This window comes from Dactylosporangium salmoneum (assembly GCF_039532525.1).
Taxonomy (GTDB): Bacteria; Actinomycetota; Actinomycetes; order Mycobacteriales; family Micromonosporaceae; genus Dactylosporangium; species Dactylosporangium salmoneum.
Genome location: NZ_BAAARV010000024.1, coordinates 1 through 230686, shown reverse-complemented (window position 1 = coordinate 230686; position 230686 = coordinate 1). Strand labels below are relative to the sequence as shown.

Annotated in this window: 189 protein-coding genes (1 of these 189 cut by a window edge); 71 read left to right on the top strand and 118 right to left on the bottom strand. The window is 72.1% G+C overall.

The annotated features are described in order from the left end of the window. Positions 1 to 41, bottom strand: the 5' end (the start) of a protein-coding gene (locus tag ABD352_RS15770; RefSeq protein WP_344613102.1) for an alcohol dehydrogenase catalytic domain-containing protein. It extends 955 nt beyond the left edge of the window; 41 of the gene's 996 nt are visible here — the first part of the coding sequence; its start codon is at positions 39 to 41; its stop codon lies off the left edge, out of view. Positions 42 to 284: 243 nt separating this feature from the next. Between ABD352_RS15770 and ABD352_RS15765 the strand changes: the two genes are divergently transcribed. From ABD352_RS15765 to ABD352_RS15755, 3 genes are all read left to right on the top strand, one after another. After that, the gene (locus ABD352_RS15765; RefSeq protein WP_344613111.1) at positions 285 to 1304 is read left to right on the top strand and encodes a LacI family DNA-binding transcriptional regulator; all 1020 of its coding nucleotides are present in this window, start codon (positions 285 to 287) and stop codon (positions 1302 to 1304) included. 111 nt (positions 1305 to 1415) lie between these two features. After that, positions 1416 to 1538, top strand: a complete 123-nt coding sequence (locus tag ABD352_RS15760; protein WP_344613101.1) for a hypothetical protein — start codon at positions 1416 to 1418, stop codon at positions 1536 to 1538. Between the two features lie 137 nt (positions 1539 to 1675). Next, entirely contained in the window at positions 1676 to 1834 is a 159-nt protein-coding gene (locus ABD352_RS15755; protein WP_344613100.1) for a hypothetical protein, read from the top strand. Positions 1835 to 1868: 34 nt separating this feature from the next. On the opposite strand, the gene ABD352_RS15750 is transcribed toward ABD352_RS15755, so the two are convergent. Beyond that, positions 1869 to 2846 carry a LacI family DNA-binding transcriptional regulator gene (locus ABD352_RS15750; protein WP_344613099.1) on the bottom strand — a complete coding sequence of 326 codons (978 nt, stop codon included), beginning with the start codon at positions 2844 to 2846 and terminating at the stop codon, positions 1869 to 1871. 155 nt (positions 2847 to 3001) lie between these two features. Further along, positions 3002 to 4135 carry a Gfo/Idh/MocA family protein gene (locus ABD352_RS15745; RefSeq protein WP_344613098.1) on the bottom strand — a complete coding sequence of 378 codons (1134 nt, stop codon included), beginning with the start codon at positions 4133 to 4135 and terminating at the stop codon, positions 3002 to 3004. 157 nt (positions 4136 to 4292) lie between these two features. On the opposite strand from ABD352_RS15745, the gene ABD352_RS15740 reads away from it, so the two are divergent. The 10 genes from ABD352_RS15740 (at position 4293) to ABD352_RS15695 (ending at position 23139) form a co-directional block, all read left to right on the top strand. Beyond that, positions 4293 to 7166: a glycoside hydrolase family 2 TIM barrel-domain containing protein gene (locus tag ABD352_RS15740; protein ID WP_344613097.1), complete on the top strand. Its 2874-nt coding sequence runs from the start codon at positions 4293 to 4295 to the stop codon at positions 7164 to 7166. A gap of 320 nt (positions 7167 to 7486) precedes the next feature. After that, complete coding sequence (locus ABD352_RS15735; protein ID WP_344613096.1) at positions 7487 to 8506, top strand: LacI family DNA-binding transcriptional regulator; 1020 nt, start codon at positions 7487 to 7489, stop codon at positions 8504 to 8506. Between the two features lie 422 nt (positions 8507 to 8928). Beyond that, entirely contained in the window at positions 8929 to 10602 is a 1674-nt protein-coding gene (locus ABD352_RS15730; RefSeq protein ID WP_344613095.1) for an alpha-galactosidase, read from the top strand. 78 nt (positions 10603 to 10680) lie between these two features. After that, the gene (locus ABD352_RS15725; RefSeq protein WP_344613094.1) at positions 10681 to 13563 is read left to right on the top strand and encodes a DOMON domain-containing protein; all 2883 of its coding nucleotides are present in this window, start codon (positions 10681 to 10683) and stop codon (positions 13561 to 13563) included. Between the two features lie 107 nt (positions 13564 to 13670). Next, the gene (locus ABD352_RS15720; protein ID WP_344613093.1) at positions 13671 to 14936 is read left to right on the top strand and encodes an enolase C-terminal domain-like protein; all 1266 of its coding nucleotides are present in this window, start codon (positions 13671 to 13673) and stop codon (positions 14934 to 14936) included. A 38-nt stretch (positions 14937 to 14974) separates the two neighbouring features. Further along, positions 14975 to 16363 carry an ABC transporter substrate-binding protein gene (locus ABD352_RS15715; protein ID WP_344613092.1) on the top strand — a complete coding sequence of 463 codons (1389 nt, stop codon included), beginning with the start codon at positions 14975 to 14977 and terminating at the stop codon, positions 16361 to 16363. Positions 16364 to 16477: 114 nt separating this feature from the next. Next, complete coding sequence (locus ABD352_RS15710; protein ID WP_344613091.1) at positions 16478 to 17296, top strand: carbohydrate ABC transporter permease; 819 nt, start codon at positions 16478 to 16480, stop codon at positions 17294 to 17296. Beyond that, a complete protein-coding gene (locus ABD352_RS15705) occupies positions 17293 to 18237 on the top strand; it encodes a carbohydrate ABC transporter permease (protein ID WP_344613090.1) in 945 nt (314 codons plus the stop codon). The genes ABD352_RS15710 and ABD352_RS15705 overlap by 4 nt, the downstream gene beginning before the upstream one ends. Further along, entirely contained in the window at positions 18234 to 22313 is a 4080-nt protein-coding gene (locus tag ABD352_RS15700) for a fibronectin type III domain-containing protein (RefSeq protein ID WP_344613089.1), read from the top strand. Before ABD352_RS15705 ends, ABD352_RS15700 begins: the two co-directional genes overlap by 4 nt. 19 nt (positions 22314 to 22332) lie before the next feature. Beyond that, a complete protein-coding gene (locus tag ABD352_RS15695; protein ID WP_344613088.1) occupies positions 22333 to 23139 on the top strand; it encodes an NAD-dependent epimerase/dehydratase family protein in 807 nt (268 codons plus the stop codon). Positions 23140 to 23155: 16 nt separating this feature from the next. Here the strand turns inward: ABD352_RS15695 and ABD352_RS15690 are convergent, their stop codons facing one another. From ABD352_RS15690 to ABD352_RS15640, 11 genes are all read right to left on the bottom strand, one after another. Next, the gene (locus tag ABD352_RS15690; protein ID WP_344613087.1) at positions 23156 to 23827 is read right to left on the bottom strand and encodes an alpha/beta hydrolase; all 672 of its coding nucleotides are present in this window, start codon (positions 23825 to 23827) and stop codon (positions 23156 to 23158) included. A gap of 17 nt (positions 23828 to 23844) precedes the next feature. Continuing rightward, complete coding sequence (locus ABD352_RS15685; RefSeq protein WP_344613086.1) at positions 23845 to 24012, bottom strand: hypothetical protein; 168 nt, start codon at positions 24010 to 24012, stop codon at positions 23845 to 23847. A gap of 118 nt (positions 24013 to 24130) precedes the next feature. Beyond that, a complete protein-coding gene (locus ABD352_RS15680) occupies positions 24131 to 24979 on the bottom strand; it encodes an SMP-30/gluconolactonase/LRE family protein (protein WP_344613085.1) in 849 nt (282 codons plus the stop codon). Between the two features lie 8 nt (positions 24980 to 24987). Continuing rightward, complete coding sequence (locus ABD352_RS15675) at positions 24988 to 25767, bottom strand: SDR family NAD(P)-dependent oxidoreductase (protein WP_344613084.1); 780 nt, start codon at positions 25765 to 25767, stop codon at positions 24988 to 24990. 346 nt (positions 25768 to 26113) lie between these two features. After that, a complete protein-coding gene (locus ABD352_RS15670) occupies positions 26114 to 26476 on the bottom strand; it encodes a DeoR family transcriptional regulator (RefSeq protein ID WP_344613083.1) in 363 nt (120 codons plus the stop codon). After that, on the bottom strand, positions 26473 to 27396 hold the full coding sequence (locus ABD352_RS15665) for a DUF6807 domain-containing protein (protein WP_344613082.1): 924 nt from the start codon (positions 27394 to 27396) through the stop codon (positions 26473 to 26475). The genes ABD352_RS15670 and ABD352_RS15665 overlap by 4 nt, the downstream gene beginning before the upstream one ends. After that, positions 27393 to 29489, bottom strand: coding sequence for a beta-galactosidase (locus ABD352_RS15660; RefSeq protein WP_344613081.1), 2097 nt, complete (start codon positions 29487 to 29489; stop codon positions 27393 to 27395). The genes ABD352_RS15665 and ABD352_RS15660 overlap by 4 nt, the downstream gene beginning before the upstream one ends. Next, positions 29486 to 30535, bottom strand: a complete 1050-nt coding sequence (locus ABD352_RS15655; protein WP_344613080.1) for a mannonate dehydratase — start codon at positions 30533 to 30535, stop codon at positions 29486 to 29488. The genes ABD352_RS15660 and ABD352_RS15655 overlap by 4 nt, the downstream gene beginning before the upstream one ends. Before the next feature lie 31 nt (positions 30536 to 30566). Continuing rightward, the gene (locus tag ABD352_RS15650; RefSeq protein WP_425553552.1) at positions 30567 to 30671 is read right to left on the bottom strand and encodes an SDR family oxidoreductase; all 105 of its coding nucleotides are present in this window, start codon (positions 30669 to 30671) and stop codon (positions 30567 to 30569) included. Between the two features lie 39 nt (positions 30672 to 30710). Beyond that, positions 30711 to 30809: an SDR family NAD(P)-dependent oxidoreductase gene (locus ABD352_RS15645; RefSeq protein WP_425553551.1), complete on the bottom strand. Its 99-nt coding sequence runs from the start codon at positions 30807 to 30809 to the stop codon at positions 30711 to 30713. Positions 30810 to 30891: 82 nt separating this feature from the next. Next, positions 30892 to 31629, bottom strand: coding sequence for a GntR family transcriptional regulator (locus ABD352_RS15640; RefSeq protein ID WP_344613079.1), 738 nt, complete (start codon positions 31627 to 31629; stop codon positions 30892 to 30894). Between the two features lie 334 nt (positions 31630 to 31963). On the opposite strand from ABD352_RS15640, the gene ABD352_RS15635 reads away from it, so the two are divergent. The 4 genes from ABD352_RS15635 to ABD352_RS15620 all read left to right on the top strand — a co-directional run bounded on the left by ABD352_RS15635 (position 31964) and on the right by ABD352_RS15620 (position 38805). Further along, positions 31964 to 33259, top strand: a complete 1296-nt coding sequence (locus tag ABD352_RS15635; RefSeq protein WP_344613078.1) for an ABC transporter substrate-binding protein — start codon at positions 31964 to 31966, stop codon at positions 33257 to 33259. Positions 33260 to 33339: 80 nt separating this feature from the next. Next, entirely contained in the window at positions 33340 to 34239 is a 900-nt protein-coding gene (locus ABD352_RS15630; protein WP_344613077.1) for a carbohydrate ABC transporter permease, read from the top strand. Then, the gene (locus ABD352_RS15625; protein WP_344613076.1) at positions 34236 to 35156 is read left to right on the top strand and encodes a carbohydrate ABC transporter permease; all 921 of its coding nucleotides are present in this window, start codon (positions 34236 to 34238) and stop codon (positions 35154 to 35156) included. The genes ABD352_RS15630 and ABD352_RS15625 overlap by 4 nt, the downstream gene beginning before the upstream one ends. A 43-nt stretch (positions 35157 to 35199) precedes the next feature. Beyond that, positions 35200 to 38805: a PxKF domain-containing protein gene (locus tag ABD352_RS15620; RefSeq protein WP_344613075.1), complete on the top strand. Its 3606-nt coding sequence runs from the start codon at positions 35200 to 35202 to the stop codon at positions 38803 to 38805. Between the two features lie 81 nt (positions 38806 to 38886). Here ABD352_RS15620 and ABD352_RS15615 read toward each other — a convergent pair whose 3' ends face one another. From ABD352_RS15615 to ABD352_RS15560, 12 genes are all read right to left on the bottom strand, one after another. Further along, positions 38887 to 40395 (bottom strand): diguanylate cyclase domain-containing protein, encoded by a 1509-nt coding sequence (locus tag ABD352_RS15615; RefSeq protein ID WP_344613074.1) that lies wholly within the window; start codon positions 40393 to 40395, stop codon positions 38887 to 38889. A 1-nt stretch (position 40396) separates the two neighbouring features. Continuing rightward, entirely contained in the window at positions 40397 to 41584 is a 1188-nt protein-coding gene (locus ABD352_RS15610; protein WP_344613110.1) for an FIST signal transduction protein, read from the bottom strand. Positions 41585 to 41793: 209 nt separating this feature from the next. Next, complete coding sequence (locus ABD352_RS15605; protein ID WP_344613073.1) at positions 41794 to 42432, bottom strand: 3-oxoacid CoA-transferase subunit B; 639 nt, start codon at positions 42430 to 42432, stop codon at positions 41794 to 41796. Next, positions 42432 to 43127 carry a 3-oxoacid CoA-transferase subunit A gene (locus ABD352_RS15600; RefSeq protein ID WP_425553550.1) on the bottom strand — a complete coding sequence of 232 codons (696 nt, stop codon included), beginning with the start codon at positions 43125 to 43127 and terminating at the stop codon, positions 42432 to 42434. The genes ABD352_RS15605 and ABD352_RS15600 overlap by 1 nt, the downstream gene beginning before the upstream one ends. Then, on the bottom strand, positions 43124 to 43381 hold the full coding sequence (locus ABD352_RS15595; RefSeq protein WP_344613072.1) for a hypothetical protein: 258 nt from the start codon (positions 43379 to 43381) through the stop codon (positions 43124 to 43126). Before ABD352_RS15595 ends, ABD352_RS15600 begins: the two co-directional genes overlap by 4 nt. 6 nt (positions 43382 to 43387) lie before the next feature. Further along, on the bottom strand, positions 43388 to 45118 hold the full coding sequence (locus ABD352_RS15590; RefSeq protein WP_344613071.1) for a CocE/NonD family hydrolase: 1731 nt from the start codon (positions 45116 to 45118) through the stop codon (positions 43388 to 43390). Positions 45119 to 45142: 24 nt separating this feature from the next. Next, positions 45143 to 46093, bottom strand: a complete 951-nt coding sequence (locus ABD352_RS15585; protein WP_344613070.1) for an MBL fold metallo-hydrolase — start codon at positions 46091 to 46093, stop codon at positions 45143 to 45145. After that, positions 46090 to 46998: an alpha/beta hydrolase gene (locus tag ABD352_RS15580; protein ID WP_344613069.1), complete on the bottom strand. Its 909-nt coding sequence runs from the start codon at positions 46996 to 46998 to the stop codon at positions 46090 to 46092. The genes ABD352_RS15585 and ABD352_RS15580 overlap by 4 nt, the downstream gene beginning before the upstream one ends. Positions 46999 to 47002: 4 nt before the next feature. Beyond that, a complete protein-coding gene (locus ABD352_RS15575) occupies positions 47003 to 48121 on the bottom strand; it encodes an FAD-dependent monooxygenase (protein WP_344613068.1) in 1119 nt (372 codons plus the stop codon). A 14-nt stretch (positions 48122 to 48135) separates the two neighbouring features. Continuing rightward, the gene (locus tag ABD352_RS15570) at positions 48136 to 49089 is read right to left on the bottom strand and encodes a phosphotriesterase family protein (protein ID WP_344613067.1); all 954 of its coding nucleotides are present in this window, start codon (positions 49087 to 49089) and stop codon (positions 48136 to 48138) included. 30 nt (positions 49090 to 49119) lie between these two features. Beyond that, positions 49120 to 50115, bottom strand: coding sequence for a phosphotriesterase family protein (locus tag ABD352_RS15565; protein WP_344613066.1), 996 nt, complete (start codon positions 50113 to 50115; stop codon positions 49120 to 49122). Positions 50116 to 50269: 154 nt separating this feature from the next. Then, on the bottom strand, positions 50270 to 51880 hold the full coding sequence (locus ABD352_RS15560; protein WP_344613065.1) for an MFS transporter: 1611 nt from the start codon (positions 51878 to 51880) through the stop codon (positions 50270 to 50272). A gap of 180 nt (positions 51881 to 52060) precedes the next feature. Between ABD352_RS15560 and ABD352_RS15555 the strand changes: the two genes are divergently transcribed. Then, on the top strand, positions 52061 to 52687 hold the full coding sequence (locus ABD352_RS15555; RefSeq protein WP_344613064.1) for a TetR/AcrR family transcriptional regulator: 627 nt from the start codon (positions 52061 to 52063) through the stop codon (positions 52685 to 52687). 46 nt (positions 52688 to 52733) lie between these two features. Here ABD352_RS15555 and pcaDC read toward each other — a convergent pair whose 3' ends face one another. Genes pcaDC through pcaH form a run of 4 tightly spaced genes read right to left on the bottom strand, consistent with a single transcriptional unit; the run spans position 52734 to position 56456 of the window. Continuing rightward, positions 52734 to 53897: a bifunctional 3-oxoadipate enol-lactonase/4-carboxymuconolactone decarboxylase PcaDC gene (pcaDC, locus tag ABD352_RS15550; RefSeq protein ID WP_344613063.1), complete on the bottom strand. Its 1164-nt coding sequence runs from the start codon at positions 53895 to 53897 to the stop codon at positions 52734 to 52736. Next, entirely contained in the window at positions 53894 to 55126 is a 1233-nt protein-coding gene (locus ABD352_RS15545) for a lyase family protein (RefSeq protein ID WP_344613062.1), read from the bottom strand. Before ABD352_RS15545 ends, pcaDC begins: the two co-directional genes overlap by 4 nt. Continuing rightward, positions 55126 to 55683, bottom strand: a complete 558-nt coding sequence (gene pcaG, locus ABD352_RS15540) for a protocatechuate 3,4-dioxygenase subunit alpha (RefSeq protein ID WP_344613061.1) — start codon at positions 55681 to 55683, stop codon at positions 55126 to 55128. The genes ABD352_RS15545 and pcaG overlap by 1 nt, the downstream gene beginning before the upstream one ends. Continuing rightward, on the bottom strand, positions 55680 to 56456 hold the full coding sequence (gene pcaH, locus ABD352_RS15535) for a protocatechuate 3,4-dioxygenase subunit beta (protein ID WP_344613060.1): 777 nt from the start codon (positions 56454 to 56456) through the stop codon (positions 55680 to 55682). Before pcaH ends, pcaG begins: the two co-directional genes overlap by 4 nt. 68 nt (positions 56457 to 56524) lie before the next feature. Here pcaH and ABD352_RS15530 point away from each other — a divergent pair, with 68 nt between their 5' ends. Next, positions 56525 to 57304, top strand: a complete 780-nt coding sequence (locus ABD352_RS15530) for an IclR family transcriptional regulator (RefSeq protein WP_344613059.1) — start codon at positions 56525 to 56527, stop codon at positions 57302 to 57304. Positions 57305 to 57397: 93 nt separating this feature from the next. Here the strand turns inward: ABD352_RS15530 and ABD352_RS15525 are convergent, their stop codons facing one another. The 5 genes from ABD352_RS15525 to ABD352_RS15505 all read right to left on the bottom strand — a co-directional run bounded on the left by ABD352_RS15525 (position 57398) and on the right by ABD352_RS15505 (position 61708). Continuing rightward, on the bottom strand, positions 57398 to 58282 hold the full coding sequence (locus ABD352_RS15525) for a LysR family transcriptional regulator (protein WP_344613058.1): 885 nt from the start codon (positions 58280 to 58282) through the stop codon (positions 57398 to 57400). A 48-nt stretch (positions 58283 to 58330) separates the two neighbouring features. Continuing rightward, positions 58331 to 59467 (bottom strand): NAD(P)/FAD-dependent oxidoreductase, encoded by a 1137-nt coding sequence (locus ABD352_RS15520; protein ID WP_344613057.1) that lies wholly within the window; start codon positions 59465 to 59467, stop codon positions 58331 to 58333. Next, on the bottom strand, positions 59464 to 59652 hold the full coding sequence (locus ABD352_RS15515; protein WP_344613056.1) for a ferredoxin: 189 nt from the start codon (positions 59650 to 59652) through the stop codon (positions 59464 to 59466). Before ABD352_RS15515 ends, ABD352_RS15520 begins: the two co-directional genes overlap by 4 nt. Further along, entirely contained in the window at positions 59649 to 60830 is a 1182-nt protein-coding gene (locus tag ABD352_RS15510; RefSeq protein WP_344613055.1) for a cytochrome P450, read from the bottom strand. Before ABD352_RS15510 ends, ABD352_RS15515 begins: the two co-directional genes overlap by 4 nt. Positions 60831 to 60937: 107 nt before the next feature. Then, the gene (locus tag ABD352_RS15505) at positions 60938 to 61708 is read right to left on the bottom strand and encodes an IclR family transcriptional regulator (RefSeq protein WP_344613054.1); all 771 of its coding nucleotides are present in this window, start codon (positions 61706 to 61708) and stop codon (positions 60938 to 60940) included. 65 nt (positions 61709 to 61773) lie between these two features. Here ABD352_RS15505 and ABD352_RS15500 point away from each other — a divergent pair, with 65 nt between their 5' ends. The 4 genes from ABD352_RS15500 to ABD352_RS15485 are packed head-to-tail and all read left to right on the top strand — an operon-like array spanning position 61774 to position 65678. Further along, on the top strand, positions 61774 to 62931 hold the full coding sequence (locus ABD352_RS15500) for a cupin domain-containing protein (RefSeq protein WP_344613053.1): 1158 nt from the start codon (positions 61774 to 61776) through the stop codon (positions 62929 to 62931). Further along, entirely contained in the window at positions 62928 to 63758 is an 831-nt protein-coding gene (locus tag ABD352_RS15495; protein ID WP_344613052.1) for a fumarylacetoacetate hydrolase family protein, read from the top strand. Before ABD352_RS15500 ends, ABD352_RS15495 begins: the two co-directional genes overlap by 4 nt. Then, complete coding sequence (locus tag ABD352_RS15490; protein ID WP_344613051.1) at positions 63758 to 64381, top strand: maleylpyruvate isomerase N-terminal domain-containing protein; 624 nt, start codon at positions 63758 to 63760, stop codon at positions 64379 to 64381. The genes ABD352_RS15495 and ABD352_RS15490 overlap by 1 nt, the downstream gene beginning before the upstream one ends. Before the next feature lie 13 nt (positions 64382 to 64394). Next, positions 64395 to 65678, top strand: a complete 1284-nt coding sequence (locus ABD352_RS15485) for an FAD-dependent oxidoreductase (protein WP_344613050.1) — start codon at positions 64395 to 64397, stop codon at positions 65676 to 65678. Here ABD352_RS15485 and ABD352_RS15480 read toward each other — a convergent pair. From ABD352_RS15480 to ABD352_RS15420, 13 genes are all read right to left on the bottom strand, one after another. Continuing rightward, positions 65675 to 65905, bottom strand: a complete 231-nt coding sequence (locus ABD352_RS15480) for a hypothetical protein (RefSeq protein ID WP_344613049.1) — start codon at positions 65903 to 65905, stop codon at positions 65675 to 65677. The genes ABD352_RS15485 and ABD352_RS15480 overlap by 4 nt on opposite strands. After that, the gene (locus tag ABD352_RS15475; protein WP_344613048.1) at positions 65902 to 66309 is read right to left on the bottom strand and encodes a hypothetical protein; all 408 of its coding nucleotides are present in this window, start codon (positions 66307 to 66309) and stop codon (positions 65902 to 65904) included. The genes ABD352_RS15480 and ABD352_RS15475 overlap by 4 nt, the downstream gene beginning before the upstream one ends. Before the next feature lie 65 nt (positions 66310 to 66374). Next, positions 66375 to 68207, bottom strand: coding sequence for a hypothetical protein (locus ABD352_RS15470; RefSeq protein WP_344613047.1), 1833 nt, complete (start codon positions 68205 to 68207; stop codon positions 66375 to 66377). After that, positions 68204 to 69553 carry a lipopolysaccharide biosynthesis protein gene (locus ABD352_RS15465; RefSeq protein WP_344613046.1) on the bottom strand — a complete coding sequence of 450 codons (1350 nt, stop codon included), beginning with the start codon at positions 69551 to 69553 and terminating at the stop codon, positions 68204 to 68206. The genes ABD352_RS15470 and ABD352_RS15465 overlap by 4 nt, the downstream gene beginning before the upstream one ends. Further along, complete coding sequence (locus ABD352_RS15460; RefSeq protein ID WP_344613045.1) at positions 69550 to 70413, bottom strand: polysaccharide deacetylase family protein; 864 nt, start codon at positions 70411 to 70413, stop codon at positions 69550 to 69552. The genes ABD352_RS15465 and ABD352_RS15460 overlap by 4 nt, the downstream gene beginning before the upstream one ends. Continuing rightward, positions 70410 to 72770, bottom strand: coding sequence for a glycosyltransferase (locus tag ABD352_RS15455; protein WP_344613044.1), 2361 nt, complete (start codon positions 72768 to 72770; stop codon positions 70410 to 70412). The genes ABD352_RS15460 and ABD352_RS15455 overlap by 4 nt, the downstream gene beginning before the upstream one ends. After that, positions 72736 to 73779, bottom strand: a complete 1044-nt coding sequence (locus tag ABD352_RS15450) for a phosphotransferase family protein (RefSeq protein ID WP_344613043.1) — start codon at positions 73777 to 73779, stop codon at positions 72736 to 72738. Before ABD352_RS15450 ends, ABD352_RS15455 begins: the two co-directional genes overlap by 35 nt. After that, the gene (locus tag ABD352_RS15445) at positions 73776 to 75077 is read right to left on the bottom strand and encodes a nucleotidyltransferase family protein (protein WP_344613042.1); all 1302 of its coding nucleotides are present in this window, start codon (positions 75075 to 75077) and stop codon (positions 73776 to 73778) included. Before ABD352_RS15445 ends, ABD352_RS15450 begins: the two co-directional genes overlap by 4 nt. Next, the gene (locus ABD352_RS15440) at positions 75074 to 76594 is read right to left on the bottom strand and encodes a GH39 family glycosyl hydrolase (RefSeq protein ID WP_344613041.1); all 1521 of its coding nucleotides are present in this window, start codon (positions 76592 to 76594) and stop codon (positions 75074 to 75076) included. Before ABD352_RS15440 ends, ABD352_RS15445 begins: the two co-directional genes overlap by 4 nt. 5 nt (positions 76595 to 76599) lie before the next feature. Then, on the bottom strand, positions 76600 to 77643 hold the full coding sequence (locus tag ABD352_RS15435; RefSeq protein WP_344613040.1) for a GNAT family N-acetyltransferase: 1044 nt from the start codon (positions 77641 to 77643) through the stop codon (positions 76600 to 76602). A gap of 115 nt (positions 77644 to 77758) precedes the next feature. Then, positions 77759 to 78679 carry a glycosyltransferase family 2 protein gene (locus ABD352_RS15430; RefSeq protein WP_344613039.1) on the bottom strand — a complete coding sequence of 307 codons (921 nt, stop codon included), beginning with the start codon at positions 78677 to 78679 and terminating at the stop codon, positions 77759 to 77761. A gap of 595 nt (positions 78680 to 79274) precedes the next feature. Next, on the bottom strand, positions 79275 to 81512 hold the full coding sequence (locus ABD352_RS15425) for a hypothetical protein (protein WP_344613038.1): 2238 nt from the start codon (positions 81510 to 81512) through the stop codon (positions 79275 to 79277). Between the two features lie 407 nt (positions 81513 to 81919). Further along, positions 81920 to 82498, bottom strand: coding sequence for a hypothetical protein (locus tag ABD352_RS15420; protein WP_344613037.1), 579 nt, complete (start codon positions 82496 to 82498; stop codon positions 81920 to 81922). 330 nt (positions 82499 to 82828) lie between these two features. On the opposite strand from ABD352_RS15420, the gene ABD352_RS15415 reads away from it, so the two are divergent. The 4 genes from ABD352_RS15415 to ABD352_RS15400 all read left to right on the top strand — a co-directional run bounded on the left by ABD352_RS15415 (position 82829) and on the right by ABD352_RS15400 (position 88560). Next, positions 82829 to 85648 carry an AfsR/SARP family transcriptional regulator gene (locus ABD352_RS15415; protein WP_344613036.1) on the top strand — a complete coding sequence of 940 codons (2820 nt, stop codon included), beginning with the start codon at positions 82829 to 82831 and terminating at the stop codon, positions 85646 to 85648. A gap of 113 nt (positions 85649 to 85761) precedes the next feature. After that, the gene (locus ABD352_RS15410; protein ID WP_344613035.1) at positions 85762 to 86610 is read left to right on the top strand and encodes a hypothetical protein; all 849 of its coding nucleotides are present in this window, start codon (positions 85762 to 85764) and stop codon (positions 86608 to 86610) included. Positions 86611 to 86927: 317 nt separating this feature from the next. Then, on the top strand, positions 86928 to 87773 hold the full coding sequence (locus ABD352_RS15405) for an NAD(P)-dependent oxidoreductase (protein ID WP_344613034.1): 846 nt from the start codon (positions 86928 to 86930) through the stop codon (positions 87771 to 87773). Between the two features lie 265 nt (positions 87774 to 88038). Then, entirely contained in the window at positions 88039 to 88560 is a 522-nt protein-coding gene (locus ABD352_RS15400; RefSeq protein ID WP_344613033.1) for a hypothetical protein, read from the top strand. On the opposite strand, the gene ABD352_RS15395 is transcribed toward ABD352_RS15400, so the two are convergent. The 4 genes from ABD352_RS15395 to ABD352_RS15380 form a co-directional block, all read right to left on the bottom strand. Beyond that, a complete protein-coding gene (locus tag ABD352_RS15395; protein WP_344613032.1) occupies positions 88480 to 90285 on the bottom strand; it encodes a sensor histidine kinase in 1806 nt (601 codons plus the stop codon). The two genes, ABD352_RS15400 and ABD352_RS15395, sit on opposite strands and share 81 nt — an antisense overlap. A 240-nt stretch (positions 90286 to 90525) precedes the next feature. After that, positions 90526 to 91062, bottom strand: coding sequence for a histidine kinase (locus tag ABD352_RS15390; protein WP_344613108.1), 537 nt, complete (start codon positions 91060 to 91062; stop codon positions 90526 to 90528). Positions 91063 to 91098: 36 nt separating this feature from the next. After that, positions 91099 to 92400 carry an amidohydrolase family protein gene (locus ABD352_RS15385; protein WP_344613031.1) on the bottom strand — a complete coding sequence of 434 codons (1302 nt, stop codon included), beginning with the start codon at positions 92398 to 92400 and terminating at the stop codon, positions 91099 to 91101. After that, positions 92397 to 93602, bottom strand: coding sequence for a trans-sulfuration enzyme family protein (locus ABD352_RS15380; protein WP_344613030.1), 1206 nt, complete (start codon positions 93600 to 93602; stop codon positions 92397 to 92399). Before ABD352_RS15380 ends, ABD352_RS15385 begins: the two co-directional genes overlap by 4 nt. A 153-nt stretch (positions 93603 to 93755) precedes the next feature. Between ABD352_RS15380 and ABD352_RS15375 the strand changes: the two genes are divergently transcribed. Further along, complete coding sequence (locus ABD352_RS15375) at positions 93756 to 94199, top strand: Lrp/AsnC family transcriptional regulator (RefSeq protein ID WP_344613029.1); 444 nt, start codon at positions 93756 to 93758, stop codon at positions 94197 to 94199. On the opposite strand, the gene ABD352_RS15370 is transcribed toward ABD352_RS15375, so the two are convergent. Continuing rightward, entirely contained in the window at positions 94160 to 94645 is a 486-nt protein-coding gene (locus ABD352_RS15370) for a hypothetical protein (RefSeq protein WP_344613028.1), read from the bottom strand. The genes ABD352_RS15375 and ABD352_RS15370 overlap by 40 nt on opposite strands. Here ABD352_RS15370 and ABD352_RS15365 point away from each other — a divergent pair. Then, positions 94644 to 94871, top strand: a complete 228-nt coding sequence (locus ABD352_RS15365) for a hypothetical protein (protein WP_344613027.1) — start codon at positions 94644 to 94646, stop codon at positions 94869 to 94871. The two genes, ABD352_RS15370 and ABD352_RS15365, sit on opposite strands and share 2 nt — an antisense overlap. 131 nt (positions 94872 to 95002) lie before the next feature. Here the strand turns inward: ABD352_RS15365 and ABD352_RS15360 are convergent, their stop codons facing one another. The 3 genes from ABD352_RS15360 to ABD352_RS15350 all read right to left on the bottom strand — a co-directional run bounded on the left by ABD352_RS15360 (position 95003) and on the right by ABD352_RS15350 (position 101490). Next, complete coding sequence (locus tag ABD352_RS15360; protein WP_344613026.1) at positions 95003 to 95872, bottom strand: AraC family transcriptional regulator; 870 nt, start codon at positions 95870 to 95872, stop codon at positions 95003 to 95005. Between the two features lie 270 nt (positions 95873 to 96142). Beyond that, on the bottom strand, positions 96143 to 97627 hold the full coding sequence (locus ABD352_RS15355) for a GTPase domain-containing protein (RefSeq protein ID WP_486303852.1): 1485 nt from the start codon (positions 97625 to 97627) through the stop codon (positions 96143 to 96145). Between the two features lie 110 nt (positions 97628 to 97737). Beyond that, on the bottom strand, positions 97738 to 101490 hold the full coding sequence (locus tag ABD352_RS15350; RefSeq protein WP_344613024.1) for a GTPase: 3753 nt from the start codon (positions 101488 to 101490) through the stop codon (positions 97738 to 97740). 281 nt (positions 101491 to 101771) lie between these two features. On the opposite strand from ABD352_RS15350, the gene ABD352_RS15345 reads away from it, so the two are divergent. After that, positions 101772 to 103394, top strand: coding sequence for a purple acid phosphatase family protein (locus ABD352_RS15345; protein ID WP_344613023.1), 1623 nt, complete (start codon positions 101772 to 101774; stop codon positions 103392 to 103394). 51 nt (positions 103395 to 103445) lie between these two features. Here ABD352_RS15345 and ABD352_RS15340 read toward each other — a convergent pair whose 3' ends face one another. Continuing rightward, positions 103446 to 105845 carry an Hsp70 family protein gene (locus ABD352_RS15340; protein ID WP_344613107.1) on the bottom strand — a complete coding sequence of 800 codons (2400 nt, stop codon included), beginning with the start codon at positions 105843 to 105845 and terminating at the stop codon, positions 103446 to 103448. Between the two features lie 453 nt (positions 105846 to 106298). Between ABD352_RS15340 and ABD352_RS15335 the strand changes: the two genes are divergently transcribed. Further along, entirely contained in the window at positions 106299 to 110612 is a 4314-nt protein-coding gene (locus tag ABD352_RS15335) for a discoidin domain-containing protein (RefSeq protein WP_344613022.1), read from the top strand. A 237-nt stretch (positions 110613 to 110849) separates the two neighbouring features. Here ABD352_RS15335 and ABD352_RS15330 read toward each other — a convergent pair whose 3' ends face one another. The 5 genes from ABD352_RS15330 to ABD352_RS15310 all read right to left on the bottom strand — a co-directional run bounded on the left by ABD352_RS15330 (position 110850) and on the right by ABD352_RS15310 (position 115434). Continuing rightward, positions 110850 to 111302 carry a hypothetical protein gene (locus tag ABD352_RS15330; protein ID WP_344613021.1) on the bottom strand — a complete coding sequence of 151 codons (453 nt, stop codon included), beginning with the start codon at positions 111300 to 111302 and terminating at the stop codon, positions 110850 to 110852. A 268-nt stretch (positions 111303 to 111570) separates the two neighbouring features. Further along, entirely contained in the window at positions 111571 to 112452 is an 882-nt protein-coding gene (locus tag ABD352_RS15325) for an ROK family protein (protein ID WP_344613020.1), read from the bottom strand. Beyond that, complete coding sequence (locus tag ABD352_RS15320) at positions 112449 to 113642, bottom strand: sugar ABC transporter permease (protein ID WP_344613019.1); 1194 nt, start codon at positions 113640 to 113642, stop codon at positions 112449 to 112451. The genes ABD352_RS15325 and ABD352_RS15320 overlap by 4 nt, the downstream gene beginning before the upstream one ends. Continuing rightward, positions 113639 to 114358, bottom strand: a complete 720-nt coding sequence (locus ABD352_RS15315) for an ATP-binding cassette domain-containing protein (protein WP_344613018.1) — start codon at positions 114356 to 114358, stop codon at positions 113639 to 113641. The genes ABD352_RS15320 and ABD352_RS15315 overlap by 4 nt, the downstream gene beginning before the upstream one ends. Beyond that, a complete protein-coding gene (locus tag ABD352_RS15310; protein WP_344613017.1) occupies positions 114358 to 115434 on the bottom strand; it encodes a sugar ABC transporter substrate-binding protein in 1077 nt (358 codons plus the stop codon). Before ABD352_RS15310 ends, ABD352_RS15315 begins: the two co-directional genes overlap by 1 nt. Positions 115435 to 115555: 121 nt before the next feature. Between ABD352_RS15310 and ABD352_RS15305 the strand changes: the two genes are divergently transcribed. Beyond that, positions 115556 to 116755 (top strand): ROK family transcriptional regulator, encoded by a 1200-nt coding sequence (locus tag ABD352_RS15305; protein ID WP_344613016.1) that lies wholly within the window; start codon positions 115556 to 115558, stop codon positions 116753 to 116755. 249 nt (positions 116756 to 117004) lie between these two features. Here ABD352_RS15305 and ABD352_RS15300 read toward each other — a convergent pair whose 3' ends face one another. After that, positions 117005 to 117241 carry a hypothetical protein gene (locus ABD352_RS15300; RefSeq protein WP_344613015.1) on the bottom strand — a complete coding sequence of 79 codons (237 nt, stop codon included), beginning with the start codon at positions 117239 to 117241 and terminating at the stop codon, positions 117005 to 117007. Between the two features lie 472 nt (positions 117242 to 117713). Here ABD352_RS15300 and ABD352_RS15295 point away from each other — a divergent pair, with 472 nt between their 5' ends. After that, positions 117714 to 118589 (top strand): PHP domain-containing protein, encoded by an 876-nt coding sequence (locus tag ABD352_RS15295; RefSeq protein ID WP_344613014.1) that lies wholly within the window; start codon positions 117714 to 117716, stop codon positions 118587 to 118589. A 17-nt stretch (positions 118590 to 118606) separates the two neighbouring features. Here ABD352_RS15295 and ABD352_RS15290 read toward each other — a convergent pair whose 3' ends face one another. From ABD352_RS15290 to ABD352_RS15270, 5 genes are all read right to left on the bottom strand, one after another. Then, a complete protein-coding gene (locus ABD352_RS15290; RefSeq protein WP_344613013.1) occupies positions 118607 to 118768 on the bottom strand; it encodes an NUDIX domain-containing protein in 162 nt (53 codons plus the stop codon). Positions 118769 to 118875: 107 nt separating this feature from the next. After that, positions 118876 to 119313 (bottom strand): RDD family protein, encoded by a 438-nt coding sequence (locus ABD352_RS15285; RefSeq protein ID WP_344613012.1) that lies wholly within the window; start codon positions 119311 to 119313, stop codon positions 118876 to 118878. A gap of 179 nt (positions 119314 to 119492) precedes the next feature. Then, positions 119493 to 120575 carry a YVTN family beta-propeller repeat protein gene (locus ABD352_RS15280; protein ID WP_344613011.1) on the bottom strand — a complete coding sequence of 361 codons (1083 nt, stop codon included), beginning with the start codon at positions 120573 to 120575 and terminating at the stop codon, positions 119493 to 119495. A 469-nt stretch (positions 120576 to 121044) separates the two neighbouring features. Beyond that, the gene (locus tag ABD352_RS15275) at positions 121045 to 121836 is read right to left on the bottom strand and encodes an ABC transporter permease (RefSeq protein WP_344613010.1); all 792 of its coding nucleotides are present in this window, start codon (positions 121834 to 121836) and stop codon (positions 121045 to 121047) included. Continuing rightward, positions 121833 to 122564: an ABC transporter ATP-binding protein gene (locus tag ABD352_RS15270; protein WP_344613009.1), complete on the bottom strand. Its 732-nt coding sequence runs from the start codon at positions 122562 to 122564 to the stop codon at positions 121833 to 121835. Before ABD352_RS15270 ends, ABD352_RS15275 begins: the two co-directional genes overlap by 4 nt. Before the next feature lie 124 nt (positions 122565 to 122688). On the opposite strand from ABD352_RS15270, the gene ABD352_RS15265 reads away from it, so the two are divergent. Both ABD352_RS15265 and ABD352_RS15260 read left to right on the top strand, forming a co-directional pair. Next, positions 122689 to 123822: a sensor histidine kinase gene (locus ABD352_RS15265; RefSeq protein WP_344613008.1), complete on the top strand. Its 1134-nt coding sequence runs from the start codon at positions 122689 to 122691 to the stop codon at positions 123820 to 123822. Further along, positions 123819 to 124484 carry a response regulator gene (locus ABD352_RS15260; protein WP_344613007.1) on the top strand — a complete coding sequence of 222 codons (666 nt, stop codon included), beginning with the start codon at positions 123819 to 123821 and terminating at the stop codon, positions 124482 to 124484. The genes ABD352_RS15265 and ABD352_RS15260 overlap by 4 nt, the downstream gene beginning before the upstream one ends. A 20-nt stretch (positions 124485 to 124504) precedes the next feature. Here the strand turns inward: ABD352_RS15260 and ABD352_RS15255 are convergent, their stop codons facing one another. Continuing rightward, positions 124505 to 124666, bottom strand: coding sequence for a hypothetical protein (locus tag ABD352_RS15255; RefSeq protein ID WP_344613006.1), 162 nt, complete (start codon positions 124664 to 124666; stop codon positions 124505 to 124507). A gap of 64 nt (positions 124667 to 124730) precedes the next feature. Next, entirely contained in the window at positions 124731 to 128141 is a 3411-nt protein-coding gene (lysX, locus tag ABD352_RS15250) for a bifunctional lysylphosphatidylglycerol synthetase/lysine--tRNA ligase LysX (protein WP_344613106.1), read from the bottom strand. A gap of 276 nt (positions 128142 to 128417) precedes the next feature. Here lysX and ABD352_RS15245 point away from each other — a divergent pair, with 276 nt between their 5' ends. After that, a complete protein-coding gene (locus ABD352_RS15245; protein ID WP_344613005.1) occupies positions 128418 to 130250 on the top strand; it encodes a sensor histidine kinase in 1833 nt (610 codons plus the stop codon). Positions 130251 to 130278: 28 nt separating this feature from the next. Here the strand turns inward: ABD352_RS15245 and ABD352_RS15240 are convergent, their stop codons facing one another. The 3 genes from ABD352_RS15240 to ABD352_RS15230 all read right to left on the bottom strand — a co-directional run bounded on the left by ABD352_RS15240 (position 130279) and on the right by ABD352_RS15230 (position 137008). Beyond that, positions 130279 to 132306: a phosphocholine-specific phospholipase C gene (locus tag ABD352_RS15240; RefSeq protein ID WP_344613004.1), complete on the bottom strand. Its 2028-nt coding sequence runs from the start codon at positions 132304 to 132306 to the stop codon at positions 130279 to 130281. A gap of 53 nt (positions 132307 to 132359) precedes the next feature. Beyond that, a complete protein-coding gene (locus tag ABD352_RS15235) occupies positions 132360 to 134168 on the bottom strand; it encodes an endonuclease/exonuclease/phosphatase family protein (RefSeq protein ID WP_344613003.1) in 1809 nt (602 codons plus the stop codon). A 227-nt stretch (positions 134169 to 134395) separates the two neighbouring features. Beyond that, positions 134396 to 137008, bottom strand: coding sequence for a ricin-type beta-trefoil lectin domain protein (locus tag ABD352_RS15230; RefSeq protein ID WP_344613002.1), 2613 nt, complete (start codon positions 137006 to 137008; stop codon positions 134396 to 134398). A gap of 232 nt (positions 137009 to 137240) precedes the next feature. Between ABD352_RS15230 and ABD352_RS15225 the strand changes: the two genes are divergently transcribed. The 5 genes from ABD352_RS15225 to ABD352_RS15205 are packed head-to-tail and all read left to right on the top strand — an operon-like array spanning position 137241 to position 142828. Then, entirely contained in the window at positions 137241 to 138530 is a 1290-nt protein-coding gene (locus ABD352_RS15225; protein ID WP_344613001.1) for an ABC transporter substrate-binding protein, read from the top strand. Next, entirely contained in the window at positions 138527 to 139456 is a 930-nt protein-coding gene (locus tag ABD352_RS15220) for a carbohydrate ABC transporter permease (protein ID WP_344613000.1), read from the top strand. Before ABD352_RS15225 ends, ABD352_RS15220 begins: the two co-directional genes overlap by 4 nt. Next, positions 139453 to 140268, top strand: coding sequence for a carbohydrate ABC transporter permease (locus ABD352_RS15215; RefSeq protein WP_344612999.1), 816 nt, complete (start codon positions 139453 to 139455; stop codon positions 140266 to 140268). The genes ABD352_RS15220 and ABD352_RS15215 overlap by 4 nt, the downstream gene beginning before the upstream one ends. Beyond that, entirely contained in the window at positions 140265 to 141761 is a 1497-nt protein-coding gene (locus tag ABD352_RS15210) for a glycoside hydrolase family 13 protein (protein ID WP_344612998.1), read from the top strand. The genes ABD352_RS15215 and ABD352_RS15210 overlap by 4 nt, the downstream gene beginning before the upstream one ends. Positions 141762 to 141799: 38 nt before the next feature. Beyond that, entirely contained in the window at positions 141800 to 142828 is a 1029-nt protein-coding gene (locus ABD352_RS15205) for a LacI family DNA-binding transcriptional regulator (RefSeq protein WP_344612997.1), read from the top strand. A gap of 12 nt (positions 142829 to 142840) precedes the next feature. Here the strand turns inward: ABD352_RS15205 and arfA are convergent, their stop codons facing one another. From arfA to ABD352_RS15185, 4 genes are read right to left on the bottom strand one after another with little or no spacing between them, the layout of a single operon-like run. Then, positions 142841 to 144370 (bottom strand): arabinosylfuranosidase ArfA, encoded by a 1530-nt coding sequence (gene arfA / locus ABD352_RS15200; protein ID WP_344612996.1) that lies wholly within the window; start codon positions 144368 to 144370, stop codon positions 142841 to 142843. Positions 144371 to 144381: 11 nt separating this feature from the next. Next, positions 144382 to 145260 carry a carbohydrate ABC transporter permease gene (locus ABD352_RS15195; protein WP_344612995.1) on the bottom strand — a complete coding sequence of 293 codons (879 nt, stop codon included), beginning with the start codon at positions 145258 to 145260 and terminating at the stop codon, positions 144382 to 144384. Further along, positions 145250 to 146173, bottom strand: a complete 924-nt coding sequence (locus tag ABD352_RS15190; protein ID WP_344612994.1) for a carbohydrate ABC transporter permease — start codon at positions 146171 to 146173, stop codon at positions 145250 to 145252. The genes ABD352_RS15195 and ABD352_RS15190 overlap by 11 nt, the downstream gene beginning before the upstream one ends. 56 nt (positions 146174 to 146229) lie before the next feature. After that, a complete protein-coding gene (locus tag ABD352_RS15185; RefSeq protein WP_344612993.1) occupies positions 146230 to 147480 on the bottom strand; it encodes an ABC transporter substrate-binding protein in 1251 nt (416 codons plus the stop codon). Positions 147481 to 147616: 136 nt separating this feature from the next. Here ABD352_RS15185 and ABD352_RS15180 point away from each other — a divergent pair, with 136 nt between their 5' ends. Continuing rightward, entirely contained in the window at positions 147617 to 148618 is a 1002-nt protein-coding gene (locus tag ABD352_RS15180; RefSeq protein WP_344612992.1) for a LacI family DNA-binding transcriptional regulator, read from the top strand. 230 nt (positions 148619 to 148848) lie between these two features. On the opposite strand, the gene ABD352_RS15175 is transcribed toward ABD352_RS15180, so the two are convergent. After that, entirely contained in the window at positions 148849 to 149934 is a 1086-nt protein-coding gene (locus ABD352_RS15175) for a hypothetical protein (protein WP_344612991.1), read from the bottom strand. A gap of 209 nt (positions 149935 to 150143) precedes the next feature. Then, a complete protein-coding gene (locus ABD352_RS15170; protein WP_425553548.1) occupies positions 150144 to 153131 on the bottom strand; it encodes an NACHT domain-containing protein in 2988 nt (995 codons plus the stop codon). 108 nt (positions 153132 to 153239) lie between these two features. Here ABD352_RS15170 and ABD352_RS57640 point away from each other — a divergent pair, with 108 nt between their 5' ends. Both ABD352_RS57640 and ABD352_RS15160 read left to right on the top strand, forming a co-directional pair. After that, the gene (locus ABD352_RS57640; protein ID WP_425553553.1) at positions 153240 to 153881 is read left to right on the top strand and encodes an SIMPL domain-containing protein; all 642 of its coding nucleotides are present in this window, start codon (positions 153240 to 153242) and stop codon (positions 153879 to 153881) included. A gap of 149 nt (positions 153882 to 154030) precedes the next feature. Continuing rightward, complete coding sequence (locus ABD352_RS15160) at positions 154031 to 154171, top strand: hypothetical protein (RefSeq protein ID WP_344612989.1); 141 nt, start codon at positions 154031 to 154033, stop codon at positions 154169 to 154171. 54 nt (positions 154172 to 154225) lie between these two features. On the opposite strand, the gene ABD352_RS15155 is transcribed toward ABD352_RS15160, so the two are convergent. The 3 genes from ABD352_RS15155 to ABD352_RS15145 are packed head-to-tail and all read right to left on the bottom strand — an operon-like array spanning position 154226 to position 156229. After that, on the bottom strand, positions 154226 to 154795 hold the full coding sequence (locus ABD352_RS15155) for a DUF1349 domain-containing protein (RefSeq protein ID WP_344612988.1): 570 nt from the start codon (positions 154793 to 154795) through the stop codon (positions 154226 to 154228). A gap of 10 nt (positions 154796 to 154805) precedes the next feature. After that, positions 154806 to 155081 carry a hypothetical protein gene (locus ABD352_RS15150; RefSeq protein ID WP_344612987.1) on the bottom strand — a complete coding sequence of 92 codons (276 nt, stop codon included), beginning with the start codon at positions 155079 to 155081 and terminating at the stop codon, positions 154806 to 154808. Positions 155082 to 155086: 5 nt separating this feature from the next. After that, positions 155087 to 156229: a hypothetical protein gene (locus ABD352_RS15145; protein WP_344612986.1), complete on the bottom strand. Its 1143-nt coding sequence runs from the start codon at positions 156227 to 156229 to the stop codon at positions 155087 to 155089. A 72-nt stretch (positions 156230 to 156301) separates the two neighbouring features. Between ABD352_RS15145 and ABD352_RS15140 the strand changes: the two genes are divergently transcribed. Then, the gene (locus tag ABD352_RS15140) at positions 156302 to 156784 is read left to right on the top strand and encodes a PH domain-containing protein (protein ID WP_344612985.1); all 483 of its coding nucleotides are present in this window, start codon (positions 156302 to 156304) and stop codon (positions 156782 to 156784) included. A gap of 51 nt (positions 156785 to 156835) precedes the next feature. On the opposite strand, the gene ABD352_RS15135 is transcribed toward ABD352_RS15140, so the two are convergent. Beyond that, entirely contained in the window at positions 156836 to 157057 is a 222-nt protein-coding gene (locus ABD352_RS15135; RefSeq protein WP_344612984.1) for a hypothetical protein, read from the bottom strand. A gap of 71 nt (positions 157058 to 157128) precedes the next feature. Continuing rightward, positions 157129 to 158106: a YihY/virulence factor BrkB family protein gene (locus tag ABD352_RS15130; RefSeq protein ID WP_344612983.1), complete on the bottom strand. Its 978-nt coding sequence runs from the start codon at positions 158104 to 158106 to the stop codon at positions 157129 to 157131. A gap of 121 nt (positions 158107 to 158227) precedes the next feature. Here ABD352_RS15130 and ABD352_RS15125 point away from each other — a divergent pair, with 121 nt between their 5' ends. The 3 genes from ABD352_RS15125 to ABD352_RS15115 are packed head-to-tail and all read left to right on the top strand — an operon-like array spanning position 158228 to position 159415. Next, positions 158228 to 158377 carry a hypothetical protein gene (locus ABD352_RS15125; RefSeq protein WP_344612982.1) on the top strand — a complete coding sequence of 50 codons (150 nt, stop codon included), beginning with the start codon at positions 158228 to 158230 and terminating at the stop codon, positions 158375 to 158377. Then, positions 158374 to 158997, top strand: a complete 624-nt coding sequence (locus ABD352_RS15120; protein WP_344612981.1) for a PRC-barrel domain-containing protein — start codon at positions 158374 to 158376, stop codon at positions 158995 to 158997. The genes ABD352_RS15125 and ABD352_RS15120 overlap by 4 nt, the downstream gene beginning before the upstream one ends. After that, positions 158984 to 159415, top strand: a complete 432-nt coding sequence (locus ABD352_RS15115; protein ID WP_344612980.1) for a PRC-barrel domain-containing protein — start codon at positions 158984 to 158986, stop codon at positions 159413 to 159415. Before ABD352_RS15120 ends, ABD352_RS15115 begins: the two co-directional genes overlap by 14 nt. A gap of 6 nt (positions 159416 to 159421) precedes the next feature. Here the strand turns inward: ABD352_RS15115 and ABD352_RS15110 are convergent, their stop codons facing one another. Continuing rightward, on the bottom strand, positions 159422 to 159880 hold the full coding sequence (locus ABD352_RS15110; protein WP_344612979.1) for an SPW repeat protein: 459 nt from the start codon (positions 159878 to 159880) through the stop codon (positions 159422 to 159424). Between the two features lie 270 nt (positions 159881 to 160150). Here ABD352_RS15110 and ABD352_RS15105 point away from each other — a divergent pair, with 270 nt between their 5' ends. Further along, on the top strand, positions 160151 to 160975 hold the full coding sequence (locus ABD352_RS15105; protein WP_344612978.1) for a universal stress protein: 825 nt from the start codon (positions 160151 to 160153) through the stop codon (positions 160973 to 160975). A 7-nt stretch (positions 160976 to 160982) separates the two neighbouring features. Here the strand turns inward: ABD352_RS15105 and ABD352_RS15100 are convergent, their stop codons facing one another. Further along, a complete protein-coding gene (locus ABD352_RS15100; RefSeq protein ID WP_344612977.1) occupies positions 160983 to 161561 on the bottom strand; it encodes a vitamin K epoxide reductase family protein in 579 nt (192 codons plus the stop codon). Between the two features lie 200 nt (positions 161562 to 161761). Here ABD352_RS15100 and ABD352_RS15095 point away from each other — a divergent pair, with 200 nt between their 5' ends. The 3 genes from ABD352_RS15095 (at position 161762) to ABD352_RS15085 (ending at position 168761) form a co-directional block, all read left to right on the top strand. Further along, on the top strand, positions 161762 to 162637 hold the full coding sequence (locus tag ABD352_RS15095; RefSeq protein ID WP_344612976.1) for a helix-turn-helix transcriptional regulator: 876 nt from the start codon (positions 161762 to 161764) through the stop codon (positions 162635 to 162637). 35 nt (positions 162638 to 162672) lie between these two features. After that, complete coding sequence (locus tag ABD352_RS15090; protein WP_344612975.1) at positions 162673 to 163695, top strand: aldo/keto reductase; 1023 nt, start codon at positions 162673 to 162675, stop codon at positions 163693 to 163695. 179 nt (positions 163696 to 163874) lie between these two features. Then, positions 163875 to 168761 (top strand): trypsin-like peptidase domain-containing protein, encoded by a 4887-nt coding sequence (locus tag ABD352_RS15085; protein ID WP_344612974.1) that lies wholly within the window; start codon positions 163875 to 163877, stop codon positions 168759 to 168761. A gap of 19 nt (positions 168762 to 168780) precedes the next feature. Here ABD352_RS15085 and ABD352_RS15080 read toward each other — a convergent pair whose 3' ends face one another. From ABD352_RS15080 to ABD352_RS15070, 3 genes are read right to left on the bottom strand one after another with little or no spacing between them, the layout of a single operon-like run. Continuing rightward, a complete protein-coding gene (locus ABD352_RS15080; protein WP_344612973.1) occupies positions 168781 to 169578 on the bottom strand; it encodes a ricin-type beta-trefoil lectin domain protein in 798 nt (265 codons plus the stop codon). Continuing rightward, positions 169562 to 171952, bottom strand: coding sequence for a right-handed parallel beta-helix repeat-containing protein (locus tag ABD352_RS15075; protein ID WP_344612972.1), 2391 nt, complete (start codon positions 171950 to 171952; stop codon positions 169562 to 169564). Before ABD352_RS15075 ends, ABD352_RS15080 begins: the two co-directional genes overlap by 17 nt. After that, entirely contained in the window at positions 171949 to 179727 is a 7779-nt protein-coding gene (locus tag ABD352_RS15070; RefSeq protein WP_344612971.1) for a hypothetical protein, read from the bottom strand. The genes ABD352_RS15075 and ABD352_RS15070 overlap by 4 nt, the downstream gene beginning before the upstream one ends. Positions 179728 to 179933: 206 nt before the next feature. Here ABD352_RS15070 and ABD352_RS15065 point away from each other — a divergent pair, with 206 nt between their 5' ends. Further along, positions 179934 to 180815: a hypothetical protein gene (locus ABD352_RS15065; RefSeq protein WP_344612970.1), complete on the top strand. Its 882-nt coding sequence runs from the start codon at positions 179934 to 179936 to the stop codon at positions 180813 to 180815. A gap of 23 nt (positions 180816 to 180838) precedes the next feature. Beyond that, entirely contained in the window at positions 180839 to 181144 is a 306-nt protein-coding gene (locus ABD352_RS15060; RefSeq protein WP_344612969.1) for a WXG100 family type VII secretion target, read from the top strand. 55 nt (positions 181145 to 181199) lie between these two features. Here ABD352_RS15060 and ABD352_RS15055 read toward each other — a convergent pair whose 3' ends face one another. The 4 genes from ABD352_RS15055 to ABD352_RS15040 form a co-directional block, all read right to left on the bottom strand. Beyond that, complete coding sequence (locus ABD352_RS15055) at positions 181200 to 185681, bottom strand: FtsK/SpoIIIE domain-containing protein (protein WP_344612968.1); 4482 nt, start codon at positions 185679 to 185681, stop codon at positions 181200 to 181202. Further along, complete coding sequence (locus tag ABD352_RS15050) at positions 185678 to 186754, bottom strand: hypothetical protein (protein WP_344612967.1); 1077 nt, start codon at positions 186752 to 186754, stop codon at positions 185678 to 185680. Before ABD352_RS15050 ends, ABD352_RS15055 begins: the two co-directional genes overlap by 4 nt. Continuing rightward, complete coding sequence (locus ABD352_RS15045) at positions 186751 to 187242, bottom strand: sigma-70 family RNA polymerase sigma factor (protein WP_344612966.1); 492 nt, start codon at positions 187240 to 187242, stop codon at positions 186751 to 186753. Before ABD352_RS15045 ends, ABD352_RS15050 begins: the two co-directional genes overlap by 4 nt. A gap of 114 nt (positions 187243 to 187356) precedes the next feature. Then, positions 187357 to 187932: a helix-turn-helix domain-containing protein gene (locus ABD352_RS15040; RefSeq protein ID WP_344612965.1), complete on the bottom strand. Its 576-nt coding sequence runs from the start codon at positions 187930 to 187932 to the stop codon at positions 187357 to 187359. Positions 187933 to 188011: 79 nt separating this feature from the next. Between ABD352_RS15040 and ABD352_RS15035 the strand changes: the two genes are divergently transcribed. Next, positions 188012 to 188509, top strand: a complete 498-nt coding sequence (locus ABD352_RS15035; protein ID WP_344612964.1) for a DinB family protein — start codon at positions 188012 to 188014, stop codon at positions 188507 to 188509. A 176-nt stretch (positions 188510 to 188685) separates the two neighbouring features. After that, on the top strand, positions 188686 to 189648 hold the full coding sequence (locus ABD352_RS15030; RefSeq protein WP_344612963.1) for a magnesium transporter CorA family protein: 963 nt from the start codon (positions 188686 to 188688) through the stop codon (positions 189646 to 189648). A gap of 154 nt (positions 189649 to 189802) precedes the next feature. Here ABD352_RS15030 and ABD352_RS15025 read toward each other — a convergent pair whose 3' ends face one another. Continuing rightward, the gene (locus ABD352_RS15025; protein WP_344612962.1) at positions 189803 to 190534 is read right to left on the bottom strand and encodes an IclR family transcriptional regulator; all 732 of its coding nucleotides are present in this window, start codon (positions 190532 to 190534) and stop codon (positions 189803 to 189805) included. A gap of 200 nt (positions 190535 to 190734) precedes the next feature. Between ABD352_RS15025 and ABD352_RS15020 the strand changes: the two genes are divergently transcribed. After that, complete coding sequence (locus ABD352_RS15020) at positions 190735 to 191055, top strand: hypothetical protein (RefSeq protein WP_344612961.1); 321 nt, start codon at positions 190735 to 190737, stop codon at positions 191053 to 191055. Between the two features lie 212 nt (positions 191056 to 191267). Here the strand turns inward: ABD352_RS15020 and ABD352_RS15015 are convergent, their stop codons facing one another. After that, positions 191268 to 191864: a helix-turn-helix domain-containing protein gene (locus ABD352_RS15015; RefSeq protein ID WP_344612960.1), complete on the bottom strand. Its 597-nt coding sequence runs from the start codon at positions 191862 to 191864 to the stop codon at positions 191268 to 191270. Between the two features lie 206 nt (positions 191865 to 192070). On the opposite strand from ABD352_RS15015, the gene ABD352_RS15010 reads away from it, so the two are divergent. Then, the gene (locus tag ABD352_RS15010; RefSeq protein WP_344612959.1) at positions 192071 to 193669 is read left to right on the top strand and encodes an MFS transporter; all 1599 of its coding nucleotides are present in this window, start codon (positions 192071 to 192073) and stop codon (positions 193667 to 193669) included. A 27-nt stretch (positions 193670 to 193696) separates the two neighbouring features. Here the strand turns inward: ABD352_RS15010 and ABD352_RS15005 are convergent, their stop codons facing one another. Together ABD352_RS15005 and ABD352_RS15000 are read right to left on the bottom strand one after the other, a co-directional pair. Beyond that, positions 193697 to 195139, bottom strand: a complete 1443-nt coding sequence (locus tag ABD352_RS15005; protein ID WP_344612958.1) for an alpha/beta hydrolase — start codon at positions 195137 to 195139, stop codon at positions 193697 to 193699. 162 nt (positions 195140 to 195301) lie between these two features. Next, positions 195302 to 195865, bottom strand: coding sequence for a hypothetical protein (locus ABD352_RS15000; RefSeq protein WP_344612957.1), 564 nt, complete (start codon positions 195863 to 195865; stop codon positions 195302 to 195304). A gap of 108 nt (positions 195866 to 195973) precedes the next feature. On the opposite strand from ABD352_RS15000, the gene ABD352_RS14995 reads away from it, so the two are divergent. Beyond that, positions 195974 to 197089: a sensor histidine kinase gene (locus ABD352_RS14995; RefSeq protein ID WP_344612956.1), complete on the top strand. Its 1116-nt coding sequence runs from the start codon at positions 195974 to 195976 to the stop codon at positions 197087 to 197089. Next, positions 197086 to 197727: a response regulator gene (locus ABD352_RS14990; RefSeq protein ID WP_344612955.1), complete on the top strand. Its 642-nt coding sequence runs from the start codon at positions 197086 to 197088 to the stop codon at positions 197725 to 197727. The genes ABD352_RS14995 and ABD352_RS14990 overlap by 4 nt, the downstream gene beginning before the upstream one ends. 19 nt (positions 197728 to 197746) lie before the next feature. Here the strand turns inward: ABD352_RS14990 and ABD352_RS14985 are convergent, their stop codons facing one another. Together ABD352_RS14985 and ABD352_RS14980 are read right to left on the bottom strand one after the other, a co-directional pair. After that, on the bottom strand, positions 197747 to 198196 hold the full coding sequence (locus ABD352_RS14985; protein ID WP_344612954.1) for a MarR family winged helix-turn-helix transcriptional regulator: 450 nt from the start codon (positions 198194 to 198196) through the stop codon (positions 197747 to 197749). Positions 198197 to 198248: 52 nt separating this feature from the next. Further along, a complete protein-coding gene (locus tag ABD352_RS14980) occupies positions 198249 to 199841 on the bottom strand; it encodes a methyl-accepting chemotaxis protein (RefSeq protein ID WP_344612953.1) in 1593 nt (530 codons plus the stop codon). A 139-nt stretch (positions 199842 to 199980) separates the two neighbouring features. Between ABD352_RS14980 and ABD352_RS14975 the strand changes: the two genes are divergently transcribed. Then, positions 199981 to 201606 (top strand): diguanylate cyclase domain-containing protein, encoded by a 1626-nt coding sequence (locus ABD352_RS14975; protein ID WP_344612952.1) that lies wholly within the window; start codon positions 199981 to 199983, stop codon positions 201604 to 201606. A 2-nt stretch (positions 201607 to 201608) separates the two neighbouring features. Here ABD352_RS14975 and ABD352_RS14970 read toward each other — a convergent pair whose 3' ends face one another. The 5 genes from ABD352_RS14970 to ABD352_RS14950 are packed head-to-tail and all read right to left on the bottom strand — an operon-like array spanning position 201609 to position 206935. Next, entirely contained in the window at positions 201609 to 202505 is an 897-nt protein-coding gene (locus tag ABD352_RS14970) for an NAD-dependent epimerase/dehydratase family protein (RefSeq protein ID WP_344612951.1), read from the bottom strand. Next, the gene (locus tag ABD352_RS14965) at positions 202490 to 204016 is read right to left on the bottom strand and encodes a class I adenylate-forming enzyme family protein (RefSeq protein WP_344612950.1); all 1527 of its coding nucleotides are present in this window, start codon (positions 204014 to 204016) and stop codon (positions 202490 to 202492) included. The genes ABD352_RS14970 and ABD352_RS14965 overlap by 16 nt, the downstream gene beginning before the upstream one ends. Next, on the bottom strand, positions 204013 to 205173 hold the full coding sequence (locus ABD352_RS14960) for a cytochrome P450 (RefSeq protein WP_344612949.1): 1161 nt from the start codon (positions 205171 to 205173) through the stop codon (positions 204013 to 204015). The genes ABD352_RS14965 and ABD352_RS14960 overlap by 4 nt, the downstream gene beginning before the upstream one ends. Further along, positions 205170 to 205907, bottom strand: coding sequence for a glycosyltransferase (locus ABD352_RS14955; RefSeq protein ID WP_344612948.1), 738 nt, complete (start codon positions 205905 to 205907; stop codon positions 205170 to 205172). Before ABD352_RS14955 ends, ABD352_RS14960 begins: the two co-directional genes overlap by 4 nt. After that, entirely contained in the window at positions 205904 to 206935 is a 1032-nt protein-coding gene (locus ABD352_RS14950; RefSeq protein ID WP_344612947.1) for a 3-oxoacyl-ACP synthase III family protein, read from the bottom strand. The genes ABD352_RS14955 and ABD352_RS14950 overlap by 4 nt, the downstream gene beginning before the upstream one ends. A gap of 23 nt (positions 206936 to 206958) precedes the next feature. Between ABD352_RS14950 and ABD352_RS14945 the strand changes: the two genes are divergently transcribed. Beyond that, the gene (locus tag ABD352_RS14945) at positions 206959 to 208149 is read left to right on the top strand and encodes a cytochrome P450 (protein WP_344612946.1); all 1191 of its coding nucleotides are present in this window, start codon (positions 206959 to 206961) and stop codon (positions 208147 to 208149) included. 6 nt (positions 208150 to 208155) lie between these two features. Here ABD352_RS14945 and ABD352_RS14940 read toward each other — a convergent pair whose 3' ends face one another. Further along, positions 208156 to 209529 carry an alpha,alpha-trehalose-phosphate synthase (UDP-forming) gene (locus tag ABD352_RS14940; RefSeq protein WP_344612945.1) on the bottom strand — a complete coding sequence of 458 codons (1374 nt, stop codon included), beginning with the start codon at positions 209527 to 209529 and terminating at the stop codon, positions 208156 to 208158. A gap of 77 nt (positions 209530 to 209606) precedes the next feature. Between ABD352_RS14940 and ABD352_RS14935 the strand changes: the two genes are divergently transcribed. Next, entirely contained in the window at positions 209607 to 210671 is a 1065-nt protein-coding gene (locus tag ABD352_RS14935; RefSeq protein WP_344612944.1) for an enoyl-CoA hydratase/isomerase family protein, read from the top strand. Here the strand turns inward: ABD352_RS14935 and ABD352_RS14930 are convergent. The 6 genes from ABD352_RS14930 to ABD352_RS14905 are packed head-to-tail and all read right to left on the bottom strand — an operon-like array spanning position 210668 to position 218764. Continuing rightward, the gene (locus ABD352_RS14930; protein ID WP_344612943.1) at positions 210668 to 212464 is read right to left on the bottom strand and encodes a glycosyltransferase family 4 protein; all 1797 of its coding nucleotides are present in this window, start codon (positions 212462 to 212464) and stop codon (positions 210668 to 210670) included. The two genes, ABD352_RS14935 and ABD352_RS14930, sit on opposite strands and share 4 nt — an antisense overlap. Positions 212465 to 212501: 37 nt before the next feature. Then, on the bottom strand, positions 212502 to 213092 hold the full coding sequence (locus ABD352_RS14925) for an RBBP9/YdeN family alpha/beta hydrolase (RefSeq protein WP_344612942.1): 591 nt from the start codon (positions 213090 to 213092) through the stop codon (positions 212502 to 212504). Between the two features lie 4 nt (positions 213093 to 213096). Next, a complete protein-coding gene (locus ABD352_RS14920; protein WP_344612941.1) occupies positions 213097 to 213477 on the bottom strand; it encodes a hypothetical protein in 381 nt (126 codons plus the stop codon). After that, a complete protein-coding gene (locus ABD352_RS14915; protein WP_344612940.1) occupies positions 213474 to 216287 on the bottom strand; it encodes a hypothetical protein in 2814 nt (937 codons plus the stop codon). The genes ABD352_RS14920 and ABD352_RS14915 overlap by 4 nt, the downstream gene beginning before the upstream one ends. 55 nt (positions 216288 to 216342) lie before the next feature. Then, on the bottom strand, positions 216343 to 217905 hold the full coding sequence (locus tag ABD352_RS14910) for a hypothetical protein (protein WP_344612939.1): 1563 nt from the start codon (positions 217903 to 217905) through the stop codon (positions 216343 to 216345). A 13-nt stretch (positions 217906 to 217918) separates the two neighbouring features. Beyond that, positions 217919 to 218764 (bottom strand): L-histidine N(alpha)-methyltransferase, encoded by an 846-nt coding sequence (locus ABD352_RS14905; RefSeq protein WP_344612938.1) that lies wholly within the window; start codon positions 218762 to 218764, stop codon positions 217919 to 217921. A gap of 512 nt (positions 218765 to 219276) precedes the next feature. Between ABD352_RS14905 and ABD352_RS14900 the strand changes: the two genes are divergently transcribed. Both ABD352_RS14900 and ABD352_RS14895 read left to right on the top strand, forming a co-directional pair. Beyond that, complete coding sequence (locus ABD352_RS14900; RefSeq protein ID WP_344612937.1) at positions 219277 to 219837, top strand: hypothetical protein; 561 nt, start codon at positions 219277 to 219279, stop codon at positions 219835 to 219837. 35 nt (positions 219838 to 219872) lie between these two features. Further along, positions 219873 to 220442 (top strand): hypothetical protein, encoded by a 570-nt coding sequence (locus tag ABD352_RS14895; protein ID WP_344612936.1) that lies wholly within the window; start codon positions 219873 to 219875, stop codon positions 220440 to 220442. A 47-nt stretch (positions 220443 to 220489) separates the two neighbouring features. Here ABD352_RS14895 and ABD352_RS14890 read toward each other — a convergent pair whose 3' ends face one another. Together ABD352_RS14890 and ABD352_RS14885 are read right to left on the bottom strand one after the other, a co-directional pair. Beyond that, positions 220490 to 221272: a tRNA(His) guanylyltransferase Thg1 family protein gene (locus tag ABD352_RS14890; protein ID WP_344612935.1), complete on the bottom strand. Its 783-nt coding sequence runs from the start codon at positions 221270 to 221272 to the stop codon at positions 220490 to 220492. 52 nt (positions 221273 to 221324) lie between these two features. Beyond that, positions 221325 to 221636, bottom strand: a complete 312-nt coding sequence (locus ABD352_RS14885; RefSeq protein WP_344612934.1) for a PadR family transcriptional regulator — start codon at positions 221634 to 221636, stop codon at positions 221325 to 221327. 52 nt (positions 221637 to 221688) lie between these two features. Between ABD352_RS14885 and ABD352_RS14880 the strand changes: the two genes are divergently transcribed. After that, positions 221689 to 222612, top strand: a complete 924-nt coding sequence (locus tag ABD352_RS14880; protein ID WP_344612933.1) for a hypothetical protein — start codon at positions 221689 to 221691, stop codon at positions 222610 to 222612. A 100-nt stretch (positions 222613 to 222712) separates the two neighbouring features. On the opposite strand, the gene ABD352_RS14875 is transcribed toward ABD352_RS14880, so the two are convergent. Then, positions 222713 to 223543, bottom strand: a complete 831-nt coding sequence (locus tag ABD352_RS14875) for a universal stress protein (protein ID WP_344612932.1) — start codon at positions 223541 to 223543, stop codon at positions 222713 to 222715. A gap of 381 nt (positions 223544 to 223924) precedes the next feature. Between ABD352_RS14875 and ABD352_RS14870 the strand changes: the two genes are divergently transcribed. Further along, positions 223925 to 224134 (top strand): three-helix bundle dimerization domain-containing protein, encoded by a 210-nt coding sequence (locus tag ABD352_RS14870; RefSeq protein WP_344612931.1) that lies wholly within the window; start codon positions 223925 to 223927, stop codon positions 224132 to 224134. A gap of 45 nt (positions 224135 to 224179) precedes the next feature. Here the strand turns inward: ABD352_RS14870 and ABD352_RS14865 are convergent, their stop codons facing one another. Continuing rightward, complete coding sequence (locus ABD352_RS14865; RefSeq protein WP_344612930.1) at positions 224180 to 224929, bottom strand: hypothetical protein; 750 nt, start codon at positions 224927 to 224929, stop codon at positions 224180 to 224182. 245 nt (positions 224930 to 225174) lie between these two features. Here ABD352_RS14865 and ABD352_RS14860 point away from each other — a divergent pair, with 245 nt between their 5' ends. Continuing rightward, the gene (locus ABD352_RS14860) at positions 225175 to 225819 is read left to right on the top strand and encodes a hypothetical protein (RefSeq protein WP_344612929.1); all 645 of its coding nucleotides are present in this window, start codon (positions 225175 to 225177) and stop codon (positions 225817 to 225819) included. Positions 225820 to 225975: 156 nt separating this feature from the next. Next, positions 225976 to 226245, top strand: coding sequence for a CBS domain-containing protein (locus ABD352_RS14855; RefSeq protein ID WP_344612928.1), 270 nt, complete (start codon positions 225976 to 225978; stop codon positions 226243 to 226245). Positions 226246 to 226256: 11 nt separating this feature from the next. Here the strand turns inward: ABD352_RS14855 and ABD352_RS14850 are convergent, their stop codons facing one another. Then, positions 226257 to 226766, bottom strand: a complete 510-nt coding sequence (locus ABD352_RS14850) for a DUF2231 domain-containing protein (RefSeq protein WP_344612927.1) — start codon at positions 226764 to 226766, stop codon at positions 226257 to 226259. A gap of 101 nt (positions 226767 to 226867) precedes the next feature. Next, positions 226868 to 227275 (bottom strand): pyridoxamine 5'-phosphate oxidase family protein, encoded by a 408-nt coding sequence (locus ABD352_RS14845; RefSeq protein WP_344612926.1) that lies wholly within the window; start codon positions 227273 to 227275, stop codon positions 226868 to 226870. 218 nt (positions 227276 to 227493) lie between these two features. Between ABD352_RS14845 and ABD352_RS14840 the strand changes: the two genes are divergently transcribed. Together ABD352_RS14840 and ABD352_RS14835 are read left to right on the top strand one after the other, a co-directional pair. Then, positions 227494 to 228528 (top strand): Acg family FMN-binding oxidoreductase, encoded by a 1035-nt coding sequence (locus ABD352_RS14840; protein ID WP_344612925.1) that lies wholly within the window; start codon positions 227494 to 227496, stop codon positions 228526 to 228528. Between the two features lie 9 nt (positions 228529 to 228537). Continuing rightward, positions 228538 to 229770: an acetyl-CoA hydrolase/transferase family protein gene (locus tag ABD352_RS14835; RefSeq protein ID WP_344612924.1), complete on the top strand. Its 1233-nt coding sequence runs from the start codon at positions 228538 to 228540 to the stop codon at positions 229768 to 229770. A 21-nt stretch (positions 229771 to 229791) separates the two neighbouring features. Here ABD352_RS14835 and ABD352_RS14830 read toward each other — a convergent pair whose 3' ends face one another. After that, complete coding sequence (locus ABD352_RS14830; protein ID WP_344612923.1) at positions 229792 to 230478, bottom strand: CBS domain-containing protein; 687 nt, start codon at positions 230476 to 230478, stop codon at positions 229792 to 229794. Positions 230479 to 230686: the final 208 nt, after the last annotated feature.

The following is a 230686-nucleotide window of genomic DNA, read 5'->3' as shown; positions in this document are numbered from 1 at the left end:
CCCGCGCCGGTGAACACCGGCGCCATCGCGGTGCGGGGCATCAAAGCCCTCCTCGTCATTCGCGTTGTAGCACGTCAAACGCGGTTCGCGGCCGCATCCCGGCCGGTTTACCACGTGGCAAAGACTGTTTTACCACGTGGCAGAGAACCTGTACAGTGACACCCGGCAGGCCCCGAAGGTGCGGCCGCCGCACACACACAGCTTCGGCACCGGGGACAGCGCGCTCAGGACACTTCGCGGCGGCCCGGGTGCCGCTCGCAGAGGAAAGGCGGTCCGCGTTGGCCGTGACGCAGGAGGACGTCGCCCGCCGCGCCGGGGTGGCCCGCAAGACGGTCTCCAACGTGATCAGCGACTACCCGCACGTCAGCGAGGGCATCCGCCGTCGCGTGCTGGCCGCCATCGAGGAGCTCGGCTACCAGCCCAACCGGGCCGCGCAGAACCTGCGCTCCGGGCGCTCGGGCATGATCGGGCTGGCCGTGCCGGAGCTCGACGTGTCGTACTTCGCCGAGCTGACCCGCCTCGTCGTGCAGGCCACCGAGCGGCGCGGCCTCACCGTGCTGATCATCCAGACCTTCGGCGAGCTGCAGCGCGAGCACGAGTCGCTCAACGGCTTCGGCCACCAGCGCCTCATCGACGGGCTCATCTGCAGCCCGATCGCCAGCCGCGCCGAGGACATCCACAACCGCGGCGGCGGCTTCCCCGTCGTCCTCCTCGGCGAGCAGGTCTCCGTCGGCCCGCAGCAGCACGGCATCGACCACGTCGGCATCGACAACGTCGCCGCGGCCCGCGACGCGACCGCGCACCTGCTCGCGCTGCCCCGCCGCCGGGTCGCGTTCCTCGGCGCGAGCCGGCGCGGCGACACCAACATGGCCGACCTGCGGTTGATGGGCTACCGCACTGCCCTCGCGGAGGCCGGGTTGCCGGTGCGGCCCGAGCTGGTGTTCAGCGTCGACGGGTACCACCGCAGGGATGGGGCCGAGGCGGTACGGCGAATGCTGACGCTACCGCCGGAGGAGCGCCCCGACGGGATCTTCTGCGCGAACGACCTCCTGGCCCAGGGCGTCATCCGCACCCTGCACGACACCGGGTACCGCATCCCGCACGACGTCGCCGTGGTCGGCTTCGACGACATCGACGAGGCCGCGTACAGCATCCCGTCGCTGAGCACGATCTCGCCCGACAAGGCGCAGATCGCCGAGACCGCGGTGGCGCTGCTGCTCGACCGGGTCGGCGGCAGCACGGAGGCCGACCACGACACCGTGACCGGCTACTCCCTCGTCGTCCGGGAAAGCACCCGGGTCTGACCGGCGTCCAGGGCGCCCGGCGAACACCGGGCGCCCCGGACGAGTACACCTAGCTGATCTGGATGCTTCGATAGTTGGCCCGGACGTCCTCGGGCCGGCGCGCTCCACGAGGTGAGATTGACGCGGATCGCCGGGTTGACCGCGAGGGCGGCCTGCACCATCGGCACGATCGTCGCGTCGTCGTGGCTCACGCTGAAGCTGGCCAGGGAGGTGTCGCCGGGCACGTCGTCGTAGGTGTAATAGGGTGTGGCCTCATTGGGGCGTGCTCCTCTGCCGTGCGTAGGGCCGATTTGCCACGTGGCAGAGATTTGCCACGTGGTAAGCCACGTGGCAAGGTGCCGATCGATCGGCCGCCGGCTACGCCTCAGACCGTGGCCCCCCGTCCGGCCGACGAAGCAATGGCCACGCCTCCGTCGTGCTGGGTCTTCTCCGCGACCCAGCCGTTCCAGGGCATCCGGGTCAACAACGCCACGATCACCGACCCGACGTACGCCGGCATCATGGTCCAGACCGACTACAGCGTTCGATGATCCCCAGACCGCGGCCTCCGTCGGAAGCCGAACCTCAGGGGACGTATCGGGTACTCTCCCGGAGCCGGACGGTGCACGGGATGCGCCTGACCCGCGGCGTGAGGGCTCCGTCAGGGGCGAGCACCAGCCCCATCGCCTCCATCCCCAGGGTCTCCAGCGGGATGTGTACGGTCGTCACCGCCGGCGAGATGTCGCGGAGCGGGAGGATGTCGTCGAACCCGGCGATCGAGATTTCCTCCGGCACCGACAGGCCGAGCTGCCGGAGGGCGGCCATGGCGCCCACCGCCATCACGTCGTTCGCCGCGAACAAGCAGCTCGCCTCGATGCCGGAGGTGCGCCAGCGCATCGCGGCGGCGAACCCGCCCTCGCGCGTGAACTCGGCGTGCATCACGTGCCCGGGGTCCAGCCGCAGTCCCCGGTCGGCCAGCCCCTGACGAAACCCGGAGACCCGATCGCGGGAGGTCCGCAGCGTCGCCGGGCCGGCGAGGACCACGAACGACCGGTGCCCGAGATCGAACAGGTCGCGGGCGAGGTCGCGGGCGCCCGCGCTGTTCTCCACCAGCACCGTGTCGACCCCCGGCAGCTCCTGGCTGATCATCGCCACCCGGCCACCACCGCCGGTGAACGAGGCGATCTCCCGCCGCAACCGCGCCTCCGACGCCTGGTCGGTGCTGCGGCTGCCGGCGAGGATGACCGCTCGGCAGCGCAGCTGCCGCAGCGACGCCAGGTACTTCGCCTCCCGCTCCGGCCGACGCCGGGTGTCGGCGAGCGTGACGATCATGTCCTGCTCATCGGCCACCCCAGTGACCCCGGCGGCGATCGAGGAGAAGTACGGGTCGTTGATGTCGTGGACGATCAGGCCGACGACGTTGGCGTGGCTACGCCCTGCCGCCTGCGACGCGACGTTGGGCAGGTAGGAGAGTCCTCGCAGCAGCTCCGGTGCGGGACGGCCCGGTCCGCCGGTGAAGTCACGCGAGGTCGTCGCGACCGGCGCGCCGACCATCCTCGCCATCTCGGCCAACGTCGCGGGGCTCACCGGTTCCACATGGCCTCCCGTACCGTCCGGTTGCTAACACTGCGCCATCGGCCCGCCGCGCGCAATACCGCGGGGTCAGCTGCGCGTCGGCCGCCCACCGGCAGCGGCTGGCGGAAGACAGGCGTATCGCGCTACAGCCAGCCGGGCCGCGGCCGAAGCTCGGAGAACCGCTGCGACTGGGCGACGGCGCGCTCGATGTCCCACTCGACCCCGGCGATGCTGTTCCGCGGCCCGAGTTCGTCGTCGTGGCGGCGGCAGGCCCCGGGCGGTACGGGCCGGACCGGCTGGCCGGCCAGCCACTCGACGACGCCGACGAACGGCCGGGTGTCCTCGATCGGGCAGGCCAGTCCGGCGCCCGAGTCACGTATCGCCCGGAGCAGGTCCTCGAGCAGGTCCACGCGGGTGTGCCGCTCGGTGACCGCGGGCCGGTCGGCCGGCGCGATCTCCAGCACGTCGGTCTCGTACCACCACCGCGCGCTCCCCCGGTCACTTCTCACCTGCACGTACGGCGGAACCGGGCGCTCGGCGCAGAGGGTGACCGCGATCGTGATCAGGGGCCGGCCCGGGGCGGCCAGGCGCAGGCAGCCGGTGTCCTCGACCTCGATCTGCCGGGTCCGGTACAGCTCGGCCTCGGCCCGCGGCCGATCGGCCGCGCCGACGCCGGCCAGCCTCAGGCAGTTCATCACGGCGTGCGCGAACGGGTTGGACAGGGCGCCGTCGTTGACCGCGGCGCCGTCGAGCCGCCGGCGCCCGGCCCAGGGGGCCCGCGCGTAGTAGGCGTCGGCCCGGGTCCAGCAGCCGGTCGCGCCGATGTGGGTGACCTCTCCGAGCTCGCCGCCGCCCATCAGCTCCCGCAGCCGGGTCAGCGCCCCCGAGCCGAGGCTCTGGAAGCCCACCTGGCAGAGCCGGCCGGCCGCCGTCGCGGCGGCGGTCATGGCGTCCAGATCGGCGAGCTGGACCGCCGGCGGCTTCTCCACCAGCACGTGTGCGCCGGCGGCGAGCGCGGCGCAGACCATCTCCCGATGCCGGTGCGGCGGCGTGGCGACCACGACGATGTCGGGACCCACCTCGAGCAAGGTCTCGTAGTCCTCGAAGAAGGTGCCGCCCAACCCGGCGACCCGCTGGAGCTGGTCGGGCCCGGGCGGGCGCAGATCGGTGCACCCGGCGAAGCGCACCCGCCCCGCGCCGGCGAGACGCTCGATGTTGTCGAAGTGCACCGCCCCGTAACCGCCGGTGCCCACCAGCGCGACCCGCGGCGGGCTCACCGCGGCGCCCGCCGGCGGAGTCCCGGCCTCGATCCGGGCAGACGAGCCATCACGTCCTCGATCCTCCAGTCGCCGCGATTCGGCGGGGCAAGCGCTTTCCCACTACGGTGATCACCGTAGTACGCCTCGTCCGCCCAGTCGACAAGGACCTTCGAGCATGACTACTCTGATGGCCGGCACCCCCGCCTACCTCACCGACTTCGGCCGTTGCGTGGGCGCCCTGCCCCCGCGCGCCGCGGTCCGCACCGACGCGCCGACCCTCGAGCTGACCGGAACCTGGCGCTTCCTGCTCTCGCCCGACCCCACGCGAGCACCGGACGGCTTCTGGGCACCGGACTTCGACGACGCGCACTGGGCGCAACTGCCGGTGCCGTCGAGCTGGCCGATGCACGGCCACGGCGCTCCCGCGTACACCAACATTCGCTACCCGTTCCCCGTCGACCCGCCGTACTTGCCGGCGGAGAACCCGATCGGGGACCACCGCGTCACATTCGGGGTGCCGGCGCAGTGGGCGGGCCAACGGGCAGTGTTGCGCTTCGACGGGGTCGACTCGTGCGGCCGGGTCTGGCTCAACGGCGTCGAGCTTGGCGTTACCCAGGGCAGCCGGCTGCCGGTGGAGTTCGACGCGACCGCGGCGCTGCGCCCCGGCGAGCACAACGTGCTCGCGGTGCGCGTGCACCAGTGGTCGGCCGGCAGCTACCTGGAGGACCAGGACATGTGGTGGCTGCCGGGGATCTTCCGGCCGGTCACCCTCCAGCTGCGCCCCGCCGGCGGCATCGCCGACGTGTTCGTTCACGCCGGCTTCGACCACCGCACCGGCACCGGGACCCTGCGGGTACAGGCCCCGCCCGGCGCCCGGCTCACCGCGCCCGAGCTCGGCCTGCGCGACGCGCCCGCGGACAGCCCACACGCGATCCCGGGCGTGCGACCGTGGAGCGCGGAGAGCCCCGCCCTCTACGACCTCGCGGTGAGCACGGCGACGGAGACCGCCCGGCTGCGGGTCGGCTTCCGCACCGTGGCCATCGTCGACGGCCTCCTCACCGTCAACGGCCGGCGCATCCAGCTGCGCGGCGTGAACCGGCACGAGTTCCACCCGGACTTGGGCCGGGTCGTGCCGGCCGAGGTGGTGCGCGCCGAACTGGAGCTGATGAAACGCCACCACGTCAACGCGATCCGTACCAGCCACTACCCGCCGCACCCGCAGGTCCTCGAGCTCGCGGACGAGCTGGGGTTCTGGCTGATCGACGAGTGCGACCTGGAGACCCACGGCTTCTCGGAGGTCGGCTGGCGCGGTAACCCGGCGGACGACCCGCGCTGGCGCGACGCTTGCCTGGACCGGATGCGGCGGATGGTGGAGCGCGACAAGAACCACCCGTGCGTCATTCTGTGGTCGCTGGGCAACGAGGCCGGCACGGGGGCCAACCTTGCCGCCATGGCCGACTGGGCGCGCTCGCGCGACCCGGGCCGCCCGATCCACTACGAGGGCGACGGCGACTGCCGCTACGTGGACGTGTACAGCCGGATGTACGCCTCGCCGGAGGAGGTCGAGGCGATCGGGCGCGGCGAGAACCCCGACCAGGCCCGCCGGGCGCTGCCGTTCATCCTGTGCGAGTACGCGCACGCGATGGGCAACGGGCCGGGCCGGCTGGCCGAGTATGAGCGGCTGTTCGACACCTACCCGCGCTGCCAGGGCGGCTTCGTCTGGGAGTGGATCGACCACGGCATCCGGCGGCGCACGGCCGACGGGCGCGAATACTTCGCCTACGGTGGCGACTTCGGCGAGTCGCTGCACGACGGCAACTTCGTCATCGACGGCCTGGTCTTCCCCGACCGCACGCCGTCGCCGGCGCTGGCGGAGCTGGCCGCGGTCTACGCCCCGGTACGGCTGGAGTTCACCGGCGACGGCCGGCTGCGTGTGAGCAACCGGTACGCGCTGCGCGACCTGGCCGGGGTGCGCTTCGACTGGCAGTGCGCGGCCGAGGGCGAGCCGGTCGCGCACGGGGTCCTGGCGGTGCCGGAGCTCGCGGCCGGGGCGGCCACGACCGTGCCGTTGCCGCCGCTGCCCGAGCCGCCGGCGGAGACCTGGTTCACCGTCACCGCGACCACGGTGGCGGACGGGCCGGGGCTGCCGGCCGGCAGCGTCCTGGGACTGGCCCAGACCCAGGTGCGGCCGGCACCGCCGGCGCCCCGGCCCGCCGGCGCGCGGGTGCGCCGCGAGGCGGACGGGCTGCTGCGCCTGGGTCCGGCGGTGTTCGAGCCGCGGTACGGCCGGCTGGTCCGGCTCGGCGAACTGGAGGTGGCCGGCCCACGGCTGGACGTGTGGCGGGCGCCGATCGACAACGACCGGCTCGGCCCCGACCCGCTGGAGCGGCGCTGGCGGGCGCTCGGGCTGGACCGGATGACCCACCGGTTGCGGGAGCTGGCCATCGACGGGGACGAGCTCGTCAGTGTGACCCGGGTCGCCCCGGCCGGCGGCGACCTGGCCCTGCTGGTCACCTGCCGCTGGTCCGCCGACGCCGACTCGCTGGGGCTGACCGCAACGGTCGTCCCGCTGGGCGAGTGGAGCGTGCCGCTGCCGCGGGCGGGGATGCGCCTTTCGGTGCCCGGCCGGCTGGGCGAGGTCGAGTGGTTCGGCGGCGGTCCGGGCGAGGCGTACGCCGACTCGCGCGCGGCCGTTCGCATCGACCGGTTCGCCGCGAGCGTCGACGAGCTGCAGACGCCCTACGTGTACCCGCAGGAGAACGGCAACCGGACCGCGGTGCGCTGGGCCCGGCTGCGCGCGCCGGACGGCTCGGGCCTGCGCATCACCGGTCATCCGACGGTGGAGTTCAGCGCGCGCCGGTGGAGCAGCGAGCAGCTGGACCGGGCCCGGCACACCACCGACCTCGTGGCGGGCGAGCGGGTCGTCGTCAACCTGGACGTCGCCCAGCAGGGCCTGGGCAGCGCGGCCTGCGGCCCCGGCCCGGCGCCGGGCGACGTGCTGGCGGCCCGGCCCTTCACGCTGTCCTTCTCCCTGCGGATGGAGCCGTAGCGTTGCTTCTGGTTGAATTTCGTTGGATTATGGTGTCCAGAGTCGTCTCAATGCCGCGGAGGTGGCCCCGGGCTTCGTATGTCTGCTGTCGAGGGCTGATCGGCAACACACCCGTCACCAGGGAATCTCGGCCTGCGTCACGGGTGGCCGCCGGCTGCGGGCTGCCGTCGGTTCCGGTTGGAGCTCGTTGACATTTGGTCGAGCCCGCCAAGACCGGTCGCCGCGGATTTCGTCTGCGCCGGCCGGCCGGATTGGTGGTGCGGGATAACGTCGGTACCGTGAGATCCTCGTCCGCGCAGGCCTCAGGAGCCACGAGTCCGATGAGCACACCGCCCATGACCGGTACGGGCCCCTACCGCCCCACCATGGCCGACGTCGCCCGGCTGGCCGGGGTCAGCCTCAAGACCGTGTCGCGGGTGGTCAACCACGTGCCGACGGTCGACCCCGCGCTGGCCGAGCGGGTGCTGGCCGCGGTCTCGGAGTTGGGGTTCCGGCGCAACGACATGGCGCGCAGCCTCCGCTCGCGCAGCACGTCGGGCACCATCGGGCTGGTCATCGACGAGGATCTGGCCAACCCCTTCTACTCCAGCCTGGCGGCCGGGGCCGCGCAAGGCGCGCTCGATCACGACGCCATGCTCATCACGGCCACCTCGGCGGAGGACAGCGACCGGGAACGCGGCCTGGTGCTGGAGATGTGCGAGCGGCGGGTCGCCGGGCTGCTCGTGGTGCCGGCCGGGGGCGACCAGAGCCATTTGCGCGCCGAGATGGAGGTGGGCACGCCGGTGGTCTTCCTCGACCGCCCGCCCACCAGCATGCGGGCCGACACCGTGCTCATCGACAATGAACAGGGCGCCCGCAGCGCCATCGAGTATCTGGTGGCCCGGGGCCACGAACGCATCGGGGTGCTGGCGGACCGGCTCACGATCTACACGATGCGCGAGCGGCTGGCGGCCGCCGAAGCGGCGATGGAGCGCGCGGGGGTGCCGTACCGGGCGGACCTGATCGTGGACGGGCTGCACTCGGTCCCGGACACGCAAGCGGCGGTGGAGCGGATGCTGGAGTCGCCGGAGCCGCCTACCGCCCTGTTCGCGCTCACCAACCGGCTCACCCTCGGCGCGCTCAGCGTGCTGGGCCGGCGGCGAAGCGACGTGGCCATCGTGGGCTTCGACGACTTCGAGGCCGCCGCGCTGGTGCCGCATCCGCTGACGGTCGTCTCCACCGACGCCCGCGAGATGGGCCGCGTCGCCGCGGAGCTGCTGTTCGAGCGGATCGCCGGGGATCGCTCCCGGCCCCGGACGATCGTCATCCCGACCACGCTGGTGGAGCGCAGCACGGGCTGACCGGCGCCCGGCCGCGTCGCGTCCCTCGGCAACCACGCGAGACAACGTTCGCCCGCGTCGGTCACTCCCCGCTTCGGCCGGGCCGGTCGGAGCACCCGGGTCCATGGGCTCCCGGCCGCGCCGCACCGGCCGGCGCACGGTACCCACGGACACACCGTCACCACGGGAAATCCACGCCTCCCGGCACCATTGTCGCCTTCCGCGGCCGGTCCGCCGCGCCGTGCGCAGCCGCCTCGAAGTCGCGTCGGCATCGGAGTCTGTTAGCGCCGACGGCTAGACAACGTTGTCTCACGCGAGTTACGGTTCCCCCGCGCTAAGCCCCCGCTAGGGCCGGAAGGGCACCTTTGATGGACCTTATGGACAACTCGCGCCTCTGGGCCGATGGAAATGTTCTTTGTACGCACAACATTGCGGTAACAGCGTTGACCGACGGCGCGCAGCTGCAGGCGGCTCCGCAGGCCGAGGCCACCGTGGTGCGGATCATCGGCACCGAATCCGGGACAACGTTGGTACGACTCGACGTCCCGCTCGGCGACGGGGTCGGTTACTGGCACCCCGCGGCCGGCTGGGAGCGCCCGCTGCCGGCGGACTGGGAGGGCGACTGGCGGCGGGTCGGGCTCATCAACTCGGCCGTCGCGGGCTGCCTGTACGACGGCGCGGGCCGTTCACTGCTCGCCTTCGCCAGCGACCGCGGCGACGCGACGACGCTGATCCGGTTCGGCGTCTCGGAGGACACGGCCCGTTTCGGCGTGTGGCTCGCGATGCCGATGCGGGCCGGCGAGGAGTGCCGGCTGCGCATCGAAGGGCCGGGGCGCCCCGTTGACGACGCCCTGCGCGACCTGGCCCGGTGGATGCCGGGCACCGGCGACGCCCTGCGCACACCCGACGCCGGCCGCACCCCGGCGTACTCGACCTGGTATTCGATGCACCGCGACGTCAGCGCCGCCGCCGTGGAGGCCGAAGCCGCGATCGCGGCCGAACTGGGATGCGGGCTGCTCCTGCTCGACGACGGCTGGCAGGCGCACGCCGACAGCCGCAAGTACTCCGGCTGCGGCGACTGGACGCCCGATCCGGCGAAGTTCCCGGACTTCGCGGCGCACGTGAGCCGGGTGCAGCAGATGGGGCTTTCCTACGTCGCCTGGATCGCTCCGCTGCTGCTCGGCGAGCGCAGCCCCGCCCACGGCGCGCTCGACGGCCTCGCCCCGCACCGGGTGCCCCGCCTGGCGTGCCAGGTGCTGGATCCCCGGCAGGACAAGGTGCGGGCCTTCGTCGTGCAGCGCTGCGCCGAGCTCGTGGAGCGCTACGGGCTCGACGGCCTGAAGCTCGACTTCCTCGAGACGGCCATGGTCTACGCGGCGAGCGGCGGTGACGGTGCCGCCGACGTGAGCCAGGCGATGCGCGCGCTGCTCGACGAGCTGCGCACCCGCCTGCGCGCGCTGCGCGGCGAGGAACCGCTCATCGAGCTGCGCCAGCCCTACGCCGGGCCGGCCATGCGCCGCTTCGGCAACCTGCTGCGGGCCAGCGACTGCCCGGGGGACGCGACCGCCAACCGGGTGCGCACGCTGGACATCGCCCGGCTCGCCCCCGGCGCGACGGTGCACTGCGACATGCTCATGTGGGACCCGTGCGCCGGTGTCGAGGCCGCCGCCCGGCAGCTGCAGTCGGCCCTCTACGCGGTACCGCAGGTCTCGATGCGGCTCGTGGAGCTGTCCGCCGAGCACCGCGCGATGACGGCCTGGTGGCTGGGACTCTGGCGGCAGTACCGCGACGTGCTGATCGACGGCGAGCGCCACGCCGGCCGGCCGGACGAGCGCGACGCCACCGTCACCGCCTGGAACGGCGACCGGGCCGTCATCACGGTCTTCGGCGAGCACCGGGTGGTGCCGCTCGAGCCGAGACGGTTCACCGACGTCGCCCTGATCAACTCGACCACCGCCGAGCACCTCGTGCTCGACCTCACCGACAGCGCCCGGGTCCGCCTGACGGTCACCGACGCCTGCGGCAGGCCGGCCGGCACCCATGTTCGGGAGCTCCGTTCTGGCCTGCACCGCCTGCCGGTACCGCCGGCCGGGCTGTGCCGGCTCTCCCCTGCCTGACCAACCCCGCCTGACCAATCCGCCGCATGGCAACTCCGCACCGACGGTCCTCGCGACACACCCCTCGGAGGTTTGTTCATGTCCGACACCCCAGACCCCAGCACGACCGGCCCGGGCACCGAGGCCCGGGGCATCACCCGGCGCCGCGCCCTCGCATACGGTGCCGCCGGCACGGTCGGCGCCGCGCTGACCGGCGTCCTGAGCACGGACCAGGCCGCGCAGGCGGCCACCGCGCCGTCGATCGACCTCCGCTTCGACGACCCGACCGCGCTGTTCCCCATCGACGGCTCCGGCCGGGCCACCCCCGGCCTGCTCGTCACGGTCACCGCCCCGGACGCGCTCAGCGGCGCGGTGGCCTGGGCGGTCAACGCCCGCAGCACGCAGACCGTCCGCACCGGAACCGTAAGCTTCACCGCCCCGGCGGGCACGGCGCAGACCACCACCATCGCGCTCGGCGCGCTGGACCCCGACTACTACCGGGTATCGGTCACCGTCACCGACGCGACCGGCGCCCAGTTGCTCGCGAAGACGCTGGGGCTGGGCGTGCTGCGCCCGACCGTGTCCGGGGTGCGCCCCGGTTCGGCGTTCGGCCTGGGCATCCGCTCGGAAGGCAACCCGGCCGTCACCAAGCGGATCGCGCAGCTGATGGGGGTCAAGTGGACCCGGGGCCTCGCCTCGGTGCAGCCGGACACGGTCAGCCCGGCGCCGAACACGTTCTGGGGGCCGGCCGACGTCGACAAGGCCCGGGCCGAGGTGGCGGAGTGGCTGAGCTACGGCATCTCCCCAATGGGCGGCATCAACTACAACATGTCCTGGAACGTGCAGCCCGCCGCGAACGGCCAGCCGCTGCCGACGTACCGCAACCGGCCCAAGGACATGGTGGCGCACGCGGACATGGTGTACCACGCCATCGCCCCGCTGCAGGACCTGGTGAAGGACTGGGAGCTGTGGAACGAGCCGTGGGTGCACGGCCGGTACTGGTCCACCGGGGACTCGCAGGACTACCGCGACATGAGCAAGCTGATCTGGAACCGGGTCAAGCCCGACTTCCCCGACGTCAACCTGATCGGCGGCGGCTCGGTCAGCTACAACCGCGACGCGGTGTACGCCAAGGGCTCCACCGACACCGGATACATCGACGGCTCGGTGAACCACGCCTACGGATACCCCGACGCCACCCAGTACGCGATGGCCAAGACGCAGGTCAAGATGGACAGGCGCTGGTCCCGGTCCGGCGGGCGGGGCGGGCAGTGGCAGACCGAGTGCGGCACCTCGGTGGTCAACTCGTTCCCGAGCCTGCCGGTCGAGCAGGCCATCTACGGCGTGGCCCGCACTCTGGCCCCGACCTACCTGCTGCACATGCTCGCCGGGGCGGAGGAGGACTCGCCGATCCGGATCTTCTGGTTCTCGCTGTGCTACGACAAGCCCTACTCGGGCCAGGAATTCAACATCTATGACAGCAGCACGAAGACGCCGCTTCCGGCGGTGGTCGCGTACACCACGATGACCAGCATCCTGGAGGACGCGACCCTGCAGACCGAGCTGTACCCCGACGCCAAGTCCACCTGGGGCTTCCTGTTCCGCACCGAGGACGGCAAGGGCCGGGCGGCGATCTACGCCGACCAGATCTACAAGGGCAGCGACGAGTCGTCCGCCGCCGGGCACCACGGCACCCTGAAACTGCGCGACGCCCACGGCGTGCGGGTCTACGACTACCTCGGCCGGCAACTGGCCGACGGGTCGGCGAACCTGGTGAAGCTGCCACTGAACCCGTGGGAGGTGCTCTACTTCGACACCGACCGCAGCGCCGGGGAACTGCGCGAGGTACTGACCACCAGGGCCTCCTTCGAGTACGACACGCCGCTGCTGGTCACGCCGCTGGCGCTGGTCAAGCCGCTGGACGCGGGTAGCGAGCTGCAGGTGCGGGTGGAGAACGTGTCCCCCGGTGTGGTCGAGGCGATCCTGCGGGTCGCCGCACCGCCGGGATGGACGCTGGAGCGCACCAACGTCCCGCTGCACGAGCTGGCGCCGGGCGAGCAGCGCGTGGTCAGCTTCCCGATCACCGGCTACCAGCTGAGCCCGGGCAACGAGTACCGCGTCGACTGGACGATCAAGCTGCCCGGACGCAACGACGTCACGCCGAGCGGGTCGCAGACCGTGCGGGTCGCCTACCTGCCCTTCCGGTCGATGACCGTGGGCGGCGGCGCGGACCAGTGGAGCGACGTCATCCCGGTGACGCTGACCAGCGTGAGCGCGACCGGCGACACCAAGAAGTACGCGATGCGCGGCGCCTGGGACGACGACTTCCTGTACTTCCGCGCCGAGATCCAGGACGCCGTTGCGTCGTTCAACGTGGCATTCGCCGCCAACCCGTACCTGTTCCCGTTCCAGGCCGACAGCATCCAGCTCGGCTTCGACACCGGCAACAAGCCGGACGACCTGCTGGCCGGCGACCGGCACTACGAGAAGTGCCTGGTCTCGCTCTCCCACCTCTACGTGGCCACGCTGGCCAGCGCCACCCCCGACCACGCCAGCGCGAACGCCTTCGCCCAGCTGCACCGTCAGTGCGCGCCCGGCACCAACTACCAGACCTACTACCCCACCAACGCCGCCCTGCCGACCCCGCTGGGCCCGATGGACGCCACGGCAACCGGCGGGCGCGAGGGCCGAATCCTTATCACCCGCGACGCCGTCGCCAAGGTAACCGTCTACGAGGTGGCCATCGCCTGGAGCCAGCTGCCCGAGCTCAAGGCGACCCTGCCGGGCGCGTCCGGCGGCAACGCGACGATGGCCTTCGCGTTCGCCGTCGCCGACGCGGGAACCGGCGGGCACGGCATGACCTACTCCACCGCGCAGTTCGAGGCGCCCCAGTCGTCCTGCTACAACTTCGCCGCGTTCTGGGGCACCGGCGCACAGTTCAGCGGCGGCCGCGTCGACACGCGCTGGGGCCTCGGCCGCTGAAGCGGCGCCACCCGATCCCCCCGGCCGCGGGGTGAGCGACCCGCGGCCGGGCCCCCAATCGTCAACCTTGGCCCGACCAGAGCCCGAGCAGAGAAGGAAACACAGCCGTGACCAGCGTCGACGGTAGCCCCTCCGCGCCCCCGTGGGCGGACTCGCCGGCCATCCGCATCACCGGAGTACGGGCGATGCTGACCGCCCCGGCCGGCACCACGCTCGTGGTGGTCCGCGTGGACACCAGCGAACCTGGCCTGTACGGCCTGGGCTGCGCGACGTTCACCCAGCGCGCCGCGGCGGTGGCCATCGCGGTCAACGAGTACCTGGCGCCCCAGCTCATCGGCCGTGACCCGGCCGACATCACCGACATTGCCGGCACGCTGCACGTGAGCGGCTACTGGCGGTCCGGCCCCGTGCTCAACAACGCACTGTCCGGAGTGGACATGGCGCTGTGGGACATCAAGGGCAAGCAGGCCGGGCTGCCGGTGTGGCAGCTGCTCGGCGGGCGCTGCCGCACCGCCGTGCCGCTGTACGGCCATGCCTCCGGCCGGGATGCGCACGAGGTCGCCGATGACGTCAGGCAGATGATGGCCGAGGGCTACCGGTATGTGCGATGCCAGGTGGCCGTGCCGGGAGCCGGCACGTACGGGGCGCCCAGTGCCGCGGCGCCGGCCGGTGCCCGCCCACCGCTGACCGCGAACGCGTGGGATCCGTCCGCGTACCGGCGCGCCGTCGTCTCGCTCCTGACGCATCTGCGCACCGAGCTGGGCGAGGAGATCGAGCTTATCCACGACGTGCACGAGCGGGTCCACCCGACCGACGCCGTCGGGCTGGCCAAGGACCTCGAGCCGTACCACCTGTTCTACCTCGAGGACCCGGTGGCCCCGGAGGACATCGACTGGCTGCGCCGGCTGCGCGGCCAGTGCGCCACGCCGATCGCCATCGGCGAGCTGTTCACCAACCCTGCCGAGTACCGTCCGCTGCTCGCCGACGGGCTGTGCGACTTCATCCGCGTGCACGTCTCGGCGATCGGCGGCATCACGCCCGCCTGGCGGCTGGCCAACGCGTGCGAGCTGTACGGCATCCGCACCGCCTGGCACGGTCCGGGCGACGTCTCCCCGATCGGGCACGCGGCGAACCTCGCCCTCGACCTCGCGAGCCCCAACTTCGGCATCCAGGAGCAGCATCTGTTCGCACCCCAACTGCGCGAGGTCTTCCCGGGCTGCCCCGAGATCCGCGACGGCCACCTGTGGCCGAGCGACCAGCCCGGCCTCGGCATCGACTTCGACGAGAACCTGGCGATGCGGTTCCCACCCCAGCGCCTCGGCCACGCCTGGACACCGCCCCGCCGGGCCGACGGTGCCCTGCAACGTCCGTGACCCGTACCGACACCCCGAAACCCAGAAGGAGCAACACCGTGGATACCCCAACCAGCGCGCGGCCCGATGCGGTACGCCGGCGCACCGCATCGGTGCCGCTGATCGCCGCCGTCGCGGCCGGCGCCTGCCTCGTCACCGGCCTGACCGCCTGCTCCAGCAGCTCGGACTCCGGTTCCGGTGAGAAGGTCACCCTGACCATCGGCCAGTGGACCAACCCGGGGGCGATCGAGTTCACCAAGCAGCTCAACGCCGCGTTCGAGAAGGCGCACCCCAATGTCACGGTCAAGCTGCAGCAGGCGCCGACCGCCAACGGGGCGTGGCAGCAGCTGACCAGCAGCATGCTGCAGTCCAAGTCGGTGGACGTGCTGGCCCAGTTCGCACCCACCCAGCAGGCCTTCGCGCCGTCCTACACCAACCTGAAGCCGGGCGGAGCCGCGGCACTGGTCTCCTCGGGCCAGCTGGTCGACCTCAAGGACCAGCCGTTCATGAAGAGCTACGACCTCACCAATCAGCAGGCCGCCGTCGGCTACAACGGCGGGATCTACGGCGTGATGGCCGCGGAGTACGTTTCCGCCGGATCCGTCTGGTACAAGAAGGACCTGCTCGCCAAGTACAACATGGAGGTACCGAAGACGTACCAGGAGTTCCTCGACGACTGCGCGGCCCTGAAGGCCAAGGGGATCACCCCGATCTTCGCCGCGGGGAAGGAAGGCCTGCACGCCGGCGTCTGGCACGGCATCATGAACCAGACGCTGATGGCGGGTCACCCCGCCGCAGACTCGGTGAAGGTGTCCACCGACCGGGCCACCGCGTTCTGGCAGAAGACGCAGTCCTGGGCCGACCCGGTCTACAAGAGCATCTCCGAGCGGTACCAGCAGGCGATGCCGTACCTCGAGCCGGGTGCGGCGGGCGTCTCGCAGCAGACCGCTCCGGGCGCGTGGGCCAGCCAGCCGGACAACTTCCCGTTCCTGTTGGACGGCTCGTGGGACGGCGCGACGATCCAGCAGGCCAACCCGAAGCTGAACCTGGGCTTCTTCATGCTGCCCGGCACCAACGACCCGGCCGCCAACCGGGTGGCCATCAAGCCGGACCTGACCTGGGTGGTACCGAACAGCGCTCCGCACAAGGACCTGGCGCTGCAGTGGCTGGAGTTCTTCTCCCAGCCGGACAACTACAAGAAGTGGCTGGAGGCGACCGGCTCGATGTCCACCCAGCCGGCGCTGCAGGACACCGGGCTGCCCTGGATGGACTGGCTCAACGCGCACATGACCGACTCGTTCGTGGCGCTGACCGCCCCGTGGGTGCCGGCCGGTGCGTCGACCGACGCGAGCGGTCCCGACCTGTACAAGATGGCGCCGATCGGCAACGACAGCGTGGACACCATCCTCGCCCGCTCCGCCAGCGCCTACCAGAAGGCCCTCGGTTAGTCCTTACGTCACGGTAGAAGGGAGGGCGGCGTGTCACGCTGTTTGTTCGGCACCCCACGGACCCGACGGTTCATTCCATGGGCGAGCATTGCGATACCGGGACTCGGGTGGCTGGTGTTTGGGCTGTACCCGTCGCTGGCGACCATCGGGTACTCGTTCACGCAATACTCCGGCCTGCCGGGTACGCCGCTCAACTTCTGCGGCCTGTGCAACTACTCCAACGCGTTCACCGCGCTCTCGTCGGAGGTGTGGGGCGCGGTACGCGTCACGCTCATCTACGTGGTCGGCGTGGCGATCGTGCAGAACGCGATCGGCATCGGGCTGGCCCTGCTGCTCAACCGGCGGGGCCGGTCCTACGCCATGTACCGGGCGCTCATCTTCATGCCGCAGATCTTCTCGGTCGCGGTCGTAGGGGCGATCTTCTCGCTGATCTTCGACCCGTTCTCCGGCCCGACCGAGAAGATCCTGCAGGGCGTCTTCGGGGTCACCAGCACCTTCCTCGGCTCCAACCAGCTGGCGCTGCCCCTCGTGATGCTGGTCAACGTCTGGATGTTCTCCGGGTACTCGATGCTCATCTACATCGCCGGGCTGCGCAACATCCCGTCAGAGGTGTACGAGGCGGCGTCGATGGACGGCGCGGGGCGCTGGCGCATGTTCCGCAGCATGACCTTCCCGCTGCTCGCGCCCGCCTTCACGGTGAACATGTTCCTGGCCGTGGTGGGCGCGCTCGGCGAGTACGCGCTGATCCTGGTCCTCACCGGGGGCAACTTCGGCACCCAGACGCTGGGCATCTACATGTTCAACTCGGCGTTCCTCAGCGGCAACGGCCAGCTCGGGTTCGGCTCGATGCTGGCAATGCTGCAGTTCTTCCTCACCCTGGTCGTCGGTGGCGGCATCCTGTGGGCCCTGCGGCGGCGGGAGGTGGCGCTGTGACGACCTCGGCGGTGCTCCCTGACCGCACCCGGACCCAGGCCACGACGCCGCCTCGGCGTCGGCGCGGCATCGGGGCGCTGCTTCGCGGCGCGCGCACGAACGTGGTGTGCTTCCTCATCTCGGTACTGCTGTTCGCGTTGCCGCTGTTCTACCTGCTGCTGCAGGCGTTCAGGTCCTACCCCGACTTCCTGCAGCACCCGACCGGCCTGCCGCAGGAATGGACGCTGCAGAACTTCGCCGCCGCTTGGGAGCAGGGCGACTTCGGCCGCCAGATGATCAACAGTCTGGTCTACTCGGTGATCCCGACGGCGATCACCCTCGTGCTCGGGGTCTTCCTCGCCTTCCCCATCTCCCGCGGGTACTTCAAGCACTCCAACGCGCTCTACACGTTCTTCATCTTCTCCGGCTTCCTGCCCGGCGGCCTGATCCCGCTGTTCATCGAGGCCCGGACGCTGCACCTGTACAACAGCATGCCCGGCTATCTCGTGATGACCAGCCTGTCCGGCGCCGGGTTCTTCTTCTTCGTCGGGTACATCAAGGGAATCCCCCGCGAGATCGACGAGGCGGCCGTGCTGGACGGCTGCGGGTACATCCGGTTCATCCTCACCTTCATCATCCCGCAGATGAAGCCGGCGCTGGCCACCTTCGGCATCTTCGGATTCGTCGCCTCCTGGAACAGCCTGATCCTGCCGCTGGTCATGCTCTCCGACGACGCGCTGTGGCCGGTCACCCGCGGCCTCTACTCGTTCTTCGGCGAGCACACCCAGAACTGGCCGGTCGTGGCCGCGGCCACCTTCATCGTGGCGGCGCCGATCCTGGCGCTGTTCATCCTGCTGCAGCGCTACCTCGTCGAGGGGGTCGCCGGCGGGGCGGGCCTGGGCACCCAGGGCGTCGCGCCACGGCAGGCGTCGCTCGGCGAACCGTCCGGCGGGACGGAGTGAGCCGCCCGGCCCGGCTCGGCCGGCACACCCGGTGGGAGCCGGGCCGGGCGAGCGTCACCTTCCGGCTGCACGACCCGATCGACCATCCCGAGTTCGCGTGGCCGCGGACGCTGCTGCACTGGCCGGTGCGCTGGCCCGAGCCGGCGCTGCCGGCCCGGCGGCTGCGTCTGGTCGACGCCGTGGGCACGCCGGTGCCGTTCCAGCTGTCCGAGATGCGCACCGACGACGAGGGACGGCTGCACAGCGCGGTGGTCGGCTTCTTCGCCGCCCTGGCGCCCGGCCAGTCCCACGAGTTCACGCTGTGTGCCGACGAGTCGATCCCACTGGCAAGCGTCGCCCACCCGGTGACGGCCGTACAGGACGACGACGGCATCGTGGTGGACGCCGGAGCGATCCGGGTGCGCCTGCCCCGATCCCACCGGCCCGGCGCCGGGCAGGAGGCCCCGCCGACGCCGGGCCCGATCCTCGCGCTGGACCGCGGGCACGGCTGGGTGGGCCGATCCGCGCTGGCCGGGGTGCGAGCCCAGGTGGAGCGGATCGACGTGCGCGAGGTCCAGGCCGGGCCGCTCGTCGTCGCGTACGAGATCGGGTACCTGTTCGCCGGCGGCGGCCGGTACACCGCGACCGTGCGCTGCGTGCAGGGATACGACTTCGTCGAGCTGACCGAGCGGATGCGCGACATCGACGGACCCGTCCCCGAATGGGAGCTGCGCTGGGACGGCTTCTCCCCCACGCACCGGTTCTCCTCGACCTGGCCGTACTCCCAGGACGCCACCGACCACCTCGACCCCGGCTCGCCGGAGACCTACCGGTGGCCGGGCATCGACGAGCCGCTGCTGGTCGCCGACAGCGGCGAGGACCCGGCCTTCTCCGGACCGGGCCGGCCCGAGGATCCGCGGGAGGAAATGGCCTTCACCGTCGGACCGTACGCGCCCGCGTACGCCTGGGACATCCGTCCACATGCGACCTTCTGGGACGTGCGCACAGGCGACACCACCGGGGTGTTCGTCCGCGACCCGGGCCGGTGGGACGACCACCGCTACGCCTCCTGGGCCTCGGCCCGGGACCTGCAGATCCGCTTCCGCTACCGAGACGGGGTGCTGCACTGGCGGTGGCCGCTGCGCACCGGCACCCGGCGCACCGGGATCGCCTTCTACGACCACGAACGCGACCGGGACGTACTGCGGTCACAGCAGGAGAACGCGCACGCGCTTTCGGCGCGGTACGACATCGATCCCGAGGCGGCCCGGCGAGCCGCCTGCTACCAGTCCACCCACGTTCGGCAGCTGTACCACTGGCACAGCACCCTGGACCTCGACCGGGTCAAGGACTGGGAGCTCACCTACGGCGGGCGGCGCCCGGCCCCGCTGTGCGCCACCGGCGAGATCCGCACCGGGCGGGAGCTGTTCACCGCACTCTTCGCCGGCGCCGACGGCCCGCGACTGATCGCGCACGGCGTCAACGAGGTCGCCGGCTACCTCAACATCGGCCAGCGGCCGCTCTATGACCGGCTGCTGGACGCCTACGACCGACTGCGCGGCGCGCTGACCCCGCGGCAGGCCGCCCGGGTCGACGCGCTGCTGCTGCTGACCGGGTACGTCAGCGCCGGCGAGGAGATCGGGCCGATGCGGCGGATGTTCGGCGGCCATCCCAACTTCATGTCCGACGGGAAGGCGGCGCTGGCCTGCCTGGCCTGGTTCTACCCCGAGCATCCCGCGGCCGGCGACTGGCTCGACCAGTTCGAGACGTTCCTGCGGCTGGCCGGGGTGTACAACACCCGGCCGGCACTGCCCGACCGACAGGCCAGGCCCGGCCGATGGACGGAGAGCCTCGCCACGTACGTGTGGGCGTTCCTGCGCCCGGCCACCCTCGGCAACGCACTGGGCATCCGCGCCGACGGCCACAACCGGCTGTGCACACCGCAGTTCGCGGCCCTGGGTGCATGGCTGGTCGACGCGCTGACCGCCCCGGTGACGACCGCCGCCGCGCCGGACACGGACGTGTCGGCCACCGCACCCGGCGCGCTGCGCATGCACCCGCCGCAGGGCGCGCACGCGAGCTGGCCGCGCCGGCCACCCATCGAGATGCGGCTGCTCGGCGAGCAGCTGCGCCGCTACCGCCCGCTCGTCGCCGAGCACCTGCTGTGGGGCTGCGACGCCGCGGGACACCGGCTGGACCAGCCGCGCGGCGCCGCCGACCCGTGGCGGACGCTGCATCCCGCACCCGGGGACCGGGGCACCAACCCTCGCCTGGGCAGTAGCAAGTACACCGGGTACGGGATCACGCTGCGCGCCGGCGTCGGCGAGCCCACCGAGGTGTCGGTACACCTGCAGCAGACCGACCGCGGCCCCAACTACCGGTGGGGCATCGCGAACGACAACGGCAGCGGGCACCTGTACTACTACGCCGCTGGACGCGCCTACAGCGGGCACGGCCGGGAGGACGCCGGGGACCGGCGCGCGCCGGACGCCACCTTCGTCAGCTCCTGCGGCATCTGGCGCGGCGGGGCGTTGCGGTCGCTCGGCCCCAACACGCTGGACCGACCGCACTACGACCTGGACACCGCGCAGTACGCCGAGATCACCCCCGCCCGGGACAGCCCGGTGTACGGCCACTATCTCGGCCGCAGCGTCATCCTCGTCGGCCGCGACTACCTCGTCGTCTACGACGCGGTGGCGGCCACCCAGCGGATGGTCTGGACGTGGGTCACGCTGACCCGGCCCACCGGCGGCGACGCCAACAGCAGCGACCACCTCACCGACCGGATGCCCTTCATCCACGTGGTGCGCGGCGTGCGCACCGACGGCGCGGGCGGCGGCGAGTTCTGCACCCCGGTCTCCCAGGGGGTACGCCTGGAGAGCCCGCCCGACGCCACCACCGGCAGCACGCTGGCGATCGTCAGCCACCGCGACGACCTGACGATCGACCCGCAGCACCGCACGACCTGGGGTGCCCGGATCACCACCGCGGACGGCGTGGACTACGTGTTCCGCCACGAGCGGGCCGCCCATCACGAACCGGAGGCCCTCGACGTCACGCTCGACGCCGCGGGGCTGCGCTTCCGGGGCACGGCCGGGGTGATCCGCGTCCGGCGCGACGGCGAGCGGCAGCTGGTGCTCTTCCACGGCACCGCGATCGGCACCGACGATGTGCTGCTCACCACCGACGACCCGGACCTGGGCATCAGCCTGTGCTACCGGGCCGGCGCGCACGAGTGCCACGGCAGCTACCGCGCCCCGGGCGACACCACGCTGACCCTGCGCGTGCCGGCCGGCCGGCGCGGCGCGGCCTTCCACGTCGACGGCGCGCCCGTACGGCCACTGCGCGAGGCCCCCGAGGAGGTGACCGTGGCGCTGCCGGCGGGGCGGCACCGGTGGGAGCTGACCACGCACGCGCCCCGCCCCGCACCCGCCGGGGTGCGCCGCACCGTGAGCGCCGGCGCCGCCGCCGAGGTGCACTTCACGCCGGTGCCGGCGGCCGAGGAGTACCTCGTGCAGCTCAGCGAGGACGGCGGCGACACGTGGCGCACCGCCGCGACCGCCCGGACCAGCCCCTGCCGGCTCACCGGCCTGGCCGACGGCACCAAGCTGCACGTGCGGGTCGTCGCCGCGAACTCCCGGCACCAGGCCCCGCCCGGCGCCGACTACCCGTTGTACGTCACCGACGCCCCGCCCGCCCCGCCGCACGGGCTGGCTCCGCGGCCCGTCCCGGGTGGGGTCGAGCTGAGCTGGGGCGAGGTGCTCGGCGCGAGCGGGTATCGGGTGCTGCGCCGCCGCCGCGGCGAGGCCGGGTACCGCGAGATCTTCGCCGGTCTCGCGTTCTCCTACATCGACCGTGCGGCGGCCCCCGGCGACGAGTACGCGGTGGCCGCGGAGAATGGCAACGGCCTCGGCCCGCCGAGTGCACCGGTACCGGCCGATCCTGGTAGTTGGCGGCACTGGCACCCGCCGGTCCCGCTGACCTTCCGCCGGACACACACCTACCACGAGCCGCCCTACCTGCCCGACGGGGCGGCTCCGCAGGAGTATGACGCGCAGCGACTGCCGTCCGACCTGCCAGCCATCACCGGTCCATAACCGCAGGGGGTTCACTTCCATGTCCGAGCGAATCCTGCTCACCGGCGCCGCCGGGCGTATCGGCACGGTACTGCGGCCCGGGCTCGCCCGCCCGGGCCGGGTGCTGCGCCTGCTCGACGTCGCACCGCAGCCGCCGGCGGCCCCGGGCGAACGCGTGGAGATCGACACAGCGTCCTTCACCGACCCGGACGCGATCCGCGCTGCCTGCGAGGGCGTCGACGCGGTGGTCCATCTCGGTGGGTGCGCCGGCGAGGCGCCGTGGGAGACGATCCGTGCCGTGAACATCGACGGCACGCAACGGGTGCTGGCGGCGGCGGTCGAGGCCGGGGTAGGGCGGGTGGTCCTCGCCGGAAGCATCCACGCCGCCGGGTTCCGCACCCGCGACGAGGCGGTGCACGGCCCGCTGCCGGCGGACAGCTCGGCCCGTCCGGACACCTTCTACGGCGTGAGCAAGGCCGCGGTCGAGGCGCTGGGCAGCCTCTACCACTCGCGGTTCGGCATCGACGTGACGTGCCTGCGCATCGGCGCGTTCCGGCCGCTGCCGACGGTCCCCGAGGACCTGGCCCGGTGGCTCTCGCCCGGGGACGCGGTGCGGCTGGTCGAGGCCTGCCTGCGGGTCGAGCCGGCCGGATTCCGCATCCTGTGGGGCATCTCGGCCAACACGCGCCGGTGGTGCTCGCTGTCCGAGGCGGAGGCGATCGGGTACCACCCGCAAGACGACGCCGAACGGTACGCCGCCCAGGCCCTGGCCGGCGGCGACGCCGACCCCGCAGCGCCCCGCAACCACCTGGTCGGCGGCGGGTTCTGCACCATGCCGCTCGGCTGACCGCGGCGGGGCCCGGCTACCCGGCGCCCACGCCCTGCGCGGCCGGCCCCGCGGCACCCACCCCGGCGAGCCACCGCGCGCACAGCCGCGTCCACTGCCCGGCCGACTCGTCGTCCTCGGCCAGCCCGAGCCCGTGCCGGCCGTGCGGGAACACGTGCAGCTCGTGCGGCACGTCGTGCGCCGCCAGCGCGTGGGCCAGCCGATAGCTGTGCTCGACCGGGACGACCGCGTCGTCCGAACTGTGCCAGACGAAGAACGGCGGCGCCTGGGGAGTCACCAGCTCCTCCAGCGACGCCTCCCGGCGCCGCGCCGCCGTCGCGTCCGCGCCGAGCAGGTTCTCCCGCGAGCCGGCGTGGTGCTCGGGGAGCATCGAGACGACCGGGTAGCACAGCACCGCGAGGTCCGGCTGCTCGTCCGGCCGCGAATCCGGCGCCAGTGCCGCGTGCCCGGCGAGGTGACCGCCGGCGGAGAAGCCGATCACGCCGATCCGCCGCACGCCGCGCCGCCGCAGCCCGGCGATCTCCGCCCGCACCGCCAGCAACGGTCCGGGGTGACGCGTCGCCACCGGGTACCGCAGCACGCCGGCCTCCAGGCCCAGCGAGCCGAGCCACTCGGCCACCGGTTCGGCCTCGTGCGCAGCGTGGTTCTCGTACCCACCGCCGGGCAGGACGATCATGTGAAGCGGCATTGGCCCCAGCCTTCGCGTCAGTCGGATGCGGTGATCCGGTCGAGCAGTTCCAGCAGATGGTGGTACGTGTGGCCGGTGGCCCGGGTCATCCCGATCCCGCAGGTTCGGCTGGCCGAAGCGTGGGCGGCGCATCCGTCGCGGGCGGCGGTGTCGACGACGGTGCCGCTGGGCAGCACGAGCGTCACCGACTCCAGGGGGCCCGGGTGGCGCCGGGTGCGGCCCGTTCCAGCGCGCTGAGCAACTCGCCCTCGACTGGAGCGAGCCGGCGCGGGCCGGCAGGGTTCCCGGTGGTCATCGCCGCGCTCACCCGGCGAACGCCGCGGCCGGGGTTCCCACCACGCCCAACCCGCCGACCGCGAACACCGACCCCGCGGGGTCGTCGTCGGGCAGGTCCAGCCCCTCGCGGGCCGATGTGATGTACAGAACGTCGAGGGCGGTGCCGCCGAACGTGCAGGAGGAGGGCTGATGCGCGGGCATGGGCAGCTCGCCGAGCACATCTGCGTCGGGTGAGATGCGCACCACCCGGTCGCCGCCCCACATCGCCACCCAGAGACAGCCGGTGGCGTCGACGGTGAGCCCGTCCGGCATACCCGTGCCATCGGGGAATCGGGCGAACGTGCGCCGACGGCCGATGGTGGCGCGCTCCAGGTCGGCGTCGAAGGCCGAGATCTCGCCCGCCATGGTGTCGGCGAGGTAGAAGGTGCGACCGTCCGGACTCCAGCCGAGACCGTTGGGCAGCGTCAGTCCCTCCAGGACCACTCGCGTCGTCCAGTCGGGCATGAGCACGTGCAGGGCGCCCCGGCCCGGCTGGAAATCCATCGTGGTACTGCCGGCCCAGAGCCGCCCGCGCCGGTCGCACTTCGCGTCGTTCATGCGCTCCCCCACGGGCAGGATCGCGCACCGGACGGTCATGCCGGCCTCGACGCTGGCGAAGCCCTCGGCCACCGCGGCGACGAAGCCCCCGCCGCGGCGGGGCACGGCCGCGCCGACGTGCGTCGGAAGATCCAGCGTGCTGGTCTGTCCGGTCGTCGGGTCGCTGGTGTGGATGTGCCCGGCCGGGATGTCGACCCAGTGCAGGCGGGCGTCGCGCGCATCCCAGACCGGTCCCTCGCCGACCCGGGCCCGGCCGGGGACCGCAACCTCGGGCGCCATCGCCTGCATCATTCGGGGAGCACCACGGCGGCGTTGGCGAGCAGTCCGCCGTCGACGGGCAGCGCGACGCCGGTGATGAAGCTGGCGCGGTCGCCGGCGAGGAAGGCGATCGCCTCGGCGACCTCCTCCGGCCGCGCCACCCGTCCCAGTGGGTGGCTGCGCCCCCAGGATTCGACGAGGGCCTGGGTGCCCTCGTCGGTGCCGTCGGAGAACATCCGCGCGGACGCGCGCAGCATCGGCGTGTCGACCGATGCCGGGCAGACCGTGTTGGCCCTGATCCCGTTCTTCGCCTCGTCGACGGCGATCGACCGGGCGAACGCGTTGAGCGCCCCCTTGCTGGTGGTGTATGCGGCGACCGCGCTCTGGGTGATGAAGGCCTGCACGGAGGAGACGAGCACGATCGAGCCCGACCCGCGGGCGCGCAGGTGCGGCAGCGCGTGCTTGACCGCGTGGAACGCGCCGGTCACGTTGACGGCGAGCACCTCGTTCCACTCGTCGGCCGTGGTGTCGGACGCCGTGCCGTAGCGCTGGATCCCGGCCGCGGCGACCACGATGTCCAGTCCGCCGTGGGTGGCGGCGACGCGAGCGATGAGGTGGGCCGTGGCCGCCTCATCCGTCACGGAGAGTTCGGCGTACTCGACGCCGGGAAGCTTCGCCTCGGCCCCGGCCGCCGGTGGCAGGCCGGCGGCGACGACGGTCGCGCCGCGCGCCGAGAGCACCTGGGCGGCCGCGCGGCCGATGCCGCTCAGTCCGCCGGTGACGATGGCGACCTTGCCGTCGAACTCCACAATGGACTCCTTGATGCCGTCAGCGGGGCCCCGCAGCGCGCGGCGCGGAGGTCAGCCGCGCTGGGGAAGGATCGCCGCAGCTGTCGTGCCACAAGGGGCCTTGATCAGCTGCGCGGATCGAGTCTAGGCAACGTTGTCTTCGGCCGCCAGTAGTGTCTGGCGCTGACGGCGACGTCCACGCGTGGACGTCCATGTGCACTTGGCCGCCCCTATGCCACGCCGCACCACCATAGGAGGCGTCAACCGGCTCAACCGCCGTCGGCAGCCAGGTATCCAAGCCCTCTATGGCCAAAGGAGCTGTGCCGCACAGGTCCAGGTCGAATTGACCGCGCCACGGCCGATGGCGTCATGCGCCAGGCCCGTTGGCAACGCCCGGCCAGCGCTCGCGGGATCGAACGCGTTCACAGAGACTGAGCGCCCAACGCATCGTGCGTTCGACCGCGTGGAGGTCACCGCTGTCGAGCGTTCGAAGGAGTTGGTCGAGCGCTGAACGCAGTTCGGCGTTGTCGGGCGATCGTTTCCTGGCTCCGCCGCGAATCCGCGACAAGGCGCCCGCGGCGGCGAGCGCTTCGAGGTCCCGGTGCACGGTGGAGTTGGAGGTGCCAGTGGCCGCCTGCACTTCCTCGATCGTGACGAACTCCTGTTCGGCGAGCAGATCGAGGATGGCCCGGCGCCGTACCGCAGGAAGGGGTCCGTCCTGGTTGGTCATCTGGGCCACTCCTGCCGGGTCAGCGCGGCCCGGCCGTGGTCCGCGAGCGCGGCGGTGCCCTCGTCGCCGTGATCCCCGGCGGTGATGACGAGGGCGTACCGGAAGCGGATCGCCGCACCATGGGCCAGCTCGAACTCCGCACTGAAGAACGGCGCCGGGTTGAGGCAGGCGAACACTTCGCTGCGGGTGAACCATTGCGGCGGGTGCCGTGGGTTGCCGGTGTCGTCGACGATGACGATCGTCGACGAGCGGCCGGTTTCATCGTGCTTGCCGCGAAAGGCGAACCACTCGGCGCGGGTCCCGCGAAGGTCGTCGGCGCCAACCGCGTCCGGTGATTGGACGGTGCCGCCCGTGAACGAACGGGGGCCGCGCCAGAGGAGGCCACCGTAGCCGGCGTTCTCGCGGCCGTTGGTGGTGGGCGAGCCGAGTGTGAGGGTGCCGCCGGAGACGTTGGTCATGGCTGTGTCGAAGACCAGCGTCCAGGTCTGGTCGTCGACCAGGGCGGCGGTCAGCGTTCGGTGTTCGTCGATCACCATGTCGCCCTGCTGGGAGATCCAGTCGAGCTCGTGGGCCAGGGATGCGGTGTCGCCGTCGGTGGACAGGTTGGTCATCCACCGGTGCACGGCGCTGCCGTTGTTGTCCAGCTGGACGTAGGAGCCGCCGTGGACGTACGTGGGGCCGCCCCAGAAGTTGTGCTCTCCGACGTGCGGCAGCGACCAGGCGATACCCTTGTGCCAGACGTGGTCGTGCGGCCGGAACACGGAGACCACATCACCGGCCAGCGTCCGGATCGGATGCACGTAGGGCTTGGGTGACTCCAGCCGCGGGGTGTCCGGGCGGTACACGTAGGTGAACAGCGCGACGTCGCCGGTGCAGACGGTCACCGACCGGCCGAGGGCGTGGTCGACCTGCAGGCTCATCGGACTCGCACCGCTTCCATGGGCTCCTGTTGCGTCCCACGAGATGCTCTCTGATGATGTGCTCGTCCCGCCTTGACGATCCGCACCCGGCCTGCCGGCACGATGATCTCTCCGCTGTGGATGGAGCCGTCCAGCAGGTCGGTGCCGGATCCCGCTACCTTCGTCGCGGTGACGCCATGGTTGATCAGGAAGGTGTAGTCGTGCCCGGCCGATCGGCGCACGACGACCTCGAGCCCACCCGCAGCGGGCGCCGACGTCACGGCCGAGCGCTCGGCCAGCGTCGCCACCAGCCGGGCGCGGGCGTCGTCGTCCAGCTCAACGCCCACGTACCATGCCTCACCCGCACCGCGGACGGCGCGGGTGACCGCCGGTGCGTCCGCGAAGTCGCCGCCGACGTACCGTGCCTCGGCCACCGCGTCCGTGAGGTCGATCTCCTCGTGCCAGGTCGAGACCGTAGTGGCTCCGGTGACCCCGTCGATGTCCACGCAGTCCGCCTCCGGCAGCGGCGCGAACTCCTCCACGCGCACGCCGAGCAGTTCCCGGAACGCCCCGGGATAGCCGCCGAGCCGCACCCGGTCGAGCGGGTCGACGATGCCCGAGAAGTAGGTGACCAGCACGGTCGCGCCCGCGTGCGCGGCTTCCGCGATGGCGGCCGCGTCGCGGTCCGAGACCAGGTAGAGCATGGGTATGACGATCAGCCGGTAGCCGGACAGGTCGGCCGACGGTGGCACGATGTCGACGGTGATGCCCGCGTCGCGCAGACTCCGGTACCACCGCAGGGCGTTCTCCATGTAGGACAGACCGTTGTGCGGGTGCCCTTCCCGGTCGGCGGCCCACCACGACTCCTCCGAGAACACCAACGCGCAGTCCGCGACCACCTGGGTGCCGAGCACCTCGGCACAGGACGCGAGCTCCGCGCCGAGCGCCGCGACCTCCCGGAACTTGCGGCTGTCGGACCCGGCGTGCGGCAGCATCGCGGAGTGGAACCGTTCGGCCCCGGCCTGGGCGGCGCGCCACTGGAAGAAGCAGATGCCGTCGGCTCCCCGCGCGACGTGCGAGAACACGTCGCGCCGCAGTTGCCCGGGGCGCTTCGCGGGATTGACCGGGCGCCAGCTCGTGGCTCCGGCGGCCGTCTCCATGAGCAGCCACGGCTTGCCCGCCGACAGGCCGCGGGCCCGGTCGGCCGAGAACGCCAGCTCGGACTGGGCGTCGGGCGTCGGCCTCAGGTAGTGGTCGCTCGCGACGAGATCCAGGTCGGCGATCCACGAGCTGTAGTCCATGTTCTTGCCCGCGTCGAACAGCACCAGGTTCGTGGTGACCGGCACGTCCGGGGTGACCCGCCGCAGCACGGCAATCTCCGCTCGCAGCTGCTCGCGCAGCTGGTCCGAACTGAACCGGTCGAAGTCCAGCACCTGGGTCGGGTTCGAGTCGGTGAAGGTCAGCCGCGGCGGCTGGACCTCCTCCCACGCCGAGTAGGCCTGGCTCCAGGCGGCCGTACTCCAGGCGGCGTTGAGCTCATCGAGCGAGTCCGCGTACCGGTGCCTGAGCCACGCCCGGAACGCCACGGCGGTGGCGTCGTCGTAGGACCGGGAGTTGTGGCCGCCGAGTTCGTTGGAGACGTGCCACAGGGCAAGGGCCGGGTGCTCGCCGTAGCGCTCGGCCATCTTCTCCACCAGCGCGAGCGAGTGTTCGCGGTAGACCGGCGACGACGGCGACCAGGCCTGGCGGCCCCCCTGCGCCATCACCCGGCCGTGCCGATCGACCGGCAGCACCTCCGGGAACCGCGTGGTGAGCCATGGTGGCGGCGACGCGGTGGCGGTGGCGAGATCGACCGCGATGCCGCCGGCGTGCAGCAGATCGAGCACCCGATCCAGCCAGCCGAAGTTCCAGCGGCCGGGCGCCGGCTGCAGCACCGACCAGGAGAAGACGCCGACCGTGACGAGGTTGACACCGGCCTCGCGCATCAGTCGCACATCCTGCGGCCACACGCTCTCGTCCCATTGCTCCGGGTTGTAGTCGCCACCGAACGCCACAGGTTGGCCGCCGAACCGGGCCACGACGTTGGCGGGCCACCGAATCCACTGCGTCGTCACGAACGTGTGCCGTCTCGCTCGTCGAGCCGCAGCCCGTTCAGGACGCCCTGCAGGTAACCGATCGCGTGCGCCCGGCCCCGGCTGCAGTACGCCTCGGACGAGATGTCGCCCCAGGTGTCCACGTCGCCGATCATCGCCGGGACGTGGTCGTCGATGAGGAACCCGTCGAATCCGGCATCGTGCAGCCGCCGTATCACGCGGGCCGGGTTGAAGTTGCCCTCACCGATGAAACACTCGGTGAATCGGGGCACGGTGCCGCGCACATCGCGGAAATGCACATAGAGGATGGCCGGTCCCAGTAGGTCGATGACCTCGTTGATGCTCTGCTCACCGTTCATCTCGGACACGGTCCCGAGGCACAGGTTCAGCCCCCACGACGGGCTGCCGCCGGCCTGCTCGAGCGCCTTGCCGATGGCGGCCGGCGACGTGAAGATCCGGGCTATGCCGCCCAGCGGCTCGTCGACGGGAGGGTCGTCGGGGTGCAGGGCCAGCCGGACCCCGACCTCCTCGGCCACCGGCAGCACCGCGTCGAGGAAGTACTGGTGATTGGCCCACATCTGCTCGGCCGTGATCGGCTCGCCGACGGGCCGGTCCGGCGTGAGCCGGTACCCGGCGAGGGCGTTGCCGGCAGGTGCGTCGGCCAGGTCGAACGCGGTGACCTTGGCGCCGCCGCGTCCCCGTGCGGCCATGTCGGTGCGCCAGACGTACGTGCCGAGGAAGTTGTAGCCCAGCAGGTCGATGCCGACGGCGGCGAGGTTGCGGATGGTCTTGTGGTAGTTCTCGATCTGCTCGTCCCGGCCGGGCAGCCCGCGCTGGATCTTCCAGAAGTGGGCGAGCGGAACGTTTTCCAGGCCGTCGATCGCCAGCCCGTCGGCGTCGCATCGTGTCCGCAGTGCCCGCAACTCCGGCAGGCTCCAGTGACCGTCGACGCCGGGCAGCAGATCTGGGGTGTGCAGCTGGACGCTGCTCAGCCCGAGCTGGTGGGCGAACGTCGCAATATTTGAATCATACTTGTCGATGTGACCAAGGCTGATGCGGATGGTCATCCTGCCCGAATCCGTTCGTTGGTAGCGGTTGTCAGCCGGCGAGGAGCCCGCCGTCGAGGACTAGTTCGGTGCCGGTGACGAACGCGGCATCGTCGGAGGCGAGGTAGAGGGCGGCCGCCGCGACTTCCTCCGGCATGCCGCCCTGCGGCACGCCCGCGGGGTCGAGGTCCCCCGCCTACACTGTCGCGCCTTCGTCGAGGAAGCGGCGAGCCGTCTCGCGGCCGATCCCGGAGCCCGCACCGGTCACCAGGACCGTCTTTCCATCGGATCTCATCAGGTTGCTGGTATTCCTTTCAAGCCGCACGCCGGCGCCGGGCCGCGGCGCGTCGGCCGGGGCCCAGCGGCCGTCGCCGGGGTCAGTCGGTGAAGTAGTCCGGGTGCTTGTCCCGCAGCGACGGGGCGAGCTCCATGGCGCGCCGAGCGTGCCGGCTGATCAGCGCCCGACCGGCCGCAACGTCGGCCTTCTCCAGGACGTCCACAATGGAACGGTGCTCATCGATCAGCACCCGCACGCCGGCCTTGTCCGGCAGGGTGAGCCGCCGCAGCCGGTCCAGCTGTAGCTTCGTGCGCTGCACGACCTGCCAGGCACCGGGATAGCCGCTGAGCGCGAAGATCCCGGCGTGCAGCGCCTCATCGGCGGCGAAGAACGCGTTGTAGTCCTCGGCGCGGTAGTTGTGCTCCTGCCGCTCCAGCAGTTCGCGCAGCCCGCTGACGTCCGGCGCGGGGCCCGCGCAGGCGGCCTCGAACGCCGAGACCTCCAGGCTCTCGCGGACGAATCGCGCCTCTTCCACCTCGCGCAGGCTGATCAGTCCGACTCGGGTGCCGACCTGCGGTACGACGCGCACGAGCCCCGCGTCGGCCAGCCGGGCGATCGCCTCGCGCACCGGCGTGCGACTGACGTGCAGCCGCTCGGCGAGCTCGGTCTCCGACAGCGACGCGCCCGGGGCGAGCCGGAGCTCTCGGATCGCGGAAACCAACTCGTCGTAAACGCGATCGGAGGTCCGGGCCGACGCACGCTCACGGATGACCGGTGACAGCGCAGGGCCGGTCGGGGCGGGTGTCGGCTCGGGGACGAGCGCTGGGCGGGGACTCATGAAATTGATCGTTGCATGCCAGTGTACTTGTATGCAAGTATCCGGACGTTAACACGATCGACGTAGATGGGAAACGACACGCCGCCCGCCGGCCCGCACAACCGTTCGGCGTCGGCTCCGATCCTCGAAACCACCTGACACGCAGGACGTTCACCGCAACGCCCCCGGACCCTCAGTAGATCCCACGCCTCGCGGGAAGCCGCCCCTCAGGGGGCACGCGCATCCGGCGCGATCAGCCGTGCACGCGTGCGGGCCGTCCCTTTCGGACACCCTGGGCGGCCCCGCGTGACCGTCGGCACTGTCCACACAGGACCACATAGGAAACGAGAGACACATGGTGAAGCGAACGGCGAGACTCATCGCGGCCGCGGTCGCCGCCGCGGCCGGCATTGCTCTGGCTGGATGCGGCAGCGGCGACGCCGGGACGCAGACCAGCGGCCCGGTGGACGTCACCTTCTGGGGCTGGGCCGCGGGTTACGACAAGACCGTCGCGCTGTGGAACGAGTCCCACCCCGACATCCACGTGAAGTACGAGGCCCTGCCCAGCGGCGGGCAGACCGGCTACGACAAGATGCTCACGGCCGCGAAGGCGGGCACGGCCCCCTGCCTGGCCCAAGTCGGCTACGAGACGTTCTCGACCTTCCTCGCCGCCGGCGTGCTGCAGGACATCAGCCAGTACGTCAAGCCGCAGCGGGCCGAGTTCCCCGACTGGGTGTGGAACAACGTCGGCGTCAACGGCGCCGCATACGGCGTGCCCGTCGACACCGCGCCGATGGCCATGTTCTACCGGGCCGACCTGTTCAAGAACGCGAACATCGCGATCCCGAAGACCTGGGAGGAGTTCGCCACCGCCGCTGCCGCGGTGAAGGCCGCAAGCCCGCAGGCACGCATCATGAACCTGCCCACCGACCCCTACCTGTACTCCGGTTTCGCCTGGCAGCATGGCGCCGCCTGGTTCGGGGTCAAGGGCGACTCGTGGACCGTCTCCATCGACAGTGCGGCCAACGCCGAGGTCGGCCAGTACTGGCAGGGGCTCTTCACCCAGGGCCTCGTCACCTCCTACCCGGCCTTCGATGCGGCGCTCTACTCCGCGTGGAGCAAGGGCGAGGTCTGGTCCGAGGTCGGTCCGGTCTGGTCGGCCTCGCTCATCCGCGACAACGCCGGCGACTCCGCGGGCAAGTGGGCCGTCGCGCCCATGCCCCGCTGGGGCACCACCGACGCCGTCGGCAACTCGGGCGGATCGTCCACGGCCGTCATGAAGGACTGCAAGTATCCGAAGCAGGCCACCGAGTTCGCCCTGTGGATGTCGACCAACGACCAGTCCGTGTCCAACCTGATCGCCTCCGCGGCCATCCTTCCGGCCTCGAAGTCCGGCCTGGCCAACGCCGCACTTGACAAGCCGGAGAGCTACTACGGCGGCCAGGCCATCTACCAGCTGTTCCGGGACGAGGCCCCCAAGGTGAACCCCAACTGGCAGTGGGGCCCGGTCATGAGCGCCACGGCGGCGTCGCTCGGCGACGGTCTCGGCAAGGTGCCCACCAAGGGCGGCACCTACCAGGACGCCCTGAGCGGGGCACAGAAGTCCACGCTCTCCGCGCTGCAGGCGCAAGGATTCTCCGTCAGTAAGTAGCGCCTCGCGGGGGGCGCCGCCCCGGCGTCCCCCGCGACCCGCACCTCCGGTCCTTCACAGATAGGCTGACCTTGTCCCACATGACGATTCGACGGCGCGGCCGCGCGCGCGAGCTGCGGCGAGCCGCGCCGTTCGTCCTGCCGTTCCTGGTGCTCTTCGTCGTGGTGTACCTGATACCCGCCGGGTATTCCATCGCGCAGAGCTTCTTCGCGGTGAAACGCTCGGGCCTCGGCCTCGGCGGCGCCGAGACCGTCTTCGCGGGCCTCGACAACTACGCGCGGGTGTTCGGCGACGGGGAGTTCCTCGGCTCCCTGGGGCGGGTGGCCTTCATCGGCGTCATCCAGGTGCCCGTGATGCTCGGCATCGCGCTCTTCCTGGCCCTGCTCATCGACTCCTCGGTGGCCACGGGGCGGAAGTTCTTCCGGGTCGCCTACTTCCTGCCGTACGGGCTGCCCGGCGTGATCGCGGCCCTGGTGTGGTCGTTCCTGTACGCCCCCACGCTGAGCCCGGTCACCCGGCTGTTCGCCTCGATGGGCATCGACGTCAGCTTCGTCACCGACGGCGCCCTGCCGTTCTCGATCGCGAACATCCTGACCTGGGCCTGGACCGGATACAACACGATCCTGATCTTCTCCGCCCTGCAGGCCATCCCCGAGGAGACGATGGAGGCCGCCGCCCTCGACGGCTGCTCCGGCTGGAAGGCCGCGCTGCTGATCAAGGTCCCGCTGATCCGGCCGGCCCTGCTGTTGACGCTGGTTTTCTCCATCATCGGCACGGCCCAGCTCTACAACGAGCCGGTGACCATGAAGGCCGTGGCGCCGAACCTGCCGTCCACCTACACCCCGATCATGGCCGCGCTGCGGTCCCTGTCGGCCAACGACTTCAACTACGCGGCCGCGCAGTCCGTGGTGCTCGGCGCCGTGATCTGCGTGCTGTCCGTGCTCGTCTTCCGCGCATCGGCCCGGAGCGTCGACTCATGACCACCACCCTGCAGACCCCAGCACCCACCGAGCCCGTCGCCACGGCAACGCGGCGGCGACGGCCCCGGACGAGTCCACTCACGACGGTCAACCCCGCCACGCGCCTGCTGGTGCTGCTGATCATGTCCCTCTTCGCCGTCTACTTCCTGGTCCCCGTCTGGTGGCTGGTCGTCTCGGCCACCAAGGGCCAGGGCGAGCTCTTCTCCGGCAACGGCTTCTGGTTCGGCGGCCACTTCGCGCTGGTGGACAACGTCCAGACGCTGTTTCGTGCCCAGGGCGGCATCTACTCGCGCTGGCTGCTCAACTCCCTGCTGTACGCCGTCGGCGGCGGCATCGTCTCCACGCTCCTGGCGTCCATGTGCGGGTACGCGCTGGCCAAGTTCTCGTTCCCGGGGCGCGAGGCGGTCTTCGGCACCGTGCTCGCAGCGGTGCTGCTGCCCGCGCCCGTCCTCGCCATCCCGCTCTATCTCGTATTCAGCTACACCGGAACCGTCAACACCTTCTGGTCCGTCTTCATCCCCAGCATCGTCAGTCCCTTCGGCGTGTACCTCAGCCGGATCTACGCCGCGTCGTCGGTACCCGACCAGATCATCGAGGCCGGCCGCCTCGACGGCGCCGGCGAGTTCCGCATCTTCACGATCGGCGTGCGGCTGATGGCACCGGCGATGGTCACGATCTTCCTGTTCCAGTTCGTCGCGATCTGGACGAACTTCCTGCTGCCCTCGCTCATGCTGGCCGACACCTCACTCCAACCGGTGACGGTGGGGCTCGTCAGCTGGCGCGAACTGCAGGGCTATCCGATCAGCTACACCACCGTCGTCACCGGCGCGCTCGTCTCGGTGATTCCGGTTGTTGCCATGTTCCTGTCGCTGCAGTCGTTCTGGAGCAAAGGACTGGCCACGGGGGCGGTCAAGTAGCACTCCCCCGCACACGCGCACACCCCAACGAAGAGGATGAGCCATGAACATCCTGAGAGGGATGGTTTCGTCCCTGTGTGCCGCCGCGCTCGTACTCGCGGCACCGACCTGCGTCGCGTTCGCATCACCCGCAACAGACCCCCTGCCCACCAACCTCCTCGCGGCCGACATGGACACCGAGTTCAACGGCCCGACCAGCCCGCTGTCGATCGCCAGCGCGACAAGCGGAGCCGCGCAGCAGATCGTCAGCGTCGACGGCAACAGCGCCCTCGAGCTGCGGGACTCAGCCCTGGGGGCGGCCAACCCCAGCTACTTCTACCGCCGCTTCTCCACCGGCGCCCTCATCGACGCCGTCAACGCCGTGTACAAGCAGCCGGTCGGCAGCCCCGGCAGGCAGTTCAGCCTGTCGTTCGACCTCAAGCGCAGTGCGGCAAGCGACCAGCCCGTCGCGAAGGACATCTTCGCGCAGATCGCGTTCGGTAACTACGACAACAAACTCGTGCCCCGGTTCCCGGTACCGCCGCAGCTCACCCTCACCACCACCGCGGCGTACAAGAACACCTCCGGTGCCCTGTCCCGGGTTACCGACACCGACATCCCGCAGTACAAGTTCACCGTCGTGCCCAACGGGGGGCAGCGTCTCGCCACCACGGTGGAGCTCGGCTGGCAGGTCCGGGTCAACACCACTGGCACCGACGAGGCGATCGTGATCGACAACCCCTCGGTCGTCGAGCTGCCCGATCCGGTCATCGACGATCAGCCGCCGACCGCACCGACCGGGTTGGTCAAGGGGCAGGTGTCCGAAACCAGCGCCTCCTTGACTTGGACGCCATCCACCGACAATTTCGGCGTGACGGGATACGACGTCTACCGTGACGGCTATCTGGTTACGTCCACCACAGGTGGCACCACACTGGCGGTCGTCGGCAACCTCGTGCCGTCCACGACCTATCAGTTCACGGTACGGGCCAAGGACGCCAGCGGGAATGTCAGCGCGCCCAGCGCCCCGCTGTCCATGACCACCAGCCCGCACGTACCCACCGCACCCGCACCGTACCCCGGCGACCAGCAGAGCCGGTCGCAGTGGCTGTGGGACAAGACGAAGGCGATGCTCGAGGAGGAAGGAGCGATCAACACCGCGTCGTACGTGGCGCAGCTCGGGGACCACGAGAACGTGGCCACAAACCTCGGCAAGCTCGACAGGCTGTACCAGCTCTACGACGCCGAGCAGTACAAGACCCTGTCGAAGATGTACGGGTACCTCATGGTCGGCGACCAGTACAGCCCGACGATGCTCACCCACGTCCGGAGCTACTTCGCCCAGTACGCCTACGGGCCGCTCGCGCAGACCGAGAACCTGCGGATGAGCAACTACGTCACCGGGTACCTCGTCGGCCAGTACTTCCCCGACGTGTCTGACCTCAAGGGCAACTCCGGCGCACAGCTGAAGTCCGTCAACAAGGCCGCCATCCTTGCGATGATCGACGCCGGGGTGCACCGCGGCTGGGCAGAGTACGAGAGCAGCGAGTACACCTTCATGACGTACTTCGGGCTCAACGCGATCTACCAGTGGGCCGACGACCCCGAACTGGTACAGAAGGCCAAGATGGCCATGGACGTCATGTGGTTCGAGTGGGCCAACGACTGGATCGACGGCTACCGGGTCTCCACGGAGAGCCGTGCCAAGGGCGACTCGACCCTCGCCGACGATCCGACCTGGCGCGGCGCCAACCACTCGATCCTCGCCTGGACGTACTTCGGCGCCGACCGGGCACAGCAAGGCGTCGGTGAGTCGGACAACCTGGCGCCGTCGGCCTACCGTCCGGACCTGGAGTACGTCGGCCTGGTGGCCTGGCCGGGGACGAAGTACACGCCGCCACCGCTCGCCGTGCAGCTCGGCCAGAAGACCGACAAGTCCTACACCTCGTACAAGGCGAACCTGCAGAACTCGAGCGGTCGCGCGATGGACATCTATCGGACGACCTACGTCCGCCCCACCTGGGGGCTGGGCACCGAGGTCCAGTACCGCAGGGTCGACAACTGGCTCGAAGACATGCCGATGGTGCTGCGCTGGCACTCCGGCGCCGCGCAATCGGTGTTCCGTGTGTCGGTCGACGTGGGCAACGCCCCGATCGGGACCTACGACGATCCGGCCCAGCACCGGGTGATGCAGGACGGTCCCGCGGCGGTCGGTGTCTTCAAATCGGCGGGGGACCCGACCGAGAACTACCTCAACGCGATGTTCCCCGACACCGGCTCGATCGTCGAGCGGCGCGACGTCGGCGGATGGTCGATCGTCAACACCGGAACGTCCTACTTCGCCTTCAGGATGGCGCAGCCCGGGACCTGGTACCACCAGACGCCGAGCGACCCGGCGAACAAGGTGAAGACGACGGCGCAGAACCACCCGACCGCGAGCCTCAGCTACAGCTACGACATCCTGCGCAGCCAGGCCGACCGCAACGGCTGGGTGCTGGATACCGCGGACAAGTCCGAATACGCCGACCTCAACGCGTTCGCGGCCGCCGTGACGACCAAGGCGAGCCTGGACACCAGCCACGTCGGCGACGAGAGTCCGCGACTGGTGTACCACAGCATCCACGGCGACACGCTCGACATCACCTACGACAGCCCGGCCCAGGCCCCGGGCGCCACGCACCTGATCAACGGCGCCCCGATCAACTACGACTCGTTCAAGCTGTTCGACACCCCGTGGCTGCAGCAGGACAAGCTGGGCGCCACCTTCACCGCGTCGGTGGGCGACGAGGGCGTCGTCTACGACTTCAACCAATGGACGGTGACCCCGGTCGTGCACGACGTGGTGCCCCCGACGACCACCCTGACGTGGTCGCCCGGGCAGCCGAACGGCAATGAGGGCTGGTACACGACGACCCCGTCCTTCACGCTCGACGCCAAGGACGACGTCGCCACGGCCGGCACGCAGTACCGGATCGACGGCGGCGACTGGATGGCCTACCCGGGCTCGCCGGTCACGGTCGACCTCCGGGGGACCCACCAGGTCGAGTACCGCTCGACCGATACCGCCGGCAACGTCGAGGCGGCGAAGTCGGCCACGGTGAAGGTCGACACGGTCGCGCCGGCGGTGACGTTCTCCGCCACGATCGGCGACGTGTACTTCGGCGCGGTCCCGGCCGCCCCGGTATGCGCCGCGATCGACCTCACCTCCGGCCCGGCCGGCTGCGCCGTCACCGGCTACAGCACCGCCGTCGGCGCGCACACCCTGACCGCGACGGCGACCGACTCGGCAGGCAACGTGGCCGCGATCGAGCGCACGTACACCGTGCTGCCATGGACGGTGAAGGGCTTCTACCGCCCGGTCGAGATGGGCGGCGTGGTCAACACGGTCAAGGGCGGCAGCACGGTACCGATGAAGTTCCAGGTGTACTCCGGCACCACCGAGCTGACCGACCCGGCCGTGGTCACCATGAGCGTCAGCCAGGTCTCGTGCACGGCCGGCGCACTGACGGCCGAGATCGACACGCTCGCCACCGGTGACACGGCGCTGCAGTACGCCGACGGGCAGTACCAGTACAACTGGAAGACCCCAGCCACCCCCGGCGCCTGCTACGCGGTGACCGCCACGACCCAGGACGGGTCGAGCACCACCGCCCTGTTGAAGCTGCGGTGACACAGCACTGACACCCGCGGAGGGGCTGCTTCCCCCAGCCCCTCCGCGGCCGTGCTGCCTGTGGTCGTTCAGGTAGCCGGGTCAGGCGACCTCGGCGAAGCCGAGCCGCATGTGTTCGGAGAAGAGCTCGTACCGCGCGCGGCCGTTGCGTTTGGCCTCATACATCGCGATGTCGGCGCGCCGCATGAGGTCTGCCGGGTCGGACTCGCCTGGTTCGCCGAGCGCGACGCCGATGCTGGCGTCCACCGACACCCGGTGACCGGCGACGACCATCGGCTCGGCGGCCGTGCGCACGATCCGGTCCGCGACCCGCACCGCGTCGTCGATGCCGGTCACCCCGCACAGCAGGACCGCGAACTCGTCGCCGCCGAACCTCGCCGCGACGTCGCCGGTACGCAGCTGGGCCTTGATCCGCTCGGCGGTGATGACGAGTAGCTCGTCGCCCGCGGCGTGCCCGTGCGTGTCGTTGACCGCCTTGAACCGATCCAGGTCGATGAAGAGCAGGGCCACCGCAACGCCCTCGACCAGCCTGGCGGTCGTCCGCTCCAGGAACAGGCCCCGGCTGGCCAGCCCGGTCAGCGTGTCGTGGACGGCCTGGTGCATCTTGTTGAAGGTGTGCGCGTCGGTCAGGGCGAGGCTCACGTTCTGTGCGAAGGCGCGCAGGGTCTGCTCGTCGCCGTCGGTGTAGGCGCGGTCCGGCCGGTACGACGCGACGAGCAGGCTGCCGGTCAGCTGGCCGCTCTCGTGGACCGGGGCCGCCATCGAGGCGCACAGCCGGCCGCCGGTCAGCGCCCGCAGGACCGGCGAGGCGTGTTCGTACCCGGACAGCACCACGACGTCGTTGCGCCGCATCGCCTCGCCGGCCGCGCCGGCCTCGGAGCGCAGCAGGGCGGGCAGTCGCTTCGCCGGCAGCCCGACCGACGAGCGCAGCCGCGCATGGTCGGGCGCCTCGGCGTCGCAGACCCACAGACCCACGATCTCGTCGCCGAGCAGCTCGTGCGCGGCGGCGGTGATCGTGTCCAGGATCTCCTCCAGCGGGTCGCGGCGGGAGATCGCGCGCTGGATGACCGACAGGTGCAGCAGCAGCCGCTGCTGTTCGCGCAGCGACTCGGCCAGGCGCGCGTTCTCCTCGGCCTGCCGCTCGCTGCGCTGTCGCATCTCGTGCTCGGCGCGCAGGGTGCGCAGCATCGTGAGCGTCAGGTCCAGGGTGCGGGCCATGCCGCGGATCAGGTTGCGCTCGTCGGCGGGGAACGGCTCGTCGCCCCACCGGGCGATGAGCAGCTGGCCGGGGTGGGTGCCGGCCCACTCCGCCGCGGCCGCGGTACACCTGCCCAGGCCCGGCACGTCGATCCAGTCCCGGTCGTGGCGGCCCACGGCCAGCAGCTCGCCGGTGGGCACGGCGCCGGTCGGGAAGCCGACCGCCGCGGCCACCCGGTCGCCGAGCACGACCGCGGCCACCTCGGCCTCCAGTGCCTGGGCGGCGAGCTCGACGGCGCCCTGCACCGCGGACTGCTCGTCCGGCAGCGACGTCACCACGGCCAGCAGCTCGACGAGCTGCTGAATGTGTAGTGAGCCAGCGATCCCCGCCATCTCAGGCCAGCGCGAGGACCGCGAGCGTCTGGTTGTGGAAGCCGTCGATCCCGCGCACCCGGGCGATCTCCCCGTAGGTGTAGAAGCCGGCATACGGCACGCCGTCGGCCAGCTTGGCGATGCGCTCGCCCTCCCGCTCGATGCCGTCTGCGCCGAGGATGGTCCGCAGCGCCGCGCAGCTCAGCGTGAGCATGCCGATCGGCGCGTCGCCGCCGAGGCCCTCGACGGCGGCGTGGCAGGCGGCGTCGGTGGCCGCCAGGATCGACTGCTCGTCGCCGGTCATCGCCCAGGTCAGCCCGCCGGGGGCGACGGCGCCGCCACCACCGATGGACCGGCCCTCGATGTCGACCCGGTTGAGGTTGCGGGCCTCGACGCCGCTGCGCCGCTGCACGCCCAGCGGCCGGGGCAGCGCGAAACGCTGGAAGGCGGCGGCGTCCGTGTACGCCTCTGGCGGCGCGTCGAACCGGCTGAGGTACACGTCCATCGCCGGCCGGTCGTCCAGGGTCTGGATGCGGCCGTTGCCGCTGCTGGTCACGATCATCGGCTCGCCGACCTTGCGCCAGCCGTGGCGGGCGGCGACGGACAGCGGCGCCTCGGACCCGATCGCGATCCCGACGACGGCGTCGGTGTGGACGCGGTCGTCGCAGTACAGGTAGCTACCGCTCATCCGCCACCCGTCCGCGGCGGCGCCGCCGAACAGTGGGACGGCCGCGCCGACGACGCCGTAGGCGCCGAGCAGGATCGCCTCCTGCTCACGGACGATGCCGTCGGTGAGCAGCATGAGGACCCGGTGCGGCCGGTCCCCCAGTCCCTCGACGCACCGCGCCGCCTCGGCACCGGCCTCGCGCTGGCGGCCGGCGGCGCGCTCGGCGACCGCGGTCGACACCGTGAAACCCGGGCCGCCGATCGCCGCGATCGTCACCGTCCCGTCGCGCGGCCCGCCCGGGCCGATCTCGCCGTTCGTCGTGCAGCCGGCCACCGGTACGCTCCCGGCGACCTCCCGGAGTCCGGCGAGCACCTCGGCCTGGTCGTGGGTGATCGCGGTGAACGCGATGAAGAGCTTCGGCTCGGCGCCGCGGACCGCCGCCCGCGCTGCGGCTCGGGCGGCCGCGCGGGAGTCGGACTCGGCCGACCGGCCGACGCCCATCCAGCGCCGCCCGTCGCCAGGCTCGGCGCCGCCCATGTACACCTCCCGCAACTCAGGGTCGGTATCGCACATCGGCTGCCCGGGGCGCCGTCTGAGGACTCCCGGGTGATGTGGGCCTCACACTACAGCAACCGCCGCAACGGTATCAGGATGGGAATGCCGGTGCATGCGGTCCCGTGCGGCGGCGCTGCGTCGCACGGGACCCTGGAAGGACCGGTCAGCCGGTGAAGCCGGCTGTGATCTGGGAACTGTCAGTGGGCGTCGAGCACGAGCGGGACTTCCAGCCGGGCGCGCAGTTCCTCGACGGAGGTGTCGAAGACCTCGATCACCCGGACGCCGTCGGTGGTGATGTCGAAGACGGCGTGGTCGGTGTACACACGACTGACACAGCCGACGCCCGTGAGGGGGTAGGTGCAGGTGGGCACGAGCTTCGGGCTGCCGTCCTTCGCGAAGAGCGTCATCATCACGTAGACCCGCTTGGCGCCGATCGCCAGGTCCATCGCGCCGCCGACGGCGGGGATCGAGCCGGGCGCGCCGGTGTCCCAGTTGGCGAGGTCACCGCTCGCCGAGACCTGGAAGGCACCCATGACGCACACGTCGAGGTGGCCGCCACGCATCATGGCGAAGGAGTCCGCGTGGTGGAAGTATGCCGCTCCGGGCAGCTCGGTGACGGGCACCTTGCCGGCATTCGTGAGGTCGGGGTCGACCTCGTCGCCGACGGCCGCGGGGCCCATGCCCAGCATGCCGTTCTCGGTGTGCAGGACGATGCCGAGCTCGGCCGGGAGGTGGTCGGCGACCTTGGTCGGCTGACCGATGCCGAGGTTGACGAAACTCCCCGGCTCGACGTCCTGCGCGACCCGGGCGGCGAGCTGGTCGGGATTGAGTGGCATCAGCGGGCTCCGTGCACGGTGTAGTGGCGTGGCTCGACCTGGACCACGCGGTCGACGTAGATGCCCGGGGTGACGACGACCTCCGGGTCGATCCGCCCCGCGGCCACGATCGACGAGACCTGCACGACGGTCGCCGCGGCGGCCGTGGCCATCACCGGGCCGAAGTTCCGGGCGGTCTTGCGGTACACGAGGTTGCCCATCGTGTCGGCGATGTGCGCGGAGATCAGGGCGACGTCACCCTTGATCGGGTACTCGAGGACGTAGTTACGTCCGTCGATCATGCGGGTCTCCTTGCCCTCGGCGAGCGGCGTGCCGACGCCCGTCGGGCAGTAGAACGCCCCGATGCCCGCCCCGGCCGCCCGCATCCGCTCGGCGAGGTTGCCCTGCGGGACGACCTCGAGCTCGATCTCCCCACGGCGGTAGAGGTCGTCGAAGACGTGGGAGTCGACCTGCCGGGGGAAGGAGCACAGCACCTTCCGCACCCGGCCGGCCCTCAGCAGGGCGGCCAGGCCCACGTCGCCGTTGCCGGCGTTGTTGGACACGATGGTGAGGTCGCCGGCGCCGTGCCGGATCAAGGCATCGATCAGGTCGAACGGCATGCCGGCGAGGCCGAAGCCACCCACCAGCACGGTGTCGCCGGGCTTGACGACGCTCACCGCCTCGTCCGGCGATGCGAAGATCTGCGCTTTGCTCACGCCGCTCCTCCAGTGACGTTCTCCAGGACGACGGCGAGTGCCTGGCCCACGCCGATACGGATCGCGGCGACGCCGTACCGCGCGCGCCTTGCGACCAGAACCTTGGCGAGGGTACCGAGGATTCGGGCGCCGGAGGCACCGAGCGGATGGCCGATGGCGATCGCGGTCGCCGCGAGGTCGTCGGGGCGGACATCGGCCAGTGCCGCGTTGAACCGGCCGAAGGGCGTGCGGGCCGCCGCGTAGACGAATGCCATGCTCGGCTACCTCGTCTCCGCGGTGGTGCGGGCCGTGAAGGGCAGCACGAGCCGGGACCGGTGGGCGGCGTCACGATAGATCTTGTGGGTGACGGGGCGACCCACCGGCAGGTGGAATGCGTCCGGCGGCAGCAGCGCGTTGTGTGCGTCGGCCAGCGGTTCGTCGTTGGACAGCTCCGCCACCAGACGGTGGCCGGGCCCCAGCGTCGCCGCGAACGGGTAGAGCCGCAGGACGTACTCCTCGATCTTCCCGGGCTCCACCGGCACGGCGCGGGTGTGCGGGTGGTACGGGTTGCCCTCGGTCGTCCGCTCGTCCAGCTCGCGGTGCGAGGCTTTGAGGAAGCCGGTGGTGATCAGCTGGCGGCCTCCGCCCGGGGCGTGGTCCCACAGCCGGATGATGAAGTTCGTGTCGTCCTGGTCGATCTCGGCGAACAGGTGAGCCGCACCGGCGCCGATGAGCTCGGTGGGCTCCTCGAACGGCTCGGTGCTCCAGCTGACGGTCGCCACCTTGTCGGTCACCGTCAGCGGTGCCTGGTAGAAGCCGTCCGGGGCGGCGTGCTCGGCGCCCATCATCTCGGGCTCCGGGGACAGCTTGTGGCGCGGGCGCAGGTACAGCGGCTTGTACTCGATCTCCTTCGGCGGCCACTGCGCCGCGGTCACCACCGCACGCGAGCCCTCGACGAAGACGCTCACCGCCGGCTCGTCCATGATGCCGTTGTCGATGCCCTTGAGCCAGTACTCGTACCAGCGGAACATCTTGTCGTGCTCCTCGATCCAGGGGCGCGACTGCATCGGCGGGTAGGAGCCGATGTCTAGCTTCTTGGGACCCTTCAGCACGTTGAACAGCTCGATGTGGCCGTCGACGGTCCAGCCGCGGCCCTGGTCGATCTGCAGGTAGACGGGGATGTCGATGCGCTCGGCCAGCGTGATCGGGTTGCGCTGCTCGTACCATTCGCCGTCGAGCGGGTTCATCACGATGTCGAACCAGAACTCGCGGTTCTTCGGGTACTTCAGCACGTGGACGAGGTTCGGCCACGCGGCCACGTCCGGGTCCCGGAGCCGCTCGCCGACGAGCTTCTTGAGCTCTTCCGGGGCGTGGACCTCCTGCATGCGGGACCTGACGTTGGTGTGCGCGATGCCGGAGTCGCCACCGCGCCCCTCGCGGGCGGCCCGCGGCATGAACCACATGACGCCGCCGTGGTAGGTGGTCTCGTAGAAGTCGAAGTGGCCGCCGCTGACGAAGATCGCCTTCAGGTGTGGCGGCCGCTCGGCCGCGGCGAGCACCTGCATCGACCCGAAGTAGGAGATGCCGATCATGCCGACGTTTCCGTCGCACCACGGCTGGCCGGCGACCCACTCGACGAGGTCGTACAGGTCCTGGCCCTGGGGAACACCACCGAAGTTGTAGTTGCCGATCATCACGCCGCCGGAGTCTCCCGTGCCCCGCATGTCACCGATGACGTGGACGTAGTCCTCCTTGACGACGCGCGCGATGTCACCGGCCTCGATACAGCCGTCCCACATCGGGCTGGGGCGGCGCTGCGGCGGCGTGGTGAGCGCGAGGGCCTGCAGCTCCTTGCCGTAGGCGCTCATCGCGATCAGGGCCGGCCGCGGTTTGTCCTGCGCACCATGGTAGGCGTCGACGGCGAGGGTGACCCCGTCGCGCATCGGCACCTGCAGGTCCTTGCGGACGGCGATCGTCTGCTCGCCCGCCTGGATCGTCCGGAAGTCAGCCATGAGTGCGAAGTTCCTTGTCCTGTGTCACGAGTTCTGGTTGACGTGGGTCGTGAAGTGCGTGCGGTAGCCGTGCATCGACGTGAAGAACGGCGACGGCTCGAGCGTGGGGTCGCCGTCGTAGCCGAGCTGCTCGGCGACTGCGGCGAACGGGGAGTACGGCGAGTCCGCGTCCTGCAGGCCGTCCTGAAGACATCGGCAGGCCGCCTCGCTGACCCGGGCCTCGATGTCCAGGCTCCCCTGCAGCGCCTCCCGGGCCTGATCGGCGTCGAGCTCGACGCCGTACGCCGTGCCGTCCGCGCGGCGGTACGGGTGCCCGAGGTACAGGTGCTGCGGACGGATCGCGTCGCGCAGGTACTGCAGGCCGGCGCGGTACGCGACCGGGTCCGCGTAGCCGGGGAAACCGTTGGCGGCCCCGTGGACCTGGACGGCGTCGCCGACGAACGCGGCGCGCTGCCCGTCGATCACATAGGCCACCGATCCGGGCGTGTGGCCCGGGACGGCGTGGACGGAGACGGTGACGCCGCCACCGAGTGAGAGGGTCTCGCCGCCCCTGAGCAGCATGGTCGGCTCCATCTCGCCGGAGATGACCGCATTGGCCGCGGCCGTCACCCTCGCCTCGCCGCCGGGGTCGTTCAGGTACGGCGCCCGGCCGTGGCGGTACTCCTCGACGTGCGCCCGGCGTGAGCGCAGCATCGGGGCGTCGGCCTCGTGGATGACCACCTGCGCGCGCCGGCCGGTGCGCTCCCACAGGGCGTGGGCGCCGCCGACGTGGTCGATGTGGCCGTGGGTCAGCAGGATCCAGCGCACGTCCTCGATCCGGCGGCCGATGGCCTCGAGCGCGGGGGCCATGCCCTCGGTGGGCGAGGTGGCGATCCCGGTGTCGACGATGGCCGGTTCGGGGGCGTCGATGAAGAAGCTGTACAGGCCGAACCGCCCCCACGGCGAGACCAGGGGATGGACGTTCACGTGCGTCATGACCGGCTCCTCAGGAAGGCGGCCGTCTCCTCGAAGACCCGGTGGTATTCGGGGATCCGGGAGAAGTGCTGCACGAATCCGTGACCGGCGCCCGCGTAGCGGCGCACCGTGGCGTCGACTCCGGCATCCTTGAGCCGCCGGCCGTACAGTTCGCCCTCGTCACGCAGCGGGTCGTGCTGCGCGGTCACGATCAGCGCGGGCGGCAGCCCGGTGAGGTCGGCCCGCTTGATCGGCGAGACCAGCGGATCGGCGGGGTCGGCGCCGCTTTCGAGGTAGAAGGCGTTGAACGGCTTCAGCCCCGCCGTCTCCAGGCCGTAGCCGACGGCGTTCTCGCGCAGCGAGGCGTAGCGGTCGACGTCGAAGTCCAGATCGAGCGAGGGGTAGTACAGGACCTGGTGCGTGATGCGATCGAACCCCTCGTCGTGGGCCATTGCGGCGACGGCCGCGGCGAAGGTACCGCCCGAGCTGTCGCCGGCGACGGCGAGCGCGGCGCCGTCCCAGTGCTCGGCGGCCCATCGCACGGCCGCGTAGCAGTCCCGCAGACCGGCCGGGAAGGCGGCCTCGGGCGCCCGGCGGTAGCCGACGGAGACGACCGTGAAGCCGGTCTCCTTCGCCAGCGACCGCGCGACGTGGTCGTGGGTGTCCAGGCTGCCGAGGAAGAAGGCGCCGCCGTGGAAATAGACCAGCACACCGTCCGCGGCGCCGGTCGATGCGTAGGTCCGCACGGGGACCTCGCCGGTCGGGGTCCGCGCCACTGTGTCCTCGACCGAGTGCAGCGGCAACCGCTGCTCGATCGCAGGCACCTGCGCCTCCTCGGCCGCGCGCATGCCGGCCGGGTCGAGCGGGCCGTCGGGTGGGGCCGGCAGGCTCGCCAGGATCCTGGCGATCTCGGGGTGCAGCGCCATGGCGTCAGGCCTGCGGCTGCTGGGACGCGGGCTTCTGCCCGGGAAAGACGTCGTTGACCTCGTCCTCGCTCCACCCCTGACGCGAGATGCGCTGCAGATCGTCGGTCACCGGCTTGCGGGTCTCCTGGTACCGGGCCAGCGCTTCCTTGACGGAGCCGGCCTGGGCGAGGGAGTCGGCGAGCGCGCCGGCGTCCAGGATCGCCGAGTTCGCGCCCTGGCCCTGGTGGTGCAGCATCGAGTGGGCCGCGTCGCCGACGAGGACGACGGAGTCCGAGTGCCACGTGTCGACCGGGTCGATGTCGTAGACGGCGCGAACGTTCACGGCGTCCATGTCGAGGTCGCGGGTGATGTTCACGATCCGCTCGTCGAAGCCCTTCACCGTCGCCAGGAGATCGTCCTTCGTGACCCGAGGGGCCCAGGTGCTGTCCGGGCACAGGGCGGTGATGTCGAACGAGACCTGATTGCGGTGGCGCAGCGGCAGGAAGTACACCTTCGTGCCGTGGCCGATGTACATCCGCAGGTTGTCGTCGACACACATCCCGTGGGCGCTGTCAGCGGAGATCACCACGCGGTAGGCGTGCTCACCGGAGAACACCGGGCCCTTGTCGCTGAAGAGCTGCCGGCGCACCACCGACTTGATGCCGTCGGCGCCGACGACCAGATCGGCCTCTACGGTCGTCGCGTCGGCGAAGGTGAGCACCGAGCGGTCGCCCCGGTCCTCGACGGTCTCCAGCCTGTGACCGAGGTGCACCATGCCCTCGGGGAGCACGCCCACCAGTGCGTCGATGAAGTCCCCGCGGTGGATCAGATGGGTCGTCGCGCCGAAGTTGTCGATCTCCGGCCACGCCTCCTTCATGATCGGGTCGCCCGTGGCGGTCAGGATCTCGAAGTAGTCGCTCGGCGAACTCACCTTGGCGATCGCGTCGAAGATCCCCCACTGGCGGAACCGGTCCATGGTGGAGGGGCGCAGGCCGATGCCGGCGCCGACCTCGCGGATCTGGTTCGCCTGCTCGTAGACGTTGACGTCGGCACCGAGGAGCGACAGAGCCTTGGCCGCCGCCGCGCCGGCATACCCCGCGCCGACGATCGCGACGCGCAGGTGCTTGAGGTCTGAGGTCTGCATGGTTCTGTCCTCGGTCAGTTCTTGATGGTCAGAAAGTCGGCGGGGTTGTCGACGAAGATGGTCCTGATCGTGTCCTCGTCGAGACCGGCGGCCCGGAGGTCCGGGATGAGGTCCTCGAAGATGTAGTTGACGGTGTGGCCCTTCACGCCCGGCCAGCCCAGCGCGCTGCAGTTGGCGTCGGCCGAGGCGAGCACCTTGTCCAGGTGCCCTTGACCGATGAACCGGAGGAAGTGGTCCAGTCGTTCCTTGCGCGGGCGGGCCCAGAACGGCGGGTCCGGGAGTTCGGTCTCGTAGCCGAAGGTGTCGAATCCCAACCGGCCGCCCTGCTCCGCGATCCAGGTGTCGCGGGTCTTGTCGGCGTTGACGCCGTCGTCGACGTGCCCGAACAGGACACGGTCGAGCGCAAGACCCTCCGCGTTGAAGATGGCGATCGCGTTCTCGGCGTCGATGGCGAGGTGGGTGAGGATGGGCACGCCGGTGGCCAGGGCGGCCCGGGCGGCCGCGCGGTAGATGCGCTTGTCCAGCTCGGTCATACGGCCGCCGCGGCTCACGCCGACCTTGATCACGCCGGCGCGGCTGCCGGTGTTGCCGATGCCGAGGGTGATCTCGTGGATGAACTGCCCGGTCAGGTATTCCACGCTCGCCCGGGCGAAGAACGGCAGCGCGGTGTCGCCGCCGACGAAGCCGGTGCTGGCGACGATGTGCACGCCGGTCTTCGCCGACAGCGACTTGTAGTAGTCGACGTCCCGGCCGTTGCAGATGCCGGTTGCGTCGACGAACGTCCCGCCGCCGTACTCGTGGAACTGGCGCAACTTCGGGACGGTCTCCTCGTAGCGCTGCTCGGGACTCTTCCACCACTTCGTGTCCAGCTCGGAGCCCGGCATGCCGTACCCGATGTGCTCGTGGACGGCCACGAGACCCAGTTCTTCGGCGGGGACCGGCCCCAGGACGGTGTTCACTCTCGACACAGCACTCACCTTTGAGAGAAGGAGCAACGCTCAGCGCACCGACAGCAGGTCGCGCGGGTTGTCGGCGAGGATCCGCCGGACGTCCTCGTCGCCGAGGCCCTGTGCCTTGAGCCGGGGGACGAACGTGGTCAGCACGTAGCTGTAGGGCAGGTCGTTGGCCGGGTGGCCCTTGGCGACGCCGGTCGCGCTGCTCGACAGCAGGACCCGGTTGCCGTGGCCGGCCTCGACCAGCTCGGCGACCAGGGCGGCGCGCACGGCGTCGGTGATGTGGTCGTCGTCCTCGGTGCCCACATGGTCGAGGCCGACGTAGGCGCCGCGCGCCGCGACCTCGAGCGGCGCGCCGGCGGCGACGGCGTCCTTGCGGTCGAGCCCGCCGACGACGACGCGGTCGGCCGGCAGCTTCTCGTCCAGGACGATCTGGAGGTCGCGCACGGCGTCGCCGCCGTAGCGGATGGACACCGGGACACCGGTGGTCAAGGCGGCGCGGGCCGCACCGCGGAACAGGCTCTCATCCGTCGCGGTCATGCCCGTGACGGTCGCGGCGGTGGCCACGAGGCCCGCGGCGGCCCGGCGCTCGACACGGGGAACCACCATGCCCCCGGTGACCTCCTGGGCGAACAGTTCGGCGAACTTCTCGGCCGGCCAAGGCGTCGGCGGATTGGTCTGCGGCGTCAGGAAGTAGCCGCCGAGCATCTCCTCGGGGCCCTGGCCCGACGACGCGACGATGTGCACGCCGGTCGCGCGCGACAGTGCCTCATACAGCCGCACGTCGCGCCCGTGGAACATGCCGGTGCTGTCGACGACCGTCCCGCCGCCGTGCCTGCGGAAGTCGCTCAGCTTCTCGGCCAGGGTCTCGAAGATCTCGGCGCGGTCCATGGTGATGTCGAACGCGTACTGCGCTCCGGGGACGACCGACAGCAGGGCCTCGTGCACCGCGACGACCCCCAGCCGCTGCGCGGGCACCGGGCCGAGGACGGTGTTGACGGTGGCGCCGGCGGTGCGCTCGGCGGGTGGGGCGCCTTTCACTGGCATTCCTCTCGATCTCGCCGAGTGACCGCAGTCACGCCGGCGATGCGAACGATGTCACGACGGTTTACATTGTGTCAAGAAATCACTCATCGGGTAAAGAGTAGCTCGCGCCGGCGCCGGGCGGGACCTCGGCGACTCGGCGGCGTGCAGCTCACCCGGCGGGGACGAACTCCTCGTCGATCAGCGGCGCCTCGACCGCCGCGCGCTTCGCACCGAAGAGGCCGAACAGCGTCAGCGCGGCGGCAGCGGCGGCACAGAGGCCGGCAACCAGGAACGCGAGGCTGTAGGCGCTGCCGAGAGACTCGAACGCGAGCACGTGGAGGCTCTGCGGCATCGGCACCGGCGGCATGTCCGGACCGGCGCCCGGCACGACCGGCATCGAGTTGATCGCCATGGAGCCACCCTCGTGCGCGATGCCCCCGGCGATGTCGGTGTACGGCGGCGTGAGCCCGGACCCGCCGATCGCCGCCGCGGCCCCAGCGCTCAGGTCACTGTTGGCCCGGCTGACCGCGAACGCGGCGATGAGCACCGGGCCGAGCGCGAAGCCGAAGTCGCGCAGCAGGTTGGTGGTGGCACTGGCCATGCCGGCGAGCCGCAGCGGCACGGTGTTGATCGCGACGGCCGTGATCGAGCCGACGGTGAGCGCGAAGCCGACACCGAGCAGCAGCATCGGACCGATGAACCGCGTCCAGCTCATGTCGTGAATGTCGAACGTCGAGCACCAGATGCCGCTGACGGCGATGAGGGCGAAGCCGGCGGTGAGCACCCAGCGCGGCGAGAAGTTGCGGATCAGGTGGGAGACGATCGGCACCAGGACGAAGGCCGGCCCCTGGATGAACAGGAACAGCAGGCCGATTCGCAGCGCGCTCTGGTGCTGGATCGCACCGATCCAGATGCTCGTCGAGTAGCAGGTCGCGAGGAACGCGAACATGCCGACCACCGTGGCGATCGCGACGATCGCATAGGAGCGGTTGGCGAAGATGTTGAGGTGCAGCAGCGGGACGTCCGTGCGCAGCTCGATGACGACGAACGCACCGAGGAGCACGAGGCCCGCGACGAAGGCGCCGACGATCTCGGGGCGGGCGAAGCCGGCCTCGGAGCCCTGCGTGGCAGCGAAGAGGATGGCGATCAGACCGAGGGCCAGCGTCATTTGACCCGGTACATCGAGCTTGCGCCCCTGCGGCGCCGAGGAGTCGGCGGCGAACCGGGTGATGACGATCGAGACGACCGCCACCGCGATGACCACGATGAACGACGTCCGCCACGCGCCCGCCGCGGCGAGCCACCCACACAGCAGCGGGGAGATCGCCGCACCGACCGAGAGGAAGCCGGCCCAGACGGCGATGGCCTTGGAGCGGGCCTCCTGCGACGGGCTGACCGCGGCCAGCATGGCGAGCGAGGTCGGGTAGAGGATCGCGGCTCCGATGCCCTCGACGACCTGCCCGACCCACAGGATCTGGACCGTCCCGGCCAGGTAACTGACGAGCGAGCCGGCAACGACCAGCAGAGCACCCACCTGCAGCAGTCGCTTGCGACCGAACAGGTCACCGATCACGCCGGTGGTCAGTTCGAGGACGACCATCGGGATGGCGAAGGCGGCCGTGACCCAGGCCAGTTCGGCACCGGTGGTCTGAAACTCCTGCTGGAAGGTGCCATTGAGCGCGCCGGGCAGCGAGTACGCCACCTGCGCGAGGAATACGGCGAAGCAGCCGGCGACCACCGTGGCGGTGTAGCCCTGCTTACGCGCAGCGGTCTGCGTCATGGGACTTCTTCCTTGTCGACAAGCCGGGCGGTCGGGCGGCCGGGCGGAATCGGCCACCCCGACGTGAGCGCGATCACTCATGAGATGTGCAAGGTGTCATATGACTTGACAGGGCGTCAAGAGTCCGAGCAGCGCGTACTCAGAGTGTTCGGTACGCACAGAACGCAGCCGTCGTGCTCTATGCTGGCGGTCATGGCGACGCTTCGTGAGGCGCAGAAGGAGATGACGCGCAAGCTCCTGCTCGACGCCGGCCTGGACCTCTTCGTGTCCAAGGGCTATGCGGCGACGACGGTCGACGACATCGCGTCGGCGGCGGGAACGACGCGCGTCACCTTCTACGCGTACTTTCCCTCCAAGGTGGATCTCATGAAGGCCCTCATCTCGGAGCGGCTCAACGCCGCGCTCGACCGGATTCCCTCCGCCGAGCACGGGTCGACCGAGCGGGAGTTGGTCGCCGTGGTCGAGGACGGCTCACGCGAGCGGATCCGCGCGTGGCTCGCGTCGACGTCGCAGCGATGGGATGCCATTCGCCCCTACACCACGACCGCCTTCGCGGCCGCAGCCGTCGACCCGGAGATCCGCGTGCTCCTCGACGAGTGGCTGAACGAAGCCATCGGCGACATCAAGGACGGGCTCGACCGCGCCGACCGGTTCTCAGCCGGCACCCGCCACTTCCGCAGCGTCATCGCCATCACCGAGCTCGACTACGTCGCGCGCCACTGGACACCGGGGACCTGGGGCGTCGGACACGACGAAATGCTGGACGTGCTCACCGAGAGCTGGGTCGGCTCGATCGGGCGCCACTGAGCGACAGGCCGCCCCCGGCGCTCCGGCATCCGGCGCCCGTCACCGGTCACGCCGGATCTCGCGTGTCCAGCACTCGCGCGGCGACGCCGAAGGCGGTGTTCGCGGCCGGCACGCCGACGTAGATGGCGGTCTGCAGCAGCACCTCGATGATCTCGTCCCTGCTCAGCCCGTTGCGCAGCGCGGCGCGGAGGTGGAACTCCAGCTCATCGAAGTGGCGGCCGGCCACGAGCGCGGTCAGCACCGCGATGGAGCGGTCGCGTCGCGACAGGCCGGGGCGGTCCCAGATCTCACCCCAGGCATACCGGGTGATGAGGTCCTGGAAGTCGGCCGTGAGCGAGCTGCCGGCAGCGATCGCGCGATCGACGTGGGCGTCGCCGAGGACCGCCCGCCGGTTGGCCATCCCTGCCACGTGACGAGCACCGGCTCCGGCGAGGAAGTCGCGCACCAGGCTCGCGATCGCGCGGGGCGCCTCCACCGGAGGCAGGTGCGCGATGCCGTCGAGCTCGACCAGCCGCGCGCCGGGGGCGCCGCCGGCGATCTCCCGCAAGGATGCGACCGGGGTTGTCCGGTCGGCAGCGCCGGCGATGGCGAGCAGCGGCCGGCGGACCTCGCGGAGCCGGTCTCGCACATCGAAGTCCCTCAGGGCGTCGCAAACCTGCGCGTACCCCTCCGCGTCCACCGCGCTGAGGTCATCGAGCAGCGCGGTGGCGATGTCGGGGGCGCGCTCGGCGAAGCCCGGAGCCCACCACCGCTGGGCAGCGGCCGCGAGCAACGCGGTCGTCCCGGACCCCCGCACGAGTGCGGCGCGGTCACGCCAGAGGCCGGCGTCGCCGATGCGGGCACCGGTCGCGACGAGGGCGGCCCGGTCGACCCGGTCGGCGTGGTCGAGGACGAGCTGCAGCCCGACGGCACCGCCGACCGAGTCGCCGGCGTAGGCGAACCGGCCGTCGGGCGCACTGCGGCGCGACAGGACACGGTCGGCCGCCGCGCGGACGCCGCGCGCCAGCTCGGCGATCGTGAACCGCTCGCCCAGCGGCGCACCGCCGTGGCCGGGCAGCTCCCAGCCGACGACGTGGAAGTCCTCGGCCAGCAGCGTCGCGACTTCGCCCCACAGCCGCTCGACGCGGGTACCCAGCGAGGGACCGACCACCAGCAGCGGCCGGTCCGGCGAGCCCGCCAGGTGGACCGTCCTCAGTGCCGGAACGCTCATCCGTCGTCCTTCCATGCCTGCGCGCAGCGGGACAACGACCGGTCGATGATGCGGTCCGCCGCACCGAGGTAAGCCTGGCCGCCGGGCCGGTCGTCGACGACGGCGTCGAGACTGCGCCGCTCGGCGAGCAGCTCGTCCCGGCGGGCGGATTCGGCCATCCGGTCCTCGTGGACGGTGAGTCCGCCGAGCAGTTCGGTGGCCTGGGAGGCGGCGACGACGCTGCGGCGTCCCAGCAGGCGCAGGGTGTCCCACTCGACGTGCCACGCGCCGTCGGGCCGTTCGTCGACGTACGACGCCGCGGCCACGTGCAGCGTGGAGGCGAGCGCCGGCGCGGCGAGCGCGTGCCGTCGCAGCAGCACCGACAGGACCGGGTTCGCCTTGTGCGGCATCGTCGAGGAGCCGCCGCGGCCGGGCAGCGCGGGCTCGGCAAGCTCGCCGAACTCCGGCCGGCCCAGCAGCGCGACATCGGACGCTATCCGGCCCCACGCGTCACCGGCGGTGACGAGCGCGTCCGCGGCACCTGTCAGCCGGCCCCGCACTGTCTGCCACGGCGTCGTGGCCGGCAGGCCGAGCCGGTCGGCGAGATCGGCGACGAGGGCAAGCGACGCGGCGGCAGGATCGGAACTGCCGACCCGGCGGAACAGCTCGGCGCTGGCAGCGAGGGTTCCGGCCGCGCCGCCGATCTGCACGGCCAAGCGCCTCGTCGCGCCGCGAACCGCCCGCGCGGCCTCGATCACACAATCGAGCCAGGTTGCGGCCTTCAGCCCGAAGGTCAGGGGTACGGCGGGCTGGGTCAAGGTCCGGGCGGCCATCGGGGTGCCACGATGGCGCTCAGCCAGCGCGGCCAGCGTCATCGACTGAGCGCGCAGGTCGGCCAGGACGGCGGCCATCGCCTCGCGCAGGCACAGGACGAGCGCGGTGTCGACGACGTCCTGGCTGGTCAGGCCGCGGTGCAGCCAGATCGCCGCGGGATCGTCGCCGAGCCGCCGGCGCATCAGCTGGACCAGCGGGACCACCGGATTGCCGCTCGCCTCCGCCGCCGTCGCCAGCTCCTCGACCGTCACCGCGCCCACGTCGTCGAGGGACCGCGCAGCGTCCGCCGGCGCGAGGCCGCAGGCTGACAACGCGCGCAGCCACTGATGCTCGACCTCGAGCATCGCGGCGAGGAATCGCTGCTGGTCCAGGAGCGCTCCCGCGCGCTCGTCACCGGGCCAGAACAGGTTCGCCATCAGGACCGCACATGCCGGAGGAAGACCGTCTCGTCGTCCCCCTGCAGTCGCAGGTCGAAGCGGTACCCCCCGGGCTCACCGATGGCGAGCAGCGTCCCGCGCCGGGCAGCCGGCACCGCACCGAGCAAGGGATCGGTGTCCAGTACCGCCTGGTCCTCGGGCAGGTAGGCGCGGGTGAACAGCCGGTCGAGCAGCCCGCGCGCGAAGACGGTCAGCGCGAAGAACGCGGGCCGCCCGGACATATGGGCGCCCGGCCGCAGCGTGGAGAACTCGTAGTGGCCGCGCACATCGGTCGCGGCCCGGCCCCAGCCGGTGAACGTGAACCCGTCCCGGCGCAGCGAGCCCTCCCGCTGCACGACGCCACCCTCCGCGTCGGCCTGCCACACTTCGATGAGTGTGTCCGGGACGGGATCGCCCGCGCCGTCGTACACGAATCCGTGCAGCCGGATGGCATCCGCCCGGCCCGCCGGCACCAGCTCGTGCCCGCGGGCGTACGGCAGGCCGTAGCCGAAGAACGGGCCCACGGTCTGGCCGGGGGTCGCCACGAGGTCGCTCATGCCGGCACCGCGCCGCGCCGCGCGTCGCCATGAAGCGGCCGCTCCATCCAGGTCCGCCGGCTGCCGCTCAGCACGATGTCCCAGCGATAGCCGAGGCTGAACTCCGGCTCCGTCTCGTCGTGGTCGTAGCGGGCCACGAGCGCCGCACGTGCGGCAGGGTCGGTGATCGACTGATAGATCGGGTCGAGGTCGAAGAGCGGGTCGCCCGGGAAGTACATCTGGGTGACGAGCCGCTCGGTGAAGTCGGTCCCGAACAGCGAGAAGTGGATGTGCGCCGGCCGCCAGGCGTTGTCGTGGTTGCGCCACGGGTAGGCGCCGGGCTTGACCGTGCGGAAGCGGTAGGAGCCGTCGGGCCCGGTGATGCACCGCCCGGCACCCGTGAAGTTCGGGTCGAGCGGCGCGCGGTGCTGGTCACGCTGGTGGATGTAGCGGCCCGCCGCGTTCGCCTGCCAGATCTCGACCAGCTGACCGGCGACCGGGCGTCCCTCGCCGTCCACGACCCGGCCGCTGACCGTGATGCGCTCGCCGATGGGCTCGCCTCGGTGCTGGATGGTCAGGTCCGCCTCGAACGGGTCAACGTCACCATGCCCGAAGCAGGGCGCCCAGCGCTCGACTCCGTCGGGGTCGGCGAGCTGGAGGTCCTTGGTCGGGTGCCGGAGGAGGCTGGAGCGGTAGGGCGGATAGTCGAGAGCTGGCCGGCCGGCCGGGCCGGCATCGCGCCGCGCCGCTGCGATCCGCGCGATCTCCGCGCTGATCTCTGCTTGCGTTGTCATGTCGCTCAAGGTAGGTCCGCGGCCTACAATCGCCGAGCGCCGACTTCCGTTGAATGGAAGGACCACCGATGCCACGTACGACGGCCGCCCCCGGGGTCACGGTCGCCTCGCGTCTGCTCGGGATCCTGGGTTCCTTCGACCCCGAGCACCGCGTGCTCACCCTCAGCGAGCTCGCGCGGCGCGCCGGCCTCACCCTGCCGACCGCGCACCGGCTGGTCGGCGAGCTGGTGGCGTGGGGTGCACTTCGCCGTACGCCCGCTGACGGCTACGCGATCGGCCGGCGCCTGTGGGACCTCGGCCTGCTCGCACCCGCGGAGACGGCGCTGCGCGAGGTCGCCTCGCCGTTCCTGCAGGACCTGTACGCCGCAACGCGCGTGACCGTCCACCTCGCCGTCCGCGAGGGCGACCAGGTGCTGTACCTCGACCGCCTGTCCGGCAACGCCTCGCTCCCGATCATCAGCACCATCGGCTCCCGGTTGCCGATCCACACCACTGGCGTGGGGAAGGTGTTGCTCGCGCACGCGCCGGCCACGGTTTGCGCCGAAGTGCTCGGCAGGCCGCTCCCCCGCGCCACGCCGTACACGGTGACCTCGCCGGCACGTCTGCGGCAGCAGCTGGACCGGGTGCTCAGCGACGGGTTCGCGACCACAGGCGAGGAGATGACCCTCGGCGCATACTCGATCGCCGTGCCGGTGGCGGCCGGCGATCGCACCGTCGCGGCGCTCGGCGTGGTGGTGCCCAACCTCAGGGGCAGGGCTCGACTGCTACCCGCGATGCGCGTCGCCGCGCACGGCATCGGCCGCGCGCTGGCGGCGGCCGCGTACGATCCGGAACGCACCTGCGGGTAACCGCGGGCCGGCTTCATGGCCGGCCGGAGACGTCACGTGGTCATGATGGAGTCACGCGAGGCGGCTGCCATGCATGTCGTGCGCATGCTCAGCTCACGGCCGCGCCGCATCGAACAGCAGCTGGCGCAGCCATGAGATGAAGGCGTGGTCGCCCAGATGCGGGTTCCACACCATGTCGATGCCCAGCCCCGGGAGCGGGAACGGAAACTCCTCGATCCGCAGGCCGACGAGCGTCCGCATCTCAGCGGCGACACGGTAGCGCAGGAGGGCGACCCCGCCGGCCCGGCCGACCAGGTACGGGACGAGCAGGAAATCGGAGATCAGCTGGCCGACGCGGTAGGTGACCGCCTTCTCGTCGAGCACCGAGTACGGGAAGACCCGCCGCTCGGTGTCGACGACGACGTGCGGCTGCGTGGTCAGCAGGTCGAGCGCGCCCGTTTCCGGTGGGGTGTCCGCCGAGGCCACCACGACGATGCGGTCGTCGTACAGGCGCTCCCGAGGGTACGGCGACGTGAACCCTTCGGAGATCAGCACGACGTCGACACCGTGCTCCGTGAAGGTGTTCCCGGTCGGCACCGTGATGGTCCGCACGCGGAGGGTCGCGTTCGGGGCTCGTTCGGCCACGAGTCGCGCCAGCCGCGCCCCGAGGACGAAGGCCGTGCTGGTGGTCATCGCGACGGTGATGACCCGGCGGTCCGTCGCCGGATCGAAGCCCGGGAATCTGATCACATCCGCGGCCCGCTGGAGCGTCGCCCGCAACGGCCCGATCAGCTCGAGCGCGCGCGGCGTCAGCGTGACACTGCTCCCTTGCCGGACGAGCAGGTCGTCGCCGAAGAGACGCCGCATGCGGTGCAACGCGTGGCTCATCGCCGGCTGCGTCAGCCCGAGGCGCTCGGCCGCCTTCGTCACCGACCGCTCCTCCAGGAGCGCGAGGAGGGGCACCAGCAGGTTGAGGTTGACCGATGCCAGTCGATCCAAGCCGGAACCCGTGGTGCCCTCTCCGTCAGCCCTCATCGGGACGAAACCCTACACGGCCTCCCGGCTCATCCGGCGCAACCGCGGGATCGGGATCCGGTAGTTCAGCGCCGCGGCCACACCGGCGCCGTCGGCGTGCGACCAGCGCATCAACGCCGGACCGCCGGGCCCTCCCTCGACGTACGTCGGGGCACCGTCCAGTGGAAGATAGCCGACGGCCTTGAGGCTGAGCCCGAACTGCTCGGTCCAGAAGTACGGCTGGAACTGCAGCGGTGCCGCGTCGTCGCCGCGAACGAGTGCGGCCGCAGCCACCTTCGCCTGCTCGATGGCACTGCTCCACAGCGGGATGCGTCGCAGGCCGTACGGCGTCGGGAAGGCTGCCAGATCGCCGGCGGCGGCGATCCCGGGCCGGACCAGTCCCCGGGAGTCGACCTGAACGACGCCCCGGTCGGCCAGGCCCGTGCCCGCGAGCCACTGCGTGTTGGGGACGTCGCCGATGGCGGTCACCACCAGCTCGGCCTCGAGGACAGCGCCATCGGCGAGGACGACACGTGCCTCGCCGCCGCGGCCCTCGAGCCGCGCAGATCCGGTCTGCACGATGGCGAGCCCGCGCTCCAGCGCCGCCTTGACGAAGACGTCGGCCAGGTATCGGCCCAGCTGCAGGATCAGCGGCACGCCCTGGGAGACAAGGGTGACCTGACCACCCGCGGTCAGGCAGGCCGACGCGATCTCCATGCCGAGCGGACCCCCGCCGACCACGACGACCGACGGGCGTCCAGCCAGACGCCTGCGCAGGGCAAGCGCATCGTCGAGGCCGCGCAGCGTGAGCTCCTCGGGCAGGTCGGACAATCGCCGCGCCCGGGACCCGGTGGCGAGGACGACCCGGTCGTAACAGAGCGCGGTGCCGTCGTCGAGTGTGACGAGCCGGCGGCCGGCGTCGAGTCCGGTCGCGCGTACACCCAGCAGCTCGGTTGCCCCGTGGGTGGCAGGCGCGAGCTCGTGGGACGACATGTCGTCGCCGTCGAGCAGCAACGCCTTCGACAGCGCCGGGCGGCTGTACGCCGCGTGCGTCTCGTCGCCGACGATCGTGATCTCGCCGTCGAAGCCGACATCGCGGAGCGTGTCGGCCGCGGTGAGGCCGGCGATGCCGTTTCCGACGACGACGACACGCTGGATCGGCGTGGTCATGCCAGACGCAGGGCCGCGACCGGGCAGACCCGGACCGCGGCGTTGGCCGGCCCGGCGTCGGCGTCGCCGACCTCCTCGCGGTCGATCACCAGCTCGCCGTCGTTGTCGAGGTGCAGCAGGCCGGGCGCGGTCTCCTCGCACAGCCCGTGCCCCTCGCAGCGCGCCCGGTCCAGGACGATCCTCATGCCGGCACCACCTTCAGGACGGGCAGCTCCTCGATGCTGCGGGTGATGTTGCTGGGGACGCGGACCTCGGGGCCGGCGATCAGCCGGTCGACCCGCCGGGCCAGCGCGTCGATGACGGCATGCGCCTCGAGGCGGGCCAGCCCCTGTCCGGCGCAGCCGTGCGGGCCGTAGCCGAACGAGAGGTGGTCGATCGGGTTGCGCTCGACGAGGAACGCGTCCGGGTTGTCGTAGTGGCGGGGGTCCCGGTTGCCGGCGCCGAACAGGATCGCGGCCTTCGCGCCCCGTGGGACCAGGACACCGTCGACCTCCACGTCCCGGGTCACGCGACGTCCCCAGGCATGGACCGGCGCCCAGTAGCGCAGCACCTCGTTGAACGCGGCCGGCACGAGCGACGGGTTCTCCCGGACCAGCGCGAGCTGCTCGGGGTGGGCCGCGAACAGGGCCACGATGTTGCCGATCGAGGCGATCGTGGTGTCGACGCCGGCACCGAGGTACTGGTGGATGATGTGGCCCGCCGTGCCCGGCGGGACGTCGCCGCGCGCCTCGGCCTCGAAGATCCCACGGCCGACCGAGCCCGGCGTCAGGTCCTCCGCGGTGACGGCCGAGCACCATTGGTACAACTCGCCGGCGATCGGGAAGCTCTCCGCGGTGCGCTGGTTCATCGGTCCGATGACCTGCATCGCGGCCTGGCCCCAGCGCAGCATGTTGTCGCGGACATGGCCCGTGAAGCCGATGAGATCCGCGACGACCTCGAGCGGCAGGGCGCGGGCCAGGCCGTCGATGGCCTCGAACGAGCCCTGGTTGACAAGTTCCGCGACCAGGGCGTCGGCCTTGGCGGCGATGCTGTCCTTCAGGCCGCGCAGCGCGCGCGGCGACAGGTTCGCGGTGAGGGTCGCCCGCAGCTGCGTGTGGACCGGTGGGTCCGAGGCGAGAGACGTGCCCGTGAGCGCCTCGTTGACCATCGGGTTGAATCCGATCGCCCCTTCCGAGGAGAAGCTCTCCCAGTCACCCAGGGCGTTGCGGATGACGTCGTACCTCGTGAGCACATAGGCGTCGTTCGCCGGGAGGCGGACGACACCTCCCAGGTCGCGCAGCGCTGCGTACGAGGGGTACGGGTCGACGAGCACCGCGTCGTCGAACAGGTCGAGATCGGAGACGGGACTGGCTGCATTGGTCATTGGATCACCTCGGGTCGGTACCTCGGTGCACCATTGAAGTGGCCCCGCTCACATTCAGCAAACACATGTTGTGCATGGCCCGACATGCACGTGGTGCATGTGACCGCTCAGCCGCCGCCCGCCTCGATGGCCCTGGCTGCCTCCCTGAGGGTGGCGACGAGCGCCGGAAGCTGCCGGCGGTCGTAGCGGACCGACGGCATCGAGATGGAGAGTCCGGCGAGCGCCGCACCGTCGGCGTCGTGGACCGCAACGCCGATCGCGACGACGCCCCGCTCCGACAGCCCGTTGTTGACCGCGAACCCGGACCGGCGCACGCGGGTGAGCCGGCCCCGCAGCGTCGCCACGTCCGGTCGTTCGCCGGGGCGATGGACGTACCGCTCAGCGGCGTAGAGCTCGTCGACCTCGGCCGGCTGGAGCTCCGCGAGCAGCACGAGCCCGGCCGTGGTGCGGTGGGCCGCGAACACCATCCCCTCACGCGAACCCACCCGCAGCGCCTGCCGGCACTCGACGCTCGCGATGAACCGCGTCGTGTCGCCCGTGCGGATGGACAGGTTCGCCGACTCCCCCACGACATCGACGATCCGCTGCAGATGCGGCAGCGCGGCGGCCCGCAGCCGCGACGTGCGCGACTGCGAGTGCGTGGCGAGCTCGAGGACCGGTCCCGGATGGTAGACACGCTGGTCGTCCTGGACCGCGAAGTCGCGGTAGACGAGCGTCTGCAGCAACCGATGGGCCGTGGAGCGCGCCACCCCGAGCCGCTCGGCCACCTGGCTCACCGTGAGCCGGCCCTCCAGCTGCAGCATGACCGCGACCCGGAGCGCATGGTCGGCACTGGTCACGAGGTACGCCGGCGGGATCTTCGGTTCCGCGCTGCCCATCCCCTGTTGTTCCGCTCTCCAGAATCTTGCGTTCCGCCCACCCGACAAGCGTCATCGTAGGCGGCATGAGCACGACTGACACCCCCGTCCGCCTGAAGGCGGTCGCGGCGCCGAACCAGCCGGACGTGACGCCGGCGCTCGAAGCGCTGTACCGCGGCTTCGAGCAGGAGCTGCTGGTGCCGCTGTGGACGGAGATCGGCGACCTGATGCCGGCGCACCCGCGCTCGCGCGCCGTGCCGCACCTGTGGCGCTGGGCGAACCTGCTACGCCTGGCTGAGCGGGCCGGCGACATCGTCCCGGTCGGCCGCGGAGGTGAACGCCGTGCGATCGCCCTGGCGAACCCGGCGCTCGGCGGCCGGCCGTTCGCGACCCCGACGCTGTGGGCGGCGATCCAGTACCTGATGCCCGGCGAGGACGCTCCCGAGCACCGGCACACGCAGCACGCCTTCCGGTTCGTCGTCGAGGGCTCCGGCGTGTGGACCGTGGTCGGCGGCAGCGGCGAGACGGCCGTCGGCGACGCGGTCCCGATGCGCCGCGGCGACTTCCTGCCGCAGGCCGGCTGGAACTGGCACGCGCACCACAACGCGACCTCCGCGCCGATGGCCTGGATCGACGGCCTGGACATCCCGTTGCAGTACCTCACCGAGTCGCAGTTCTTCCAGTTCGGCCGCGAGCGGATCAGCGAGGCTGAGCGGATCACGCCGGAGCGCTCGCGCTCCGAGCGGCTGTGGGGCCACCCGGGCCTGCGTCCGCTCTCGGTGGGCGAGGTCGCCCCCGGATCGCCGCTGCTGGCCTACAAGTGGGAGCACACCGACGCCGCCCTCGACGACCAGCTGCTGCTGGAGCAGGAGGGGTACGGCGGAACCGTCGAACCCGGCCACGCGGCCGTGCGGTTCAGCAATCCCCACGACGGCACGGACGTGCTCCCGACGATCCGCGCGGAGTTCCACCGGATCGCCCGCGGCGCGCAGACCACACCGGTCCGCGAGACCGGGTCGTCGGTCTACCAGGTCTTCGACGGCTCCGGCACGGTGCACGTGGGCGAGCGGACCTGGTCGGTCACCCGGGGCGACCTGTTCGTGGTCCCGTCCTGGACGCCGTTCTCCGCCCGGTCCGAGGCCGGCACCACCGACTCCGATTCCGGCGCCCTCGACCTGTTCCGTTTCTCGGACGCGCCCGTCTTCGAGGCGCTCCACCTCGACCGTCAGGAGACTCTCCGATGAAGCTCGCCACCCTCCGCGTCAACGGCGGTACCCGTGCCGTCCGCCTCGACGGAGACGTCCTCGTCGACCTCGGCCACCCGGATCTCGGCGCCCTGTTCGCGCAGGACGACTGGGCCACGATCGCGGCCGCCGCGACCGGTGAGACCTGGCCGGCCGGCGGCGCCGACCTGGCTCCCGCGGTGCCCCGCCCGTCGAAGGTGATCTGCGTCGGGCACAACTACACCGGCCACATCAAGGAGATGGGTCGCGAACTGCCCGCGTACCCGACCCTGTTCACCAAGTTCGCCGACACCCTCATCGGGCCCGGCGACCCCATCGCGAAGCCCGCCGAGACCGACGCCCTCGACTGGGAGGTCGAACTCGTGGTCGTCGTCGGCCAGCCCGTGCGGCGTGCCACCGAGGCGCAGGCCGAGGCCGCCATCGCCGGCTTCACCGTCATGAACGACATCTCCGTGCGCGACTGGCAGTTCCGGACCATCGAGTGGACCCAGGGCAAGATCTGGGACTCCTCCACCCCTGTCGGCCCGTACGTCGTGACGCCCGACGAGGTCGGCGGCGTCCGCCCGGCGCTCGAGGTGAGGACGACTGTCAACGGCCAGGTCATGCAACAGGACAACACCGGCACGCTGCTCTTCGACCCGGTGCACCTGGTGCGGTACGTCTCCACCGTCGTCCGGCTCAACCCGGGCGACCTGATCGCGACCGGCACGCCCGCGGGCGTCGGCCACGCGCGCGACCCGAAGGTCTACCTCCTCGGCGGCGAGACCGTGGTGACCGAGATCGCCGGCATCGGCGCCTGCACCAACCAGGTCGTCAAGGAGTCCTGATGCCCCGCACGCACCCCGACGCGATGCAGTGGGTCGAGCACGGAACGCAGCTGCTCACCACGCAGGTCGCCGCGCTGGACGAGCAGGCGATGACCGAGCCCAGCGCCCTGCCCGGCTGGACCCGCAAGCACCTCGTGGCACACGTCGCCGCCAACGCCGGCGCGCTGGGCAACCTCGTGCGCTGGGCCAGGACCGGCGAGCGGACCCCGATGTACTCCTCGGCGGGCCAGCGAAACGCCGGCATCGACTCCGGCGCGAAGCTCTCCGCGGCTCAGCTGGCGACCTGGATGCACCGATCCGCGCGCAACCTCGCGGCCGCGATGGACGCCCTCACCGCCGACCAGTGGCGCGCCGAGGTCGTCACCGCGCAAGGCCGCACCGTCCCCGCCACGCAGATCCCGTGGCTGCGCGCCCGCGAGGTCTGCGTGCACGCCGTCGATCTCGGCACGGGACTGACCTTCGCCGGCCTGCCCGACGGGTTCCTCTCCGCGCTCGCGGCGGACATCCAGGCCAAGCGCGGTCTCGCCGGCGTTCCCGACGGACCGCTGCCCGAGGTGGTCGCGTACCTGGCCGGCCGCCCCCACTCCCTCGCCGGGGCCGCGGACCTCGGCCCCTGGCTCTGAGAAGGCGAACACCATGAGCACCCCTGACGTTGTCATCGTCGGTGGCGGAATCGGCGGGCTGAGCACCGCCCTCGCGCTGTCCCGCATCGGCCTGAAGGTACGGGTCCTCGAACAGGCGAAGGAATTCGGCGAGGTCGGCGCCGGCATCCAGCTCGCACCGAACTGCACGCGGATCCTCGACGACTACGGGCTGCTCGAGGAGGCGAAGGCCCGCGGCGTCGTACCCGACAGCATGGTGATGCGCGACGCGATCGACGGCAGCGACCTGACCTCACTCGACCTGCGCGACCTCGAGCGCAAGTACGGCTTCCCGTACCTGGTCATCCACCGCAGCGACCTGCACGGGCTGTTCCTCGAGGCCTGCCGCGACGCCGGCGTGGAACTGCGCACCGAGCAGCGGGTCACGGCGTACGCGCAGGACGCCGGCAGGGCCACCGCGACGACCGAGGCCGGCACCGTCCACGAGGCGGCCGTGGTGCTCGCCGCCGACGGCCTGCACTCCGTCGCCCGGAAGCTGTTCGTCGACGACCAGCCGGTCAGCTCGGCCTACGTCGCCTACCGCGGCACCGTGCCGGTCGTGCAGGCGGGCCGCCCGGTCGACCTCTCCGAGGTCGTCGTGTACGTCGGCCCCCGCTGCCACTTCGTCCACTATGGACTGCGCGGTGGCGGCCTGCTCAACCAGGTCGCCGTCTTCGAGTCCCCCAAGGCACTCGCCGGGCTCGAGGACTGGGGAACACCCGACGAGCTCGACACCGCCTTCGCCGGGACCTGCGACGCCGTTCAGCAGGGACTGCCGCACATGTGGCGCGACAAGTGGTGGCGGATGTACGACCGCGACCCGATCACCACCTGGGTCGACGGCCGGATCGCCCTCCTGGGCGACGCCGCCCACCCGCCGCTGCAATACATGGCACAGGGCGCGATCATGGCGATCGAGGACGGCTGGGTACTCGCCGAGCACATCAAGCGCCTCCGGCGCGGCGACGGCGCCGTCGACTGGGCGGGCGCGCTCGCCGCCTACGAGGCGGTCCGGCCGGAGCACTGCCGGCGCGTGGTACTGACGGCTCGCGCGTGGGGCGAACTGTGGCACCTCGACGGCGTCGAGCGCGAGCAGCGCAACATCCTGCTCCGCGCGCGGGAGGCCGGCGACTACGCCTTCACGGACTGGATCTACGGCCCGGCCGCGCTCTTCCCCGAGGACGAGCCGGCGATGTTCGAGCCGATCCCGCTGCAATCGGCGGACCGGTTGGCGCAACGCCTTCGCCGAGCGAATGCCGAGGACGAGGACCAGGGCTAGCCGCTCAGACCGCGGAACCGTTGCAGTACCACGACGAGGAAGACGACGAGCAGCGGCGCGATCACCATGTTCAGCACGCGGAGGGCCTTGCGGTTCGGTGACCGTACGGCACCCTGCAGGACGACCTTGGCGACGAGCGTCCCGAGCAGCACGGTGAGGAGGAGGGCCTGGACCCACACCCACGGGCCCTCGCCGGTCCACACCGACCTGAGAAGCAGCGGGCTCATGAGGAGCTCACCCGCCCGTGTCGCGCGGTGCGCCAGTTGCGGACCAGTTCGGTCAGCGCCGCGAGCGATGCAATGGCCACGAGGGCGCAGAGCCCGAGCGTCGGTGACCAGCGCCGCAGCTCAACCATCGCCTGGGCGACCAGGACGCCGAGCGCCAGGCTGAGCGCGACCCCGAGGATGAACCGCGTGAGGCGGTCCGGCAGCCGGATCAGCCGCACGCACGCCAGCCCAGGGACGATTGCGAGGTAGGTGAGCACGGCGACGGCCCGTACGGTGGCCGGGCCGCTCAGCAGGACGAGGGCGAGGACCCCGGCGCCGGCGAGCAGCGTCAGCAGCGGCGGCCAGACGGTGGGCGGCCGGGAGCCGTCCTGCCCTCGCGGCGTCGCCGGCCGACGCAGGCGCATTCCGGTCGCCTGGCGGGGGCTGGGAACGCGTTTCCGGTTGGCCATTCTCGGCTCGGTGGTGTTCGTCATCGGCTTGCGCCCGCCGTGGCGGCGAGGACGTAGATCCTCGCTTCGGGGGTGGCGTAGACCGGCCGGAACCGGCCGGAGCCGACGACCTCGCGTTCGACGCTCTCGCCCCAGCCCGCCGGCTTGCCGAGGAACGACTCGGCGAAGACGAACTGCCCCTTCGTGATGAGCAGGTACGCGCCCTGCGGGTTGCTGCGCATGTCGTGTTCGATCTCGGGTACTGCGGTCGGCCCGAGATCGTCGCCGAGCGGCAGATAGTGGTACTGTTCGATGCCCTGCGCCCGCCAGGGCACGTTCGACGTCAGCGAGACGAACGACGCACCCGCCGGCGCATTCGCGTAGAGCCAGGCCACCGCCTGGGCATCGCCGGGGCGGACCTGCTCGAAGGCCTCGTTGCCGTACCGCGCGACGAAGAACGCGCCGACGAGCACGGCGCTGAGCACACCGGTCAGGGCGGCGGTGAGGACGCGCCGCCGCGCCGGCCAGGCAGCCGCCGGCAGCGCGGCGACGAGGATCACCATGAACGGCAGGGCGAGGGTGTAGACCCGCAGGAAGATCTCGCCGCCGTAGCTCTGCAGGGCCAGCAGGAGGAAGGGGGCGACCGCGAGTGAGAGCAGCGCCAAGTCGCCCTGCCTGCGGCGCATCCGCAGCCACGTTCCGGCGGCCGCCAGGCCCCAGACGGCCGCGGCGAGACCGATCCGCGACAGCACCACGACCTGGTGCGCGAGATCGCCCCGGACGCGCTGCACCGCTGCGCTGCTGACGGTACCGCCGACGTCGCCGACGGAACCGAACATGTCGTGCAGGTGCCCCGACCAGTACGGCACCGTGCCGTAGCTGATGTAGGCGGTGACCACGACGGCCAGCAGGATCGGCAGCGTGCGCATCGTGCAGCAGCCGGCCAGCACCAGCGCGCTGGCGGAGATCACGATTGCGATCGGGGTGAGCTGGTGACTGACGGTGCTGGCGGTGAAGACCACGAGCACCACCGCGATCAGGCCCGTCAGCGACACCGGGTCCGCCGGATGCGGGTCCGGGGCAAGCCGCAGCGGGCTCGGCGGGAGCCGGAGCGCGTGCAGGAGCCGGCCGGTGACCCGTCCGGGTGACCTGTGCCGGGTAACCGGACGCCGGCGGAACCACGCCACCAGGACCAGCATCAGCACCAGGTAGAACAGGTAGTTCATCGCCTGCGGCCCGAAGTAGTCCTGCCCAACCCAGTTCGCCGGCACGAACAGCCAGACGGCCAGCCACGCGGTACGCGCACCCGACGACAGCTCCCGGGCCAGCCGGAAGACGGTCGCGCCGTACAGCAGGTTGAGGACGACGGCCGTCCAGGCGAGCAGTGGCATGGCGTCCGGCATCCCCGCCGCGCGGGTCGCCATCGCCGCCAGGGCGAAGAACCCGGGCCAGTTGAATCGGGCGTCGAGCTGCGGCAGCGTGTGTCCGGTACGCGCGATGTAGTCGGCGAAGCCGACATGCAGCCAGCTCGGGATCATTCGCGGCAACGGCTCGACGACCGCCGCCGCACCGTGCAGCAGGACGACGAGGACGACGACGTGCGCGGCGAGCAGCCGGCCCGCAACGGGTCGGGTGCGGAACACGCCGCTGACGAAACTGACGGTGAGCAGCGCCAGCGCGACGTACAGCTCGGGACGCAGCGCTGTGACGAGCCCGAGGGATCCGATGTCAGCGGCATCCGAGCGCCGCAGGGACCACACTCCGAGCCCGAGCGCGATCATGGGCGCGCACCACCCGGCGGCGACCCACAAGCCTTCGCGTACGCGGCGCTGCGGCGCGGTCGCCGTGGCCAGCACGGCTCCCTCGCTGCTCACGGCTTGCCCCTCGCCAGTCGCAGCAGCGCCGGCAGGACCGCTCCCGCGACGATCAGCTGGGCGGCCAGGTAGGCGACGCCGACCCCGGTCACCCCGAGCTCGTCCATGGTGACCAGGGTCAGCGACAGCACCAGCGTGCTCGACACGGCGTTGACCAGGATGATCCGGCCGACCCGCCGCTGCACCCGGGATGCGGCGACGAAGACGATCATCACCAGCTTGGGCAGCACCGCGACGGCGAAGAGCCGCAGGGTGTTCGCGCCGGCTCCGGCGTAGTGCGCACCGAACAGGGCCAGCAGCAGTGGCGCCGACACGCAGAGCAGGACGACCGCCGGCGTGAACAGGAGCAGCGCCCGGCGCAGCATCTGCCGTGTGTACGCCGCGAGACGGGACTCGTCGGCGGCGGCCTCCACGGTGAGCGAGGTGCCGAAGTGGTACGCCACGAGCTCCGCCGAGCTGCCGAGCAGCCACGCCACGTAGAACACGCCGTTGGCCTCCGCGCCCAGCTTGGCGGTCACGATCAGCGGCAGTGCGTTCGTGCCGGCCTGCATGAACAGGTACCCCACGTAGTCCAGCGCGACGAACCGGGCCAGGGCCCGGCGGCCGGGCAGGGCACCCGGGTCGCCCCGCGCGTGCAGCCGGGGCAGCAGCCTGCGGAACACCAGCAGGTTGACCGGGATGAGCGCGGCCACGACCGCGAGATTCCAGGAGACGAAGACTCCGAGGCTCGGTGCCGCACCGGCCAGCAGTACCAACAACGCGATCTTGAGGACGCCGAAGAGGGCGTTCTCGGCCGGGACCCAGACGGCTCCCCGCAGCGCGGTGAGCACGCTGTCCTGCAGCGTGAACACGCCCCAGCCGGCGACGGCCAGCGCAAAGCACAGGGCGAGCAGCGGGGCGCGTCGCAGGAAGCCGAACTGGCCGGCGACGACCGGGGCGATCGTCAGGAAGGCGCCGCTGATGGCGAGGGCCACCAGGCAGCTGGTGCCGTAGGCGTAGCCGACCAGCCGGGTCCCCTGCCGGCCCGCGGCCGGCAGGAAACGGGCGAGCGTCCCGTTCAGGTTGAGCTGGGACAGGTTGCTCAGGAAGGTCATCGTCGAGACCATGGCGGCGCCGATCCCCAGCTGCGCCGCGGAGTACAGCCTCGCCGCGAGCGCCCAGTAGGCGACGCCCAGCACCGAGCTGAGGACCGTGTTGGCCATCAGGGCGTAGACGTTACTGTTCAGCGGATTGCGCAGGTGGCGGCGCAGGCGCGCGGCGACCGGTGTCGCAACGGCGACGGAGTCGAGGGCGGTCGCGCCGTCCGTGATCGCCGGATCGGCGACTCCGGAATGTGGCCCTGTCATGACGCCAGCTCCCGTCCGCGGTCAGGCGGCTCGCTCCGGTCCGGCATGCGCGGTCGGCGGGCGGCGGGCCGCGCCGCGTGCACGACACGGCGGACCTGCCGGTACGCCCGCCAGCCCCGCGTCCGCAGGTGCTCGCCGCGCCAAGCCGGCGGCCAGCCACGCCCGTCGAGCAGCGCTTCGAGTGCCTCGGTTCCGGTGTCGCGCTCGATCAGGATCCGGGCGATGGCGAAGACCTCGTCCTCCTCGTGGCTCAGCGCGTTCTTCACGGCACAGGCGGAGGAGTAGCCGGCTGCCTGTACCGCGCGGCACACCGCCGGGCTGTGGTAGCCGTACGGGTAGGCGAACGACGACACGGGTGCCCGCAGCCCGTCCTCGAGCTCCCGCCTGCTGCGCGCGACCTCCGAATCCAGCTCCCGGCGGCGCAGGCAGTCCAAAGCCTGGTGCGTGCGGCTGTGTGACCCGATCTCCACCCCGTGCGCGCGCAGCTCTGCCAATCCGTCCCAGTCCAGCGCGGGATCGCTGCCGGCCGGCCGGGTCACGCCCAGCCGGGACGTGATGACGTATGCGGTCGCCGTGAGGTCGTACCGGCGCAGCACCGGCAGCGCGGTCTCGGCGAGGTCGGGGAACCCGTCGTCGAAGGTGATCAGCACCGGCCGCGGCGGCAGCGGTGCCACTCCACGCAGCACGGCGGCGTACCGGCTGACCGTCAACGGGGTGCTCCCCCGCCCCCTGATCAGCGCCATCTGCTCGTCGAAGTCGCCGGGGGACACCGACCATCGCAGCGTCCCGTCACGGCGCTCGTCGCTGATGCTGTGGTACCCGAGCACGGGCACGACGGTCCTGGGTCGCGCGGCGCTCATCGACGGCCCCGTCGCGAGCGGGCCGACCACGCGGCGGCGGCGTAGTAGGCCGGGCCCAGCGCCAGCCCGCACAGCTCCAGAGCGGTGAACGAGGCCGGATAGCCGTCCTGCTTCCGCGCGTTCTTCCCGGACCGCGGCAGCAGGGCGTACGCGACGCCACGCGGCAGCCGTCTCAGCAGGTCCACGCGGGCCGAGGCGTCGGTGGCGACGCACTTCGCGAGCACCGCGCTGAGGCCGGTCCCGTACTGGTACACGGTGCGCCGCAACGCCCGCACCTCACGCCGATGCGTGTGCCACACGATCGCGCCCGGTTCGTACACCAGCGAGTGGCCGGCCAGCACCAGGCGCAGCAGCACGTCGATGTCCTCGCCGCTGGGCAGCCGCGGGTCGAAGCCGCCCAACCGGCGCAGCTGCGCGGCACGGAATGCCATGTTCGCCCCGGAGCCGTACGAACCCGGCAGGTATGGGTAGAGCGAGCGGGGCGACGCGGGGACCCGGTGCACGTGCTGCGCCTCGACCGTGGAGATTCCGGTCCGGTCGAACCGCCGGCGCCGGCAGCCCTTGCCGTAACCGCCGTACTGCTCGATCCAGATCTGGGCCGGCGCCTCGAGTTCCCGGGCAAGCACCTGTCCGGTGACCCCGGCGACGTCGGCGTCGGTGAAGCCGTCGACGAGCGCCCGCAGCCACCGCCGGTCCACCATCACGTCGTCGTCCGCGAAGGCCACGATCTCGCCCCGGGCCTCGGCGAGCCCCCGGTTGCGTGCGTGGGTGACGCCGGGTCGCGGTTCGCACGTGCAGCGGATCCGGGGATCGGCAGCGGCCCGCCCCGCGACGATGCGTGCCGTGTCGGACCGCTGCGGGGCATTGTCGACGACGACAATCTCGTACCGGGGGTAGTCCAGCGCGGCGAGCGAGTCGAGTGCCGCCTCGAACAGCGGCGTCCGTCCGCACGTCGGCACGATCACGCTGACGAACGGGCTCGGCTCCTGCGGTGGCCGGCGGGGTGGGCACGGCACGCCACCGCCGACCGTTCCGGCCCCGCCGAACAGGCCCGGGTCCAGCCGGTCGAGCGGCGGCAGGCCGTCCTCCCGAAGGTGCTCGTCGACTTCTTCCCGGAGCCGTTCGCGGATCACCCCGGCCAGCGTCGGCGGGGTCAGGCCGCCGGGCGGCAGCGGGACGTCGAGCAGCCCCAGCGGTTGCCCGTGCAGCCGGACCAGGATCTGCGCTGCCGCGTACCGGGCCCCGTCCGGGCCGGTGTCGGGCACGGCGGGCAACCTCTCGGAGAGTTCGGCCGTGAGCACGCGTACCGGCGCCGGCCCCGGATCGCGCCGTTGCCGGGCGGGCTTGCCGGCGACGTGGGAGGCGCGCATCGCGTGACCGGTGACGTAGCCGGAGGCGGTCACGAGCAGCCCGGCGACGATCGCCCCGGCCCGCAGCAGCCCGGCGCCGTCGCCGTCGCGGATCTGGCGCAGCCCGCGGCGCACCCCGTCCGGCAGCGCCCGGCGGGTGTACGCGCGCTCCGCGGACAGCCCCGCGTCGCTGCCGACCAGGCGGGCGACCACCGCCTTGGACCGCCCTTCCGAGAAGCAACGCCGGCGGAAGTAGCGCCACGTTGCCCGGTCCGTGGTGACCCGGTGCCGGACCCGCGCCGACGGCTCGTACAGCACGACGCCGTCCGGTTGCTGGCGGCGGATACGGATGCACAGTTCCGTCTCCTCGCAGCCGACCGGCGTGCGTCCGATCCGTCCGAGCGCGGGATCGAAGCCGGCGGTCCGTTCGAGAACGGCCCGGCGGAACGACATGTTGCATCCGATGACGTTGCGCACCGCGGAGACCTCCGTCGGCTGCCCGGTGAAGCTGCACCCGACCACCCAGTCGAACTCGGGCGGCAGCCACCGCGGGCGCCGCTCCTCCCACGCCGGCAGGGCCCGCCCACCGACGGCCAGCACCTGCTCGTCGCGGTAGTGCGGCAGCAGCCGGGCCAGCCAGTCAGGCTCCGCCTCCGCGTCGTCGTCGAGGAAGGCGACGATCTCCCCGCGCGCCTCGGCCACGCCGGTGTTGCGGGCCGCCGAGAGGCCGCGCGGGCCGGCGTTCGGCACGACCGTCACGCCGGGGAAGGTGTGGCGGACCCGGTCCAGCAGCGCGGGGTTGTGGTCCACGACCACGACGACCTGCGTCGCCGGGGTCTCCTGCGCGAACACCGACCCGACCGCCCGTACGATCTGCGACCAGCGCCGTTCGGTGTAGACGCAGATGATGACGGTGACGCCCGGCGCCGGCCCGGGGTCGCCCAGCTGTTCCGGGTCGCGGCCGGCGGCCGGCTCAGACGCTGACGAGGACGCGCTCGACGTTGCCACGAAGCCACCGTGGATTGTCATGGTCACCTTCCGAGTCGATGAACAGCAGGGTGTGGCGTAGCCAGTAGAGGAGCAGCGCCGCGCGCTGCGGGATGGCGTCGAGCCAGGCGGCGACGTCGCGGGCCGAGACGTCGAGCGTCTCCTCGATGCCGCGGTGCAGGGCGCGGACGACGATGTCGCCGAGCTCGTCGCCGCCGGTCAGCCGCCGGGCCAGGACGTGCAGGTGCAGCAAGTCGTGCAGCGGGAGCTGGCCCGGCGTGGCGCAGTCCCAGTCGACGACCCCGGTCACCTGCCCGCCCGGCGGCGCGGCCAGCAGGTTGCCCGGCCAGAAGTCGCCGTGGATCCAGGACACCCGCACGGTCCGTCCGACAAGCACGGCGATCAGCTCCTCGTGCAGGCGCCCGACCGCGTCGACGACCCGGGGGCCCCGGGACAGGGTGAGCGCGAACTCCTCGAGCCGGCTCAGCGGTGCGTCCACCCACGCCCGAACGGTGGACCGGTCGAGCACGGTCTGTTCCCCGGTGCGGGCGTGCAGGTCGCTGATCAGCCCGGTGGCGGTGCGCAGGAGCATGTTTCGCCAGGCCCGCCGCACCATCAGCCCCATCGCGGAGACCCCCGGCAGCGCCTCCTCCACGCAGTAGTAGCGCCCCTCGATCGTCCCTTGAGCGAGACAGCGGGGCAGCACCGGACGCAGGTTGGGCAGCCGCGGATCCTGGCGGAGGGTCGCGAGCACCGTCGCCTGACGCCGCAGGCTGTCGGCGCCGGCGGCGGTCCACGGGACCTTGACCACGTACCGGTCGGGCGATCCGGAGCGCCCGACCGTGGCGACCGCGACGGAGGTGCTGGTGAAGCTGACGGTTTCGGTCCGCCAGCCGGTGTTGCGTATCGACGTCGCGCCGGCGACCAGTCGCGGTGCGACGGCGGCGGTCCAGCGCCGCTCCTCCCGGTGCAGCCACCGGGCGAGGTGGTCGCGCAGCACCGGCCGGGCCTTCTGCAGCGTGCCCCTCACCGTGCCGCCCGCCTCGCGTAGTACTGCCAGACGCGCGCGATCGCGTCGGCGAGCACCAGGTCCGGTGGCCGGTCCGCGTCCAGGGCTTCGAGGTGCGGGATCCGCCGGCGCAGGCGGTGGTACTGCTCCCGCTCGGCCTCCAGGTGCGCGGGGTCGTACTCGCCGGAGCGCAGGTACATGACGCGACCCGGCACGTCGAGCAGCAGGACCAGGTTCGGCGCCGGGCAGAGCCGGCTCAGCAGCACGAAGTACGGCCGTTTGAGCCACACCAGCGGCCCGCGCGGCGGCAGCAGCGCGTCGTAGACGTACCGGTCGAAGACCACGGCCCGTCCGAGCACCCGGTGGCGCAGTGCGGTCAGGTAGCGACGCCACACGGTGAAGGGGCGCAGCAGAATGCGCAGCCCGTGCGCGGCCACGCTGACCGGCGACTCGCTCGACGGCCACAGTCCCATGTAGACCCTCCGCACCGGAAAGTAGAACGCCGACTGGATGCCCGCGGCGAGCGTCGACTTTCCCGAACCGTCGGGGCCGAGCAGTGCGACGCTGAGCCCCCGCCTGCTCCAGGCCTGCAACGGCCGCTCCGCGAGCCGCAGCGCGGCCGAGGCGACGAGCCGGCCGGCCACCCCGATCGGGTGGTTTCGCCGCCAGGCGGCAAGCAGGGCGTGGCGCCGCGCCGCGAGGGCGTCCAGCCGTCCCGCCCGCCAGTCCTGCAGCAGGGTACGCGCGGCGGCCGACGGCATCGCGCCTGCCAGCGGGCTGTCGAGCGACGCCGCGTGGCCCAGGTCGGCCAGCCGGCGCACGTGGCGCGCCGTGAAGGCGCCCTTGTCGAGGACGCAGTGCAGCAGCAGCGCCCAGAACTCGTCCTCGGGCGCGAGCACCCACACACCGTCCTGCGCCCGGCGGCGGGCCAGGCACTCGTCGGCGGCCTCCGTACGCACCTGGAAATGCCGGCCGTAGGCGATCTCGGTCACGAGGTCGAGCTCGACCCAGGTGCTGGTGGGCGCGTCGAGACCGAGATAGAAGCGGTGGGTTCCCCGGCCGTGGCTGCGGAGCCGGATCAGCCCGTGCGCCTCGATGACGGCCACGGCCCGGGGAAGGTCGGCCGCCGCGACCAGGACGTCAAGGTCGTCCGCGGCGGTGAGCCCGTCGGGGCCGCCGCGCAGCAGGCACCACCGTACGCCCGCCTCGTCCATCCCGGCCAGCACCGTGCGGGCGAGCCCGAGTTCGGCTCCAGTGGGGTCCGGCCACCGATGCGGATGTCCCTGGACCGTCCGTTCGGTCGTGTCGTCGCTTGTCATCGCGTGGTCTCCGACGCTCGTGTGGTGGCGGCTGTGAGGACGAGGCACGGTTGCGCCGGTGTCACGGCCGGTGCGGGCTGGACGGCCAGGGCGAAGTCCGCCGGCCGGTCGGTGCGCAGGGGGATGTACCGCACGTCGTACGGTTCGAGCCACAGCGAACGCCCCTGCACCGTGACCTCGATCCGGCCGGCTCCGAGGTTGGCGAGCAGCAGCGCCGTCCGGCCGCGGACGAGTCCCAGCTCCGGCGTCGGCCACGTCACGGCGTTGTCCCCGGCCCGGTCCGCGAGCACCTGCTGCAGCCGCGCGACCGCCTCGGCATACGCGAGCGGAAGACCGCCGTCCGACCGGTCGGTCGCGCTCCACAGCGCTGGCGAGTCCGTCTCGCGTTTGTCGTCGTCGCGTTGCGGTTGCCAGATGAGTGCCGCGGCGGCCTTCTGATCGATCATGTGCAGCAGGGCGCCGACGGCCCGGGCGACCAGTTTCGCCTGGCCGTCCGCGGTGGCCTGGCCGACGTGGAACTCGCTCCACCACACCGGCAGCGAGGTGCGCTGCCGCAGCCATTGGGTCAGGACGCCGAACAGCGCGCTGCTCATGCTGGTCGCGGTGATCCGGCCCTCGTCGCGGGTCGCCGATCCGGCGTCGACCGCGATGAAGTCCGCGCCGTGCTTGTGCTGCAGCCAGTAGTCGATCACGTCGAGGCTGCGCTGGTCGATCGTGCCGCAGGCGCCGGACAGGCCGGACGGGTAACCGCCGGCCGCACGGTTCGCCCAGAGGTCGAACACGACGTACGGCCCGCCGACGGCGATGGTGGGGTCGACCGCCTTCAACGCGTCGTACACCGCGTTGTAGAGCTTCGTGTACGCCTCGTAGTCCCATCGGTTGCGGGTTTCGTCCCAGAAGCCCTTCAACTCGTTCCACACCTGGAAGTGCCGCACGTCCGGATACCGGCGGGCGACCGCCGCGGCGAGCGCGGCGAAGTCGGCGTAGTGCTGCGGCTCGGGCGCCACGTGCAACTGGTCCCAGTCGGTCTCCCCGGGCCGGCCACCCTTCATCCAGTCAGGGGCGCAGCAGAGCGTGATCACGGGGGTGCCGCCGGTCGACCTGATGAGCTGCATCCGGCGGTCGAGCGAGGACCAGTCGAACGTTCCCGGGCTCGGCTCGGGGTTCCCCGCCCCCCACCCGTCGATGTGCTGGTTCTGGTAGGTCGCCGTGGCGGTCAGCACGGCCCGCGCCGATGCGGAGGCCGCGGGGTTGCCCCAGTCGTCGATCGAGTTCTGGGTGTGCGTGACGCCCACGGCGAGGGTGCGTGGGTCGGGGCGGTGGATCTTCGGCGCGGACCAGTCGTAGCCGGCGGGGTCGGCGAGGTCCGGCTCGGCGGGCGGGTCCGAGGTGTGCTTCTGGCCGGGACTCCATCCGACGACCAGCAGCGCGGAGACCAACGAGAGCGTGATCAGCGTGACGATGACGCGACGGCGTCCGGCCCGCGGGTTCGGCAACCGCGACGATCTACGGAACACGGGGCCTACCCACGCCCTCTCATGCGCCGCAGCGTCGCACTGGCCACGCCACGCGCACGACGCGCCAGCGAGCCCATCGGCATTCGCTCGAGCCGGTAGCCGGCATAGTGTTGTTCAACGGCGCCGAAGCGGCTCTTGAAGAGTGCCAGCGACGAGCCGGGGGCGGAGTCGCCCAGGTGGTACGACACGCACCCACCCTCGGCCGCGTCCTCGATGGCGGTGCGGTGCAACAGGTAGGTGGCGTACGTGGGGCCGGCGAGCTCCTCGTCCATCGCGCCCCGCCACATACAGGCCACCGCCTGGCCGAGCAGTACGACGATCGCGGCGGCCGGTCGCCCGTCGACGAACGCCGCGTAGATCCGGCAGCGCGGGCCGAGGACCCGGGCGACCGTGCTCAGCTTGTGGGGCGGCTCCAGCCGTGCCGCCCGCCAGCGTGCCAGCGGGAGCGGTACGCCGTCCTGGTGTGCCCACCGGTCGACGGACTTGGCGTACAGCTCCTGCAGGACCGGGACGAGCCGGCCGGTGTCGTCCCGCTCGACCACGACGTTGGCGCGCTCGGCTCGCCGGACCCGGTTGCGGGTGTCACTGCGGAACCGGGTCCGCCAGACCTCGTCGAAGCCACCGGCGAGGGAGAGGGTCTGTGCCATGCGTGGCTCGCGCCGGACCCCGGGCGGGCAGCCCTGCTCCCAGGACTCCGCGGTGGAGGGGTCGGGACGCAACGAGGCGCTGACCATGCGCCTCGCGGCAAGGTCGCCGAGGACCATCTGTACGTCCTCGGGCCGGACGGTGCCGCCCTCGCCGAGCAGACCGCCCGCTCCCCACCCGATCGGCAGCGAGGATTCCATCGCGATCAACGGGCCGACGAGTGCGCGGCGCGCCAACGGGAGCACCAGCCGCCGGCCGTCCGTGGTCCGGTAGAGCCGCGAGGCGTTGGCGTACCCGTCGACCGCGCAGATGCACTCCAGCCACTCCGGCGACTGTGTCGGCAGCGCTCGCGGGGCGGAGGCGAGCACCTCCCGCCACGCGTCGACCGGTGCCGGGCTCGTCACGAGCGGCGCGCTCGTGCCGGCGGCTCGGCGCGACCGGGGCCGTAGGCCGAGACCCGCGCTCACGCCGCCGCCCGCAGCGCGCCCGTCGAGTCCGCGGATGGGCCCGCATGGCCGGTCACGGCCGGGCCTCCTCGGTGTCGAGCAGTTCGGTGGTCAGCGACTGCCAGGTGAGCAGGACCCGGTGGTCGATCGGGTCCACGATCGGCCGCGGTCGCCGCACGATCCGCTCCCGGATCAGCGTGCGGAGCACCCGCTGGCCGTCGCGGAACGTGCGCAGGTTCGAGGTGCCGCACCGCCTCGGCAGTTCCGTGCTCGGCACCTCGGCGATACGAAGACCCGCCTTCAAGGCGTGTACGACGAGTTCGGTTTCGATCTCGAAGCCGTGCGCCGTGAGGGCGAGCGACGGCAGGCACTCGCGACGGAACGAGCAGAACCCGTAGCACAGATCGGTGAAGCGGACGAGGAACATGCTGTTCGTCATCCGGACCAGCATCTGGTTGCCGATCCGCCGCAGCGCCGTCAGATCCAACGAGCCGCCGGCGGCCAGGAACCGGGAGCCCTTCACGAAGTCGTACCCGTTCATCAGCGGCGTGACGTACCGGTGGATCTCGCCGGGATCCATGCTGCCGTCCGCGTCGATCATCACGATCAGGTCGCCGGTCGCCGCGGCGAAGGCGACCCGCGCCGCGTCTCCCTTGCCCCGGCAGTTCTGGGCCAGCACCACGATGTCGGGCCGGGTGGCGCGCGCGACCTCCACCGTGCGGTCGGACGAGTGCCCGTCGACGAGGACGACTTCGTCCACGATGGACGGCATGCGCTTGAGCACCCAGGCGATGTTCTTCTCCTCGTTGAGCGTGGGAATGACCACGCTCACGCTCTGCCGACCGGGAATCCCGCTGATGGGTTCGGCCGCGATGTGTTCGGGCCAGCCCCGCATCCGGGGGAGGCTCAGCAATGACTCGCCGTCCCGTTCCGGCGCGGGCAACGCGCCGACGGCGGGGCCCACGACGTTGTGGATGTCGCTGGATCCGGTCATCGGTTCGTCCCGGCGACGCAGGCCGCCACATTGCTTTCCAGCCTGCCGTTGGTCCTTCGCGTCTCACCCTGATCGAAACGTGCCGTAGTCCTCATCAAACCCCTCCCCCGATGGGCTTCCGAAGCGAATGCATCGATACGCCGCGCCGATGCGGCCGGCTGCGCCCTAATCCGAACGTGACGTTAACAGCGCGTTAACGCCCGTAGTCGCAACATCCACGAACGTAGCCAGCCGATCAGACCCGACCGTCCGATGTGGACTCCAGCACGGCCGTGATGCCCAATGCCGCATGCCTGGCCACGGCGATCACCCCACCGTGCGCCTGGGCGAGAAGGCGGGTGAGAAGGCGGGCGGGCGAGAGTAGGACCCGCACAGCTGGGAAGCGCAGCCCGGAGGCCATGACGTCTGCTGCCGCAGCTTCAGGTGGGTCTCACCTTCAAGGAGCAGGGCGCCAGAAATCTCGGCCCGTAGCCCGTTTCACCCGAAGCGGTGCGGCACCACCCACGCGGCAGCACGCGCTTGCGGGTCCACAGTGGACACCGCCGGGTCAGAGCGCCCAGCGGCCTGGGAGGGCACCCGACCCTGTCCCCCACGATCACCCCAGCGGGATGTCCGCGTGCCAGTACCGCTGCGTCGTGTCGTTGCTGGCCATGACGACCAGGCCGGTTGCGCTGGTAACCGGCTGTTTGCTCGAGGTCACGTTGTTCAGGTGCGGCGACAGCGCATCTCTGATGACCGGCGTGCCGCGGCCCAGCGGGAAGGAGACGCTGCCCATCGGGGAGCTCTTCATGAAGATCGTCCCGTCGGATCCTGAGAACGGGCACCCGGTGTCCGGCGCAGTCATGAACACGTAGATGACCTGGTGCTCGGAGTCGAGCATGACGATCGGCCGGGTGTGGCAGTCGCTGATGCGCCCGATTGGGTAGCTCGCCCAGCCACCGGTCGAGGGGTCCCGCACCAGGAGCATGATCTGTGGCGCCGTCCCCGCGCCGCCGACGTCGTCCAAGCTGGTCTTGACCGCCGCGTAGACGCGTCCGGACTGGTCCGCCTTGAGGTTGATGTGGTCGTCAGCCCAACCGGGACCGCTGAGCACCGCGACGGCCGCCGACCACGTTCCCGCCGCCGCACCGTCGGCGTGGGTGGCGAAGTACATCGCCGAATCGACCTGGTTGCTCCACATCACGCCGATCTTGTGGTCGCCCGTGGCAACGATGGACGAGATGTCGTCGGGATCCAGCGACGTCGCGGCGGTGACCGGGAGCACGAACGGCGTGCCCCACGTCGTGTCGCTGCCCGTGGTGGAGTTCGCATAGACCTTCGAACCTTGGGTCCAGGTCGCCCACAGGACGCCGGTGGAGTCCTTGTCGATGGTCAGCGTTTCGCTGGAGTAGTTGTCGATCTGCACCGGGAATCCGGCGTCCAGGGTGTACGTGCTCGTCGCGGGCGCATAGCTGTAGCGGTAGAGCCGGGCCGGGTTGCCGGACGTGGCGTCGCTGGACGAACTGGCCGTCACGTGGGAGGCGACATAGAGGTGGGTACCGTCCCACAGGGTGTCGGAGCGCGACTTCACCCGGTTGTCGGTCTGCGTGCCGGTGTCGATCCAGGTCTGCGTCGACCGATCCAGCCGGAAGATGTGGTGGGTCTGGCTGGCCGTGGCGAAGAGCACCGCCCACCACACGCCGTCGTTCCACCACAGCTTGCTCTCCGGTTTCTCACCGGTCGCTGCCGCCCCCGGTGTCGCCGGCCCGGCATAGCCGATGCTGCCCGCGGCGCCGGTGGTGAAGGTGGCGTCGGAGCCGTTGGTGGTGCCTGCCGAGCTGGTCGCGACGAGCCTGTAGTGATAGGTCGTGGAGGCAGTCAGGCCGCTGAGATTCGCCGAGACCTGGGCTGCGGTGGTGCCGGACCCGGCCGAACCGTCCGGTGAGGGCGTCTGGGTCCCGTAGGACGTCGTGGTGCCGTACTCGAAGTGATAGGTGGTGCTCAACCCGTTGGGGTTGACGGTTCCGGCGATGGTCGCGGCAGTGCTGGCAACGCTCGTGGCGCTGCCGGTCGTCACCGTCGGCAGCTGCGGCTGCGCCTGACCGCTCGGCTTGATGTTCCCGGCAAAGCTCACCTGCACCGACGTACCGCCGGACTCCGTGCTCGAGTAGGTGATCGGGCTACCGGTGGCGATGACACCGTTGGAGTCATTGGTCTCGAGTGTGGCCTGGGCTGATGTGGCGGCTCTGGTGTCGGAGCGTTCGGTCAGCCCCGCGCCCGGCGTCCAGGTCTCGGAGGCACGGGAGGCAAAGGCCGCGAAGCCCCAACTCCCCGCCACTGTCGGCGTGAAGGCCGGGGCGGTGTGGACGGTGGTATTGGACCCGCCGGCTTCCACTTTGTAGCCGTATCGCTCGAAGGGGTAGACGCCATTCGCCGTGTTGATCGTGGTGTCGGCGCCGGAGTACGCCAGCACGGAGATCACCATGCCGGCCGGCGCGCTCGCAAATCCCCACGTGCCGGACTCCGCTCCCCCCACCGCGGCCTTCACCGCCACCACCAGGTGCGAGCCGGTCGTGACCGCGACGTCGAACAGTTCACCGGGGATCTTGGTCCAGCCGGTCGGCGCCGTGTTGGCGATATCAGACAACCCCGGAGTCTTGTACGACAACGACGCGACCAGCAGGTCACCGGCCACCGCCGCGCTGGGAGTACTGAACGTCTTGGAGACAACGCTGCCGGTGCTGTCGGTGGTGCTGACCGGCGTACCACGCTGGGCAACGTTCGCGGCATCGACTGCCGCAACCGTCGAGGCGGCGGCGTGCGTGACCGCCAAGCTCGCGACGTTGCTGACCACGACCACCACAACGGCCGCGGCGACACATCTCCACCCGAATCTGAGGGGACTCGACGTTCGGCGGGATGCCGTGCGCGTGTTCATGGCGCCTCCGTGCGACGAGGCCTCAGGCGGCTCCGCGACCACATCGCTCGAACGGGGCGTTCCTGCGCATCACAAGGTGACGTGAGAAGCGCGTCCAAACAACTGCGGACGCTTTGACTCTCGACTATGAACCCGCCTGCCCCGTCCCGGTAGAGATGTGTCGCCGACGCGACACGCCCCTTCCCCGGCGGCCACGGCAGCACCGTGACCGCCGGGGCGCGGTATTGAGTCATTTACCTCTATTCACACCAATTACGGCATGCTCGCCACCGCATCCGTCCATCGCATCTCCCGAGATCCGATCACTCACCGGGCATTCGGACTCACTCGTCCAGGACCTGCCATACCTTGGGGATCCAGACCCAGTGCCCGTTGACGTTGACCAGTCCTTCGAAGGCGAGCCCGAGGTCGTCGCCCGGCTCGGTGTACTTCCACCGGTACACGGTGAGGCCGGGCTTCAGGTGCGGGCCGATCTGCTGGTAGCCGGCGGGGAAGTTCGCCTCGACGTCCGGCGACCAGGCCCGGATCTCCTCGGTGGTGGCCTTGAAGACCTTCAGGTCGGTCTGTTCCGGTTTCGCGGCGATCTTGACCGCGCTGCCGTTCCACAGCTTCGCCTTGTAGTACCGCTCGGCCTTGGCCGCGACGTCGCCCTCGAACACGGCTTGGTAGTCCTGGGTCGTCGGCTCCAGGTGCTGCACGAGCGTGGGATCGTTGCCTGTCCCCAACGCCTCCATCAGCGCTTTGGCGCCTTCGTCGGTGCCCGGGTACGTGCTGCCGGCCGCGCTCTGCGCGGTCGCCGGTGTGTCCTGCGCCGCTGCCCCGCAGCCGGCAAGGGTGGCGCCCAGGAGCGCGACCAGCAGCGCCCAATGTGTCAAGCGCTTCGCCCTCGCGGGTACGCGCATGCTCATCCTCCGATCACCAGATCCTGCCCGCGAGGTGCGGGCAGGCGAACCGGCCCGTTCCGGGCCATGCCGATCAAGGATCGGCAGACGGGTTCAGAACAACATCAGCGTTCGTTCAAAGCCGCTCTCGACCGGACCTCGCCGGCCCGGCACACCTCGTCCAGCCGCGGAGCACGGCGCGGTGGACCACGACCTGGGGGCCTCCTGTCGCCGGGCCGAGGCGTCGCACCCGCGTGCTCGCAGCGGCCTCGCGACGGCCGGCGTCCGGGTTGCGACGGCGAGATAGCGTCGGGCGGCGTTAGCCAACCTCACGACGCGGGACGGGTGATCATGCGTTCGCGGCCCATCGAGCCACCGCTCGAACCGGTGCGGGTGTGTCTCCTCGGCGCCGTGTCGGCGCACACACCGCAGGGCCCGCTGCACCTCGGTCCTCGCCAGCAGCGACTGCTGCTGGCGATCCTGGCCTTGGAGGCGAACCGGCAGGTTTCGGTCGATCGGATCGTCGACCTGATGTGGCCGGCGGCGCCTCCGCGTACCGCCCGGCACGCGGTGCGGGTGTGCGCGTCGGGGCTGCGTACCGCGTTCGCGCCCGTGCGCGCCGCCGACGCCGCGATCATCGGCGTCGGCGGCGGCTACGCGCTGCGGATCGACCCGATGGCGGTCGACGCGCAGTGCTTCCGCGCGCTGCTCGGCGAGGCCGACACGGAGACCTCGGACCAGCGGCGCCTGACCTTGCTGGACCAGGCCCTCGCGCTGTGGCCCGGCACCACCCCGCTGGCGGACGCCGCACCACCGGACGTACGCGACCGGCTCAGCGCGGGGCTCACCGAGGCCCGCCTCCGAGCCGTGGAGGACCGCTTCGACATCCGGCTGCGGTTCGGACAGCACGCCCGGCTGCTGGACGAGCTCGCCGATGCGTGCGCGTCGCACCCGGCACGCGAGCGGCTCGCCGGACAGCTCATGCTGGCGATGTACCGGTGCGGGCGCGGCGCCGAGGGCCTCGCCGTCTACCACCGGCTGCGCGACCACCTCGCCGAACAGTTCGGCCTGGACCCCGGGCCGGCGCTGCGCGGGCTCGAGCGGCAGATCCTGCAGCAGGACCCGGCGCTGGAGCGGCACCCGGGTCCTCGTCGCCGGCCCGTGCCGGCGCAGTTGCCGGCGATGGCGGGTCTCGTCGGACGCGAACCCGAGCTGGCCCAGCTCGACGCGCTCGCACGTGCCACGCAACGGGATGCTCCGGGCACCTCGATCGCGGTGATCACCGGCACCGCCGGCGTGGGAAAGACCGCCCTGGCCGTACGGTGGGGACACACCGCCGCTGCGCGTTTCCCGGACGGGCAGCTCCATGTCAACCTGCGCGGCTTCGACCCGTCGGGTGCCGCGCTCGATCCGGCCGCGGTGCTGCGCGCGTTCCTCAACGCGCTCGGTGTTCCGGCGCAGCAGATCCCCTCCGACCCGGATGAACGCGCCGCCGTGTACCGCAGCACCATCGCCGACCGGCGGCTGCTGGTCGTGCTGGACAACGCCCGCCACGCGGAACAGGTGCGGCCGCTGCTGCCCGGCGCGCCGAGCTGCCTGACCGTGGTGACCAGCCGGGACCCGTTGCGGTCGCTGGTCGCGATCGAAGGCGCCACCCCGCTGGTCCTGGACCGGCTGACCGCCGAGCAGTCCCGGGAGCTGCTCACGAGCCGCATCGGCGGCCCGCCGCAGGCCACGGAACCCCTGATCGACGAGATCGTCGATCGCTGTGCCCGGCTTCCGCTGGCACTGGCGGTGGCGGCCGCCCGGATCACCACGCGCCGGCACCTGCCGCTGGCAGAGGCCACGGCCGAACTCCGTGACGCCTCCACCGTGCTCGACGCCCTCGACGGCGGCGATCCCGTGACCGACCTGCGGGCGGTGCTGTCCTGGTCCTACCTGGCCCTCGGCCGGGACGCCGCCCGGCTGTTCCGCCTGCTCGCAACGCATCCGGGCGCCGACGTCCAGGAGCCGGCCGCCGCCAGCCTGGCCGGCCTGCCGGCGGCGCACACCCGCTCGCTACTGGCCGAGCTGGCCTCGGCGCACCTCGTCACCGAGCACGCCGCCGGGAGGTACATGCTGCATGACCTGCTCAAGGCCTACGCTGCCGAGCAGTCACAGACGACCGACAGCGCGGAGGACCGCCGAGCGGCGATGCTTCGGCTGGCCGATCACTACCTGCACACCGCGCACCCCGCCGCGCTCCTGCTCGACCCGCTCCAAGTGCCCATCACGCTGCCCGCACGGCGGGACGATGTCGTGGCCGAGCCACCGGGTCAGGTCGACGCCGCGCTCGCATGGTTCCACACCGAACACGAGGCGCTGTCCGCCACCTCCGCCCGCGCGGCGGCACTCGGTCTTGACGAGCACGCATGGCGGCTCGCGTGGACCCTGACACCGTACCTGCTGCGACAGGGCCACTGGCAGGCACTGCGCGCCGCCGGCCAGGTCGCCGCGGACGCGGCCCGGCGACTCGGTGACCGCGGCGCACTGGCCCGCTCGCTGCACAGCATCGGCATGGGCTACGCAAGGTCCGGGCAGCACGGCGAAGCCGGGCCATTGCTGCGTCAGGCGCTCGACCTGTTCACCTCGAGCGGCGACGTCCCCGGACAGACCATCGTCCTCGAGGATCTGGCCTGGGGAGCCGAGGCTGATGGTGACGCGCAGCGCGGCCTCGCCCTCGCCGAACAGGCCCTCGCGATCGCGGAGACCGCCAGCCACACCACCGGCGTGGCCCGGCTGCACAACGCCGTCGGCTGGTTCCACACCCTTCTCGGGCGCCACGCCGACGCCGTCAACCACTGCGAGCAGGCGCTGGCGATGTTCCAGCAGGTCGACGACCCCGCAGCGGTCGCGGCCACGTGGGACACGCTCGGCCACGCGCACCGCCATCTCGGCGACCACGAGCGGGCCGCCCGCTGCTACCGCGACGCCATCGGCTTCTACCAGACCCTCGGCGACCTCTACAACGAGGCGGCGACGCTTGCCGAACTCGGTCACGTGCTGCACGAATCCGGCCGGCCCGACCACGCGCGGCAGGCATGGCGGGAGGCGTACGAACGCTACGAGCAACTCGGCCATCCCGACGCGCGGCAGATCGCGGACCTGCTCCAGCCCGCCGCCGGACACTGACGGGGACTCCCCCATCCTCGACTACGGCTGCACGGCAGGACGACGCTGCGCTCAACGCCGAGTTCGAGCAGCCACCGCGACGGCGCGGACGTTCCGTTCACCGACGAGAAGACGTGGGGGCGACGATGATTGAACGAGCAACCGTCAAGAATCTGGTCACCGGAGCTCGGGTCCAGCTACGCCTGGAGCAGGATCGCGTGCGCGCACTCGAGCTCGTTACGGCCGCGGACGCGATGCTCGCGGACATCGACGCCGACGCGCAGGCGCGCGCCGACATGTACGCGTCCGTGTCGGCGCTGTGGCTGGATCTCGGTGACGAGCGGCGCAGCGAGCAACGGATCGTCCAGGCGATCGAAGCGGAAGCACAGGTCACGCCGGCTCGGCACGTGATCCTGGGCACGCGCAGGCTGTTCTACGCGAAGCTGCTCCACGCGCAGCGGCGGTTCGCCGATGCGGCACGACACGCGAGCGAGGGGCTCGCGATCTACGCGCAGGGCGTGGAGCCGGACTCCCCCGAGCTCGCGCGCCTGAAGGTCCATTTCGCGCCGATCCTGCAGGACGCGCCCGAGCGGTCGTCCGTTGCCGGCGCGCTGCGCGCGATGGGCGAACGCCTGTGCGCGGTGGCGACCGGCAGCGAGGCCGAGATCCGCGGCGCGCTCGGCATCCCGACGACCCCACCGCCGTTGGGCGCGAGCGAGTGCCTGGTCACGGCCGGCGAGCTCTCGCGCGCGAGCCTCGAGCTGCGATTCACGGCCGGCACGCTGACACGGCGCGAGCTCGACGAGACATTCGGACCGGCACACGTGCTGCCACGCACCGGGCCGTTCGCGTCGCACACGCTCGGCTACGCGCTGCGGGTCCCCGGCACGCCGGCTCGCATCAGCCTGTACGCGCTCTTCGCGACGACGCCCGGGCCCGGGACCAGCGCGAAGAGCATACTGCTGCGGATCGATCCCGCGTGAGTGTCGCGCGCCTCCCGGCGCCACGAGGTGCGCTATCTCACCGCATGCATCGCTACGGCTGACCTTGAAGACGTGCTGGCGCTCCGGCACGATCGCGTCGCCACGGCCGGTTCGGTCGCGTCACCGTCCCCGCCTCGCTGCCGCCGGCCTGGACGGCACGGAAGCCACGCGGGCGCAGGCTGGTGCTGACGACGCGACCGTCCCCCACACCGCCCGACTCGATGGGCCGCTCCTCGCCGGGTGAGGGCAATCCCGTACCGGGACGGTTGGCTGGATTCCGGCAACGCTTCAGCCCGCGAGCGAGAACGGGAGGCACCATGGATGTCGCGGTGCTCGGCATGGGGCGGATGGGCCGCGCCATCGCCCGGCGGCTGCTCGCCGGAGGTCACCGGGTGACGGTGTGGAACCGCTCGCCCGGCAAGGCCGGGGAGATCGTGGCCGACGGTGGCCGGGAGGCGCGGGACGTCGGCGACGCGGTCGGTGGGGCCGACGTCGCGATCACGATGCTGACCGACGACGCGGCGGTCCGGGCGGTGGCGCTCGGGGCGCTGCGCTCCACCATCGGCGGTGACACCGTCTACGTCGACGCATCGACCGTGTCGCCGGAGTGCAGCGCGGAGCTCGCCGACGCGTACCGCGGCCGGTTCGTGGCCATGCCCGTCCTCGGCAGCCCGGACGCGGTGACCGCCGGGCAGGCCGTGCTCCTCGCCGGCGGTGACGCCGACGTCGTACGCCGCCTGGAGCCGGTGCTGACGGCCATTTCCGGCTCGGTCCTGCGGTACGATTCCCCGTCCCTTGCCCTGACAGCGAAGCTGGCGAGCAACCTGATGCTGCTGTCGGAGGTGGTCGCCCTGGCCGAGTCGTTCGCCGTGGGCCGCGCCGGGGGCCTGCGCGACGACGAGCTGCGGGAGCTGCTCGCGACCAGCCCGGTGGTGGCCGGGGTGCGGAACCGGTTCGAGGACATCCTGACCGGCCCGCAGGAGAGCTGGTGGAGCACCGCGCTCGGGGCCAAGGACGCCGGCCTGGCCGTCGACATCGCCCGCCGGGCCCGGGTCAGCCTGCCCGCCGCGGGCGCTGTGCTGCACCGGTACGAGGAGGCGGCCTCGGCCGGCCTGCGCGACGCCGACATCGCCGCCGTCGCCGAGCTCTACCGGGTCGGGTGACGCACAGACCCCGGAGGGCGCAGCGCGGCGCGGGAACGCCGGCCTCGCGACCGATCACGCCGCCGGCCGGGACGGTGCGCCCCGTGCCTCCTGGCGGGAGGTCGGCCGCTGCCTGGGACTGTCAGAGCGGACCGTCGTCCGCCGCGCTGTTCCCCTGTATGCCGACGGAACCCTGCGCGCCACCGCCGTGCGCAACCCGGCGTACTTCCCCGGAACAGTTCCCCTCGCTCTGCGCATCCGCTGCCGCCCCAACAGGATTCGTCAGGTGGCCAACGCCCTCACACGCCGCACCGACACCGTTTGGGTCGACATCCTCGGCGGAGGCGACGAGATCTCCGCCGTCTTCTTCCTCGACGGCCCCGACGCCCGCAACACCCTTCTGCTGCGTGACCTGCCCGCGACGGACGCTGTGCGCTCCTGGACCGCGCACACGCTGCTGCGCGTGTTCCCCGCCGTGTTCCGCTGGACCGCCGGCCTGCTCTCGGCCGAGGAGACCGCCCAGCTCTCCCTTGACCCGCCAGCCGCAGCACCCGCGCCGCGGCATGAGGCGGCGCGCTCATCCTCGTTGCGCAAGCCTCCGAGAGCCGGCCGACAGGTGATCCGCTGGGCGAGATCGACGGCAGGGCGTTGCGTGCGGGGCGGGGCCAGGTCGAGGGAACGATGCGGTCGTCAGCCGTCGTCATGGCGGGCGTCGGACTTAGCTTTGCTATGGTCGGTGTCCCTGCAACGGCCGGGCGACGTCGGGATGGGGCTCGGGAAGCTCGATCGGGATATCGGCCTGCAGTAACGTGCCGCTGTCGGTGGGGCTGGTGATGGTCAGGTGTCCGCCGAGCGCTTCGACCCGGTCCAGCAGGGCGGTCAGGCCAGAGCCGCGATGGGGGTCGGCCCCTCCGACACCATCGTCCTGGATGGACAGGCGCAGCGTGCCGTCCCGCATTGTCGCCTCCACCTGGACGACGGAGGCGTGGGCGTATTCGGCCGTGTTGGTCAGCGCTTCGGACACGACGTGATACGCGGCCACCTCAATGACCGGAGGCATGCGCTGCTCGGCATGGATGTCGAGTTCGACCGGTACCGGTGATTTGCGGGCGAGTGACTTGATCGCGGGTTGCAGCCCGCCATCTGCGAGCAGTGTCGGATGGATGCCCCGCGAGATCTCTCGCATGTTGTCCACGACGCTGTTCAGGCCGTACACGGCGTTCGACAGCTCCGCCTTGGTCCGGTCCAGTTCGGGCGACAGACTGGCTTGCACGAGACCCAGCTGCAGCCCGATGCCGATGAGTTGCTGCAGCGCATTGTCGTGCAGCTCGCGCTCGATCCGCTGACGGGCCTGGTCCGTGGCGGCGACGAGCCGGGCGCGGGATGCGGCGAGTTCGGCTCGGCTGTCGGCGTTGGCGACTGCGGTGGCGGCGAGGTCCACGAAGTTCGCGAAACGCGCCTCGATATCGGGTGGCAGCGGACCGGGCTGATCCGACGCTAGGGTCGCCGCGCCCCACAGCTGCCCTTCGATGGCGATCGGGACCACGACCGCGGAGCGGATGCCTAGCTGGTGTGCGAGCGCGGCGGCGGGACCGGTGGCGCCTTCCAAGCTGTCCATCCGGGCGGGCCGGCCCGTGTCCCGCACCACCGCCAAAAGGTTCTGGCCCTCCGCCGACCATTGCAGCTGCTCCGGGGTGGGACCGGAGAGGGTGGTCGACAGGACGCTGACCATGTTGTCGGGTTCGTAGCGCAGCAGCGACGTGGAGTACTGACCCTGCAGAGTGCCGTCAGCCAAAAGCCCGTGCAGCTCCGTGGTGATTGCGTCGAAGACCTCGGGTGGAGGGCCACCTCTCGCCATGAGCGTCGCCACCCGCCTCAAGGCTGCTTGTTCGGTGGCGAGCCAACCCAGCGACTCCACCATTGCCGCGCGTTCGTACCCGGCCTCCAGCAGCGATGCCAGCGACGGCACGACGCGCTCCCGCAGACGCCGCACCGTCGGCTCGGGCGCCCCGCTAGGCACCCGCAGGGTGCCCAGCGAGGTGGCGCCGGCATGCAACGGAAACGCCCACTGCCGGTCATCGTCGGAAGCGACGGCGTGATCGATCGCGACGTCCGGAAGTTCGAGCGCGTCTGCGATGCGCTGCGCGACCTCGGGCAGTACCTGGGCAGGATCGTCCGCGTGCAGCAGCAGCCTGGCCATGTCGGCGGTGAGGTCGGACTCCTCCGCCCGCACGATGCGCAGCCGAAACACGTTCGCCGCGACGCTCGTGGCCACCGCGACGACGAGGAAGACCCCCACCTCGAACAGTTCCCGCACATCCGAGACGGCGAGCTTGCCGAAGGGCGCGATGTGAAAGATGGCGAACGCCAGGGTGCTCGCCACTGATGTGGCGATGCCCAGCCGCGTCCCCCACACCACTGAGACGACCAGCACGCCGATGATGTAGATCATGCCCGGGGACAACGGCTGCACGATCGATCGCAGCGGGTAGAGCAAAATGGTCTCCACCACGATCATCAAGATCGCGACCATGATTCCGACCCTCCGGGAAGGAGGGATCAGTCGCACCAGTCGCGACCGCGAACCGACGTGCACCAGGCCACTATAGTCCGATTTTCCCGGTTTCGGCCCCGTCTGTCGAGGGCTGCAGCGGCCAGGGGACCGAGCCGCACGAAGTGGTCGAATGTACCGAAAATGTGCGGACGGTATCGATGCTCAAGCGCGGAACGCAGCTCAGCGGGCTCGTTGTGACCGTTCGGCGGCGCGTCGGCATCATTGACTCTGGCGAGAGCTCCACGGACCGGAAGCGGTGCTGCGACACGGGTCGGACAGGCGATCGAACCAGCCCATGGCCTTGCCGCAGGCTGCCGACCGGGTCGGAATGCGGGGCGCAACAAGGTGGACGGCGCACGGCCGTGCTGCCCCAGCAAAGGGGAACGGCCGGACGAGCGGGACCCGCTCGACACGCCGCCACATAGCAGGCGGCGACCTCGACCGATCCGGCAGGCGGCCGTCCTCCTGTACGTCGAGCTCCACCAGGACGGCGCAGCGGCGGGCCAGCGTGCGCAGCGCGGGTCGCAGGCCACCCCCTGTGAGGATCGCCGGGGGCACGCCGCGGGAGAGCTCGCGCACGTCGTCGACCGTGCCGTCCAACCTGGCCACGACGGCGGACAGGTGCTGCCGAAGCTGCGTCAGCTCCGGCGGCACGTCCGCCTCGGCCCGGCGGATGTGCAACGCGAGCGAGACGAATCGCTGCTGCACGCCGTCGTGCAGGTCGCGCCCATGGACCTCTCCTATTAGGAACTCCAAGGCCGGGCGGCGACGGCCGGGCAAGCAGCGGGATGGTCAAACCGATGCCGACCGGGGACGCCACGTGCCGTCGAGCGGAATGCCGGCGGCCGCCGCGATCCGGTTGCGCGACTCCAGCAGGCGGGTCCGCAGCGCCGGCAGATCCACGTCCACCAGGACGCCGTCGCGTTTGACCACGCGGCCGGCGACGAGCACCGTGTCGACCAGGCCGGGATGGCCGGCGGCAACGATCGTGCCGGCCGGATTGTTGGCCGGGAACACGGTCAGGTCGTCGGCGCGCAGCAGGATCAGGTCGGCGTCCTTACCGGGCGTGATGCTGCCCGTTCGGGCGGCAAGCCCGCACGCCCGGGCGCCGTCGACGGTGGCGAACTCCAGCACGTCCCGGGAGCGCAGGCCGCCATCCAGGCCGCGCTGGACCACGTAGGCGGTGCGCATGGTGGCGAACATGTCGCCGCCGGCCGACGGGCAGTCGTCGGTGGACAGCGTCGGGCGCAGGCCGGCGGCCAGCATCCGGCCGGTCTCCGGCCAGCCGATGCCCATTTTCAGCTCGACGTCCGGACTGATCGACACCGAACTGCCTGCGTCAGCGACCATCCGTAGCTGCTCGTCGCTGATCCCGTTGGCGTGCACGAAGGTCGTGGTGTCGAGCAGCAGGCCGTTGTCACGCAGTTCGGCGATCGGGCGGCCGCCGGCCCCGCCGGATTCGATGTGCACGCTGGTCCGCAGCCCGAGTTCGGCCGCAAGGCTCAGGTCGTCGGAGACGATGTCCATTGTGGTCATTTCCGGCCCGCGTAGCCCGAGCGCCATGGTGAGCAGGCCGTCTCCGGAAAGTGTCGAGCGGACGCGCCGGATCTCGGCATCGATCGGGTCGGTGGTGCGAAACCCCGCGCCGTAGCAGAAGATCGACCGTCCCGGCGCGTCCCGCAGCGCCGCGACGGCGGCGTCGGCGTGCGCGGGGCTTTGTCCGCAGTGGAACCAGTCCAGCATCGTGGTGACGCCCGAGTGCAGGGCCTCCAGCCGGCCGAGCAGGTTGCCCAGGTAGACGTCTTCGGGCCGGTAGTGGGGCTTCAACGCGCCGTGTACTGCCGTCAGGTACTCGGCGAATGTCCAGTCCGCGCCGAGGCCCCGGAACGCCGTCTGCCAGGTGTGCCGGTGGGTGTCGACGAAGCCGGGCAGCACGATCCGGTCCGTCGCGTCGATCACCTCGGCGTCAGGGACCTCGATCCGCTCGGCCACCTCGACGATCACGCCGTCTTCGAGGAGTACGTCGCCGCGGTCGAGATCACCGACGGCCGGGTCCATGCTGACCACCGTGCCGCCCTGCAGCAGGGTCCTCATCGGGTGAGCTCCTGCACCGTCGCCGGGATCGCGCCGGCCACCGCGTCGGCCGCGGCGAGCACGTCGGCGACCAGGTCGGCCGTGTCCTCCGTGCCCGCGGCCAACCGGACCAGGCCCAGCGCAACCCCCGAGGCGGCAAGCTGTTCCTCGCTGAGCATCCCGCGCCACATGGAGGCCGGGTGCACGGCGAGTGATTCCACGCCGCCGAGGCTGGCCGACCGACGGGCGTAGCGCAGCCCGCCGAGGAAGGCGTCGGCCGCCTCGAAACCGCCGGCGAGCTCGATCCCCAGCACCCCGCCGAAACCGCTCATCTGGCGGGCCGCCAACGCGTGCTGCGGGTGGGTCGCCAGGCCGGGGTAGTGCACCCGGGCCACGGCCGGGTGGTCGTGCAGTGCCTCGGCCAGGGCCTGGCCGTTGGCGTTGTGCCGGGCCATCCGCAGCGGCAGGGTGCGCAGGCCGCGCAGCAGCAACCACGCATCGAACGGGCCGAGCACGGCACCGGTGAGCACGGCGACGTCCCAGATCCGGTCCAGGATCTGCGCCGGCCCGGCCAGCACCCCGGCGGACACATCGGAGTGGCCGTTGAGGTATTTGGTCGCGCTGTGCCAGACCAGATCGATGCCGAAGTCTGCCGGTCGCTGGTTGATCGCAGTGGCGAAGGTGTTGTCCGCCATCGTCAGCACGTCGTGGGCGCGGGCCAGGTCGGCGACGGCGCGCAGGTCGGTGAGCTGCAGCAGCGGATTGCTCGGCGACTCCACCAGGATCAGGCGGGTCCGCGGGGTCAGCGCCCGTTCGAACGCCTCGAGGTCGGTCTGGTCCACCTGGGTGATCGACACGCCCAGCCGCGGCAGCAGGTTCAGCAGCACGGACGCCGTGCCGCCGTAGGTGGACAGCTGGCCGATCACGTGGTCACCGGCGGACACCAGGCCCAGCACGGCGGCGGTGAGGGCGGCCATCCCGGACGCGGTGACCATTGCCGCCTCGGTGTGCTCCAGTTCCGCGACCACGGCCGCGACCTGCGCGTGGTTCGGGTTGCCGTAGCGGGTGTAGAAGCTCTGGCCCCGCCGGTGGACGGCGGCCTGTGCGAACTGCTCCGCGTCCTCGGCCCAGAACGTCGCCGTCTGGTAGATGGGCGGCGCAACGGCGTGGCTGGGCTGGACGTCGCGGTCGGCGTGAATGGCGACCGTGCTGCTGCCCGACATGGTTCCCCCTCCGTGGACCGTCGGATGTGACGCCATGGAGCATGACCGGCCGGAACGCCGACGCGAACGAATCCGGGCAACTTTGGCAGCAAATTGCGCCAAGTTGAGGCATGCAATTGTGCTAGCTGCAGTAGTACGGCAATAATCTGCCGCATGGACGAGGTTGACCGGTCGATTCTGGCCGTGCTGGAACAGCATGGCCGGATCAGCAACGCCGAACTCGCCGAGCGGGTCGGCCTGTCGCCGTCGCCCTGCCTGCGGCGCGTGCGCCGACTGGAGGAGACCGGGGCGATCCGCGGCTACCGGGCGTTGATCGATCCCGCCGCGGTCGGCCGCGGCCTGCGGGTGTTCGCCGGTGTCCGGCTGGTGCGGCACGCCCGCGCCGATGTGGTCGCGTTCGAGCGTGCGGTCATCCGGCTGCCCGAAGTGGTGCACAGCCACCACGTCACCGGCAACTTCGACTACCTGCTCCAGGTCGAAGTCGCCGACCTGCCCGCCTACGAGGACTTCCACGCCAACCGGTTGGCCGGCCTGCCCGGCGTGGCCATGGTGACCAGCTACGTCACGATGAAGACGCTCTCTCCCGGCACCGCGTGATCGGCTGAGCACGCCGGCTTGCCGGGCTGCCCAGCGGTGGCGCGGTGGGCCGGCCGCGGGAACCACGGCCGGCACCACGCAGGCGGGTCAGCCGGCGCGACTACTGGGTGCTGCTCGCGGTAGCGGTCACGATGACCGCGGCGGCCGGATCGCTGTTCCCGCAGGCGTTCGCGTATGCGCGGGAGGTGCTGACGCTCGGCGTCCAGGTCATGCCGCTGTTCGTCACCAACGAGCTGAGCGCGCCGATCAGCGACTCCGGACTGATCCTCGGGCTGTGCGCCCTGCTCGAAATCCCGCTGATGCTCGGCATGGGCGCGCTGACGACGCGGCTGCCCGTCCGCGTGCTGGCCCTCGCCGGGGCCGGCGTCGGCATCGCCCACTACGGCCTGGCCACCGTCGCCCACACGGTTCATCGCCGCGGTGTCCGGCCTCGGCATCTCGTACATGCAAGACCTGCTCCCGCACGCCCCCGGCCGCGCGACCACCCTGTTCTCCAACACGTTCCCGGCCGGGCAGTTGATGGCAGGGCCGCTGCTCGGGCTGGCGCAGCAGTTCAGCTATCGGTTGGCGTTCGGCATCGGCGCGGCCATGTGCACCACGGGGCTGCTGATACTGCTGCTGCTGCGGCCGAAGGTACGCGCTGCGGCGGTTCCCGCCGCCGTGGCCGCCTGACGGCCGGGCCGCGGTCTTACCGCAACGCAACACGAAGCCGATATGCGGGTGTCCACGTTGCGGTACCAGCCCGGCAGCGGGACGGCGGCCGGGCCGGATCCTCGATGTTGTCCAGATCCGCGCAGGGTCCGTCACGTCGGTTCGACGGGCAGCCACAGTTCGCAGGTCGCGGTGCTGAAGTCGTCCGCGCGTTCCAGGACCGCCACGATCGAGGGGCCTGGCCGCAGACGCCACGGGTTGGAGGGGAACCACTCGGTGGCGGTCGCGGCCCAGGTCTCCTGCAGAGCCTGCGGGTAGGACCCGGCGGTGCGGAAGACCGCCCACATGCCGGCCGGTACGTCGATGGCGTGGAGGTCGTCGGGGGCCGGCGTGTCCAGGGAGACAGCGACCCCGTGCAGGTAGGTGAGCGGGCTACCCTCGGTGGCGTCGGGGTCGAGGTCGTCGCTGACCTGCAGCAGGCCCGCCGGCTCGGTGTCGCTGAGGGTCTTCAGCCGGAGATGCTCCTCCTGCGGCAGTGCGGTGACGAGATGCTGGATGTGCGGGTTGATGCCGTGGTGGATCAGCGGAACCCGGGCTGCGTGACCGACGAGCCGGAACGCGGGGCGCTCGACGATGCGGGTGTCCATGGGGATGCTCCCTTCGACGGTCAGGCGGAACCTGACCTGCGGTTGTGTGCGAAGAGGGCCTCCGTCACGGCGTACGTCACCAGGGCTGGCGCCGTGGACCGCGCGGAACGCACGTCCGAACGCCTCGGTCGAGCCGTATCCGTGCCGGACGGCGATGCTCAGCAGGTCGTCCTCACCCCGCACGACGGCGGCAGCCGCGACGGTCATGCGCCGCCGGCGCACGTACTCCGACAACGGCATGCCGGCCAACGACGAGAACATTCGGCGCAGGTGGTACTCGGTCGTGCCGAGCGCCCTGGCCAATCCGCTGACGTCGAACTCCTCGGTGAGATGCTCCTCGACAAAGTCGACAAGCCGGTTGAGTGCCGAGATCACGAGGCCCTCCTTTCAACGTCGATCCTGGCCGGAGGGACCCCGCCCGCGCCCGATCGTTGCGGCCCGATCCGATCACTGCCTGGACCCGCCGCGGCGCTACTGCACGCAAGCCGCGATGCGAGCGGTTCACTCCTCGTCGCTGTCGTAGATGTCCGGCATCAGCTGGGTCGCTGACACCTTCCAGCAGCTGACAAGCGCGCGAGCCGGGGCCGCCGAAGACCGCCGCTGGGCGCTGCACGCCCAAGGCTCGGCAGGTACGGGCCCACTCGCTTACGCCTCTGTCTCGAGCCGCGGCTGGGTACCCGCGCGAGCGAGGCCCTCGCCTTCCGCAACGGCTCCTTGCAGCTGTTCGACGAGTCGGCGCAGGCTCGCATCAAGGTCGACCTGGTCGCTCGTCTGCGCGACGATCTCGTCGTGTACGTCGTCGACGAACGGCTGCCAGGTGTCGCGAGCGCGCTGCGTGCACTCGGCGACGATCTGTTGCCGCTGCTCGGCCGCCGCCTTGTCCTGGTTCAGGCGCGCGCGATCCGCTCTGTGCTCGTCGATGAGCTTCGCCAGGTAGACGGCGAGGGGAAGCGCGGCTTCGGCGGTGCCGAGGTGCGGTCCCAGCTTCCCGGCTACCTTCGCCGGCTTCGCCTTCTTGCCGATATCGGATGCGTTGTTCATGGTCTTCAGCACACCGAGCAGCATGGTCCCGACGTTGTTGGTGTGTTCTGCGATCCGGCCGGTCCCTTCCGGGGCGGTGGAGGGATTTTCCCCGGACTCGAGTGTCGCGATCAGCGAGGCGAAGCCGGCCCAGGACGGCCGGGCGCGCTCTCGCTCCTTGGTCTTGCGGATCGACTGCCGCAGCCGCTCGAGACGGACCTCGTGCCTGGTGAACCATTCGTCGAGCGTGCGCTGGAGCTCATCGGTGCCGGAGCCCGGGTCCCACGACCGCCGCATCACTTCCTCGACGAGACCGTCGAGGCCGGCCCGGGCTGCCTGGTCGAGCGTGTCGAGCTCACGCTGCCACTGGTCGCGGCGGGCGACGCCGTCGGCCGCTACCTCGGCTTGTGCCGTGTAGTCCGCCAGTTGCCTGCGCAGTTCGGTCACGGTCTCGTCGAGGACAGCCGTCCAGTACCGTTGCCCGGCCGCATGCCGCCATCCGGGCAGTGCCGACGGGGACACCGCCCCGAGCGCATCCGTGAGGTCCTGCATGCCGTCCCAGCCACGGAACTCGTCCCAGGTCTCCCGGCCGAGATCGGTGGCCGGCCCGGCCGTCTGGAACGGGTCCTGCGAGACGACGAAGACCGGCGCCCGGTCGTCCAGGCCGAACAGGTCCCGCAGCTCGCGAACCTTGCGATCGCCCAGTTCCCGGTACCCCGCGAGGTCGTATTCCGGGTCTCTGCCCGCCTCGTCGAACCGCGAGATGACGAACCACATCGTCCCGGCCGGCCAGCCCTGCGTGAACAGTTTCTGCAGCACGTCGCGTTCGGCGGTCACCAGCTGCGGCGTCAGTACCGCGATGCCGACATCCGTGAGCCCGACCGCCGCCATCGCGCGGCGCGAGTTGTTCTGTGCACGGATGTCGGACGCGCCGACCTCGAATCCGGGGGTGTCACGGATGATGCACCCACCGACCTCGATGTCATTGACCTCGAAGGTCTCGTGGCGCGCGCTGATCGTGAGCCAGGCGGGAACGGCGCTGCCCGAGTCGATGAGCAACCGGCGGAGCAGGGAGCTCTTGCCGGTGTCGTAGGAGCCGAACAGGGTCACGACCGGTCTGTCCAGCTTCTGGAAAGCATCCCAGTGGTCGACGTACTGCCCGGTCGATTCGCCGGGAAGCCGCCCCAGCCAGCCTCGTACCGCATCGATGTCAACCACGGTTATGCGTTCCTCTCCGGCGTACCGATCAATGCTTCCGCGGCCGCGATCAAGGCTCCGGCCGCCTCGGCCCGCACCTTCGCCGAGTCCATCCGTTCGTTGACCGACGATTCGAGATCGAGGTATTCGTCGAGCAGCGCTTCGAGCTCCTTGGTCCGCTGCTCGAGGTATCCGACAGGGCCTTCCCCCTGCTCGCCGCGCATGATCTGGTCGACGATCCGCGCAGCCGCTTCGTCGATCTTCTGCGACGCCGATTCCTGCTGCTGCTTGTGTTTCCCGGCCTTCTGGGCGTCAATGGCCATCGACGCGATGTCCGCGACGGAAGCGATGGCCCCGAGGACGACTGCGGCTCGGGCAACGTTGGCGCCGCCCTTCACCGCACCCCACGGCTTGAACTTGTAGCCGACCTGTTTGCCGATCGCGTAGACCGCGTTCCGGTTTCCGAGGGCTTTCGCAAGCGGCGACAGCTTTCCCGCGACGTTGCCGGCGCCCTCGGTCACCTCCTCGTACCAGGCCGTTCCCCGGGCCTTGAACTCTGCCGCGAACTCGGGTGCCACCTGGAACTCGGCAGCGCGCATCTCGCGCCCGATCGCCGGTATGTGGTCACCGTGCCACTCGTCCAGTTTGCGCGCCGCATCGGCAAGGTATCGTTCGAGATCGGCTTCGAACTGCGGGGCCTTCCACCAGGACTCGACGAGGCTCTCCAGCTTCTTGGCGCCCTTCCGATCGAGCTCCGCGACCGCGGATTTCGCCGTCACCGCGTGGCGGTCCACCATCCGGCGGGCATCCTCGCGCAGTGAGCCCTCGACGACCGTGGCGTCGTTCACCGCGGCCCGGAGGCTGGCGATCACCGGTTCCGAGCGGCGCAGCTCCTTCGCGCCGTCGGCCAGCACCTGGTACAGCGTCTGCCGGTGATGCTTCAGGCCGGTGACCGCCGCGTCGAAGGCGGCCGACGACGCCGCATCGGACAGCTGCTCGTCGCAGAGACCTGACAGGGCGCTCGTCAGTGCGGCCATGCCGTCCCACAGTCGATGCTCGTCGAAATCAGCGGGTCCCGCCGTCGCATCGCCGCTCACCAAACCGAACGGATCCCCCGACAAGCAGTGAATCCGCTCGATGTCCACGTCGACGGAACGTGCGGCAAAAGCCGCACGCAGTTCCTCGCGTTTGCGGTTCTGCAGGTTGAGAAAGGTCTCGGGGGCGGTCAGCGGATCCGCGCCCAGCTCGTCGCACCGATTGACGAGAAACACCACCCGCCCGCCTTTGGCGGCGGTCATCTCCGAGCCGCGCAAGAGCTCTTCCAGTACCGAGGTGTTGCCGACCAGCAGATTGATGTGGACGACGACGAACACGAGAGCAGCCTCGGTGATCGTCTCGAACGCGGTGGTGTCGTGCTCGTCGCGTCCACTCTGCAAGCCCGGCGTGTCGACGAGATCGAACCCGGCGAACCGGTAGCGGTTCGCGGTCGTGGTCGCGGGCAGCGCCCGGATGTCGAACCCGTGCGGCTGCCGCCCGCTGTCCACCATGATTCGGCGGATCAGCGACGACTTTCCCGAGTTGTAGTCACCGAGAACGACGAATGCCGGCCGTGCCCCGGCGACGCGCCAGAAGGCTCGTACGACGTCGAACAGCGCCGGGTCGCGCCGGGCCGCATCCTCGAGGTCGTGTCCCCACGATTGGATCTCTGCTGTTGTCGGTGCGGCCCACGCCGCGGCAATGGCGCGCGCCAGCCGCGTGCGGTTCGCCTCCTGGCGACTCGAGTACGCCTCGTGCACCGCATTGTCGATCTGCGCCGGCTGGTGGTCGATGCCGACCTCGAGCCAGTCCTCGCCCAGCAACGCCCGCGTCACCTCGGCCGGGGTTCGCCCCATCCGGCGCTGCGCCCGCAGCAGGACGTCGGTCACCGCGGGTGCGGGCCGGACCGAATCCGCGTAGGTCTGCAGGCTGTCAATCAGCCGCACGATCCGGCTGCGCGCCATGCGAAGCCCGATCGCAGTGCGGAGCGACTCGCCGACCGTGGAAGCCAACGACGTCCACGCGGCTTTCCGGCTGTCGCGGACGAGCGCATCCTCGTGGGCAACGAACGTCTTGTCCACCGCGCGATGACATTCGGCAATGGCGTCAGCCATCGCTTTTCGGGCTTCTTCCGAGTCTTTCCCGGTCTTTTTCTTGCCGAGATGCTGCCCGAGCTGTCCAACGATCCCGACGCCCGCGGCGGTGGCGGCGAGTACCCAACCTGCGGGGTTCCAGAAGAGGGGTACCGCAAGGGCGCCGATACCCACCGCGATACCCGCGCTGCGGACGGCACGACCCGTCATACCGCCGCCCTTGTCGCCGGGGATCGTTGCGGCGTGCGCCATCGCCGGTCCGTCGGCGACGGATGCGTGTTCCACCGCGATCTCGACCTCACGCTGCAGGAACGCCTGGCGGGCCGCCCACACGGCTTCCGCCGCGGCGGACATGGCACCTTGGTCGTACACGGCCGCCACGAACTCCGACTCGCCGAACGCTGTGCGCTCGGCGAATGCCCTTTGGATAGCATCGTCCGCGTTTGCCTTCGCCTCGCGGCGGCATCCCGCAAGGTACGAGGTGGCGAGGTGCCGGACGAAGCGGTCCAGCGACCCGTTGCCCGGCGACGTGTACGGGCCGCCCCGCGCCTGCTCGGAAACGCCGACCAGATCCGCACTGAGCGCCGCGTCGTGCAGCCATTCGGCACGTTCGGCGTCGTCCGGATAGCCCAGCACGGCGAACAGGGACTCGACCTCGCGTTCGAGGGCTTCCGCTTCCCGCTCGATCTCGGCCGCCAGGTCGTCAAGCTCGCCGATCCCTCGGCGGCACCGTGATCGGATGTCCTCGCGCAGCGCGGTCAGCCGCAGATCGGCGCCGCCTTCCGCGATCGAGGTGGCGATGAGGCGCTCCAGCGTCCCGAAGTTCGACCAGCGATCGAGGTAGTCCGTCCCGAACGCCGCCCGTTCGCCGTGGAACTCCTCCGAGGCCGGGCCGCGGAAGGGGATCGCGGCGCGCGCGAACAAGGCCCGTTGGCTTTGGATGGCGACGATCGGGGTGTCGCGCAACCCGATCTGCACGAGCTGGGTCCGAATGTTGTCGGCGTGCTGGCGAACCGTCTCGGACAGATTCCGGCGGCCGGCCTCGCGAACTTTCGCGGGGTGGTACCAGCGCGGGGTGCGGACGTTGAGGACGGCCACCACCGGCTTTCCCCGGTCGCGGACCCAGGTGGCGATCTTCTCGAACTCCATCGCCTGCTGATTGAAGGTGTCGAAGCACAGGAGCACGATGTCGGCGATCTCGACTGCCTCGCGGGCTCTGGCCTCGAGAACGTCGCGGCTCTCGGTCCGTCCCCAGCCGTTGATCCCGGGTGTGTCGAACAGCCGGCAGTCCCGCCACTCGATGTGGCGCGCCTCGGTGGTCCAGTCGCTGGCACCCCACGGTGAGACGTACTCCCCGTCGAGCCGGCCGAACACCGACAGCAGGGTGCTTTTCCCGACGCCGCTGCGCCCGAAGAACGCGATGTTGAACGACCCGAGCGACCCGCGCTCACGATCGAGGTGGCATCGCAGTTCCTCCGGAAACCCCCGAGTGAAGGCGTCCAACCGGGTAATCGACCCGGACGAGGACGGCGCGACGCTCTGCCCTTTCGCAAATGCGCCGACCAGGTCATCAGTGATGTCATCCAGGCGCGCGAGTTCCGCGTGTCCCTGCTCGACGGCCGATCGGACGGCCTCCTCGAGCGACACCAACTCTGTCGTCAACTCGTCATCACTTTCCGTCGGCGGCCCGGTAACTCTGCGGTAGCCCCGCCCGGAACAGTCACAATGATCGTTCCTACTTGACGGTCAAGCCCTCGACAAGACTCCGGAAGGCCATGAACCAGCCCCGGACGTGCCAGCGGTGGCCTCCAGCCTCTCTGCCGAGCCATCACGCAACCCTCGAAAGGCGCGGATCGGCAGTCGACGGTCACCGGTTGTTTACCCGGAGTCGGCGGCGCGAGTCACCCGGGCGTCGACAGCATGGCCACATGACTTCAGATCAACATACGTCGACCGCGTCCAGCGAGAAGGGCCAGGTCTCGCGGCGGGGGCTGTTCGCCGGGATCGGCGGGGCCGCGGCCATGGCGGCGGGCGGGGGCGCGCTGCTGTCGGGCGGGACCGCGTTCGCGCACGACGGGACGCCGCTGTTCTGGCACCAGCCGGGGAAGACCGGCGCGCCTGAGGTACACGGCGTGCACCTGACGTTCGGCGCGGACCCGACGCGCGAGATGGTCGTGTCGTGGACGACGCCCACGTCGGTCACCGGCGCCAAGGTACACGTCGGCACGCTCTCCGGCGGGTACGGGCGGATCGTCCGGGCCGACACCGTCCACTACACCGACGCCAAGTCCGGCAGCGAGGTGCTCATCCATCACGCCCGCCTCGACAACCTGCGTCCCGACACCGAGTACGCGTACGCCGCGGTCCACGACGGCGGCACCCCGATGCCGGGCTTCTTCCGCACGGCCCCCCGCGGTCGCGCCCGCTTCACCTTCACCAGCTTCGGCGACCAGGGCACGCCGACGATGGGCAAGCAGACCACCCCGGCCGGGGCGACCTCGCCGATCTGGGTCAACGACAACCTCGGCTCGCCGGCCGCGGGCGACGTCGTGGCCGGCGTCGAGCGCATCGCGCCGCTGCTGCACCTCGTCAACGGCGACCTGTGCTACGCCAACATCTCCGACAACCGGGTCCGCACCTGGTCGGACTGGTTCATCAACAACAGCCGCTCGGCGCGCTTCCGGCCGTGGATGCCCGCCGCCGGCAACCACGAGAACGAGCTGGGCAACGGGCCGATCGGCTACGGGGCGTACCAGTCATATTTCAGCCTGCCCGACGCGGGCGGCGACGATGAGACCCGTGGCCTGTGGTACGCGTTCACCGTCGGCTCGGTGCGCTTCATCAGCCTCAACAACGATGACGTCGCCTACCAGGACGGCGGCAACTCGTACGTGCGCGGCTACTCCGGCGGCGCGCAGAAGCGCTGGCTGGAGGCGGAGCTGTCGCGGACCCGGGCCAACCGGGACATCGACTGGATCGTCGTGGTCATGCACCAGGTCGTCATCTCCACCGTCGACAAGTTCAACGGCGCCGACCGGGGCATTCGTGAGGAGTGGGTGCCGCTGTTCGACAAGTACGGCGTCGACCTCGTCGTCTGCGGCCACGAGCACCACTACGAGCGCTCGTTCCCGATCCGCGGCGCGCAGGCCAACGACACCCTGACCCCGATCCCGGTCAGCACCGACAAGTCGGTCTCGGACACCAGCAAGGGCACCGTCCACATGGTGCTGGGCGGTGGCGGCACCTCGGCCCCGTCCAACGCGCTGTTCTTCGAACCGGCGCAGTGCCGCGTCATCACCGGCGTCGGCCCGGTCGGCAGCAACGGCAAGCGCCCGCCGATCTACGTCCAGGAGGATGCCCCCTGGTCGGCGAGCCGCGACAAGACCAACCCGTACGGCTTCGCGGCGTTCACGGTCGACCCGGGCAACCACCCCGGCGACGCCACCCGCATGGAGGTCACCTACTACTCGGTGTCCGGACCGTTCGGCGAGCTGACCGCCGTGGACACGTTCACCCTGGTCCGCCCGCGCCGCGACGGCCGGCACTCCTAATTTGGTGAGCCTTGCCCGGCCGGGCGCGGGCCTGTCCCGCGCCCGGCGGGGTCAGGTGGCAGGAAGCCGCCAGACGATGGCCGTGTGGTCGCCGCCGGCCGTGGCCATGGTCTTGCTGACCGGGCTGAAGGCCACCGAATTCACCGCGGACGCGCGGTCGGTGAGGGTGGCGATGCGGGAGGGCGCGGCCGGGTCGGTCATGTTCCACACCAGCACCGTGTGGTCGGCGCCGGCGGTGGCCATGGTCTTGCCGTCCGAGCTGAACGCCACCGAATACACCTCGCCCTTGTGGTCGGTGAGGGTGGCGATACGGGCCGGCGCGGCCGGGTCGGTCACGTTCCACACCAGCACCGTGTCGTCGCCGCCGGCAGTGGCCATGATCTTGCCAACCGGGCTGAACGCCACCGACCTCACCCGGCTCTTGTGGTCGGTGAGGGTGGCGACGCGGGCGGGCGCGGCCGGGTCGGCCATGTTCCACATCTTGACCGTGTTGCCTGCGCCGCCGGCGGTGGCCATGGTCTTGCCGTCCGGGCTGAACGCCACCGATAGCGCCGCATCCGAGTAATCGGTGAGCGTGGCGATACGGGCCGGCGCGGCCGGGTTGGTCATCTTCCACACCATGACCGAAAAGTCGCCGCCGGCGGTGGCCATGGTCTTGCCGTCCGAGCTGAACGCCACCGAGTACACCCAATGCACGTGGTCGGTGAGGGTGGCGATGTGGGCGGGCGCGGCCGGGTTGCCCATGTTCCACACCATGACCGTGCCGTCAAAGCTGGCGGTGGCCATGTTCTTGCCGTCCCGGCTGAACGCCACCGCAGCCACCGTGTCCTTGTGCTCGGTGAGGGTGGCGATGCGGACGGGCGCAGCCGGGTCGGCCACGTTCCACACCATGACCGTGTTGTCGTCGCCGGCAGTAGCCATGGTCTTGCCGTCCGGGCTGAACGCCACCGACTCCACCGCGCCCTTGTGGTCGGTGAGGGTGGCCAGCCGGGTCAGGTTGGATGTGGGCGTCACCACGGCGGACGCGGCGGCCGACGCCAGGGGGCTGGTGGGTGCGTTACCGGAGGATTTGGTGGCCGTCGGGCCAGCGGCCGGCGGCTCGAATCGCAGGGCGATCACCACAACGACAACCACGATCGCGAGGATGGCAGCGGCGGCGACGAGCAGCCGACGCGGCCCGCGTGCCGGAGCCGCCGTTCCCGGCCCGCCTTCGTCCGCCTGCGGGGTGTCGATCGTTTCGGCCGCAGACCTGGCTGTCAACGGAGTCGACGTGGACGGGTCGGGCAGCGCGGGTGCTGGCGGCATCGGCTGCTCGGCCACCGCAAGGGACAAGGACTCATGCGGTACCGATGCCAGCTCGTCGTGGTGCAACGGCGGTTCCGCGGTGCGCGGGGCGGCGCCGTCCAGGTGCAGGGTGCCGCCGGCCACGATCAGCTCCGGCTGCTCGATCACCGTCGGCGCGACCCCCAGCGACCGGTGCAGCAGCGTGGCGGGCAGCGACATACGACTGGAACCGCCGACGAGGAACACCGCCGCGACCTGCTCGGCACCTACCCCGGCATTGCGCACGGCCAGGCGGGTCGCCGCGACCGTCCGGTCCAGCAGCGGTCGCGCGAGATGGTCCAGCTGCTCCCGGCCGAGCACCGTGTCCAGGTCCAGGATCGGTACGAAGATCGTCGTCATCGAGGTGCGGGACAGCTCTTCCTTGCCGGTCCGCACGTCGTCCCAGAACGTACGCAACGTTCGCCGGTCGGCGGAGGTGGCCGGGGCGGTGAGCCGGTGCCAACCCTCCGGATCGCGCACACCGTACGTGGCACCGAGATGCGCGACGATCGCCGCGTCGACGTCCAGGCCGCCGGCATCAACAATGCCCTGCTCGGCCAGCACCTCGAACCCGCCGGCGGTGCGCCGGACCACGGACGCGTCGAACGTGCCCGCCCCGAAGTCGTACACCACCAGGCAACCACCCACCGGCACCACGTGACCGAGCACGTGCACGTAGTACGCCGCGGCGGCCACAGGCTCGGCGACGAGCACCGCCGGAGGCAGGCCCGCGACAGTAGCGGCCTCCTGCAGCGTCTGCCGGCGGCGGGCGCCCCAGCCCGCCGGGTGGGTCAGGACCAGCCGGTCGACCGCGGCCCCCGCGACCCGGACCGCCTCGTCGTGCACCCGCCGCAGCACCGCCCCGATGAGGTCCGCCACCGGCACCGCCCGCTCACCGAGCAGGACCTCACCGTCGTCGATGCGCGACTTCGGGTGCGCCTCGAACGCCTCCGGCCGGCTACGCGACGCCCGCACCGCATCCCGGCCGACAACCAGCTCACCGCCCGCCGTGACACCGACCGCGGAAGGCAACAGCGGCGTCTCACCGAACAGCAACGGCACCGCCCGCCCATCGGCCAACCCGACGACCGCCACGGTGGACGAGGTCCCGAAGTCGATGCCCAGCATCACCACGGCACGGTCATACCACAGCCAGATAAGAAGATCGATAATCTCCGCAACCCGACGCCAGGACCGCGTCTCGGCTGAGGCGGTCTCGGCTGAGCAGACGCGGCCCGTCCCCGCACGGCGAATGATCGCCACCACCACTGCCGGCCGCCCATCATGGCCGCAATATCGCTACCGAACGATGTATTGACCGGCCGGTAGGACTGCTGTAATTTTCTGCTCACACTCTGCAAGAGGCTTGCAGGTCGCAGTCATAGCGTTGACTGCCCGGCCGCTCACAGGTTCCGCGCCACCGCCAACCGTGGTGACCTGTCCCGTCCGGGCGCGAGTTTCCGCCCGGGCCCTGCCGCCGTGCGTGGCGGCCAATGTACGCCCCGTCGCACCGACGCGGGCGCACCCTGTATCACCCCTCCTCAGCGCAGTTGCCGCGCCACTCCGAGAGAGCCGATGAGGATGAACAACACACGCAGACCCCGCCGACTGCGGACGGTCGCCCTGGCGCTGGTAGGCCTCGTCGCCGCCGCGCTCCCCACGTTCAACAGCACTAACGCCCAGGCCGCGAACACGAACCTGGCGCAGGGTAAGGCAGTCGCGGTCAGCAGCAGCAACGGCCAGTACGTGGCCGCCAACATCAACGACGGGAGCCAGGCGAGCTACTGGGAGAGCGCCAACGGCACCTTCCCGCAGTGGGCCCAGGTCGACCTGGGCTCCGCGACGTCGGTCAACCAGGTCGTCCTCAAGCTGCCCAGCGGCTGGGGCGCCCGCACCGAGACGCTGTCGGTCCAGGGCAGCGCGGACAACGCAACCTTCTCCAGCATCGTCGCCTCGGCCGGGTACAACTTCGACCCCAGCGGCAACGGCAACACGGTGACGATCTCGTTCGGCGCGACGTCGACCCGCTATCTGCGGATCAACATCACGGCGAACACCGGCTGGCAAGCCGCCCAGATCTCCGAGCTCGAGATCTACGGTACCGTCACCTCGACCACGAACCTGGCGTCGGGCAAGACGATGAGCGCCAGCAGCGTCACCCAGACCTACGTGGCCGCCAACGCCAACGATGGCAACGCCTCGACCTACTGGGAGAGCACGAACAACGCCTTCCCGCAGTGGCTGCAGGTCGACCTCGGCGCCTCCGTCGCCGTCAACCAGGTCGTGTTGAAGCTGCCGCCGGCCACGTCCTGGGGTGCACGGACCCAGACACTGGCGGTGCGAGGAAGCACCGACGGGTCGACGTTCACCGACATCGTCGCCTCGGCCGCGTACACGTTCGACCCGAACACGGGCAACGTGGTCACGATCAACTTCAGCGCCACGACGACGCGGTACGTGCGGCTGAACATCACCGCCAACACCGGCTGGCCGGCCGGGCAGATCTCCGAGTTCGAGGTCTACGGCCCGTCGACCGGCGACACGCAGGCGCCGACCGCACCGTCCAACCTCGCCTACACCCAGAACTCCAGCGGCGCGGTCACCCTGACCTGGGGCGCGAGCACCGACAACGTCGGCGTCACCGGCTACGACGTGTACGCCAACAACGCCCTGCTCACCTCGGTGTCCGGCACGGTGCTGACCTACACGGACAACCCGCCGCTCACCTCGACGATCACGTACTTCGTCCGGGCGCACGATGCGGCCGGCAACCAGTCAGGCAACAGCAACAGCGTCACCCGCACCGGCCAGTCCGGCGGCGACACGCAGCCGCCGACCGCACCGTCGAACCTCGCCTACACCCAGCCGGTCTCCGGTCAGATCAAGCTGACCTGGGGCGCGTCGACGGACAACGTCGGGGTCACGGGCTATGACGTCTTCCGCAGCGGCACGCAGATCGGCACGGTCTCGGGCACCACCCTGACCTACACCGACGCGCAGCCGGACACCGCCACCGTCTCGTACTACGTCAAGGCGCACGACGCGGCCGGCAACTCGTCCGCGCCGAGCAACACCGTGACCCGGACGGGTTCCGGCGGAAGCGGTACCAACCTCGCGGTCGGCAAGCCGATCGACGGCACGGCGAACACGTACATCTACGTGCCCGCCAATGCCAACGACGGCGACGTGACCACGTACTTCGAGGGCTCGTCCTACCCGTCCCAGGTGACGGTGCACCTGGGCGCCAACGCCGACATCACCTCGGTCGTGGTCAAGCTGAACCCGGCCTCGGCCTGGTCGGCCCGCACCCAGACCATCGCGGTGCTCGGCCGGGAGCAGAGCGCGACGACGTTCACCACGATCTCCGCCGCGCAGTCGTACTCGTTCGACCCGAACACCAACCAGAACACGGTCACCATCCCGGTCACCGCGCGGGTCGCCGACGTCGAGCTGTCGATCACGTCCAACAGCGGCGCCCCGGGCGGGCAGGTCGGCGAGTTCCAGGTGATGGGCACGCCCGCGCCGAACCCGGACCTGACCCCGACGTCCAGTTCGTGGACGCCGTCCGCGCCGGTGGAGTCGGACACGGTCACCGCCTCGGCCGTGATCCAGAACGCCGGCAACGCGGCCTCGGTGGCCACCGACGTGAACTTCTACGTCGGCAGCACCAAGGTCGGCTCCACGACGGTCGGCGCGCTCGCCCCCGGCGCGACGCAGACCGTGTCCGCCTCGATCGGCACGCTGAACGCCGGCACCTACCAGCTGACGACCAAGGTCGACGAGTCGAAGAAGAACTTCGAGCAGCAGGCCAACCAGAGCTACACCAACCCGACGAACCTCGTCGTCACCCCGGTGCAGTCCGCCGACCTGGTCGGCACCGTCAACTGGACGCCGAGCACGCCGAGCGCCGGCAACACGGTGAACTTCACCGTCACCGTGAAGAACCAGGGCAACGTGGCCACCACGTCCGGGTCGCACGGCATCACCCTGACCCTGCTGGACGCCAACAACAGCACCGTGGCCACCCTCAGCGGCTCGGTGTCCGGCGTCATCGCCGCCGGGGCGTCGGCCGCGCCGGTGAACGTCGGGTCGTGGACCGCGGCCAACGGCAAGTACACCGCGCACCTCGTGCTCGCCGCCGACCCCAACGAACTGCCGGTCAAGCAGCCGCATCTCACCAGCGACACCCCGCTGTTCGTCGGGCAGGGCGCGAACATGCCCTACGGCATGTACAAGGCCACCGACGGCACGCTCGGCGGGTCCGCCGCCGTGGTCGGGCCGAACCGCACGATCGGCGACATCGCCGGCGAGGCCACCGGCCGCAAGGCGGTGACCCTGAACAACACCGGCGACTCGGTCAGCTGGACCTCGCGGGAGCAGACGAACACGTTCGTGCTGCGCTACTCGATCCCGGACGCGGCGGGAGGCGGCGGCACCACGGCCACCCTGAACCTGTACGCGAACGGCCAGCTCGTCCAGCCGCTGAGCCTCACCTCGCACTACGCATGGCTCTACGGCGCCGAGACCGGACCGGGTGACTCGCCCAGTGCCAGCTCGCCGCGGCACATCTACGACGAGTCCAGCTTCCTGCTGTCCCAGACGTACCCCGTCGGCACCGTCTTCAAGCTGCAGAAGGACTCGTCGAACCAGTCGCAGTACGCGATCGACTTCATGAACCTCGAAAAGGCCACGCAGACCGCGAACCCCGACCCGGCCCATTTGGTGGTCCCGGCCGGCTTCACCCAGCAGGACGTCCAGAACGCGCTGGACAAGGTCCGCATGGACACCACCAACACCTTCACCGGCGTGTATCTGCCGGCCGGGCAGTACAGCGTGTCCGGGCGCCTGCTGATCTACAGCAAGCCGGTCAAGGTGGTCGGCGCCGGCGTCTGGTACACCCAGTTCCTCGCGCCGCAGAACCAGAGCAACACCGACACCGGGTGGGACCTGCAGTCCGGCGCCGGCGGCTCGACGTTCACCGGGTTCGCGTGGTTCGGCAACTACACCACCCGCCAGGACGGCCCCGGCCACACCTGGGACCTGCGCAACCAGTCCAACGTCACCATCGACAACGTCTGGATCGAGCACAACGTCGTCGGCGTCTGGGGCGCGTCCAACGTCCAGAACTCGACGTTCACCAACATGCGCATCCGCGACACGATGGCCGACGGGATCAACCTGACCAACGGCAGCCAGGGCAACCTCATCTCCAACGACGAGGCCCGCACCACCGGCGACGACAGCTTCGCGCTGTTCGCCGCGCAGGACCAGTGCGGCGGCTGCAAGCTCGCGAACAACACCATCCAGAACGTCACCGCGATCGCTCCCTGGCGGGCGGCCGGCGTGGCGGTCTACGGCGGCGGCGGCAACACGATCCAGAACTTCACCGTCTCCGACACCCTCTGCTACCCGGGTCTGACGATCAGCTCCCTGAACTTCGGGTTCTCCTTCGAAGGGTTCGAGTCGACACCGCAGACGACGATCCAGAACTTCTCGCTGCAGCGCGACGGTGGGCACTTCTGGGGCAACCAGGCGTTCGGCGCGATCTGGGTCTTCTCCGCGACCCAGCCGTTCCAGGGCATCCGGGTCAACAACGCCACGATCACCGACCCGACGTACACCGGCATCATGTTCCAGACCGACTACAGCGGCGGCACCGCGCTGAACCCGGTCACGGACACGGTCTTCACCAACACCACGATCACCGGCACCCACGCCAACAACGACGGCTTCGGCAACGGCAAGTCCGGCTTCGGCATCTGGGCCAACCCGCTGCCGGAACCGGGCCAGGGCCCGGCGGTCGGCTCGGTCACGTTCAACCACCTGACCGAGAGCAACAACGACGTCAACATCCAGAACACCACGTCAACGTTCACCATCACCGTCAACCCGTGACCGCACGCGATGCTCCGCCCGGGCTTCTCCGGGCGGGGCATCGTCGCGCCGGCGCCAGGCCCTCCCGGTGCAGGATCAACCTCTCAAGCGTCACTGCCCCAGACGCCGGACCGGTTCGTCGCCAGTTCGCGCCGTCGGGCAAGGTGACCCTCCGGAGGTCGTCGGGGGCGATGGCGGGACAGCGCCCGAAAGCGCCGCCACGCCATCTCACCCGGCCGCACTACCGCCGCGGACCGGTCACTTCTTCGTGCATGCCGACCTGCGTTCGAACTCGTCATGACTGACGTACGCGTCGTTGAAGCGCACCCGGCCGTCGTGCAGATCCGCGGGCTTGAACGTCTCGTACGCCTGCTCGTGAACGCCGGTGCGGAAGAGGGTCACGTACTCGGTCGCGGGGTCGAGCGGCGCGGCCAGGGGGACGTCGAGCGTTCCCCCTGGCGGCGCCTCGTCGCCGACGGTGACTACTCCGGTGACGGTGGGCTTCGGAAAGCTCACCTGCCACACGGACGGCACGTTCTCATCGAGCAAGTTGTCATGAGTCGTGCGCAGCGGGATGATGCGCACCACCGTCACCGACGATGGCGGGCAGTCCGCGAGACGCACCTGCAACACCGAGCCGTCCATGAAGATCGCGACCGAGCTGTACGGCTCGCCCATGCACGCCGTCACGGCGGGCAGGGCCAGTACCACGGCGGAGACTGCTAGAAGCGGCCGGCGAACGGTTCTCATCAGAACCTGCAATTTATGGGAGCCAAAGCGTAGCCGCCGTCGTGCCGCCCGGCCCATCGCTCGAAGTGGTTGCAAGATCCTGCTCCGCTCAGCTTCTCGTCCACCTGGGGTCAGATGGTCGCGGTGTGCTCGCTTCGCCAGATTGAACAGCTCAATTCCGTCCGCGGGCACCGGTTTTCATCGCTCGCTTGGGGTGGTGAGGTGACGGCGGACGTCTTTCCCGATCGGATCACGCCAGCGCCAGGGCCAGGGCCAGAGCACCGACGAGCGGGGCGTCGTCGACGAAGGTTGCGGTCGTCAGCTGCGGGGGGAAGGGCACCGAGCGGGCAAGGGCTGTCGCCACCCGCGGGAGGATGTGCGGGGCGGCACCCATCAAGCCGCCGCCGATGACGACGCGTTGCGGGTCGAGGGTGATACAGAGGTTGGCGATCGTCCGGGACAGGGTGTTCAGTGCCTCGTCCAGCAGTTCGCCGACGCCGGGTTCGGCGTGCAGGTCAAACAGTTCGGCGGCGGTCACCTCCCGGCCGAGCAGGGCTGAACCGCGGCGGGCCAGCGCGCTGCCGGAGACCGCCTCCTCCAGCGGGGCGTGGCCGTCGGCGAAGGCCGGGGCGGAGGCGGAGTCGCGCAGGTAGCCGATCTCGCCCGCGGCACCGTGGGCCCCGGGCAGGACCTTGCCGCCGGCCACCAGCGCGGCGGCAAGACCGGTGCCCAGGTTGACGTAGAGGCCGGTGTCGACGCCGCGGAGGGCTCCCCAGCGCAGCTCGGCGGCGGCACCGGCGTTGACGTCGTTGTCGATCGCGACAGGGGTGTCGCCGAACTCGGTACGCAGGAGCCGGGGCAGTGCCATGCCGTCCCACCCGGGCACGTTCGGGGCCAGGCGGATCACCTCGTCGCGGACCACGCCGAAGGTCGAGACCCCCACCGCTGCCGGGGTACTGAGCAGTTCCCGCGCGGCCGTCAGGGTGCGCTCGACGACCTGCAGCGCTCCCCCGGCGCCCTGGGTGCGCAGGCGCATCATGGTGTGCGGGCGGCCGTCGGGCGCGTCGACGGCCGCCGTTCCCAGCGCGACCTTGGTGCCACCGAAGTCGATCGCCAATACGTGCCGCGTCACCTGGGCTGTCCCCGTCGGGCGAGCGAGTCGATCGCCACGGCGACGGCGAGTACCGCGGCGGTGACCATGTACCGCACCGATGAGTCGACGCTGAGCAGCAGCATGCCGTTGGTGATCGACTGGATCACGAGGATTCCCAGCAGCGCGGCGTAGGCCCGGCCCCGGCCGCCGAACAGCGACGTGCCGCCGATGACCGCCGCGGCGATCGCCATCAGCAGGGTGTCGCTGCCGCCGGAGCTCTGGTTGACCGCGGCGAGCCGGCTGGCCGCGAGGATCCCGCCGAACGCGGCCAGGGTGGACCCGGCAACGAACGCGAGGACACGGATCCGGGTGATGTTGATACCGGCCCGGCGCGCCGCCTCGGCGTTGCCGCCGACCGCGTACATGTGACGGCCGAAGACCGTGTGCCGCAGCATCAGGTCGAGGCACACGACCAGCGTGCCGAAGATGACCAGCAGCAGCGGCACTCCGCGGTCGGCCGACAGCACGAGCACCACCACCGCGAGGACGCCGGCCAGGCCGGCCAGACGCAGGGTCAGCCACAGGCCGGAGGTGACCGGCAGATCGGCCTCGCGGCGTAGCCGCCGGTTGACCAGCGAGCCGGCGCTCCAGCCGGCGACGATGAGCGCGGCCACCAGCCAGCCGGCCCACGAGGGCAACCACGTGTCGCTCAGCCGGGCGAGGAGCCCCTCGAACGGGAGGTTGATCGTGCCGCCGCGGCCCAGCAGGTACAGCATCAGGCCCTGCCAGCCGATCAGCCCGGCCAGCGTGACGACGAACGAGGGCATCCGCAGCTTGGTGAACATCCAGCCGTGCAGCAGGCCGATCAGCATGGCGCAGCCGAGCGCCGCCGCGACCGCGAGCAGCGGGTTCCAGCCGTGGTGGACGTACAGGATCGTCATGACCACCGCGCACAGGCCGCTGACCGAGCCGGCCGACAGGTCGATCTCGCCCAGCATGATCACCATGATGATGCCGAGTGAGATGGTGCCGGTGGCCGCCATCTGCAGGGCCAGGTTGGTGAGGTTCTCCGCCGACAGGAAGTGCTCGTTGAGGGACCCGAACACCACCGCGATCAGGATCAGGCCGCCGACGACCGGCCACGCGCCGACGTCGGTACGGCCCGTCGCGCGTAGCGGTTCGAGCGGCTTGTGCAGCAGGCCGGTGATGCGCTCGTTCACGGTGGTCATGCGGTGCCTCCGGTGATGGCGGCGACGACGGCCTCCGGGGTGGATTCGGCAGTACTGAACTCGCCGGCGTTGCGGCCCAGCCGGAGCACCACGATCCGGTCGCTCACCGCGCGCACGTCGGCCAGGTTGTGGGAGATGACGAGCACCGCCAGCCCCCGGTCACGCAGGCGGCGGATCAGATCGAGCACCTGCGCGGTCTGTTCGACGCCGAGCGCGGCGGTCGGCTCGTCGAGGATCACGACCCGCGGCTCTCCGATGAGCGCCCGGGCGATGGCGACGGACTGCCGCTGGCCGCCGGAGAGCATCGCGACGGGCACCCGGATGTCACGGATCCGGACGTCCAGCGAGGACAGCAGGTCCCGTGCCGAGCGCTCCATCCGGATGTGGTTGAGCATCGTCCAGCGACGGCGTTCGGCGCCGAGGAACAGGTTGCCGACGACGTCGAGGTTCTCGCAGAGCGCGAGGTCCTGGTGGACGGTCGACACGCCGAGATGCTGCGCCTCGTGCGGGCTCGCGATCCGGACCTGGTGGCCGTCCTGCTCGATCACCCCGTCGTCCGCGGTGACGACGCCGGACAGGACCTTGACGAGGGTCGACTTGCCGGCGCCGTTGTCGCCCACCAGGGCGACCACCTCGCCGTCCGGCAGGTCCAGGCACACCCCGTCGAGTGCCTGGACCGCACCGTAGCGTTTGCTGATGTTCGAGGCGGCGAGCATTACTGGATGCCGGCCTTGGTGCACGCCGGGACGACCGGGCCGGTGCAGATGTCGGACGCTTTGTAGAAGCCGTCCTTGACGATGGTGTCCTTGATCCGGTCCGCGGTGACCGCGATCGGGTCGAGCAGGAACGCGGGGATGTCCGCGGTACCGTTGGCGACCTTCGTCGGCGCGGCCGGCTTCTCGCCCTTGGCCAGTGCGACGGCCAGTTCCGCGGACTTCTCCGCCTCCTGACGGATGTCGAGGTAGATCGTCATGTACTGCTCTCCGGTCAGGATCCGTTGTACCGCCGCGAGTTCCGCGTCCTGGCCGGTGATCGGCGGCAGGGTCGGGTAGCCGGCGCGCTTCATCGCCGCGATCGCACCGCCGGCCATGCCGTCGTTGGCGGACAGCACCCCGACGATGGTGTCCCGGCCGAGCGCGGTGATGGCCTGCTCCATCTCCTGCTGAGCCTTGTCCGGACTCCAGTCGGGCGTGTCGAACTCGCGGCCGATCTGGACCTTGCCGTCGAGGACCTTGTGCGCACCGGTCTTGTAGTCGGCCGAGCTGGGGTCGGTCGAGGCGCCGTTGAGCATGACGATCTTGCCCTTGTCGGCCGTCCCGGCCTTGGTCAGCGCGTCGAGCAGGGCCTGGCCCTGCATCTCGCCGACCCGGACGTTGTTGAAGGAGACGTAGTACTCGTAGGAGATCTCGCTGATCAACCGGTCGTAGGCGATGACCGGTACCTTCTTCTGCTTGGCCTGGTTCACCAGCGAGGCGACCGCGCTGGCGTCGACGGCGTCGAGCACCAGCACGTCGGCGCCCTGGGCCAGGGCGGCCTCCACCTGCTGCTGTTGCTTGGCGGCGTCCTGGTCGGCGTTGGCGTAGAGCAGCTTGCAGTCGGCGCACAGCGCCCGAACCTTGGCCTCGAACAGCGGCCGGTCGAACGCCTCGTATCGGGTCGTCTTGGACTCCGGCAGGAACAACGCGATCGTCGGCGCGCCCTTGGCGGCCGGCTTGTCCCCGGCGCTGCCGCCACACCCGCTGACAACGGTGGCCGCGACGGCCACGACTGCGACGAACCATCTGGCTCTCACGGAGGGACACCTTTCCTCAGGGGGTTCTGCATGCATGCTGAGCCACCCGGCCAGACCTTGGCAAGGACCTTTACGAAATTGATAAATGACCTTTCCTAACCTGGTGTGGCACGCTGTTCCCGTGCAGACAACCGGCACCGCAAGCACGACCAGCGTGCTGCGGGTGATGAACGAGCGCGCCGTCTTCGCTGAGACCTTCCGGCTGGGCACGGTCTCGCGCCCCGAGCTGGCCCAGCACACCGGGCTGTCCAAACCCACCGTGGCCGTGGCGCTCACCAACCTCGAACGCGCCGGGCTGCTGCGCCAGGTCGGGATGCGCGCGGGCGCGGCCGGACGCTCCGCGGTGCTGTACGAGGTGCGCCCCGAAGCGGGCTGGGTGCTCGCGGTCGACGTCGGTCGCTCGTACGTCCGCGTCGGCCTTGCCGACCTGGTCGGCACGATCGTCGCGCGCAAGGACGAGTCGTCGCGGGGTACCCGTGCCCGCGACCTCGTCGCGCAGCTCACCCGGCTCGCCGAGGAACTGGCCGCCACGGCCGGAATCACGCGCGACGACATCACGCTCGCCGTCTTCGGTACCCCCGGCATTCACGACAAGGCGACCGGCGCACTGCATCTGGCGCCGAACCTCCCCGGCTGGGATCGGCGCGGGAGCGTCGAGCGGCTGGCGGGCATCGCCGGCTCGACGTACGTGGTGGAGAACGACGTCGACCTGGCGGCCGTCGGTGAGGCGAGCTACGGGCTCGGCCGCGGCGTCCGGCATTTCGTCTACGTCTCCATCGGCACCGGCACCGGCATGGGCATCATGATCGACGGCAAGCTGTACCGCGGGTTCCGGGGCGCGGCCGGCGAGATCGGCTACCTGCCGGTCGGCGAGGGCGACCCGCTGCTGGACCAGCCGGCCGCGCGGCGCCGCGGCATGTTCGAGTCGGTGGCCTCGGCCGACGGCGTGGTCGCGTTGGCGCAGCGGCTGGGCCTGCACGACGCGGCAACCGCGAAGGACGTCTTCGACGCCGCCCGCGCCGGCGACGCGACCGCGCGGCAGGCCGTGTCCAGCGTGGTGGACCATGTCAGCCACGCGCTCGCCGGCATCACGGCGGTGCTCGACCCGGAGCTCGTCGTCCTCGGCGGCGGCGTCGGCAGCCAGCCCGGCGACCTGCTCACCGGCCCGGTCACCGAGCGGCTCCGCAACCTCGTCGCGCTGCACCCGCCCCGCATCGAGGTCTCCACGCTCGGCAAGGACGCCGTCCTGCTCGGCGCGCTCGCCGTCGGCCTGACCGAGGCACGCGACCTGGTCCTCGACCGGACGGCGCCCGCCCGCTGATACCGACGACGCCCGGGCTCCGGATCAGGGCACCGGACAAGCCGGGATGTTGTAGCCGCGCACCCGCAGATGGGCGGGTAACCCGCCGAGGTCAGCGGTGGCGTGGACCGCCGTGGCCCAGACGGATGAGCCGTCGCCGTCTCATGTCCAAGCCACCAATGGACCGGGGAGACGGAAGTAGGCCGGCGGCCAAGCAGCCACTGCTTGCGGGCGAAAGGATCCATCAGGACGAGCCGGCGGTAGGAGTCCTCAAAATCGGTCACCGTCGCCGTCCCCGCGTTCTGCTCGCAATCGCGCTGCCGCCCGTTGGTCGTCGCACCACTGCTGGAGCGGGTCACGAGGGCCTTTGAAATCGTAGTCTTCGATTTCCGTTTGGAGGCGCACCTCTTCGACGAAGAGGTCGCCTTCAGGGCTCAACGTGAGTGGAAATGCCTCGGCTGCCAGCCTTCTCCAGTAGGAAGCGACAAAGATGCTGACCAGCGTCACGGTGCGCGGTCACCGGCGTCTCCTCGGTTCCACCCCGACACGGACGGGAAGAGGGTGTTGCAGGCGCAGCAGCGACTGGCCGAGCGGGATTGACGCGGCGTCAGGGTCGGGTGCGTCGCGTTCGAGCGGGGGCTGATCGAGGCGGTGGCCACACCGGGTCAGCCTGGCGGTGGAGTCGGGGCCGTGGTTGCGGCATTGGGCGGCGTGCAGCCCTTCGACGCGGTCGGCGGGCACGATGCGGCCGCTGCCGGCGGTGAAGTGCGGTGCGGGTTGCTGGCAGGCGGGGCTGGTGAGGGCGAGGAGCTGGTGGTGGGCGGTGCAGGCGAAGACGGGCGGGATTCGCCAGGTGCGTTACCAGGCGCCGCCGTGGGCGGTTTGGATGGGACTGCCGTAGCCGGCGAGACAGGGCGTGACCAACAGTGCGGCATGGCGTGGCCATCGATGATGCGGCGCGGGAAGGGATAGTGTCCAGATGGCAATGCCGGTCGACGGGGGTGTTGACGTGTCGTTACCGTGTGACAGCCATGTGCACAGTGAATGGTCCTGGGACACGGCGGTGGGTGATATGGAGGGTTCCTGCGTTCGCGCCGTCGAGCTGGGGCTCCCGGCGATCGCCTTCACGGAACATCTGGACCACACCGTGTGGCGGATCGCGTTGGAAGGTCCGTACGTCATGGAGCGCCTGACGGCGTTGGCGGACCCTGGCGGGATGCTGACTCCGCCGCCGTTCGACGCCGCCGGCTATCTGGCGGCGGTCGAGCGCTGCCGCGACCGTTTCCCGCAGCTGCGGGTGCTTAGCGGGCTGGAGTTGGGGGAGCCACATCGGCACGTCGAGCAGTGTTCCCAGGTTCTGGCGACCGGCCGGTTCGACCGGGTGCTCGGCTCCTTGCACACCCTTCCCGACCAGGGCACGTATGCGGAGCCGTGGGGCATCTATCCGTACCGGGACGCCCATGAGGTGGTCCGTGAGTATCTGGCCGGGGTGGCGTCGATGGTGTCGACTAGCGGTATGTTCTCCGTGTTGGCCCACATCGACTACCCGGTCCGGTCCTGGCCGGCCGAGCAGGCGGGACCGTTCGACCCGTACGTGTTCGAGGACGAGTTCCGCCATGCGTTACGGACGACCGCGCAGTCGGGTCGAGCGTTGGAAATCAATACCCGGCTGCCGCTGTCCACGACCGTGTTGACCTGGTGGCATGAGGAGGGCGGCGACGCGGTCACCTTCGGCAGTGATGCCCACCTGCCCTCGGCCGTCGCCCACGGGTTCGCCGACGCGGCCCGGATGGCCGAGGCGCACGGCTTCCGACCTGGCAAGAGCTCCTACGACCTCTGGAGCCGGGCCGGTTGAGCGAGGACGCCGGGTGGTCAGTGATCGGGCGTCACAACGATACCGGCCTGTTCGGCCAGGTCGCGGACCGCTGCCTCACGGAAGGTCCCGCCGGGATCGATGCCGCCGGGCAGCTCCCACCACCTGCCCAGCTCCGGATAGGCCGGATCCCGGGAATGCAAGAGCAGCACGCCGCCCATACCACTTCGTGGTCGGCGGCCACCGACCAGCAGGTCACGCGGCCGGGTCATCTGCCGGCTCGTGGGCCGCCGTGCCCGTGTGCCGCACGGGCCTTCGCCGGACCGGGTCAGGCGCGCACGACCAGGGTCCGGGCGGCCATGTCGCCGAGGCGCCGGCGGCGCCGCGAGGACAGCACGACGATGTAGCCGACCAGGTAGGCGAAGAGGCCGTCGATGATGCGCAGCAGTGTGCGGATGATGGCCTTGCCGATGCCGGGCGCGGCGCCGGTGACCTCGTCGACGACGCGGATGCCGGTGACGAGCTTGCCGACCGTACGGCCGAAGAGTCCCTCCAGCAGCACGTAGTACAGCACCACGAGGACGAACCACGCGAGGCTGCCGCCGCTCGACAACCGGGTGGAGCTGAAGCCCGAGGCCGTGGTTTCGACACCCGCCACCCGCGCGACGATGCCACCGAGGCAGCCGAGCAGCACCGCGTCGATGATGGTGGCCACCACACGGCGGCCGGTCACGTGGACGTCGGCGGAGAGCGATGGATAGGTCATTTCACTACCTCCTGCCGGACGGTGACGAAATGACCATACCCGTCGGGCGGGTCCGGCACCCAGTGGGCGGCGGTCTTCAGAACCTCATTTTCGCCTGGTACGCCGACTCGGCGTGGGACTCCCCCACCCACGTCGAGGAGCCATGCCTACGACAACGGCCAGCGGGGACTGCCCCGTGGTCAGCGCAGGATGCCGGTGTGGCCGAGGGAGTACCGGCCGGGCTGCGGCCAGAAGCACAGCCCGTGCGGCTGGGCGCCGACCTTGATCCGGGCGAGCAGGTGCCCGTCGTCCGTGGAGATGGCGTAGACCTCTCCGTCGTACCGGCCGGAGAGCCACAGGACCTTGCCGTCCGCCGAGACCCCGCCCATGTCGGGACTGCCGCCGCCGGGAATCTGCCACTTGGCGACCAGCGTGCCGGTGGCGAAGTCGAGGACCGACACCGAACCCTCGCCCCGGTTGGCGATGTAGAGGTGCTTCGAGTCGCGGCTGACGTACAGCCCGTGCGCGCCGGCTCCGGTCGGCAGGAACATCCGCACGGTGAACGCATCCCCGTCGAGGATCCACACACCGGACGTGTGCATGTCGGCGACGTACCAGGTGCGCCCATCCGGGGTGATCTTGACGTCCTGCGGCATCGCCCCGTCGCGTGGCAGGTGCAGCTGGCCGACCACCTCCTGGCGCTGGACGTCCACCTTGATCAGATCGCCGGAGAACTCGCAGGTCGCGATGAAGTAGCGGCCGTCGGCCGAGAAGTCGGCGTGGTTCACCCCGGAGCAGTTGACCGGCACCGACCGCTCCATCGCCATCGTGTGCGGGTCCCGGAAGTCGATGCGGTGCAGCAGCTCCGCCATGACCATCGCGAACTTGCCGTCGGGGGTGAAGTACAGGTTGTACGGGTTTTCGACCGGGACGGGCGTGCCGAACGTGCCGGTCGCCGGGTCGATCGGGGTCAGCGTGTTGCCGTCGTTGTTGTTGACCCACAGCGTGCGCAGGTCCCAGGCCGGCACGACGTGCTGCGGTGCGTCGCCGACCTTGACCGTCTGGATGACCTTGTACGTCGCCGGGTCGATGACGGAGACGGTGTTGCTGCCGAGGTTCGGCACGTACACCCGGACGGGGTCCTTCCTGACCGCATCGGCGAGCGCGCCGGGCCTGTCGGCGGCGTAGACGTCGTGCGGGTCGAGCAGCGGCGGCATGCCGGACAGCGCGGCGCCCGCCGCGGTGGTCCCGCTCCAACTCCCGGGTGACCGGGACGTGGCCATGCCGGGCATGCTCATGCCGGGCATGGACTCCGGCGTGCGGTGGTCGGCGGGGCCCGCGCTTTGCGGTGCGGTCTTGGAAGAACACGCACCCAGCAGCAGTGCGGCGACGGTGAGTGCGGCGAGCGCACCGCAGCGATGATGCCGAGATGTCATCAGCCGACCAGCTCAGCCATCGTGACGGGACGCGGACCCTGCGTAGCGGCGGTGACAGTCCGGTAATGCCAGAAATCGATTCTCACGATTGATCCGTTCGGTACGCCTTGTTGGGTATTGCGTACCACGGCAGCCGCTGGCTGGTCCGAGTTATCGAGCGAGCTGACGCCGTAGGTGGGCTGTCGCGGTCGGCCGGGTTTACGCGGGGTGGCGACGGGCATGGTGCCCGGGAGTTGCCGCACGATCATCGGCTCGCGGCCTATCGAGTCCCGCCGCGTTACCCAGTGCGGCGGCGGGACTCGGTCGGGCTGGGTGCTCAGGCGTCGCGACGGGCCCGCCAGGCGCCGAGCCCGAGCGCGATCGTGACGTACCCGGCCAGGTCGAGGTAGGCGAGCCGGAGTGAGGGCAGGCGCGGCTTGGCGGCGACGGCGTGGACCTGTGCGACCACGTCGCCGGCGTTGGACAGCAGCAGACGTGACGGCAGGTAGGACCAGCCTTCCAGGGCACGCGCCACCCCGTACGCAAGGAAGACCACGCCGATGAGGGCGGCGACCGCGGCGGCGGGGTGACGGGTGAGGGCGCCAAGACCGAAGCCGACGACGGCGATGACGGCGAGACACAGCCCGGCACCGGTCACCGCGCGCAGCACGCCGGGGTCGGCGAGGCCGACGTCGAGATGCCGAGCGGCGAGGACCTCCTGCCCGAGCAGGAACAGGCCGAATGCGAGAAGCTGGCCGCACACCAGCGTGGTGGCCGCCACGACCGTGGCCTTGGCGGCGTACACGACGCCGCGGCGCGGCACCGCGGTGAGCGTCGGGATGACAGAGCCGGTCGCGTAGTCGCCGGTCGCGACGAGCACGCCGAGGACGCCGAACGCGAGCTGGCCGAAGGTCAGCCCGGTGAAGGCACTGCCGACGGCGTCGAAGGACGCCCGGTCCGGCGCCGTGAGGGTGTCCCAGGATCGAGCGGTGCTGAGCGTGTCGGCCACGCCGAGCCCGACACCCAGCGCCGCCGCGGAGGCGAGGGCCAGCCAGGCGGACCGGACGGACCACAGCTTGATCCATTCGGCGTGCAGCGCGCGGCGCAGCGCCAAGGGTGCTGTTGTCATCGGGTGCTGCCTCCAGCGCCGCGGTACCGGGTGGTGTCGGCGGTCAGCGCGAAGTACGCGGCTTCGAGGGAGGCGTGGCCGCGGGTGAACTCGTCGACACCCGTGTCGGCGAGGAGCCGGCCGGCGCCGATGACGAGCAGGTGGTCGGCGGTGAGCGCCATCTCGCTGATCAGGTGGCTCGAGATCAGCACGGTGCGGCCTTCGGCGGCGAGGGCGCGCAGGAGCGTGCGGATCCAGTGCACGCCTTCCGGGTCGAGGCCGTTGACCGGCTCGTCGAGGATCAACGTCGACGGGTCGCCCAGCAGCGCCGCGGCGACGCCGAGCCGCTGGCGCATGCCGAGGGAGAAGCCGCGTATCCGCCGGTCGGCGACGGAGGCCAGGCCGGTGCGTTCCAGGGCCACCGTGGCGCGGTGGCGGGGCAGGCCGTTACTGGCGGCGAGCCAGCACAGGTGCCGGTAGGCGGTACGGCCACCGTGGAGACCAGCCGCCTCGACCAACGCGCCGACCTCGCGCAGCGGGGCGGGCAATGACCGGTACGGCCGGCCGTTCACCGTCGCCCGCCCAGACGTGGGCGTGGTCAACGCGAGCATCATCCGGATCGTGGTGGACTTGCCGGCGCCGTTCGGGCCGAGAAAGCCGGTGACCCGGCCGGGCTCGACGGCGAATGTCACCCCGTCGACGGCGGTATCCCCGCCGTACCGTTTGGTCAGCTGCTGTACTTCGATCATGCCGTCGACGATGGCAGCGGTACGGGTGCGCCGTCGTCAGCCCGCGGGCAGGCACCGTATCTGCCATGCGGCATACGCCGGCCGGACGACGACGACCGCGCACGGGCGGCCGTAGGCTCGCGGCATGGAATCCGCACCTCCGCCGCCGTTACGGCACCGGCTGAGGCCGGTGCACTGGCTGGTCCTCGACGTGCTTGCGGCCGCGGGGTACGGCATCGCCGGCTGGGGTGTGCTTGGCGCCCGGATCGACCAGCGGCTCCTCGCGGCGACGGGACTTGCGGTGGTATGCGCGGCGCTCGTGGCCGCGCGCCGGTGGCCGCTGGCGGCGATGAGTGGCGCCCTGGCCGTCTTCTGGCTGGCCCCGATCTCGGCCCGGTTCGGCTGGCTCGCGGCCGCGCCGCTGGCCTACGCGCTGTATCGGGTGGCTGAGCGCTGTCCCATCCGGCTCGCGGCGGGAGCGTTGGCGGTCGCGCTCACCGGTGCGGTGGCGACGGCCCTGCCGTCGTTGCGGCATGCGGGCGGGGTGCTGCCGTTCGGCCTGCTGCTCGCGACGGCGTGGACGGTCGGCATCGCGGTCCGCCAGCACCGCCGCTACACCGACGAACTGCTGCGCCACCAGCGCGGCCGCGCCGAGCGGCAGGCCGCCGACGAACGGGTGCGTATCGCCCGGGAGCTACACGATGTGGTGGCGCACAGCATGAGCCTCATCACCGTTCAGGCCGCCTACGGACGGCTCGTCGCTGACCGGCAACCGGCCACGGCGGCGGAGGCACTCACCGTGATCGAGACGACCGGCCGGGAGTCCCTCGCCGAGCTGCGTCGTGTCCTTGGCGTCCTGCGCGCGCAGGCCCCCGCTGGGACGGAGCCGGCGCCCGGCCTGGCCGACCTGCCCCGCCTGGCCGATCAGACCGCCGTCGCCGGCGTCCGCGTCGACCTCACCATCGAGGGCGAGCCCGAGCCGCTCCCCATCGGGCTGGAGCTGTCCGCGTACCGGATCGTGCAGGAGGCGCTCACCAACGTCGTCAAGCACGCCGGCACCGACCACGCCCGGGTCACCGTCGAACACCGTCCCGACGCCGTGGTCGTCGAGGTGACCGACGACGGTCGCGGCGGGCCCGCCGGGCCGGACGGACACGGCCTGATCGGCATGCGGGAGCGCGCCGCCCTCTACGGCGGGACGTTGCATGCCGGACCCGTGCCCGGCCGCGGCTTCCGCGTCACCGCACGTCTTCCGTTGGTCGAGCGGCGGACCGCATGACGGTACGGGTCGTCGTGGCCGACGATCAGGTCCTGATCCGCGTCGGCCTGTGCGGGATCGTCGAGGCCGCCGCCGATCTCACCGTCGTCGGCCAGGCCGGCACCGGGTTCGAGGCCGTCGACGCGGTCCACCGCCTCGCGCCGCACGTCGTGCTCATGGACGTTCGCATGCCGGGCCTCGACGGCATCGAAGCCACCCGGCAGATCACCGCGTCGACCAGCAGCCGGGTGCTGATGCTCACCACCTTCGACCTCGACGAGTACATCTACGGAGCACTGCGTGCGGGCGCGAGCGGCTTCCTGCTCAAAGACGCACCGCCGCACGACCTGCACGCGGCGATCCGGGTCGTCGCCGGCGGCGAGGCGCTACTGGCGCCGACCGTGACCCGACGACTGATAGCCACGTTCGCGACCCAGCATCCACCGCCGGCTCCGCTGCCGGCCGGGCTGTCGAGCGGGCTGGCCGGACTCACCGACCGGGAGCGGCAGGTCCTGTTGCTGGTGGCCGACGGGCTCACCAACGCCGAGATCGGCGCCCGCCTGCACATCACGGCCGGCACCGCCAAAACCCACGTCGCCCGGCTGCTGCACAAGCTCGCGGCTCGCGACCGGGTCCAGTTGGTGATCCTGGCCCACCGCGCGGGCCTGACGCCGGGCGGCTGACGCCACCGCACCGCCCGCGGTCACCCGCCGGATGGCCGTGACCAGCCCGGTACTGCTGCCTCCCAACAGGCATCGTCGCTCCAGCAGAAGTGCAGCGGCTGGCCGAAGCCGTGGCCCCCGGCCCGCAGGGCGCGGTCCATCGCGGCGAACACGTCACGCTGGGCAAGGTTCCAGTGCTCCATGTCGTGCTGATCGGCGGTCCGGTGGTCCGGGATGCGACGGAGCGCATGACCGGCCGCCGGAGCTTCAGCTCATGTCGCCACGGCGAGGCGGCATGGCCTCGGACGGTGTCGGCGCCGGGCGGTGGAAGGGGAAGGCGAGCGTGGCGCGGATGGTGGTGCCGGTCAGCAGCATGACGAGCCGGTCGACGCCCAGCCCCAGGCCACCGGTGGGTGGCATGGCGTACTCGAGCGCGCCAAGGAACGCCTCGTCCAGCTGCATGGCCTCGGGGTCACCGGCGGCGGCCCTGAGCGACTGGGCGGTGAGGCGGGCGCGTTGCTCGACGGGGTCGATGAGTTCGGAGTAGGCGGTGGCCAGCTCCATGCCGTAGGCGACGAGGTCCCACCGTTCGGCGAGGCGGGGGTCGTCGCGGTGGGCGCGGGTCAGCGGCGAGGTCTCGGTCGGGAAGTCGAGGTAGAAGGTGGGGTAGGTGGTCTGCTTCTCGACGAGCGCCTCGTAGAGCTCCAGGACGAGCTCGCCGGCGGTGGCGCCGGTCGGGGCGTGGACGCCGCGGGCGGCGCAGATGGCGCGCAGTGCGGCCGCCGGGGTGTCGGGCGTGATGGTTGTGCCGCAGGCCCGGCCGACCGCGGCGTGGACGGTCACCACCGGCCAAGGGGCGCTCAGGTCGACGAGCCGGGGCGCGCCGTCGTCGCCCGGGCGCAGGACGGACGGGGTGCCGTGCACCGCGGTGGCGACCTCGAGGATCAGCTCGCGGGTGAGCTCGCGCATGGTGTGGTAATCGGCATAGGCCTGGTACGCCTCAACCGACGTGAACTCCGGGTTGTGGGTGGCGTCGGCGCCCTCGTTACGGAAGTTCCGGTTGAGCTCGAACACCTTCTCCATGCCGGCCACGCACAGGCGCTTGAGGTGCAGCTCGGGGGCGATGCGCAGATAGAGGTCCATGTCGTAGGCGTTGATGTGGGTGCGGAACGGCCGGGCGGTCGCGCCGCCGTGGACCGGCTGCAGCATGGGGGTCTCGACCTCGGTGAACCCGCGGGCCGCGAAGCCGTCGCGCAGGGCCTTGACCGCGGCGCTGCGCCGGCGCAGGACCAGCATCGAGTCGGCGTTGACGAGCAGGTCGAGGTGGCGCCGGCTGACGCGGGCCTCGGGATCGGTGAACCCGGCGTGCCGGCCGGGCAGGGGACGCAGGCATTTCGCGGCCATCGTCCACGCCGAGACCAGGACCGACAGCTCGCCCCGCCGGGAGGTGACCACCTCACCGGTGACGCTGACGTGATCGCCGAGGTCCACGGTGCTCTTCCACCAGGCCCTCGCCTCGGCCGGGGAGCCGTCGGCGGTGAGCATGGCCTGCAGGGTCGCCCCGGTGCCGTCCTGCAGCACGCCGAACGTGACGCCGCCGAGGTCACGCAGCGCCCGGACGCGGCCGGCCACCGAGACCTGGACACCGGTGCGGTGATCCGGGGCGAGATCGGGGTGGGCCTGCCGGACCTCGGCCAGGGTCGTGGTCCGGGGCACGCCCACCGGATAGGGCTGACGGCCGGACCGGGCCAGCCGCTCGGCCTTGGCCAGGCGGGTGAGTTGCTGCTCGCCGACGCGGCGCACGGGCCCCAGGAGGGCGAGCCGCTCCTGCTCCTGCCGGTGGACGGCGACCGGGAAGGGGACGGTCTCGCCGGTCTCCAGCCGGATCTGCTCGTGGTCCTGCACGCGTTCGGCGGGGTTGAAGGCCGGCAGGAACCCCTCGGCCATGCCGGCGGCGATGGCGGCCCGGGTCAGGGTCAGCGACGAGTCGTAGCACAGGAACCGCGGCAGCCAGGCTGGGCGGTACTTGGCGTTGGCGCGGTACAGCGACTCGAGCTGCCAGAACCGTGACGCCACCGACAGGGCCGTGTCGGTGAGGCGGACCACCGGGCCGGCGCCGACACGCTCGGCCGAGCTGAACACCGCCCGGAACATCGCGAAGTTCAGCGAGATCTGCCGCACGCGCAGCTCCTGGCAGGACTCGATCAGCCCGGCGATCATGAACTCGTTGACGCCGTTCTCGGCCGTGCGGTCGGCGCGCATGAGGTCGAGGGACAGACCGTTGGCCCCCCAGGGCACGAACGACAGCAGCCCGCGGACGCGGCCTTCGGCGTCGCGGGCGACGACCATGACGCATCGCTCGTCGGAGAGGTCGCCGAGCCGGCCGAGGGCCATGGAGAACCCGCGTTCGGACGCGTCGCCGAGCCAGGCCTTGGCCAGGCGCGCGAGGTCGGCGAGCGTGGCGGGGTCGAGGTCGCCGTGGCGGCGGACCTCGACCGCGTAGCCGGCGCGGCGGACCCGGGTGACCGCCTGCCGGACGGGCCGCATCGTCCGGCCCTCCAGGCTGAAGTCCGCGACGTTGAGGATCGCCTCGTCGCCGAGGCTGAGCGCCTTCAGCCCGGCCGCGACATAGGCGCTCGCGCCGGCCTCGCTGGCCGACAGCACGGCCGGGAACCAGGCGTACCGGCGCGCCTCGGCCAGCCACGCCTCGATCGCGGCCGGCCAGGAGGCGGCGTGCCCGATCGGGTCGGCGCTGGCCAGGCTGACGGAGGCGACCACCCGGTAGGTGATCGCGGCCCGCCCGTCGGGCGAGAAGACGACGGACTTGTCACGCCGGGTGCCGAAGTATCCGAGCGAGTCCCGCTCGCCGCTGTCCAGCAGCAGCCGCCGGATCCGCAGCTCGTCGTCGGCACCGAGGAACTGCTTGGCCCGGGCCGAGCGCAGGAACACCCCGACCGCCGCGAACAGCGCCGCCGCCGAGGCCGTGCCGGACAGTACCGCGATCCAGTGGTGCCCCCGATGACCGTGCAGGCCGGCCTTGTCCTCGGGCGCGGTCAGCCCGAACGCCGACCGGCTGGCCCACACCAGCGACTCGCCCAGGCCGCGCAGCGTGTGCGGGAACAGCTCGGTCAGCCCGAGCGCGAGCAGCCACGACAGCGCCAGCCCGGCGGCGAGGACGAGCAGCGCCCCGCGGCGGCTGCCGGGGGCCAGCCGGGCCGGGAAGCGGCCGCGGGCACGCCACAGCAGGACGGTCAAGATCACACCGATCGGCACCGACGCCGCGATGGACACCATCTCCCACGGGTGGGGGCGCTCCGTGGCCGCCAGACTGTCCCAGAAGACCGCAAACACGACGGTGGCCGCCGCGTCGAACAGCGTGACCAGCACCTGGTACACCAGCAGCAGGATCAGTGCGGTCCGCAGCCGGCGACGCAGCGCGCTGCCCAGCAACAGCAGCGAGGCGGCAATGAACAGGTTCGGCGCGACCGGCAGATTGAGCAGACCGAACGCGTCGTCGATCCACCAAGCCCACGCGAAGTGCCGCAGCGGCAGGCTGACCACGACCCACAGACCGGCGATGGTCATGACCCGCCCGGACCAGGCCGCGACGCGGTCCAGCCGCCCCTCAGCGCGTGCGGGCACCGGTGCGGGCGATGCCGCGGTTCGCCGTTCGAGCATTCTGGTCACGCAAACATCTTCACATTCCATGGATCGCGGCAAGCCTGGTATCTCGACCGGCACATGGCGCCGCGGCGAATCCGGCCGGTGTGCGCGAAGAAGCTGTCGATAAGGCCGGAACGGTACATCGCAAACCGCCTGCGATTTCGTCACCAGCCGCGTCGCAGCTTGCGGGCTACCATTGGATCGTCGACGTGATGGCCAGGCCAATCCAACAGGGAACCGGTCATCGCCTGGATGCGCAGTGTTGTGTTGCAAGGGTGGAGGACGTCGCTGATGCGGGCGCGTCTGACGACATTGTTGCTTCGTCCGAAGCCGCCACCACTCGCGCTCGGGTTTCTGGTCGCCGCGATGCTCATCGGCGTGGAGACCGCCGTGATGTTGCCCTTCCGGGACGTTCACGAAGGCGTGCGAAGCGTCGTCTATCTGTGCGGCGTCCTGGTCGTGGCAACCGTGTGGGGCGCCAAACTGGCCGTGGTGACCTCGGTGGCCAGCGCCGCCGCATTCAGCTTCTTCTACGCTCCTGCCTACCGGGAGTTCAGCCACAGCGCACCGCAGGACCTGCAGATCGTCCTGCTATTCATCGCGGCCGGGCTCCTGGCCAGCTTCCTCGCCGACCTGTCCCGATTCCACGCCGCCGAGGCATCGCAGCGACGTCAGGAGGCCGACCTCGTCGCCGAGCTCGCGCGCCAGATGTTGCACGCCGGCGATCTGCATTCGGTCCTTGGTCCGGCAGCACAGCGGATAGCCGAGGTGTTTGGGCTACCGTTCGCAACCATCGAGCTCGGGGCAGTTGCCGGAGACGAACGGCGGGCTGCGGTGCCGTTGTGGGATGGTGCGACCCGTCTGGGCACGCTGCTGGTCCCCGCCGAGCTGCCCGCACGGACGTTTGAACGCTTGCGGCAACGGGTCGTACCGTCGCTGGAGGCGCTGCTGAGTGCGACGGCTGGCCGTACCAACTCGCTGCAGGCAAGCCGCGAACAGGCCAGCAGGCTGATGTCGGAGCAGGCCGCGTTGCGGCGGGTGGCGACCCTGGTCGCACACGGAGCCGCACCGACCGCGGTGTTCGACGCCGTCACCGCGGAACTGTGCAGGATCTGCGGACCCCAGAACACCGGCCTCGTCTGCTACGAGCCGGACGGCACCGGCACGCTTGTCTCGGGCCGGAACGAGCCGGGCATTGCCGAGACGCCGGCCGGGACGTGTATCCCGCTTCAAGGAGACTGCCTGTCCGGGATCGTCAAACGCACGGGCCGCTCGGCTCGCACGACATACGACCCCGCGGTTGGCCCCACCGCCAAGATGCTGCGCGATCTGGGCATCCGCTCGGGGATCGGCGTACCGGTGATCGTCGAGGGCCGCCTCTGGGGCGCGGCCGTCGTCACGACCACGTCGACCACACCGATATCGGACGCCACCGAGGCGCGCCTGGTCGAGTTCACCGAGCTGCTGGCCACCGCGATCGCCAACGCCCACAGCCATACGCAGCTCACCGCCTCCCGCGCCCGCATCGTCACCGCCGCGGACAACACCCGCCGTCAGCTCGAACGCGACCTGCACGACGGCACACAGCAACGTCTCCTCTCGCTGGCCCTCCAGCTGCGCACCGTGGAAGCGTCGATCCCACCCGGCCAGGACACCGTCAAGGAGGAACTCTCATCAGCCGTGAGCGGCCTCATCGGCGTCTGCGAGGACCTGCGGGAACTGTCCCGGGGGATCCATCCCGCGATCCTGTCCAAGGGCGGGCTGGGCCCGGCGCTCAAGACACTTGCCCGCCGCAGCACGCTTCCCGTCAACCTCACGGTGGACATCGACCGGCGACTACCCGAGCGAGTCGAGGTCACCGCGTACTACATCGTCTCCGAGGCACTCACCAACGCCGCCAAACACGCCCGGGCGACCCTGGTGTGCGTTGACGCCGAAGCCGATGACACAACCCTAGGGCTCACCATCCGAGACAACGGCGTCGGCGGCGCAAGCACCGGCAAAGGGTCAGGACTGATCGGACTGCAAGACCGCACCGAGGCACTCCGCGGCAAAATGGAGATCACCAGCCCGCCCGGCGCCGGCACAACACTCCTGTTCAGCGTTCCGCTCAAGAGCAGCTGAGGAGTTGGCCACTGAGCCCGATTGGTGGTCATCCGGATACGCTGGGTATGCCGGTCTCGATGTGGCCGGTGAAGCGCTGCGACCAGGCCGGGTCGACGTCGACGGTGATCGTGAAGTCGTACCAGCCGTTGTTGTACGCCACGGCGTTGAACCAGTCGTCCACGCTCTGCCCGGCACCCACCCGGTAGGTCCAGGGCCCGTCCGTGCGGTACTGGTTCGACGTGATGGTGAAGGTCATCGCCGACGCTGACGTGTTCTTCATCCGGAACCAGATCGCCTGCTTCCCGGTGTTGGCTGCCACCGCGTAGTAGCTGCTGACGAGGGCGTCCTTGCCGGCGGTGGTGGCGTTGCCGACGAACCGGCGAAGGAAGCGGTTCGGGCCGACCATGCCCAGGTCATATTGGCCCGAGCCGTAGCCCGCCCCGATGTTGAAGAAGTCGGATGCGGTGCCGCCGGCGTCGACCGTGTACTGCCAGGGGTCGCGGTTGCGGTACGCGTTGGGGTGGATCGAGAAATGGACCGCGCGCGTCGCCTCGGCGCCCTGGTTCACCATCTGGAACCAGGCCAGGATCTTGCCGCCGGCGCCGAACTCGAGCCGGTCGAGGTATCCGTTGGGCTGATAGGGCAGGGCTCTGGCCGGCCGGGTACCGGGCTCCTGTGCGGGCAGCGCGTTGGTGCGCGGGGTCGGGTTGGGCAGCGTTTTGCAGTAGGCGTGGGTGATCACGCTTGTGGCGGGCAGTTGCGGCAGCCCATACACGGGCGAGGCGAAGTCGAAGACGCCGGTGAGGTCGCCGACCACCTTCCGGCGCCACGCGCTGATGTTGGGGCAGGTTGCCGGCCTGCCGAGGGCCGCGGTCCACCGCTCCAGGAACCGGATGACGGAGGTGTGGTCGAAGACCTCCGAGCTCACCCAGCCGCCACGGGTCCACGGCGAGATCACCAGCATGGGCACGCGGAAGCCGAGCCCGATCGGTACGCCGCTCAGGAACTCGTCGGTGGTGCCACTCGGGGGAACCGGAGGCGGCACGTGGTCGAAGCAGCCGTCGTTCTCGTCGTAGTTGAGCAACAGCACGGTCGAGTTGAAGACGCTTGCGTCGGCGTTGAGGGCCTGGATCACGAGGTTGACGAAGTGCGCGCCGTCGCCGGGCGGGGCGGACGGGTGCTCGGAGAACGCCTCGTTGGCGACCACCCAGGAGACCTGTGGGAGCGTGCCGTTGACGACGTCGGCCCTGATGGCGTCGGCGATCGCCTCGTGCGTGGGCTTCGTGCCAGGCACCGAGGCCATGCCGCGATCGTAGAGGGGACTGCCCGGCGAGGCGCTCGTGAACTGCTGGAAGTAGGCCAAGCCGTTGTCGCCGAAGTTGTCGCTGGAGCGCTGGTAGACCTTCCAGGTCACCCCGGCGTTCTGCAGCGCCTCGGCGTAGGTCTGCCAGGTCAGCCCCGACTCATCGCCGCCGTCCTTGCTGTTCGCGTCGACCTTGCCGCTCCAGAGCAAGGTACGGTTGGGTCCCGTCGCGCTCAGCGTCGAACAGAAGTAGGCGTCGCAGATGGTGTACTTGTCGGCGAGCGCGTAGTGAAACGGGATGTCGTTTCGGTCGAGGTAACCCATCGTGCGGACGTTGCCGACCCCTGAGACCCAGTTGTCGAGCTTGCCGGTGTTCCACGCCGCGTGCTGCGATGACCAGCTGTGCGCCAGCTGCCCGTTGCACTGCGCCATGTCGTCGGGGTCCGCGCCGCCCGCGGGAAGGGTGCTGCTCATCTTCCACGGGTACTGCCACCCGGTGCCGTTGGGCTGGCGGAAGATCGAGCTGCCGGTGCTGGTCGTGACGGCGCTGCGGTCGCCGAAGCCGCGTACTCCCTTCAGGGTCCCGAAGTAGTGGTCGAAGCTGCGGTTCTCCTGCATCAGGATGACCACGTGCCGCACATCGGTGATCGTGCCCGTGGTCGCCGCGGCGGCCTTGACCGGCGGGCCGGTTTGGATTCCCGGTGCCACCACCGCGCCTGCGGCGGCGCTTGCGGACAGCGCGACGAAGCTTCTGCGGCTCAACCGTCCCATATGAGGTCTCCTTCGGGGTGAGTGGATGCTGGGAACCACAGGGGTTTCCAGGGTCAGCTGACGGCGAAGACGGTGAGGACGGCGGCGTGGTCGGAGGGCCAGGCGTTGCCCGACGGGTCGGACTGGGACGGGGTGCCTTCCCAGAGCGCGTCGGAGGACAGGACGGTCAGCGGCCCGCGGTAGTGGACGAAGTCGATGCGGTCCTGGGGTTCCGGCTCGCCCTTGTGGGAGTCGTACCCGTACCCGCCGGCGAAGGTCTTGTCGACCGGGGACCAGGTGTTGCCCGGGCTCGTGGCCGGGTCGGGGTGGGCCTGGCGGTAGGAGTCGGTGAGGCCCGCGTTGGCGGGGGCTGTGGAGGTGGGCCAGGGGACGGCGCCGTAGCCGCAGCGGGCGTTCGCGGCCGTCCAGTCCAGGTGTGACGGTGCGTTGAAGTCGCCGGTCAGCAGGACCGGGGTGCTCGCGGACGCGGCGAGGTCGGGCGCCATCGCGGCGATGACGTCGTTGATCTGGCCGGTGCGGCCGGAGGAGGCCTCCCGGTCGAGCAGTTGCTGCACCGTCAGGTGGCCGAAGCAGGCGTCGTAGGGGCCGTAGGGCGTGTAGCCGAGGTGGGCGTTCCAGAGTCGCAGCGAGCGGGAGCCGAGGTCGATGCGGGCCGCGACCGCCGAGCCGGCGACGGTGGGGGTGGTGGCGGTGATCGGGTAGCGGCTCAGCACGGCGGTGTCGGCGTTCTGGAAGTACGACCATCCGAGCGCGGTGGCGAGCGCCTGTGCGGCGCCGTCCTGGTTCTCCTGGATGCCGACGACGTCGACGTCTCGTTCGAGGAGGAACTTGAGCTCCTTCTCGAACCCGTTGGACACGACGGTGCCGCCGTGCCAGAGGTTCCAGCTCAGCGCGCGCAGCTGCGGTACGAGCGCTGCGGCCTGTACCCGGACGGTCACCGTGGCGTCGGTGGTCCCGGCGGTGGTGGTGGCGCGGATGCCGATGGTGGCGGTCCCGGCGGCGGTCGGCGTGCCGGTGACGGCGCCGGTGCTGGAGACCGTGGCCCAGGCGGGTCCGGAGGTCTTGGCGAAGCTCAGCCCGGCGGTGTTGCCCTGCACGAGGCCGCCGACCGTGGCGGAGTAGGCGACGCCGACCTTGGCGTTGCGCAGCGTGAACGCCGGCGTGGGAAAGTGGGGGGCGCCGCTGCCGGTAATGCGGAGGGTGACCGGCTGGGCGAGCCAGGTGTACCCGTCGTTGTACAGGTAGTACACGATGTAGTCGCCCGCGGTGAGTCCGGATGTGGGCAGCGAGGCGGAGCCGCTGGTGCCGGCCGTGTAGACCCAGCGTTCGGACTGGCCGACGTAGGCCTGGTTGACGGGCCCGTTGCCGGGGTTGTGGTACAGCCCGATCCAGTTCGTGCCGCTCGGCTTCGAGGTGGTGTACGTGACCTGGATCGGTGTGCCGGCGGTGACCGTGGCCGAGGCGAGCGTGAGGGTTCCCGACGCGGCGATCAGCTGTATCCGTACGGGCTGGGCGAGCCAGGTGTACCCGTCGTTGTAGAGGTAGTACAGGATGTACGCGCCCGGGGCCAGCCCGGCGGTCGGCAGCGAGCCGGAACCGCTCGCCGAGGCCGCGTACGTCCACTTGGTGGACGGTCCGACGTAGGCCTCGCCGGCCGGGCCGTTGCCGGGGTCGGTGTACAGGCCGACCCAGTTCGTCGCGCTGGGGCGGGGCGTGGAGTAGCTGAACCGGAGCTCGGACCCGACGGTGACGGACGACGCGGCGAGCGTGCCGTCGGCCGCGGCGAGGACGGGCCGCGCAGGAGCGGCGACGGCCAGAGCGGCGACGAGGACGGCCAGGACCAAGGGTAGGAGCCTGCGCATCTGGTCTCCAGGGAGTTGGAGTTCGACGATCAACGATGGCATGTGCATTGAAGTTGAGCAATGCGTGTGGCGCTCGAACTCACCCGGCAACGGTAGGGACGCCGGGGTCCCGCATGGGCAGAACCCCGGCGGTTACGACCATGGCCGGCCTGCTGGCTGGCCGGGCTGCGCGACAGCGGGCTGGACCGCTCCGAGGTCTTCATCACCACCAAGGGTTCAGCCGGACGTCAGGGCAGGTTCCACTTCTGGGTCGCGCCGCTGTTGCAGTCCCTGATCTGCAGCTGGGTGCCGGAACCGCCGCCCCCGTTGTCGTCCAGGCATCTGCCGGATTGCGGGTTGACCAGCGAACCGTCGGACTGTGCCCGCCACTGCTGGGCACCGGTCTGGTTGCAGGTGTACAGCTGCACCGGGGTGCCGTTGGCGGTGGAGCCCCCGCTGACATCCAGGCACTTGCCCATGGCGTGCAAGGTGCCGTCCGTGATGACCGCCCACTGCTGGGACAGTGTGCCGTTGCAGGTGTAGACCTGCACCGGGGTGCTGTCGGCGTTGGTGCCGTTGCGGACATCTCCGCACAGGCCCTGGTAGCCGGTGATCAGGCCGGTGTGCGCCTTCGGCGACGTGGCCTGGCAGCCCCAGGTGTAGGGCCCGGAGCCCGAGGTCGCGCTGAAGGCGGCCGCGTTGTGGGGGTACTGCCGCTGGCACGCGTCGTCCATGTTGATGGAGACGTGCGAACCGGTGTAGGTGACGCAGCGCCAGTCGTTGCTCGTCGTGCCGTCGAGGCTGGATCCCGAGTGACCGATCGACTGGCAGTATCCCTGCAGGTCGATTCCGCCGAGCTGGGTGTAGGCCGGCGCTGTGCCCAGTGTGACGGTGACGGACGTGGTACCGGCGGGCAGGGCGACGACGCCGTTGGCGTTGTCGACGGTGCCGGCACTGGCGGAGGCGATGTTGCCGATGAACTCCGGCACGCTGAACTGGACGCCGCCGGAGGGGGCGTTGCCGGACATGGTCAGGGTGACGCTGGACCCTGAGGCGCTGATCGTCGCGCCGGCGCGGCCGCCGGCGATCGGGTAGTTGCTGACGCTCACCGACTGGCCGCTTCGCAGCCACTCGGTGGGCACGCCGCGGCCGACGATGACCGATCCGTTGGACTTCTCGGCGATCAGCGAGTCCAGGAGCACCTTGGAGTTGTTGGCCTGGCCCCACATGTGCGGGCTGGAGCCGGTGCCGGATGTGGCATGGGTTCCGGGCGACCAGTTGGTGGTGGCGGCCGACGGGATGCCCTCCCACCACGAGTACGGCGCGCTCTGCGCATTTTGGATCATGAAGAGGTAGTCGTAGATCCCCTCGGCCCGGTAGCGGGTCGAGCTCAGTCCGGCCGAACCGTAGCCGGCGTTGTAGGCGGTGCTGTAGCCGTTGTAGCCGCCGTAGGTGTGCGCCGGCAGTCCGGAGTTGTAGGCGAACCCGTAGTCGTAGGTCGCGTCGATCATGCTCGTCATGGGCCCGCCCGGGCTGCCGCCCCACAGTTGGCCGTCCCAGGACCAGCGACCGAACAGGAACGTCGAGGCCCAGTTGGCGTTGCCCGGCTGGCCGCAGGCGTTGGCGGAGTTGGGGACGTCCATCGCGCAGGGCAGGTAGGACAGGTGGTTGGCGGAGATGGTGGCGTTGAGCTTGGCGTTCACCGCGGCCAGCAGCGTCTGGTACTGGCTCGCCGCCCAGTTGGCCTCGGTGGTGTTGCCCAGCCTGGTGGCGATGTACTTGTAGGTCAGCAGGCCCATCAGCGCGGATTCGTTGTCGAGGGTCCAGTAGCCGTCGGAGTCGATGGCGTTGGAGAGCTTCATGATGCCGCCGGGGCCGGTGGCGTTGGCCGCGATGGCGTGCGCGTTCTGCTGGATCTTGGCGAAGTTCTGCTGGACGTAGGCCGTGTTGCCGGTCTTCTGCAGGTAGACGGCCCAGGGCCAGCTGTACTTGTACAGCGCGTCGGGGTACTCGTTGTAGAGCAGGGTCTGCAGGTAGCTCGCGGCGTTGGAAAGGTCGCCCTCGTCGAACAGGTTGGTCATGATCCCGACGAGGTCGTGGTCGTACAGCCGGTCGTAGCCGTTCTCGCCGACGTTGAGGTTGTTCCCGTCCTTGATGATGTTGGTGTAGATGTAGCCGGCCTTGTAGGCGTTGGCGATCTGCGGATCCGGAGCCGATATCTGGGCGATCTGCGCGAGTTTGCCGTCCCAGTAGGACGTCATGTGGGCGTAGTGCGTGTCGTACCCGCCGGCCCCGGTCAGCGCGGCGTTTGAGGGCCAGGCGTAGCTGCCGCCGAACTTGTCGATCGCGACCACGTAGTCGAAGTTGACGCTCCGCCCGGCCGCGACGGTCGTCGACGGGCCGTTCAGGGCCAGCAGCGCCGAGGACGGGGCCGGGTTCTCCGTGTGTGCGACCGAGTCGTGGTTGGCGACCGTCACCCGGGAGTAGGCGGCGACGAAGCGGTTGCCGCCGATGGTCACCTCATCCGCGAAGTTGGTGATGGTGACCGTGCAGTTGTCCCGCTCGAACTGCGTGGTCAGCGCCGGGTAGTAGCCACCGGCGTTGAACCACTGGAGGCGGGAGGGGTTGTTGTAGATCCCGAAGCCGACGGTGATGTTCTTGCCGCCCCGGATGTCGAAGCTGCCGTCGCGGTGCGCGATGGCGGCGTCCAGGTCGCCGTCCCAGCCGATGATTCCGCTGTCGACCTGGGTGGTGCTGGCCACGGCCGGAGCCGGGCGCGCGATCTGCACGCCGAGGCCGGCGGCGGCGAGCGCTGCGGAGAGCACCACCGCCAGCCAGCCTCGTGATCGATGCTTCCTCATGCTGACGTCCTCTCCGGCGAGCCGCCGTGGTTGGCTGGCAGTTTAGCGTTAAAGCGGGCGTATTGCTGATGGACGTCATCGTGATTGCCGCCGTGTTGCGCTGTCAACACTCGTCTGCCGTGGAGTTGTGCCAGCTTCGCACGGATCACATGTTGGTAACGCCGGGTTGACAGGCGGGCGGGCCGCGCTCACGGTTTTAGCGTTAAAACCACACCCCTGAAGGAGTACCAGGATGCGTCGATACGCGACTCCCCGGGCGGCCGCCGTCCTCGCCATAGGAGTGCTGAGCATCGGTGGATGCAGCACGGAAGGCGGAAGTGGAGCCCCGCCGGCGGCGGACGACCGTGGACCGATCACCCTGGCCACGGGCAAGGACACCACCGGCACGATGCAGGCGCAGCTGGACCGGTGGAACGCCGAGCACCCGAACGAGAAGGTGACCCTGGTCGAGCTGCCGGAAAGTGCCGACCAGCAGCGCCAGCAGTTCATCCAGAACGCCCGGACCAAGTCGGACGCGTACACGGTGGTCAACCTGGACGTGGTGTGGGTGGCCGAGTTCGCCGCCAACCGGTGGATCGACGAGCTGCCCGCCGGCAAGGTGCCCGTGGACAAGATGATTCCCGCGGTCGTGGACACCGCCAAGTACTTCAACAAGCTCTACGCCGTGCCCTACACGACCAACGGCGGCCTGCTGTTCTACCGCAAGGACCTCCTCGACGCCGCGGGCGTTGCGGCGCCGACGACGTGGGCGCAGCTGAAGGACGCCTGCGCCAAGGTCAAGGCGCTGCCGGAGGGCAAGGACCTGTCCTGCTACGCGGGGCAGTTCGACAAGTACGAGGGCCTCACCGTCAACTTCGCCGAGGCGGTCGACTCGGCGGGCGGCGCGATCGTCGACGCCAACGGCAAGCCGACGGTCAATACCAGCGAGGCCAAGCAGGGCCTCGGGTTCCTCGCCGACTCGTTCAAGGACGGCACGATCGCCAAGTCGGCGATCTCGTTCAAGGAGGAGGACGGCCGGCGCGAGTTCCAGGCCGGCAAGCTGATCTTCCACCGGCAGTGGCCGTACGAGTGGGACCTGGCCAACAAGACCGACGGCTCCAGCAAGGTCGCCGGCAAGTTCGCCGTGGCCCCGCTGCCGGGCCTGAGCGGCCCGGGCAAGTCGAGCCTCGGCGGCCTGGACCTGGCCATCAGCACCTTCGGCAAGCACAAGGCGACCGCGCTGGACTTCATCAGCTTCTTCGCAGGCGAGGACAATGCCCGCAAGAACCTGGAGGCGACGTCGAACGCGCCCGCCTACGCCTCCCTCTACCAGGACACCGGGCTGCAGCAGAAGTACCCGTACCTGGACACGCTCCGGCAGTCGATCCTCAACGCCGCGCCCCGGCCCAAGGTCGTCGCCTACGGCGATGTCACCGCGGTGATCCAGGAGAACGCCTACGCCGCCATCACCGGCACCAAGCCCGTCGACACCGCCCTGGCCGACATGCAGGCCGGCCTCGACAAGGCGGTTGCCACCAAGTGACGTCGACCCTGTCACTGTCCCGCCCGGTGCCGCCGACCATCGGCCGGCGGCACCGGGCGCGGACCCGGCGCCTCGCCGCGCTGCTCGTCTCGCCGGCCCTGCTGGTGCTGGCGCTCGTCGTCGGCTACCCGATCCTCGCCGCCGTGCGCATGTCGTTCCAGGTGTCCAGCGACCACATCGACCCGCAGACCGGCTTCAAGGTCACCGGCACGACCACCGGCCTGGCCAACTACGCGATCACCAACGGCCGGTTCGTCAACGCGCTGTGGAACACCACCACATTCACCGTGGTCTCGGTCGCCATCGAGGTCGCTATCGGCGTCGGGATGGCGCTGGTCATGCACCGCGGCCTGCGCGGCCGGGGCCTGATCCGCTCGTCGATCCTGGTGCCCTGGGCGATCCCGACCGTAGTGTCCGCCCTGCTGTGGCGGTGGATCTTCGCGCCGTCCGGGGTGGCGAACGCGGTCCTGTCCGCCGACGTCGTGTGGACCGGCGACGGCATCTCCTCCTGGACCGCCGTCATCGTGGCCGACACGTGGAAGACCGCGCCGTTCATCGGCCTGCTCACCCTGGCCGGTCTGCAGGCCATCCCCCGGCAGGTCTACGAGGCGGCCCGCGTCGACGGCAGCTCCCCGATCACGACCTTCTGGCGGATCACCCTGCCGCTGGTCCGCCCGGTCCTCGTCGTCGCGGTGCTGTTCCGGCTGCTGGACGTGCTGCGCATGTTCGACCTGCCCTACGTACTGGTCGGGCCGCACAAGGGTTCGGTGGAGACCTTGTCGATGCTCGCCTACGACGAGATGACCAACCTGCGATTCGGGCCCGCCGCCGCCTACGCGACCGTCCTGTTCCTCTACGTCATGACCATCGCGTTCGTCTTCGTCCGGATCTTCGGCGCGGACGTCACCAACCGGGGTGCCTCGTGAAACGGATACCGCAGTTCGCCGCCACCGGCGGCCTGGTCGCCTACTGCCTGCTGCCGTTCGCCTGGATGGTCATCTCCAGCCTGCGCCGCCCGGCCGACCAGTTCTCCAACGACCCGCTGCCCCTGCCACCGTCGCTGGACAACTACCGCGCGGCCTTCGACCCGGCCAACGGGTTCGCCAAGGCCCTGCTCAACAGCCTCATCGTGGCCGGCGTCACCACCGTCGTCGTGGTGGCCGTCGCGGCGCTGATGGCCTACGCCATCGCCCGGCTGGAGTTCCCGTTCAAAAGCGTCATCCTGGGCTTCATCATCGCCACCGCGATGTTCCCCGGCATCACCATCCTGGTCCCGATGCTCGAGGTCATCATCAAGCTCGACTGGATCAACACGTATCAGGCGATGGTCCTGCCCACGATCAGCTTCGCCTTGCCGCTGGCGGTGTGGGCACTGACCGCCTACTTCCGGCAGCTGCCGGTCGAGCTCGAACAGGCCGCCCAGGTCGACGGCTGCGGACCCCTGCAGGCGTTCTACCGCATCATGCTCCCGCTCGCCGCTCCGGGCGTGTTCACCACGGCGATCCTCGCCTTCATCGCCTCCTGGAACGAGTTCATGGTGGCCGCCAGCGTCGTCAACCGCAAGGACACCATGACCGCGAACGTCATCCTGTCGCTGTTCACCGGCCAGTACGGCTTCGACCAGCCGTTCGGCACCCAGATGGCGGCCGGCACCGTCGTCACGATCCCGCTGGTCGTGCTCGTGCTCATCTGCCAGCGCCGCATCGTCGACGGCCTCACCGCGGGAGGCGTCAAATGAGCCCGTGGTGGCAGTCCGCCGTCATCTACCAGGTCTACGTCCGCAGCTTCGCCGACACCGACGGCGACGGCGTGGGCGACCTCGGCGGCGTCCGGAGCCGGCTGCCGTACCTGCGCGAGCTCGGCGTCGACGGTGTGTGGCTCACCCCGTTCTACCGATCGCCGATGCGCGACGGCGGCTACGACATCACCGACCACCGCGACGTCGACCCGATGTTCGGCACGCTCGCCGACTTCGACGCGCTGCTGGCCGACGCCCACGCGCTCGGCCTGCGGCTCATCGTCGACCTGGTCCCCAACCACACCTCCGACACGCACCCGTGGTTCTCGTCGCCGCACCGCCGCCGGCGGTACATCTTCCGGCCCGGCCGCGGCGACGGGCCGCCCAACGACTGGGAGTCGGTGTTCGGCGGCCCCGCCTGGAGCAAGGACCCGCACAGCGACGACTGGTACCTGCACCTGTTCGACGCGTCCCAGCCCGACCTCGACTGGGACGACCCGGCCGTACGGCAGGAGTACGCCGCGGTCCTGCGGTTCTGGCTCGACCGCGGCGTCGACGGCGTCCGCATCGACGTCGCCCACGGGCTCGTCAAGGCTCCCGGCCTGCCCGACGCCGGTCACGCCGGCCAGGACCACCGCGGCGGCATCCTGCCGTACTTCGACCAGGACGACGTCCACGAGGTCTACCGCGACTGGCGCAAGATCCTCGACTCCTACCCCGGCGACCGCATCGGCATCGCCGAGGCCTGGGCGCCCACCGCCGACCGCCTCGCCAACTACACCCGCCCGGACGAACTGCACCAGGCCTTCAACTTCCCGTTCCTGCTCAGCCCCTGGCAGGCCGGCGCGGTCCGGGCCGTCATCGACCAGACCCTGCGCACCAACCCCGCACCCACCTGGGTGCTGTCCAACCACGACGTGCAACGCCACGTCACCCGGCTCGGCTCGCTCGAGCGGGCCCGCGGCGCCACGTTGCTCATGCTCGCGCTGCCCGGCTCCGCCTACCTCTACCAGGGCGAGGAGCTCGGCCTGCCCGAGGTCCTCGACCTGCCCGACGACACCCGGCAGGACCCCACCTGGCGGCGGTCCCAGGGCCGCGACCCCGGCCGGGACGGCTGCCGGGTGCCGCTGCCCTGGACCGGCGAGCCGCCGGCGTTCGGGTTCAGCGCGTCGGCCGCGACCTGGCTGCCGATGCCCCCGGACTGGTGGCAGCTGAGCGTCCAGGCGCAGCAGACGCCCGACTCGACGCTCACCATGTACCGGCGCGCCCTGCACATCCGCCGCCGCATGACCGGTCCGCTGCACTGGCAGGACGCCCCGGACGGCGTGCTGGCCTTCACCCGCTCGGCGCTCACGTGCACGACCAACGTCACGGACCACGGCGTCGACGTCGTTCCGCCCGGCACCCTGCTGCTCGCCAGCACCGCGCTCGACACGGCCCGGTCCACCGGTGCGGTGTCCCTGCCGCCCGGCGCCACCGCCTGGTGGCACTAAACTGGCGAGACCACGCCGGTCTCGGAGGAAACGCGACAGTGCCAGTCAACGATCAGCCAGTCACACTGGCCGACGTCGCGGCGGTGGCGAAGGTCTCCGCCCAGACGGTGTCCAACGTGCTGCGCCGCCCGGAGCGCGTGCTGCCCAAGACCCGGCGCAAGGTAGAGGCCGCGATCGAGCAACTCGGCTACCACCCCAACTACGCGGCCCGCGCCCTGCGCGCCAGCGCCTCCCACGTCATCGGGCTGCGGATCGAGCCGACCTCCACCGAGGTCGTCGGCTCGATCCACGACCGGTTCCTGCACGCGCTGGCCGAGGCCGGGCGGCCCAGCGGGTACCACATCCAGCTCTTCACCGCCGACGACGCCGCCGCCGAGGCCGAGACCGCCCGCACGCTCATCCGGGCCGGCGCCGCCGACGGTGTCGTCCTCTACGACGTCCGCGCCCAGGACCCGCGGCCCGGCCTCCTGCTCGCCGGCCGGGTGCCGTTCGTGTCCTTCGGCCGGACCGTGTCCGGCACCGGTGAGTACTCCTGGGTCGACGTCGACGACGAGACCGGCATCTCCGACGCCGTCGACCACCTGGTCGAGCGCGGCCACCGCCGCATCGGCTACATCGGATGGCCGGAGGACTTCTCCGTCGGGGTGCGCCGCGCCCGCGGCTGGCGCGACGCCATGACCCGCCACGGCCTGCCCACCGACCTTGACGCCCGCGCCGAGGACACGATGCCCGCCGGCAGCCAGGCGGCCGGCCGGCTCCTCGACGACCCGCACCCCCCGACCGCCATCGTCGCCGCCACCGACACCATCGCCGTCGGCATCCACCACGAGGCCACGACCCGCGGCCTGCGCCCCGGAGCCGACCTGGCGATCGTCGGCTTCGACGACACCCCGACCGCGCTCGCGTTCGGCCTCACCAGCATCGGCCAGCCGGTCACCGAGGCTGCGCGCGCCATCATGGAGCTGCTCGTGGACACCGTCGCCAAACCGGACCGGCACGCGGTCCACGGCCGGCTCCTCGCCCCCCGGCTCGTGGTCCGCGCCTCGTCACGATCGGCCCGCCCCTAGCCGCAGCTTCCTTCAGGCGGCGGGTGCGAGGCGGAGCATGGTCCAGGAGACCGGCGGGAGCGCGGCGGTGAGCTCACCGTCGGTCAGGGTGCTGGCGTTGCCGGTCCGTGGCTGGACGCGGTTCGGGTCGGCGGCGTTGTTGGTGTGCAGCAGTTCGTCGGGGACGCCACCGAGGACGAGGTGCTCGACGATCCGCAGGCCGGGCAGTGCCCGCAGGGAGGCGGTGAGTGTGACAGCGTCGGTTTCGCTGCGGTTGACCGCGAGGAGCGTCACGTGGCCGGTTTCGGGGTCGTGGGTGGCGACGACATCGGCGACCGGCACGTCGCCGTGCTCGGCAGTGTCGTAGGTCGGGGTGATCGGCTCGACGCGCAGGACGGTGCCCCGGGCGTGCCGGGCGGTGAGCGCGAACGGGTGGAAGATCGTCTGCCGCCACGCCGGACGGTCGGGTTCCGCCCGGATCGGGGCGATGATGTTGACCAGCTGGGCGAGGCACGCGACGCCGACCCGGTCGGCGTGGCGTAGCAGGCTCATCAGCAGCGAGCCGACCACGACCGCGTCCTCGGCGGTGTACTCGTCCTCGATGAGTCGCGGCGCCTGCGCCCATTCGAGGTTGGTGTGCCCGGCGAACCGGCTCTCGTACCAGATGTTCCACTCGTCGAAGGAGAGCTTCAGCCGCTTGCGGGAGCGCTTCTTGGCGGCGACGTGGTCGGCGGTGGCGACCACCCCGTCGATGAATCGGTCCATGGCCGCTCCGGAGGCGAGGAATGCGGCCCGGTCCTCGCCGTACTTCTCGAAGTACGCGTGCAGCGAGATGTAGTCGACGTGCTCGAAGGTGTGGTCGAGGACGGTCGCCTCCCAGGAGCCGAAGGTGGGCATCCGGTCGTTGGAGCTGCCGCAGGCGACCAGCTTGATGCCGGGGTCGACCTGCCGCATCGCCTTGGCCGTCTCGGCGGCCAGCGCACCGTAGGCGTCGGCGCTCTTGTGGCCGACCTGCCACGGGCCGTCCATCTCGTTGCCCAGGCACCAGAGCTTGATCCCGTGCGGGTCGGCGACGCCGTGCGCGCGGCGCAGGTCGGACCAGTGCGTGCCGCCCGGGTGGTTGACGTACTCGAGCAGGTCGCAGGCTTCCTGGATGCCACGGGTGCCGAGGTTGACCGCCATCATCGGCTCGACCCCGGCGCGGCGGGCCCAGGTCATGAACTCGTTGACCCCGAAGGCGTTGGTCTCCACCGACCGCCAGGCCAGGTCCAGCCGGCGGGGACGGTCGGCGAGCGGGCCGACGCCGTCCTCCCACCGGTATCCGGAGACGAAGTTGCCGCCCGGGTACCGCACGACCGTGATGCCCAGTTCCCGGACCAGCTCGAGCACGTCGAGACGCAGCCCGTCGGTGTCGGCCTCGGCGTGGCCCGGCTCGAAAACGCCGCCGTAGACGCAGCGGCCCATGTGCTCGACGAACGAGCCGAACAGGCGCGGGTCCACGGCGGCGATGCCGAAGGCGGGGTCGAGCGTGACGGTGCAGGTGAGCACGACGGTACTTCCCATCTGGTTCGGGGTCACTTGAGGCCGGTGGTGGCGATGCCCTGGACGAAGAAGCGCTGGGCGAGCAGGAACGCCACGGCCAGCGGGGCCAGCGAGATGGCCGCGCCGGCCATGAGCGCGGCGTGGTCGACGCCGGACTGGCTGGAGAACAGGGTCAGCGCGGACGGCAGTGTCCGCATGTCGAGGGTGCTGGAGACGACCAGCGGCCAGAGGAAGTCGTTCCACAGGGCCATGAACTGGATGACGAACAGCGAGGCCAGCGCGGGCCGCGCCAGCGGCAGGACGATCCGCCAGTAGATCTGGAAGCTGTTGGCGCCATCGATATGGGCGGCGTCGTCGAGCTCGCGGGGCAGGGTACGGAAGAACTGGCGCAGCATGAAGATGCCCAGCGCGCTGGTGGCCCGCGGGATGATCAGCCCCTGGAACGTGTTGAGCCAGCCCAGGTCGAACAGGGTGAGGAAGACCGGGATGATGGTGATCTGGAACGGCACCATCAGCGTGGCCAGGATGACCACGAAGATCGCCTGGCGGCCACGGAATGTCAGCCGGGCCAGGGCGTAGCCGGCCAGCGAGTCCAGGAAGACGAGCAGGATGGTGGTTCCGCCGGCGAAGACGAAGGTGTTGAACGCCAGCCGGGCGAACGGCAGCTGCGAGAGGACCGCGTGGAACCCGGCCAGGCTCCAGTGGCCCGGCCACAGCCGGGCCGGGTCGGCGTAGAGGTCGGCGGGAGTACGCAGGGAGACCCCGGCCATCCACACGAACGGCAGGATAGTGGCGGCCGCGGCGACGGCGAGTACCGCCCAGGCGGCGTACCGGATGATGCGCCGCAGGACGCGCAGCGCACCCGGTAGCCAGGCGGGCGCCGCGACCGGTGCGATCGTCTCACTCGTCATCGTCGTGCCTCGCAATCCGCAGCTGTAGCAGTGATACGGCGAGGATCAGCAGGAACAGCACCCAGGCGATGGCGCTGGCGTAGCCCAACCGGAACTCGACGAAGCCGCGCTGGTAGAGGTAGGCCACGATGGACTCGGTGTGGAACAGCGGCCCGCCGCCGGTCATCACGTAGACCAGGTCGAACAGCTGTAGCGAGGTGACGGTCGAGATCACCGTGGTGAACAGCAGCGCCGGGCGAATCTCGGGCAGGATCACCGCGCGTAGCCGCTGCCAGCGTCCCGCACCGTCCAGCGTGGCCGCCTCGACGAGTGTGTGCGGCACCCCTTGCAGGGCGGCGAGCAGCACGATCATCGAGAAGCCGGCGCCCTTCCAGATGCCGACCGCCATCACGGTCGGCAGCGCCAGCTTCGTGTCGGTCAGCCAGCCCGGACCGGTCAGCCCGGCGGCCTCCAGCCAGGCGTTGACGAGACCCACCTGCGGGTCCAGGAGGAACTTCCAGACCACGCCCACGACGGCGAACGAGGCGATGGTCGGGAAGAAGAACGCCGATCGCAGCAGCGAGGTCAGCCAGGTGGTGCGCCGCAGCCACAGTGCCAGGGCCAGACCGCCGAGCACCTGCCCGGTCGTCACGACCACCGTGTAGAGGCCGGTGACCATCAGGCTGTTGCGGAACCGCTCATCGCCCAGCAGCTCGCGGTAGTTGCCCAGGCCGACCCAGGTGTGGGTCTGCTCACCGACGGTCCAGTCGTGCAGGCTCATCCAGCCCGAGCGGACGATCGGCTCGGCGATGAAGACGCCGATCAGCAGCAGGCTCGGCGCAACGTACAGGTACGCCGGATTGAAGCGCATCCGGCGCCGGTCCCGGGGTGGCGCCGCGCGCCCGGTCGCCGGGGTCAGGGTGGCGGTGGTCATGCCGTCCTTCCATCGGGGAGCCAGTCCACCGCGAAGGCGATGGACTGGCCTGCGTGTCAGGGCTTGCAGCCGGTGATCTTGTTGATCGCCTCGGCGGCGGCCTGCGCCGCCGGCTCGACCGGCTCCCCCCGCGTCACCTTGCCGATCAGCGGCACGTAGACATCGGCGTCGATCTTGGCGGAGGTGCTCAGGCCTGGCAGGTACAGCCGGGCGTGCGGCAGCCCGGCGGCGAACGGCGCCACGACCGGGTTGCTGGACGTGACGTCGGTGCGCACCGGCGGGAACCCGGAAGCGTCACTGAAGGCGGCCTGCGCCGTCTTGCCGGTCCACCAGGCCAGGAACTCCAACGCCTGCGCCTTGTGCTTGGTGGACTTGCCGATCGCCAGCGGTACCGTCGAGGCCAGCGTGACCGGCCCGCCGGCGCCGACCGGGATGGCCGCGATGCCCAGGTCGATCCCGGCCGCCTTGAACCCGGCCGCGGCCCACGGACCGTTGATCTCCATCGCAGCCTTCTTCGCGGAGAACAGCGTGTCGGCGTCGGCGCCGGTCTGCCCGACCGGGCTCACCTTGTCCTTGGCCACCAGATCGGCCCAGTTCTGCAGCGCCTGCACGCTGGGGGCCTGGGCGATGGTGGCGCAGCCCTTCGCGTCGACGATGTCGCCGCCGTTCATCCACTGCAGGATCGGCCACATCTGGATGGTCGAGTGATCGGCGAGCGAGATGCCGTACTGGGTGACCTTGCCGCCGTCGGTCTTCGTGAGCTTCTTCGCCGCGGCGGCGAACTCGTCCGCCGTCGTCGGCACCGCAACGCCGTCGGCGGACAGCATCGCCTTGTTGTAGTAGAGGACGAGGGTGGCCATGTTGGCCGGTGCGGCGTACAGCTTGCCGTCGATGGTGAACGCGGTGGTGACCGCCTTCGGGAACGTGGTGGTGTTGAGCCTGCCGTCACCGTCGCCGACCGCCTCGTCCAACGGCAGCAGCGAGTTCGTCTTCGCGTACGTGAACAGGACACCGGGGTCGAAGTTCGGCGTGGCCAGGTCCGGGCCCTGTCCGGTGACCCAGGCACCGGGCAGCTTCTGCCCGATGGCGTCCCAGGGCTGTACGTCCATCGTGACCTTGATCTTGGGGTGGCTGTCGTTGAACTGCTTGACCAGCGCTTCGTAGGCGGGGCGGTCCGGGCCGGTGAAGCCGGTCCACAGGCTCAGCTGGACGGCACCACCCTCCGTACCTGTCGCGTTCGAGCCACATCCGGCCACCGTCAGCAGCCCCGCGACGAGGACTGCCGCGATCTTCCATGGTGATCTCATTGGGTCGACCTTCCGTCCCAGCTCGAGAGAATGCAGCGATGTTCCATCGTTGGAACGACGTTGTAAAGACCCTTGGAGAAACTCGTTACAACGTTGTACCGTGAGCCCGGCAGAGTTCCGGAAGCGAGGATGGTTGATGGTCGCCAGGCTCAAGGACGTCGCCGAGCGCGCCGGCGTCTCGGTGAAGACCGTGTCGAACGTGGTCAACGGATACGCGTTCGTGACGGAGGAGAACCGCCGCCGGGTTCAGGAGGCCATCGACCACCTGGGGTACGTCCCGAACATCGGCGCCCGCAACCTACGCAAGGGCCGCACCGGATTCCTCACCCTCGCCGTGCCCGAACTCGTCAACCCGTACTTCGCCGAACTCTGCGGGCTGGTGATGAGCGCCGCGGCGCGGCACGACTGGACCGTCCTCATCGAGCAGACCGGCGGCGTGCGGGACCAGGAGATGGCCGTCATCAACATGGCGCACCGCTCGCTCGTGGACGCCATCATCATCAGTCCGATCGATCTGCGCCCCACCGACCTCGCGCAGGCCGCCGCAGGCACTCCCCTGGTCCTGCTCGGCGAACGCGCCCTGCACGCACCGGCGCACCACGTCGCCATCGACAACGTGGCGGCCGCGACAACCGCGACGCGGCATCTGGTCGACCTCGGCCGCCGCCGGATCGCGGCCATCGGCGAGCAGCCCGGCCGGCACGGCACGGCCGCGCTACGCCTTGACGGATACCTCAGCGCCCTGCAGGCCGCCGGGATCACGCCCGATCCCGCACTGACCGTGCGGGCCGAGGCCTACAGCCGCGCCGAAGGCGCCGCGGCCATGCGCCGCCTACTCGACCTGCCCGAGCCCCCGGACGCCGTCTTCTGCTTCAACGACCTGCTCGCCATCGGCGCGCTCAGCGCCGCCCGCGACCGCGGCCTGAGCGTCCCCGGCGACATCGCCGTGGTGGGCTTCGACGGCGTCGATGAAGGCAACTACAGCGCGCCGCAGCTGACCACGATCGCCCCCGACAAGGCGGCGATCGCCGAAGCGGCGATCAACCTCGCCCGGGCCGCGGTCCACGACGACGCCCTGGACCCGCAGGACATCGTCACCCCGTTCACGCTCGTCGTTCGCGGAAGTACGGTCGCCTGACCCGCGAAGCGGTGCCGCGGCGTGCCGCCACCCGAGTCGGCGTCTCCGGCAGCGCCCCCACCAGCACGGCGGCCGCAGTGAGCCCGTCCGCCGGGACAACGATGTGCTCGATCCGCCGGGCGATCCGGCCGCCGATCCAGAGCGGTTCCTCCACCGGGTCAGGCCAAGTGGTCGGCGGCAGAGAGGTCTCCGTGAAGTTGACGGACCCAGCCGTGGGTCCCGCGCTCCGCTCAACCGCTGATCTGCGCCTGGTAACGTGCGCCGCCGCAGCTGCCGCTGGTGACGTCGATCGAGCCGCTCGCCGAGCCGTTCGTCACGGTCACCTTCATCGAGCCGCTCTGTACGCCGTACAGGCAGGCGAAGAGGCTGTTGGAGGACGTGAAGTTGTTCATCTGGGTCGACGTCATGAGGGGGTCCGCCTGCACGACGATGGTCGAGCCGGACACCGTCGCCCGCCCCATGTCGAACGTGTTCGCGGCGCCCGGGGAGCACACCGTGTTGCTGCCGAACCGGATGGCGCCCAGTTGGGGCGCGCCGGGCGGGAAACCCGAGATGAGGCACACGTCGATCGGGTTGCCGCCGGCCGACTTGGCGACGGTTACCGTGGCGTCCCGGCTGAAGCGGACGCCCGCGACGGTTCCAGTGATCGTGACGGGATAGGACCCTGGCTCCGGTCCGGTGTAGCGCGGCGGGATCTTCTCGCCCCGCCCGATCCGGACCTGCCCGTCCAGCACCGAGCTCCCGTTGCTGCCCTGCTGCTGGTTGTCGATGTTGCCGGCTGAGACCTGTCCGCCCGTCTTGGTGAAGGCGACCACCGCGGTCGTGAGGTCCAGCGTGCCCTCGACGCGTACGTAGCTGTTCAACCCGGCGCCGGCGCTGAACGAGTTCTCGGCACGGAAGGACACCTTGGTGCCGGAGTCCGAGTAGGTGCCGTGGAGCGGGAACAGGTGGTCGGTGACCCCGGTGGTGTCGAACGTGAACTCACCGCTGTGGAAGTCCCACATGGCGTCGGCGATCTGCCGGCGCTCGCTGCTCGTCGCGCCGCCGTCCAGCGAGATGATGGACTGGCTACGGAACGTGCCAGGGATGCTGAGGGTAGGCCGGGCGGCCTCCGTCGTGGGTGGAGGCGGTGGTGTCTCCGTGTCGTCCGGTGTTTGCGCGACGTCGCCGGTCGGCTTCGTGACGGTGTTGGTGGTTTCGGCGATTCGGGACGGAGCAGGCTCGCCAGATTCGGCGGCACCACCACAGGCCGATGCTGCGGCGATCAGTGCGATCGCCGGCAGGAAGACGAGGACGCGCGGGACAACCCCGGTCATGAGTCTCACCACGCCATGGTCATACCACGGCCAGAGTGCCAGAAACGATACGTCACACAGCCTGACGCCGATACTGAATCCGTTCGGTGGAGACGGTCTCCGCCGGGCGGAGTCGCATTCCGGGTACTAACCCGGCACCGGCATTCACCCGCCGTGGAACTGGTGCCTCGCATCTGCGTTCTCGGCCTGTCGGCCCGCTCGACGGAGCTTCACCACTTGATGCGTCTCCGAACCTTGTCCACGGCCGCCAGTTGTCCGGCCAGTTCGGCAGCCGCAGCCAGGATCTCGCTCCGGGGATAGAAGCCCAGCTCGTCCTCAGCCCGCTCGTTGTCGGCCGCGGCGACGATCAGCTGGCGAAGCACCGGGCGTACGTTGAGTTCGGCGGCCGCGCCGAGGCGATCGACATGGTGCTCGGTGCTCGGCGGTTCAAGCAGCAGCCGGAACAACACTCCGGCGCGGGTCGTGGCAGACCTCTCGTCGTGCCAGGTGCCGTCACCGACGAGCTCCCAGTAGGGCATGAGCGCATAAAGATACTCCCGAACGTCGATCGCGGTCTGCACGAACGCCGACCGGCGCAACGCCTGCCCCGCCTTCGAGTCCGCAGGCATCCGTACCTCGGGCGCCAGCACGCTCGGCTCGAAGCCCGGGTCGTCGGGCGGCCAGGGTAGCGAGGCGTAGACGGGAACGTCGGCACCGTCCTCATGGCGCAGCTCCAGCACGCCCGGCGGGCGCCACTCGGCACGGAGGTTGAGCCACACGTTCTGCTGGTCCTCGGGCTCCAATTGGCTGTAGAACAGCGTGGCGAGCCGGCGCCATTGGATCACCGCAGGCTCGCCAACCAGTTCGCCGACCGGGACGGCACCGTCGGAGAGGGCGACCGCGAACCACACGAGGTTGGCGGCAAAGGTGGCATGGCGAGCGGCGAACGGTCGGCGGTGCGGCTCGTAGTCCTGATGGGACCACCTCGGGTGCGGGAAGCCCGCGTCCGGCAACAGTTCTAGTACCAGGGAGCGACACTGGGCGCGCTGCTGCGGCGGAAGCCGTTCCAGTAGGCCTCGGCAGAAGTCGCGGACCGGTGCCCGCCGGGTGACGGTCGCGAGCGAGGTGAGGGCGTGGAAATATCCGGGATCGTAGACAGCGCGCCGGCGACCCAGGGATTGTGATCGTTCCTCAGCCAGCTCCACCAAGGTGTCGATGATGAGCCGCGCGGCGAGGTACTCGCCGAAGGTGGCGTGCAGGAACTCGAAGCTGCGCTCGACGTCGCCCGTGTCCCGCCGCGCCTTGGACTCGTGCACGAAGAAGAACCGGCCGACGAGCAGTTGCGCTGGAGTGAGCGCGCGGCCGGCCCCGACAGCACCCGGCGGAGCCAGGTCGCCGGGGAACAGCAGGTGGTCCAGGTCGGCCGCCAGGTCAGACTCGGCGATGACGTCGCCACCGCGGTTGAACATGGCGACGGCGACCGCCGACATACGGCGCAGCTCCAGCTCGACCGCCTCCTGTCGCTGGGCCGCGTCACGCCAGGCGCCGTGCTTGTCGACCTCACGGCCGGCGAAGTCCTCGAACAGCCGGGCGTACAGGTCGACCTGCTCCAGGCCAGCTGGACCGCGCTGCAAGGCATTACCGCTCGCGTCGTACAGGGCCAGGAGCAACAACAGCAGCGGCTGCTCGGCGAGGTCGCGGTGGGCGAGCGCCACCTCGACCTGGAGCGGCCGGAGTCCGCGCGCAGCGAGTCCGGGAGCATTGGCGGTGTTCCACACGCCAAGCCATGTCTCGACCTGCCGTTCGTCGAACGGTTCGAGCCGCACGACCGGGGTGCCGTCGGGGAACCGAGCCCGGTCCGCAACTACGGTACGGCTCGTGACCACAACCGCGCATGGCCGGCCGAGCTCCGCCTCGCGGGCCTGGAACTCCTGCGCCTGTTCGAGGAAATCGGCCCGGTTCATGCCGGTAGCCTGCAGCAGCTCGTCGAACCCGTCGAGAATGACGACCGGCATCGCGTTGTCAGCGTGCCGTACAAGGTCCGGCCAGGTGACCCGCTCGCCGAGCGTCTGGTACAGCGCCTCCTCGATCTGTACCTGAATCGACGTATCGGCCGGGACGGCGCGCAGCTCGACTCGGACCGCGAGGAAGTCGGCGGCGGGCAGCCGGGCGGCGAGGGTGCGCGTGAGTACCGACTTGCCGGATCCGGGCTGCCCGAGGATGACCAGCGGCGTCTCGGCCGCGCCCGGCGAGATGAGATGGCCGGCGACGAACGACTGGAGATCCTCGCGGACCGGCTTGTCCCGCCACCAGCTTTCGGACGCGGGCAACGCGTCGCGGCCGGCAAGGGCAACTCGTCCACTCGGGTTGACGTACCCGTCGGCAAGCGACGGCAACTCCACCCCTGCCGGCGAGTCAGCGGTCGTGAGGATCGGCCGGTCGAGAGCGGCCTGGTAGCGGGTGGCCAGACCGACGCGGACAGCGTCGACGGCGCCACCACTGGCCATGCCGGTGAGGAGTTCCGCGATGCCGCGCAGGCCGGTGCCGAGCTCCCGGACGAGGTGCCGGGTGGCCTGCGCGTCGGTCATCGCCGACCACACTGCGAATTCCGGCACCTGCACGGCGAGCTTGCGGTATCCCTCCGAGTAACGCCGGACCGCCGCGCGCACAAGGTCGTCTCCAGAGACCGCGACTGATCGACCAAGCAGATTCCGGACGAACGCGAAGGTGTGATCGGCTGCGGTGTCGTAGAGCACCCGCAACGACAGGATGGCGTCCTCGAACGACACGTGTGGGCTCGGGAGCGGCAGCGGCGAGTCCAGCAACGTCTGCACGAGGCTCTGGTAGGTCCGGCCGGGCCACTCGCCGGTGGCTACCGAGACCTGCTCGGAGCGCAGCAGCCGTAGGGCGTGCAGTTCGTCCTCGGGCAGGTCGTCGAAGGCTTCGAAGAACGACGTGATGACCAACACCGCATGCGCGGCCTCCAGGCGCTGGGTGCGGTCGAAACGCCGCAGGCCGAGGACCCGATCCCGCAGCCCCGCGGCCACTGCCTGCCCCCACTTGACCGCCTCGTCACGGAAGCCGAAGAACTCCGAGACGCCGAACGTGCTGGCGGTAGCGGCGGCGCCGGCGGCCTTGCCGACGGCGCTCGCGATCGGGCCGTCGGCGCCGTCAAGGAGCCGCACGGCATCGGCGTACGTCAACCTGCGCGACCGCATGGCCCACACCGTAACGGATCGGACACCCTGGGCACAGGGCCGTTCAGCGCTGAAGCTCTGACGCGGGGGGACGGCGGCGTGGTGGACGATCTGGTTGAATCGGCGGTCATGCAGATGGTGGAACGCCCATGGGGGATTACCGCGTTCGGCGCCGCGAGCGTGAAGGCGGTACCGGACCTTGTGCGCGTACGGTTCAAGATCGTGCGGATGGAGCAGGCCCCGGCGGCCGCGTTCGAGGCGGCTCGCGCAGCCGTACGAGCCGTGCGCGGCGCGCTGCGCGAGCATGGCATTGCCGACGCGGCGGTCGAGGGTTCGCGGCTGGATCTGAAGACGGCAACCGAGTACGTGGACGGGTCGCGTAAGTTCGTCGGCTACCAGTGCCAGGCTGCCTTTGCGGTCGAATCCGGCGCGCTGGACGACGTCGAGCCGCTGCTGGTCGACATCGTCGCGGCCGGCGCCAACGAGATCGAGGGCGTCGACTTCGATGTCATCGGCAAACGCGAACTGCGGGCCGAGGCCCGACGCAAGGCAGTGGCGGCGGCACGGGCCAAGGCCGAGCTGTACGCCGAGGCTGCCGGCGTTCGCATCGGCGCCGTCTTGCATGTCGAGGACGTGGACCCGGAGCAGCCAGGCGCCTCTCGCTACCGCAGCCACGCCGAAGCCGCCGCGACGACGGCCCAAGACCTCGCCCCAGGCCACATCGTCGTGTCCGCCGCAGTGATCCTCGGCTACGCGGTGGCCCGCGACTGACCAACTGCGCCAGGTGCCGACGCCGGGCGACGTAGAGAGCCAAAGCGTGCTCGGCAACGGGCTCACAGCCGGTACCAACGTCCTGGCGCTACGGCGTTTGCGTCACCCGGCGCCGACGAAGACGGACCTTGGCCGGTAGCGTTCCCAGCGTGGGCATCTACCTGGTCGACATCCGCGCCCGTAACCGCGCACCGCTGGCCCGCACGCGCGGCCGGCGGCAGATGCGTGCCCTGGTCCCATGCGGCCGCCAACGCGTGTCGGGCGCATTCACGTACGACTTCAGCGACTAGCTGTCGACGTCAGATGACGCGGCGTCGCACACGAGCGGCGCGCAGGCGCGCCGGCTATTCCAGGTTTTCGCGGGACATTGGCGGCCCGATCCGGAAGTCCCGGAACGTCGCCTGCAGGCCGGCGCGCTCCGGCGAGCAGCACATGACGCCGACGTCCACGGTGGCGGAAAGGTCGAGATGGCCGAGGCGCAGTAACTGCCAGGGACCGTCGTCGGTACGGCAGTGGACGGCCATCGCGGCGCCGAAGCGGGTGACTCGCAGCGACACTTCGCCGGCGTCCCCGCCGACCGGTGCCATCGACACGTCCGAGAACTGGCGGGTGAAGACGGTGCTGATCTGCACCGTGCCCGAGGTGACCTCCACGCCGGTCTTCAGCCAGTTGCGTTCGTCGGCTCGAACCATCATGCCGGCCTGGTCGAACCGTGTCGTGTGCGCGGCCGACACGATGACCTCGGCGGTGAAGTCACCGGTCGTCGGGCGGTAGAAGAAGTGTCCGTTGTCGGTGGTCCAGCCGTAGAACGTCTCGCGCCAGAAGTCGGTGTTCAGCTCGGTGCTGGCGCTGAGCACGCCGTCCTGAAGCGACCAGTCAGACGGCTCGTTCAACCACACCATGTTGTTCAGCACGCCGCGCAGCTTACTCATCTCTGCCGGGCCGGGGGTGCTCGTCGAGGTCATGTCGAAGGCGCTGCAGCTTGTCGGTCATGGCCTCGGCGTGTGCGGTGAGGTGTTCGCGGTAGACAGCGATGCTGAGCAGATCCCGGCCGCGGACGCCGTCGGCGATGTTCTGCTGCAGTTCGCGGGTGAGCGGGTCCGCGGCCGGTGGAGCGGTGCGGGCCTGGCGGCGCAGCATCTCGTGGAGGGCCGCGAGGTGTTCGCGGTCGATCGGTGGCTGCGGAAGTCGGTGAGTCATCGTGATCACTTCGTGGTGGGGACGCTGATGCAGTTGCTGTGGTTGGGGTCGGGGTCGGGTAGCAGCAGGTCAGCGATGGTCAAGGGCGGCTCGTCGGGCATGTCGACGAGCGCGGCGACGCTCTTGCCGGCGTAGTAGATCTGGCGGAAGAAGTCGACGATGAACATGATGGCGTCGCACAGGGCGATGATGGCGGCGGCGACGGTGCTCAGCCCGTCGGTGACGACGCCGAGGAGCGCGGTGACGGACTCCAGGATGAAGTCGAGCAGCTCGCCGACGAGGTAGTTGAGGTTCTCGTAGCCGTAGTAGGCGACGTCGATGTACGCCTTGCACACGCCGAACAGGTAGTCGTCGTAGAAGCTGACCTCGGCGCCCATCGCGGCGTCCAGCTGCTGCAGCCAGGTCAGGGCCGCGTCGGCGGCGTTGCCTTCCCAGTGCGGGGCGAGCGCGTCGTCGGTGTATGCGATGTTGTGCCGCATCGCGTCGACCGAGCGGCCGACGTGCAGCCAGGCGGCGGCGTAGTGCGCGAAGACGGTCCAGTCGCCGGAGAACAGCTGGATGACCTCTTGGATCGGGTCACGGCCGTAGATTTCCTTGATCGCGAACCGGACCCAGGCGTTCATGCTGACCAGGTCGTTGAGGTCACCGATCCACTTGGTGATCTCGGCGGCTTTCGGTTCGAGGGAGCTGATGTCGTCGTTCGGCGGGATCGACACGGCGCCGTGCGGGTTCATCACGTCGGTGAAGCCGGCCGCGACCCGGCTGCTGTAGTCCCAGTGCGACGGGTCCGGGTCGATCTTCGGCCGCTCGCCGAGCCGCTGCAACTGGGCGTCCATCCGCGCGGCCGTTTCCACGTCGACGCTGCGGTAGCTGGCGGCCGAGGCGGTGAAGTTCGCCGCGCCGCTGTGCCACACCCCGGAGACCCAGTGCAGCCGGTGATCGGCGCGTTCCACTTGCCCGTCGTGGTCGTAGGTGAACCACGACAGCAGACCCTGCCCGCTGATCTGTTCGGCGGTGCCCTTCTCCAGGTACTTCGTGATGTACGCCTGCATGTCCGGCACCGCCGCGCGGTTGCGGTTGAGCAGGCCCGCGACCTTGTCCAGCACCGGCGGATCGACCTGAAACCCCATGCAGCCGGCCCCGTTCATCGGCAATCATAGCTATCCCCGACAGTCTGTCACGCTGGCGCCCCGGCGTGGTGCCCGGCCATAATCTGCGCCGTGCCCCTTTCCCGCGTGCTGCGTTCCCCGGCGAACCGGGTGATGTACTCCGTCATCGGTGGTGTCCTCATCGCCGCGCCGGCCGTCGGCATCGTCGCGCTCCTCGGCTCCGCCGGCGATCCGGGTGCGGGACGGTTGCTGGCCGTCCTGGCCGGCCTCGTCCTGGTCGGCGTGGCCTTCCTGCGCTTGGCCGCGGTGCGGGTCGTACTCAGCGATGAGCACGTGGAGGTGGTCAACCCGCTGCGCCGGTACCGTGTCCGCTGGGCCGATGTGGAGGACATCGACATCACGGCGGCGGGCGGCTGGATCGTGCGGCTGTGGATCGAAGGCGAGCCGCGCTGGGTGTGGGGCCTGTCCCGGTTCGGCCAGTTCGGGGCGCTGCCGTTCGCCAGCCGGCACGACGACCCGGCCAAGGATGCGCCACGCTGGGTCTACGACGGATACCGCGAACTGCGCCGCACCTGGACCGCCCGCACATCCTGAGCGCATCACCAGGATGTCGAACTCGAGGGCTACCTCTGCGGTACAGCCGGATCAGTGCAACCCGTGGCGGCGCAGGACCCAGTCGAAGGCGACGACGACCAGCAGCAGCGCCGCGCCGACGCCCAGGAAGACCGTGTAGACGCCGTTCTCCTGGTCGTTGCCGAATATCAAGGCGACCAGGATCAGCGCGATGACGATCGCACCGAGGCGGGCGGCGCGCGGGTGTCCCGGCTTGCGCTGGTCCGGGGAGGTCACGGTCTCGTAGTCGGGCATGGCGCGCCTCCTTTGCCGCTACGTCCGTACAGCCCAAGTGTGGCACGTTCGCCGCGCCGCGGGGCCACGCTCTATCGCTGCGATCGCCGGTCGAAGTCGACCCGTACCGTCTCGAAGTCCTTGAAGCGTTCGGCGGTGGCGTACATGGTGTAGAGCCGCCGGTCGGCCTCGGTCAGCTCGACGCTGTCGGTGAACGGCGTGAGCAGGGCCCGGGGCCACAGCCAGCGGTCCGCGACAACGTTGATCTCGGCGGCCAGCATGACCACGAACGACTGGAGGTAGATCCAGGCGAATGCGGCGAGCACGAGTCCGAAGGCGCCGTAGAGCGCGCTGGCGCGTTGCAGCCAGCCGGCGAGCAACTGGGCGCCTCCGGTCTGCAATATCGCCCACGAGGCGGCGGCGACCAGAGCTCCGACGATGACCTGGCGGGTGCGCAGCTTCGTGGCCGTCAGCAGCCGCATCGCCGCGGTGAACAGGGCGGCGTTGATGGCGAACGGCAGCAGGTAGCCGAACACCCAGAAGCCGGACGCGAACCGTCCGACGAACGCATCGGCGAACGCCACGAGCGTCCCGGCCACGGCCGACAGCAACACCGCACTGCCCAGCAACAGCAGCAGCCCGAGACTGCGAAACCTGGACCGCAGCGGATTCGGCTGGTCGGTGCGCGGGATGCCGTAGATCTTGTTGAAGCCGGCCTGCGCGGCCTGCATCGCGCCGAGCCCGCCGTAGAGCGCACCGAGCGCGCTGAGCAACAGGCGCAGGCCGCTGCCGCGCAGCCCGCTGATGTTCTCGCGCAGCTGTGGCCCGATGATCGGCAGGTTTTCCACCGCGGTCTGCACGAGCTGCTCGCGCAGGCCGGGATAGGCCTCCAGGAAGAAGCCGAGCACGCTGAGGAACAGCAGCACCAGGGGGAACAGCGAGACGAAGCCGTAGTAGGCCACCATCGCGGCAAGGTGCGGGCCGCGGTCGTCGACGAACTTGTAGATCACCGCTATCGGGAACCCCAGCCAGGAGTGCCGGCGCTGGTAACGATCCAGCCATGCGACCACGGTCACCACCTACCCGATGGCCCCGGCGTCACGCTCGCCGGCAGGACGGCACGGCGGCAGCGGGTGCGGACGAAAACGCGTCCGGAGGTTTCAGAGCCGCCGCGCGCGGTAGCGGGTCGGTATGGCCTGGTGGGTCTGGCTGGTGGTCGCGGTCATCGTGGTGCTGCTGATCGCGTCGGCGTTGCTGCGCACGCAGCGGCGGCGGCGTCGCGGCGGGGTGATCCGCGCCGGCCAGGCTCCTCGCGGCGGATATCGGGGCGGTGGGGCGTGACACGACTCATGCGGGCCAGAGAGCTCATCGGCATGGCGGTCGTCACGCTGGACGGCGACGACATCGCCGACGTCAAGGACGTGGTCTTCGACGGGGACACCGGCCACGTGCGGGGCTTCACCCTCAACGGGCGGGGCCTGCTCGCGGGGCCGCTGGACAAGGGGTTGCCGGCCGGCGCGGTCAGCGGCGTGGGCCGCGACGCGGTGATGGCCGAAAGTCCTTCCGCGACCGTCGCCCTGGAGGACATCGTGCCCCGCGCCCGCACCCGTGACAGTGACGTGCTCGGCGATCACGTGCTCACCGAGACCGGCACCGACCTCGGCGCCGTCGCCGACGTGATCCTGGAGGTGGCGCCCGGCGGGGTCGCCGACGTGGTCGGGTACGAGATCGTCTCGAGCGCGGCGCTGTACCCCGACGGCCGGCACGTGCTGCTGCCCCTCCCCCACACCGTCGCGGCCTCGGGCGAGGCGGTCGTCGTGCCCAGCGAGGCCGTACGGTTCGTCCGCCACGACCTGTCGGAGTTCGCCAGCGCCATCACGGCATTCCGGCACCGCCGCGAAGAAGAACGCGAAGAAGGAGACAGCCGCGGACAGGGAGGCGGCGGCGATGCTGTTCAATGAGGCGACCGGGCGGCCGGTCGTCGCCACGGACGAGGCCCGCACCGTGGGCTCGGTGTCCGACCTCCTCGTCGACCCGCACACCCACCGGGTCGTGGCACTCCGCCTGCGCCACAAGGTCCACGGAGCCGACACGTTGCTGTGGCAGGACCTGACGGCGTTCGGCGCGGATGCGGTCACCGTCGCCTCGGCCGCCAAGATCGTGCCCGCCCCGGCCGAGCTCGAACGCCTCGCCGGCGCGCCCGGGAAACTGCTGCACAAGCGGCTGCTGACGACGGACGGCCACAGCCTCGGTACCGTCGACAACGTCAATTTCGACAACGCGACGGGCGAGCTCACGTCCCTGATCGTCGGCAACACCACGGTCGACGGCGGGCGGCTGCGGGGCTGCGGGACGTACGCCGTCGTGGTGGCGGCCTGAGCGCCGCTACCCGGGCGGTCCTCCGGCGGCCCGCCGGTCCGCCGATACCAGCAACGCGGCCGCACCGAGGCCCAGCAGCGCCGTCACGCCGCCGGTGATCTCATTCGTCCAGGCGATCCCCGCCGAGCTGACCGAGCGCTGAATGACGTACGGCGACACGATGAGCCACACCCCGATCGCGACCATCGACCAGGTCAGGCGGAACATCCGCGCCGGCGCCACCGCCAGCCCCAGCGCGATCACGCCGATCATCGCCCCGAGGATCAGGTTGTTGACCGTCACGTTCGGCGCGTGCGTGCTGAAACCCACCACCCACGGCGAGATGGCCAGCCAGCCGCCGGCCAGCAACACCAGGCCGTCGATGACGACCGCCGGCCCGCTCGCGGCGACCTGCTCGTAGCGCTGCCGCGACCCCGCGATGTCCGGGTGTGCGGCGATGTCCTGGTACTGCGAAACCTGGGTCACGACACGCCCCTTCCGTCGTCCTCAGCCGTTCACTACCCACCACCGCCGCGACGGACCACTTTCGGTCGCGTCTGGACGGCAGGCCTGTCCGCGCCGGGTCCGGCGGCGCACCGTTGGAAGTGCACGGACCGGCGGCGCACCGTTGGAAGTGCACGGACCGGCGGCGCACCGTTGGAAGTGCACGGACCGGCGGCGCACCGTTGGAAGTGCACGGACCGGCGGCGCACCGTTGGAAGTGCACGGACCGCACCCTCGCCGACGGAGGTCGCCATGGACACCGATCGGTACCCGGTCGTCGCTGGAGTGGACGGCTCGCTCGCCGCCGCCGGCGCGGTCCGCTGGGCCGCTGACGAGGCCGCCCGGCTCGGCCGGCCGCTGCAGGTCACCCACGCCGTCGACGTCCCGGAGCCGCAACCGGACGACCCGGCCACCCAGCGGATCGCGCTGGACGCGGCCGACGAGGCCCGCCACTGGCAGCCGGGGCTGCAGGTCACCCCCGTCACCCGGCAGGGCACCGCGGCCCGGGTGCTGCTCGAGGAGTCCCGGCAGGCCACGCAGCTCGTCGTCGGGGGCCGCGGCACCGGCGGGTTCCCGGCGCTGCTGCTGGGCTCGGTCAGCTTCCACCTCGCCGCCTACGCCGACTGCCCGGTGCTCGTCGTGCACCACGCCCAGCGCTGGGCCCGCGCCGATTCGCTGCTGCCGTCGCACGGCCCGGTCGTCATCGGCGCCGACGGCTCCGGACCGGCGCATTTCGCGCTCCAGCTCGCCTTCCAGCAGGCCGCCGCCCGGCACGTGCCCCTGCTGGCCATCCGCGCCTACCACGAGCACCGGGGCGGCGAGGACCCGGCCGCGGCGGCGTTCGACGAGCTCGGCGCCGAGGTGGGCCCGTGGCAGGCGAAGTACCCGCAGATCCCGGTCGAGCTCCGGGCGGCGCCCGGCAAGCCGGCCGACGTGCTGCTCGCCGCGGCCCGCAATGCCGTCATGCTGGTGGTCGGGGCACGCGGCCAGGGCGGCTTCGCGCAGCTGCGGCTCGGCGGCACCGCTGGACAAGTCCTGCAGTACGCGGCCAGCCCGGTCCTGATCGCGCGCCCCTGACCGGCGATCAGTCCGCGCCGGGGGCCTCCCCGCGCACGGCCCGCAGCCAGGACAGCCCGTACCGGCGGCCGCGGCGCACCTGCCGCCACGCCGCCAGCGCCTCGTCGAGGACGAACCACGGCACGGTCAGCGACACCGCGGCCGAGACCAGGCACAGCGTGCACAGCGCGCCGACGACGAACACCTGCAGCGCGACCAACCCGATCGCGACCAGTGCCATCGCGGTCGCCAGCAGTCCGAGCAGCAGCACCTGCCACGGCCGGCGCCGCCACCGGGTCGTGCCGCCGGTCAGCTCCAGCACCAGCTCGGCCAGGTACGCGACGGCACCCAGCGCGGCGTCGTGCACCGGCAGCGCCCGGGAGAACGCGGACTCCAGCACCTTGACGCTGCCGTCGCCGAACCACGGGTCCCAGACCGTCGGCACCAGGCCGTACTGGAAGAACGCCAGCTCAATCGAGACGACCAGGCCGGCGAAGGCCAGCACCGCGACGGTTATCCGGCGCGGCCACGCCGATGGCCCTTCCACGGACCGCCGCCACCACACCGGCAGCGCGCCGGCCCGGCGCGACAAGGGACTCGCGATCATGCGATCTCCCTCCGCGTGGATCGGCTCGCCGGAACCCATGCCCCTCGGCGGGTGACCCTAAACCGGCCGCCGGCGACCCTGCCCGCCTCTGAGAATGGGAACCGTTACCATCAAGGGGCAACGATGGCGAGGCTGCCCGCGCCTGCGGGGTAATGCCAGACCCTCCCAGGGCCGCGGGCGGCGGACGTACGGTCGAGGACGTGGACAGCCGAGCCGAGATCCGCGACTTCCTCACCACCCGCCGCGCCCGCATCACCCCGGAGCACACCGGCCTGCCCACGCACGGCGGGCAGCGGCGGGTGGCCGGGCTGCGCCGCGAGGAGGTCGCGCTGCTGGCCGGCGTCAGCGTCGACTACTACATCCGCCTCGAGCGCGGCAACCTCGGCGGCGTCTCCGACAGCGTCCTGGAGGCGCTCGCGCGGGCGCTGCGGCTGGACGAGGCCGAGCGGGCCCACCTGTTCGACCTGGCCCGCGCCGCGAACACCAGCGCCGCGACGGCCCGGCAGCGGCGCTCGCGCACGCCGTACCTGCGCCCGCAGGCCCAGCGGCTGCTGGACGTGATGACCCTGGCCCCCGCCTACGTGCGCAACGGCCGCCTCGACGTCCTCGGCGCCAACGCGCTCGGCCGGGCCGTGTTCGCGCCGCTGTTCGACACCGCCGCGGCCACCCCGAACATCGCCCGGTTCATCTTCCTCGACCCCGCCGCCCAGAGCTTCTACCGCGACTGGGACGAGCTTGCCGCCGACGTGGTGGCGATGCTGCGGGCCGAGGCCGGCCACGACCCGTACGACCGCGGCCTGAGCGACCTCGTCGGCGAGCTGTCCACCCGCAGCGAGGTGTTCCGCGACTGGTGGGCCAGGCACAACGTGCGCCAGCACCGCAGCGGCGTCAAGCGCCTGCACCACCCGACCGTCGGCGACCTGACCCTCGCCTACGAGTCCCTGGAGCTCGTCACCGACCCCGGGCTGCGGCTCAACGCCTACACCGCCGAGGCCGGCAGCCCCGACCAGGACGCGCTGAACCTCCTGGCGAGCTGGACCACGGCCCCGCACGAGGCGCCGGAGCACAACCGGTAGCCGACGGCGCAATCACCAGCAAGGAGCTCTGCAGCATGGAACACCGTCCACTGGGGCGCACCGGCGTCTCCGTCAGCAAGCTGTGCCTCGGCACCATGATGTTCGGCGCCTGGGGCACCAAGGACCACGACGAGAGCATCCGCATCATCCACCGCGCGCTCGACGCCGGGATCAACTTCGTCGACACCGCCGACGTCTACTCCCAGGGCGAGTCTGAGGAGATCGTCGGCAAGGCCCTCAAGGGCCGCCGCGACGACGTCGTGCTCGCCACGAAGTTCTTCATGCCCTTCGACGACGACCCCAACCACCGCGGCGGATCCCGGCGCTGGATCATGACCGAGGTCGACAACTCGCTGCGCCGGCTCGGCACCGACCACATCGACCTGTACCAGATGCACCGCTACGACCCGGCGGTCGACCTCGACGAGACCCTCGGCGCCCTCACCGACCTGATCCGGGCCGGCAAGGTCCGCTACATCGGCCACTCGACGTTCCCGGCCTCGGCGCTCGTCGACGCGCAGTACATCGCCCGCGACCGCGGGCGGGAACGGTTCGTGACCGAGCAGCCCACCTACTCGATCCTCACCCGCAACATCGAGCACGAGATCCTGCCGCTGACCCAGCGGTACGGCATGGGCGTGCTCTCCTACAGCCCCCTCGCCGGTGGTTGGTTGTCCGGCCGCTACCGCAAGGACGACCACAGCGGGCCGATGTCCGAGGCCCGCAAGCGGCTCGCCAACCGCTTCGACCTGTCGCTGCCGGAGAACCAGCGCAAGCTCGACGCCGCCGACGCGCTCGCCGGTCTCGCCGACGAGGCCGGCATCACGCTGATCGAGCTGGCCATCGCGTTCGTCCTGCGCCACCCGGGCATCACCACCGCCATCATCGGGCCGCGCACCATGGAGCACCTCGAGTCGCAGCTGAGCGCGGCCGACACCGTCCTGTCCGACGACGTGCTCGACCGCATCGACCGGATCGTGGCGCCCGGCGTCACCCTGAACCCGGCCGACAACGGCTGGGCAAGCCCGTCCCTGCAGCCCGCGGCCCGCCGCCGCTGATCCCGGCGGCACGGGCCCGCGCACCGCGGGCCGGCCGGGTCGGCGTCACCCCGCACCGCCGCCCTGATCCGCCCGGGTCGGGGCGGCGGGCGCTGTTGCGGGTCCGGCGATCCCGGCCCCGGTTTCCGGCGCGACTATTCTGTTGAAGACCATCAACGTCGCCGGCCGGGAGGATCGCGTTGTCGTCGGACTGGTCGGCCGCACGGGTCGCCGAGGTCCTCGCCGGCGCCCGCCGCGGCTCGGGGTACCGGGTCGGCAACGGCCTGGTGCTGACCGCGGCCCACGTGGTGGCCGGCGCCGGCGGCGTGACGGTGCGCTTCGACGCCGGCCGGCCCGGCGAGTGGTCCGCCCCGGCGAGGCTCGCGTGGTCCGACCCGGGGGCCGACCTCGCCGTGCTGGCGTTCGACCCGCCGCCCGCGGCTCCCCCGGCGGGACCATCCCCGATCGGGCGGCTCGGCGAGCGCCGGGCGGTCCTCGAGGTGTACTGCGCCGGCTTCCCCCGCTGGAAGCTGCGCACCGAGGGGAACAGGGTGTACCGGGACCTCGCCTACGTCACCGGGGCCCTCGCCGTGCCGGCCAATCGGCGCAGCGGCACGCTCGAGGTGCGCGTCGACCCGCCCGCCGAGGACCCCGACCCGGCCGCGTCCCCCTGGGAGGCGATGTCCGGCGCCGCACTGTGGGCCGGCGAGCGGCTCATCGGGGTCGTCGCCGCGCACCACCGGCGGGAGGGGGCGGGGCGGCTCACCGCGGTACCGCTGCGGCTCGACGATGCGCGGCTCGCGGAACTGCTCGGCGTCGCCGGGCCCGCGCCCGTGCCCGACGTCACCGCGCCCGCCGCCGCCCGGCTCGCCCGCTCCGGCTACCGCGAGCAGGTGCGCGACCTCGCCCCGGCCGGCGGCACCCTGGACCGCGGCGCAGAGCTGGACGAGCTGGCCCGCTGCTGCGCCGGCCCCGACCCGTACGCCTGGTGGCGCGCCGGCCCCTGGGCGGGCAAGACGGCCCTCATGTCCGCCTTCGTCCTCGACCCGCCGACCGGCGTCGACGTCGTGGCGTTCTTCGTCACCGCCCGCCTGGCCACCCAGTCCGACAGCACCGCCTTCACCGACGCCGTGCTCGACCAGCTCGCCGCCCTGACCGGCGAGCAGATCCCGGCCTCCCTGACCCCGGCCGCCCGCGACGCCCACCGCCGCGCCCTGCTGCAGGCGGCGGCCGAGCGCGCCGGCGAGCAGGGCCGCCGGCTGGTCCTCGTCGTCGACGGCCTGGACGAGGACACCGGCGCCCGCCCCGGCTCCGGCCTGGCCAGCATCGCCGCCCTGCTGCCGAGGCACCCGCATCCCGCCCTGCGCGTCATCGTGGCCGGCCGGCCCGACCCGCCGATCCCCGCCGACGTCCCACTCGACCACCCCCTGCGCACCTGCCCGGTCCGCACCCTGCCGGTGTCCCCGCACGCCACCCGGATCGCCGAGCTGGCCGGGCGGGAGCTGGCCGAGCTGCTCGCCGCCGACGGCCCCCAGCAGGACGTGATCGGCCTGGTGACGGCCGCGGGCGGCGGTCTGTCCCGGCCGGAGCTCGAGGCCCTGACCGGCCTGCCCGGCTTCCGCCTCGACGCCCTGCTGCACGGCGTCGCCGGCCGCACGGTCGCGGGCCGCGACGACCACGAGACCCGTCGCGTCTACCTCTTCGCCCACGAGACCCTGCACGCCGAGGCCCGGGCCGGCCTCGGCGCGACGGTGGAGACCTACCGGCGGCGCATCCACGAGTGGGCCGAGCACTACCGGGTGCGCGGCTGGCCCGCGGACACACCGGAGTACCTGCTGCGCGGCTACTCCCCCATGCTGCGGGAGCGCCCCGACCCGGCCCGGCTGGCGGCCCTGGCCGCCGACCCGGCCCGCCACGAGCGGCTGCGCGCCCTCACCGGCGGCGACGCGGCCGCCCTGACCGAGGTCCAGGCGGCCCTGGACGCCGCCGCCCTGTCCCCGGACCTCGCGTCCCCTGCGGCGCCGGATGCGCCCCGGGCCGGCCTGGCCGAGGCCCGTCCGCCGGACCTGGCGCTCGTCGCGCGGCTGGCCGCACACCGGGCCGACCTGGCCGGGCGCAGCGCCAACCTGCCGCCCGAGCTACCCGCCCTGTGGGCCCGGCTGGGCCGGCCCGCCCGGGCGGAGGCATTGGCGCTGGCCGTCACCGACCCGTCGAGCCGTGCGTGGACGCTGAAGTCGCTGGCCGAGACGTACATCGACACGGGCCAGTACGACCGCGCCGAGCGGCTCACCGCCGAGCTCACCACGCCGGATGCGGCCCTGACCCTGGCCGGCCTCGCCCACGCCCTCGGCACGGCCGGCGAGCGCCCCCGGGCGGCGGCCCTGATCGAGCGCGCCCACGCCCTGCTCGACGAATGGTCCCACCTCGGCACCCCGGGCAAGCTGGCCCGCGCCGCCGTCGCCGCCGGCCTGCCCGAGCGGGCGCTGGAGCTCGCGGCCGGCATCGACGGAGGGTTCTCGCGGGACGACGCCTACGCCGAGCTGACCGCGGCCCTCGCCGAGGCGGGCGACTGGGACCGGGCCGAGCGGGCCGCCCGCGCCATCGACGAGCCCGCGGGGCAGGCCAAGGCCGTGGCGGCGATGCTGGCCCGGGCGACCGGCGACCCCGCCAGGGTGCCGGCCCTGGCCGGCTGGGCCGAGACCATCCCCGCGGCCGGCGACGCCCGCATGGACCTCGTCGCGGCGCTGGCGGCAGCCGGCGAACCGGACCGGGCCGCCGCCCTCGCCGAGAGCACCGCCGACCCCGGCCACCGCGCCCTGGCCCTCGCCGCCCTGGCCACCGCCGCGACCACCGCCGGCGACGAGGCACGCGCGGCCCACCTGGCCCACCTGGTCGAGTCCACCGGCACCTGGGCGGCGCTGTGCACGCTGGCCCGATCGATCGCCCCGGCCGACCCGGCCCGGGCCCGCGCCCTGCTCGACCGGGCGGCGGGCCTGGCGGACAGCCCTGCGCAGGAAGACGAGCTGCCGGCCTGGTCGCTGACCATGGTCGCCAACGCCGCCGCCGACCTCGGGGAGCCGACCCTCGCCGCGACGCTGCTCGACCGGGCCGGCGCCTTCGCCGAACGCATCGACGAGCCGGGAGCGCGAGCCGAGGTGCGGACCGCGATGGCCGGCGTGGCGCTTGCGCACGCCGCCCGGCCGGATGCCACGCCGGACGCCGCCGGACGGGCCGAGGCGATGCTGGAGGCGGCCCTGCGTGCGGCCGTCGCACTGCCCGGCGCCGGCGCGGACAGCACCGCGCTCACCAGGCTCATGGACGCGGCGGCCCGGGCGGGCGACGTCGAGCGGGCCGAGCGGATCGCCGAGACGATCGACCCCGAGGTGTTCCGGTGGCCCGCTCTCCGGCAACTCGTCGAGATCGTCGCGACCCGCGGCGACTTCGTCCGCGCCCGGCGCCTCGCGGTCTCCGCCGGCCCGCCTCGCGCCCGCGCGGCGGCCCTGATCTCGACGGCCTGGGCGGCCTTGCGAGCCGGCGCTCCCGCCCGCGCGGCGGCGCTGGCCGACGAGGCCGAACGGGTCGCCGTCGGGGCCGGACAGCCGCGCCCCGACGCCTGGGAGATGGCCGCCCTCGCCGTGGGCCACGCCGAAGCCGGCCACCTCGACCGGGCCGAACGCATCGCCGCCCTCCTCCCCGCGCAGACCGCCACGCAGGACATCGCCGAGATCGCCGCCATGGCCGTCGAGGCCGGCGACCCCGACCGGGCCGAACGCATCGCCGCGGCCGTCGCGGAGCCGCACGGGCAGGCCCAGGTCCTGTCCGCCACGGCCCGGGCGCTCGCCGCGGCCGGGAACCGTGACCGGGCCCTGCGCGTCACGGCGACCATCCCCGACCCGGACGTCCGCGCCGAAACGCTGCTCACGCTCGCGCGGGACGACAATCCCAATACGAGCGGCGGCGGGCAAGCCGGGCGGGCGCTCGACCTCGCCGAGCAGGCGGCGCACGTCGTCGCGGCGCCGCGGCGCCGCGACGACGTGCTGCACGAACTCGTCCTGGTGGCGGGCGACGCCGACCGGCGTGAGCCGGCCCTGCGGGCCGCCGTCGCGATCGCCGACGAGTTCCGGCGGGCCGAGGCGCTGGTCCGGCTGTGGCAGGGCGCGATCGCCGCCCGTGACCGCCCGTGGGCCGAGCAACTCTTCCGCGCCATCGACGACGCCGGCCCCGCGGACCTGATCGAGCCCCTGCTGGCCCGGGCCGCCGCGGCCGTGGACCCCGACCGGTCGCGGGCGTTGATCGACCGGGCCGAGCCACGAGCGGACCACGCCTTGGTGCCTGATGCGCAGGCCTGGTCCCTGACGATGCTGGCGGCCGCCGCGCGCCAGGCCGGCGAGCCGGACCGCGCGGCGGCGCTGGCCGACTGGGCCGAGCTGGTCATCGCGCGGATACACCAGCCTCAGGACCAGCTGGCGGCGCTCGTCGGGCTCGTCGAGGCAAGCTCGGTGACCGGCGACCACGAGCGGGCCGAGCGCCTCGCGACCGAATCGGCCGGCCTGTTCGAACTGGCCGACCTGCTGGGCAGGTACACCGATGCCGGCGCCGAGCCCGGCCGCCCGCTGACCCGGCACCTGCCGCTGCTCGCCCGGGTCGTCGCCGCGGCCGGTGACCGCGAGCGGGCCGGGCGGCTCGCGGCCGGCATCGAGTCCGGCACCACGCAGGCCGATGTGCTCACCGAGCTGGCCGCGGAGGCCACCCTGGCCGGGGACCACGAGCAGGCCGAACGGCTGATCCGGGCGGTGCGCGACCCCCGTCCCCGGGCCGACGGACTGGCCCGCTCGGCCGCGAACGCCGACGACCCGGAACGGGCCACCGCCCTGGCCGCCGAGGCGGAACGCGACGCGCTGGGCGTCAGCGACCCGCGGGCGCAGGCCGAGATCCTCGTCCGGCTCGCCGCGGACGCCCCGTCACGCGACGCGGCCCGGCTGATCGCCCGGGCGTTCGCCGCCGGCCACCCGTCCATCGCCCTGAAGGCCCTGGCCAGACGCTTCCCCGAGGCGTTCCTGCGCTACGCCGGCGAGCGCCTGCCGTAGCCGGTCGTGCCCGGCACGGCTACTTCCAGTACCACTTCTGGTTGCTCTGACCGTTGCACGGGAACAGCTTCACGGAGCTGCCCGGGGCGGTTCCCTGCTGGTACACGTCCGCGCACTTGTTCGCCTGCACGTCCACGAGGTCGTTGGTGCTGGTGTTCAGCCGCCACTGCTGGGCCGGGTTCCCGCTGCACCGGGCCACCTGGATCTGGGTCAGGTTGTCCGTCGACGCCCACGCGGCGTCCATGCACAGCCCGACCGAGCGGATCGTGCCGTCGGACAGCGCCTCCCAGTGCTGGACCGCCGAACCGTTGCAGCGGGCGATGGTCAGGGCCGCGCCGTCGGTGCCGGCGTTGGCGCTCAGGCACAGGCCCGACTGCACGCCGACGATCGCGCGGCCCGGGATCGCCGGCGCCGGGGGCGCCGCGGCCTTGGTCGTGGCGGTCGCGGGCTTGGTCGCCGGCGGGGCCGCGGTGGCTCCGGCGGTCGTCGCGGCCGGCTTCGGCGGCGCCTGGGTGGTCGCCGTGGCCGGCTGGGCCGACTGGGCCGGCGCCTGGGACGAGGGCGCCGGCGCGGCGGCGGCGCTGCTCGCGGGGAGCTGCGGGACGTCGACCGCCGCGGGGTAGGCCGGCGGGGCCTCGGTGGCCACCGGATGGACGGGGCGGTGGCGATACAGCTGCAGCGGTACCACCACCAGCACCCCCAGCGTCACCAGCGCCGCGGCGGCGACCAGCACCCGCCGTTCCGGCAGCAGGCCGCGGGGCGCCGTCGCGGGCTTGCGGGCGTACGCGGCGGCGAAGGAGTCATCGGACGGGGGCACGGTCGCTCCTCATGGAAGGCAGGTCCTCGGGCAGCAGCAGCACGAGATCGTCGGGGCCGGCGCCGTCGAGCTCGGCGACGCGCTGCGCCTGCCGCTCGGTCAGCTCCTGGAACACCTGGCGGGCGAGGCGGCCGTTGCCGAAGCCCTCACCGCGCGGCAGGGCGTCGAAGTAGCCGGCGAGGCCCTCCGTGGCGGCCTCGGTCAGCTCGTACCGGTGCTCGCCCGCCTGGTGCTCGACGATCCGCACCAGCTGCGGGGTGTCGTAGTCGTCGAACTGCAGCGTGCGGGTGAACCGGGACGCGAGGCCGGGGTTGGCGCCGACGAAGCGGGTCATCTCGTCCGGGTACCCGGCGACGATGACCACGACGTCGTCGCGGTGGTCCTCCATCATCTTCACCAGCGTGGCGATCGCCTCGTGGCCGAAGTCGTCGCCGAAGCGGGGCACGAGCGAGTACGCCTCGTCGATGAACAGCACGCCGCCGAGCGCCCGGGTGACGGCGGCGGCGGTCTTCGGTCCGGTGTGCCCGACGTACTCGCCGACGAGCGCGGACCGGTCGACCTCCACGAGGTGGCCGCGGCGCAGCAGGCCCAGCGCCCGCAGCAGCCGCCCGTACAGGCGCGCCACCGTCGTCTTGCCGGTGCCGGGGTTGCCGGCGAAGACCAGGTGACGGCTCAGCGGCGGTGCCGGCAGGCCGGCCTCCTGGCGCAGCCGGACCGTCTGCATGAGCTTGACCAGCGTGTGCACGTCGCGCTTGACGCGCTCCAGGCCGACCAGGACGCCCAACTCGCCGAGCAGGTCCTCGAGGCTCTCGTCGGCCGGTTCCGGTTCGGCCGGCGGCTGCTCGCCGGAGACGCTCGCACCGGCCGTCTTCGGCAGCGGTACCGCACCGCCGACGTCGGGCCGCTCGTCGAACGTCGCCGTGCTGCGCTCGCCGACGTGCACGGCGGTGAAGCCGGGCTCGGTGATGCGGAACTCCGCGAACGAGCCACCGGCGTCGTCGGCGACGTAGAGGCCGTTCTTGGCCACGCCATGCACCCGCAGCCCCGACACCACCGGCCGGCCGCCCGTCCACACGACCAGGCCCGAGCCGCCGCCCCCGGTGACGGTCGCGCCGTCGATGCGGACCTCGGCCGGGCTGTCCACGACGATCCCGGCCGCGCCCGCGTCGCGGACCGCGACCTCGGCAAGGGTGGCCGCCCCGGCCCCGGTCACCTCGAAGCCGACCCGCGCCGGGCGGTTCACGGTGCAGTTGCTGACCGTCGCCGCCTCGGCCGAGGCCAGCTGCAGCCCGATGTCGGCGCCGTCGACGCGGCAGTCACGCGCGCTCAGCCGCGCCGAGCCAGAGGTGTGCACGCCGCTCATGGCCAGCTCCGCCAGGTCGCAGCCGGTCAGCTCCACGTCGGCCCGGTCGTCCGCGTGTACCCCGTGCTCGGCGCCGCGCAGCACCCGGCAGCGTTCCAGTTTCAGCCGGGCCGACCCGGCGCCGTGCACCGCCCCGTACGCGGAGCCGACGAGGTGGCAGCCGGTCAGCTGGGCCCGGGCCGTGCCGGTGACGAGCAGCGCGTTGGCGCCGGCGTCGCGCACGGTGCAGTCCTCGGCGACGAGCTCGGCGTCGTCGGCGACGACCAGGCCGCTGGCGCCCGGGCCGGTGATCCGGCACTCGGTCAGCCGCACCCGGGCCGCCCCGTTGACCTGCACGGCCGCCGAACCGGCGGCGACGATGCTGCTCTGCTCGGCCAGGGCGGTCGCCGCGTCCTCCAGCAGCAGCCCGCTGCGCCCGGCCCGGTCGATGCGGCAGTCGGTGAGGCTGAGCCGGGCGGTGCCGCGCACCCGGATCGCCGAGCCGTCGGTGGCGTGCAGGCCCAGCCGGGTGGCGGCGAACTGCGCGTCACCGGCGAGCACGATGCCGGCGCCGGCGCCGATGCGCACGTCGCTCGCCTCCGCCCGGGCCGGGCCGACCAGGTGCAGCGCGGCCCCCTTGGCGCCCTCGATCGTGCCGCCGGCGAGGATCAGCGCGGCCGAGCCCTTGGCCTCGACCCGCCCGCCGCGGACCCGCACGTCCTCCAGGACCAGGCCACCGTTGTCCACAATGGACACCAGGACCCGGGACGGCTCGTCGCCGGCGATCGTGAAGCCGTACACCGAACAGTCCGCCGCCCCGACCGTCAGCGCCGGCTCCGGGCCCGGCGGGGCGAGCTCGACGCTGCCCGGCCCGGCCTCCGGCCGCAGCGTCACCGCCCGCTCCAGCCGCAGCGCCTCGGTGTACCGGCCCGGGGCCACGAGGACCGTGTCGCCGGGCGCGGCGGCGCGCACGGCCGCCGCCAGGTCGTGGTGCGCGCCCCGGCGGCCCGGGGCCACGAGATGGGCCGTCACGCGCCGCCCCCACCCTGGCTGTCCTGGGCCTGGAAGTACCACGGGTCGATGCTGACCCGGAACGCCTTGGACAGCTGGGAGGTGACCAGCTTCTCGGCGATCTTCCACGGCAGCTGCAGGCCGAACTCGGTCAGGCCCTGGCGGTGGAAGGCCCGGCCGCCGAGACCGGAGTTGAACAGCGTCTTGCCGATCGTCGTGGTGACCGCGCCGGTCACGCCGGCCGCGGCGCCGATCAGGCCCTCGAACGCGGCCGCACCGCCCTGCAGGTGCACCGTCTCCCCGTCGGCGTTCGTGACGCCGAAGATCGAGGCGTTCATGGCGCCGTTGACGAAGCCGGTGAGCCCGGCGACCGGGACGTTGAACGCGAAGTCATAGGTGCCGCCCCGCCAGCGGGTCGCCGTCTCGTTCCCGGCCCACTCGTTGCTCCAGTGTTTGTCGTGGTTGAGCGGCTTGCGGAACCAGGCCTTGCCGCCGTCGATGTTGGCCAGGCCCGCCTTGAGGTCGGCGGTGCGCTGCAGCGGCCCGAGCCGGTTCTCGTGCATCACCGAGCCGACGGCGCTCTTGACCGCCGAGCCCACCGCCGCGTTCATGAGCGCCTTGGTCACGTCGTCGCCGTTGAACTGCTTGCCGGCGATGGCATCCACGATCGCGTTGACCACCAGGTTCGCCGCGAACTCCAGCAGGAACTCCTGCGCGAACTCCAGCGCCACCTTCTGCGCCAGGTGCGACGCGTAGGAGCGGTACTTCGCCTCGCTGAACGCGCCGCCCGGGATCTCGCCGCCCCACGCCATCCGGTTGCCCTCCCGGATGCGCCGGTTCCAGCCGCGGATCTCCGAGGCCCAGCCGCGGTAGTCCAGCTCCCGGCCGGCGAGGTCCAGGCCGCGGCCGGTGCCGGGGACGTACACCCAGCCGGCGTCGTCGCGGCGGGCCAGGACGTTGCCGGCCGCGTCGTACTGCCGCCACTGGCCGCGCCACGCGTCCTTGTCCAGGAAGTTGCCGCCGGGCAACGAGGTGCGCTCGCGCACGACGCCGCCCATGTCGAACTCCTTCCACACGCTGCGGTCGCCGCCGGCGCCGTACTCGCGCACCCGCCGCAGGCCCGCGTCGATGTTGGCCTGCGGGATGTCGCGGACGAGGACCGGCCCGCCGGGCGAGGGCGTGACGTCGCGGAACCGGGTGGCGCCGGAGAACCACTCGCCCTGCCATCCGCTGCCGCCACCGGGTAGGCGCGGGTTCCACCATTCCCGGGTCGCGCCGCCGGGGACGGTGGCGTTGCCGAACTTGTCGACGCGGCGCCATTCCCAGTGGTGCCCGCCGGCGGCGTTGTCGACCCGCCACGCGTCGACGTACGCGCCGCCGTCGAGCATCCGCCGCTCCCGCACCAGGACGTTCGCGCCGTTGATCGTCTGGAAGTCGCGGAACGAGTCGTCGAAGGTCGTGTGCGGGCCGTTGAAGTTGCGGCCCCAGTCGCGGGTGCCGCTGTTCGTGCCGTCCGTCCACGTCCAGCGGCGGGTGTCGGAGCGGGCGTCCTTGCCCAGCGCGCTCTTCCAGCCCCGCGACTGCGGGCCGTGCGCCTCGACGCGGACGGTCCCGCCGCCGGGGGCGTTGGTGGGGAAGTCGTCGGATCGGCCCACGATGATGCCGTGGATGTTGCGCTGCGCCCACGGGTTGCCGGCGCCCTCGAACGCGTCGAAGCGCGCGGCGCTGCCGCCGCCCCGGGCACCACCCGGTGCGGGGATCGCCGGCGGGCGCTGGAACTCGCGGATCGAGCCGTCCTCGAACCCGGCCCGGGCGACGCGGAACTGCCCGGCGCCGCCGCCGAAGGTGTACCAGTCGCCGCCCGGGGCTGGATGGGCGGCGAAGCGGTCCTCCCAGACCCGGCCGTCCGCGCGGCTGCCGCGGGGGAAGAACACCCGGTGGCCGGAGAGGTTCCCGGCGCCCTCCGTCCAGGGCACCCGGCCCGGGGTCAGGTGCGCGCCGGGCGGCAGCGGCACCAGGTCGTCGCCGACCTTGAGGGTGTTGCCGTGCTCCAGCTTGCCGGTGTACCGCACGAACTGGCCGTTGCGGCCGACGTCGTACACCGCGTCGCTCATCGACACGAACCGGAACCCGTCGGCGTTGCCGAGCGCGCCGCCGGCCCGGGTCCACGTGAACACCTGGAACCTGGTGTCGGTGCGCAGGAACTGGTTGCCGTGGGCGCGGAACACGCCGCTCGGCACCCCGGCGAGGTACCGGCGGGCCCAGTGCGGCGGCCGCTGCTCGGACCAGCGGGCCGTCTCCAGCGTCGCGTTGCCCTGTGCCGGCAGGTTCTCCAGCTTGCCCGCGTCCTTGCCGTGCGGGGAGTGCGTCTGCCAGGTGCCGGTGCGGGCGCCGCCGTTGAGACCGTACTCGCGGTACATCCCGGCGTTGTCCGGCCCGTGCCACGGCCCGTGCTGGCGCTGGGCGACGTCCCCGACGGCCTGGCCCGGCCGCGGGAGGAGCCGGTCGGTCCAGCCGCCGTCGCGGTCGAAGGCGCGCGTGCCGCCGCCGAGGGTGTTGCCGTGCCCGTCGAGCCGGGTCCACGTCCAGCGGCCGAGCGGGTCGCGCACGGCGATGACCTCGCCGGAGCCGATGCTCTGGCGGATGGAGTGCGACGGGGTGCCGGTGTGGCTCACGTCGCGCCACGCCACCGCGTAGTTGTCGAAGCGCCGCACGCCGTGGTCGACGAGGTTGCCGGCGTTGTCGAACTTCGCCCACTGCGGCCGCTGGGCGCCGCCGCGCACCCCGCCGACGCTGCGGAACACGTCGAGGGTCTGGTTCGTGCCCGGGATCGTGCGGCGGTCGAACATCTCCGCGCCGGTGGCGGTCTTGAGCCGCACCCTGCCGTTCGCGGCCCCGCCGAGGTCCGCGGCACCGCGCTGGAACGGCCCCGGGTTCGCCACCGGCGTGCCGCCGTCGGCCAGGTGCCAGGTCCGGCCCGGCACGTCGACCACGAACTGGCGGGTGGTCGGCGCGCCGTCGCGCAGCACGTTGAACGACTGCTCGCGCAGCGTGCCGTCGGCGTTGTGGACGCGGTACTCCCCGTTTCGCAGCCCGCGGGTGTCGGTGACGCGGAAGTCGCCGCCCGGCAGCCGCTGCACCTGCAGGTGCGGCAGCTGGCCGCCGAACGCGGTCTCGGCGTGCCAGCCGCCCCCGGCGGGCTGGACGAACACCCGGTCGACGTGGGCGCCGATGTCGTCGGCCCGGATCCCGGTGTGGGTGAGGTTGCCGGCCCCGTCGAAGCGGTGGAACGCGCCCCGCCCGGCGGTGTCCGCGATCCGCGCGCCGCCGCCCGCCTCGGCGTGCACGGCGAACCCGGCCCCGGCCTCGAAGGTGGCCGCGCCGCCGCCGGTGTGGGTGACGACGAACCGGTTCGGCAGCAGCGCGCCGCCCGCGTCGGTGAGCGGCCGGCCCGTCTGCGCGACCTGGCCGGTGCCGTCGACCCGCACGAACCCGCCGCCGGGCCGGGTGTCGGTGATCTGGTGCCCGGCCGGGTGCGCGGCCACCTGCAGCTGCGGGTCGCTGACCTCGATGTGCGGCGGGGTGCCGTCGGCGTGCGTGACCCAGCTGTGGCCGGGCAGGTCCAGGCCCGCCGGGTCACGGACCGGGCGGCCGCTCTGGGTGGGGTTGCCGTGCAGGTCGAAGCGCTCGAAGCGGCCCGCGTTGGCGAGGTCGTCGACCTGGAACGCGCCCGCGTGCGGCGCGACCTGGAAGCCCGCGGGCACCTCGAGGCTGGGCGGGCCGCCGTGGCTGTCGACGTGGTACCAGTTCGGGTGCCCCGGCAGCGGCCGGCCAGTCTGCACGACCTGGCCGGTGCCGTCGACCCGCACGAACCCGCCGCCGGGCCGGGTGTCGGTGATCTGGTGCCCGGCCGGGTGCGCCGCCACCTGCAGCTGCGGGTCGCTGACCTCGATGTGCGGTGGGGTGCCGTCGGCGTGCGTGACCCACGTCCGGCCGGCGAGGTCGTGCCCGGCGGCGTCGAGCACGGGGCGGCCCGTCTGCGTCGGGTTGCCCCGCAGGTCGAAGCGCTCGAAGCGGCCCGGGTTGGCGAGGTCGTCGACCTGGAACGCCCCCGCGTGCGGGCCGACCCGGAAGCCGGCGTCGACCTCCAGCGCCGGCGGGGCGCCGCGCTGCTCGACCAGGTGCCAGCTCGGGTGCCCCGCGACCGGGGTGCCGTGGGCGAGCGCGGTGCCGTCCTCGGCGAAGCGGTGGAAGCCGCCGGCGCCGTCGGTGACCTGGAACCCGGTGCCGTGCGGGGCCTGGGTGTAGCCGCCGCCGGTGATCTCGATGTGGTGCGCGCCGCCGCCGGCCCGCTCGACCACGAACCGATGCCCGAGGTCCCGCCCGTCCAGACCCTGCAGCGGGCGGCCGGTCTCCGTCAGGTGGCCTCCGCCGTCGTACCGGTGGAACCCGCCGCCCTGCTGCAGGTCCGTGATCTGGAAGCCGCCGTCGCCGTGCGGCGCCGCCGAGTACCGGGGGACGGGCGCGTCCTCGGCGTTGACGACCCGCAGCTGCTCGCCGCCCGCGGTGGGGTGGATCTCGACGCGCAGGTCCGACGGGGAGCCGTCGGCGTTGTGCAGCGTCACGTGCGGGTCGAACGGCTCCGCGACCGGCCTGGAGTGCACCGGGCCGCCGCCGAGCAGCCGGGGGCGCGCCTTCAGCGACTCGGCGGTGAGCTCGGCGATGCGCAGGTCCATCGTGACCGGGTCGATCCCGAGCGAGCGCAGGTCGCGGGTGATCCGGTCGACGCGGCTCAGCGCGGCCGCGTAGGTACGCTCGGCCCGGACCTCCACCGCGCTCGGGCCGCGGGAGGAACCGCCGGGGCGCTCCAGCAGGTCCTGCCAGGCCCGCTCGACCCGCCCGAGCTCGTTGCGGGCGCGGGTGTACGCCGCCCAGGTCTCGATCTTCTTCGTGCGCAGCGGGTCGCCGGCGCCGCCGAACAGCTCGCCGATCCGCTCGCTGTCGCGCCGCCAGGCCGCCTCGAGGCCGCCCGCGGGCACGGAGACCGCCTTGCCGGGGCTGCCGGCCCCGTGGGCCGCGTCGTTGAGGCCGGTCTCGGACCGCAGCGCCCGCGCGCCCAGCTGGCTCTGCACGAGCCCGGCGATGGCGGTGGCGCCGACCGGGTCGATGCCGCCGTTCGCCGCGCCGTGGACGGTGTTCGTGCCCGCGTCGTAGGCGGGGTGGACGGGCGGCGGGGGCGGCGTGCGCTCGCCGAGCTTCGGGGCGGCCGCGACCGGTACGGCCACGACGAGGTCGTCCACCTTCGGCGCGCCGGCGGTGTGGGCCGGGCTGGCGTTGCCGGTGTGGATGGTGGCCGGGTTCGCGGTGTGCACGGCCGGCGCGGGCACCTCGCGGACCGGGGCCGGGTGGGCCGCGGCGGGGTGCCCGACGGTCTCGACGTGACCGGCGCCGATCGTCGGGATGCCGTCGACCCTGGCCAGGCTGACGTGGACGGGCGGTGGTGCCGCGGCCAGGTGGGCCGTGCCGTCGACGGTGTGGGCGACCGTCGCCGGCGTCGACGCCAGGTGGGTCACGGGGGTGGGGGTCGTCGTGGCGAGGTGTGCGACCGGGGCCGGCGGCGCGCCGGTGGCCAAGTGGGAGACGGTGGCCGCGACCGGCGCCGGCGGGGTGCCGGTGGCCAGGTGCGCGACCGGTGCCGGCGGGGCGGCGTGCGCGACCGGCGGCGGGGTCGCGAGCGCGTTGACGGCGGGGGCCTCGACGTGGACCGGCGGGGCGTCGACGTGCCGGACGATCGAGCCGACGTCGGTGCCGAGGTTCATGGACACGTGCTGGGCGTTGATGGCCAGGCTGGTGTGGTCGGCGATGCGGGCGCCGGCACCGTTGAGGGCCGAGACCGGGGAGCCGTTCATCAGGTGCAGCGCCGGCGGGGTGACGGCCGCCGTGCCGAGGCCGTCCAGGGCGTGCAGCGGGGCCGGCGGGGTGGCGCCGGCGTGCAACGCGCCGACGCTGCCCAGCGACGCCGTGTCCAGGTGCGGCGTCTGCAGGTGCGGCACGTCGAGGTGGTGCACGCCGTTGGCCACCGGGTTGACGTGCAGGTTGGGCAGGTCGAGGCGGTTCGCCCCGGTGGTGAGCGAGCCGACGTGCAGGTTGGGCAGGTCCAGGCGGTTCGCCCCGGTGGTGAGCGAGCCGACGTGCAGGTTGGGCAGGTCCAGGGCGTGGACGGTGCCGCCCAGCGCGGTGTTGCCGGCCAGGTGGGGCACCGCCGGCGGCTGCAGGTGCACGGCCGAGCTGATGCCGGTGATGTGGTCGACGCTGCTCAGGACCGGGTTGACGGCGCGGTCGGCCCAGCCCTCCAGGCGTACCTTCGAGATGGTGTCCATCGGGGACAGCAGCAGGGCGTCGAGGTTGCGCACGGCGTCGCCGCTGAGGTGCACCGGGTCGCCGAACGAGGTGTTGATATGCATGCTCGGCGGGGTCAGCGACAGGTGCCCGAGCCCCTCGAGGTGGCCGAGCTGCGGCGTCTGCAGGCGCGGCGGCACCGCGAGGTCCCCGGTGCGCAGCTCGGCCAGGCGGATCTGGTGGGTGTCGACGTGCTGCTCGGGCAGCACCGGGTGCGGCCGCGGCAGGCCGAAGATGTGCTTGCCGAGCACGCCGCGGTCCCACACGGCGAGCTTCGTGGCCTGCCAGACGCCCAGGTGCAGCTCGTCGGCCTCGGCCGGCAGGAACAGCCGCAGCCAGCGGTTGCCGCCGAACTCCCGCTGCAGGAACGCGAACGTCGAACTGCCGAACTTCGCCACGAACCCGGGGATCCCGGCCACGACGTTGCCGATGCCCTTGACGCCGCCGACGATGAACAGGCCGCTCTTGCTCAGCGTGGCGGACATGAACGCGGGCAGGTCCTTGATGCCGGCCCGCACCCACAGCCCGGCACCCTTCACCCAGCTGCCGCTGAGCGCAACCATGTCGTGCAGCCCCGGGAACAGCACGAACGGGTGCGAGATGATGCCCTTGAACGTGTTGCCGAAGAACTTGAACGCCGCGAACGCGCCGGCCTTGAGCCCGTTCCAGGTGAGCTGGGCTCCGGCCTTGATGAGCTGGAAGATCGGCACGGCCCGCGTGGTCGGCGCGAGGATGCCCAGCGCCGAGAGGAAGAACTCCAGCGCCGAGGCCTTACCCTGCGCGAAGTCGACCGCCGTCTTGATGAACAGCACCATGTTGACGCCGAGCGCGACGAGCGCGATCGGCCCGCCGAACACCAGCGCCGGCAGGATCAGGGCGATCGCGAGCCACTTGAAGATCTCCCAGAACTCCTCGCAGCCGGATACCGGCTGCTTGATGTTCTCGTAGGCCTCCACGATCTTGTTCGAGGCCGTGCTCGCCGCGTCCGACACGGCGGTGCCGGCCTGTTTCGCCGTATCGGTGAACCCCTGCCGCGCCGGGTCGTCCTCGGCGAGGTTGCGCGCCTGGGCCAGCGCGTTGTCGGCCCGCCACTGCTGGTCGCGCAGCGTGGTGTTGTAGTTGGTCAGCGCCGTGGCGGTCCACTCGAACGCCTCGGCCAGGCTCTGCACGAAGCCGCGCAGCCGATCGGAGATCTTCTCCCGCAGCGCCTCGGCGGTCTTGCCCACGAACGCGCTGGGCCCGGCGGTCTCCAGCACCGCCGCGAGCCCGGCGTCGACGTCCCGGGCGACCTTGCCGAGCTCTCGCACGGAGGCGATGACCTCGTCGATCCGCCCGGGGTCCCCCGGCGTCGGGTCGCCACCGAGGCCGACCTTGTCCCAGTCGGTAGGGCGAGCCACGGCCTCGCCTCCTCACGCGGTGCCCCGGGATCTCCCGGCCTCGCCACGACCACGTCCGAACCCGCTCTGCGGTTCACCCGCGCTGAACGACCCGGACCGGGCGCCCCGAATCCGCAGCGGATGAACCGGCGGGCGGGCTCGAACGTGGTCGTGGCGGGACCCCGGCGGCACACGGTCGCGGTGAGGTTGCCGGTCAGGAGAGCGCCGTGCCCGACTTCGCGATCGACTACGGGCTGCTGCACCAGGCCCGCAAGGACCTCCACGATCTCGCCGACCGGATCGGGCCGCGCCTCGGGGACACCGTGTTCTCGCAGGTCGGCAGCATCGAGTACGGCGACAGTGACAGCGTGTTCGGCAACGAGGACCTCGCCGAGAGCTTCCGCAGCCTGTACCGGCGCGCGAAGCACCCGATGAGCAAGGCCGAGGACGACCTGCGCGAGCTCGGCGACATCTTCGGGGCCGTGGCGGACGGGTACTTCGACGTAGACGCCCAGATCGCCGACGGCATGGGCATGATGGGCTCCACCCTCGACCTGGACCGCTGGAAGGACAAGAAGGCGGCCTGGGACTACCTGCAGGGCCACCGCGCCGACTGCGTCCCCGGCGCCGACGGCAAGATGCCCGACTTCTGCTCGGCGACCGACCCCGGGCCGCCGCCGACCGACCTGACCATCGACACGCCGACCGGCTCGGTGCACACGCACCTGACGCTCGACGCGGACAACAACGTGATCAAGGAGGAGACGACGGTCGTCAACGGCGACCAGAAGTACACCTCCACGACCACCTACAGCGACGGCGGCAAGAACTACACCACGGACACCGTCTTCAGCGACGGCAGCAAGACCCACTCGGTGACGACGACCGGCGAGAACGGCTCGTCCACGACCGACACCACCGACCAGGACGGCAAGACCACCCACACCGTGATCAGCCTCAACCCCACCGGCGGCGGCACGATGATGGTCAGCGAGCCCGACGGCACCGTGACGGAGTACTCGCGCCCGGACCGCTACGCGCAGTGGGCGCAGACCAGCAAGACCAGCCCCGAGGACGACGAGTCCACCTACTACCCGCCGACCATGTAACGACGGAAACGGAGCCCAGCACCATGGCCAACATCTCCCTCGACTACGACAAGATCGAGGCGACGTCGAACCGCCTGGACAACGCGGTCCGCGACATCCTGCCGATGCTGGACAAGCTGCGCAGCGACGTGTCGAACCTGCTCGAGGACGGCATGGTGTTCCAGCAGTCCAGCCCGGCGATGAAGGAGTCGTACGAGAAGTTCAACACGTCGCTGCTCGCGGCGATGAAGGGCATCAACGACTTCGCCAAGCAGTTCCGCGACATCCGTACCTCGATGGAGGAGATGGACACGGACATGGCCGGCAAGATCCGCGCCGCCGGCAGCTGACCGGCCGGCGAGCACCACGGCCCGGGCGCTCGGCGCCCGGGCCGTTCGCTTCGGCTCAGCTCTCCCGCAGGACCGTGAGCGGGACCTGGACCGCGACGGCCGCGCCGCCGGGGACGCCGGTGAAGCCGCGGCCCGGCGGGGCGGACATGCGGACCTGGCTCGTCACCAGGCGGGCGCCGATCACGTCGCCCTCCGTCGTCGAGCGCGGCGCGAACAGCAGGCCCCGGCGCGACCGGCGGGCCGCGGTGAGCCAGCTGCCCAGGGCGATCGACAGGGTGTCCGGCGCGCCGGCGTAGACGATGGCCCGCCCCCGGTCCCGGCCGCCCGCGGCCACGTCGCGCAGGACCTTGTCGGCGGCCGGGTTGGTGAGCAGGTCGGCGTCGTCGACGACGACCACGACCGGGCCGCCGAGCTCGTCCATCGCCTGCGCGACCGCGTCCGCCGCCGGGTCGGGGTCGTCGAAGAGCCGCACCCGCGCCTGGCGGCCCAGCGCCCGCAGCGGCGACTCGCGCGGCGCCAGCACCACCAGGCCGGTGCCGCCGGTCAGCAGCGAGACCGCCATCGCGGCCAGGGCGTTGCTGCGGCCCGACCCGGACGGCCCGCCGACGTAGAACGCCGCCGTCGCCGCGAGGTCCACGACGATCGCCCCGCCGTCGTCGCCCCCGACGCCGAGCAGCGCCTGCAGGGGCCGCCGTTGCCCGGCCGGGACGAGGTCGTACGCCGCCGTGAAGTCGATCCGCCCCGGCAGCGACGCCACCGGGAACGGCACGACTCCCCCGCCGGACACGCCGGCGCCGATGGCACGCAGCGCCTCGGCCTGGGCCTGGCCGCTCTCGTCGGCGTCCAGCAGCGCGATCTGGGTCTCGGTGCGGCTCAGCACGTGCCAGCCCCGGCCGGCCACGATCGTGCCCGGCACCTTGCTCGGCGGGATGCCCACCAGCTGGTAGTCGTTGCGGTCGGCCTGGCGCAGCAGCAGCTTGTGGTCGTTGTGCGCGGCGAGCCGCCCGCCGAGCAGGGCCCGCTCCGAGGTCGCGATGACGTGGATGCCGGCCGCCGCGCCCTCGCGGACGAGGCGGGTGATGTCGGTGAGCAGGCGGCCCTGGTCGTGCTCGTCGAGGATCGGCGCGAGGGCGTCCCACCCGTCGACGAAGAGCAGGATGTGCGGCGGGCGCTCGGCCGCGGGCAGGCGGCGGCGCAGCTCCACGATCCCGGCGGCGCTCGCGCGGGCGCTGTGCTCCTGCCGGTCGGTGAGCTCGCGGCTGAGCCTGCGCAGGAGCCGCTCCAGCCGCTCCACGTCGTGGCGGGACACCACGGCGCCGCAGTGCGGCAGGGTCTCCAGGGCCGCCAGGCCGCCGCCGGCCGCGTCGATGCCGTACATGTGCACGTCGGCGACCGCCGCCCTGCGCGCCGCCGACCCGGCGATGGTGCGCAGCACCTGGGTGCGGCCCGAGCGGGGCGCGCCGATGAGGTAGAGGTGCCCGAACGTGGCCAGGTCGACCGTCGCCACCCGCCGCTGCTGCAGCGCCGGCACGTCCTCCAGCGCGTACGGTATCGGCGGCGGGACGCTCGGGTGGCGGTCCTTCGGCACCGGCACGGCCGGCAGCTCCGCCAGCAGCACCTTCTCCTCGAGTGCCGGCAGCCACGGGCTGGGCTGCGCCGCGAAGTCCTCGAGGCGCTCCGCGGCGGCCCGGATCGCCTCCACCAGGGCCTGCAGGTCGGTGGGGACGACCGGGCCGGGCAGCAGCGGGTCGACGTCCTCCACCGGCAGCTCGACGGGCCGGCCCAGGCGCTGCCAGGACAGCTCGGCGGTGCGGACGCGGTCGGCCACGGGCGGTACGGCGGGCGGGGTCTTCTCCGGCGACGCGGCGCCGGGCCGTTCGGCGCCGACCCACGCGGACTGGAACGGCACGGCGCTGCGGTGCCCGGCGCGGATGAACGCCCGGCCCGGCGTGCCCGGCGAGATGTGCACCGCGTCGCCGGTGTCGATGATGTCCTGGCTCTCCACCGTGTCGGTGACCCGCAGGGCGATGCGCAGGTTGGTGTTGGCCTTGATGTCCGGGGTCACCGCGCCGGCGGGGCGCTGCGTGGCCAGGACGAGGTGGATGCCCAGCGAGCGGCCGCGCTGCGCGATGCTGATCAGGCCGGGCACGAAGTCGGGCAGCTCCCGGACCAGGGTCGCGAACTCGTCGATGATGAGCAGCAGCCGCGGGAGGCGGGCCAGCGACGGGTCGGCGGCGCGCTTGGCCCGGTACGCCGGCAGGTCTTTCGCCTCGGCGGCGGCCAGGATCCGCTCCCGGCGGCGCAGCTCGGCGCCTAGGGAGTCCATGGCCCGCTGCACCAGGTGCGCGTCGAGGTCGGTGACCATGCCGAGGGTGTGCGGCAGCTGCGCGCACTCCCGGAAGGCGCTGCCGCCCTTGTAGTCCACCAGCACGAACGTCAGCTCGTCGGGGCGATTGGTGGCGGCGAGCGAGGCGACGAACGACTGCAGCAGCTCGGACTTGCCGGAGCCGGTGGTGCCGGCGACCAGGCCGTGCGGGCCGTCGCGGACCAGGTCGAGGCTGAGCGGCCCGTCGTAGCCGCTGCCGAGCACGAACGTCGTCGAGGCCGGCCGGCGCCGCCAGCGCTCCAGCAGCGCGGCGGGGTCCGGCGGCTCCTGCTCGAGCAGGTCGAGCAGCCGCACCTGGCGGGGCAGCCCGGCGTCGTGCTCCGGGCTCACGTCGCGCAGCGGCGCCAGGGCCCGGGCCAGCCGGTCGCACCAGGCGGCGGGCACGAGGTCGGCGCGGATCCGCTCCAGCGGCGCGGTGCCGGTCCGGCGCAGGGTCAGCGACGCGCTGTCGGCGGCCACGACCGCGCCGCACTCCTCCGGCAGCAGCCGCTCCTGCTCGTCGAGGCAGACGCTGAAGATCCGCACCCGCGGCCCATCGGCCAGGATCTGCACCATGCCCGGCACGTCACGCAGCGCCCGCGCGCCGTCGACGACCACGAGCACGTCGGGGTCGGTGAACATCGCCCGTCCCATGGACGAGCCCAGGATCCGCTGCCGGGCCTGGACCTGCGCGACGAGCTCGGCGACGCGGTTGGCGATGCTCTCCGGGTCGTTGCCGATGGCGGCGTGCGGCCCGTGCGGCCCCGCCGGACGCAGGTGCGGCAGCCAGCGCACCCAGCTCCAGCCCTCGGCCCGCCCGGCGCCCTCGGCGCCGGTGAGCACCACGATGCGCAGGTCGCGTGGGCTGTGCAGGACCGCCGACTGGGCCACGAACCAGCGGGCCAGGGCCTGGACCGGCTCGGCCGCGCCGACGACGCCGAGCACCCCGCACTCGGGCAGCTCCAGCCCGACCGGCACGTCCCGGATCGTCCAGCGCACCGTGCGGTGGTTCTCGTCGCGGGCCGGGTCGTCGATCTCCTTCACCGACGGCACGTCGACGGTGCCCAGGCGCAGCAGCAGGTGGTCGGGGTCGCGGCGGCGCCGCTCCCACAGCCGCGCGCCCGGCCCGGTCGCCATCAGCCCGGCGGTGGCCGGGTCGGGGCCGGTGACGCAGCGGACCTCCCGCTCGCGGCGCACGGCGGCGTCGATCTCGTCCGCCAGGCTGCGCATCCGTTCGGTGTACCGCTGGTGCTGCTCCTGATGCTGCTTGCGGTTGGTCCGCCGGCCCACCATCCAGTTCGTGACCGCCATGACCGGCGTGAACAGGATGAAGACCAGATAGAAGTACGAGTGGAAGACCCCGACCAGCACCAGCCCCAGCACGATCGGGGCGAGCATGATCAGCAGCGGGAACGGCTGGCGCGGCGTGCGGCCGGGCGGGTTGGGCAGCCGGACGCGCTCGGCGTCCAGGTGCGGCGCGATCCGCGGCGGCCGGTTGTAGTCCAGCCCGAAGCCGTCGGCGGACGCGGTGACGGCGGCGTCGGGCTCGACGGGCGCGGTCAGCCGCAGCAGGGCCGGGCCGGCGATCAGCTCGGCGCCGTCGGCCCAGCCTCCGCCCCGCCCGCCCCGCGCGGCCCGCTGGGCGGTCGGCAGGCCGGTGACCGGGTGCGGGTCCGGCGGCGGGGTCACGTCGGTCGGGCGGACGGAGTCGTCGGGGCGGGTCAGGTGCCAGCTCGCGGACCCGTCCGGGCCGACGGTCACCCACAGGCCGCCGTCCGGTGCGCCCGCCCCCTCGATCCGGATCGCGCAGCGCTCGCCGGAACCGATCTCGTGGCTGCCGGCGCCGAGCAGCCAGGTCGCCCCGGCTCCGGGGCCGGAGACGAGGTGTACCTCGGCCAGCCGCGGCCCGCCCCGGGTGAGGTCCTCGCGCCGGCCGGTGGCGGGCGGAGCGGGCGCGCCGAGGCCGATCGTGCTGCCGGGGTGGATGCCGCTGCCCCGCACCGGGGCATCGGGCGGAAGCGGCCGCCGCTCCAGGTAGATCGGGCCGCCGGCCGCGACCGGGCCCTCGACGGCCTCGGCGAGCGAGCGGACGGTCGCGCCGTCGGAGACCTCGACGACGTGGTCCCGGGCGGCGCCGTCCGCCGCGTCGTACGCGCTCAGCATCACCTTCATGACGGCTCCCGGCCCAGTGAGGGCCGCCCCACGGCGGCGTCGTCGAACACGGGCTCGTCGAACTCGTCGAACTCGTCCACCGCGGGCACCCGCGTCGCCTCCTGAAGCGCCTTCGGCTCACGGGCCGAGACGCCGGTGACGACCTCGGCCTCGGGGTCGAGATCGTCGTCCCCCTTGTCCACCACCGCCGGCACGGGAGCCTCGGCGGCGCGCCGGGCCACCGCCTTGGGCAGGGCGGACGTCTCGATGTCGATCGGCACGCCGGCGATGCGGACCAGGCCGCCCTTCGAGCACGCCAGCAGCCGGGCGTGGCCGCGGGCGCCGCCGATCGCGAGCACCCGCGCGCGCCCCGGGTCGTCGACGGGCTCGGGGCAGACCACGAACGCCGCGCCGCCGGGGTGGGCGGACGAGCCGGGGAAGCGGGGATGGACGCCCGCCGTGACCAGGACCGAGCCGGCTGGCAGCGCCAGGTCGAGCTGCGCCGCCACGGCCTGGATCAGGGCCCGGGCCGTCCGGGGGTCGCCGGTGCCCGCGGTGAGGGGCGGGCCGGTGTGCAGGTCGAGGTACACGACGAGGTCCCGCCCGCGCTTCCCGTCGACGCCGAGGGCGACGAGCGCCGGATCGCCGTCGACGGGCTGCGGCAGGTCGGCGGGATCGGCCCACCACAGCCGCGGGTCGGCCTTGTCGGCGGTGAACGGCGGCGGTGCGGCGCCGGGGTCGCGGGCGGCGACCAGGACGCCGGCGGCGGAGGGCCCGACGAGCACCGCGTACGGCTGGGCCGCCCCGTGACCGGCCGCCAGCAGGGCCCGGCGCGCGGTCTCGCCGGTCGACGGATCGCCGAGGGCCTGGGTGAGGCGGCGCAGGCTCTTGCGGTACAGCAGAAACAGGCGCAAGGGGCGCACGGACGCCGCGGCGGTCAGCGCGATCTCGTGGCGCGCCCGCCGCAGCACGACCCGCCAGCCACCGGCGCGGCGGGCGGCCCGCGCGGCGAGCACGAGCGCGAGGATCAGCAGGCCGAGACCGCCGATGAGCAGGCTGATCGGGCCCCGCTGGCGGTTGAGCAGGTCGATCATGCGGCCGCCGACCCGAGGGTCTCGCGCAGCGCGCGGATCGCCGTGTGGGTGCGGCTCTTGACGGTGCCGGGCGGGATGCCCAGGCCCGCGGCCACCTCCTCGCCGCCCCGGCCGAGCAGGTGCACGTGGACGAGGATCTCGCGCTGGGCGGGCGGCAGCCGGCGCAGGCCGTCGGTGAGCACGACCCGGTCGCAGACGGTCTCGGCGACGTTGGCGTGGTCGGGCCGGTCGGCGAACAGGTCGGCGGCGAGCCCGGCGGGCACGGCGCGCCGCTTGCGCCACGCGTCGATGACGAGGTTGCGGGCGGTGCGGAACAGCCACATCCGGATCGGGCGGGCGTCGCGGCCCAGGCGGTCGGCGTCCTGCCAGGCCCGCAGCAACGTCTCCTGGACGATGTCCTCCACGTGGTGCGGGTCGGTGACGACCAGCGAGGTGACGTACCGGTGCAGGGCGGGACGCTGCTCGATCAGCTCGTAGCCGAGGCTCAACCGACGTTCCTTCCAAGGTTGTGCACATTCCTGACGGAATCTGCCTGGCTCCGGCCAGCACCAGGTGAACGCCGCGTGACGGGAAGGCCACCCCGCCACTACAAGTCATGGAGGTCAATGCATGCGCGGCAGGTGCGCGCGTTCGCCCTGCGCGCCGAAGAGGGTGAGCAGTTCCGCGGGCCGGTCGTCGGCGCTGCCGATCCAGTGCGGCACCCGGGTGTCGAAGTCGGCGGCCTCGCCGGCGCCGAGCAGGAACTCCCGCTCGCCGAGCACCAACCGGACGCGCCCGTCGAGGACGTAGAACCACTCGTAGCCGTCGTGGGTCTGCAAGCGCATCGTGGCCGCCCGCCCGGCCGGTGGATACACGACCTTGTACGCCTGGACGCCACCGGGCCGCCTCGTCAGCGGCACCACGGTCAGCCCGAACCGCCGCACGGGCCGCAGGTGGATGCGCGGGTCCCCGGTGGGCGGCGCCGCGACGAGGTCGTCCAGCGGGACACCGTGCGCCCGGGCCAGCGGCAGCAGTTGCTCCAGCGTCGGGCGCAGCTTGCCGTTCTCCAGCCGGGACAGGGTGCTGGCCGTGAGCCCGGTCTCGGCCGCCAGCGCGTCCAGCGTGGCGCCCCGCGCCCGGCGCAGCGCCCTGAGCCGCGGCCCGACCTCGGCGAGTACGTCCTCATCCCTGCCGCCCATGAGCCCATCGTGCGGATCCGCAAGTTTCCTTGCAAGCACGAAGGGGCGGGCACGATGCTGGCGGTGGAGGTGACGCCCCTTGCCGCCCAACCGCACGCGCCGCACCAAGGACACCGGGCCCGCCTGGACGGCCCCCGACGAGAAGGGCACCCTGCTGGGCTTCCTCGACTACCTGCGACGCGCCGTCGCGGACAAGGTCGCCGACGTGCCGGAGCCGCAGGTCCGCACCGCCGGCGTGCCCTCCGGCACCAACCTGCTGGGCCTGGTCAAGCACCTCACCGGCGTCGAGCGGTTCTACTTCCTCGGCGAACCGATCGGCGACCTGCGCCGTACCATGCGGCCCACCCGCGAGGAGACCGTCGACGGCCTGCTCGCCGCCTACCGCTCGGCCATCGAGCAGGCGAACGAGGTCATCGAGGGCTGGACGGACCTGACCCTTCCCGCCCCTCGCCCCGGGGGCCGCGGCCCGGCCCCGTCGCGGCGCTGGGTCCTGGTGCACATGATCGAGGAGACCGGGCGGCACGCCGGCCACGCCGACATCCTCCGCGAGCGGATCGACGGCGCCACCGGCCGCTGACCACCCACGCGCCGCGGCCGGCGACCCGCGGGACAGCAGATCGGTCCCGGCCACGCGGCCGTGCGCACGGGGAGCGTCGTCCGCACGACCGGCTCCCGTAATCTGGCCGTGAATCCCCCGAGGTGCGGACCGTACTGAGCGCTGCGTCCGCGCGAGCCGAGCTGTGGAGCGTAGCCATGCGGATCATCGACTCGATCGACGACGCACTCATCACAGAGCTGTGCGACAAGCACGAGTTCTTCTGGCTGGACGTCACCGGCCCGACCGAAGAGCAGGTCGAGCGGCTGGGCGCCGCGCTGGGGCTGCACCCGCTGGCGGTGGACGACAGCATCCGGTTCGGGCAGCGCCCGAAGCTCGACATCTACGCGGACACGGCGCTGCTGGTGCTGCAGGGCGGGGTCGAGTCCCAGCCGGAGAACGAGAACCCGCATCCGCTCGAGGAGATCCACTGCTACATCAGCGGGGACTACATCGTCACCCTGCATCGCGCTCCGTATCCGCAGCTGACGCAGCTGAAGTCGCTGTTCCAGCGCGTGTCGGCGGCCAAGAGCGAGCAGTACTACGTGTACAAGGTCGTCGACGCCATCGTGGACAGCTACTTCCCGATCCTCGCCGACCTCGACGAGGAGATCAACGACCTGGAGGACACGATCGTCGCCGGGGCCGGCCGGCGTCAGCTGGAGGAGATCTTCCGGCTCAAGCGAGTACTGATGCAGCTGCGCAAAGCCGTCGTGCCGATGCGGGACGTCTTCGCCCGCGAGGCCGAGGCGATCGCCGACCTGGCCGGGCTCGAGGCTGACAGCCACGACTACTTCCGGGACGTCTACGACCACCTGATCCGGATCACGGACGAGCTGGACTCCTACCACGAGATGGTCTCGAGCTGCACCGACCTCTATCTCTCCATGGTCGCCAACCGGCAGGGAGAGATCTCCAAGCAGCTGACGGTGATCGCCTCGATCTTCCTGCCGTTGAGCTTTCTGACCGGATTCTTCGGGATGAACTTCGATTGGGAAGGCAGCCATCTCCTCACCGGGGTGTGGACCTTCATCGCGCTCGGCCTGGGGACCATGGCCGCCGCGGCCGCAGCGATGTGGTGGTGGTTCCGCTACAACGGCTGGACCAGGTCCGGCGACTGACGTGTCGTTCAACCCGCGGCAGTCGGCGGTGACCCTGGCCTGGCATACCCGCCACCCACCACGGGGTCGGCATGACGACGGCCACCCCTGACCGCCTGCGGCGCCTGATCGCTCCGGGGCCGGGCAGCTGTCCCTTGTGGATGACCGCCCGCGGTCACGCCGCGCTGAGTCGCTTGGCCGCGAGCGCGACCGTGTCCGCGTGGCGGCTCGGCGTGTAGGCCCCCGTCGGCCCGGTCAGCCCGACCACGGCCACGACCGTCCCGGCGGCGTTGCGAACCGGCGCGGCGACGCAGCTCCAGCCGAGCCGGAAATGCTCCTCCTCCATCGCCACGCCGTTGTCGCGGATCCGCCGCAGCTCCGCGTCCAGCTGCCGCCGCGACGACGGGGCGTGCGGGGTCGCCGGCCGCAGCGGCAGCCGGCCGTAGCGCTCCGCGATGTCCGGCCGGTAAGCGAGCACGACCCGTCCGGTCGCGGTGCCGATGTACCCCTGCAGCTTCTCGGTGGCCGGCCACGGAAAGTCGACGCTCGGCACCTGCCGGGGCCCGTGCGCCGCGTCGAACATGAGGACGTCGTCGCCGTCGATGAGGCTGAGCCAGGCCGACTGCCCGGTGCGCCGGCTGAGCTCCCGCAGCTGCGGCCCGGCGGTGCGGCGCAGCGCGTCATCGCGCGTGACCCGCAGCGCGAGCCGCTGCAGGTCGGTCCCGGCTTCGTACCCCTCGGCCGTCCTGACCAGCATGCCGCGCGCGGCGAGGTCGTTGGCGATCCGCCGCACGGTCGGCTTGGGAACGCCGGTGACCTGCGTGAGCCGCGCAAGGCTGATCGGCCCGCGCCGCGCCACGGTGGCGAGGATGAGCAGGACCCGCCCGGTGACGGTGCCGTCGTCCATGCCAGCGATGGTAGGCCCGCGTGTCACTGACCGACACGTTCGTGGCACGCCGCGCGATTGCCGCGGATCCTCAGGGACGTGCACACGCTGGGCAGTGCACTGCGGTCGCCCGGCTGATCCGTCGCCTCGCAGTCATCGATGCACGACCGGCCGCCAGCGGCCGTGACGACCCCAAGAATCGGCCTTCTCCGGGAGGAACAATGAGCAACTTCGGAATGCAACAAGCCCAGCAAGCTGCCCAGCGGGCGGCGCAACAGGCGCAGCAGGCGGCGCAGCGCAGTGGTGAACTGTCTCGGCGCGCCGCGCAGCAGGCGGCCGACAACGCACGGCGGGCCGCGTCGGCGCACCATGACGCGGCGCGCCGGAGCCGGGAGTCATCCGGCTACCGGCAAGGTAGGTCCCGGCGGTCGTCGATGTCGATCGTGTGGAAACTGATCCTCGTCGTGGTACTCGTCGCCATCGGCTATGCCATCTACACGGTCGCCAAGGACTCCATCGGTAGTTTCATCAGCACCGTATGACCCAGATCGACGACTACTGGGCGCGGACGACCAGGTCCGCGCCTCCCTGGCGCCGTTTCGGACCCGAACCTGACCAGAAGCCCCGACGATTTGGCTCGGCTACCTCACGAGTGCCGGCTTCGGCGAGATGCGCGCCGCATCCAGGGCGCCGGCGCAAACCCTGAGCCGGCATTCGGCAGGTCCTGCGACGCCCAGCAGTGCGGCGCCTCCGCTCAGGCGGACGCTTCCGCTTTCGGTGCGGCGCGCACGTGCGCGCGTTCGCCTTGCCGGCCGACGAGGCTGAGGAACTCGACGGGGCCGGTCGCGGTGGCGCCGAACCAGTGTGGTGTGCGGGTGTCGAACTCGGCCGCCTCGCCCGGGCCGAGGAGCAGGTCGTGTTCGCCCAGCACGAGGCGAAGCGTGCCGTTGAGGACGTAGACCCAGTCGTAGCCCTCATGGGTTCGAAGCTGGGGTGGCGTGTCGTCGCTGCTGGCCGGTAGCACGAACTTGTAGGCCTGGATTCCGCCGGGTCGCCGGGTGAGCGGGATGATCGCCGACCCGTCGGCGCAGGCGACGGGACGCAGGTGTATTCGTGGGTCGCCGGTGGCGGGCGCGTCGACGAGCTCGTCGAGGGTGACGCCGTGCGCCCGGGCGAGCGGCAGCAGCTGTTCCAGTGTGGGACGGCGCAGGCCTGCTTCGAGCCGCGACAGGGTGCTCACGGAGATGCCGGTCCGCTCCGCCAGGTCGGTCAACGTCATCTCGGTGCGCAGGCGCAGCCGTTTGAGCCGCGGCCCGACGGCGTCGAGCGTGCGCTCAAACTCCTCGTCCATGCCCTCCACTTTGCCATTCGGCAACGTAGCTTGCCAACTGGGCGGTGGGTGACGACTCTTTCGGTATGGCCCACGACCTGGAGAAACCCGGTTTGTGCGGCCTCGTGGAGCGCACTCGGCCGCGCGTGAGCAGCACGACGTAGTCGTGCGAGCCACGCGGGCCCTGACCCGCGCCAGTGACCCGTACACCAACTCGAAGGACAACCGTGAGTACCAACGCTTCCCCGAAGCCGGCCGGCGCCGGTGCGGTCACGATCGACGATCCGCGGCGGCGACGCGCGGTCATGCTCGGCGTATGCCTGGCGCTGATGGCGGTCATCGCCTCGGTGTCGGGGCTGAACGTGGCTCAGCCGGACATCACCGTCGAGTTCGGCAGCTCGCAGAGCGGCGTTCTGTGGATCATCAACATCTACACCATCACCCTTGCCGCGTTGCTGTTGCCGCTGGGTGCGGTGGGTGACCGGTGGGGCCGTAAACCCGTACTGCTGATCGGCCTGGCGCTGTTCGGCGTCGCCAGTGCGGCCGCGGGCCTGGCCACCTCGGCGGGGATGCTGCTGGCCTCGCGGGTTGTCGCCGGGATCGGCGCGGCGATGATCATGCCGGTGACCCTCGCCGTGATCACGTCGAGCTTCCCGGCGCAGGCCCGGTCGCAGGCGATCGGGGTGTGGACCGGGGTCGCCGGTGCCGGCGGGCTGATCGGGATGTTCCTGTCGGCGGTGCTGGTCGATGTCGCGAGCTGGCGGTGGTTGTTCGTCCTGCCGGTGGTACTCGTCCTCGCCGCGGTCGTGGTGGCGGTGCGGTCGATCCCGGACTCCCGCGAGGCATTCGCGTACGGTTTCGACTTCTTCGGTGCGCTGAGCTCCATCATTGCGGTGGTCGGTCTGATCCTGGTGCTGCACGAGGGACCCGAGCGCGGGTGGACCCACCCGGTGACGGTGGTGAGCCTGGTCGTCGGAGCCGTCGCCGCGGTGGCATTCGTGGTCGGCGAGTCGCGGCGGGAAGGCCCGCTGCTGGACGTCGGCCTGTTCCGGCAGCGGGGACTGTCCAGCGGGTCGGTGACGTTGCTGGCGGTCTTCGGCGTGCAGGCCGGTGTCGCCGTCGTCCTCTATCCGTTCTTCCAGGCGGTGCTGGGCTGGTCCGGGTTGCTGGCCACCGTGGCGATCCTGCCGATGGCGCTGCTCATGATGGTCAGCTCCGGGCTGGCACCCAAGATCGCCGCTCGGATCGGCGGCCGCGCGACGATGGCGCTGGGTATCGCGCTGGGCGCGGTGGGGCTGGCCTTGATGGCCCTCCTCGTGTCGGTCGAGGGCGGCTATCCGTCGGTGCTGCCGGGCATCGCCGCGATGGGCCTGGGCATGGGTCTGGCGATGACGCCCTCCACCGAGGCGATCACCTCCTCGCTGCCCCGTTCGCAGCAGGGCGTGGCGTCCGCACTCAACGACGTCACGCGCGAGTTCGGCACCGCGCTCGGCGTGGCACTGCTGGGCGCGGCCCTGACCGCCGGGTACCGCGCGGCGATCGGACCCCGCCTCGAAGGCGTTGCGGACGACACCGCCGCGACCGCTCGCGAAGGAGTGTCCAACGCCCTCGCCGTGGCCGACGCGGCCGGCCCTCAGGCCGGCACGCTGGTCACTGCCGCCAAGGAGTCCTTCGTCGACGGCTGGCAGCAGGGCATGTGGGTCGGCGTCGGCGTCCTGGCCGTCCTGCTGGTGCTCGTCCTGGTCCGCGGACCGCGCAGGTCCACGACCAGCGACTCACCCGCCGATGCTCCCGCTGACCCCGGCGTCCCGGCCGACGCCCATTGATGGCAGGAAGGCCCCGAGGCCGGGCGGTCAGGCTCGATGGGGGTGCCCCGGGGCGGGCGCCAGGCCGCTGGTGGCCATCTCGTCGCACAGCTGGGGCAGCACCCGCGCGAAGCCGACGCTCGCGAACTGCCAGTTGTGCCCGCCGGTGTCGACGAACCGGTGGGTGACGAGCCCGGCCCGGGTGGCGTCGGCGGCCAGTTGCTCGCCGACGGCGATGCCGCGGGTGTCGTCGGCGCCGGCGCCGAACCACAGCGTCACGCCGGAGTACCGGCGGGTGCTCAGCAGCCACGCCGGGTCGTGCGCCTGCTCGGCGGCGAGGCTGCCGCCGAACAGGGCGCTCAGGGTGTGCGCGGGGCTGCCGAGGTTGGGCCGCGCGTCGCCGCCGAAGTCGATGACGTGCCGGTAGATGTCGGGATGACCGAGGACGAGGTCCAGGGCGCAGGTGCCGCCCTCGGAGAACCCGGCGATGCCCCAGCTCGACGGGTTGTGCTGGATCTGCAGGGTGCCGGTGATGAACGCGGGCACGTCGACGGTCAGGTAGGTCTCGGCGTTGCCCTGGGGGCTGTCGATGCACTCGGTGTCGCCGGTGGCGGAGCCGTTCTGGTCGACGACCACCAGCACCGGCGCCCGCCCGTTGTGGGCCGCGGCGTAGGCGTCGTCGGTGGCCTGGCCGTGCCCGGACTTGAGCCAGTTGATCGGGGTGCCGGGCGAGCCGACCAGCATGATGAGGACCGGCAGCGTCGCGCGGGCGGGGCCGAAGTAGGCCGGCGGCAGGAACACGACGCCGGGGCGGTGCCTGAAGTGCGACCGGGTGGCCGGGGCGTCGAGGCTGACGATCACGCCGTTCGCGGGCGGATCGCCGCCGGGTGCGGCGACGCCGCCGATCAGGTCGTGCGCCTGCTGGCCGCCGATGGCCCCGGAGTGGCCGAGCACATCGCCGATCTGTGGCCAGATGCCGTACTGCTGGTCGATGAGCATGAACGCCCCGGCGATCGTCGCCGGCACCGCGACCACGGCCGCCGCCTTGCGCCAGGCGAGCGAGCGGCCGTCGCGCCGGCGCAGGACCAGCGGGCATCCCGCGAGCGCGGCGAACCCGGCGCCGACCCAGAGCGCGAACGACGGCGGGTAGGCGTCCGTCACCGTGGCGGTGATCCACAGGGTGAGCGCGACCGCGCCGACGAGCACGGCGACCGACAGCAGCAGGATCGGCAGCGTGCGGGTGATCCACCGCCGCTCCCGGCTCCACAACGCGGCGAGCAGCAGCGCGCAGCCCGTCGCCTCGAAGCCGACGGCCACGGCGCGGTCGAGCAGCGGCACGTGATCGAATGCCCCGCCCAAGGCCGCCCAGGTCAGCCCGGTCGCCGCGAGCCCCGCCGCGACCGTGGCCACCGCCGCGGCGACCCGACGGCCGCGCGGCCGTCTGTGCCTCGTGCGTTCGGGCGCGGCGAGAACCGCGTGGTAGATCCCCATGACCCCTAGCCCCCCGGCCGAGACTCCACCATGGCAGACGCCGGAAAGGTATCCACCCGCCCGCGTCCACGGCAACAGCGGACCGTAACCGGGCGGTGGCGTTCGCGGGCGGACGCCGCCTGGGGCGGCGAAATGTCGCACAGTGACCGGCTGAGGCCCGCGTCAGCGGTTGGGCCCGCGGCCCGGGGTGAGGGTGTGCAGCAGGTGGGCCACCGTCACCCACACCGGCCAGCCGATCAGCCACACCGCGAGCACCACGCCGAGCAGCTGGGTCATGCCCTGCAGCGCCTCCGTGCGGGCCGGGTCGCCGATCCACCAGCGGCCCGCCTGCAGCAGGGCGGCGGCGATCGCGGCGGCGAGGACGGCCTTGCCCCACTCGCGCCACTCGTACCGCACCCGCCCCACGCCCCGCTTCGGCACCTTGCGCGGCGGCGGACCGCCGGCGAACCGGTGCGCGAACCGCGCGTCGGCCCAGCGGATCATCGAGGGGCCGAACGCGACGGAGAAGCCGAGGAACACAGCGGCCAGCGCGTGCGGGCGCCCCGCCTCGCCGCCGCCGCGCAGGTCGAGGGCGGCGGCGACGAGCAGCGCCACGTCGACGACGGGGGTGGCGGCGAGCAGCACCGCACCCGCCCGGGGGCGGCGCAGCGGGTAGCGGGCGAGCAGGCCGGCGACCAGCAGCACCCAGAACGCGATCTCGCACCCGGCGATCCAAGCGATCAGCATGGTTCCAGGCTCGCCGCGGATCGGGGCCGCCGCCTCGGCCTCGGCGACGGTTGCCGTACATCCTTCGTCGCATTTCCGCGCCGTACGCCGGGATGGAAAAATCGGGGCGTGAAAGGCCGCGCCGTGGATCTCGTGCTCGCCGGCAGCGGCCTGTGCGCCGGTGCGCTCATGTTCGTCACCGGCCAGTGGCAGGCCCGGGTCGCACCGGCGTGGCTGTTCGTGCCGCTGGTGGTGTGCTGCGGGGCGCTGCTGCTGCGCCGGACCGCCCCGCTGGCCAGCGTGCTCGTGGGCACGGCCGCGGTCGCCGGGGACGTCGTCATCGGGCCGTCGCTGGCCACGCCGCTGGTGTACACCCAGGTGCTGTACGACGCCTGCCTGCACGGACGGGCGGCGCTGGCCCGGGCGCTGCTGGCGGTCAGCGTGATCGGCTCGGTGGTCACCGCCGCGGTGTGCCTCGTCGTCGTGCGCGACGTGCGCGCGCTCGGGCTCGCCGTGCTCCTCGCGCTCGTCACCGTCGTGCCGATCCTCACCGGCTCCCACGTGCGCCACCACCGCGACCAGGCGACCATCGCCCGCCGCTCGGCCGAGCAGGTGGCCCGGCTGGCCGAGGCCGACCGGGCCAACGCGGTCGCCGCCGAGCGGGCCGGGATGGCGCGGGAGCTGCACGACGTCATCGCCAACCACCTCAGCGCGGCGGCCATCCACGCGACCGCGGCGCTGTCGGCCGACCTCGGCCCGGACGGCACCCGGCAGGCGCTCACCGTCATCCGGGAGAACAGCGTGCAAGGCCTGGCCGAGATGCGGCGGATGATCGGGTTCCTGCGCGACCCCGCGGCCGTCGCGGAGGCCGCGCCCGGCGGTCTGGCCGCCCTCGACGACCTCGTCGCGCGCTGCGGCGTGCCGGTCGGGCTGAGCGTGACCGGCGCACCGGAGCGGGTGCCGGTGAGCGTGGACCTGGCGGCGTACCGCATCCTGCAGGAGTCGCTGGCCAACGCCCTCAAGCACGGCGACGGGGGCCCGGTCGCGGTCGCCGTCGCGTGCACGGCGGCCGCCGTCGACCTGCGCGTGGACTCCGGGCTGGCCCGCCGCCCGGTCCCGGGGCTCGGCGGCGCCGGCCTCATCGGCATGCGCGAGCGGGCCGCGCTGCTCGGCGGCACGCTCACCGCCGGCCCCGACGGCGACCGCTGGATCGTCGCCGCCCACCTGCCGCTGGACGCGCCGTGACGGCGGTGCGGGTGCTCGTCGCCGACGACCAGCCGGCGGTACGGGCGGGCCTGGTCCTCATCCTGCGCTCGGCGCCCGGTCTGGAGGTGGTCGGCGAGGCCCCCGACGGCGCCGCGGCGGTCGAGCTGGCCCTGCGGCTGCGCCCCGACGTGGTGCTCATGGACCTGCGCATGCCGCGCCTCGACGGGGTCGCCGCGACCCGTGAGCTCGTCGCCGCGGGCGTGCGCGGGGTGCTGGCCCTGACCACGTTCGACGTCGACGAGTACCTCTTCGGCGCGCTGCGGGCGGGCGCGGCGGGCTTCCTGCTCAAGGACGCCTCGGCCGACGAGCTCGTGGCCGCGGTGCGCGCGGTGGCCCGCGGCGACGGCGTCGTCTCCCCGGCCGTCACCCGCCGTGTGCTGGCCGCCTTCGAGGAGTCGCCGAAGGACCGCAAGGACCCTGCCGTGGTACCGCTGGGGCTGCTCACCTCCCGCGAGCGCGACGTCCTGGACTGCCTCGGCGAGGGCCTCTCCAACGCGGCGATCGCCGCCCGGCTCGGCATCGCCGAGGCCACCGCCAAGACCCACGTCAGCCGCATCCTGGCCAAGCTGGGCCTGGAGAGCCGCATGCAGGCCGCCCTGGCGGCCCGGCAGCAGTAGCCTACGCAGCGCCGCCAGCCTACGCGGCGCCGCCGGCCTCCACGCCGAGCGCGGCAAGGACCCGGTCGAGGGCCGCCCGGTCGCCTTCCGGCAGTGCCGCGGTGAGCTCCTCGTCGAGCTGGCGGGCGGCCGCCGCGCACACCGCCAGCAGCTCGCGTCCGTGCTCGGTGAGCGCGAGAACCTGCCGGCGCCGGTCCCGCGCGTCCCGCGTCCGGGCGACCGCGCCGACCGACTCGAGGTGGTCGGCGAGCGCCACCACCAGGCTGGGCGCGACCCCCAGCCGCACGGCCAGGTCCTGCTGCGAGGCGACCCGGCCGGCGTCCAGCGCCGTCATGAGCGCGAGGTGCCGGGGCTTGAGACCGTGCCGCTCGATCCGCGCCGCGAACCGGCTATTCGCCAGGGCGCCGAGCGCGCCGAGGCGGTACACGACCGTCTCCGCCAGCCCCGACCCGCGCCCGACCTCGTTCACGACCCCGATGATACGCGGCCGCGAATGGTTCACCGACTGAACGATTGGGCGCTCAGACGTGGTAGGTGGCGACGGTACTGCGCAGCTCGTGCGCCATCCGCGCCAGCTCGGCCGCGGTCGCCTGGGTCTGGGTGGCGCTGGCGCTGACCAGGCCGGAGCTCTCGGTCACCTCCGCGATGGTGCCGGCGATGCCGGCCGAGCCCTCGGCGGCACGGCCGACCCGGCGGGCGATCTCGCCGGTGACGGCGGTCTGCTCCTCCACCGCGGCGGCGATCGTGGCCGTGTAGTCGTTGATGGTGCCGATCACGCCGGCGATCTCGCCGATCGCCCGGACCGTGCCGGTGGTCTCCTGCTGCATCGACCCGACCTGGCCGGAGATCTGCTCGGTCGCCCGGGCGGTCTCCCGGGCCAGGTCCTTGACCTCGCCGGCGACGATCGCGAAGCCCTTGCCGGCCTCCCCGGCCCGGGCCGCCTCGATGGTGGCGTTGAGGGCGAGGAGGTTGGTCTGCTCGGCGATCGAGGTGATGAGCGCGACGATCGAGGTGATCTCGGCCGAGGCGTCGCCGAGCCGCACCACGCTGTCGTTGGTGCGCTGGGCGGTCTGCGCGGCGGTGGCGGCGACCCCGGCGGCCCGCGCGGCGTTGCCGGCGATCTCCTTGATCGCGGCGGTCATCTCGTCGGTCGAGGCGGCGACCGCCTGGACGTGGTGGGAGACGTCGTCGGCGCCGTGGGCCACCGAGGTGACCTGCGCGGTGGTGCCTTCGGCCGCGGCGGCCAGGTGGCTGGAGACCGTCGAGAGCTGCTCGGAGGCGGCGGCGACCTGGTCGGAGGCCGCGCCGACCTGGCGGACCATGTCGGCGACCGCGGCGGCGGTGCCGTTGAGCGTGGCGGCGACCTGGCCGATCTCGTCGCGGTGGTGGACGGCGACCCGGGCGGTCAGGTCGCCGGCGCCGATGCGGTGCAGGGCGGCGACGCAGGCGCGCAGCGGGCGGGTGATGAGGCGGCCGATGCCCAGCGCCAGGCCGATGCCGAACACGAAGCTGAGCGCCAGCATGACGACCACCTCGAGCCGGGTGCTGCGGTAGCGGTTCTCCGCGAAGGTGTCCTCGTCGTTGGCCCGCTGCGCGGTCGCCGACTCCAGCGTCGACAGGGCGCTGCGCACGCCCGCGGCGATGGTGCCGGCGCTCGTGCGGGCCTGGGCCGCGGCGGCGCCGTCGCCGCGGTCGTCGGCGGGCAGCAGGGTGCCGTTGACGGTGTCGAGGTAGCGCTGCCAGCCGGCGTCGAAGGCGTCCAGGGCGGTCACCTGGGCCGCGTCGAGCCCGAGCCCGCGCACGGCCGCCGCGGCGGCGCTGACCTGCGCGTCGAGGCTGTCGAGGCCCTGCTTGGCGGCGGCCCGGGCCGCGGCGTCGGCGGAGAGGGAGTGCTCGTCGACGGCGACGACGGCCTGCATCACCACGTCGCGCAGGGTTCCGGTGGCCTGCAGCTGGCGGCTGTAGGTGTTCATCTTGCCGACCTGGTCGTTGACCGCGCCGAGGCTGGCCAGCGCGGTGATGCCGTCGCCGAGGCTGAACAGCGCCACCACCAGCACCGCCAGCAGGATTTTCGTGCCGACTCTTCGGTCCGCGATCATCTGGATGGGGTGCATGGGGCCGCGGTTCCTTCCGACAGCCCGACAGTAGGACGGAACCGCGCCCGCACGCGCCCGAACCGGGACCTTGCAACCGGGGGCACCCGGTTGCCGCGATTCCCTCCAGCCGGGCCCGCGGCGGCCGATTCGGCACGACGTGGAGCCCATCGCCGAGGCGGATCCGCCGACTGGCCGGCGCCGGATGCTGGCCTGGCTGGTGGTACTGGTGGTGGCGCTGTCCGGCGCCGGCGCGACGGCCGTGGCCGTGGTGGAGGTCAACCGGGCCGAGGAGCGCTACGCCGCACAGCTCATGGACCGCTACGACGACGACGTGGAGCGGGCGGTCACCGCCCAGGCGTCGGTGTTCGCCAACACCCTCACCGACCTCGCCGCCGCCGTCGGCGCCCAGGATGAGCTCACCGCCGTCGGCTTCGCCGAGATCATGTCCGGGCTGAACCGGCAGCGGCTGCCCGGCGCCAGCGGCATCGCCTTCGTGGTGCCCGCCACCGACGCGCAGACCGCGGCGGTGCAGGCCGAGTGGCAGCGGGCCGGCGCCACCGATCTGCGGCTGACCCCGGCCGGCGGCGCGGCCGAGCACCTCTACATCGTGCTCGACCGGCCGTTCGACGGCGCGGCGAGCCTCGCCGGGCGGGACCTCAGCGTCACCCCGCAGCTGGTGGAGGCGGTGCACGTGGCCGGTCGGACCGGCGCGTTCACGATCGGCGCCGCCTACGTGCTGATGAAGGACCGCGGGCTGCCGGTCGCGCAGCAGCAGAGCTCGTTCACCGTCAGCATGCCCGTGCTCGGCCGCGCCGGCACCCCCGACGCCGGGGCGCTGCGCGGCTGGCTGGTCATGGGCGTGCGCGGCGGCGACTTCCTCGACCAGGTGCTGCACCTGGAGGCCCGCGGCGCCGTGCACATCCGGCTCAGCGACGCCTCGACCACCCCGGCCCAGACGATCGCCGCGGTCACCGCCGGCACCGCCCTGGCCGGCGACCGGCTGCGCCGGGGCCACACGCTGACCGTCGGCCAGCGCCGCTGGGACCTCAGCCTGACCCCGACCACCCGGCTGCTGGGCGCCACCGACCGGCGCCTGGCCCTGATGACCGGGCTCGGCGGCGCCGCCCTGTCGGTGCTGCTGACCGCGCTGGTGGCGATCCTGGCCGGGGCCCGCAACCGGGCGATGGCCCAGGTCGACGAGGCCACCACGGCGCTGCGCCGGGACATCGCGCGGCGCAAGGCGACCGAGGAGCTGCTGCGCGAGCGCGAGCTGGAGCTGCGCCGGCTCGCGCTGCACGACCCCCTCACGGGCCTGGCCAACCGCATCCTGCTGCGCGAGCGGGTGCAGCACGCGCTGGACACGCACGCCCGCTCCGGCCACGTCTTCGCCGTGCTGTTCATCGACCTCGACGGCTTCAAACAGGTCAACGACTCGCTCGGGCACGCCGCCGGGGACGCGCTGCTGCGCCAGGTCTCCACCCGGCTCGCCCAGTGCGTGCGGGCCAGCGACACGGTGTCGCGCTACGGCGGTGACGAGTTCGCGGTCCTCGCCGAGCAGCTGGCCGCGGCCGAGGACGCGCTGGTGACGGCCGAGCGCATCCTGGCCGCGGTCCCGGTGCCGTACGACCTGGACGGCACCACGGTGACCGTGTCGGCGAGCGTCGGCATCGCGCTCAACGCCGACCACCTCACGACCGACGACATCCTGCGCGCCGCCGACGAGGCGATGTACCGCGCCAAGACCTCCGGCAAGGACCGCGCCGTGCTCGCGTCCGGCTTCTGACCTCAGCCGCCGAGCCAGCCGGCGGCGCCCTCGAAGGAGGTGGGGGCCGGATCGAGGCCGAGGCGGGTGCGGGCGGCGCCGAGATCGAGGGTGCGCTCCAGGCCGAGGTGGCTGATGGCGTACCGCGTGAGCCGGGGCGGTCCGGGCCGGCGGGCCAGGCGCCAGGCGGCCTCGACCGCTCCCGCGGCCAGCCAGGCCGGGCGCAGCGGCAGGCCGCGGACCCGCACGTCCCGCCCGAGGGCACGCATCAGCTCGCCCAGCGCGGCGCCGACGGTGAGCGGCGCGGCGTCGGCGACGTTGTAGACCCCGGGCGGCGCGTCGGGGGCGCAGGCGCGCAGGGCGGCGGTCACCAGGTTGTCGATCGACGTCAGGGACTGCCGGGCCCGGCCGTCGCCGACGATCCACAGCGTGCGGCCGCGCACGGCGGACAGCACGCGCGGCAGCAGCACCCGGTCGCCCGGCCCGTAGACGGCGTGCGGGCGCAGCACGACCGTGTCCGGGCGGCCGGCGAGGAGCCGCTCGGCGGCGGCCTTGGAGGCGGCGTACGCGGTCAGGTACCGCGCCACGGGCGCCTCGTCCTCGCGGGCCTGGACGGTCGGCCGGAACGGGTCGTAGACGCTCGCCGAGGAGATGTGCACCAGCCGTACCGCCGGGAAGGTCTCGGCGACGTGCCGGGTGCCCTCGAGGTTGGTCCGCCAGGTCGGGCCGGGCGGGCCCCAGTCGTTGACGGCGGCGGCGCAGTGCACGACCGCGTCCACGCGGGGCGGGTCGGGTAGCGGGCCGTCGTCGATGTTCCACTCGCGGCGGCCGAGCGCGTGCACGTGCCAGCCGGCGGCGGTCGCGGCGCGGCACACCGCCCCGCCGACGAAGCCGGTCGCGCCGGTCACCGCGATGCGCACTGCCGCTCCAGCATCCGGCGCAGGGCCTCGCGGTCGGGCTTGGCCGTGCGGCCGGTCACCGGCACGGCCGCCACGGCGACGATCTCGTCGGGCAGGGCGCCGGCGTCGATGAGCGCGGGCAGGGCGGCGCGGACCGTGGCCACGACCGGCTCGGCCGGCCCGTCCGGGACGATCGCGAGCACGACCTTCTCGTCGCCGGCGAGGCCGGTGGGCAGGCCGACCAGGACCGCCTGGGCGACGCCGTCGAGGCGGGCGATCGCGGGCTCGTACAGGCCGGGGTAGATGTTCACGCGACCCCGGATGATCATGTCCTTCTTGCGGCCGACGAGCACGATGCGGTCCCCGTCGAGGCGGGCCAGGTCGCCGGTGGCGTGCTCGGCCAGCGGGGGCTCCCCGAGGTACCCCCGGCACAGGTTCGGGCCGCGCACGAGCAGCTCGCCGTCGGGCGCGGTGCGGACCCGCACGCCGGGCAGCGCGGTGCCGGCGAGGTCGCCGGGGCCGTCGTGCGCGAGCTTCTCCTCGGCGGTGGCGGCGGCGACCGGCACGATCTCGGTCATGCCGTACACCGTGAGCAGCTCGACCCCCGGCAGCAGCGCCGTGGCCCGGCGCAGCAGCGGGGGCGGGACGGGTGCGCCGCCGAGCATGACGCTGCGCAGGCCGGTCGGGGCCGGGACGCGGCCGGCGGCGATCGCGTCGAGGACGGCGGCGAAGTCGGCCGGCACGCAGAAGGTGTGCGTGACGCCGCGCAGCCCGGAGGCGTACCGCACCGGCTCGGCCGAAGCCGCCAGCCCGTAGGGCGGCATCGTCCACAGCGCACCGGCGACCAGCGCGGGCAGGCCGAGCATCAGCTGGTCGGTGTGCACGACGTCGGCCGGGCCGAGCGCGCACCGCCCGGCCAGGACGCTGAGCCCGGCGCCGAGCGAGCCGCGGGTGTGCACGACGGCCCTTGGCGCGGCCGTGGTCCCGGAGGTGAACACGATGAGCGCCTCCCGGTCCGGCGCGTCGTCCACGGTGGACATCGTCGGCCCGGCGGCGAGGCGGCCCGCGGCGTGCGCCCCGCGCGGCACGCCGGGCAGCCACCGCCCGGCGTAGACGTGCCGGACCGGCAGCCGGTCGAAGGCGGGCAGCAGCAGCCCGCGGCGACGGGCCGCCCAGCGGGTCGCGCGGAAGGCGCTCGCGGCGTAGAGCAGCGACTCGGCCGCGGCCCAGCGCGGGCCGGTGAGCGCCAGCCGGGCCGCGAACAGCTCGGGCCCGGCGCCGGGGTCGGCGAAGACGACCGTGCCGCCGGCCGCGACGATGCCCAGGGCCAGCACGACGCCGGCGGGCTCGGGGCGGACCGAGAACAGCACGCGGTCCCCCGGCTCGAGGCCGGCCGCGCGCAGCCCCCCGGCGGTGGCCCGGATGCGCCCGCCGAGCTCCCGGTACGTCAGCCGCAGCGCCCCGGAGCGCAGCGCGGGCGCGTCGCCGCGCTCGTCGCACGTGGCGAGCAACGCCGTCAGCAGGTCGGTCATGCGCGGGCCAGCACGAGCTTGGCGTACCCCGGGATCAGCACCCGCGCGGCCGCCCGCCGCTGCCGCACGGCGAGCGGCCCGGCCTCGCGCCAGGCGGCCAGGACGGCGCCGAGGATGGCGTCGATCTCGGCCAGGGCCAGGGGCATCCCGAGACAGTAGTGCGCGCCCGCGCCGAACCACAGCTGCCGCAGCTCCGGCGGGTGCGGCCGTTCGGGATCAAACGACCCGGACGCGCGGGCGCACGACAACGTCATGATGACCACCCGGTCGCCCGGCGCGACGGGCACCCGGCCGACCCGCCCGGGCGCGGCCACCCCGCGGAGCATGACCGGCGACGGCACGGTGTAGCGCAGCGCCTCGCTCACCACGGCGTCGGTGCGGGCCGGGTCGGCGGCCAGGCGGGCCAGCCAGCCGCTGTCGTGGGCCAGCGCGACCAGCCGCGGCACGAACGACACCAGCGTCTCCGTGCCGGTGAGCACGAACGCGGCGACGGCGCCACGGGCCTCGTCCTCGGTGAGGCCGAGCTGGCGCATCCGGCCCGGCACGGTACCGGCGGCGGCGTCGCGGTAAGCGGTCACGGCCGGGGCGGTCAGCTCGGCCATGACCTCGCGGGCCCGGGCGACCTGCGGCGGGGTCAGGCCGCGGCGGGTCAGCCGGACCATCGCGGTGACCTCGGTGCCGCGGGCGAACATCGCGTCGAAGCGGTCCGGGTCGGGCGGCAGGCCGACGAGCTCGGCGATGACCGCCCCGGCGCAGCGGCGCACCTCGGCGACGAGGTCGACCGGCTCCCCGGCGGCCAGCCGCGCGGTCATGCCGGCGAGGACGCCGGCCAGGACCCGCTCGCACAGCCCCCGCACGGCCGCCGGGGTGAACAGGCCGGACAGCTTGCGGCGCAGCCGGGCGTGGTCCTCCCCCGCCATGTTGAGCAGCACGCTGGGGCCGAGCACCGGGGTCCACAGGTCGGCGGGGGCGCCCGGGGCGGCCTTGCTGAACGTGCCGGTGTCGGTGAGCACCGCCCGCGCGGTCGCGGCGTCGTTGACGACCACGCCGAGGCCGGGCACCCGCACGACCGGGCCGAGCCGGGCCAGGCCACGGGCGAGCGGGAAGAGCAGCGGGTGCGCGGCCAGCTGGAGGCGCCGCTCCCAGCGGGCGGTCACCGGATGTCTACAACGGACGGACGGTAGCGGTGGTCGGCGTACCAGGCGAGGGTGCGGCGCAGCCCCCACGCCCGCACCCGCCGCGTCGAGCCGCGCACGGTGACGTCGCGGCGCAGCCCGTAGGCGGGGGTCAGCCGGCGCACCGCGTTGACGAGGGCCCGGTCCTCGTGCAGCTCCTCGATGGCCGTGCGCGGGAAGCCGCCCGCCCGCTCGTAGAGGCCGGCGGCGATGGCCATGTTGCAGCCGGGGGCCATCACGTACGGGCCGAGGTAGGCGGGGTCGCGGTTGCCGGGGCGGAACTTGCCGAACCAGGCGGCCACCTCGACGGCGGTGGGGAGCAGCCAGCGGTACCGGCCCGGGAGCGGGCCCTCGTCGGTGCGCGGCAGCAGCCGGCCGGCGACGAGCTCGAGGCCGTCGCCGAACGCGGCCCGGATGCGGGCGGTCCAGTCCGGGTCCGGCAGGCAGTCGGCGTCGGTGCGGGCGAGATGGGTGGCGCCGTGGGCGATGGCGAAGCGCATGCCGGTGTCGGCGGCCGCGCCGGTGCCCTTGCGCGTCTCCCCGATGACGTGCGCCGTCGCCGCGTGCGCGCGCACGACGTCGGCGGTGCCGTCGGTCGAGTTGTTGTCGACCACCACCACCGTGAAGTCGGGGTCGTCCTGCGCCGCCAGGGCGTCCAGCGTCGCGGCGATGCCGGGCGCCTCGTTGTACGCCGGAATCACCACCCAGAGGTTCACAGCCGGATCACCGTCATGCCCAGGCTGATGCCCCCGCCCAGGCCGACGAGCGCGATCAGGTCGCCCGGCCCGGCCCGCCCGGTCTCCAGGGCCACCGACAGCTGCAGCGGCAGGCTCGCCGAGGCGACGTTGCCGTGCTCGGGCAGCGTCACCACGACCCGGTCGGCCGGCACGCCGATGCGGTCGCGGACCTCCTCCAGGAACCCCAGCGACACCTGGTGCAGCCCGACGAACGCGAAGTCGTCCCACGTCAGGCCCAGCCGGCGCACGGTGTCGTGCAGCACCTGCGGGCCCAGCGCCGAGAACGCGTCGCGGAGCCGGTCGCCGTCGATGCGGAAGTAGGTGTACTCCTCGTCGCGCGGGTGCGCCGAGCCCCCCGCCGGAAGCGTCCCGACGTCCCACACGCGCGAGTTCGCGGCCGCGCCGAAGCCGAGAATCCCGGGCCCGCCCGGCACCGCGTCGGCGGCGCACAGCAGCAGGGCGGCGCCGGCGTCGGACAGCGTGTAGCCGGCGAACGCGGTGCGGAACGCGGCGATGTCCGGCACCCGCCAGCGCACCGCCCGCGACGGCGACTCCCCGCCGGCGATGAGCACCCGCCCGTAGCGGCCGGCGGCGATGAGCGCGTCGGCGATCTCCATCGCGTTGAGCACGCTGTTGCAGGCGTTCTTCACGTCGAAGACCGGACAGCCCAGCCCGAGCTTCTCGGCAACGATGTGCGCGGTCGCCGGCTCCACCATGTCCTGGCTGGCCGAGGCGAAGATCAGCAGGTCGACGTCGCGGGGCGCGGTGCCGGAGCCGGCGAGCACCTTCTGCGCGGCGGCCACGGCGAGGTCGGAGGCCTGCCAGTCGTCCGGCATCTCGTGCCGGTGCTCGACGCCGCTGACCCGGCGGATCAGCCCGGCCGGCGGGGCGAACCCGTCGCTGCGCGCCGCGATGCGCTCCTCCACGCCGCGGCTGGACAGCCTGTCCGCGGGCAGGTGGACCGCCACCCCGCCGAGCACGGAGACCCGTCGATCCAACGCTCCCACACGCGGACGGTACCATGATCGTTGTGGCCCTCACCCCCGCCCGGCGGCACGAGCTGCGGTTACTGGCGGCCAGCCGGCCCGCCCTGCCCGTCCTGCTGACCCTCGGGCGGTTCGCCCGGCCGATCCGCCGGATGCCCGGCCTCGGGTGGCTGGTCGCCGACCCGGTGACCGCCCGGCTGATCCTCAACGACGGCGAGCACTTCACGCTGCTGGGCGAGGGCGGCGTCGGGCACCTGTGGGCCCAGGTCCTCGGCGACTGGGTCTACGACGCCTTCGACGGCGCCGGGCACCACGCCCTGCGGACCAAGGCCCGGGAGCTGTTCACCGAGGACAACGCGGCCGAGCTGGTCGCCCGGGTGGCCGGCCCGCGCCTGCGGCGGTGCACCGAGGCCCTCGACGCCGGGGAGACGGTCGACGTCGCCGACCTGGGGCGGGTCATCGTCGGGCGGATCGTCGCCGATCTGCTCGGCCTTCGCATCGGTACGGCGGACAGCCCCGACGACGACGCCCCGTACCGGGCCGTGTTCAACACCGGCGAGGAGCTCGCCGCCCTGGCGCTGGGCAGCACCGCCTCCACCCACCTGCCCGACGCCACCGTCGCCGCCGCCAAGGCCATCGTGGCGAGGATGACCGGCGGCGTCGCCGAGGCCTGGCGCACCGCCCCGCCGGACACCCTGCTGGGCCGCTGCCGCGAGCTGGGCCTGGGCCTGCGCGAGACCGAGGGCCTGGCCGTGCTGCTCACGGTGGCCGGCACCGAGACCGCGGCCAGCGCCATGGCCCGCACGGTCGCCCTGCTGCACGACACCGGCGAGCAGCACCGCCTGCGGGCCGAGCCGGACCGGATCGCCGACGCCGTCCGGGAGGGCCTGCGCGTCACCACGCCCGCCCCGGTGATCGGCCGCTCCGTCCGCGCCGACGTGGACGTCGCCGGCCGGCGCCTCCGGGCGGGCGAGCGGGTCATGATGCTGACCTGGACCGCCAACAACGCCCCGGGCGGCTTCGACCTGGCCCGCCCCTACCTGCCCGAGAACCGCCAGCTGTGGTTCGGCGCCGGCCGCCACCTGTGCCTCGGCGCCCCCGTCGCCCGGGCCGAGCTCACCGCCCTGCTGCGCGCCATCCTGGCGACCGGCCGGCCGTGGAAGATCGTCGAGCGCCGCTACGGCCGCCGGGTGCTGATCCCGACGTACCACACGCTGGGCATCGCCCTCGCCTGAACAGGCTCAGCGCCCGAGGGCGTCGAGGAACTCCTGGGCCCAGCGGTTCACGTCGTGATCGGCGATGTGGGCGCGCATGCGGCGCATCCGGGCGGTCAGATCGGCCGGGTCGGCGCGCAGCGCGGCGGCGATGCCCCGCTCCAGGTCGTCCGTGTCGTACGGGTTGACCTGGAAGGCGTCGGGCAGTTCCTCGGCGGCCCCGGTGAACTCGCTCAGGACCAGGGCGCCCCGCTCGTCGCTGCGGGCGGCGACGTACTCCTTGGCGACCAGGTTCATGCCGTCGCGCAGGGGGGTGACGAGCATGAGGTCAGCGGCGAGGTACAGGGCGACCAGCTCCTCGCGGGTGCGGGACTGGAACAGGTAGTGCACGGGGGCCTTGCCGACGTCACCGAACTCGCCGTTGATCCGGCCGACCTCGCGCTCGACCCGCTCGCGCAGCTGCTGGTACTGCGCCACCCGCATCCGGCTCGGGGTGGCCACCTGCACCAGCACCGCCTCGCGGTTGCTGATCGTGCCGTCGTCCAGCAGCTCGCCGTACGCCTCGATGCGCTGTTCGATGCCCTTGGTGTAGTCCAGCCGGTCCACGCCGAGCAGCAGCGTCCGGTCGCCGCCCAGTTCCCGGCGCAGTCGTCGCGACTCGGCCCGCACGGTGTGATCCGCGGCCAGCTTCTCGATCTCGCCGACGTCGATCGAGATCGGGAAGGCCCTCGCCGTGACGGTTCGGCCGTCGTACCGTACCTGCTCCCCCTCCGGCTGCAGTCCCAGCAGCCGCGCCGACAGCTGCAGGAAGTTGTGCGCCGCCAGCGACTGCTGGAAGCCGACCAGGTCGGCCCCGAGCAGCCCGCGCAGCAGGTCGACCCGGCGCGGTAGCTGCATGAACAGCTCGACCGGCGGGAACGGGATGTGCAGGAAGAACCCGATGCGCAGGTCCGGCCGGGCCTCGCGCAGCATGGCCGGCACCAGCAGCAGCTGGTAGTCGTGCACCCACACCGTGGCGCCCTCGGCGGCGACCCGCGCGGCCGCGTCGGCGAAGCGCCGGTTGACCTCCTCGTAGGCCACCCGCCACGCCCGGCGGTGCACGGGCGTCTCGACCCCGTGGTGGAACAGCGGCCAGATCGTCGAGTTGGACTGCCCCTCGTAGTAGCGGTCGACGTCCTCCGCGCTGAGCTGTACCGGCAGCAGCCGTACCCCGTCGTGCTCGAACGGCTCGACGTCGTCGCCCGGCACGCCGATCCAGCCCACCCAGGCGCCGTGCGCGCCGCGCGCGATCGGCTCGAGCGCGCTCACCAGCCCGCCCGGGCTTCGGGTCCATCCATCGTCTGTCCGATCGACGGGGAGCCGGTTGGCCACCACGACGAACGAGTACCGGCGCGAGTCCACGGAGCCTCCGTACCCGCCCGCGCGGCGATCAACCCCGGCGACGGCAACCGCGGAGCCTGGGCGTGCGATCATGTCGCATGAGCACCTCGCCCGGCGCGCCGCCGGTGATCGTCCGGATCGACGGGCACCTCGGGCGGCTGATCCTCAACCGGCCGACCGTCATCAACGCCCTCAACGCCGAGATGGTCGCCATCATGCGCCGCGCCCTGGCCGACTGGGCCGGGGACGACCGGGTGCGCACGGTCCTCATCACCGGAGAGGGCGAGCGCGGCCTCTGCGCCGGCGGCGACATCCGGGCCATCCACGCCGACGCCGTCTCCGGCGGCACCGGCGCCCTGCAGTTCTGGGCCGACGAGTACCGGCTCAACGCCGCCATCGCCGGGTACCCGAAGCCGGTCGTCGCCTGGATGGACGGCATCGTCATGGGCGGCGGGATCGGCATCTCCGGCCACGCCGCGCTGCGCGTGGTCACCGAGCGGTCCCGGCTGGCCATGCCCGAGGTCGGCATCGGCTTCCACCCCGACGTCGGCGCCTCGTGGCTGCTCGCCCACGCGCCCGGCCGCGTCGGCACGCACCTCGCCCTCACCGGCACCGCCGTCGGCCCGGCCGACGCGATCACCGCCCGCCTCGCCGACCACTACGTCCCGGCCGGCCGCCGCGACGACCTCGTCGACGCGCTGCGCAGCAAGGACGCCGCCGCGGCCGTGGAGTCCCTCGCCGCCGAGCCGCCACCCGGCGAGCTCGACGCCGCCCGCGGCTGGGTCGACGAGTGCTACGCCGCCGCCACGGTCGCCGGCATCCTCGACCGGCTCGCCGCCCACCCGGCGCCCGCGGCCCGGGACGCCGCCGAGGTGATCGCCGGGCGGTCCCCGACCGCGCTACGCGTCACGCTGCGCTCGATCCGCACCGCGGCCGGCCTGCCCGGCCTGGCTGCGGCGCTGGAGCAGGAGTACCGGCTCTCGGCCAGGATGCTGCGGCTGCCCGACTTCGCCGAGGGCGTGCGAGCGCAGATCATCGACAAGGACCGCCGGCCCCGCTGGCGCCCGCCCACCCTCGCCGAGGTGCCGGACGCCGCCGTCGACGCCTGCTTCGCCCCGATCCCCGACCCGCCCGACCTGCGCCCGGGTGGCCCGGCTCGCTAGGCCGGCCGCTTGGCGCGCTCGTCGGCGATGGCCCCGAGCAGCCCGGCGACGGTGTTCTCCCAGCTCACCTTGCGCAGCAACTGCTCGCGAAGGTCGCTGGCCCGGGTGAAGGCCGCCCGAGGGTCGACCAGGACCTCGGCGAGGGCGTCACCCCAGCGCACGCCGACCTCCTCATCGGTGCCGCGCGTCGAGACGACCTCGCGCGGCATCGGGCGCTCGCCGTCGGTGGTGACGTCGGCGAGCAGGCGAGCCAGGCCACTGTTCGCGGTGATCCGCACGGGCACACCGGCCGCGATCGCCTCGTAGGCGGCCAGGCCGAAGCCTTCGTGGCGCGACGGCATGACCACGACGCGGGAGCTCCACATGTCGCCGCGCAGCTCCTCCGGATCCGTGGCGTACGGGCGGCGGATCACCTCCGCGTCGGGCGCGGCCTTGCACAGCTCGTCGATGCGCTGCTTGACCGCCTCGTCGTCGGCCGGCTGCACGCCGCGGATCACCAGCCGCGGGTGACCGCCGGGGCCGTCGCCGAGCCGCGCCGTGGCCCGCTGGAGCCCGGCCACGGCGAGGTCGATGCCCTTGGACCGCACGTCCTCGGCCCGGGCCAGCAGCAGCACCTGCCGGCCGGACGGGTGGAGACCGGGGTCGACGGTGCCGCCCCAGTCCCGCAGCCCGGGCACCAGGTTGATCACCGGTGGCCGGCGGGCCGCGCCGAGCATGAGGTCCCTGATGCTGTCCGCCAGCAGGGGGCCGACCCCGGCCACCAGGTCGGCGCTCACCGCGAGCTCCAGCTCCAGGGCGCGGCGCTGCTCGGCGGTCATCATCCGCGACGCGCCGCCGGGTGTCTCCTTCGCCTCCTCGAGCCGGTCGGCGTCGGTGTGCACGATGTGCACCCGGAACGCCTGCGGGAAGAACGTGCGCTGCACCGAGTAGGCGTAGGGGCCGAGGATGCGGCCGTGACCGACGATCACGTCCGGGCCGTAGTGGCGCGGTTGCTGGGGCGACACGTACTGCTCGGTGAGGCAGTCGTCGGCGAAGGCGGGGGTCAGCAGCCGGGCCAGGCGGCCCAGCCCCGGCACCGGCTCCGGCAGGACCAGCCGGACCCCGTCGGCCTCGACCTGCGCCCGCTCGGCGGGGTCGGCGTCGGGCAGCACGAGACGCACGTCCACGCCGGCCCGCACGAGCGCGATGCCGAGCTCGCGGTTGACGGTGGAGATGCCGCCGGTGCTGGAGCGCCACTCGTCGGCCACCAGCAGCACCCGCAGCGGGCGCTCGGCCGCCGGCGGTTCGGGGTCCTCCGTGACCGGGGACGGGAACTCGCCGTGCAGGAGGTGGCGCATCGCGGCGTCCAGGCCCGACACGGACCGCAGCGTGAGCCCGTCCAGCCGGTACCAACGGGCCGGCGCCGCCGCGACGCACACCACGAACCGGGTCATCCGCAGCGCGGCCAGCCGCATTGCGAAGTCGTCCAGGTCGGGCTCGCCGTCGTCGGGCGCCATGACGATGACCTGGGCCAGCTCGGCCTCGTCGGGAGCCAGCTCATCGCGGTAGCCGCCGGCCGCGTCGAACAGCTCGCGGACCAGCCCGTGCAGGTTGTCGCGCGCGTCGGAGGCGCGCCAGACGTCGACGTCGACGACGAGCGCCGGCCGGTCCTCGCGGCGCACCACGATCACCGGCGTGCTGCGGCCCTGCGACACCCGCCCGTGCAGCGCAGCGGCGACCTTGAAGCGGAACCTGCCCAACGCGTTCCTGGGGTCGTCCGGAAGAGCGGCGACCAGATCGGCGACCGGATCCATGGGCCCGATGGTAGGCACGTCTGTCCAGCCCGGCCGGTCAGTCCGCGGTGAGCCGCTCGCCCGGGTCGTCGCACCAGCGCCGCACCGACCGCCACCGCCCGTAGCCGGCCGTCATGTCGAGGTGCCCGGCCCCGGGGATGCGGTCCACGTCGAAGGCCGCGGCGGCGTAGAGCTCGTCGGCCGGGGGCCGGCAATAGGGATCGTCGTCGCCGCACACCAGCCGCGGTACCGCGAGCGAGGACGCCCGCACCGCGTCGTACCCGCCGCCGGGCGGGCCGAACCCGCGCAGCACCGGCGTCCCGGCGAGAAATGCGGGGCTCGGCGGCGCGACCAGCAGCACCCGGGTCACCGGCAGGTGCACGCTGCCCTGCGCGGCCAGGTGCAGCCAGGCCACGCACGACAGGCTGTGCGCGATCACGGCGAGATCCTGGCCGGGCGGGCGCTCGATGAGCTTCTCGATCGCGGCCAGCCAGTCCTTGAGCGTCGGCCGGTCGGGCTCGGGCAGCTGCGGGTAGGCGACCTCGTGCCCGTCGGCGGTGAGGCGCCCGGCCAGCCAGTGCTGCCAGTGGCCGACCGGCCGGTGGTTCTCCCACCCGTGCAGGATCAGGAAGCGACGGGGCGCAGACAACGGGTCAGCTCCACTTGATGAAGTTGGGCAGCAGCAGTACCGCGAACACGACCGACACCGCCGTCAGCACCAGCGGCACCCGGGCGCGGCGCAGCGCCTCGCCCATGTAGCGCTCACGGATCTCGCGCTTCTCGACATCGCTGAAGTCCGGGTCGATGTGCAGGTCGGCGTCGCGCTCGCCGTGCTGGACGACCTGGGCCGCCCAGGTCAGCAGGCCGGCCGCGACCACCCACAGCAACGAGTCGAGCGAGATCTTGGCGGTGCTGATCCCGCCGTCCGGCCCGGTCGCCACCGAGGTGATCAGGTTGATGCCGGCGCCGGCGAAGATGCCGGCCAGGAAGTTCAGCGACGAGGGAGCCGGCAGGCTCATGCCCAGCCGGCTCATCCGCCCGCCTCAGCCGCGCCGGGGAAGGGCAGGTTCCGCGCCCAGGCCGACTTGCACACGTCCCGGCCGAGGTCGTCGATCTCCCGTAGCACCTCGAGCGGTGCGTCCGCGGTGAGCTGCGTGGTCAGGGCGTAGTACCGCTCGCGCCGCTCGTGCAGCCGCTGGATCGCCTGCCGCACGCTCGGCACCTCCGACACCGCGTCGCCGCTGCGCTTGTTCATGCTCTCGGTGATCGTCCGCCCGAGCTGCTCGGCGGCGTCCTGCCACCGGCGTAGTTGCTCCGGGGTGAGCCCGCCGGCCGACTCGGCATCGGCCTCGGGCGGCACGGCCTGCGGGTCGCCGGGCGCGGCCTCCGGTTGCGGGACGGCACGCTCCTCGCCGGGCCCGTTGAGCACGTCCCGGAGCAGGGCGTGGCACTCGGACCGGACCGTCTGCCAGACCAGGTTGGCCAGCTGCGACGCGATGAACGGCACCCACAGCCGCTCCTCCGGCCGCGGGTTGTCCGGCGGCCGCGGGGCTTCCAGCTCGGCCTGGACCCGGTTGAGCAGCGTCATGAGGTGGTCCTGGATCGGCGCGCGCGGGTAGAGCACGAGCGCCTCGAGGGCCAGGGCCAGGTCGATCTCCCGGTCCGGGCGGATCCAGTCCTCCTCGTGATGGCCGAGCCACTCGGCGGCCCGGGTCGTCTGCTCCCGGCGCGGGACCCTGGCGAGGTACAGGCCGATGAGGCACATCGCCGTGGTGGCCTCGTCGCTGTTCCAGTCGCCGGTGCCGCTGCGCCAGCGCGCCGTGCCGAGGCCCTCGCCGAGCAGCCCGATGAGCCACTTGCTGGCATCCCAGGCGACCTTGCTGGTCTTGGCCCGCTGTCCGGCCTGGCCCAGCCCGATCAGCACGCGGGCGGTGACCCAGGGCACCCGCTTCGGGTAGAAGCTGCCGTCGGTCGACTGGGCCCGGCGGGCCATCGCGACCAGCGCGTCGATGCGCCGCTGCTCGCGGTGCTGGGCCGGCGCGGTGCCCTCCAGGCCCAGCAGCAGCCCCAGCGCCCAGTGCCGGTAGGCCGTGTCCTGGATGACCTCGTCGGCCTGCATGCCGGAGGGATGCGCCAGCGGGGCGAGCAGCTCGTCCTCGAGCCGCATCCGCTGCGCGATCTCGGTGAAGTCGGTGAAGTCGGCCGTCACCCCGCCCAGCGGCTCGGGCAGCCGGGACGCCGGGTCGAGGTACTGCCACCGCCGCCGGACCGGCCGGGCGATCCGCTCCCACCGGTCGTGGTCGTCCGGGCGCAGCTGGGCCAGCGCGATCGCGGCGAACACCGCCGCGCCGAGATTGTCGCCCCAGGTCGGGTCCTCGTCGACCTTGCGCTCCAGGGCGGCCGCCAGCCGGTCCAGGGTCTCCCAGGTGGACAGCAGCCGCAGGCTCCGCTTGCGGATCTTGTTGTGGGCGACGTACCGGTCCAGCTGGCTGAGCATGGCCCGGATGGCCCGCCCGCCGCTCTTCTGCAGGTGCAACCAGGCGATGTCCTCCGGCCGCTCCGCGCCTTCGTCCTTCCAGAAGTCACGGGCGTAGCGCATGACCAGCTCGGCCCGGCGGCGCGGGCCGATCGTGAAGGCGTCGTCGGTGCGGTGGATCAGCCCGCGCTCGTGCAGCCGCGCCACGCAGCCGCCGAAGGCCTCCTCGGCCTCCGCCCGGGCGATCACCAGGCCGAGCGCCCCGAGGCAGGCGATGTGGTACAGCGCCCGGCGCTCCCCCGGGTCGTCCAGCTCACCGGTGTAGACGAGCTGCATGTCCAGCTCCGTGGGCACCGTGCCGTCCCGGCGCCGGTAATGCTCGACCGCGGTCGAGGCCATGTGCACGTCACCGTCGACCAGATCCTCGATGCTCGGCCGGTCGGCGGGGTCGTAGGCACCCGAGTCGAACAGCTCGGAGAGCATCATGTCGATCGTGTCGCGCCCGTCGATCGCCACCTCCGTCAGGTCGAGCACCCGCTCGCCCTGGTGCAGCAGGTCGACCACGGTGTCCAGACCGATCGCCAGGGCCTGCAGCGGCAGCTGGAACTCGCTGCGCAGCCGGCGCACGCAGCCCAGCACCGCCCGGACCACCGGGATGTTGGCGTGCAGGCCGTCCGCGACGAGCAGGTAGTCCTCGGAGCGCTCGACCTGCAGCAGCGTCCGCACCACGGACTCGGGGCCGTCGGCGGGATCGGTCAGGTTCAGCCAGACGACGGCGCGGCCGGCGTCCATCCGCCGCAGCGCGATGTTGGCAGCCAGCGCCGAGCGCCCGGAGCCGTGCTCGCCGTGCAGCAGCACGTGCAGGCGCTTGCTCAGGGCGTTCTCGACCGCGTCGTGGGCCGGCGTGAGCCGGAACACCTTGAGCTGGTCGGTCAGCTGCCGCCGGCCCGGCGGCAGCGCGTCGCCGATGCGCCGCGGCCGCCAGTCCTCGCCGAGGTCATCGATCGCGACCAGCGCGTAGGCCAGCAGGCCGAGCGGGCCGACGCCCTTGGCCTTGGCGGCGAGCACCACCCGGTGACCGAGCCGGATCAGGCGGCCGCGGCGGGGCTGCTCGCCGGACCTGACCTCCACCTCGGTCCAGAACCCGACCCGGACCTCCACGCACGGGAACCCGCCGAGATCGACGTCTCCGACGGCGAAGGGCAGCGCACGGTCGTTGGCCGCCGCCAGCCGCCGCGCGACGTCCTCGAGGTCGGCCGAGGCGGCGTACAGCACGTCCTCCGGCGCCTCCCCGAGGAGCCGGTCCACGTGGTCCCACTTGTCATGATCCCGGTCGTCGTCCGATTCAGGGGCATCGTCGGTCGACACGCAGTTCTCCCTTCCGGTGCCACCGGCGGGAGGAGGCCGGCGTCGCCTGGGGTAACTACGCGGGTGCTGCGTCCGCGTATTCCGTGCTGGGCTGGGGGCGGTGCCGCGGGGTGGCCGCGATCCGGAGGTACTCGGTGCCGATGAGCTCGCCGTCCACCCGGCCCGGTTTCGGGGGGGCCACCACGAACCCTGCGCTCTTGAAGATCCCCGCAACGTCGTGCGCATCGCCGAGATCATGGCTCTTCATGTTGTTCGCATAGTCGCGCCCGGCCTGACAGAGCTCGTCCAGATCGATGGACAAGATTCCCTGCCATCCGGCCGCCCGATCGCGCAGCCGCAACTCGAAGTTGTCCGTCGGATCTGACACACGATAACGCTTGTCGGCCTCCGGGTCATGGGTGTCGCGCATGCGGTAGTCGTTGCGCGGGTGCAGCCGCACGGTCGTCAGCACCGCACCCCTGGGATTGAGCAGCTTACGCCACGCCTGCACGACCCGGCGCGCCGTCGCGTCGTCGAACCGCGTCAGAAATGCGTCGGCGACGATCAGGTCGAACCAGCCCTTTCCGGCATTCCCGGCGGTTCCCGGATCGACGGGGACATACCCGTGCTGGATGTCGGCCCGGTGCACCTGCACCCGGTCCCGCAGGCCGAGCCGGCCGGCGTACCACTGGCAGGCCAGCAACGGCGTCTGGCACAGGTCGAGCACGTGGACGTCCAGGTCCTCGGGCAGCTGCGGTCCGAAGACCGCGCGGGCGGCGTCGAGCACGAACGCCAGGGTGGTGTAGTCGGCGGTACCGCTGATGAGCACCCGGCGCGCGCCCGCCGCGAAGCGCTCGCGCAGCTGCCCGGCGTAGAACTCGGCGTGCCAGCTCGGGCTGCTGACCATGTCGAACAGCCGCAGATACTGCCAGGCCCCGTGGTACCACAGGCAGTCCTCGGCGTCGATGTAGCGGCTGCCGGCGCACGACATCCGGGCCAGGGTGTACAGCATCTGCGCCGACTCCAGCAGCACGTCCGTCAGGTCCGGCCCGGCGGGTCCGGCGTCCGGCGAGCGGCCGGCGAGCCCGTTCTCCGCCTCGGCGAGCAGCCGCATCGCCCGCTGCACCTCCGACGTGTGCCCGCTGACCACCCACGAGACGGCACCGGCCCGGCCGACCTCGCGGCGGACCACCACCTCCTCGTCGATGAGCCACAGGTCGTTCATCGGCACCCGCGGCTCGCCGTCCCTGGCCTCGACCGGCACGGTCCGCGCGGTGAGGTCGTGCCGCCGGTCCTCGTTCGCCTGCGCGTGGGCCAGATTCAGCACGTGCCCGCCCGAGGGCACGAGGTAGATCCGCTCGACGCTGCACTGCTTGGCCAGCTGGCGCCAGAACAGGCCGGCGAACGCCTCGCGCCGGTGCTGCCCGGGTGCGAAGGGCACGAGCTGGCGCACCGTGGTCACGTTGGCCTTGGCCAGGCCCTGCAGGAGCTCTTCGACGGCGTCGGCGGGGACGCGGACGCTCTGCGGGTCGGTGCCCTCGAACGACACCCGGTGCATGCTGCACGCCAGGCGGGCGTGCTCGATGAGCGGACTGACGCCGCCGGTGGCGCCGGCCTCCTCCCGGAATCGGAACGGCATGGCGGGCTCCCCCCTACTTCCGTGCGGCGACTAGCGTCATGTGATGGTCAGCCTCGTCGACCCGCACGGCCCGCACCGCCCAGCCGCTGTCGTACAGCAGCCGGATCACCTCGTCGCCGGCGAAGCGCCGCGAGAGGAAGCAGCGGAACTGGTGCCCGCGCGGCAACCGGGTGCGGCCGACCCGGGCGTCGCGCAGGAGGGTGACCTCGCCGACGACCGCACTGTCGTCGTACGTGAGCGTGAGCCGCATGTCGGCCGGGCGCAGACCCGCGGCGACGAGCGGCTCGAGGGCGGCGCAGCGGAACGCCTCCGTGCGGTAGGCGCTCATGGTCGACTCCACCGCCGCCGTCGCGGGGCGCAGCAGGACCGTGAGCAGCAGCACGTCGCCGGAGCACAGCCCATCGGCGAGGTTGCGCAGCACCTGCACGGGGCTCTCCAGGTTGCCAAGGGTGCCGCCGAGCATGCAGACGACCACCGGGCCGGCGCCGGAGCGCCACCGCTCCAGGCACGGCGAGGGCCGGTCCTCCACGTCCCAGACCGCGGTGTCGACGGCGAGGCCGGCCCCGGCCTGCGCGCGGATCCGCTCGGCGGCGATGTTCAGCAGCGTCGCGCTGAAGTCGACGCCGAGGTAGCGCCGCGGCGCCCGGCCCCGCTCGGCCAGCCCCCGCAGGAACGCGACGCTGTGCCGGCCGTTGCCCGGCCCGACCTCCGCGAGATCGCGCAGATCCAGGTCGCGGACCCCGGACATGAGCAGGGTTTCCGACTCGTTGGCGGCCGAGGCCATCATGGCCGAGTAGTCGGCCGTGCTGGCATATCGATCGTGGGTGTACGCCGCCGATCCGGCGTAGGCATACTTCAACGGGACCGTCCCGGCCGATATTGAATCGATCAGGGCCCTGCGATGCCGGTGGTTCTCGAAATACGAGGACCGGCGCGGTCCGAGCACATGCACGTCGTCCAACGCGCTTCCGCCTCCCCCCGGATGCGGTCAAGCTGCCCCGTGCGGTGTACGTCCAGTGAAACGCAGGAACCGGGTAGGGTCAATGATGCATCGCCGTCACGGGGAATACTTGAGTCACTCATCGCAAACATCGAGTAGCCCAGTCAGTCAATTCATCCGAACGGCCAGGGTCATTCCAAGTTCCTGAATGGCACCATTTTTCCGACCCATATCGCATCGACGGTTATCACGCAACGGACGGTCGGCACGGGGTCGGCCGCACCCCATCATGACATCCATCCGCATGCATGCGCGGCGGACCGGGGCGCGGCCGGGCGGCCGTTGTCGACCCTTCTGGGGCCCATGGGGCAATTCTTAGGTTTTGCATAGATCGCTTGGTCGCCGCCGTCGCCGTCACTAGGTTCCCCGGCATGCGGCACATCCGAACCCTCATCGCGGCGCTCGTCGTCGCGCCCACGGCCTGGGTCCTGCTGGCAGTCGGTGGGCTCCACCCTGACGAAGGCCTGGCCCGGCCCCTGATCCTGGTCGTCGCCGGCCTGCTGCTGGGCCTGCTGGCCACGCTGCGCATCTCACCGCTGGGGTCGATCGCGGTCGCGGTGCCGTACACGCTGGCCTATGTCCTGTCGCTCGTCGCCCCCGCGCGGGTGTTCCGGCTCCTGCCCTCCGACCTGTACGTGGCCGGGCACCGCCTCGACCTCTCGGCGCCGCTGCACTCCGGCATCGCCGGCGTCGTGGGCGTGCTGCTGCTCGTCGCGGCGGCGAGCCGGCAGCGCTGGCTCGCGTGGCCGAAGCCGGCCACCGCCGACGGCCCGGAGGAGCCCGGCACGACCGAGATGCGCCGCGACGAGGAGCGGCCGCTGGGCGCGGACGGCCTCGGCCTTTCCCCGTACCGCGACGCCTACCAGGACGCCTACCGCGACGAGCCCACCACCCGCGAACGCCCCCTGGCCGACACCGGCCGCTGGGGCTGACCCGCCGGCGGGCCGCCGCCTACCATGTCGCACTTATGGCGCACCTACACACGCCCGTACGCGGGGCGTTCCACCTGACCGTCGCCACCGCCGCGGTCGCCGTGGCCGACCTGGTCGTCACCGCGCTGGGCCGGTGGCGCTTCGGGGCGAGCCTGCCCGAGTTCGGCTGGGTGATCGGCGCCGACCCGCCGTACGACGGCATCCGCGCCCGCTTCGTCTTCGTCCTCGTGGTCGCGGGCCTGGTGGCCGCCGTCGCCTGCCTGGCGACCCGGCTGGTCACCAGGGCCCGCCCGGGCGCCCGGCTGGCGATCGTGTCGACGCTGCCGTTCGGCATTCTGCTGTCGCTGTTCACGATCCCCTACGGCCCGAACAACGTCGGCGAGGAGTCGCAGGGCGAGTCGGCGGCCGCCCACGCCGCCGCCGAGGCGGCCTTCGACCACGTCTTCCCGCTGTGGTACACCGGCGGCCACGCCCTGCTCGTGGTCGCCTACGCCGTGCTCGTGCTGCGCCTGTGGATCGTGCTGCGCCGCCCCGACGTCCGGGACCACTTCGAGTTCGCCGGCCCGGACGAGCCCGCGGCCGCCGCGCCCGGCCGCATCGCCTGACCGCACCGGTGGGCCGCCCGGCTCCGCCCACAGTGGACCATCGAAGGTCACTGCGCGGCCGGGGCCGGGTACGGGGGGATCGTGTCGGGCAGGAAGGTGCCGGGGTTCGTCGTGAAGTGCGGGGCCGGGCGGGCCTCCCACCACGAGCGCATGGCCACCACGGTCTCCTCGACGCGGGTGCGGGTGTGCACGAACGTGACCTCCCGCTCGCCCGACGCGCGGACCACGACCCGGCCGCGCTTGCAGCCCGGCGGGTAGTCGTTCCAGTTGATGGACTTCTCCGACCACAGCAGCTCCTGCATCCCGGCGGAGTTCACGCCGTGCAGGCGCTTCGGCGGGAAGTGGGTCTGGGCGGCCATGGCGATGCTGTTGCGGACCGCGTCGCGCTGGCGCCAGATGAAGTAGCCGGCCACCTCGGCCGGGTCGGTGATGGTGAAGACGCGGGCGTCGAAGAGGGCCGGGCGGTCCGTGCGGCGCCGGTTCAGGGTCGCGGTGGCCACGGAGGCGGCGACCGAGCACCATTTCTGGACCTCGCCGCCGAACCAGGGCTCGGTGCCGGGTGAGGCGAAGTCGCAGGCGAGGACGCTGACCTCGTCGGACTGGACGTAGGCGAACGCGGCGCCGGCGATCTCGGCGCACAGGGCCTGCGCGACCGCGTCCATGTCGGCCATGAACCGTTCGTCGTACGGGCGGGCGGCGCCGCGCAGGTAGGAGTGGAACGCCCTGCCGTCGACGCGCAGCACGGTGTACGTCCGGCGCGGCAGGACGGTCCTGGTGACCCGCTCGTGCGCCTTCATGCGGTCGCCCAGGCCGTCCCGATCGGTGCTCATGCCGGACAACTATGGTCGCCGCTGCGGCGGCGGCGCCAACCATTTCGTCAGGTCATGCGGGCTCGGGCCCCAGCGCCCGGAGCCCGGCCTGTGCGACCCGGGCCAGTTGCTCGAGCTCGGCCCGCAGCGCGGACCGGCCGGCGTCGGTGATCCGCATGGTGCGCTGCCGCTCCTGGCCGTCGCCGTCGTCGTCCACCGGCTCGATCAGGCCGCGGGCCTCCAGCCGGGTCAGCGCCCCGTACAGGCTGCCCGGCCCCAGCCTGCGGCCGGTGAGCGCCTCGATCCCGGCGTTGACGGCGTAACCGTGGCGCGGCCCCTCGGCGAGGACGGTGAGCACGACCATCTGGGCGTCGGTGCCGTGCATGACCACCACGATACTACTTGCCTCGTACTACGAGGCGCGTACTATGCGATCCATGAGGAAGCTCCCCGCCATCCTGGCCGCGCTCGGCTCTGCGGCCGTCTTCGAGGCGCTGACGGTGCTGGCCACGCAGGACAAGCCCGTCCGGGCCGTGAGCCCGTGGCAGGACGACCCGTACGACGTGTTCGTCTCCCAGGCCCTGCTCGGCGTGCCGCTGCTGGCGGCCGTGATCCTCGCCCGGCTGCCCGCGTGGCGCTCCCCCGGCGGGGTCGACCGCGGCCAGCAGACGGCCCGGGCGGCCGGCGCCCTCACGCTGCTGATCGGGCTCGCGCTCGGCGCCGAGTGGGGCGCGGTCGCCGTCCGCGCGCACGCGCCCGCCTGGGACGGCCGGACCACGGCGCTGATCGCCGGGCTCGCCGTGGAGTCGGTGCTGGCCCTCACCGTGGCCGGCCTGCTGTGGCGGTCCCGGTCGCCGCGCGGCACCGCGCGCGCCTGGCGGCACGACTGGCTGGGCGACGTCGCCGGGCGGTGGCTGTCCCCCGCCGTCGTCGGATGGGTCCGGCGGCGCGCCACGGTGGTGTTCGCCGCCGCGAGCGTGCTGGCCGGCGCCGCCGTGGCCGGCGCCCAGGCGATCGGCGAGGGGCTTTCCGACCCGCTGCTCATCGGGTGGTACTTCGCCGTGGTCGTCTTGTCGAAGTACACCTTCTGCGTCCTGACCAATGCCGCCGCGGGCTTCATCGCCCGACCGCCGCGCACCCGGGCCCAGCGCGTGGCCGAGGTGTCGGTCGTCGCCGGGACGGTGGCACTGGCGCTGATGACCGCGTTCCGCGACCCGCTGTGGGACGCGGTCACGGGCGGGCCGGTGACCACGGTCCCGCTGCTGGTGACCCTCACCACCGGAGCCGGGGCGGCCGCGGCGGCGCTCACCGCCGTGGTCGCCACGGTGCGCCAACCTCCACAGTGGACGACGGTCAGCTGACCGCGGTTCGCCAGCCGACCACGGCTCGCCAGCCGACCGCGGCCCGTCAGCCGACCACGGCTCGCCAGCCGACCGCAGTTCGCCAGCCGACCACGGCTCGTCAGCCGACCACGGCGAGGCGGCCCGCGGCCCGCACGACGGTCACCGGGCAGGCGGCGTTGCGGGTGACGACGTCCGCGATGCGGCCGGTGCGGCCCGCGCCCCCGCCGCCGAGCACGACCAGCACCGCGTCCGCCGCCGCGTCGAGCAGCCGCGCCGCCGGGTCCACGCCGGTGAGCACGTCGACGGCGACCGGCACGTCGGGGTGCGCGGCGCGCCAGCCGGCCAGGGCCTCGCTGACCTCGCGCCGGGCGTCCGCGTCCCGGCCCCACGGGTCGTCGCCGGGGCACCGGACGTGACACACCCGCAGGCCGGTGCCGCGCAACCGGGCGGCGGCGAACGCGAACGGCACGGAAGGCGACAGCGCGGCGGCGTCGAAGCCGAGCACGACCGGGCGGCCGCCCGAGTTCCACGGCGGCGCCGCCTCGCCGCCCACGACGGTGACCGGACAGGCCGCGCCCGCCATGACGTGCGCGGCGACGCCGCCCGGTCCGGGCCCGGTCCGCCCCACGACCAGCAGGGCGGCCCCTCGGGCCGCGCGGACCAGCGCGGAGCCGGGTCCGCCCGCCACGACGGCGGGTCGCACCCGCAGGTCGGGATAGTCCTGCCGCAGCCGCGCCCGGGCGGCCTCCACGAGCCGCTCGGCCTCCTCGGCCGCCGCGCCGACCGCGCCCGGCGGCAGCAGCAGCGCGTACGCCGAGCGCCTCAGTTGCGCGTGCACCACGTGCAGCAGGCCGCCCGACGCCGCCGCCTCGGCCGCGGCCAGGCGCAGGGCGGCCGCGGAGCCCGCGGAGCCGTCGTATCCGGCGACGATCCTGCCCCGTACCGGCATGGCACCCCTCCCGTGGCCGGGCCCGCCCGTCACGTCACGCACCGGCAGCCCACGCATCTGCCTGCTCCCGCCTCACCGGCCCGGTCTCGCCGCCGGGCCGAGCGATCGGACCGTCAGCCGCGCCAGGGCGCCGCTCAGTCCCACGCCGACCGCGCCCACGACGAGCCCGAGCAGTACCGGCCGAACGTTGCGCCGCGTTTGCATCTGGGTCCTCCCTGCCAGGTTGCCGTCATCGGTTCCCGCTGCCTCCACGATGCGCCGGCACCGGGTCCCCGCGCGGGAGTCGGAAGACCCGAACGGGCGGGCCACACGCCCCTGTCCGCCGCGGTCACCCCCGGCCGAAGCTCGAAGCCGACGGACCTAGTAGCAAAGGAGCCGGCCATGCTCGCCATGCAGCGCAAGACCCTGGTCGAGGAGCACGCCCTCGCGCACGCCACCGAGCGTCTGATCAAGCGGTACGCCGGCCGGCACGACCCGCAGACCGTCCGCCAGACGGTCGCCCGCGCCGCCGAGCGCTACGCGAACGCCCAGGTCCACGCCTTCGTGCCGGTGCTCGTCGAACGCGACGCCCGCCGCATCCTCGACGCCTGACACAGACTCCGCGACGTCCCGGGGTGCGGCCCGACGGCCGCGGCGTCACCGCCGTGCCCCTCCCCCTCCGCTGAGCCGGCCGGCCGGGGCGATGCCGACCACGACGGCCGGGCGGCCCGCCCCGGCGGGCAGCGACCAGGCCAGCCGGGTCGCGTCCTCCGCCGGCAGGAACTCCTCCACCCGCGTGGCGAGCCCCTCGGCCGTCGCGTTGAGCAGGACGGCCGACAGCGCCTCACCGGCGCCGAGCCAGTCGCGGGGCCCGTCGTCGGCGGTGGTGATCGCGAACCGGCCCGCGGACGGCAGCAGCGGGCAGAGCCCGCCCCCGGCACCCTGCGCGGCGGCCCGCAACAGACCCTCGGCCGAGGCGTCGATGGGCGCGTCGGTGGGCGGGCGCCGGTCGCTGCGGCGCATCGCGATGGCCCGGTGCAGCCGCAGCGACCGCGACGAGGTGCCGATCGGGCCGGTACAGCGCACGATCGCCAGCAGGCCGGGCTCGGCCGCGTCGGGCAGCCGCCGCACGTCCACCCCGACGCCGTCGCCGGCCAGCGCCGTCACCGCGTGGTGCAGGGCGGCGCCGCAGCTGACCGTCAGCAGCCGCCCGTCGGGATCGTCGGGCGCCCGGCGGCCGTGGTCGGCGATGAGCGCCGCCCGGTCGTCGTCGATGCGCCAGCGCCACGGGTGCGGGTCGAAGTGCGCGGGCGCCTCCATGGCCGCGAGGGCCGCGCGGGTCAGCGCGCCGCCCGCCGCGCCGATGCGCGCGGCGGGCCCGCGTTCGGTGTACTGGATCGCCACCATGGCGCACTCCTCGACGCTGCGACGGGCTTGTTCCCACCCACGGTGCCCCGGCGGGGGCGGCGGCCGTCAGGGGCGAAGGTCCCGTATCGCGCTGGTGACGGATAGCGGACGGCCGCAGGTCCCGGCGACGGCGGGACTTCGGTCCTTGCCAATGGGGTGGTTGGGCTCTGCCGATCGATCGGCCCCCGGCGGCACGCTACTTGCGTCAGTCAACGACGCAGTACCCCAGCCCCGGAGGGCATCCCATGAAGCGCAAGACGCTCGACCTCATCGTCGGCCTCGGCCTGGTCCTCCTGGCCGGGCTCCTGCTCATCGCCGGCCTCGTCCTGACCAGCAACGCGAACTTCGCCGACAACTACGTCAGGACCCAGCTCGGCCAGCAGCAGATCACGTTCAAGAGCTCCGACACGCTCACCGCCGAGGAGAAGAAGTCCGCGTGCCTGGTGCAGTACGCCGGCCAGCAGCTCACCACCGGCAAGCAGGCCGAGTGCTACGCCAACGAGTTCATCGGGCTGCACCTCAAGTCGATCGGCGACGGCAAGACGTACGCCCAGCTCGGCGACGTGCAGACCGACCTCAAGGCGAAGCTCGCCGCGGCCCAGAAGGCCGACGACGGGTCCGCCGCCGGCCTGCAGCAGCAGCTCACCGACGTCAACACCGCCCGCGAGACGGTGTTCAAGGGTGAGACCCTGCGCGGCCTGCTGCTCACCTCGTACGGCTTCAGCGAGTTCGGCGCCAAGGCCGCCCAGGCCGCGATCGTCGCCTACCTCGCCGCCGGCCTGCTGTTCCTGCTCGGCGCCGCCGGCCTGGTCCACGCCGCCCGCACGCCGCGCAGCCAGGGCTTCGCGGTCCCCGAGCCGGCCGCGGCGAAGGATCTCGCCAGCGCGTAGGACCACAACCGAACCCAAGAGCTGCGCCCGGCGATCGACTCGCCGGGCGCAGCTTTCGTCTGCCGTGGAAGCGGCCGGGGCGCAGGGCCGTTCGTCCCGCGCGACCGGGACTTCCGCGCCTGTCCCGGGGCCCGGCCCCGGCCTACGCTCGTCGTCGTGATGACCCCAGCCGTGACCGTCGGCGCGGACGCCGGCCTGCAACAAGTCGTGGACGCCGTCGAGAGTGGCGGCGGGCCGGTGCTCGCCGTGGTGGACGGGTCGGGCCGCGTCATCGGCACGATCGAGCCGGAGGCCCTGCCCGCGCTGTTCGACGCGCGCGGGCCGCGGGTGGCCGGGACCCCTCGCCAGCGGCGGCGCCGCGACCGCCTCGCCGCGGCCACCGCGCGCGACCTCATGACGCCGCTCGGCCGCACTCCCCGGCCCTGACGCACGCGCCGTCAGTCGTGGCCGGGCGCGGTGGCGGGAAGGCTGGCGGTGCTGCTCCACGTGGCCTTGGCGCCCGAGTCGCCGATGCGGTAGATGCCGTACACGCCGGCCGCACCCACGACCAGCGCCAGCGCCGCCACCACGGCCGTCACCGTGGCCGACAGCGGCGCCAGGTAGGTCCGCCGGCCCGGGACCGCCCGCGCCTCCCGGTCACGCCACCAGACGACCAGCGCCAGCGCCGCGATCGGGAGGGCGTAGAAGAGCGCGGTGTCGCCCAGTTCGGTGTGGGTGTGCAGCGCGGGGGTCCGGGGCAGTCGCCGTTCCAGCCACTCGCCCGCGTCGGTCGTCACCGGGACGAGGAGCACCACCAGTACGGCCAGGATCGCGTTCGGACCGGCCAGCCGTTGCCTGGCGGCGGGCCACAGTGCGGTCAGCACGAGCAGGAGTGCGCACAGCGGCAGGAGCACGACGACGCCGTGCACCAGCAGGACGTGCGCGGGCAGGCCGTTGACGGTGGTCATGAGCGGTCCCATCTGAGGGTCGGCGATGTACCCCGGCCACGTTAGGACCCGATTCTTCGAGGTTTCTCATGCTCCCGGCCGCGGCCCTGGCGCCCGGCACGTCAGCCGGCGCGGCCGAGCTCGTAGCCGGTCACCAGGTCGCAGTCGATGCCGATCACGCAGTTCATGGTGTCGTCGACCCACGGCTGCAGCTGCCCCTCATAGCGGTTCAGCCGCTCCTCGTCCAGCACCAGCCGGGCGGCGCCGGTGACCACCACGGTCCAGCCCGTCCGGCGCTCGAGGTCGATCACGTCCGCCTCGTAGGCGACCACCACGGCCCCGTCGGCGGTCGCCGACGACGCCAGGCCGGTCCCGAGGTTGCTGCGGATCACGATCGTGTCGCCGTCGACGAGATGGTTGACCGGCCGGATCGCCGGCAGCGCGCGCATCGTGAACACCACGCGGCCGACCGGCACCGAGGCCAGCAGGTCCAGGCAGCGCTCCCGGCTCAGCGGTGTTAGCCGTGCCATTGGTTTCCCCCTTCAGTACCGCAGGACTCTGCGCCTCCAGGCGCCGGCGGGCCAGGGCCGAAAGCCCTGTCGTGGGCGGGACCTTCAGGCCGGGCGGCACCCCGGACGGCAGGTCCCGGGGCGAGTCCCGGCGGCTGGGGACCAACGCCTCTGCCCCGGCGCGGCCGCCGGAGTGACGCTGAGCATCGAATGCGGTCCCGGCGCGGAGGTGACGACGCATGAACGAGCGGCTGTCCGATCGAACGGCAGCGGCCTGCCTGCGGGCGGCCGTCGCGGCTCCCTCGATCCACAACACCCAACCGTGGCGGTTCCGCTTCGACGGAACCGCGTTCGACCTGTTCACCGACCCCCGGCGGGCCCTCGGCGCGATCGACCCGGACGGCCGCGGCCTGCACATCAGCATCGGCGCGGCCGCCTGCAACCTGCGGGTCGCGCTCGCGGCCGAGGGCTGGGCGACCCGCATCGAGCGGCCCGGGCCCGGCGGTGGGGCGGCCCGGATCACGCCCGTGGCCCGGCTCGGGACGAGCCCTGCGACGCTGGCCCTCGCCGGGGCGATCGCCCGCCGGCGGACCAACCGCGAGCCGTTCAGCGACGCCGCGGTCCCGGCCGCGGTCCTCGACGCGCTGCGCCGCGCGGCCGCCGCGGACGGGATCCGGCTGGTGGTCCTCGATCCGGTGCGCCGCGGCGCCGTGCTCGCGCTCACCGGCGCGGCCGATGCCTGGCAGCGCGCGGATCCGCGGTACCGCAGCGAACTGGCGGCCTGGACCACCGGCCACGCCGAGCGGCGCGACGGCGTCCCGGCCACGGTCTTCGGGCCGCGGTCCACCACGTCCGCGATCGCGCTGCGCGACTTCGGCCTCCAGCTGACCGGCGCCGACCGCGACACCGCCCGCTTCGAGACGCACCCGCGGCTGGTCGTGCTGCACTCCCGCGGCGACGACCCGGGCCGCTGGCTCGACGCCGGGCGGGCCCTGGAACGCGTCCTGCTGACCGCCGCCGTGCACGGCCTCGCGGCGCAGCCGATGACCCAGGCGCTGGAGGTGGCGCACCTGCGCCGGCTGCTCGCCCCGCCGGGCGGCCGCTGGTTCCCCCAGATGATCCTGCGTGTCGGGTACGGCCGGCCGGTGTCCGCCGGACCGCGCCGCCCGCTGCGCGACGTCCTGCTCAACGCCCCCGGCGTGGCGCTGCCCCTGCGCTCGACCGCGTTCAGCCGGGGCGAACCGGTGGCCGCGGGTCGCCGGCACCAACGATGAGGAGCACGAATGCGAACGGTGACCGAAATCGAGCTCAGCCGGCTGCTCGGCGCCCTGCCCGGGGTGCCGCGGATCGTGGCCAGCGGCAACTTCGCCGCCCCGCACCGCCTGCTGGCCGTGGCCGACGCGGCGCTGGCCGAGTTCCGGCTGACCATGCTCAACGCACAGCCCGGCATCCCGGACCGGGAGGGGATTGTGCACGAGACGCCGTTCGTGGGGCCCGGCATGCGCGGCGGGCCCCGGTTGCGGTACTTCCCGTGCCGCCTCTCCCTCGTCCCGCACCTGCTGCGCCAGCGCCTGGCCCCCGACGTCGTGCTGCTGCACACCTCCCCGCCGGTGGACGGCGCGGTGAGCCTCGGCGTCGAGGTCAACGTCCTGCCGGCGGCGGTGGAGGCGGTCCGCGCCCGGGGCGGCATCGTCGTGGCCCAGGCCAACCCCGCGATGCCGGTCACCTACGGCGACGCCATGCTGCCGCTGGAGGCAGTGGACTACCTGCTGGAGGCCGAGGAGTCGCTCGCCACCCACACCGGCGCCCCGCCGGATGCCACCTCGCGGGCCATCGGCGAGCGGGTCGCCGCGCTGGTCCCCGAGCGGGCGACGCTGCAGTTGGGCATCGGCGCCATCCCCGACGCCACCCTGGACGCGCTGCTGGACCGGCGGGAGCTGCGGATCTGGTCGGAGATGTTCACCGACGGCGCGCTGGCCCTGGAGAAGGCCGGCTGCCTGGATCGCGACACGCCGGTGACGGCGTCGTTCTGCTTCGGCTCGGCCGAGCTGTACGACTGGATCGACCGCAACCCGCGGGTGCGCATGCTGCGCACCGAGAAGACCAACGACCCGGGCACGATCGCCGGGCACCCCGCCCTGATGAGCATCAACAGCGCGCTGCAGGTGGACCTGTTCGCCCAGGCCAACGCGAGCCGGATCGGCGCTCGCGCCTACTCGGGGTTCGGCGGCCAGACGGACTTCATCGTCGGCGCCATGCACTCCCCGGGCGGCCACGCGATCATCGCGCTGCGCTCATGGCACCCGCGGGCGAACGTCTCGTCCGTCGTGCCGCTGCTGTCCGGGCCGGCGACGTCGTTCCAGCACAGCTACATCGTCACCGAGCAGGGCACCGCCCGGATCTGGGGCAGCGACGCGGTCGAGCAGGCGCAGCAGATCCTGCACCACGCCGCGCACCCCGCGGCCCGCGACGGCCTGCGCGCCGCGGGCCGGGAGCTCGGCCTCCCGCTGGTGTGAGCCGCACCGGTACCCCGCCGGTCAGAACATGACCGGCGGGCGGTACTGCCGCGGCGCGTCGTCGGCGACGGCCGACAGGTGGCTGATCACGTCCACGACCCCGTCGACCCGCTCGACCTGGCGGACCACCGACGGGATGACGACGGCGTGCTCGACCGTGCCCAGCAGCGTGACCACGCCGTCGTCGACCTCGACCCGCAGGTGCTCGCGCTCGACGCCGACCAGCCCGTGCAGCGCCTCGTCGAGGATCTCCCGGCGGATGTCGCCGTCGGAGCGCAGGAACACCTTCAACAGGTCGCGGCGCGTCACCATGCCGATCAGCCGGCCCATGTCGTCCACCACCGGCAGGCGCTTCAGCTCGGCCGACTCCATGATCCGCGCCGCCGCGACCACCGATGTCGTGCCCATGACGGTGATCGCCGGCGCGTTCATCAGCTCCCCGGCCGCGGTCGCGTGCGCCTTGCCGCGCGCCTGCCGGGTGTGACGGCTCTCGAACAGCCGCACCCGGTCGTCGTCGCCGGCGAACTCGATCTTCGGCATCAGGTCGGCGGAGGAGACCACCCCCACCACCCGCTCGAACGCGTCGACCACCGGCACGGCGTTCACCCCGTGCGCCTCGAGCAGGTCGACGATCTCCTTGAACGGCGTGTCCTCCTGGACCGACACCGCCCCGATGGTCATCACGTCCGCGACGTTCCAGCGGCTCATCTCCGGCCTCCTTCATCGGTACCTCACGTCACGGCCCGACCGTATGACCGGCCCGTGGCGGCGAGACAGTGCCCAACGGCATGCCCGTGAGGGGCCTTCGGTCCCGGTGGTTCGGGAGGTTCGGCACAGGCGTCGATGCCTGCCCCCGGGCGAAGCTGAACCCGTCACCAGGACGAACCGGCACCAGGAGGCCGACCATGAGCACCGC

What these genes read in the sequence shown, in the direction of transcription:
- ABD352_RS15240 (WP_344613004.1), bottom strand. Translation starts at nt 132,306, where the DNA reads ATGGGACGGTTGAGCCGCAGAAGCTTCGTCGCGCTGTCCGCAAGCGCC.
- ABD352_RS15280 (WP_344613011.1), bottom strand. Translation starts at nt 120,575, where the DNA reads ATGGCCACGTCCCGGTCACCCGGGAGTTGGAGCGGGACCACCGCGGCG.
- ABD352_RS57640 (WP_425553553.1), top strand. Translation starts at nt 153,240, where the DNA reads ATGCAGATGGTGGAACGCCCATGGGGGATTACCGCGTTCGGCGCCGCG.
- ABD352_RS15545 (WP_344613062.1), bottom strand. Translation starts at nt 55,126, where the DNA reads ATGGCGAACCTGTTCTGGCCCGGTGACGAGCGCGCGGGAGCGCTCCTG.
- ABD352_RS14900 (WP_344612937.1), top strand. Translation starts at nt 219,277, where the DNA reads ATGCGGCACATCCGAACCCTCATCGCGGCGCTCGTCGTCGCGCCCACG.
- ABD352_RS15585 (WP_344613070.1), bottom strand. Translation starts at nt 46,093, where the DNA reads ATGACGCACGTGAACGTCCATCCCCTGGTCTCGCCGTGGGGGCGGTTC.
- ABD352_RS15605 (WP_344613073.1), bottom strand. Translation starts at nt 42,432, where the DNA reads ATGCCACTCAATCCCGACCAGCTCGCCGCCCGGGTCGCGCAGGACGTC.
- pcaH (WP_344613060.1), bottom strand. Translation starts at nt 56,456, where the DNA reads ATGACAACGCAAGCAGAGATCAGCGCGGAGATCGCGCGGATCGCAGCG.
- ABD352_RS15650 (WP_425553552.1), bottom strand. Translation starts at nt 30,671, where the DNA reads ATGCCGGAGGAAGTCGCGGCGGCCGCCCTCTACCTCGCCTCCGACGAT.
- ABD352_RS15460 (WP_344613045.1), bottom strand. Translation starts at nt 70,413, where the DNA reads ATGAGCGCCGCGCGACCCAGGACCGTCGTGCCCGTGCTCGGGTACCAC.
- ABD352_RS15365 (WP_344613027.1), top strand. Translation starts at nt 94,644, where the DNA reads ATGCAAGACCTGCTCCCGCACGCCCCCGGCCGCGCGACCACCCTGTTC.
- ABD352_RS15285 (WP_344613012.1), bottom strand. Translation starts at nt 119,313, where the DNA reads ATGACCTATCCATCGCTCTCCGCCGACGTCCACGTGACCGGCCGCCGT.
- ABD352_RS15170 (WP_425553548.1), bottom strand. Translation starts at nt 153,131, where the DNA reads ATGCGGTCGCGCAGGTTGACGTACGCCGATGCCGTGCGGCTCCTTGAC.
- ABD352_RS15145 (WP_344612986.1), bottom strand. Translation starts at nt 156,229, where the DNA reads ATGAACGGGGCCGGCTGCATGGGGTTTCAGGTCGATCCGCCGGTGCTG.
- ABD352_RS15335 (WP_344613022.1), top strand. Translation starts at nt 106,299, where the DNA reads ATGAACAACACACGCAGACCCCGCCGACTGCGGACGGTCGCCCTGGCG.
- ABD352_RS15090 (WP_344612975.1), top strand. Translation starts at nt 162,673, where the DNA reads ATGGAACACCGTCCACTGGGGCGCACCGGCGTCTCCGTCAGCAAGCTG.
- ABD352_RS15125 (WP_344612982.1), top strand. Translation starts at nt 158,228, where the DNA reads ATGGCCTGGTGGGTCTGGCTGGTGGTCGCGGTCATCGTGGTGCTGCTG.
- ABD352_RS15015 (WP_344612960.1), bottom strand. Translation starts at nt 191,864, where the DNA reads ATGGACGAGGAGTTTGAGCGCACGCTCGACGCCGTCGGGCCGCGGCTC.
- ABD352_RS14910 (WP_344612939.1), bottom strand. Translation starts at nt 217,905, where the DNA reads ATGCCGTTCCGATTCCGGGAGGAGGCCGGCGCCACCGGCGGCGTCAGT.
- ABD352_RS15235 (WP_344613003.1), bottom strand. Translation starts at nt 134,168, where the DNA reads ATGCGCAGGCTCCTACCCTTGGTCCTGGCCGTCCTCGTCGCCGCTCTG.
- ABD352_RS15000 (WP_344612957.1), bottom strand. Translation starts at nt 195,865, where the DNA reads ATGCTGATCGCTTGGATCGCCGGGTGCGAGATCGCGTTCTGGGTGCTG.
- ABD352_RS15385 (WP_344613031.1), bottom strand. Translation starts at nt 92,400, where the DNA reads ATGAGGACCCTGCTGCAGGGCGGCACGGTGGTCAGCATGGACCCGGCC.
- ABD352_RS15495 (WP_344613052.1), top strand. Translation starts at nt 62,928, where the DNA reads ATGAAGCTCGCCACCCTCCGCGTCAACGGCGGTACCCGTGCCGTCCGC.
- ABD352_RS14840 (WP_344612925.1), top strand. Translation starts at nt 227,494, where the DNA reads ATGAACGAGCGGCTGTCCGATCGAACGGCAGCGGCCTGCCTGCGGGCG.
- ABD352_RS15695 (WP_344613088.1), top strand. Translation starts at nt 22,333, where the DNA reads ATGTCCGAGCGAATCCTGCTCACCGGCGCCGCCGGGCGTATCGGCACG.
- ABD352_RS15055 (WP_344612968.1), bottom strand. Translation starts at nt 185,681, where the DNA reads ATGAAGGTGATGCTGAGCGCGTACGACGCGGCGGACGGCGCCGCCCGG.
- ABD352_RS15515 (WP_344613056.1), bottom strand. Translation starts at nt 59,652, where the DNA reads ATGAGGATCGTCCTGGACCGGGCGCGCTGCGAGGGGCACGGGCTGTGC.
- ABD352_RS15475 (WP_344613048.1), bottom strand. Translation starts at nt 66,309, where the DNA reads ATGCGCCTGCGTCGGCCGGCGACGCCGCGAGGGCAGGACGGCTCCCGG.
- ABD352_RS14865 (WP_344612930.1), bottom strand. Translation starts at nt 224,929, where the DNA reads ATGGTGGCGATCCAGTACACCGAACGCGGGCCCGCCGCGCGCATCGGC.
- ABD352_RS15030 (WP_344612963.1), top strand. Translation starts at nt 188,686, where the DNA reads ATGCGGATCATCGACTCGATCGACGACGCACTCATCACAGAGCTGTGC.
- ABD352_RS14890 (WP_344612935.1), bottom strand. Translation starts at nt 221,272, where the DNA reads ATGAGCACCGATCGGGACGGCCTGGGCGACCGCATGAAGGCGCACGAG.
- ABD352_RS15690 (WP_344613087.1), bottom strand. Translation starts at nt 23,827, where the DNA reads ATGCCGCTTCACATGATCGTCCTGCCCGGCGGTGGGTACGAGAACCAC.
- ABD352_RS15270 (WP_344613009.1), bottom strand. Translation starts at nt 122,564, where the DNA reads ATGATCGAAGTACAGCAGCTGACCAAACGGTACGGCGGGGATACCGCC.
- ABD352_RS15485 (WP_344613050.1), top strand. Translation starts at nt 64,395, where the DNA reads ATGAGCACCCCTGACGTTGTCATCGTCGGTGGCGGAATCGGCGGGCTG.
- ABD352_RS15275 (WP_344613010.1), bottom strand. Translation starts at nt 121,836, where the DNA reads ATGACAACAGCACCCTTGGCGCTGCGCCGCGCGCTGCACGCCGAATGG.
- ABD352_RS15635 (WP_344613078.1), top strand. Translation starts at nt 31,964, where the DNA reads ATGGTGAAGCGAACGGCGAGACTCATCGCGGCCGCGGTCGCCGCCGCG.
- ABD352_RS15175 (WP_344612991.1), bottom strand. Translation starts at nt 149,934, where the DNA reads ATGACCGGGGTTGTCCCGCGCGTCCTCGTCTTCCTGCCGGCGATCGCA.
- ABD352_RS15245 (WP_344613005.1), top strand. Translation starts at nt 128,418, where the DNA reads ATGCGGGCGCGTCTGACGACATTGTTGCTTCGTCCGAAGCCGCCACCA.
- ABD352_RS15185 (WP_344612993.1), bottom strand. Translation starts at nt 147,480, where the DNA reads ATGAGATCACCATGGAAGATCGCGGCAGTCCTCGTCGCGGGGCTGCTG.
- ABD352_RS15255 (WP_344613006.1), bottom strand. Translation starts at nt 124,666, where the DNA reads ATGGAGCACTGGAACCTTGCCCAGCGTGACGTGTTCGCCGCGATGGAC.
- ABD352_RS15370 (WP_344613028.1), bottom strand. Translation starts at nt 94,645, where the DNA reads ATGTACGAGATGCCGAGGCCGGACACCGCGGCGATGAACCGTGTGGGC.
- ABD352_RS15150 (WP_344612987.1), bottom strand. Translation starts at nt 155,081, where the DNA reads ATGACTCACCGACTTCCGCAGCCACCGATCGACCGCGAACACCTCGCG.
- ABD352_RS15380 (WP_344613030.1), bottom strand. Translation starts at nt 93,602, where the DNA reads ATGTCGGGCAGCAGCACGGTCGCCATTCACGCCGACCGCGACGTCCAG.
- ABD352_RS15520 (WP_344613057.1), bottom strand. Translation starts at nt 59,467, where the DNA reads ATGACCACGCCGATCCAGCGTGTCGTCGTCGTCGGAAACGGCATCGCC.
- pcaG (WP_344613061.1), bottom strand. Translation starts at nt 55,683, where the DNA reads ATGAGCGACCTCGTGGCGACCCCCGGCCAGACCGTGGGCCCGTTCTTC.
- ABD352_RS15430 (WP_344613039.1), bottom strand. Translation starts at nt 78,679, where the DNA reads ATGACCGGATCCAGCGACATCCACAACGTCGTGGGCCCCGCCGTCGGC.
- pcaDC (WP_344613063.1), bottom strand. Translation starts at nt 53,897, where the DNA reads ATGAGCGTTCCGGCACTGAGGACGGTCCACCTGGCGGGCTCGCCGGAC.
- ABD352_RS14965 (WP_344612950.1), bottom strand. Translation starts at nt 204,016, where the DNA reads ATGACCGACCTGCTGACGGCGTTGCTCGCCACGTGCGACGAGCGCGGC.
- ABD352_RS15105 (WP_344612978.1), top strand. Translation starts at nt 160,151, where the DNA reads ATGGACACCGATCGGTACCCGGTCGTCGCTGGAGTGGACGGCTCGCTC.
- ABD352_RS15670 (WP_344613083.1), bottom strand. Translation starts at nt 26,476, where the DNA reads ATGACCAACCAGGACGGACCCCTTCCTGCGGTACGGCGCCGGGCCATC.
- ABD352_RS15375 (WP_344613029.1), top strand. Translation starts at nt 93,756, where the DNA reads ATGGACGAGGTTGACCGGTCGATTCTGGCCGTGCTGGAACAGCATGGC.
- ABD352_RS15345 (WP_344613023.1), top strand. Translation starts at nt 101,772, where the DNA reads ATGACTTCAGATCAACATACGTCGACCGCGTCCAGCGAGAAGGGCCAG.
- ABD352_RS15195 (WP_344612995.1), bottom strand. Translation starts at nt 145,260, where the DNA reads ATGACGAGTGAGACGATCGCACCGGTCGCGGCGCCCGCCTGGCTACCG.
- ABD352_RS15315 (WP_344613018.1), bottom strand. Translation starts at nt 114,358, where the DNA reads ATGCTCGCCGCCTCGAACATCAGCAAACGCTACGGTGCGGTCCAGGCA.
- ABD352_RS15590 (WP_344613071.1), bottom strand. Translation starts at nt 45,118, where the DNA reads ATGGCTGACTTCCGGACGATCCAGGCGGGCGAGCAGACGATCGCCGTC.
- ABD352_RS15340 (WP_344613107.1), bottom strand. Translation starts at nt 105,845, where the DNA reads ATGCTGGGCATCGACTTCGGGACCTCGTCCACCGTGGCGGTCGTCGGG.
- ABD352_RS15005 (WP_344612958.1), bottom strand. Translation starts at nt 195,139, where the DNA reads ATGGGGATCTACCACGCGGTTCTCGCCGCGCCCGAACGCACGAGGCAC.
- ABD352_RS15050 (WP_344612967.1), bottom strand. Translation starts at nt 186,754, where the DNA reads ATGATCGACCTGCTCAACCGCCAGCGGGGCCCGATCAGCCTGCTCATC.
- ABD352_RS15180 (WP_344612992.1), top strand. Translation starts at nt 147,617, where the DNA reads ATGGTCGCCAGGCTCAAGGACGTCGCCGAGCGCGCCGGCGTCTCGGTG.
- ABD352_RS14845 (WP_344612926.1), bottom strand. Translation starts at nt 227,275, where the DNA reads ATGGCACGGCTAACACCGCTGAGCCGGGAGCGCTGCCTGGACCTGCTG.
- ABD352_RS15260 (WP_344613007.1), top strand. Translation starts at nt 123,819, where the DNA reads ATGACGGTACGGGTCGTCGTGGCCGACGATCAGGTCCTGATCCGCGTC.
- ABD352_RS15740 (WP_344613097.1), top strand. Translation starts at nt 4,293, where the DNA reads ATGACTACTCTGATGGCCGGCACCCCCGCCTACCTCACCGACTTCGGC.
- ABD352_RS15415 (WP_344613036.1), top strand. Translation starts at nt 82,829, where the DNA reads ATGCGTTCGCGGCCCATCGAGCCACCGCTCGAACCGGTGCGGGTGTGT.
- ABD352_RS15580 (WP_344613069.1), bottom strand. Translation starts at nt 46,998, where the DNA reads ATGGCGCTGCACCCCGAGATCGCCAGGATCCTGGCGAGCCTGCCGGCC.
- ABD352_RS15395 (WP_344613032.1), bottom strand. Translation starts at nt 90,285, where the DNA reads ATGGTCGCGATCTTGATGATCGTGGTGGAGACCATTTTGCTCTACCCG.
- ABD352_RS15135 (WP_344612984.1), bottom strand. Translation starts at nt 157,057, where the DNA reads ATGCCCGACTACGAGACCGTGACCTCCCCGGACCAGCGCAAGCCGGGA.
- ABD352_RS15020 (WP_344612961.1), top strand. Translation starts at nt 190,735, where the DNA reads ATGAGCAACTTCGGAATGCAACAAGCCCAGCAAGCTGCCCAGCGGGCG.
- ABD352_RS15655 (WP_344613080.1), bottom strand. Translation starts at nt 30,535, where the DNA reads ATGACCATCCGCATCAGCCTTGGTCACATCGACAAGTATGATTCAAAT.
- ABD352_RS15750 (WP_344613099.1), bottom strand. Translation starts at nt 2,846, where the DNA reads ATGGCGAGGATGGTCGGCGCGCCGGTCGCGACGACCTCGCGTGACTTC.
- ABD352_RS15060 (WP_344612969.1), top strand. Translation starts at nt 180,839, where the DNA reads ATGGCCAACATCTCCCTCGACTACGACAAGATCGAGGCGACGTCGAAC.
- ABD352_RS15405 (WP_344613034.1), top strand. Translation starts at nt 86,928, where the DNA reads ATGGATGTCGCGGTGCTCGGCATGGGGCGGATGGGCCGCGCCATCGCC.
- ABD352_RS14875 (WP_344612932.1), bottom strand. Translation starts at nt 223,543, where the DNA reads ATGCCGGTACGGGGCAGGATCGTCGCCGGATACGACGGCTCCGCGGGC.
- ABD352_RS15465 (WP_344613046.1), bottom strand. Translation starts at nt 69,553, where the DNA reads ATGACAGGGCCACATTCCGGAGTCGCCGATCCGGCGATCACGGACGGC.
- ABD352_RS15640 (WP_344613079.1), bottom strand. Translation starts at nt 31,629, where the DNA reads ATGAGTCCCCGCCCAGCGCTCGTCCCCGAGCCGACACCCGCCCCGACC.
- ABD352_RS15645 (WP_425553551.1), bottom strand. Translation starts at nt 30,809, where the DNA reads ATGAGATCCGATGGAAAGACGGTCCTGGTGACCGGTGCGGGCTCCGGG.
- ABD352_RS15230 (WP_344613002.1), bottom strand. Translation starts at nt 137,008, where the DNA reads ATGAGGAAGCATCGATCACGAGGCTGGCTGGCGGTGGTGCTCTCCGCA.
- ABD352_RS15680 (WP_344613085.1), bottom strand. Translation starts at nt 24,979, where the DNA reads ATGGCGCCCGAGGTTGCGGTCCCCGGCCGGGCCCGGGTCGGCGAGGGA.
- ABD352_RS15480 (WP_344613049.1), bottom strand. Translation starts at nt 65,905, where the DNA reads ATGAGCCCGCTGCTTCTCAGGTCGGTGTGGACCGGCGAGGGCCCGTGG.
- ABD352_RS15190 (WP_344612994.1), bottom strand. Translation starts at nt 146,173, where the DNA reads ATGACCACCGCCACCCTGACCCCGGCGACCGGGCGCGCGGCGCCACCC.
- ABD352_RS15295 (WP_344613014.1), top strand. Translation starts at nt 117,714, where the DNA reads ATGGCAATGCCGGTCGACGGGGGTGTTGACGTGTCGTTACCGTGTGAC.
- ABD352_RS15630 (WP_344613077.1), top strand. Translation starts at nt 33,340, where the DNA reads ATGACGATTCGACGGCGCGGCCGCGCGCGCGAGCTGCGGCGAGCCGCG.
- ABD352_RS15620 (WP_344613075.1), top strand. Translation starts at nt 35,200, where the DNA reads ATGAACATCCTGAGAGGGATGGTTTCGTCCCTGTGTGCCGCCGCGCTC.
- ABD352_RS15735 (WP_344613096.1), top strand. Translation starts at nt 7,487, where the DNA reads ATGAGCACACCGCCCATGACCGGTACGGGCCCCTACCGCCCCACCATG.
- ABD352_RS15505 (WP_344613054.1), bottom strand. Translation starts at nt 61,708, where the DNA reads ATGGGCAGCGCGGAACCGAAGATCCCGCCGGCGTACCTCGTGACCAGT.
- ABD352_RS14860 (WP_344612929.1), top strand. Translation starts at nt 225,175, where the DNA reads ATGAAGCGCAAGACGCTCGACCTCATCGTCGGCCTCGGCCTGGTCCTC.
- ABD352_RS15225 (WP_344613001.1), top strand. Translation starts at nt 137,241, where the DNA reads ATGCGTCGATACGCGACTCCCCGGGCGGCCGCCGTCCTCGCCATAGGA.
- ABD352_RS15530 (WP_344613059.1), top strand. Translation starts at nt 56,525, where the DNA reads ATGCCACGTACGACGGCCGCCCCCGGGGTCACGGTCGCCTCGCGTCTG.
- ABD352_RS15210 (WP_344612998.1), top strand. Translation starts at nt 140,265, where the DNA reads ATGAGCCCGTGGTGGCAGTCCGCCGTCATCTACCAGGTCTACGTCCGC.
- ABD352_RS15560 (WP_344613065.1), bottom strand. Translation starts at nt 51,880, where the DNA reads ATGACGCAGACCGCTGCGCGTAAGCAGGGCTACACCGCCACGGTGGTC.
- ABD352_RS15290 (WP_344613013.1), bottom strand. Translation starts at nt 118,768, where the DNA reads ATGGGCGGCGTGCTGCTCTTGCATTCCCGGGATCCGGCCTATCCGGAG.
- ABD352_RS14920 (WP_344612941.1), bottom strand. Translation starts at nt 213,477, where the DNA reads ATGAGCCGGCTGGGCATGAGCCTGCCGGCTCCCTCGTCGCTGAACTTC.
- lysX (WP_344613106.1), bottom strand. Translation starts at nt 128,141, where the DNA reads ATGCTCGAACGGCGAACCGCGGCATCGCCCGCACCGGTGCCCGCACGC.
- ABD352_RS14935 (WP_344612944.1), top strand. Translation starts at nt 209,607, where the DNA reads ATGAGCACCTCGCCCGGCGCGCCGCCGGTGATCGTCCGGATCGACGGG.
- ABD352_RS15665 (WP_344613082.1), bottom strand. Translation starts at nt 27,396, where the DNA reads ATGAGCCTGCAGGTCGACCACGCCCTCGGCCGGTCGGTGACCGTCTGC.
- ABD352_RS15555 (WP_344613064.1), top strand. Translation starts at nt 52,061, where the DNA reads ATGCTGGCGGTCATGGCGACGCTTCGTGAGGCGCAGAAGGAGATGACG.
- ABD352_RS15490 (WP_344613051.1), top strand. Translation starts at nt 63,758, where the DNA reads ATGCCCCGCACGCACCCCGACGCGATGCAGTGGGTCGAGCACGGAACG.
- ABD352_RS14895 (WP_344612936.1), top strand. Translation starts at nt 219,873, where the DNA reads ATGGCGCACCTACACACGCCCGTACGCGGGGCGTTCCACCTGACCGTC.
- ABD352_RS15320 (WP_344613019.1), bottom strand. Translation starts at nt 113,642, where the DNA reads ATGACCACCGTGAACGAGCGCATCACCGGCCTGCTGCACAAGCCGCTC.
- ABD352_RS14870 (WP_344612931.1), top strand. Translation starts at nt 223,925, where the DNA reads ATGCTCGCCATGCAGCGCAAGACCCTGGTCGAGGAGCACGCCCTCGCG.
- ABD352_RS15420 (WP_344613037.1), bottom strand. Translation starts at nt 82,498, where the DNA reads ATGCGCGTACCCGCGAGGGCGAAGCGCTTGACACATTGGGCGCTGCTG.
- ABD352_RS15500 (WP_344613053.1), top strand. Translation starts at nt 61,774, where the DNA reads ATGAGCACGACTGACACCCCCGTCCGCCTGAAGGCGGTCGCGGCGCCG.
- ABD352_RS14850 (WP_344612927.1), bottom strand. Translation starts at nt 226,766, where the DNA reads ATGACCACCGTCAACGGCCTGCCCGCGCACGTCCTGCTGGTGCACGGC.
- ABD352_RS15625 (WP_344613076.1), top strand. Translation starts at nt 34,236, where the DNA reads ATGACCACCACCCTGCAGACCCCAGCACCCACCGAGCCCGTCGCCACG.
- ABD352_RS14930 (WP_344612943.1), bottom strand. Translation starts at nt 212,464, where the DNA reads ATGGATCCGGTCGCCGATCTGGTCGCCGCTCTTCCGGACGACCCCAGG.
- arfA (WP_344612996.1), bottom strand. Translation starts at nt 144,370, where the DNA reads ATGGGAAGTACCGTCGTGCTCACCTGCACCGTCACGCTCGACCCCGCC.
- ABD352_RS15040 (WP_344612965.1), bottom strand. Translation starts at nt 187,932, where the DNA reads ATGGGCGGCAGGGATGAGGACGTACTCGCCGAGGTCGGGCCGCGGCTC.
- ABD352_RS15615 (WP_344613074.1), bottom strand. Translation starts at nt 40,395, where the DNA reads ATGGCGGGGATCGCTGGCTCACTACACATTCAGCAGCTCGTCGAGCTG.
- ABD352_RS15445 (WP_344613042.1), bottom strand. Translation starts at nt 75,077, where the DNA reads ATGACAAGCGACGACACGACCGAACGGACGGTCCAGGGACATCCGCAT.
- ABD352_RS14830 (WP_344612923.1), bottom strand. Translation starts at nt 230,478, where the DNA reads ATGAGCCGCTGGAACGTCGCGGACGTGATGACCATCGGGGCGGTGTCG.
- ABD352_RS15575 (WP_344613068.1), bottom strand. Translation starts at nt 48,121, where the DNA reads ATGCAGACCTCAGACCTCAAGCACCTGCGCGTCGCGATCGTCGGCGCG.
- ABD352_RS15100 (WP_344612977.1), bottom strand. Translation starts at nt 161,561, where the DNA reads ATGATCGCGAGTCCCTTGTCGCGCCGGGCCGGCGCGCTGCCGGTGTGG.
- ABD352_RS15265 (WP_344613008.1), top strand. Translation starts at nt 122,689, where the DNA reads ATGGAATCCGCACCTCCGCCGCCGTTACGGCACCGGCTGAGGCCGGTG.
- ABD352_RS14835 (WP_344612924.1), top strand. Translation starts at nt 228,538, where the DNA reads ATGCGAACGGTGACCGAAATCGAGCTCAGCCGGCTGCTCGGCGCCCTG.
- ABD352_RS15595 (WP_344613072.1), bottom strand. Translation starts at nt 43,381, where the DNA reads ATGGCATTCGTCTACGCGGCGGCCCGCACGCCCTTCGGCCGGTTCAAC.
- ABD352_RS14885 (WP_344612934.1), bottom strand. Translation starts at nt 221,636, where the DNA reads ATGCACGGCACCGACGCCCAGATGGTCGTGCTCACCGTCCTCGCCGAG.
- ABD352_RS14880 (WP_344612933.1), top strand. Translation starts at nt 221,689, where the DNA reads ATGAGGAAGCTCCCCGCCATCCTGGCCGCGCTCGGCTCTGCGGCCGTC.
- ABD352_RS15115 (WP_344612980.1), top strand. Translation starts at nt 158,984, where the DNA reads ATGCTGTTCAATGAGGCGACCGGGCGGCCGGTCGTCGCCACGGACGAG.
- ABD352_RS15510 (WP_344613055.1), bottom strand. Translation starts at nt 60,830, where the DNA reads ATGACCAATGCAGCCAGTCCCGTCTCCGATCTCGACCTGTTCGACGAC.
- ABD352_RS15725 (WP_344613094.1), top strand. Translation starts at nt 10,681, where the DNA reads ATGTCCGACACCCCAGACCCCAGCACGACCGGCCCGGGCACCGAGGCC.
- ABD352_RS15025 (WP_344612962.1), bottom strand. Translation starts at nt 190,534, where the DNA reads ATGGACGACGGCACCGTCACCGGGCGGGTCCTGCTCATCCTCGCCACC.
- ABD352_RS14980 (WP_344612953.1), bottom strand. Translation starts at nt 199,841, where the DNA reads ATGCACCCCATCCAGATGATCGCGGACCGAAGAGTCGGCACGAAAATC.